The following is a 230,686-nucleotide window of genomic DNA, read 5'->3' on the forward strand; positions in this document are numbered from 1 at the left end:
CGCGCCCATTTTCCATTTGAACTTTAATGCCGCGCCGATACACTGTAAGCCGCGCCAGAAATGACCGATAAAACAACTATGACCGATTCCGCCGATAACAAGATCGACTATTCCAAAACACTCAACTTGCCGCAGACAGATTTTCCTATGCGTGCTGGCTTGCCTAAAAAAGAGCCTGAAATCATTGAGCGTTGGAATGAGATGAACCTCTATAAATCCTTGCGCGAAGATGCAAAAGGCCGTGAGAAGTTCGTGCTGCATGATGGTCCGCCTTATGCCAATGGCAATCTGCACATCGGCCATGCGCTCAACAAAACACTAAAAGATGTGATCACGCGCTCATTCCAAATGCGCGGCTATGATTCCAACTATGTGCCGGGCTGGGATTGCCACGGTCTTCCAATCGAATGGAAAATCGAAGAGCAATATCGCGGTAAGGGCAAAAACAAAGACGAAGTGCCGATCAACGAGTTCCGTCAAGAATGTCGTGATTTTGCTGCCCACTGGGTAGGTGTTCAATCCGAAGAGTTCTTGCGTCTTGGCATCACGGGTGATTTTGAAAATCCATATCTGACAATGAACTTCGATAGCGAAGCAATCATTGCTGGCGAATTGATGAAATTTGCCAAATCCGGCCAGCTTTACCGCGGTTCAAAGCCAATCATGTGGTCAGTGGTTGAACAAACGGCTTTGGCTGAAGCTGAAATCGAATATGAGATATATGAGTCTGATACGGTTTGGGTAAAGTTCCCAGTTCTCTCCGTCAAGCAGAGCATAACAGGTTTCTCGATAGATGAAGTGCAAACTCAAGCGCTCCGTGCTCATCAGCTAGTCGGGGCGTCCGTAGTAATTTGGACAACGACACCATGGACTATTCCTGCTAACCGTTGCGTTTGTTACTCCACAAAAGTGTCTTATGGCCTTTATGAAGTGACCGTTGCTGAAAATGAGTTTGGCCCGCAAGTCGGCGATCGTTTGATTTTTGCCGATAGTCTTGTCGGTGAATGTGCAGAAAAAGCCAAAGTGGAAATGAAACGTGTTGGTGATGTTTCTGTCGATGATCTCAAAGGTATGATCCTTGACCACCCGCTAAAAGGTATGGGCGTTGATGGCTACCAGTTCAAAGTACCAATGCTGCACGGTGATCATGTAACGGAAGATGCCGGTACAGGCTTTGTCCATACAGCACCTGGCCATGGCCGCGATGACTTTGAGAATTGGATCGCTAAACGCGCAGAAATCGAAGCGCTTGGTATAGATTCATCTATTCCGTTCTGTGTGGCCGATGATGGCACATACACAGACGATGCACCGGGTTTTCCTGATGTCAAAGTAATCGATGAAAAGGGCAAAAAGGGTAAAGCCAACCAAGCGGTGATCACTGCGCTTATTGGCCAAAACAATTTGTTTGCGCGTGGCCGTGTTAAGCACGAGTACCCACATTCATGGCGCTCTAAGAAGCCGATCATCTTCCGCAATACGCCGCAATGGTTTGTCTATATGGACAAGGATGGCGTGTGCGAAAAAGGAACGCTTCGTAACACAGCTTTGGCAGCGATCGAAGAGACGCGCTTTGTACCAGCTTTGGGTAAAAACCGTTTGCGCGGCATGATCGAAGGTCGCCCTGACTGGGTGCTTTCGCGTCAACGTGCTTGGGGTGTGCCGATTTCTGTTTTCCGCAATGAGGAAACAGGACAGGTTATTCCGGGCCCTGAATTCGATAAATCTGATGAACTCTCACAGCGCATCGTCGAGGCTTTCAAAAAAGAAGGCGCGGATGCGTGGTATGCTGAGGGTGCAAAAGAACGCTTCTTAGATGGCATTGTGGACAATCAGGAGCAATGGACGAAAGTTAACGACATTCTTGATGTTTGGTTTGATTCAGGTTCAACCCATGCTTTCTGTCTGGAGCAACGCGAAGATTTGAAGTGGCCTGCAGATGTATATCTTGAAGGCTCAGATCAGCATCGTGGTTGGTTCCATTCTTCACTGCTTGAAAGTGCAGGTACGCGTGGACGTGCGCCTTATAATGCCGTTATTACGCACGGTTTCACTATGGCCGAGGATGGACGTAAAATGTCCAAATCTCTTGGCAACCAAATGTTCCCGCAAGATATCATAAAGAAATCAGGTGCAGATATTCTGCGTCTATGGGTTGCCTCGACAGATTACCAAGAAGATCAGCGTATTGGAGAAGAAATTCTCAAGACGAATATCGACAGCTACCGTAAATTGCGTAACACATTGCGCTGGATGCTTGGGACGCTTTCGCATGATGAGGGCGAAGAGGTTTCTCTTGCTGATATGCCAGAACTAGAGCGCTTGATGCTTCATCGCATTTGGGAACTCGATAAGCTGGTCAACAACAGTTACGATAATTTCGATTTTAAGCGTATCACACGTGGTTTGCTTGATTTTATGGTGCTTGAACTGTCAGCGTTCTACTTCGATGTGCGCAAAGATGCACTTTATTGCGATGGTCCTTCATCGGTTCGCCGCAAAGCAGCACTTCAAGTTGTTGGTATTCTTTTTGATCGTCTCGTGACATGGATGGCACCGATTTTGCCATTTACGATGGAAGAAACATGGCTCAGCCGTTATCCGGATGCGAAATCTGTTCATTTTGAGCAGTTCCGTAGCTGTCCTGATGAATGGCGCGATGATGCATTGGCGGCAAGGTGGAAAAAAGTGCGTCAGGTACGCCGTGTTGTGACCGGCGCTCTGGAAATCGAACGCCGCGAGAAGCGCATTGGTTCTTCTTTGGAAGCCGCACCTGTGGTTTACATCAATAATGATGAGCTAAACACTGCGATCAATGGCCTTGATATGGAAGAGATCTGTATCACGTCCGACATCGAGATCAGTGTTGGCGCTGCGCCAGATGGTGCATTTACACTTGATGATGTTTCTGGCGTCGCCGTTGTGCCGCAATTAGCAAAAGGTGAAAAATGTGCGCGTTCTTGGCGTGTGACAACAGATGTTGGCGCCGATCCAGAATTTCCTGAAGTCTCAGCACGTGATGCAAAGGTTCTTCAGGAGTTGAAACTTCTGGGTAAATTATAAGCACATTGCTTGAATTGCCGTGCTTATGGTATGAACAACCACGAAAAAGTCAGATTTCGCGTCTAACGCGGAGTCTGAATTTAAATGCGTTTATGCGCAGGCCTTAAATCAAGGCGAAACAGGGTGTTGAGTTTGATGATTAAAAATGTCGTAAAAACAGGTGTGGTTGTTGCTGTTGCAGCTTCTGTAGCTGGCTGTATGGGCCCAACCTACGGTACAGGCAAAACATCTGGCGCACATTTGATGGATGATTTAGGCGGCGCGCTTTCATTAGCCCCAGCTGGTCATGATAAGGCTGGCATCCAGTATACGCCGCGACCTGATATCGTGAAGCCTGCTGACACATCCGCATTACCTGCCCCGCAGAAAAAGATTGCTGATACTTCAGCTGAGTGGCCAGAATCACCAGAGCAAAAGCGTCAACGTATCTTAGCAGATATCGAAAGCGGCAAGCGCAGCGCTAACTTTGTAACCAACCGTGCAGATGCTAACGCACTTGGCTCGTCTGCAGGTCCAGGGCGGGGCGCAACCGGCGGTACTCGTACTTATCTTACCGATCCACCGTCTGAATATAATCAACCTGCCGAAACAGCTGTAGCAGGCGAGTTGGGCGAAACCGAAGCGACTAAAGAACGTGCACGTAAAAAAGCACAGGGTAAGGGTAAAAAAGGTTTGGGACGTCTTATCCCTTGGCTCTAAAGCATGAATTAGCGCCGCGCTAAGAAAAAATCTTTCAAGATGCGCGCTGATGCATCTGCTGAAATGCCATCATACACTTCAGGTGCATGGTGGCATGTTTCATTTGAAAAGAAGCGTGTGCCAGAGATGATTGCCCCGCCTTTTTTGTCGAGTGCGCCAAAATACAAACGGCGAATACGTGCGTGAGATATGGCACCTGCGCACATCGCGCAGGGCTCCAGTGTCACGTATAGGTCGCAACCTTCCAGTCGTTCGCGGCCAAGTTTTTTAGCTGCCATCCTTATTGCCATTGTTTCGGCATGTGCAGTTGGGTCATGATCGGTTCGTGTACGGTTGCCGCAACGTGAAATAACTTCGCCGTCAAGGACAATGACTGCGCCGACGGGGACTTCGCCCATTGCTCCAGCCAACGCGGCTTCTGCCAATGCGATATCCATAAAGCTTTCTTTTGATGTTGCTGTAGTCATATTCAAAGTTTCTCTCGCAAATATTGCCCTCTTTTGTTAGGGAGCGGTAACAACCAAGGCAATACCAGATGAACAAGAATGATGATAAGCGCAGCTTTAAGAGCAAGCCGACCCAAAATGAGGCAACTTCGCGCCCTGTAGAACGTATCGCTAAGCGTTTGGCGAGAGCAGGAATAGCCTCGCGCCGTGATGCGGAAGCGTTGATTGTGGATGGCCGAATTAAAGTCAATGGCAAGACGCTGACCACACCTGCGCTCAATGTAAGCGACAGTGATATTATTTTAATTGACGGAAAACCTATTCCGACGATCGAAAGAACACGCCTATGGCTTTACCATAAGCCCGGCGGCTTGGTGACAAGCAACCGCGATACAGAAGGACGGGCAACAGTTTTTGAAAGCCTGCCGGATGAATTGCCACGTGTTGTGTCAGTTGGGCGGTTGGATATTAACACTGAAGGCCTGCTGCTTTTAACAAATGATGGCGGTTTGGCCCGTGTACTTGAATTGCCTCAAACGGGTTGGCTGCGCCGATACCGTGTGCGTGCACATGGCAAGGTTACACAGCAGCAGCTTGATAAGCTAAAAGACGGCATTGCTGTTGATGGCGTTTTCTACGCCTCGATTGAAGCACGTCTTGAGCGCGAGCAAGGCACGAATGTGTGGATTGAAGTCGGTCTTCGTGAAGGTAAAAACCGCGAAGTTAAAAACGTTATGGGCGCACTTGGCCTTGATGTTAATAGACTTATCCGTATTTCATTCGGTCCTTTCCAGCTTGGTGAATTGCGCGAAGGCGAAGTATTGGAAGTCAAAGGACGCACGTTGCGTGACCAGCTTGGCGACCGATTGATTGAAGAATCTGGCGCTAATTTTGATGCACCCGTGACCAATGCATTTCCCAATGCGCCGGTGCGCAGCAATAAACCTGTCGAAGATAAGCGTATTGAAGCATCACGCCGTGGTGACTGGGTGTCTGGCACCAAACTCTTAGGCGAAGCTGCCGAAGAAGAAGCACGCAAAGAAGCTAAAAAAGCAGGGCGTAGATACGAAAAGCCCGTTGATAAGCGTGAACGTGATCGCGATAGCTGGTCGACACAGGCACCATCTGAAGATCGCGGTAAAAAGCCGAGCTTTGATAAAGCCAAACGCGAAGCGCGTCCCAGCCGTTCAGTAAATGTTTGGATGGCTCCAGGCGCACGCCCACAAGGCAAGCGCAAAGATGATGAAGCTGAAGGACGAGGTGATGCACGCGGTCCACGTCGCTCGGACTCTAAGAGCGAAGGCGGTTTGCGTTCAAAAGGAATGTACGGCGCTAAAAAAGAAGACGGCAAAAAGCGTAGCGACAAAATGTTTGATGCCTCCGCTTCGCCAAACGGCGACAAAAGACCAAGAGGCGCAAAGCCTGCTGGTAAGCCAAATGATCGCCCCGGCGGATGGAAAGCCGGAGATCGTTCGAAATCTGGCAAACCGACGGCAGGCCGCCGGCCACCACAGCGCGGCAAAAAGGACTAGAAACGGTTTATGCGTATCGTTGGCGGTAAATTCAAAGGGCGTGCAATTGCAGGCCCTAAAGCCGGTTCAGATGACATAAGGCCGACGACAGATCGCGCGCGTGAAAGCCTGTTCAATGTTTTGCAACATGCTTATTCTGACAAGCTGAGCGGTGGACGTGTTGCTGATATTTTTGCAGGCACCGGTGCACTTGGTTTTGAGGCTATGTCGCGCGGTGCATCTTTTGCTTTGTTTATCGAAATGGGTGCGCAGGGGCGCGGCCTTATACGTGAAACGACACACACACTTGGCTTGCAAGGCTCCACTAAACTTTTCCGGCGTGACGCAACCAAGCTTGGCCCTGCCGGAACTGTAGAACCGTTTGATTTGGTTTTTATGGACCCGCCTTATAATAAACAATTAGGCGAGTTAGCGCTTGTGTCTCTGCGTGAAGGGAACTGGCTGCATGCAGATGCTCTCATTGTGCTGGAGGAAGCATCAAAGGCACCATTCATGATGCCTGATGGTTTTCAACTGATAGACGAGCGAAGCTCAAATACCAGTGTGGTAAGATTTATAAAGCAAATCGAGAAATAATAAGGCTATGGCTGACATGAAAAAGCCCTCTGATAAGGCCACCCCATCCACAACTGACCCCACGATTGCTGTCGCATTTGGCGGCGGCGGTGCGCGCGGCTATGCGCACATCCACATCATCGAGGTTCTTGATGAAATGGGCATAAAGCCAGTTGCTGTTTCAGGGGCTTCTATTGGTGCGATCATGGGCGCGGCAGTTGCATCGGGTATTTCAGGCAAAGAAATACGTGAATATAGTCTGGAACTCGCTAGCAATCGAACTGGTGCTTTAACACGCTATGTGAAGGCACGGCCGAGCGGTTTTAAAAACATGTTCAACAGTGAGTTCAGTATTGGGCAGCTCGACGCTCGAACCATGCTTAAAGCGTTCTTGCCTGAACAGATCAAAAAGACATTCGCTGAACTTGAGATGCCTTTGTCTGTCAGTGCAACAGACTATTATGGCTTCAAAGAAACGGTTTACACCGACGGTGACTTAATTGATGCCGTGGCGGCATCGGCCTCTATACCAGCCGTATTTAGGCCCGTGCAAATAAATGGCCGCTATATGGTTGATGGCGGTATTTATAACCCAGTGCCATTTGATCATCTCATAGGGCGCGCTGATGTTGTTATCGGTATTGATGTCGTTGGAACGCCTATTGGCGATGCAACCAAGGCGCCTAAAGCCATCGATAGCATTTATGGCGCTAGCCAATTGATGATGCAGTCTATTCTCAGCCATAAATTGGCAATGAGCCCGCCGGACATTTTCCTGCGCCCGAATATTTCAAAATATAGGGTTCAGGACTTTTTCAAAGCGCAAAATATTATCGACGACTCCATAGGCGTTCGCGATGAGCTAAAACGTTCTTTGGATGCGGCGATGAACAAGATCATCAAGTCGTAATAGCCGCGGCTCGGCCGCTAGCCAAGATTGGCACCCTTCGAGCTTGAAAATGGAGAGTTGGCCGCAGGCGGTAGGGTAGGTTGTGGCTCGATGCCAGCATCATCTCGCTTCTCAATTGTTTTCAAAACACGAAAACAAGTAATGATAGCCGCAAGTCCGAACATAACAGCGCCTAATGCCCAGCCTGCCAATACGCCCTGTGCGCCATAATATTGAGCACCAACCCAAACAAATGGAATGACGCCCAAGGTTGAGCGGCCCCAGTTGAAGACAGTGGAATAAAACGCATAGCCAAGATTGTTGAACGCGGCATTGGCAACGAATAGCGCCCCGTTGAACAGAAAGCTGATCGCCGCAAATTGGCAAAAGAATATGATTAGCGTGCGCGCTTCACCACTTGTGTCAAAAATGTCAGCAATTGTTCCTGCTAGGAAAAACAATATAAAGCAGACAAAAAGGACATAGCAAAGTGTGAAAACCAATGCGTCACGCATAGACTGCCTGACGCGGTCATATAATTTTGCACCATAGTTCTGTCCCAATATCGGGCCTATCGCGCCTGAAAGCGCAAAGATAACACCAAATACAACCGGTATTACGCGGCCAATGACAGCCCACCCAGCAACCGCTGAATCACCGAAACTTGAAATTTCTGCTGTCACATAAGCATTGCCAACAGGGGTAGCCAATTGTGTCAACACAGCCGGAATTGCAATGCCAGCAAATGGTTTTGACACACGAGAAAATGTCTTGATGGTCGGTAGCTTGACGAGATTATGGACAATTATTGCACCATAAAGTCCTGCGATCATAATGATGCTACGCGATATAACCGTTGCAATTGCTGCACCCGTAACGCCCATATCCAGCGTAAATATAAAGAACGGGTCAAGCACTGCCGATGCGGCTCCCCCTAAGAGCGTGACATACATTGCGCGCTTGGCATCACCAACGCCGCGCAATATCCCACTTGCCCCCATGCCGATAGACATAACAATTGTTGAGGGCAGAACGATCTGTAAAAAGCCGGTGGCGATAATGCGTGTTTCGCCTGATGCTCCTAAAAGCCCTAACAGGTAATCAATGTTTGGCCACGCGGCCGCAACAATGATTGTCATGACGATAGCAATTAAGAGCAATGCTGCGCCGCCGTTTTCCGCAGCAAGCGTTCTGTTGTTCTGACCAAGTGCTCTGGAAACAAGCGCGCTTACGCCAATTGTCATGCCAATGGCTACTGACAATGTGAAGAACATGAGTGTGCCTGCATAGCCAATTGCAGCGGCAAGCTCGGCTTGACCAAGGAGCGATATATAAAACAGGTTAAGCGCATCAACCATAAATATTGCGACGAGACCGAGTGAGCCCGTAGCCGTCATGGTGGTGACATGTCGCATCGTTCCGCCAGTTGTGAACTTGGCGTTACTGGCAACACCGGAAGGCTTTGTCGTCATGCGGCAAAAACCTGATCCATTGAAGTAAAGCCTTTAAACTCAAGTGCGTTGCCGGAAGGATCGCGGATAAAAAGCGTTGCTTGTTCTCCTGCTTCGCCTTCAAAGCGCAAGCTGGGTTTCATAATCCAGTCAGTACCGTCATAGGCTTCAAGTTTGGCCGCCAGTGCTTTCCAATCATCCATCATAAGAACGACTCCGAAATGGGGAATGGGCACGATGTCTTTGCCAACAGAGCCAGCGCTATGGGCCGGCTGCATGTCTTTACGAAGGTGGGCCGACATTTGATGCCCAAACAAACTGAAATCTGTCCAAGTTTCAGATGAACGCCCCGGCGTGCATCCAAGAACATCATGATAAAATGCGCGCGTTTCCTGCAAGTCACGAACGGGAAAAGCTAAATGAAAAGGTGTCACAGATGGATTAGTCACGCGTTGGCTCCCTTCTTAGAGTGGCGTTCTTCAACATTCACGATACGACCTTCTTGTTTAGGTTTCGTGAGTGGCTCAGGCTTCACAGGAGTTGTATGAATCATATTGCCGCCTGCCGCCAGTCCTTCACTTGCTTGAATACGCAAACGTTGTTCATCAAGGCGCCGAACATCATCAACGATGTCTCGCGATTGTTCTTCGCTTACTCCCAGAGCTTCCAGAGTGCTTGCGCCAAACAACAGGCCTGATTCAAAAGTTTCGCGAAGTTCGTACTCCACTTCTTTTGCACGAAGGCTTAAACTGTGGGTGCGATCATAAGAGCGTACATAAAGTTTTTGTTCGGGATATTCGGCCTTAATGAGATCAACAATGCGGTCGGTGACTTGCATATTATGTGTGCAAATAGCGACAAGACGGGCGCGTCTTATGCCTGCAGCTTCTAATACCTCTTTGCGTGTTCCATCTCCAAAATAGATGCGAAACCCGAATTTTCCGGCCGATTGAACACGGTCAGCGGAGTTATCAATAATCGTCACTTCCTTGCCGCCTGCAAGAAGCGCTTGCGATGCGATTTGCCCGAAACGTGAAAAGCCGATCATCAGCACATCGACACTTTCATCGGCACCTTCGAAATCTTCTTCCATATCAACAGACGGGTCCGCTTTTTCTAACCGCGATCCAAGTGCTACGGACAAAGGCGTAAGCGCCATTGATAATGTTGTGATGGCAATCAGCAGGGAAGATGTGTCTTGATCAAAAATACTCATGCCTGCGGCTGCGGAAAAAAGGACGAAGCCAAATTCCCCGCCCTGTGGCAACACCATCGCGGTGCGCAGAGACACATTGTAATCGCTTCCAAATATACGGCACAGCACGAACACCACCAATGATTTGACGATCATTAAAAGCGGCACAGCAATGATAATTGTAAGCCATTCGCTTATCAGAACGCCGAGGTTTAAACTCATGCCGATCGCAATGAAAAAGAGGCCGAGTAACAAACCTCTGAAAGGTTCAATGTCGGCTTCAAGTTCGTGTCGATAAGACGATTCAGCGAGCATTACCCCCGCTATGAATGCGCCCATAGCCATGGAAAGACCTGCCAACTGCATCAAGTAAGCTGAACCGAGCACCACCAGCAAGGCAGTCGCCAACATGGCTTCGCGTGCGCCCGTATTACCTATAATGCGCAGCAATGGTGTGAGCAGATAGCGCCCAGCCACAATGAGAAGGACGATTGCCCCGACAGCCTTGCCAAATTCAATCAAGCCATTTGAATCTGTTTCAGTGGCAAAAGGTGCAAGCAGTGGAATGACGGCTAGCAAGGGGACGATTGCAAGGTCTTGAAATAACAAAATCGCAAATGATTTTTGCCCGTGTTGCCGGTTCATTTCGCCGCGCTCTTCAAGCACTTGTAGTGCAAAGGCCGTCGATGATAGCGCTAGGCCAAAACCGATAACTGCTGATGCTGCTATGCCTTTATCCGTGAGGAACACAGCCAGCGATGTGAGGGCGACGCCAGTTAAGAAAACTTGCAGTAAACCTATGCCGAAAATATCGCGCCGTAGTGACCATAACCGTGAAGGCTTTAATTCGAGCCCGATAATAAATAACAAAAAGACAACGCCCAGTTCAGACACTTGGAGAACTTGTTCCGCGTCTGTAACAAGCCGCAACACAGGGCCAATCACAACACCTGCCGCCAAATATCCAAGCACGGTACCAAGGCCAAGTTTTTTGAAAAGGGGTGCAGCAACCACAGCTGCCCCCAAGATCAAAACGGCTTCACTAAACAATGCAGTCGCTTCGCCGCCAGCCATACTTTTGATCCTTTGAAATGTTATATATGTTATTGCTTGATATTTAGGACAGTAATTAGATTTCTCAAAAACTTGATGAAATCTCAAGCTATTTATACATAGTACTGCATAGATATTGCACGTGTCTTGTGCCAGAAGGCAAGTATAACAATTTGCGCTTAGCGCGCACCAGCAATCGGAGACAATATGCAGGACGACGCTCAGAGTTTGATCGATCACGCTGCCGCACTTGTAGAGGCTGCCAAACGCGCCGGAGCAGATGCGAGCGATGCTGTTGCTGTGCGCCAGAGATCCACGTCAATCCAAGTGCGCAATGGCAAAGTTGAAGGAACAGATGCATCTGAAGCCGACGATATGTCACTGCGGGTTTTTGTTGGTCAGAAGGTCGCTAGTATTTCTGCAGCGACATCAAGCAATCCAGACATGCTTGCCGCACGCGCGGTTGCGATGGCCAAAGTTTCCCCAGATGATGCTTTCAACAGTTTGGCTGATGCAGATCGGTTAGCGACAGAATTTGCCGATCTTGATCTTTATGACAAAAGCGACGTTACAGCAGAAATGTTGACACAAGATGCACTCGAAGCCGAAGCCGCAGCTTTAGAAGTTGAAGGTGTGTCAAAATCATCTGGTGCAGGCGCATCTGCCGGTGTTGGCGGAATGGTGCTTGTAACCTCAAATGGTTTTCAAGGCAGTTATCAGGGAACCCGCTTTGGCTGTTCAGTCTCAGTGATCGCCGGTGAAGGAACCGGTATGGAGCGTGACTACGATTATTCCAGCCGACGGTTTTATAATGATCTTGATCGTCGCAGCGAAATAGGAAAGTCGGCTGGCGAGCGTGCAGTAAAGCGATTAAGCCCACGCAAAATGCCTACGCAAACCGTGCCAATTATTTTTGATCCACGGGTTTCACGAGGTATTTTGGGACATTTAAACAGCGCGATCAATGGCGCATCAGTCGCGCGTAAATCTTCTTTCCTGCAAGAAAAAATGGGTAAGCAGATCGCCAATGATAAGATTACGATTATTGACGACCCGAATATTGTGCGCGGGCAGGCTTCTCGGCCGTTTGACGGCGAGGGCGTTCGCGGTGAAAAACTGACGATGGTCGAAAACGGTGTTTTACAACACTGGTATCTTTCCACGTCTATTGGCCGTGAACTTGGTTTGCCTACCAATGGTAGAGGCGCACGAGGTGGCACCTCCGTTGGTGCATCATCAACCAATGTATGGATGCAGCCGGGCGAACAATCACCCGATGAAGTCATCAAAGCCGTTGGAACAGGCTTTTATGTCACTGAAGTCTTTGGCCAAGGCGTAGACATGGTCACAGGTGAATATAGCCGTGGCGCGTCAGGTTTTTGGGTCGAAAATGGTGAGATTGCGTTCCCAGTGTCTGAAGTGACGATTGCATCGAATCTAAAAGACATGTTTATGACAATGGTACCTGCAAATGATTTGGACAGAAATTACGGCACTGCTGCGCCTACAATTTTGGTTCCAGAAATGACACTGGCTGGCAGTTAAGCATGGATAAGAACTTGTTGAATAATGAAGATGGATTCAGCTACCAAGAAGACTTGGATCTGATTGTTGAAGTTGCGCGTCATGCGGGTAACTTGGCAATGCCATATTTTCGCGGTGACAAACAACTTGATGTGCAGATGAAGGTTGGTGACTCTCCAGTGAGCGCTGCAGATTATGCCGTAAATGCTTATCTTGAAGAACATTTGATGGCAGCGCGTCCAGATTATGGCTGGCTTTCTGAAGAAACGCTGGATGCTGATAAATCTGTGCGGCTTGCTGCAAAACGCACATTTATTGTGGACCCTATTGATGGCACACGCGGGTTTATCAACGGTTCAAAGGTTTGGTGTGTGTCCGTCGGTATCGTTGAAGATGGTCGTCCTGTTGCCTGTGTCTTAGTTTGCCCAGCATGCGATGAAATCTACACTGCAGTTTTAGGCGGCGGCGCTAAACTAAACGGCGAAATTATTAAAATTGACGCTGAACTGCCCAGCCAAGACTCGCTCATCATTGGCGGTGCGCGTGTTTTCCTTGATGCAATGGATATAAGAACGACTGCCTTTTATAAACGCCATCCCCATGTGCCATCGCTTGCTTATCGCATTGCCATGGTCGCGGCGGGTAAAATGGCCGGCACTTACATCAAACCAAATGCGCATGATTGGGATATTGCCGCGGCGGATTTGATTTTGCATGAGGCAGGCGGCGTTTTGCTGGATGCTAAGGGCGAACGTTTTGTACTCAATCAACTGAGCCCGAAGAAGCCGGTTATGGTCGCTTGTCATCCAGAGCTATTAAAAACTATGATCGGTATTGTCGCGGAAACACCGTTCAGCTAGAGCACAACAAGATATGAACTAATGAGGTTTTTTAATGAGCGATGACAACACAGAAAAACAATTGCTTCATATGGTGATTGGCGGAGAGTTAACATCTTTGGAAGGTAAAACTTTCCGTGACTTGGATGCGCTCGATATCGTTGGCGTGTACCCAAATTATGAATCCGCTGTGGCTGCATGGAAGTCTAAAGCACAGCAAACCGTGGACAATGCGCATATGCGTTATTTCGTTGTGCATTTGCACCGCTTGCTTGATCCGCAAGACGAGAAATAAGCGCTTAAATCGAACATAAGATTGCCGCTATTCTGATTTATCAGGTAATCTTCATCACAGCTGTGGGCCCGACTGCTTGACGGGGCCTACAGGAGCAAATTAAACACGTTTATCGCGAAAATGAAATTTATAACGCGGTTTCTAACAATACGTGTGAAACGGGATATTATTAGTTTGGATATTGGTAATGAGTGAGCGGTGGGCAAGTGCTGCGCTGCAGACTTACCGCTGGGTAGGGCTCGCCGCATATCCATTTCTTGGTGCTTATGTGGCATTGCGTGCCTCGCGTGGCAAAGAGCAACATGCACGCCGCCATGAGCGTTATGGTAAAGCTTCTCTTCCTCGGCCTGAAGGTCCGCTCGTATGGGTGCATGCAGTAAGCGTTGGTGAAACCGGTGCTGTTCTTGGTTTGATAGAGCGCATGTTGTCAAAGGGCCTTAATATTGTCCTCACAACAGGAACAACAACGTCTGCCGCGCTTGTTCGCGAACGTTTGGGTGATAAAGTCATCCATCAATATGTGCCGCTTGATTTAAAGCCAGCGGTAAGTCGTTTTCTCAATTATTGGCGCCCTGATGCCGCAATTTTTGCAGAGTCAGAAGTTTGGCCAATGACCATATTGGAGCTTGGTGCTCGGCGTATTCCGCAAATCTTGATCAACGGACGTATGTCAGACCGTTCGTTTAACCGCTGGAAGAAACGATCCGCACTTGCTGACTCATTGTTTGAGAACTTTCATCATGTAGCGGCACAATCGGAACGCGATGCTGAACGTTTTCGCGAACTTGGTGCACGCCCAGTAACCGTTACAGGCAATTTGAAAGCAGATGTTCGAATTCCTTCTGTGGATAGTGAAACAAAGTCCCAGCTCGAAAATGCAATTGCAAACAGACCCGTATGGGCTGCTATTTCGACCCATGATGGCGAAGAAAAAGTTGCTGCGCGCGTTCACCGCGCGTTGAAAAAACATTGGCCGGAACTGCTCACAATTATTGTGCCGCGCCATCCTAAGCGCAGTGCAGATATTCAGAAAATGCTGGTTGAGTATGGCCTAAATGTATCCATGCGCTCGGTCGATAAAATGCCGGATGCAAATGCTGATATCTTTTTAGGCGATACGATTGGCGAAATGGGGCTTTATCTGCGCATGGCAGGTGTTGCTTTCGTCGGCAAATCACTGAAAGGCGAAGGCGGGCAAAATCCGCTAGAACCTGCCGTGCTCGATACGGCAATTCTATCAGGGCCAAACGTTTCAGCATTTGAAGAGGCGTATAAGAAGTTGGTTGCCGCACACGGCGCGCGCTTTGTCGACGATGAGATTTCACTTGCCAAAGCAGTGTATAAATTACTTGCAAATGACAAGCTGAGAACAGCGATGGCAATGTCTGCAGCACGTGTAGTTAGCGACATGGAAGGTGCACTGGATGATACTTGGGACATGCTTGGTCCCTATATTCAACCGCTCATTGTGAATGCACAGCTTGGAAACGCTTATCAAACATCTGATGACGATGACATAAACGGCACGCAGGGTGGAAAGAAACGCATTGGCTGGAAATGAAACGCCTCCATTTTGGTATGAAGCGCCCGGTTGGAAGTCTCGTTTAGCAGGTCCAGTCAGCGCAATTTATGGTGCTGTTGCGCGCAGACGTATGGATAAAGCTGATCCAAAGCGCGTCCTTGCACCTGTTCTTTGCATTGGTAATCTGACTGTCGGCGGAACGGGTAAAACACCCACCGCCATTGCCATTGCCATTGCTGCAAAAAAACTCAAATACCGTCCAGGCTTTGTCAGTCGGGGCTATGGCGGCATTCATGTTCGCTCACATTTGGTTGACCCGAAAAGCGATACCGTTACAGCGGTTGGCGATGAACCTTTGTTGCTGGCACGTTACGCACCCACAATCGTCGGGCATAACCGAGCAAATAGTGCACAGGCATTAATTGATCAAGGATGTGATTTCATCATCATGGATGATGGCTTTCAAAGCCGCACATTACATTATGATTATGCATTAATAACACTGGATGCACGGCGCGGTATTGGCAATGGGTCGGTTATTCCAGGCGGTCCATTGCGCGCGCCGCTGATTGATCAGATGCGCTGGGCAACGGCGATTTTGCGTATTGGTGATGGCGACAGGGGAGACAGAGTTATTCGTGCCGCAGCACGCGCGGCAAAACCGATCATGCATGGCCATCTTAAACCGGCGCGTGTGCGCGGCATTTCAAAAAAGAATGTCCTTGCTTTTGCAGGCATTGGTGACCCGACAAAATTTTACGAAACGCTCTCCAATTATGGTTGCAATCTTGTTGGGACGCACTCTTTTGCCGATCACCATGTTTATACGCACAGTGATGCCCGTCACTTGCTCGATAAAGCCAATGCTGAAGGTCTCGAACTTGTGACGACTGAAAAAGATGCGGTACGTCTAACGCATATTGAAGGCCCGTTGGCCGAGCTAAGAGAAAGAACGCATGTTCTTCCTGTTTCATTGGTTTTTGAAGCCGAAACAGATGTGGATAGTATCATTCTCGAAACGGCTGAAAAATACCATCAATCCCGTATTAAAAACGGTTCTATCTAACGCTTGCCGTCTTTTCAGCCTCAAGTGAGGCTTTAACATCGATATAAGCCTCTTGCCGCTCAACAGACCAATATTTCAACTCTTCGATAGAAATAGGTTTGCCAGTGATAGCGCATTTAACAAATGTACCCGGCTTAATGACACGAAAAACAGCATCCAGATATTTGAGCTTGGCTTCGCTCGCGCCCTGTAGACCATGAATGTTCATATCCGTATCCTAATCAGTGGTAATTTGCGTTGTATCTATTGCGCTTTTGACTCTATCTGTGTGCTCGGTCAAGACAACCCCTGTCTAACGGCGGCCGAAAAGCCTTTCCATATCAGCCAATTGCAACTCAATAAAAGTCGGGCGTCCATGATTGCATGTGCTTGAACCGGGCGTAGCTTCCATCTGGCGGAGCAAGGCATTCATCTCTTCATTGCGCATTCGGCGACCCGCGCGCACGGAGCCGTGGCAAGCCATGGTGGAGGCTACTTTTTCGATCATGTCTTTAAGACGCAGCGTTCCGTCAGATTGACCACCATCTAAGATATCACCAGCCAGATCACGGATGAGGCTATGTGTATCTGTGTTACCTAGAATGGCAGGCGTTCCGCGAACAGCGATTGCACCCGGTCCAAAACTTTCAATCAAAAGTCCGAACCGTTCCAGTTCATTGCTCACAACCAACAGTGCTTCGGCTTCATCTGCATTCAGATCAATAATATCGGGAACCAGCAACATTTGACTTGGCATTACGCGTTCTGAAAGTGCTTTTTTCAAAGACTCAAATACCAACCGTTCGTGGGCTGCATGCTGGTCAACAATAACAACCGAGTTTTCTGTTTGAGAAACAATATAAGTGTCGTGAATTTGCGCGCGTGCAGCCCCTAGTGGAAATTGTGTTTCTTTTCGCGATGCTTCTGCATTGTCACTGCGCGGCGATGCCTCTGCCAAATCTCGCACAACAGGCGGCATATCAGTCATTCGAGATTGTGGATCTTCATGAAAGCTATTGGCAGAGCTGTACGAGTGAGCCGTAAAATCCTGCTCAAGTGGCCTTTGCCAGCCTCGCTGGCTTTCGATGTTTTGGTGCTGCGAATTATTCACATGAAAGCCAGGCTTGAATGCCTCGCTCATAGCACTGGCGGCCGATGTGGAAGCGCGGACGCCTTCTTGCGCAAGCGCATGGCGAATACCGGAAACAATCAGACCGCGCACTAAACCTGGGTCACGAAAGCGCACGTCCGCTTTTGCAGGATGTACATTCACATCAACCAGCGCTGGATCAATGTCGATAAATAGAACAACAACCGGAAAACGATCACGCACCAACATGTCTGAATAAGCGCCGCGCAATGCGCCCAGAATTTGGCGATCCTTAATAGGCCTTCCATTCACATAGGCATATTGATGCGCCGCATTGCCGCGATGATAGGAAGGCAATGAAATAAGTCCCGTTATGGATACGCCGTCACGTTCGACATTGAGCTCAATGCAATTATCCGTGAACTCTTGGCCAAGAACTTGCGCGATACGTTTTTTGCGGCCAGCTGCATCTGCACTACATTTTGGAAAATCAAGGATTTGGCGCTCGGTGCCTGACAGTGAAAAGCCAACCGCAGGCGCAGCCATTGCAATGCGGCGTATGACATCATTGATCGCTGTGCTTTCTGCACGTTCGGATTTCATGAACTTCAAGCGGGCAGGTGTCGCGTAAAATAAATCGCGTACTTCCACCCTTGTACCAGGGTTGCTTGCCGATGGTTTCGGGCCAGACACTGTGCCGCCTTCTACATCAATGCGTGCGCCGTCTGTACCGTCGTGCTGCCGAGATGTTAGCGATAATTTGGCAACCGACCCAATGGAAGGCAAAGCCTCACCGCGAAACCCAAGGGATTGAATAGCGCTTAGGCCATGTTCCATTTTGGACGTACAATGGCGAGAGATCGCAAGCTGCAAATCATCGCCCGTCATACCGTAGCCATTGTCGGACACGCTCATATAGGTTTTGCCGCCTGCCGCTGTTGAAACCTCAACGCGGGTTGCACCTGCATCCAGAGCGTTTTCAACAAGCTCCTTGATAACGCTAGCGGGCCGCTCGACGACTTCGCCGGCAGCTATTTGGTTGACTGTGATTTCATCGAGGCGTCTAATTTGCATAGCGCTTATATAGGCCAAATTGATTAGCGCTTAAACAGCTGTATGATGATATCAACCACTTGCTAAAAACGTTGATTGCAAGCCAAGTGCATATTATTGTGCGTTCAAGAACAATGTTGGATTTAATTATGAATTTGCCTGATGATTACCGTAAAATTGATGATGAAGTTGCTGTTTCAGGGCAAATTACACCTGAACAAGTCGCTGACATTAAAGCTGCTGGATATAAATCTATCATCTGCAATAGACCGGATGGAGAATCAGCGGATCAACCGAATTTTGAACTCATTGAAGCCGCGGCTAATGAAGCAGGTTTAGCTATCCGTTATATTCCCGTGACAAAAATGGGTATGACACCGGAGAATATTGAAGACACACGCACCGCTCTCGATGATTTGGAGCGTCCTATCTATGCCTATTGCCGATCTGGCGCCCGTTCAACCAACCTCTATGGCATAGCCAAGGGCTAACAAATCATAGCTAGGGTGTGAACCCAACTCAGTCTCTTAATTTTTTTTGAAATTGCGATTCACGATTTCCTTCAAATGTCAGGAACGTAACATCCATTTGGATATGATGGTCGGGAACTTGTTTATTGTAACGCTTGGTGTGAATCTTGCGTATACGTGTCCCCTAGGAAGACGGTTCATCCCATTTCGTTTTAGAATTCTCGCAACGGTGGCGCTGGCAATATCAATGCCGTGATACCGTTGCATATACCAGACGATACGATACGAATTGCTCCGAGGTGATAGTTACTGCGCAGATGAAGAACCTTTTCCTCAATCTCGACCGGCGTCCGATTATAGTGCTGTTTTGGAATAGATGGGCGGTTGATTAGGCCAGCTTCGCCTTGCTTGGTATAGCCTTCACGCTAACGATAAAAACTTGAGCGACCTATACCAAAATATCGACATGTTTTAACGACGCTGCCGATATTTTCGGCGTGTTGAAGAATGCGTAATTTATGTTGAACTTCGCGTTGATCCTTGTTCATAAACATCTCCTACTTCCCAGACTTAGGAAATTAACGGAAATGTCCTGCGAGTAACGAGATATCTAAAACCAATTTAGAAGAATTTAAGTAGGCCACAACTTACAAAGCCCTATACCATGATGAATTTGAATTAGACCATTCAGAGGCATGTGATTATTATACTTTTAAATGCCTGCTGGATGACCTTGCAGGAAATTCTGCACTTCTGCGGTCGGAATAATAGGTCGGAATTGTCCAGTAGAATGAGGCAGGGGTTCCGATCGGTCGGTTCAACTACAGCGATTTGCCTCCATCTTCCCAAGCCTGAGAAACTTATTTGTCCCACCCCAATCAAAATGCAAAGCGCTTCAAGCCCAGACCTATTGTCTCAATGCCATGGCGCAATTGAATACAGCAACTGCTGATGCTTGAAATCTACATGAAACACCATCATTACGTACAATGTAAGTTAATGTGGCGACATCGGCTGGTGAGTTAGATGCTGGATATGTGTAAGCTGCATCAATCAAAAACGAGCACAAATGCAGATCCAAAGACCGCACGAAATTTATTTTGCAAGGGCCATTGCCGCCATTGCAGGTAGGCGCAAGAGGTCGTGAACCTGCGCCACACGCTCGAGGTTATAGTAGCCTTCTTCATGCAAAATATTCATTGTAGCGACCATTTTTCCACCCAGTATGATTGGTAAATTGACAACTGAGCCGCAGCCAAGTTTGCCGATCAATTCGGCATCAGGAAATACGGTGTCGATATCAGCGAGCGTGTTAGCAACGAAGCTTTCATGGCGCCCATGCACCTGTTCAAACCAACTGTTCATCTCAACTGGCTTTGTCCCTGACGTAGGATAGTTGACTGCATCATCCGTGTAGACGCGACGAGCCAGCATCGCGTCCATATCCGCTGTCATAACAGTGAATAATTTTGCACCTACAGTTATTTTTGTTAGCGCACAAAGGGCATCAAAGGCTTCTGTGCTGGTCTTGGCTTGTGAAAGAGCTTTTTCAAAAGCTTGAAGTGCTGGTTTTGTATCAGTCATTGAGTGTCCTTGTAATCAGGGTTTCCGCCTGATGCAGCATAAAGGGATTGGGAATAGGGTTCTGTGAAGCTGCCGTCATGCAATGCACTTGCAGGCGCGATTTCGACAATTTGGCCTTTGTTCATGACAGCCATGCGATCACACATGAAGCTTACCACTGGAAGGTTATGTGTGACCATCAAGTAAGTTAGATTTTGTTCGCGGCGTAATTTTTTAAGCAGGTTTAGAATCTCGGCCTGTACAGAAACATCAAGTGCAGATGTCGGCTCATCTAAAAGCATCACTTTGGGTTCCAAAATTAGAGCACGCGCAATCGCAACTCTTTGTCGTTGGCCGCCAGATAACTGGTGTGGGAAGCGGAATCTAAAGCGTTGATCAAGACCCACAGCTGCGAGCATATCTATGACACGTTTATTGCGGTTCCCTATGCCGTGAACAATCAAAGGCTCCATAAGCACTGTGTCTACTGATTTGCGCGGATGTAGTGACCCGTAAGGATCTTGAAACACCATTTGGCATTGCAGAGCAAAATCGCGTTCAATCTTATGGCTACGTTCTTGTCCAAGTAAGGACATTTCACCAGTCCAATCAGGTGCTAAGCCAGCAATGGCTTTCAGAACAGTTGATTTTCCTGATCCGCTTTCGCCGACTAAAGCAAAGCTCTCGCCTTCAGCAACATCAATATTGACACCCATAACGACTTTGGTGTGCCCGTAAGAGACATCGAGGTTTTTTAATGAAATTGCATTCATGTGCCACTCCAAGCGCTGCGGTCTAGCACCGGTAATTCGTCGCGATCTTCTTGCATTTTAGGAACAGCCGCTAACAGGCCGCGCGTATAAGGATGGCTAGCCTTATGTAAATCCTTTGCTGCGCAGGATTCGACAACTTCTCCAGCATGCATCACCAAGATACGGTCACAATATCGAGCGACTAAATTAAGATCGTGAGAAATAAGGATAAGTGACATGCCTTTGTCACGAACAAGTTCGTCTATAAGGTCAAGTACCTGCGCCTGAACCGATACATCAAGTGCTGAAGTAGGTTCATCTGCAATCAATAAATCTGGCTGCGGAATAAGCATCATGGCGATCATGATTCTCTGTCCCATACCGCCAGAAACTTCATGCGGATAAAGATTCATCACACGCTCAGGATCATTAATACGTACAGAGTGAAGCATTTCAATAACACGCGCCTTCATCTCTTTTCGATTAAGGCTCTCATGCGTTTTTAAAGCTTCAACAATTTGTGCGCCAACGGTCATGACGGGATTTAGTGAAAATTTCGGGTCCTGCATAACCATCGAAATGCGAGCGCCTCTCAGACGCCGCATAGCACGTTCAGATTGTGCTTGAAGGTCAATCCCATCAAAGATCATTTTATCCGCGATCTGTTTACCAGGTCGGCGAACAAGGCGCATAATTGCGCGTCCCGTCATTGATTTGCCTGAACCGCTTTCGTCAACGATACCAAGGCGTTCGCGGCCCAGTGTAAAGGAAAGCCCTTTTACGACATCTACACGCCCGCTCGGCGTTGGAAAACTAACCCTGAGATTTTCCATTTCCAATAAAGGTAAGGTCATCATGAACCCCTTTGTTTAGGATCTAGGACATCACGCAGTCCGTCGCCTAGAAAGCAGAAACCAAGTGAGACGAGAATGATGGCAAAGCCTGGCATTGTTGCGACCCACCACTGATCAAGGATGAAGGTGCGTCCACGTGAAATCATTGCGCCCCATTCAGGTAAAGGCGGCTGCGCACCTAAGCCCAGAAAGCCAAGGCCAGCAGCGGTAAGGATAATGCCAGCCATGTCTAAAGTGACACGCACAATGACTGATGAAGTACACAATGGTAAAATATGACGTGTTATGATTCTGGTGTGAGAAGCGCCCAACAGACGCATCGCAGATATGAATTCTGAATTGCGAAATGTCAGTGTCTCAGCGCGTGAAATACGGGCATAAGCAGGCCAGGATGTAATTGCGATCGCGATAATTGCATTTTCGATCCCTGGTCCAAGCGCTGCAACAAATGCCAACGCCAATATGAGTTTTGGCATAGAAAGAAACACATCGGTAATGCCCATTAAAACCTTATCGACCCAACCGCCAAAATATCCTGAAATCGCACCGATTAGCAGACCCAATGGGGCAGAAATAACAGCAACCAAAGCAACGATTGCAAGTGTGATGCGTGCACCATAAATAATACGGCTGAAGATATCGCGTCCAAGTTCGTCAGTGCCCATCCAGTTTTCGGCAGATGGCGGCAATAGTCTTGCGCCAAGATCTTGCCCCATAGGGCTGTGCGGCGCGATTAAAGGAGCAAATATCGCGGCCAATACCAGTGTCAGCAAAATCAACATGCCGATAACAGCCAGCGGATTCCGTACAAGTTGGCGCATCATGCGGTAGCTGCTACCCATGCTTGCCTGAAACTTGGAATTGGGAGATTGATCTAGAAGCCAGTTTTTTGCCGTTGTCATAACGACCTCCTATCGACTGCGCGGATCAAGGACGCGGTATAATACATCCGAGAGCCTGTTGATCAGAATAAATACGGCACCGATCACAAGTGTTGCGCCAAGCACAGCGTTCATATCGGCGTTTAGTAACGCGACCGTGAGGTAGTTACCGATGCCGGGCCAGCTAAACACGGTTTCAATCATCACTGATCCCTCAAGTAGAGCAGCATAAGATAATCCGATAACTGTGATCAGCGGCACGCGGATCGGGCGGAAACCATGTGTCCAAATTACACGCCATTCTGAAACGCCTTTAGCGCGCGCGGTTGTGATATATTCTTGACCAAGCTGATCGAGCATAAAGCTGCGGGTCATGCGCGCAATATATGCCACGGAGAAGAAGGCGAGAATGGAAGCTGGAAGGATCAGGTGGTCGAGCGCATTCCAGAAAACATCCCAATCTGCTGCCAAGGCCGCATCAACGAGAAGTAACCCAGTGCGCGGTTCAACAAGACCTTCATAGAAAATATCAACACGCCCTGGGCCGGACACCCAACCAAGATTTGCATAAAATACGACAAGCCCAACAAGGCCTAACCAGAATGCTGGTACTGAATATCCAAGCAAGGCGAAAACGCGAATAATTTGGTCAATCCATGTGCCGTGAAAAGCCGCAGCCCAAACTCCAAGTGGAACGCCCATGCCAACGCCTATGACAATGCCAAGTGTCGCCATTTCGAGTGTAGCGGGAAATACTTGTAGTAAATCAGAGGCAACTGGACGGTTCGTCGAGATTGAGTGACCTAAGTCGCCTTGAAAAACATCACCAATATAGGAAATGAATTGGATAATTAGCGGGCGATCTAATCCGAGTGCTAGTCGGGCAGCGTCATATTGTTCCTGTGTGGCGCGGTCGCCAACAATGGAAAGAACCGGATCAATTGGGATCACACGGCCGATAAAAAATGTAATCGTCATCAACCCTATGAAGGTTAGCAAGGTGACAACAATAAATCCGCCAAGCGACAAGATGGTTCGTTTTAGTCTATGACCTTTGGGGGCATCTGTACTCACGGGCGATGACCTTTTCCTGAGTGTTCACCGTACTGAAGCGATTAATAAGCACACATTCAATGAATAAGAATAATGCCATCAGACGGTTGTCGTTAGAATTTAGATAAAACATTTTTTTCTAATTGTAAAAAAATATTTTGCATATAAAATTTTTTTTTGTAAGGTTGGCTATGAGAGTAGCAGAACAATACCTGTGTTCAGTAACGACTTTAACTTTGATGGCTGCATCAATTGAGTTCAAAGTGTTGAGCAAGGTACAGCTACTGGGAGGCAAATTTATATGACCCGAAAAAAGAGGGTGGCAGAGCCGCAACTTGGACCGTCAATACGTAAGCGTCGCAAGCTTATGAAAATGACGCTGCAAGATCTGTGTGATAAGTCTGGTGTTTCCGTAGGCTATCTCAGCCAAGTTGAGCGGGATAATGCGACGCCTTCGCTTGGCTCTTTAGCGCAGATAGCTGATGCCCTTGATGTCGGGTTGGAATATTTCATTACGACACCAAAGCCAGCCGATGGACTGACACGTAAAGGACAGCGTGTTCAGTTTTCTTTGACGGATTCTTCGTTGATGTATGAAAGTCTTTCAGCTGGCTTTCCTGGCTCCGAACTATCAAGCTACATTCTACATGTCCCTGCTGGCTACGCCTCTGAAACGGTTAGTCATGAAGGCGAAGAGATCATCTATGTTTTAGAAGGTGAGATCGATCAAACGCTCGATGGACAAACAGTTCGGATGCGTGAAGGTGATAGCATGAATTATAGCGGCCATATCGCGCATTCATGGACAAATCCTACTGAAAAAAAAGCACGTATTTTGTGGACTGGAACGCTTACCGTTCTCAGCCGCAACGGTGCAATCGTATTACCGGAATTATCCCAACGACAAGAGGCGAATGAACGTCCGACTATTCAAACTATGCAACAAGGAGACTAACGTGAAACACTTCAAATCCTCACTTCTAGCCAGCGTTCTAATGCTGCCGCTCGTGGTGCCAACTGCTTTTGCAGAAACACCTGCAGATGCACTCGTCGTGGCACAGAATATTGATGACATCGTCGCGATTGATCCAGCACAAGCCTATGAATTCACTTCTGGTGAGTTGGTAACAAACCTATATGATCGTCTCGTTCAGTACGATGCTGATGACACAACGACTTTGGCTGCTGGCTTGGCAGAAAAGTGGGAAGCTGATGCAGAGGCAAAAACGATTACGTTCACATTGCGTGATGGTGCGACATTTGCATCTGGTAATCCACTCACAGCTGAAGACGTTCTTTTCTCTTTCTCGCGCGTTATCAAGCTCAACCTTACGCCTGCATTTATTCTAACGCAGCTTGGATGGAATGCAGACAATATTGCTGAAATGGTCACAGGCGAAGGCAATACAGTCACCGTTAAATATGAAGGTGATTTTTCTCCAGCGTTCGTACTGAACGTCTTGGCCTCTCGCCCCGCGTCGATTGTTGATAGCGTACTTGTGAAAGAAAACGCTGTTGATGGTGATATGGGCAACGCATGGCTCAATGAAAATGCTGCCGGTTCTGGCCCGTTCACACTTGATCGCTATGTGCCTGCGCAGATGATCCGTATGAAAGCCAATGAAACATACTTCAAAGGCGCACCGGAAATCGACAGCGTGATTATTCGCCATGTTGCAGAAGCTGCAACTCAGCAATTGTTGCTTGAGAAAGGTGATATTGATCTTGCCCGTAACTTGACGCCTGATCAGGTCGCTTCACTTAATAACGAAGACATCAAAGTTGAAACATTCCCGCAGGCGGCTGTACACTTTTTGTCATTCAACCAAAAAACACAAAGTTTGACGGACCCAGCTGTATGGGAAGCTGCGCGTTATCTGGTAAACTACAAAGGCATGGCCGACACGATCATCAAAGGCCAGATGGAGGTTCATCAGGCGTTTTGGCCAAAGGGGTTTCCAGGATCATATGATGAAACACCATTTACTTACGATCTAGAAAAAGCCAAAAAAATTCTGGCTGATGCTGGCATTGAAACGCCAATTAGTGTTTCTCTTGATGTAATCAATGCGCCGCCATTCACAGATATGGCCCAGTCATTACAAGCAAGTTTTGCTGAAGCTGGCATCAACTTGGAAATCCTGCCGGGCACAGGCGCGCAGGTTATTACCAAGTATCGTGAGCGCACACATGAAGCAATGTTGCTTTATTGGGGCCCGGACTTCATGGACCCACATTCTAACGCTAAAGCCTTTGCTTATAATTCTGACAATTCAGATGAGAATTATGCTGCAACAACAACATGGCGCAATGCCTGGGCTGTTCCAGATGATATGAATAAAGAAACCATGGCAGCGTTGTCTGAAACAGATGCTGAAGTGCGCCTAAATATGTATCGCGACCTACAGAAAAAAGTTCAGGAAAGCTCTCCAATCGTGATCATGTTCCAAGCTGCCTATCAGGTTGCAATGGATAATGATGTGTCGGGCTATGTGAACGGTGCGACATCAGACTTTGTTTACTACCGCCTTGTCGACAAAGACTAATATCTTGCTTTGGGCCGCTGCCACATACTCGGCGGCCCATTTTATTATTTCATTCCATATAAATTAAGAGATCAATTATGACCAAGTTTCCGCCTGCAGAAATCCGCCTTTCAAACTTACGAGAGCGTATGGCGCAGACAGAAACGGATCTCGTTGTGCTTGGCCCATCAAGCCATATGGATTGGCTTTCTGGTGTTCACCCTCATGGGGATGAAAGACCGGTTATGCTGGTGGTTAGTCAAAAATACGCAGGCTTTTTAATGCCCGCTCTAAACGCGGCCGCTGCACGTATCTCGACTGATCTACCTTTCCATTTCTGGCGTGATGATCAGGGGCCGGATGAAGCGTTGGCCGAACTCCTTGCCGCATGTGGTGCTAATGTGCCGAACCTAACGGTCGTGCTTGATGAGACGATGCGTGCGGACTTTGCGCTTCGCATTCTTGATGCTCTTGAAACACCAAAGCGCCGCTTTACTGGTGACACTGTAAGTTTGCTTCGTGCATCAAAAGATCAAAGCGAGTTTGAGGCAATTAAAGCCGCCCATCTTTTAAACGATGCTGCGATTAAGGCAGCATTTGAGGCGCTTAAAGAAGGGGTGACTGAAGGTGAAATTGTCGCTGTCATCAATGAGCATTATAAAAAACATGGCGCTGCGCTTGAGTTTTGTTCCGTATGTTTTGGTGAATCGGGTGCTTTCCCGCATCATTATTCGGGCTCTACAAAACTTGGTGCGAATACAGCCGTTTTGATTGATTCTGGTTGCCGCTTAAATGGCTATCCGTCTGATATGACACGCTGTGGATTTTTCGGAACACCTGACGAAACCTATAAGGAAGTTTTCGATGTTGTAGAGCAAGCCGTTCAAGCAGCGCTGGAAGCTTCAAAACCTGGTGCTCGTGCAAGTGACATCGATAAGGCTGCCCGCGATGTTATTAGTGCGGCAGGTTATGGTGATTATTTCCTACATCGCACTGGTCACGGACTTGGCATCGATATTCATGAAGAGCCATATATTGCGGCCAATTCTGATCGAGTGTTGGTTGAAGGCAATGTATTTTCGATTGAGCCAGGTATTTATCTGAACGGTAAATTCGGTGTTCGCTTAGAAGAAATAGTTATACTGCGTGAAACGGGCGCAGAGATTTTCTCGGATATGCCTCGCGACATGATTCTCCGCTGATTAGGTAGGGTGAACTTGTCCGGTTTTAATTCCGCATCCAGCTCTTGTTTAGGCCATTTTTTGTTCGAAGTCTGCGGGTGATATTCCTGCTATTGCTGAGTGGCGACGACGGGTGTTGTAAAAGCCGTTTATATATTTGAATCACGCTTCGGTCACTTGCTGACGTGTGCTCCATGAGTGCCTCCATATCAGTGCGGCCTTCAGCGTTTTGAAGAAGGTTTCAACAGCAGCGTTATCCACTGCCCGACAGGCAATTGCGCGGCAAATGCTGAGAGGGATAATAATTTCCCTTGCCGCTCATGGATACTTTGAATCCAAGTTGACGAAGCCGCTTTTGATAATCATGAGAGCAGTATTGGCTTGCGCGGTCAGAGTGATGCACACCACCTGCTGGTGGGTTTCGAAGCGCGACGGCATGGTTCAATACTTTTCAATCTTTGCTGCCGTTTACTTTGCAGAGACAATTTTGAAAGGTTTGTCTTTTGGCCGTGAAGTGAACCAGACCATGAGTCCGGCCATAATAGTAAGCGTACCACCTGCAATGGTGATCAGGTCGGTCACATGACCAAATACCAAAAAGGTCAGCGCAATTGCAATTAATAGCGCAAGAAAGTTCAACGGTTGGAGTGGGCAGTCATGCGAAAACTCATTGTCGTTGCAAATACATTGCTACGCGACGGCCGGAAATGGGTGGAAATACCCACTTGACCAATACGGATACTCGACGATGTAAATATCGTCTGCCGGGCAGCGAATGAAGTACGCCTTTATTAACAAGCATCGACCGCAATTCAACGTCCGTTCGATCTGCCGAATGCTGCGCGTCCATCCAAGTGGCTTTTATGCATGGTTGAAGAAACCGTTCAGCGAGCGTGCTGTGGAAGACAAGCGGCAGACGGAACTGCTCAAGGATGCCTGGGATGAAAGCGGCAAGGTTTATGGATATCGCAAGCTCCACGACGATCTGAGGGATCAGGGCGAGACTTGCTGTCCGAACCGGGTTGCAAGACTGACGAGAATAGCCGGCATCAGAGCGCAGATCGGCTACAAACGTCGACCCGGAAAGTATGGTGGCCGACCTTCAATAGCCGTGAATAACACGCTGGATCGTCAGTTTGATGTCGCTTCGCCCGACACGGCGTGGGTCACGGATATTACTTACATAAAAACATACGAGGGATTTATATATCTGGCGGTCGTCATCGATCTATTTTCCCGGCGTGTCGTAGGTTGGGCAATGCAAAGTCGTCAGCCGACAGATTTGGTTCTTCAAGCGTTGCTGGCGGCCGTCTGGCACAGAAAGCCGAAGAATAATGTGCTGGTTCATTCCAATCAATGCTCACAATTTACCAGCATGGATTGGGCATCGTTTTTAAAGCAGCACAATCTGGAGCACTCGATGAGCAGACGCGGAAACTGTCACCCCTCTCAGCATTTGCTTCGCAATTGCTTGCCGGGCAATGGACAACGCCGATGCAGAAAACTTTTTCAGCCTATTAAAGCGTGAACGTATCAGGCGCAAAATCTATCGAACAAGAGAAGACGCCAGATCAGATGTGTTCGACTACATCGAGATGTTCTATAATCCAAAGCGCAAGCAGGCTAGAAACGGGATGCTTTCACCCGCAGACTATGAAAAAAAGCAAAAATTAAAATCGCAGGGTGTCTAGGACAACGCGGGGCTATGCATTGAACGCTTCTTCTGCAAATGAAGGATATGGGGCAATTGGCAAAAAGGCTCGAGAAGAAAGCTCGTAACTTCCTCCCAATGATGCAACTCTTTGCAATCAGATGTTGGGCGAGTTGAGTCCATACCTTAGTTTTTTGCTCATGCGTTCATAACATCCTTTGACCCGGTATGGCGCTACTTAATAGATAAAAGGAATGAATTTGGCTGTCTTTCTTGCATATGCATCAAATTCCGCGCCGTAGCGTTCTGAAAGATATCCGTCCAATGCTGGAATGTGAAAGAACACAAAGCCTGCTGTTACAAAAATTGGAATACTCCAAGCATAGATCGACATGGCCAATATTGCCCAACCGGAAAACAGAACGCTGTCGCCAAAATAATTGATATGCATGGAGTAGCCAAACAAACCCTCAGTGTAACATTGGCCTTTTGTTGAAGGTTTTTTCTTCCACCGCCAACGTTGCAGTTCTGATCCAGTATTGACAAATGAGCCGATCAAAACAAGCGCAATACCAATCAAATCCCAGGTGCCAAACGAGGTTGGTGACGTTGCGAAAATGCCTGCGCCCAAGAGCAGAAAGCCGATTTCGAAAATGGGCATAAATAGGGATAGACCAAATACTTCGGCGTATTCCACTTGCCGTTTTAGCAGGACAAAAAGTGTCACGCAGTGGCGCAGCCAATAAAGCACGGCGCAGAAAGCTAATAGACGTGCACGTGACGGGTCGAGCCATTCAATAGTTCCAAACGCCAGCCATAAACAGATAGCGACGATACATGCATGGATAAAGGCGAATGTTAGTTTTTGAGAGCAGGATCGGTCATAAGTGCGGTTAACACCACCAGAACTGGCCATGGGGAACTCCTTAGAAGGGTTTGAAGATCATTAAAACAAGGGCGGCAATTGACATAACCAATGCACCAGAACCAATGGGGACTGCTTTAGTGAATGTGCTGTTGTAACTCTTGGGCAGGGTACTTTCATGCTGTGTGCTCGATTGTGTTGCAATGATATGCAATCGCTGTTCTAGCCTAAGTCCCAATAGATAGGCAGCAATTAGGGATATACTCAACACAAGCGAGATCAAGAGCCATTTATCGGCCAATCCGTAACCAGTAATGACCATCAAGGCATATCCAGAAATTGGTATCAGCACCAAAGATGGGGCCATTAATAAACGATTGATTGATAGGACGGCTTTTAACAAAGCGGAGGCTTCCAATGGCGTTGCCGCTTTGGCTTGGCCATGAATTAAACCGTTGATAATGGTTGCACCCACCATCACGATCACAGCGAGGAAATGAATGAGTTTTGCGGAAAGATATAGATCAGGCATTTTTATAGACCGATTGGACTGTTTTGTGATAACTAGACGATGCCGTCGCCTTTTGTCAATTGTTTTCGACCAGCTGGACTATTAATCTCATGCCCAAAATTGTTAATCGAGTAAAATATATTGAAGAGCTTGCCACGAAAGCCGCGGGTTATTTTTCTCAGCATGGCTATGCTGGTGTTGGAATGCGCGGCATTGCAGAACATCTTGGCGTCTCAAAAAGCGCGCTTTACCATTATTTTCCGACCAAAGAAGCTCTATTTTTGGCTTGCACGCAATCCGTTATGGGTCGCGTTGGCGAGACGATTTCTAGTACTGGCAAAAGTGAAAATGAGCAACTATCGGCTCTGTACACTTCTATGAAAGATGAATTTGGGTCTGAGATGATTTTGGTGCTTGAATATTTGCGTGGCAAAAACTCTCAAGAAATCGCCGAAGATGCTGCGATGCAAGTCGCCCTGTCGGCTTTTCTGGAGACAATCGAACGTATAGTAGGCGCTGATCGCGCCGTTCACACATTAGAGAATATTATCGGCAAACTGATGCTGGATTATTTGTCTGGCGGCGCAATTGCCCAAATAACAGGCGCACCAAACACGCAGACATAAAAAAACCGGCAAAACTGCCGGGGCTCGTAAACTTTCCACGCGTGTAAAGTGCCTTAAACGGCCTTACGCGCCTTCACACTACGCCGATCTTTTGAGCCGCTGTTAGGGCAACTCGTTTTGTACTGGGTTCTCTGGGTAGCCCCAAGTGTCAAAGCTGCGCCGTAATCTGCTATAAAATGTTGCCTTGGTAACTTCGTTCAGTTCGGCGAAGTCGTTCTTTTTGTATTCGTCCAACGTGGTCACATAGTTCTCTAACCGACGCAGAAAGTCTTCGGACATGTCCAAGTCTAGTGTCTTGTAGATATTCTTAATCCCTTGAACTGGATTTCGCTCCAATTTCTCAAACTGAATGTCGTAGAAGTTACCTTCTGGAATCAGGTCAAGGTCCTCAAAATATACGTCATAAATGCGTTCATATAGGCTGAAAATGCTGGGATCTAATGTTATTAAGTTCAGGTGCTGCAAATAGGATGAATCATCCCGCAGTATTGAAAAAAGTGCCGCTGAGAAAGGAATACGCGATATGGGGTTCGATGAATGTGCACTAATCGAGCGTTTGGGAGAATCTCCAGTATAGTTTTAATTCGGGCAGTATGGGGTGGCGATTTTAGCAGCAGAGCACGTTTGGCGTATAAGCTCAATTTTGCAAAAATAGTGTGCCGCCCCTTCCAGGCTTTGACGTCATCGCGCTTTGCCAGCAGCAATTCTATCAAGTGCTCCATGAATGGCCGCACTGCCCGTCGCACAGGCATTTTCATAACGGGTTGCAGGAACGTGGCGCAGTTCAGGCACGGCAGACGAAACTAAACTTCCGATAAAATCTTGGCGCACAAGGCCAGCATTAAAGGTGCCTAAACAAACCGCATCTATTTGATCTACCGACAGACCAGCCTTTTCAATCGCCTCATTGGCAACGTCGCCAATGAGCGCTTCGACGGTTTTATCTGTCAGCTTGCCAAAGGGTGTGTGTGCCCAGCCCGTGATTGAAGCCATGTAAATTCCTCCCGCAGCTATATTGAATGGGAACGATGCCCCAATCAATCAAAAAGCTAAACGCTTTAGGTGCCGCAGAATGTATTTTTGATAACTTCTTCCGGTTTAGGTGGCAGCAGATAGCGCTCAAATCCTGCTTGTTCTTCAAAAGGATTTGAAAGAACTTCCATCAGTTTTTCTGTAAAGGTCAGATCGCCTTCTTGTGCCGCCTCCAGCGCTTCATTGACCAAATGATTGCGCGGTATATAGGCAGGGTTCACGCTAAGCATTGCTTTTTGTCGTTCTTGATCATCCCTGTCTTCAAGATGAAGTCTTAAACGATACGCAACCATCCACATGTCAAACATGGACGGACCACCAAACAACTCATGAAAAACCATATCTTTCATGCTTGGTTCGATTGACGCTTTTGAAAGCGCACGGAAAAATTGGGTGAAATCAACTTCACCGGCTGTGAGGTGTTTCGTTAAATCTTGCCATAAAGCTACATCGCCTTCATTCGCCTTTTGAAAGCCAAGCTTTTTGCGAATGAGTGCCTCGTAAGTCGTTTCAAAAGTCGTCGAATAAGCATCAAGCGCCTTTTTCGCATGCTCGATAGCTTTTGCCTCATCATCGTCTAGAATTGGCAACATGGCCTGTGCCAGCGCAGATAGGTTCCACTGTCCAATAGAGGGCTGATTGCCATAAGCGTAACGGCCGCCTTGATCGATCGCGCTGAAAACAGTTTTAGGATCAAATCTGTCTATAAAAGCGCAGGGTCCATAATCGATGGTCTCGCCAGCAATGGACATATTATCGGTGTTCATGACACCGTGAATAAAACCGACCATCAACCAGTTTGCGATAAGCTCTGCTTGTTTTTCAACCACGCCTTGCAGCATCGCAAGATAAGGATTTTCATGATTGCGCGCTTCGGGATAATGCCGCTCAATGACATGATCAGCCAGTGCTTTAAGAGATGCAATGTCATCACGGGCATAGAAAAACTGGAACGTGCCAACACGGATATGGCTGGACGCAATGCGTGTTAAAATGGCGCCAGGTAAAATCTCTTCGCGAATAACATCATCGCCGGTAACCAGCGCTGCCAATGCGCGCGTGGTTGGAATGCCAAGCGCATGCATCGCTTCTGAAACAATATATTCGCGCAACACTGGCCCGATTGCAGCCTTACCATCACCGCCGCGCGAAAATGGCGTAAGGCCGCTGCCTTTAAGCTGAATATCGCGGCGTTTTCCATTCGTGTCGATCACTTCGCCGATCAATAAAGCGCGTCCATCACCGAGCTGCGGCACAAAATTACCAAACTGATGGCCAGCATAAGCTGTCGAAATAGAGGCTGCGCCATCCGGTAGTGCATTGCCAGAAAGCATGGCGATGCCAGCGTCAGATTTCAGCCATTGTGTGTCGATGCCAAGTTCTTTGGCAAGGCTTTCATTAAGGGCCAATACTTCCGGTGCACTTGCCTTGGCTGGCGTGACTTTAGCGTAAAAACCCTCTGGTAATTTAGCATAGGAATTGTCGAAATTGATCGGCGTTGCCGTCATATATATTCTCCTGTTGGGAGCTGTTGAATTGCTATGCGTTGTTTTGGCATGACGCGCAAATGCCATGCAGTTCCACTGTGGTTTTTTGCAAGCTAAACGCTGCGCGTTCTGCAACTTGGTGCAGCTGGGAAGTAATCGTGTCGTCGTAAATTTCCGCTACAATCCCGCAATTCTTGCATATGATGAAAGTTGCAGAGCTATGCGATGAACAGCCTGCATGCGAGCAAGCAACAAAAGCGTTTAAACTCTCCAGTCGGTGCACGTTACCAAGCGAAACCAGAGCATCTAATGCACGATAAACCTGTAAAGGTGCGCGCAACCCTTCACTGCGAAGCGAATCCAAAATTGTATAGGCGCTCAGCGGCTGCTCTGACTTATCGAGAATACCCAATACAAGCGATTGATTTTTTGTCAGTTTTTGCGGTGTGCCCATTACTCGTTCCTTTTTGCACGTAACATCCGAGGCGACAAACGGCTTAAAATGAAGAGGATAAGTGATGCCACAACAATTGTCGGCGCGGTAGGCGTGTCAAACTGCAAAGATCCTGCGACACCGCCGCTCACAGATAGGATGCCTATTAATATCGATATCACGACCATCTGCTCAGGAGCTACAGAAAATTTGCGCGCAGTCGCAGCCGGTACAATCAACATTGCTGTGATTAGTAATACGCCGACAATCTTCATTGCAAGAGCAATCACCGCAGCCATCAACAGCATGAATATAATTTCCGGTAGGTTCGGATTTTTCATTTCTGCTTCGCTTAGTTCTTGGCTAACCGTTGCTGCAAACAGAGGTCGCCAAATCAAAACAAGAATGATCAATAAAACAGTACCACCAATATAGATGATACCGACATCTTGTTTAGATACGCCCAATATGTCTCCAAATAAAAGGCTGTTTAAGCTAACATTGGATTGGCTAAGAAAGCTTATGGCCACAAGGCCAAGTGCTAATCCTGAATGGGATAGCAGACCCAATATCGCATCGGATGAAAGCGTGCCGCTGCGCCGCAATAAAATCATCAAGCAGGAAATGACAGCAGAAACAACAAACACGGTGAGGGTAATGTTGATGTCTAAAAAGATACCCGCAACAACACCCAGCAGTGCTGAGTGAGCAAGTGTATCGCCGAAATAAGCCATACGGCGCCATATGATAAAGCAGCCAAGTGGACCAGCAATAATGGCCAAGCCAATACCAGCTAAAAGAGCGCGAGCAATAAAATCATCAAGCATGGTCTTGCTCATTTAAATGGTTGTGAGACGGCTTATCATCATGGTGACCATCGTCGCTGTGACAATGATCGGTTACGGTTCCATCTGCATGTCTGACACGCCCATCAGGTAAATGGTCGTGGTCATGGCGATGTTGATACACGGCCAAAGTTGAATCATTGCGGGGACCGAACAGGTTCTTATAGGCCTCACTTTTCGCAACGCTTGTAGGCGTGCCTTGGCAACATACATGTCCATTAAGACAGATAACTTTGTCAGTCGCAGCCATAACAATATGCAGATCGTGCGAAATTAGTAAAATGCCGCATCCAAGATCATCTCGAATGGTCTTTACTAAATCGTAGATTGAGATTTCACCGGCAAAGTCCACGCCTTGCACAGGCTCGTCTAGCACAAGTAAATCAGGGCGGCGTGCCATAGCGCGAGCAAGCATGACCCGCTGAAACTCACCGCCCGATAGACTGCGGACTTCAGCCTTTTTTAAGTGTGGCGCACCTGTCGCTGTGAGCGCATCGTCAATCTGTCCTGCTGTCAATTTACTCGTCAGGTTCATGAAGCGGCGCACATCAAGCGGCATTGTCCAATCGATAGATAGCTTCTGTGGAACATAACTGACCTTTAAATTGTCAGATCGTTGAACAGTTCCTTCGTCAGGCTTTATAATAGACAGTGCCATTTTTGCCGTCGTTGATTTTCCCGATCCATTCGGTCCAATCATTGTAACGATCTCGCCGCGGGCGACCTCAAGGTCAACACCTCTGACAAGCCAGCGCTTATCGCGATAGACGCCTGCGCCTTTAAGTGTAACGAGTGGACCGCTCATGGAAAACCTCAAATTAGTTCTAAAAACACTTGCACTGAAAATATATTTTACGTAAGTGTTATATTATAACATACCAGCAATCGTCGACATGAAAGTGAAGAAATGTACAATATTTTGTCCGCCACGAAGGCACGTTCAAGCATTTTTCTCGCAATGAGTACACTCTTGCTTTGTACATCTGCAAACGCTGCGCCGAAAGTGGTGGCGTCGATAGCGCCGATTCATAGCTTGGTGTCGATGGTAATGGGGGATGTTGCTGAACCTGAGCTTTTGCTCAATGCAAATGTTTCCCCTCATGATTTCTCATTGAAGCCATCTGATGCGCGGGCAATCCAAAATGCTGATGTCGTTTTCTGGGTCGGGCCTGCGCTTGAAGCCTTTCTTGCCAAACCATTAGAAGCGCTTGATAGCAAAGACACTAATGTTGCGCTGATAGATGCAAAAGGGCTGACACTGCTTGATTTCCGTGATGGAGAAAAAATTGCAGCCGCAGGTGCTCATAAAGATGGTCATGAGCACGAAGATGATGACAAGCATGAAGGTGAACATGACGCTAAACATGAGCACGATGACGACGACAAAGAAAAGCATGAGGATAAACACGAAGAAGCGCATGGTCATGAAGGCCACAGCCATCATGGTCACACACATGTAGGTGATCACGATCCGCATATTTGGTTGGACCCGCACAACGCCGCTGTAATGTTGGAAGCAATCGCAATGCATCTTGAAGGAATTGATCCTGAAAATGCAGAGACGTACCGTAACAATGCCCAGAACGCCTTGATTGAAATTCAAAGCTTGGAAACTAAGATTTCGGCAGAACTATCAAATGTTGGGAAGAAATCTTTTGTCGCATTCCATGATGGTACTCAATATTTTGAAGCACGTTTTGGATTGAATGCGAAGGGATTGTTGCTTGATAATCCTGAAGTTTCAGCAAGTGCCGCACGTATGAAATCACTAAGGGAAGTACTTCAAACTGAAGACGTGGCCTGCATTTTTAGTGAAACACAATTTAACAGTGATGTTACCGCGACACTAACTGAAGGGCTGAACGTAAAAGTGGAAGTGCTTGACCCTCTTGGTGCCGGAATTGAAACAGGTGCTGGGTTGTACGGTGAATTATTGACCAAACTAACAGGGTCGTTTCAGCGCTGCCTGTCTTAAAATAAAATACCTTCCAAGACTTATGCGCCGTTGCTTCAAATTTGGAGCAGCGGCGTTTTGAATTTCAGGCTGTTTGCACTGTTGTTTGGGCTTCAGCTTTTATTGGTTTCTTGCGTTTTGGATAGAATTTTCGGCTACCAACCAGCAATATTGCCAAAACAAAATAGACGATAGGCTCAACTTGCCATGTCTTGGTAAGAAGCATGTAATGCAGGGCGCCCAAAACCACAGCAACATAAACAACTTTATGAAGTTTGTTCCATGCCGCTAGACCAAGCTTTCGTATGGAGTAATTGTTTGATGTAAGCGCGAGCGGTGTCAGCAATAAAAAAGCCGACATGCCGATTGTGATGTAAGGACGTTTCCAAATGTCATCAATAATAGCGCTCACGTCGAGCTGACGGTCGAGCACCGTATAAACAAGCAAATGCATGAAGACGTAAAAGAACGCGATTAAACCAATCGCACGTCGATATTTTACAAGATTGATTTTCGCAAACCGCATTAATGGCGAGATAGCCAGACCAATCAATAAAAACTGTAACGCGCGTTCGCCCAAATTGTTTTCCAACACTTTAATTGGGTCCGGCCCAAGTGTGTTAGTGACAACGCCATATATAAGATAAGCTGCTGGCAAAAAGCCGACGAGATAAACAATCCATGTCGGCGCTTTTGTCCATAGTTTTGACTGCGCCATTGTCAGAAATTCTTTACAAGGTCCATGCCTTCATAAAGCGAAGCAACCTGTTCCTTATATCCATTGAACTGTTCTGTTTGTCTGCGTGATCCAAAGATTCCGCTGCCAATAATTTTCTCCGTCTTCTGGCTCCAACGCGGGTGATCAACACCGGGATTTACGTTGGAATAAAAACCATATTCACTCGGCCCTTGCAGGTTCCACGTCGTTGCTGGCTGCTTTGCTGTAAACTTAATACCGACAATAGATTTGATAGATTTAAAGCCATATTTCCACGGCACGACCAAGCGAATTGGCGCGCCGTTTTGGTTCGGCATTTGTTTGCCATAAACACCAACGGCCAAAATGGTCAGCGGATGCATTGCCTCATCCAAACGCAACCCTTCCACATAAGGCCAGTCCAAACCGAATGCGCTTTTCTGTCCGATCATTTCTTCTGGGCGCACCAAGGTCTCAAAAGACACATATTTGGCATCGCCTTGCTGATCATATTTGCTGAGCACGCTCGCTAATGGAATGCCGACCCAAGGGATGACCATTGACCATGCTTCGACACAGCGCAGCCGGTAAATGCGTTCTTCCAGCTCAGGGCTGTTTAAAATGTCGTTGATGTCGATTGTGCCAGGATTGTTGACCAAGCCGCCAACTTTGATCGACCATGGATCTGTCGTTAGCGTTCCTGCATTGGCGGCCGGATCACCTTTGCCAGTGCCGAACTCATAAAAATTATTATGTGTCGTAATATCTTCAAACGGATTTGCTGGATCTTTTGTGGAATAGGGACTGTTTTTGACCGAAACATTCAACGCTTTATAATCATCAATAGTTTTCGCATGGCCGATAGTTGGAACAGTAGCACCAGCGGCAAGCCCCGCCGCGCCAACCATAAATTGGCGTCTGTTTAAAAACATCTTTTCATCTGTTATCTCGGAACCCTTCGGCATTGGATAGCGATATACAGGCATGTTTTTATCCGTTCTTTTGGCTTGCTGTTGCATTATCTATACCAGAAATGCACAGAGTTAGTTATCAACTCGGCGGATGTGATTATCACGCTTTGGTGAGTCTCGCCCTTGGGTAATATTATCAATCATGGCGCAAAGCGGCAATTTTAATGCTTATTAGCGGGTATTTCGGACTGTTCGTTGCAAGTTTTTTAGCAGCGACTTTATTGCCTGCTGCAAGCGAGCTTGGTTTGGCTGGGCTTTATGCATCGCAGCAATATGGAATAATCCCGCTCGTTCTCATTGCCAGTCTTGGCAATACGCTTGGGAGTATAAGCAATTGGGTGATCGGCCGTTTCATTGTACGGTTTAAAGACCGCAAATGGTTTCCCGCAAGCCCTGCACAGCTTGAAGCTGCTCAACATCGATATGAGAAATATGGATATTGGAGCCTGTTATTAAGCTGGATGCCAATCATTGGAGATCCGATTACGCTGATTGCAGGTGTTTTGCGCGAACCATTTTGGCGGTTTGTCTTAATCGTCGGTTTTGCCAAAACGATGCGTTATGTGATTTGGGCATTTTTCATAATGCAGATTGTCTAGTTTAGACACCAGAACGGTACGGTGAAGCAGTATGCGATCGCAGGATGAATATTAAAATGGCCAAAACAAAAATTGCGGAAACGGAGCTATATGAACCGATAAAGGCTTTTCTTTCCAAACAAGGCTATCAGGTGAAAAGCGAGATCGCTGGCGCAGATATTGTCGCGGTCCGTGAGGATGAACCGCCCGTAATCGTTGAGATGAAAACAGCCTTCAGCCTCACGCTTTATCATCAGGCAACGGACCGCCAATCGATGACGGATGATGTTTATATCGCTGTACCACGTGGGACTGGGCGTGCGTTTTTGAATAGTTTGAAGAATAATAAGCGCTTATGCAGACGGTTAGGCATTGGGCTATTAACTGTGCGCTTAAAAGACGGGTTTGTTGAGCCACATCTTGATCCTGCACCCTATAAGCCGCGCCAATCAAAGCGAAAGGCGGGACGTCTTTTGCGCGAGTTTGAATTGCGCGTGGGCGATCCAAATCAGGGTGGCATTAACAAGCAAACGATTGTAACTGCTTACCGACAGGATGCGATGCGTTGCTTGCAATATTTATCAGATAATGGACCGTCAAAAGCATCTGATGTTGCTAAGGCGATATCGGTGTCGCGGGCACGAGCAATTATGGCCGCTGATTATTATGGTTGGTTTGAAAAGGTGGAACGCGGTATCTACTCAATTACGCCAAAAGGTGAAGCCGCAAAAAAGGACAATGATAATGAGTAAGAGGCCTGGATTTTTCGACTTCGATACGCCGTTTTTCTATCCGGTTTGGCGGCGCTACGCTGTGGTGACTGTGCTTTTTTTATGGGCGCTGTTTGAGCTATATGCAGGTGCCGTAACTTGGGCGATCATCTTTTTTGGTCTGGGCATAATCGCAGCTGTAAAAATGTATCAAACCGATTGGTCAGCGGTCAAACAAGACGACCTTGATGATCAGGAAAAATAAGTAACTTGGTGCTGATTTTTCAGCGCTCTGTAACTATATAAAAAGGCGAGGGCATTCCTGCCGCTCGCCCATGATTGAAAGTAGGCTGAACTTTTACTCAGCTTTTTTCGTCTCACTTTCTTCCATGCCGTGGTGTGAATGATCCATGGCTTCGCCGCCCAGCGATTTTTTGATCTCTTCCAATGTTTCGACATTCAATGTCACATCAACAGAGCCGGACTTTTCGAAGATCAAAGTCGCATCATATTTCTCGCCCTCCGTGAGCTGCTTTTCCAGTTGCATAAACATCAAATGGTAGCTGCCAGGCATAAGTTTAACTTCGCCGCCAGCAGGAATTTCGAGACCTTCTTCCAGCTTGCGCATTTTCATGACTTCACCGGACATCGACATTTCATGGATTTCTGATTTGCCAGCAAAATCGACCTCTACAGCAAGCAGTCGGTCAGCTTCTGAGCCGTTGTTTTTGATTGTCATGTAGCCGCCAGAAACGGGGGCATTGGCAGGTGTTTCCCGCATGACGGGATGATTGATGACGAGCTCGCCGACTTTGTAATCGTGAGCAAATGAAGCCGCTGACATAAGAGCCAAAGATGCAAATGTTAAAAGTAGTTTTTTCATGGTTTTCTCCGTCGCCTGCGCGTTATTGCGCGGCATTAATTTGATTGATCGAATTTAGAATATTCAAACAATCGGCGGAGCTTGGCTTTGCGCAAAAGTGCGATAAAGCGGACGGAAAAGATTGTCCGTCGCTTCCGGTATTTTGATTTCAAGAGCGGTTGCAAACCGGCAGAAAACTGAATCTGCGAGAGAACCGACAGACAGCGCAGCGCCCGCAATAGAGCAAAACTCACAAGGAACAGGTGAACTATGATGCGGAGTGCCATCGCCTGATTGTTCGCATAAAACTGGTAAAGTGCCGTCCGGCAATACGAATTGCGCTGAAAATGCGCGCGCGTCGTAGCCCGATGGCGCCACTGTTTCGCGTGAAAAAGCAGTATGCGCAAATGACGCTAAAATAAGCGCTGCGACCAGCAGTAATTTCAATGGCAGAAACGTGTTTTTCAAACGATAACTCTGGTCAAAATCATAACGAGGCAATGCGTATATGACCTGTTTACACGCAGCGCGTAATGAATAATAGGCACATTTTTGACGCAGCCTTGGACGCATCATTGCTGCGTAAAGCGCTGGATGCTTTAGATAAACAGCGTTTTTGTAAGCTGATTCAGCTTCAGGCAAGGTAGCGCGCGATATAGTTAACAAAAGGTTAACGAGCATAACACGCACCTGTATGTGAAGACCGCGCAAGTCAGATGCTACCAATAATTTGGACTGCTCTGGGGGAATTCATGAAAACCATTGCTGATACACATAAGCTTATAGATATCTATACTAACTTGCATCTGGTCGCCGCTAAACCAAAGCAAGCGGTGCATAATGCTAAAAACTTGAGTATTGTGATTGTCGACGCTGATGGCGTTGATTTTGAAATGCTTACTAAGCATCTAAACCTCATTCAACGTTATAATGTCAGTGCCATTCGCGCGCATAGCCTTGCTGATGCAACTAAAATCGTAGCGAGTAATCGCGCCGAACTTGTATTGTTGGGCAATAGCCATGAAGTTTCTGCTGGCGATGATGCACTTGCTATTTATGCCGAATTAAAAAGCGAAGTGCCTGTTCTTTTTATAGCGGGTGAGACCACAGACGATGGCTTTGATCGCGATATGGTCAATTATATTGATCTCGATAATTTGACGCCTGCAGTGCTAGAGCTAACGATCCGAAATGCGCTACACATTTTCAAACTTGAGCAGAAGCTTGAACAAACGACCACGCGGTTGAATGAAGTTAAGTGCGCAAAAGATAATTTTTTCGCCCATGTTAGCCATGATCTGAAAACACCGCTTAATGCCATTTTAGGTTATTCGGAAGCGCTGATGCTTGGGGCGTTTGGGCCATTAGATAATAGCAATGTTGCTGATACGCTGACGATAATTAATCGTGCAGGAACTAATCTTCTCGGTGCAATCAATGAGCTTATTGTCCAGGTTTCAAGTGTTGATTACTTGAAGAATCCTGTGTGGGAAATGACCGACATCAACGACATAATCAGTACAGCAATTAATCAGGTTGATGTCTTTGCCGATTGCCGAAAGCAGAAAATAACAAAACAGTTTGATGCTTTATTGTGTCTGACAGAGTGTGACAGCAATGCCGTAATGCAGGCTGTAACCAGTGTTCTTACCAATGCGATCAAATCTTCGCCCGAGCTAACGGATATTAGCGTTTCCACAAAAAATTGCGGCCAACATGTCGAGATTGAAATTTGCGGTCAGAATATCTGTTTTACTGGCGCCCTAGATGTTCAATGTAAAGGGCTCGAGCAATCAGCTGATACCGCAAAGAAAGATGCGCGTATAGGATTGTCCATCATACGCTCTGTTGTTGATATGCATAAAGGGCATTTGGAAGTATCAGATACTGATGAGAGTGGAACTTTGGTAAAAATATCGCTTCCTAGAAAACGCCCTCAGAGCCAAAATTAATCTCAAAATATAACTGAAACACGCAAGCGTACTGCATGATTTTATCCACGATTATGCGGAATCAATTTCCTGTGAGAGGTTGCGTTCGCGCATGTCACAAGCATGATATAATGCTAATCATAGTCTCGTGCATTCGATGTGGGCATGCTGATAACAATACTAAAAAATGGAAACGAAATGACAGAGCAACCAACGGTAGGGTTAATCGGACTTGGCACTATGGGAAGCAATCTTGCGCTCAACATTGCAGAGAACGGTTTTGATATTGCTGTTTATAACCGGACAGTTGCACGCACGCATGAGTTCGTTGAAGAAGCCGGGCGCTTAAAAGATAAGCTGACTGGCACTGATACGTTGGAGCAATTCGTTGCTGCGCTCAAAAGCCCGCGCAAAATAATTTTGATGGTGCCTGCCGGATCGATTGTTGATGACCAAATTGCGGCGCTACGCCCACTCATTGAACCTGAAGATATTATCATCGATGCTGGTAATGCTAACTTTGGTGATAGTAATCGGCGCGCAGCAGAAGCGCTCGAACAAGGATTTCGTTTTTTAGGCATTGGCGTTTCTGGCGGTGAAGAAGGCGCACGTTTCGGCCCGTCGATTATGGGCGGTGGTCCGCGCAAAGCTTGGGATGAAGTCGCGCCAGTACTCGAAGCGATCTCAGCCAAATATGAAGGCCAAGCCTGTGCCACATGGATGGGTGAGGGCGGCGCAGGTCACTTCGTTAAAATGGTTCACAACGGCATTGAATATGCCGACATGCAGATGATTGCGGAAGTTTATGGCATTTTGCGTGATGGCATGAATATGTCTGCACCCGATATTGCTAACGTTTTTGCCAAATGGAATGAAGGGCCGCTTCAATCTTATCTGATCGAGATTTCAGCAGAAGTTGCCAAAGTCATTGATGATAAAGCTGGCGTTCCTATTCTCGATATCATTCTGGATCGGGCTGGCCAAAAAGGAACCGGACGCTGGACGGCCATTGAAGCACAACATCTCGGCACACCGGTAACAACGATTGAGGCAGCGGTTGCCGCACGCAACATTTCTGCACGTCTTGATCAGCGCAAGTCTGGCGAAGAAATATACTCTGCTGCGCCGTCACCTATCACAGGTGATGCGATCACAATTGATATGCTGGAGAACGCTCTTCTGGCTGGTAAAATCGCTTGCTATGCGCAGGGCTTCGATATGTTAAGTGCCGCTTCTAAAACTTATGAGTGGGGCCTTCCAATGCCGGATGTTGCAGAAGTTTGGCGAGAGGGCTGTATTATTCGTTCTGCAATGCTGAACGATATGGCCGAAGCATTGAAAAAAACGCCAGATGCGAATTTGATGTTTGCGCCATTCTTTGTTGAACGCTTGAAAAACAGTCACGGCGATCTGCGCCAAGTTGTTAGCCAAGGTGCGTTAACGGGCAATTCCACCCCTGCGCTTTCAGCTGGGCTTGCCTATTTTGACATGATGCGAACAGGCCGTTCAACAGCGAATATGATCCAAGCACAGCGCGACTTTTTTGGAGCGCATACATTTGAACGCATTGGTGAAGAAGGCGCACATAATGGGCCTTGGAATGGCACCGATAAGTAATATTGTATGGCGTTGGCTTATGCCAGCGCCGTGCGCAACAATGCAGAGTTTTTGTCGAGCAACCCGTCAATGACATTAAAATGATGCTTGTCGGGTTCTTCAACTGCCTCGGTTACAATACCAAGACCATGCCAAATATTTGCGATGAGCGCGTTTTGGCGCAGGAACTCGCTGCGCTCATTACTGCCTACCCATGCCGTTAAACGTATGTGAGGCAATGGTGATTTAAGTGCAGGGCTGGATGTTTCTGCACTTTCTCCTGTTAGCCGCATCGCATCGTTGAGTTTCGTATTAAGAAATGGCCGCAGGTCGAAAAGACCTGAAATAGGAATGATATGAGTAAGCCGCGCCGATACCTGTTTTTCAAGGTAGGTCTGTGTCGTTGCAAGCTCGGCCACGATGTGTCCGCCAGCAGAATGACCCGTTAATATAATTGGGCCTGCAATATTTTGAGCTGCATGATTGATGGCTTGGGCAACCATATGTGTGATTTGGTCTATGGTGACGTTCGGGCACAGCTCATAGCCAGGAACGAGAACGGCAAATCCAGCCTCTACAGCACCTTTGGCATAGTGTGACCACATGGATTTGTCTGTCGATTGCCAATAACCTCCATGTACAAAAACAAAGAGACCTTTTGGCGCTCCATCTGGTATGAAGAGATCGTATTTTGCGCGCTCTTGTGGACCGTAAGAAACGTCTAACGTGCCTTTGGCTTGTTTTCTATATTGCGCGGCATCAGTCGGCCATTGCGATATTATTTCTGCGCTACCGGCAATATTGCCGCCATTTTCATAGGCACTGTCCCAATTTGTTATTTGAAAAGCTACCATGCTTGTTTGCGCTCCGGCGTAAAGGCTATTAAATTGTCTGCAGATTTTTCAGCAAGCATACGTTGAACATCACGCGCAATAAATCGGCCAATATCTATAACCTGTTGCGGTTTGCCGAAATAGTAACCTTGCAGATAAGTACAGTTCAATTCCGAGACCATTGAAAGTTGCTCTGCAGTTTCGATACCCTCGACCGTCGTTTCCATTTTTAATTGCTCACCCAAGCGAGCAATTGTTTGGAGAACCTTTTTGGCGCTTTCGTCACGTTCAGCCTGCTGCAAAAATGACCGATCGATTTTCAACTTATCGAATGGGAACTTGATGAGGTACATAAGGCTAGAAAACCCTGTGCCAAAATCATCAAGAGAAAAGCTGACGCCAAGACGCTTAATCTTAGTGACCTTTTCCATAACCGCTTCAGGATTATCGGCAAAAACAGCTTCTGTGATTTCAAGCTCTAGGCGATTAGCTTCCATTTTTGTTTCATCAAGAATGTTTTCGAGGCGTTCAATGAAGCTTTCTTGCTGGAATTGAGGAACGGATACATTGACAGCAAGCTTCATATGAGGCGGCCAATATGATGCGATATAGCAGCCTTCACGAAGCGCCCAATCACCCAGCTTGTTGATGAGACCAGTTTGCTCGGCCAGAGGAATGAACACATCAGGCGGCACAAACCCAAAGTCTTTATGTTCCCAACGCGCGAGTGCCTCAAAGCCTGCGAGCGATTGATCGCTTGATCTGAAGAAAGGTTGGAAGGCGAGCTTAAGAGCGCCATTATCCAGATCTTTTTCCAAAGCTTCACGCATAGCGTTCATGCGGTGAACTTGCTCATTCATACTCGTGTCAAACACACGGTAGCAATCTTTGCCAGCATGCTTTGCCTGATAGAGAGCTGTATCGGCAGAGCTCACGACGCTTTGAGTATCTTTTCCGTCTTTCCCAATAAACGCGATGCCAATAGATGCACTTACACGAACCTCTTGAATGCGGCATTGAATTGGCTTGGCAACGGTCTTGATGATTGCATCAGCAATTTCTTCGGTTTTTGATGTTGCTTTATCCACCTCCACCATCGCTGCGAATTCATCGCCGCCTAAACGTGCAATGACAGCCGTTTTCCCAATGGTTGATTTCAATCTTTTGGAAACTTCGACAAGCACCTCATCACCGGTCGCATGACCTTTTGTATCATTGATACGCTTAAATCCATCAAGATCGATATATAATATTGCAAACTCGCTGCCGCTTTCAAGATAATTTGCAAATGCCTGATCTATCTTGGAGAAGAATGATGATCTGTTCAGCAGGCCAGTCATGGTATCATTATTGGCCAAAAACTGAATGTTCTTTTGGTCTTCTACTTCAAGAGTACGGTTTTTCGCAAAACCTCGGTAGCCCATAAAGCTACCTTCTGCATCGAACTGAGGTTTTCCGCTCACTTCAATCCAGACCATGTTTTGATGGTTGGGGCCGACACCAAAGGTTATCTCTTGGAGTGGAATTCTTTCTACAAAAGCTTCTTGGATGGCCTCTAAATTTTGTTGAACGAATAATTTGTTGTTTGAGAATGCTTTTTGAACATTATCAAATTTAAAGTGCCATGATGAAATATCAGTACCTATAGCACTTGAAAAATTCTCGACGCCAAACGTCATTTTTCCTGATGAATCAATTTCCCAAAGCCAGTCGCTAGCACCTTCTGCATATTCGTTAAGTAAAATGGAAATTGTGTCAGCATTTTTTTGTTGCTCAAGATCCTTACAAACGGACTTAGCAAGGTTTTTGGCAAACACCATTCCTGCTCGAACAAGAATAAAGCAATAGATCAGGAACAAAATACCAAGCAGGACCGTGTCCAGTGTCGGGTACATGAACATTGCAATCGTTGTTAAGATAGCAATGGGGGTAACAAAAGCTAATAGAGCGGACGGAACAAAGCTCATAGCAACGGCACCGCCACCAAGCATGCCCGCAATTACAGCGCTAACAATAAAATCTGGATTGGCGCTCGTTGAAGAAAACAGCACAGCCAGAGAGCTACCCCACAATAATGCAGAGATACTGCAATATGCGGTTACTTTTTCGATGGCTGTTGTGCCGACATAGTCTGGCATTTTTCGTAATTTAAATTGATGCACAGCATAGGCATTGTGAGTAATGAGAACTAAAATTGGTGCCATAAAAAATATGGTTATGTTCCTGAGATCTGTGTTCCAGAAATGCATGATTAAAGACACCGCATTTGCATAACAAACCAACACCATAAGTGGATTGACTGAAATGACACGGTCAATCTGCGCTTTTCGAAGTGTGCTTGTCGTGAGCCTAGAATTTGCATGCTTACCAAGCATTATTTTTTCAAAATGCAGAACCAAGCTTTTCAGAATTGACATTTTAGCTCCGAAATCGAGAATTTCACTTACTTTGCTTGACAGAAATGTGCCGGAAAATGAGTGAGCAAGATATTTGCTATAAATCGAAGCGCTTTTCTTATCCTAAGACGGACACAAGGACTCGCTGTAGCGCAACGCGTGTCCTTCATGACACTAGGATGATCAGCATGATCTTAGCCAACTAGATCAGTGCTTTGCTAATTTTGAGTAAATCTAAACCGGAAAACCATTTATTTTCCTCTATTTAGCGCTAGTTAGTAATGTTACGCAACGTTACATTGGCGAGGTCGGAGGCAATATAGTTTGCATTTTTGTTTTGGTTGCGCAGTCGCTCGCTTTAATGGTCGTCTTTTACCGCTTCCATAGAGACGTGGGTTGAAGTGCTGTTCACATAAGGCAGAGAAGAAATGACTTCACCGAGAATTTGCCGGTAAGAAACGATATCGGTGGTGCGCACTTTAAGCAGATAGTCAAAGCCACCGGCAATCAAATGGCACATTTCAATCTCTGGAATCTTTCGGATTGCATCATCAAAAGCTTTGAGGGCTTTGGGTGTGGTGTCATTCATTTTGACTTCAATGAAGGTCACATGACCAAGTCCCATCTTCATGGGATCAAGTACGGCGCGATACCCAACTATATAGCCGTAATCTTCCAGTTTTTTGACGCGCATTTGGCACGGCGTTTTCGAAAGGCCGACTTTTTCTGATAGCTGCGTTATGGATATGCGCCCGTCTGTCTGCATAATACGCAAAATTTTACGGTCGGTCTGGTCTAATTCACTAAATTTCATAATTTCAATATTCAAATTTCACATACAGATGGCTAACAATGGGAAAATGAACTGGAAATAGCAACAATAAAGTGAAATTCACTGTTTCAGCTTTGCTAGTGTGCGTCATTGTCACAATGGATTGATGCCATGTTAAAACTTGAAAATCTTCGTACTGTCATTCGGCGCAATCATATGCGTGATGAATTTGAAATTATAAATGAGCTCGTTGCCAATGCTGAGATGAGTGAAGATTTTCACCAGCGTGCTGAAAAGCGTGGCGCGCAGCTTGTTCAAGAAATTCGAAGTGATCGCAAGCCAAGCCTGATGGAAGTGTTCCTTGCTGAGTATGGCTTGTCCACGAACGAAGGTATTGCACTTATGTGCTTGGCAGAAGCTTTGCTTCGCGTGCCAGACAGCGAAACAATTGATGAGCTAATTGAGGACAAAATTGCACCATCAGAATGGGGCGCCCATTTGGGTAAATCCAGCTCTCCGCTCGTTAATGCTTCCACTTGGGCGCTTATGCTTACAGGTAAAGTGCTGCGGGAAGATGAGAATGAAAAAAACAGCATGGCTTCGCTGCTTCGTTCAGCCGTTCGCCGCGTTGGAGAGCCTGTTATTCGCACAGCCGTATCGCGCGCGATGAAGGAGCTTGGCGCTCAGTTCGTTCTGGGTGAAACAATTGAAGCTGCGGTGTCACGCGGCCGTAAAAAACAAGCGCAAGGCTATACTTTTTCCTATGATATGCTGGGTGAAGCAGCGCTGACTGCGTCTGATGCAACCGATTATTTTGATGCTTATGCAAACGCGATTTCCAAACTGGCATCAGAATGTACGTCAGACGACATTCGAAAAAATCCGGGCATATCTATTAAATTATCTGCGCTGCATGAACGCTATGAAGTCGCCCAGCGCGACCGAGTTATGACGGAGCTGGTTGAGCGTACATTGATATTGGCAAAACAAGCCCGTGATGCTGGTATGGGCTTAAACATCGACGCGGAAGAAGCTGACCGTTTGGACTTGTCCCTTGATGTTATTGAAGCAATTTTGAGTGATGAAGCATTAGCTGGTTGGGATGGTTTTGGCGTTGTTGTGCAAGCCTATGGAAAACGCTCTGCTTACGTCCTTGATTGGCTATACGCATTGGCAGAAAAGCTCGACCGCAAAATTATGGTGCGCTTGGTCAAGGGCGCTTACTGGGACACAGAAATTAAGCGCGTTCAAGTCGAAGGCTTGGAAGGCTTTCCAGTCTTTACGCAAAAATCGGCAACCGATGTTTGTTACATCTGCTGCGCGCAAAAACTTCTTGGCATGACGGACCGTATCTATCCGCAATTTGCTACGCATAACGCTCATTCCGTTGCTGCAATTATTGAGATGGATGCGGCACCTGATGTATTCGAATTTCAACGCCTACACGGCATGGGCGAGTCGTTACATGATCTCGTGATTAGTAAAAACAAATATCGCTGTAGAATTTATGCGCCTGTTGGCGCGCATGAAGACTTGCTTGCTTATCTGGTGCGGCGTCTTTTGGAAAATGGGGCAAATAGCTCGTTCGTCAATCAAATCGTTGATGAGAATGTTCCGGCTAGCGTCGTTGCTGCTGATCCATTTAAAAAAGTTGATCCAGACCTCGAAACCGTATGTCATCCTGATGACCTTTACGGTGATGAACGCCGCAATTCACGTGGGTTCAATGTGCGTAACACAGATGATCTTGAACTGATCGAAAATGCACGTGGGCCATATAAAAATCATCAATGGCATTTGAAGCCTGTGATAGTGGCTAAAAAAGCCTCTGGTGAGACTGTCACAGTTAAAAATCCGTCTTTGCCGGATGACACAGTCGGAACAATTCAATTTTGCACAGCCAAGGATGTGGACAAAGCAATTGCTGACGCATCCATTTGGACAGCATCACCGCAGGAGCGTGCTGCCGTTCTCAATAAAGCCGGCGATCTTTACGAAGAACACTTTGGTGAATTGTTTGCCTTGCTGGCCCGTGAAGCTGGAAAGACCGCGTTGGATGCAATTGCCGAGCTGCGTGAAGCGGTCGATTTTCTGCGTTATTATGCAGCGCGTGCACTCGAACTTAAAAACCCGCCGCGTGGAACAATTACTTGTATCTCGCCGTGGAACTTCCCATTGGCGATTTTTACAGGACAGTTGAGCGCCGCGTTGGCCGCAGGCAATAGTGTCTTGGCCAAGCCAGCAGAAACAACAAGTTTAGTCGCTGTAAGAGCAACTCAATTATTGCATGAGGCAGGTGTTCCCGCATCCGCTTTGCAATTATTGCCAGGTGAAGGCAGAACGATCGGCGCTGCTTTAACAGGACACAAAGACATCAACGGTGTGTGCTTTACAGGCTCGACCGCGACGGCCCAATCAATCAACCGGAACATGGCTGAAAACATGTCTCCATCTGCGCCACTCATTGCCGAAACGGGTGGTTTGAATGCGATGATCGTTGATAGTACCGCTTTGCCGGAGCAAGCCATTCGAGATATTGTCGCTTCGGCTTTCCAGTCCGCAGGGCAACGCTGCTCTGCATTGCGAGTGCTCTATTTACAAGACGATATAGCAGACAGTTTTTTGAAGATGCTATATGGCACGATGGACGCACAGGTCGTCACTGATCCTTGGGAATTTAAAGCTGACCTTGGACCGGTTATTGACGAGAAAGCCAAAGCAACTATCGAAGCGCATATTGAAACCGCCCGCAGCGAAGGCCGATTGTTAAAACAGATCACTTGTCCTCAGACCGGCATATTTGTCGCGCCAGCTGTTTTGTCCTTGTCCTCGATTTTGGATTTGAAGCAGGAAATTTTTGGGCCTGTGCTCCATGTAGTTAGATTTCATGCAAACGAACTTGATCAGGTTCTGCGTGATATCAACGCAACGGGCTTTGGTCTGACATGCGGTCTGCATAGCCGTATCGATGATCGCGTTGAATATGTGACGCAGCGTTTGAACATCGGCAATATGTATGTGAACCGCAACCAGATTGGTGCTGTCGTTGGAACGCAGCCTTTTGGCGGTGAGGGCTTGTCCGGTACAGGGCCAAAAGCGGGTGGGCCATATTATGTGCCGCGCTTTGCAATGGCTGATACTATGACGCTTTCTGCGCCGCAGGCACAATTTGTTGATGCACACGAAGTGCAAGCGCTGTTAGATCGCGCCAAAACAACTGGCCAGAGTCTTAAAGCGCTAAACTTGCCAGGGCCGACAGGGGAATCCAATATCCTGTCCATATATGGCCGCGGAAAGGTTTTGTGCCTTGGCCCAACACGCGAAGCTGCACTGGCTCAAAAGAAAGTCGCTGAAGAAAATGGCTGTGCCGCGATCTGTATCGCACCGGACCTAGAACGTGATGAAGGTTTGAACGGATCACTAGAAGCGTCAGCACTGGCAACACTTGAAGGGTTTGATGCCGTGGTCAGCTTTGCTGAAGATGATGTTCTGCAAGCTTACCGAAAAGTGCTTGCTGAACGCGATGGCGCAATACTTCCATTAATCAACGACCAGAATTTTGCTGATCGTATTCATCTGGAGCGCCATATCTGCATTGATACGACGGCTGCAGGCGGCAATGCGAGTTTGCTGGCGTCGGTATAAATTGCTTAAAAGGTCAGCCCATTAGGTTAGCAATGTCTAACCTAATGGGTGTGATTTTAAAATCGAACTTAGCTGGTCTTTCAGTTGCTCGGCCCAGATGTCACTTTGTTGCAGCTGTGCCGGAAATAGGTTGGCAAGTTCTAGAAACGCCGTGCAAATATCGTTTACGTTGCCATTTCCAGATTTGAATGCTGAACGAAGCTCATCTTCTCTTGGATCGCGCAAATCATATGTTTTGCCGGTATTTGTGATACCTGCGCAAAAGCGTATCCATACAGCCGTTGCCAAAGCGAATGGTTGGATATCTAGCCCGTGTTCAAGACTTTCAATTGCAGGTTCGAAAATGCGTTGCGGCATTTTCTGTGAACCGTCCATCGCAATCTGATACGTCTCATGGGCAATGTTGGGGTTTTCAAATCGCTCGATGAGTTGTTTGCCGTAATCTTCAAATACAATGCCGCTTAAAGGCGTAAGTGTTTTGCTGGCGGCAAGAATGTGCTGTTCAACCAAATTATGTATGTGCTGATCTGCCATTGCATCGCGCACATATTTATGGCCGGCTAGAAATCCGGCATAGGCGATCAATGAGTGGGCACCATTGAGCATTCTTAATTTCATGCGCTCATAAGGGGCAACATCATCAACAAACAAGACGCCCACATCTTCCCACAGCGGGCGTCCGTCGCAAAAATTATCTTCCACCACCCATTGCGAAAATGGTTCTGTTTCAATCGCAGCAGCATCCTTCGCACCAAGTATTTCTTCAATTTCGGCTAAGAGCTCTGGTGTTGCTGATGGTGTGATGCGGTCAACCATCGAACTTGGAAATGCGCCATGCGCTTCAATCCATGCCGCTAATTCCGGATCAATGCGGCGTGCAAAATCAAGAACACCGCTGCGAACAATTTCCCCGTTCTTGGGAAGGTTATCGCAGCAAAGCACAGTGTAGGGTTTCAAGCCTGCGTCTTTGCGCAATCTTAGCCCTTTGACGATCATCCCGATAATGCCAATCGGGTTTGCAGAATCTTCCAAATCATGCGCGATGCTCGTATTCGACAGATCAACACCGCCTGAACTTCGATCAACACCGTAAGCTTTTTCAGTGACAGTCATCGTAACGATGCGCGTTTGCGGATCAGCCAAAGTTTGGAAAATTTTGTCCGTGCTGCGTGTTGCAGCTTCTACCTCTGTGATGCTGCCGATAAGGCGCAGAGAGAGTTGCTGTTCTTTGCCTTCACGCACTGCAAGCGTATAAATGCCATCCTGTGCATTGAGCGCATCTGCACCTTTTGTGCTTTGAAGGCTAACGCCCAATATGCGCCAATCGCCCCCATGTTTTGCAAGAACATCATCGATATAGACCGCTTGGTGGGCGCGGTGAAATGCGCCAACGCCAAAATGGACAATTCCAACGCCGTGCGCATTGCGCTCGTAGCTTACATTTTGAACTGTTTTGGGCGGCGTAAAAGAAGCATCAATATTCATGACTGGCTCACCGTTAATTTGCCTGATATAACGGCTTCCAAAGCTGATATAACACCGCGAAGTTCAGCTAGTCCTTTAAGCCTGCCGATGGCCGGATAGCCCGGCTGCGCACTGCGGTTTAGATCGTCCAAAATATCTTGCCCGTGGTCTGGCCGGAAAGGAATGTTCCAATCTTTGCGCCCAGCTTTTTTACGGCGGTTTTCCTCGTTTAAAACAGCATCAATGAGAGCCACCATATCGGTGTTGCCGGACAGATGTTCACCTTCGTAAAATGAACCAGGTGTTTGCTGCACATCAAGGACAACATTGCGCAAATGTAGGAAGTGAACACGGTCGCCAAGACGTTCCATCATGCCAGGTAGATCATTATCCTTATTCGCGCCAAGCGAACCAGAGCACAATGTTATACCGTTTGCGGGACTGTCCACGGCTTCCATAAGCAGACGGTAGTCCTGTTCTGTTGACATGGTGCGCGGCAGGCCGAGCAAAGAGAAGGGAGGATCATCAGGATGACAGCAAAGCCGCATGCCTAAACGTTCAGCGGTTGGAATGACCTCTTCCAAAAACGCATAATGGTTTTTTCTAAAACGGTTCTCATCAATACCGTGATAGCCGTCGAGCAAAAGCTGCAGGTCACTCAAGGTCAGTTTTTGATTGGCACCGGGCAATCCGGCAACCAAATTATTGGTCAGCTGAATTTTTGAAGCATCGTCCATTGTTGCGAATTTTTGAGCAGCGCTTTCAATAATAGCATCATCATAATTTTCTGTAGCACCCGAGCGCGCAAGAATATGAATATCGAAAACCGCAAAGTTGGTATAATCGAAGCGCATACAGCGTGCACCATTGGGCAGTGGCCAGCTTAAATCTGTGCGCGTCCAATCCAGTATTGGCATGAAATTATAGCAGATCGTTTCAAGGCCAGCAGCAGCGAGATTTTCCAAGCTCAGCTTGTAATTGTCGATGTGTCTGCGCCAATCATTGTCTTGCTTTTTGATGTCTTCGGAAACGGGCAGGCTTTCCACAACGTCCCATTTTAAACTGGAAGGCCCGCCATTCTTGCGGGTAGCAATTAGTTGTTGCCGTTTTTCGATTTCACTGCTTGACCACACCTCACCATTATCGATGTGGTGAAGGGCGGTAACAATACCGCTTGCTCCAGCTTGTTCAATCTCATCAATGGCAACATTATCGTGTTCACCAAACCAACGCCATGTCTGCTTCATTATCGCTCTCTTATTGTTGCAACGATAGTTGTTATCAAAGGTTGTAAGCTTGTTTTGCGAGCCGGTAGGTAAGGTCAATCGCGACCTCAACGGCATCGTCTTCTTTGATCAAATGCTCGGTAACTTGCTTAGCCAAGAACGCGCAATCGACACGCCGCGCAACATCGTGCCGCGCTGGAATGGACGGAAATGCACGCGTATCATCGTTAAAGCCTGCGGTGTTATAGAAGCCAGCGGTTTCGGTTGTCATTTCTCTGTAGCGCATCATGCCGGCAGGACTGTCATGGAACCACCATGCGGGGCCAAGCTTGAGGCTCGGATAGGCACCTGCAAGCGGTGCAAGTTCGCGGGCATAGGTTGTCTCGTCCAGCGTGAAGAGGATGAGCGAAAGACGTTTGTCCATGCCATATTTGTTCAAAAGGGGCTGCAGAGCGTCGACGAAGCTAACGGACTTTGGAATATCGAAACCTTTGTCACGTCCAAATGTTTTAAAGACAGATTGATTGTGGTTTCTCACAGATCCAGGATGCAATTGCATAACAAGCCCGTCTTCCACGCTCATTCCCGCCATTTCTGTAAGCATTTGAGCGCGGAACAATTCCTTGTCCATTTCGCTGTTTTTGCCATTCAAAACTTTGGCGTAGAGCGCTTCACAATCCTCAAGTGACAGGTCAGCGGTCAACGCGGATGGGTGACCATGGTCGGTTGCCGTTGCCCCCATGGATTTGAAATAGGCACGACGAGCGCGATGGGCGTTCAAATAGCCCTGCCATGTCGAAACTTTTTCGTTCGTCTGAGCGCCCATTTTCTCGATATTGTTGAGTAGATCAGGATGATCTGGGTCAATTGCCGCATCCGGACGATAGGTAGGCACAACACGTCCATTCCAGTCGCTTTCTCGAATATCGCGGTGCGCTTTGAGATCGTCAGTACATGCGTCTGTTGTGGCTAAGACTTCAATATTAAAGCGATCAAACAATGCACGCGGTTTAAAAGATTGTTCCGCAAGGCAAGCGCTTATTTGATCATAAACTGCATCAGAATTTTGCGCAGATAGAGTGTCTGTTGCGCCGAAAAGAAACTCTAACGTGTAGTCGAACCAAAGCCGTGATGGCGTGCCGCGAAATAGGTGATAGTTTTCGGCAAACAGACGCCAAATTTCACGCCCATCAGTTTGCTTTGCAACACCTGTATGATCAGGCACGCCCAGCATATCAAGGCTAATGCCTTGGGAGACAAGCATTCTCAAAACATAGTGGTCGGGAACAATGAGAAGCTGCGCTGGATCGGCAAAGTTTTCATCTTTGGAAAACCATTGCGGTTCAGTGTGACCGTGTGGGCAAATGAGCGGAAGGTGTTCAACTTCTGCGAAAAGGCTACGTGCAACTTTTCGAGTTTCAGGGTCCGCTGGGAACAACCGATCTTCACTTAGCATTTTTAACAGCCTCGAAAGCAGAGTTGATGTGTTGGCTCACAAGAGCTTGTGCTAGCTCCGCGTCTTTACTTTTGAGAGCTTCAATGAGCTTAAGGTGTTCTTCAAAGGCAACGTTGATGCGTAGCGGCAAATCTGCCGTTAAACGGATACGCGCCCGGTCTGTGTGCGCTTTGACTGATTGAGCCAAACGCCACGCCGAAGGTATGCCTGCCATCTTTGCGAGTAATTGATGAAACTCTTCATCATATTTGAAAAAATCGATATGGTTCTTTTGTGAAACCGCTACGCTTTGCAGCGCAACCAATGGTTCTAATACACTTAGGTCGCAGTCATTTGTGCAGATTATTTTGACAACTTCGCGTTCCAATGCTCGCCGAATAATAATGCCTTCGGTGACGCGCGCATCATCGATGTCCGATACAATTGTACCAACTTTTGAGATCGTTTTAATGAGGCCGTCATGCATGAGCTTTTGATAAGCTTCGCGCATCGGGGTGCGACTAACGCCCAGACATCCACATACGTCTTGTTCGTTAATTGCCTGACCCGGTATCAAATTATCAAGAATAATGTTCAGCCGCACAAGATCGTAAATCTGCGGGCCAATTGAGCGCGTGCGATCAATCATGTTTGGTGACAGAACATTTGCTATTTCAAATGCTTGTTCATTTTTAGATAATTTTACCATGGCAAACATTCTGTTGGTTCAATGGGTTTATTGGTCGTTCTGGTGTATCTCATTATCTAGTATACATGAACACAAGGCGACATGAAAGACAGTGCTGCCTTTTTAAACATCTGAATAAATTCTGGTTTTTATGTCGTCATTTGTTCTACATATGCTGTCGCGATAAACCCGCGAGTGATTTGCCGCTCTCAATGCAAAAAGGCCTTCAAGTGACAATTCCAAATGACATCGAACTTAAAGGCCCAACGCTGGGGCAGGCAGCACGCATATGGTGGAAAATCGGAATTCTATCATTTGGCGGCCCTGCCGCTCAAATCGCGCTCATACATAAAGAGGTCGTCGATGAAAATCAGTGGCTGACTGAACATCAATTTTTGAATGCCTTGAGTTTTTGCATGTTGCTGCCGGGGCCAGAAGCCACGCAAATAGCCACATATGCTGGTTGGCGTCTTCATGGTGTATTAGGCGGGTTGATCGCAGGTCTTCTGTTTGTCGTACCCGGCGCCGCAATAATTATGGCGCTTGCATGGATATATAGCGTCTATGGCAATGTGCCGCTTGTGGCTGCGCTGTTTTACGGCATCAAAGCTGCTGTGCTTGTTATCGTGGTGCAAGCCTTGTTTAGGGTCGCGAAAAAAGCACTCACACAGAACATGCACTGGGTCGTGGCAGGCTTGGCCTTTATTGGCATTTTCTTTTTGTCTATTCCCTTTCCACTCATCGTGCTGGCTGCAGGTTTTACCGGCTGGCTGTTAAGTACACAGCAAGTGCCCGATGAAGCATTGTCGATGGCGCACATTTCGCTCAGACAAACCTTGCAGACCATTATCATCTGGTTGGTGATATGGCTTTTGCCTTTGCTTATTTTGGCTTGGCTGGGCGCACCTGAATTGCTGGTTGATATTGGACGTTTCTTTTCAATATTGGCCGTTGTGACATTTGGCGGTGCCTATGCGGTTTTGGCGTATATGGCGCAGGATGTTGTCGTGCAATTTGGCTGGCTGACAGCTGGCGAGATGATCGATGCGCTGGGCTTGGCAGAAACAACACCGGGTCCGCTCATTCTGGTAACGCAATTTGTTGCGTTTCTGGCTGGCTATAAGGAAGCCGGATTAATGATGGCGCTCGCCGCCGCATTACTGACTTTATGGGTTACTTTCGTACCCTGCTTTCTGTGGATATTTGCAGGCGCACCTTACATCGAATGGATTGCTGACCAACCTCGACTGCGCGGTGCGTTGCAGGCGATAACTGCCGCTGTCGTGGGCGTTATTTTGAACCTGTCTATCTGGTTCGCCTTGCATGTGCTGTTCTCAAAAGTCACAAAAGAGCAGTTCGGCTGGATAACGCTTTGGAGACCTGACTTTGCATCAATAGAATGGTTGGCCGTGGGGTTGTTTGTGTTGAGCGCATATCTCGCATTTCGCTGGCGTTTTGATATGTTTAAAATTCTTGCAATCACGGCGCTATTGGGAGCTGCTGGGAAAATCCTATTGTCTTAAATTGCGCTGAAACGAATTCACGAAGACATATAAGTAGAGCTCAATCTTCAATCGATGTCGTGCGTTAAACCAGATAGATCTAGTTTCTCACGAGGTTGCCAGCCAAGGCTGCGCAAACGTGTGCAATCCATTTGATTATACGCGCTAGCATCTGATTTATTCGGCAGAGGTAAATGGGCTTTGCCGATAAGATTCCCGTATGCTTTCAAGAGTTCATGCCGATCGAGAAGAATATCAGATACATTAAAGATAGCTGGCTTGTGAGCGTCATCCATATGCAGTTGATTTGTGTCTAAATGGAGCAAAAGATTTACTGCCGCAGCAAGATCATCGCCGTGAACCTCAGTGCCGATACGGGGTGCGATTTTTGTCCCGTTTGAATATTGCTTAAAAAGCTCAGACCACTTGTGTTCATAACGCTTTGAAGGTGAGCCATAAATGCCGGTCGCACGCAGCGAGATGGGCAAAAAATCACCGCTGGCAAGTGCGGCTAAAGCGTTTTCAGTTTCAAGTTTGACCTGTCCGTAAAGCGTATCTGGCTTGGGCGGAGTGTCTTCCATAAGCGTTAATCCAGGCTCCTGAGTTCCATAAATAGCGCGGCTGGAAAGAAAAATAACACGTTTCACGCCTGCATTTTTTGCAGTCTCAAAGAGTGCGTTCGTACCATCCACATTGCGCTTGATAAAACCATCAGGATCATTGCCTTCACCGCCGCGATATTTACCGGCATCGTGGTGAAAAGCTGCATGAACGAGAGCATCAGTGCCGTTAAATAGCGCGCTTGATAGCGCTTGATGATCGAGTGAAAATTGTCTGAATTCTACATTCTTGTCGAAAATATCACGTTCGGGCGCTTTGCGTCCCAAAGCCATCACATGATGCCCGCTAGACAGTAGATTGTTGACGATGAAACGCCCGACATATCCAGTCGCTCCGGTGACTGCGACACGCATCATTTCATATCTGACGGGTTTGCTAGCGTATCAATATCCGGCAAGTTTTTACCTTCATAATAAGCTTGCCACAAATCAATCAGAGGCTTGAGCTTATCTGCCTTGCCGTGATTTTTCTCCCACGGCTTTTCATATTGGTAATGAACAATATGAACCGATTTCCAATCCCATAGTTCGGGTAGGTTAAACCAGACATATTGCAGTATATTGTAGAATACTGGCAGTCCATGCCAATCGCTAAAATAGGTTTCCAAAAATGTCTGATCTGTGCGGCGCCAATAAGCATCAGGCGCATCAAGGACAGTCAGCATGCTATCGAAAGTTGCCTGCGATGGCTTTGCGACAAAAACACCGGAGTTAAGCCGGTGGAAATCTGCAACTGATTCATAGACATTGGGTGCGGCTGAAAACTCAGGATAGTCAAACAGCTTGTCGATATTGCGTATGACCAAGGCATCCGCATCAATGAAAACAATCGTTTCATAACGCTCAAGCTGCCATAGACGCAGTTTTACAAAATTGTCTAATGGCGTGTGAAAAAGCGGCTTGTCGCCTTTTAAAAACGGTGCATTTTCATGAATGTTTTTCTTGCGGTGGCGCTCATTGAAAGCGGGAGAACACGGTAAATGTTCCACCGCTTCAAGCTTGGCACCAAGATCATGAAGAGGCAGAAGCGATGTCTCACTCACTGCCTTTGTGTGCATGACAACAATGTCTGCATTCGTTTTGGTTAGCACAAGTGACCGCACGAGTGCACATGCGGCCATTGCATAATCATCATTGGTGACGAGCGTCACAAAGGCATTTTCAGTCATTTTAAGAGACAGCTTTTAATCGCTTCTTTTCAGGGTCTGTATCAACCGTTTCAGCAATTTTCTTGGTCCATGCAGAGGATGCAGGCACACGGCTGCGGTCTACGCGGTAAGCGTATTTTTTCGCAACTTCGATGACTTCTTCCAAAAGACCTTCGGCCAATGTGATTGGTTTAAGACCAAGTTTGATAAACTGTTCTTTATCAACCACCAGATCGTTTTCGGCTGCTTCTTTGCGTGGGTTCGGAAGGTTTGCAATCTCGCCGCCCGTAAGCTTTGTGATCAGCTGTGCAAGATCACGCACACGGTGCGTTTCAGTAACCTGATTGAAAATCTTCACTCGGTCACCAGCTGCAGGTGCATCTGCCAACGCAAGTTCAATACAGCGCACAGAATCCTGAATATGAATGAAAGCACGTGTTTGCCCGCCAGTGCCATGCACAGTCAATGGATAGCCAATGGCTGACTGAATGAGGAAGCGGTTTAAAACAGTGCCGTAATCGCCATCATAATCAAAGCGGTTGATAAGCTGTTCATGGCGACGTGTTTGCTCGGTATGCGTACCCCAAACAATACCTTGATGCAGATCGGTAATGCGCAGCTGATCGTTTTTCGCGTAAAACTGGAAAAGCAACTGATCAAGACATTTGGTCATATGGTAGATCGAGCCAGGATTGGCAGGATATAGAATTTCTTGGTTTACTGTATTCCCGTCCATTGTTTCGATGCCAACCGGCAAATAACCCTCTGGAATAGCAGCGCCAACTGTTGAGTAGCCATAAACACCCATCGTGCCCAAATGCACCAAATGCGCATCAAGACCAATTTCGACCATTGCGTTTAGAAGGTTATGCGTCGCGCTAACATTATTGTTGACCGTATAATTCTTGTGGCGATCAGATTTCATGGAGTACGGCGCTGCACGCTGTTCTGCAAAATGAACGATAGCGTCAGGGCGGTGCTCAGCAAGCCAGTTTTTGAGCACATCATAGTCTTTGGCCAAATCAATGAGGTGGAAGTGAATGCGCTTACCAGTCTCTTGATGCCAAATGCGTGTACGCTCTTGAATGGAGTCCATGGGTGTCAGGGACTGAACACCAAGTTCTGTGTCGATCCAGCGACGGGACAAGTTATCAATTATGTGGATCTCATGGCCCTGATCTGAAAGATGCAAAGATGTTGGCCAGCCAACAAAACCGTCTCCACCGAGGATAGCTATTTTCATTCCCATTCGCTCCTATTTTATAAATTTAGAGGCCTATAACGCGGATTTGTGACAATAAAAAGTATTGTATTACAAGGCCGCTTCGCTTCGGCCTCATATCTCGCATTGTTCACAGGAAATGAGTTTACCAAAACAATGTTTCATTGTCCGAGACGCGCTACTTCTCAAATGTCAAAGCATCGGGGGCTGCACCCAGTTCTTTTAAGTTGCCCATCACGCTATCCATCATTGGCGGCGGCCCACAGACATAGATATTACCTGAGATATCGATGAGATTTGCCGCTAAAATTTCTTTATCAATGAAACCATGTGCATAGCCTTCTGTGTTCTCATCGCTCAGAACATGCATGATCTTAAGTTCGGGCATCGTGCTCAATAGGTCCTGCGCGATAATATCGTCGCGGGTCTTATTGCCGAGAATTAAACTGTTGCCCCGCAATTCGCCGCGTTTCTCCAAATCTCTAAATATTGCCAAGAAAGGCGTAATGCCTGCGCCGCCAGCAACGAAAGTTCCTTTGCCTTTAAACTGTATCGTGCCCCAAGGGTCTTCGATGATGAGGCTATCGCCCGTTATCAACGATTGTAATTCATTAGTTACACCTTCGTGGTCGCGGTAACTTTTGATCGTAAATTCTAGCGTGTCTTCATCTGGCAACGATGTGAAAGTGAAGGGACGCTTTTTGTCTCGCCAATTATCCTTATCAATCGCAACTTCGGTCGCTTGCCCGGGCGTGAAATCATAACCTGCCGGTTTTGATGTTCGGTAGCGCATGACATCGCCTGTCAAAGGTTCAATGCTAAGTATGTTGATTGTGTGAGACATTTACTCTTCCTTTTGTTGCTGATGAATAAACGGAAGCCGGACCTTAAAGTTCCTTAATTTGAGCAATCGGGCAGAGGAGTTGGTTGTCGTCAACAGTTGTCTTTAGTTCTCAGCTTAATTGAGCGCATAAGTGCTCTTTTGTGCCGAAATGATTAAAATCGTAAGTTTTTCAGCATTTTAGTAACATAATTTTAATCATAATTTGCCGAATATCGCCGCAATTATCAATTGTGGATCTCACCATGAACTTACTATCTCGTTTTGGTCTCGTTCGGACTGTAACGGCAATCGCGGTCGGCACATTACTCCTGTCACTTGTAGCTGTTTCCATCGCTATTTCGCTTAATATTTCTGGTCGAATTCAAGAGCAGGCTGTCGCCAGCCAAAACGCAAGTTTGCGTACTTTGGCCACTATTGCCGAGCGCGATATTCCAGGCACGCAAGTCACTTGGGGCAAGTCTGGTAATGTTGAGCGCATTGTGATGGTGGCTATTCCCGAAGAGTTTTCCAACCACAGCATGATCGATACTGTTGGCCGGATGACCGGTGAGACAGCAACGATCTTTGCTTGGGATGAGGAAACAAAAGATTTCTGGCGCCGCACAACAAATATCATTAAGCCCGATGGAAACCGCGCTGTTGGAACACAACTTGGGCAAAACGGCGCTGTTTATCCTGTGCTCACAAAAGGTGATACTTTCCGTGGTGAAGCTGTTATTCTGGGCACACCATATTACACGATCTATCAGCCGATTTTCTCGCCCGACAATAAAACAATCGGTATTATTTATGCCGGTGTGCGTTCCGAGGTCATTAATGCTCAGGCCATTGATATGGTTTGGACAGTCGGCATAAGTGCAATTATCGTACTCGGTGTTGCCGCTGTCATTATGGCGCTGTTTTCTTCTGCGATACTTGGTCCAATTCCTCAGCTTGCAAATACAGCACGTAAGCTTGCCGAAGGCGATTTTGATGCGGAAATTCCATATCTTGAAAACCGCAACGAATTAGGTGGACTTGCTCAATCACTGGAAGTGTTCCGTCAAAGCGCGATTGAGAAACAAGCAATTGAGCAACAGTCGACAGAAGCGCGTATGGCGACAGACAATGAACGCCAGCAAAACGAAGCGGCTAAATTGAAACAAGAAGGCGAAATTAAAGTAGCCGTCGAAGAAATTGGGGCCGCTCTTAGCCGTCTTAGCCAAGGTGATTTATCCGTCAATATTACTGGACCATTTAATGAAGGTCTCGAGAAACTGCGTATAGATTTCAATCAAGCTGTACAGCGTATGTCAGCAACGATGACAGAGCTGCGCAATGAAGCTTTCGAAATTAAATCAAGCACTGAAGAAATGCGTACCTCTACGGATGATCTAGCACGCCGTACCGAACATCAAGCATCGTCTTTGGAGCAGACATCAGCGGCACTGGAAGAAATTACAGCAACAGTGCGCAATGCCTCAGAGCGTGCGGAAGAAGCTTCTAAAATGGCGACTGAGGCAGAGGGCAGCACGATCAATTCACGTAAAGTTGTCGCCAATGCTGTCGATGCAATGTCACGGATTAAAACGGCTTCCGGTGAGATTTCAAAAATCATCAATGTTATTGATGAGATCGCTTTCCAGACAAATCTTCTTGCGCTTAACGCCGGTGTTGAAGCTGCGCGTGCTGGAGAGGCGGGCAAAGGCTTTGCCGTTGTTGCGCAGGAAGTTCGAGAGCTTGCACAACGTTCGGCAACAGCTGCCAAAGATATTAAAGCACTGATCACAAAATCAGGTGAAGAAGTTGAAGGTGGCGTTCGTCTTGTGAATGAGACAGGCGAAGCGCTCAAAGGCATCTCCGATCATGTTCATAATATCAATGATCAGATGCATTCCATTGCATCATCATCACGCGAGCAAACCATTGGTTTGGGTGAGATCAACACCGCGATGATGCAAATGGATAGCGTGACCCAGCAGAATGCCGCAATGGTAGAAGAAGCAACCGCCGTGATGCACACCCTTGCATCGGGATCAGAAAAGCTTGCTGATCTGATCGCGCAGTTTAAGCTCGTTGAAAACGGCGCGCTCGGAACACATCAACGCGCCGCTTAAACAAGTTTTACTTTGAAATTAAACGCCCGTGTCGGTTATCCGGTGCGGGCGTTTTTATATTTCTCTCACTCTATCTAATTGCTTTCCTTTCATGGGATTTTGTGTTGATATTGCTTCAATGCCAATAGGTAATTTTTACCACTAGAACCCTGCGTTTATTTGCGCCGTGTTCTATTCGGCATTCATCATTTGATAGGATGAATCACGATGCTAAGAATTTTGTTCTGGTTTGTGTTTTATGTTTCTGCAGGGACAGCAACCGCGCAAGAAAGCCCCTCTTCTAAGTGTGACCCTGTGCAAAACTCAGTTGAAAAACTGGTTTGCGATAATCCTGAGCTAACCAAACTCGATCATTTGGTGGCGGCACGTTTTACTGATGCTCTTGACGTTACAAAGAGCTTAGATGCAGGCGCTAAAGATGCGGAACAGGAACTTGAAGCCCATCAGCAGAGCTGGATAAGTGGTCGTGATGATTGCTTGAAATCTGACGATCCGAAAAGCTGTATCTTATCGAGCTATGAACGCCGTGAAGCTGAGCTTGTCGCACTATATATGTTGGAAGAGCCAACGGCAGTCGCCACTTGGCAATGTGGAGATTCTCCGGCCAATGAGTTGGTGACTTCCTTTTTCGAGACGGAGTCGTCAGGGGTTCGTATAGAGCGCGGTGGCAACATATCTTTTGGCTGGCTTGCAATTACTGCTTCCGGTTCACGCTATGACGGTGATTTTGGGGAATCCATTTGGATGAAAGGTGATGAAGCGCAATACTGGACGCCTGAACCAGATAGCGTAGAACTGAATTGCATTGTCATCAGTCAGTAAATGCGCGGCCTCTTTAGTCATTGGCAATCATGAGTGATACGCGGTCAGCTGCAAAACGCGTTTTCGAGTATTGAATAGGATTGCCATCTGTATCTGAATTGATGGCTTGCGTTACAAGCACAATAGCACCCGGCGAAAGCTGCAAGTATTCAGTGTCTTTCATCGTGGCGTGATGGGCTTCAATTTCCGTCGACTGGCGCAAATAGTCATCAACACCGCAATGCGCCAGAGCTTTCGTTATCGAGCCGGTGGTTTGATATGCTGCGCCAATATCAGGAAAGCGCTGCGCACAAAACCACGAGGTTGAACGGGAAACGGGCATTCCGTCAGCTTCGCTTAATGCATCCAAACAGATCACATTTGAACCTGCTGTAATTTGGAGTGCAGATGCGATTTCCGGCGTTGCGATTTCAGTCGAAAGGTTCAGCAGCTTTCCGCGTGTTGTCTGTGCCTGCTTACCAATACCATCTGAAAACCGTGTTCTTTTGCCGATAGGATAACTGATACGCTTTTGGCGGCGCACAAAAGTGCCTTGCCCTTGGCGGCTTTCAACGATGCCTTCTTTTGCCAACGCATTTAAAGCAGCTCGTACCGTGTGGCGATTGACATCAAATCGCTTTGCCAGCGTTAATTCTGAGGGCAGACGGCTATCCTTGAGAGCTAGATTTGTCGCAATCTCATTGCGCAGCTCATCAGCAATCTGCCGCCATATCGCAATACCCGAGCGGCGTTCGAGTGCTTTTACATTCATAATCGTTGCCTCAACATCAGCGCAATTTCATCATGGTGTCATATGGTCGTCATGTAGTCCCGATAAATCACTTGTCACATGTTTAGTTGTCTATAACAATAGACAAATTTAAATGAGGCAGTTTATGAGTGATACAAAAGACAGTCGGCGCAATCGTATGGCGGTTTTGGCAATGTCTGACACGGCCACATTGGTGGAGTTTTGGATAACGCTGGGCGTTGATCCTGAGTTTACAATGCCGCGTGCTCCACAAACGGGCATTATCGGCTTGCGTGGTCGCATTGGCGGCGGCGGCGATGCCTTCAATTTTGGTGAAGCGACGGTTACGCGGGCAACAGTAAAATTGGCATCCGGTTTTGTTGGGCATGCTTATGCGCTTGGCCGCGATCACACCAAAGCAAAACTATCAGCAATAATCGATGCGCTTGCACTGGACGAAACTTGGTCCGCACGCATTGAAAATGAAATCATTACCCCGTTGCAAAATCGAATTAAGGCCCGCGATCAAAAACGCGCAGGTGAAACAGCGGCTACAAAAGTTGATTTCTTTACTATGGTTCGCGGAGAAGATTGATGCAGATAAATGAAAAAGCAATGGCGGCGAGCGCGTTGGAAGGTGGCTTTGCTGACCCGGTTTTCGACTCTCAAAATGTTTTTAATGCCGTGATGAATGCGATGGCCCGTCCAGGGACGGTAAGCTCGCTGCCAGCACTGGCCAGTGCGCCGGAGCCGGTTTTTGATACTGCAGCGGCAATTATTGCGGCGCTTTGCGATGCTGATACGCTTTTGTGGTTGGATGAGGTCTCATCACAAAACAGCGCTCTTCGAGACTGGGTTACATTTCAGACAGCTGCGCCGCTGACGACACAAAAATCCGATGCGCAATTCGCGCTTTTGACTGATAAAAAAATGCCGTTGGATATAGCGCAATTTGCACAAGGCTCACAAGAATATCCTGACCGCTCTTGCACGCTCATCATTCAGGTTGACGATATTTCAAACGCCGCAGGATTAAGCCTCTCCGGTCCCGGTATCAAAGATACCGCTGATCTTCATGTGCAAGGTTTGCCGGAGCTGTTTCTGGATCAGTGGCGACAAAACAAATCACGTTTTCCATGCGGTGTTGATGTCATTTTGGTCAGCGCTTCATCGCTTGTCTGTTTGCCGCGCACGACAAATATCTCACAGGGAGTTATCTGATGTATGTTGCTGTAAAAGGCGGCGAGACCGCTATTAATAACGCGCATAAACTGCTTGCAGATAGGCGTCGCGGCGACCGCGATATTGACGCATTGTCGCTGGCTCAAATCAAAGAGCAGCTTGCTCTTGCCGTGGACCGTGTCATGGCAGAAGGTTCATTATATGACCGCGATCTTGCTGCGCTTTCAATAAAGCAATCGCGCGGTGATATGATTGAAGCGATATTTTTGCTTCGCGCTTACCGCACCACCTTGCCGCGCTTTGGTTATTCGCAGCCAATAAATACCGGTGAAATGAAGATCGAACGCCGCATCTCTGCGACATATAAAGATCTGCCCGGCGGCCAAATGCTTGGGCCAACTTTTGATTATACGCATCGTCTGCTTGATCCTGATTTAGCACAAGATGAAGCCACAGATGAGCCTGTCACGCGCAAGCCAGATATCGGTCGCACGCAACGTGTGTCAGAAATTTTGGCGAATGAAGGGCTTATCGAAGCTGATGGGAAAAATGGCCATGGCGCAGAAGAGCCGGGCGATATTACCCGCACACCGACAGAATTTCCGATGAGCCGTGATGAGCGTTTACAATCATTGTCGCGCGGCGATGAGGGGTTCTTACTGTCTCTCGCCTATTCAACACAACGTGGTTATGCCCGCTCGCACCCCTTTGTCGGCGAAATTCGTATAGGCGAAGTCGACGTTGAAATTGAGGTGCCGGAATTAGGGTTCTCTGTTCCGATTGGCCGCGTGAAAGTCACCGAATGTCAAATGGTCAATCAATTCCAAGGCTCGGCAAAAGTGCCTCCTCAATTTACCCGCGGCTATGGTCTTGTGTTCGGGCAGTTGGAGCGAAAAGCAATGGCAATGTCGCTGTGCGATCGAGCGCTGCGCGCGCGTGAATTGGGAGAAGATATAGTTGCGCCAGCGCAAGACGAAGAGTTCGTGATCGCTCATTCAGATAATGTGCAAGCAACGGGCTTCGTGGAACATTTGAAACTGCCTCATTACGTGGATTTCCAAGCTGAACTTGGCATCGTGCGCCAGATGCGCCGCGAATATGCTGAGACGAGTGATGCTGTTTCCAGCATGATCAAGGAGGCAGCAGAATGAGTATTCAAGCTGATTATAACTTCGCTTATCTCGACGAACAAACCAAACGAATGATCCGCCGTGCGATACTAAAAGCAATTGCGATACCGGGTTATCAAGTTCCGTTCTCAAGCCGTGAAATGCCAATGCCTTATGGATGGGGCACAGGCGGTGTGCAGGTCACCGCATCAATCATTGGACCTGATGATGTCCTAAAAGTGATTGACCAAGGGGCGGACGATACAACGAATGCCGTATCCATCCGCGCTTTCTTTGCCAAAGTCGCGCGCGTGAAAACAACAACTCATACGGGCGAAGCCACGATCATTCAGACGCGCCATCGTATTCCCGAAGAGCAGTTGCGCGATGGTCAGATACTTGTCTACCAAGTGCCTATTCCTGAACCACTGCGCTTCCTAGAGCCGCGCGAAACTGAAACGCGCAAGATGCATGCACTGGAAGAATATGGCCTCATGCATGTGAAGCTTTATGAGGATATTGCAACGCACGGTCATATCGCCACGACCTATGCATATCCGGTGAAGGTTGAAGGGCGTTATGTCATGGACCCTTCACCAACACCAAAATTTGATAATCCAAAAATGCATATGTCTGAAGCGTTGCAGCTGTTCGGTGCAGGGCGCGAAAAACGCATTTATGCAATTCCGCCTTACACAAATGTAGTCAGTCTCGATTTTGATGATCACCCATTTGAAGTTCAAAAATTCGATAAACCCTGTGCGATCTGTGCAGCGGAAGGCGTTTATTTGGACGAAGTCATTCTCGATGATCAAGGCAGCAGAATGTTTGTTTGCTCGGACACTGACAATTGTGAAAGCAGGCAAGCGGCCGGTCACCGCGGCGAACTTTCTGGAATGGAGGCAGCACAATGAACAATCAGCCACTTTTATCGGTCAATGAAGTCTCCAAATTTTATGGCGCACGTATTGGGTGCCGCGATGTTTCATTTGATCTTTATCCAGGCGAAGTCTTGGCAGTGGTCGGCGAAAGTGGGTCTGGTAAGACAACACTTTTGAACTGTATTTCAACGCGCCTAGAGCCAACAAGCGGTTCAGTGATGTATCGTATGCGCGATGAAACAAAGCGCGACCTTTACCAAATGAGTGAAGCGGAACGGCGCTTCTTAATGCGTACCGATTGGGGTTTTGTGCACCAAAATCCAGCTGATGGTCTGCGCATGGCTGTTTCAGCAGGCGCTAATGTTGGCGAACGCTTAATGGCCGTTGGTGATCGCCATTATGGCAATATTCGCGAAAGTGCGATCGACTGGCTTGGCCGCGTAGAAATCAATGAAGACCGTGTTGATGATCAGCCTCGCGCTTTTTCAGGCGGCATGCGTCAGCGATTACAAATTGCGCGTAACCTCGTCACTGGCCCACGCTTGATGTTCATGGATGAGCCTACCGGCGGCCTTGATGTATCTGTACAGGCGCGTTTGCTCGATTTGATACGCGGTCTTGTGCGTGATCTTGGATTGGCGGCCATTGTTGTCACGCACGATCTGGCGGTTGCTCGTCTTTTATCGCACCGAATGATTGTGATGAAGGATGGCCATGTCATTGAGAGCGGCCTGACGGACCGTGTCCTTGATGATCCGCACGAGCCTTACACACAGCTTCTCGTATCTTCCATTTTACAAGTTTAAAACAGGCACGCGATTATGACTGCAGCAATTACAGTTTGCGAAATATCAAAAACCTTCACCATGCATCTGCGTGACGGGATAAAAATCCCTGTTGTTACGGGCGTAAATTTTGCCGTTAAGGCGGGGGAGTGTGCCGTACTCGGTGGTCCGTCAGGCGCAGGAAAAAGTTCGATCTTGAAAATGCTATATGGCAACTATTCGACTGATCAGGGACAGATATTGCTCACGCATAATGGTGAGCAGGTTGATTTGTCGAAAGCTGAACCACGTAAAATCATTGAACTGCGCCGCGACACGATTGGTTATGTCAGCCAGTTTTTGCGAACAGTACCGCGCGTTTCGGCACTTGATGTTGCTGCGGAACCGCTAACGCAGCGCGGCGAAGACCATGAGATTGCGCGAAAGAAAGCAGCGGATTTGTTCTCGCAATTAAATTTGCCAGAACGTTTATGGGACTTGCCGCCTGCTACATTTTCTGGCGGTGAACAGCAGCGCGTAAACATTGCGCGCGGTTTTATTACAGATCATCCGGTTTTGCTTTTGGATGAACCAACAGCGTCACTTGATGCTAAAAACCGCGCTGTCGTTGTTGATTTGATCACTCAAAAAAAAGCCGCTGGCGTTGCGCTGCTGGGTATATTTCATGATGAAGATGTTCGCACAAAAGTAGCTGATCGCATCATAGATGTGACGAGCTTTGCTGGCGCGAAAGCTGCATAATCATGGCAAAGAAACTATCTGAAGAAGCCTTTATTCACCCGACGGCACGCGTAACTGATACGGTGCTGGGACGTTATACTGAAATTGATGAAGGCTGCGTTGTCGCCGAATGTGAAATTGGCGATTACTCTTATCTCATCCGCCAGACTGAAGCATGGTGCGCAACAATTGGAAAATTTGCCAACATAGCAAGTCATGTCCGCATCAACGCGACCAACCATCCAACTTGGCGGGCAACCCAGCACCATTTCACCTATCGTGCGGCTGATTATTTTGATGCCGCCGAAAACGATACGGATTTTTTCAAATGGCGCCGCGATAACCGTATCACCATTGGACATGATGTTTGGATTGGGCACGGCGCGACAATTTTGCCAGGTGTCACTGTTGGCAATGGTGCAGTGATTGGGTCAGGAGCGGTCGTAACGAAGGATGTTACTCCCTATTCAATCGTCGGCGGCGTGCCTGCAAAGCTCATTCGGGAACGTTTTGAAACGGGCCTTGGGCAGAAAATGAATGCTCTTGCTTGGTGGGATTGGTCACACGACACATTGTATGAAGCGCTGCGTGATTTCCGTACATTATCAGCTGTAGATTTTATATCTAAGTATCAGAAATAATTTAATAAAATTTGATTGTGGAACGTCACAAAACTTACAAAAAACTGACATGCTGCGTTCACACAAGAGCCATATCCAGTCTCACAACACTGTAAGATTAACGGCAAGGAATGCCCTATGCTCGAACTCAAAAACGTAACGCGTCGGTTTGGCCCCAATATCGCTGTCGATAATGTGGATTTTGTAATCCCTGAAGGTCAAATGGTCGGTGTGATCGGTGCATCAGGTGCGGGTAAGTCGACACTGCTGCGAATGATTAACCGATTGATCGATACGTCTGAGGGTGAAATCAATTTCGCAGGTGTGAAAACCTCCGAGCTCAAAGGGCAAAAACTGCGCGATTGGCAACGTGATTGCGCTATGATTTTTCAACAATTTAATCTGGTGCCCCGCATAGATGTTTTAACAAATGTCATGCTCGGGCGTCTCAACCACCGTTCTACTGTTGCTAGTTTACTGAATATTTTTTCTGACGAAGAGCGCGCTATGGCCATTGCTGCGCTGGAGCGCTTAGGGATTGAAAAGGTTGCGCTGCAGCGTGCAGGCACTCTGTCAGGTGGGCAGCAACAGCGCGTGGCAATCGCCCGTGCTTTGATGCAGCAACCGAAAGTCATTCTGGCTGATGAGCCAATTGCATCGCTTGATCCGCGCAATGCGCAAATCGTGATGCAGTCTTTAAAAGACATCAATCAAACCGATGGCATCACAGTTATTACCAATCTTCATACGCTTGATACGGCACGTACTTTTTGCGAGCGCATCATCGGCATGCAGGCAGGGCGTGTTGTCTTTGATGGCGGTCCTGACGATTTGACCGAAGAAGCAGCGCGTAAAATATACGGCGCTGAAGGCTTGGAGGATGCTTTTTCAGAAGCTGTAACGTCAACGAGTTTAAGCGGGCCGCGTGAAAAATCGCCCGTTGGTCAAATGCCGCCAGTAATACGCCCGGCAGCAGAACAAAATCCTGCATACGCGTGACCTGATTTCCAGTTTGCCACATCACGTTTGCCCAGTGCTGTGGTTGTACAATTAAATTATTAAAAGGGCATACCTTTTATGGAGACTAAAATGCTCAAGAAAGCACTTTTGGCAACGGCTGCTGTTGCCACAATTTTCGCTACAACTTTTTCTGCACAGGCGCAGGATGTGTTCCGCATCGGCATCCTTGGCGGTGAAAACGAAGCTGACCGCCTACGTAACTTTCAGTGCATGGTAGACACACTGCCAGAAGCCATTGGCGTTAAAGAGGTTAAGCTATTTCCTGCTGCTGATTATGATGGCGTTATCCAAGGTTTGCTTGGTGGCACATTGGATTATGCAGAGCTTGGCGCTTCTGGTTATGCAAAGATCTATCTGACAGACGCAAAAGCTGTTGATCCGGTTTTAACAACTGTTCAGACAGATGGTGCCACTGGTTATTATTCCGTGATGCTTTCTCGCAAAGATTCCGGCATTGAAAACATTGAAGACATGAAGGGTAAAAAGCTTGGCTTTGCTGACCCTGATTCAACATCCGGTTATCTTGTTCCTGCAGTCGCTTTGCCAGCTCAGCTTGGTATGCCGCTCAATGAGTATTTTTCTGAAACTGGATTTGGCGGCGGCCACGAAAACGGTGTTCTAGAAATGCTTAAAGGCAATTTTGATGGACAGGTTACTTGGTCATCTGGTGTTGGTGAATATGAAGATGGTTACACATCAGGCAACATCCGCAAAATGGTCGACAAAGGCTTGCTTGATATGGCCGATGTAAATGAAATCTGGCGTTCGCCTCTTATCCCGAATGGTCCTGTTGTTGTTTCCAATAAGCTTGATGGCGACGTTCGCGCGAAGTTCATCGAATTCATGAAAGCGTTGCCTGAAAATGACGGCGAATGTTTCGCAGCGATTCAAGGCGGCGACTTCAAAAGCTTCACAGAAGTTGATCACTCTTTTTACGAAACGATCGTTGCAGCCCGTAAAGCAAAAATCGGTTCATAATTTTTAGAACTGATACGACACCACGCTCTTTTGAGATTTCACGAGCGTGGTGTCTTTTTCGTGAGAAACACATGTTGACTACTCAACCTAACAATCCGGCTTTGCATATTGATGCTGAGGGTAATTACGACCTCGACTCGCATTTCAAGCAATTGCGAAGCCAAAAGCGCCTTTACACATTCATCGGTTTGGCTGTGCTTGGCGCTGCGCTATTCTTTTCTCTTTGGTTCGCCAATGAGACCAATTCTGGAAAATTTCTAGATCGATTGCCGCATCTGTTCGATTTCGTAGGTGACATGGTCCCGCGCGATGGATGGGAAGTTTGGCGGGCGCTTTTTGATTTGCCAAGCCCTTATTTCGATGGGTCTTTGCAATATAATTACCCAGAGGGCCGTGTTTATATAACGCAAAATTTCTATGTGCCTGAGTACATTTATAAAATGGTTGAGACGCTCAATATTGCGATACTCTCAACATTGATTGGCTTCATTTTCGGCTTTCTTCTTTGTTTCTTAGCGGCCTCAAATTTAACAACCAAACGTTGGTTGCGCTTTACTGCCCGGCGCATTTTAGAAGTCTTACGTGCATTCCCAGAGATCGTGATAGCAGGTTTTTTCCTTGCGATTTTTTCATTGGGACCAATTCCGGCGATCATCGCCGTTTCAATTCACACGATTGGTGCTTTGGGGAAAATGTTCTTCGAAGTTGTCGAAAACGCTGACATGAAACCGGACGAAGGATTACGTGCAGCTGGCGGCAATTGGGTAGAGCGTGTTTGGTTTGGTATTGTGCCGCAAATTCTGCCAAACTTTTTAAGCTATGCGTTGTTACGATTAGAAATAAATGTGCGCGCTTCTACAATCTTGGGTGCCGTTGGTGCTGGCGGTATTGGCGAAGTCTTGCGCCTTTCAATTAGCCGTGGTCATGAAGCAAAAACACTCGCCATTATCCTCATTTTATTTTCAACCATCGTCTGCGTGGACCAGCTGTCAGCCTATTTGCGTAAACGTATCGTTGGCAATCAAGCCTTTGAATTTGGAGCATAGCCATGAACGCGTCCGCTATGAATTTGAGTGCCAAGATGCTTAGTCCAGCAGATGTATTAGCAATTAAAGAACGCCATCCAGCAGCATTTGAGCGCTCTTTAGTGAAGCGATTTAGTGTTGTTCTTTGCGTTGCTATTGTTACTCTTTATGCCGTCTATGTGAGTTGGTTTTTCGCGATTGGAAAAGTCGTCAGTGAAGGCAATTGGGACATTGCAGGCACTTATCTCGCCGATTGGATTTCCTATGAAGTAAGGCCAGACATTGATTTTCGTACTGGTGAAATTGTGGTTGAATTTCCCAAGTTTTCTCCGCTTGGTTCAAACCCTGATCCCGAATGGATTACCACTAAGAGTGGCACAGTTACTGTCAAAGAAAAATCAAACGATGATATGACGCAATCAAAGCCAGCATCATCTGGCTCGTTCATGGCCCCTGACGCATCGTCTGGTGGTGCCGAACTTAGTTTCATGGCACCTAGTTCAACCGCAACGAATATGGGTAGTAATGAAGCCCCTTCTAAGGCCCGTGATAGCAATCTCGTTAGTACGCAGAAAGAAGGGATTAATCAGGCGGAGATAGTTTTTTCGAAGACGGCTCAAATCATTGTAACACCAAGCGTGGTTACCTTGGTCAATGGTGCTGAAAGCGTTGTGCTTGACGTTGATCCATTGGATGAAACCGTAAAGCCGCGTGATGTTCTGCCTGAATGGGCGCTTCAAAAACGTGAAGGTGAAAAAATCTTTGCCAATTTCGGTTTTGCAGGACGCGCAGAAGTGCGTGCAAAAGAAGTGAAAATTATGCGCCGCTTCTTTGGTTGGGAAAATTTCTTTTTTGATACGAACTCACACTATTGGGGCAAGCCTTTCAGTGAAGTCGCATCACTTGCTATCAGCGGGGAACGCATTTCCGAAGGCCAGTCAAATGTCTCACTCATGTTGGATAATTTTCTCAATAACGCGGAATGGCAACATGGCGATGTCTATATCAAGCTGCTGCAAACCATAGTCATGGCTTTCGTTGGCACTTTATTCGCAGTCGTGATTGCTTTCCCATTATCCTTTGTCGCTGCACGCAACATTACACCTAACCGCTTTCTCAATCAGATACTCAAGCGCTTCTTCGATTTCTTGCGCTCTGTGGACATGTTAATTTGGGCATTGTTCTTTACACGCGCCTTTGGTCCAGGACCATTGGCAGGCATCAGTGCTATATTCTTCACAGATACAGGAACGTTCGGAAAACTTTATTCTGAAGCACTTGAGAATATCGATGATAAACAACGCGAAGGTGTGCGTTCAGTCGGCGCATCTCCTGCCGCAGTGCAGCGCTTTGGTGTTCTGCCTCAAGTTTTACCTGTCTTTGCCAGCCAAGCACTTTACTTCTGGGAGTCAAATATAAGGTCAGCAACAATCATCGGCGCGGTTGGGGCGGGTGGAATTGGTTTGAAACTTTGGGAAGCAATGCGTACCAATCAAGATTGGGAAAATGTATTTTACATGGTGATACTGATATTGATTGTCATCTTCGTGTTCGATTCAGCATCTAATGCCCTACGTAGTCGATTGATTGGAAAGCAGCAAAGCTAAACACTATGCGATATGGAATTTATTATACGCCGCCTCAAGAAAGTGCTTTGTCGCATCATGTTGCGCAATGGTTGGGCCGCAATGCCTTTACTGGCGAGACGCTTGAAACAACGCATGGGCTTGATGCCTTGCTTGCTTCGCCGCGTAAATATGGCTTTCACGGCACGCTGAAGGCTCCTTTCCATTTAGCCAATGGAGTGCGCGAAGATGAGCTTCTGGAGCTGTTTGAAACATTCGCCGCAGGCAGCGAAGCTTTCACTGTTCCCCAAATTCAACTGTCCAAACTTGGACCGTTTTTTGCTTTGACGCCTTCTGAACCAAATGAACAGCTTGAAGCGCTCGGCAGCGCTGCTGTGCGAACATTCGAGCCCATGCGTGCACCGCTTAGCCAAGCAGATATAGAGCGCCGCAATCCTGCCAAGCTTTCAGAGCAACAACGCATCTACCTTGAGCGTTGGGGCTATCCCTATGTAATGGATGAGTTCCGTTTTCATCTAACACTAACAGGCCCTGTCGATGAAGCTGATAGTGAGCGTGTCGAAGAGGCTCTTCGAAAGCATTTTAGCATGTTCCTCGATAAGCCTTTGCCAATAGAAACACTCGGCCTTTTCGTCGAGCCTGAACGCGGCGCACCGTTCTCGGTTTTGCGCGTTGCATCTCTTTTATAAATGAGAAGAAAATGACCACTGAAACAATATTCCGAAATGCAAAAATCGTGCTGGAAAACGAAGTCGTACATGGCTCCATCGTCATCAAGGACGGCAAGATTGCCGACATATCCGAAGGTGCAAGCACGATTGGTGAAGACATTGATGGCGATTATATATTGCCAGGTTTGATCGAGCTGCACACCGATCACCTTGAACAGCATTATTCACCGCGCCCGGGGGTTACTTGGAACCTGACGGCGGCGATACAAGCGCATGATGTTCAAGTCGCAGCTTCTGGCATCACCACGGTTTTTGATTGCCTTAGACTTGGGGCAGATGAAGATGGCGGCTTTGAAAAAGGCGAGATGAGTGCAATGTCATCGGCAATAGCCGCGGCGCAAAGCCAAGGTCGCTTACGTGCTGAACACCGCATTCATTTGCGCTGCGAAGTATCAGCGCCAAATGTTTTGGAACATTATGAAGAGTTTGTAGACGACCGTAATGTTGGCCTTGTTTCTCTTATGGACCATGCGCCGGGCCAACGTCAGTTCCAGACGATGGAACAGTACACTTTGTATTATAAAACGAAACGTGGGCTAACAGATGAGCAATTCAATGCGTTCGTCGCACGCCGTAAAATGCAATCATCAAAGTATTCAGACAAGCATCGACAGTTTCTCGCCAATGCATGTCATGAGCGAAACATCGCTATTGCGAGCCATGATGATGCAACGGTTGATCATGTTGAAGAATCGAAGAGCTTAGGTGTTTCTGTAGCGGAATTTCCGACCAGCTTAGAGGCGGCAACAGCATCGCATAATGCCAATATGGGTGTTCTAATGGGCGCACCGAATGTCGTGCGCGGCAAATCTCACAGTGGCAACATTGCTGCACGTGATCTGGCGCGGGAAAAGGTATTAGATATCCTTTCCTCTGATTATGTGCCGTTCAGCCTTATATATGCACCTTTCGTGCTTGCTGACGAAGTTGAAGAAATATCGATCTCAAATGCGGTCGCTATGGTGTCAGCCAATCCGGCAAAACAAGTAGGGCTCCAAGATCGCGGCCGGCTAGAAAAGGGTTTGCGTGCGGATTTTTCACGTGTGCGCCGTGAAGCAGGAAGTATTCCCGTTGTGAAATCTGTATGGCGTGAAGGGCAGCGCATTGTCTGATAGTCAGCCAATTTCAGGCCGGATTTTTGTCGTTGTGGGGCCGAGTGGCTCTGGCAAGGATACGTTGATCAATTGGCTGCGGGAGAAGCTAACGGACGAACAAAAATACATGTTCGTTCGCCGCAGCGTAACACGTTCTCCTGACGGCCAAACCGAAGATCACGACACGTTGACGAAGGAACAATTTGAGCTTGCTAAACAAAAAGGCAAGTTCGCCGTAACATGGGATGCACATGGCTTGAGCTATGGTATTCCCATTGGTGTATTGGCCCATGTGAATGCTGGCGGCATCGCGATTGCAAATGGTTCAAGACGCGCTCTGGCCGAAATGCACAAGCAGTTTCCGCATATGGTTGTTGTAAATCTTCGCGTTGATCGGGCTGTGTTGGCTGGCAGGCTTGCGGGCAGAGGCCGCGAAGATGCCGAACAGATCAAAAAGCGGCTTGATCGTATGGACATACCATTAGCGGGTGATTTGACTGTCTTTAATATCGAAAACTCCGGTCCGATTGAAAAAGCAGGAAGATCATTCATCGAGCTTCTGTCTGATCTAGAGCATGTGCCAGCTACATAATGACTGGGTAATCTGCACATAATGGGTCAAACTAAGCCCAATTTCATAAGCGCCATGATTGTTTGTCTTGGTGCTTTTTTAAGTGCCACTAAAACTTTTCATGTTATTTTAGATATTTCCTTTGCTATTGCCTCTCGGCAATCAATGGTGTTGATGTGTGCTAATTTTAAGCGCAGGTTTAAATCGGGGATAGTTTAACGGTGCAACGGATGTCTGAAAGTTCTTTAGAGTCAGCATCTGAGATGAGTGCACGCCCTAAACGTGAACGGAAGTTGAGCGGTAAAATACTCATCTTTATGCAAATTGCTGCACTTGTAGCGGCATTGTGGTTTCTTGTTTGGCCAAGGCTAGAGCGTCATTTTTTACTGCAAGCAGCAGAACAAAATGAAGTCACCTTGCGCTTGGTAGGAGACAGCATTCGCGCCGCGCTTGATCGCTATGCACCATTGCCGCATTTGATCGCAGAGCGCCCAGAGCTTGGCATGCTTTTACAAGAACCCTCGCGCTCAGATTTAATCGACATAACCAATAGCATTTTGCTCAATACCGCGCTCTCCGTTTCAGCGTCCGACGTTTACCTGATGAATACAGCGGGCACGACAATTGCCGCCAGTTCTTATCATAAAACGCGCTCATTCGTGGGCCGTAACTTCAATTTTAGACCATACTTCAAGCAGGCAATGGAGGGAGAGCTCGGTCGATATTTCGCGCTAGGTACTACATCGGGAGAACGGGGTTATTTCTTTGCCGCACCTGTACGTGAAGGAGCAAAAATCTTAGGCGTTGTTGCCGTTAAGTTTACCGTGGATGCTTTTGAAGATGCTTGGCGCAGCGCCGCTTCCAATATCATCGTGACCGACCATAATGATATTATTTTTATGGCAAGCAATCCTGAGTGGTTGATGCGCGCGACGAAAGAGCTTTCTCCTGCCGTGTTGAAATCAATTGAGGAAAACCAACAATATCCGCTAGAGCGCGTTACAAACCTTGAAGTGACACATACCTTTCTTAGTTCTGCGACTGATATTTTGACAATCGAAGGCACCAGTTTTGTTGGTTCTTCTGACGAAATGAGCAAGGCGCCTCATTGGACTGTCACGTCACTTGTACCGATCAAGCCTGCTCAATTTCAAGCTTTACTCGCGCTCATTGTCTTTTCACTTCTGGCTTTGATTTCTATTTTGGGGATTGCCTTTTTAAGACATAGAACCGCGCAGCAAATACGAACACAAAAGCTACTTGAGCGCCGCGTGAAAGAACGCACGGCTGCTTTGAGCCATGAGATTGAGGAACGGCGGAACACAGAAGAAGAACTGCGGCGCACACAGGCAACCTTAATTCAGGCCGGTAAATTATCGGCGCTGGGCCAAATGTCTGCAGCCCTTAGCCATGAGTTCAATCAGCCGCTTGCAGCTGTAAAGTCCTATGCTGAAAATGCGCGTGCATTTCTTGATCGGGGGCAGGTGGATGAGGCGCGCGACAATATCGGTAGAATATCGAAAATGGCCGACAGAATGGCGGCAATTTCAAAGCATTTGCGAAACTTTGCGCGCCGCCCTCAAGAAGCTGTCGGGCCTGTTTCGCTATTAACCGTTATTGATGACGCTCTAGCTGTCAGCGAACCGCGTCTAAAAACCAGCAAGGTTATGCTCAAATATGAGCGCCCTGAACAAGAGCCATTCGTCATCGGCGGTCATGTGCGATTGCAACAGGTCATTGTAAATCTTATCTCCAATGGGATCGATGCAATGAACGGTGAGGGCCTGCTAGAGCTTAAAGTCATATCAACACAAAATGGTTGGCAAATTAATATGCGCGATCATGGTGTTGGCATATCGCCTGATGCCATTGCACAAATGTTTGATCCATTTTTTACGACAAAAGAAATGGGCAAGGGTTTAGGTTTAGGGCTGTCGATTTCTTACAATATTGTGCGTGATTTTGGCGGTAATCTTTGGGGCAAAAATCACAGCGAAGGTGGTGCAGAGTTTGGTGTTGATCTTGTTGCTGCTGACCATCTTTCGATTAAGGCTGCCGAATGACTGAAACAATCTTATTTGTAGATGACGAAGAAGAATTGCTAATTGCAGCCAGCCAGACGCTCAAACTGGCCGATCTGCCCGTTACGACATTTTCAGAAGCTGAATTGGCCTTGAATAAGGTTGCGCGAGATTTTCCTGGTATCGTTGTTAGTGATATCAGAATGCCAAACATGGACGGAATGACGCTTCTACGCAGAGCTTTGGAGATTGATCCAGCTTTACCCGTTATCCTAATCACAGGAAATGGCGATGTGGAGCTTGCAGTTGAAGCCATGCGTGCGGGTGCCTATGATTTTTTGGAAAAGCCTTATAATCCTGCGCATCTGATCGAAGTTGTACGCCGTGCCCTCGATAAACGACGCCTAACACTTGAGAACCGCCTTTTGCGCAATCAGGTTGGCAGCCGGGATGCTATTGAAGCGCGCTTGATTGGGCGCTCCAGCGTTATGGTGCGTTTGCGCGAGCAGGTTCGCGCTGTTGCGGCAACAGATGCCGATATCCTTGTTCAAGGAGAAACGGGAACAGGTAAAGAGGTCATCGCCCGTGCAATCCATCGCGCCTCGGCGCGCCAGACCAAACCATTTGTTCATATCAACTGCGCAGCACTGCCCAAAGATCTGGTGGAAAGCGAACTGTTTGGCCATGTTTCAGGTGCATTTGCAGGCGCCGTAAAAAGCCGTTTTGGAAAGTTGGAGCACGGCCGGGGCGGGACAATCTTTCTTGATGCGATCGACTGTCTGGAAATGAACGTTCAAGCGAAGTTTCTACAAGCGATCCAAAGTCGCCAAATAACGCCTTTAGGCTCCAACGAGATCATAGATCTGGATGTTCGTTTTATCGCTGCCTCCAAAGAACCGCTCGATAAAGCTGTAGCCGAAGAGCGTTTTCGTGATGACCTTTTCTACCGTTTGAATGTTGTGACATTATATGCGCCGCCATTATCGGCGCGCCGCGATGACATTCCGCAGCTCTTTATGCATCTCATTGCTGAGGCTGCGACACGCTACCGATGCCCTATGCCTGAGGTGGACAGCCAAACATTGTCTAAAATGGCAACAGGGACATGGCTTGGCAATGTGCGTGAGTTGCGCAATGCCGCAGACCGTTATGTGTTAGGTTTAAGCGTTGATGAGGATGATCAAATCATCAGTGATCAGAGCTTGGCCGAACGTATGAACACCCATGAACGCGCCATAATTTCTGCAACATTGGCAGCACATGGTGGGGCGCTCAAACCAACCTATGAAACGCTGGGTGTTAGCCGCAAAGCACTTTATGAGAAGATGCAAAAGCACGGATTAGACCGCGAGAATTTTTCTTAATCCTTTTTGGTGCAAGGATTTGTAACGCATTCTACCCACGCAATTGGCCCTGATGTCCCTAAATCGACCCAAAGCTTAAATCTAAACTGGGAATTAGCTTTTCCAGCCAAGCTGTGGTCTTGTATAAGGGGCGCTGCTTTTGTTTTCTCGCCAAGTTCCAAAACCAAGAGGAACGAGACGGCGCTGCCGTATCGTCGGTGGAACGGGCATATGCCCAAAGAAACATATGGGAGAGATATTATGAAATTCCTTGCAATCCTTGCATCTTGCACAATTCTATCAGTCGGCACCGCTTTTGCTCAGTCAGAAGTCGACAAATCCGATTGGCCTGCCAGCTTCACAGTTGGTACAGCGTCACAAGGCGGCACATATTTCGTATATGGTTCCGGCTTTGCGAAAATCATCTCAGAAGATCTGGGTGTTCCAGGCGGCGGTGAAGTCACTGGCGGTCCAATGCAGAACATGGCGCTCGTTCACACAGGTGAAGCGGCATTCGGTATGACAACCATGGGCCCAGCAAATGAGTCACTTAAAGGCACAAACCCAATTGCGCCTGGACTTAACATGGATAAAGCTTGTGCGATGTTCCCGATGTACAAAACTCCATTTGGCATCACGACATTGTCTTCAACAGGCATCAGCTCAGTTGGCGATATTCCTGAAGGCGCAAAAATCGGTTTTGGTCCTGCTGGATCAACATCAGACACTTACTTCCCAGCGATGCTGGAAACGCTCGGCGTAAAGTTTGAACGTCGTAACGGTTCATGGGACGACCTTGGTTCGCAATTGCAGGACGGCCTTTTGGACGTTGTTGCGTTTGCAGTTGGTATTCCGACACCGGCAGTAAGCCAGCTCGAAGCGCAGTCCACAGTTAACTTTGTCGATTTTACGGACGAAGAGCAGGCGAAAATTATCGCTGAATTCCCAGTTGCGGATTTCACAATTTCATCAGGCACATATTCGACGTTGGACCGCGATTTGAAATCAGTTTCAATGTGGAACTTCGCAGTTGCTAACTGTGATCTGCCGGAAAGCTTTGTTTACGAAGCAACCAAGGCTGTCATGGCTGACCATGACCGCATGATGGGTGTTCATAAAGCAGCAAGCGAAACGCTTATTGAAAACTGGGACAAGAATAAAGTTCTTAAGTGGCATTCAGGTGCTGCAAAATGGATGAACGAAAATGGTGCATCTATTCCAGCTGACATGACTTACGGCGGCTAATACCAGCGCCCACTAAATCGAAGGGCTGTCTTGCGACAGCCCTTTTTTAACCATCGATTATTTTGCTTGTTTGCTAACTTGCTGGCTGCTTGTGCGACCAAGCTAATTGATCGGAAAACAAAAAATAAAATCCGAATGCTTTCTGGGGGAAGAAGATTATGAGCGACACCACTCTCGATGACGAAGTTGTAAAGCCAATCAGAGCAGAAGGCGTAGACGAGGAGCCGGTGGAGAGTAACCGCCGACTATTCCAAGGAAAACTTGGAATTTTCATGGCGGCCTATGCGGGCATTTATGCCTTGTTTCACATGCTTGCGCTTAACGGTGTTTCCATATCAAATCTGACGGGTGTGAATATCCCGTTTTTACCAAATTTTCCGATGGAGACTTGGAATTTTCGAATTATCCATGTCGCAGGCGCTTTGGGGCTTGGTTTTCTACTCTTCTCTGGTCGCAATTTTGCCGATGACGGACAAAAGCCTGCGCCCATGTTTAACATCGCCGCTATCGGCCTTGGCCTTTTAGCGCTTTTCAGTTTTGGTACGGCGCTTTCGTTCGCTGTGGAAATCAGCAATGGTGCCATGTGGAACGGCATTGACCCGACTATAAAATTTAACGAGATATGGCTTTATGGCGTGCCGCTTTTAGTGGCAACTATCGGAGCAATCGTTCTGTCATGGTTTGATAGTCGTCAACGCGGATCAATCTCCGGACTTGATGTCACTTTGCTTATTTGCGGCGTTTCGGTTGCAGCCTATCTCATCATCATTTTTAGCACGCAAATGCGCAACTCAACGGGCACACCATTTGCGCCAATTGGAATGTCCATTGCTGCGGTTGCAGGTACTGCTCTCATTTTGGAAATGACGCGGCGCGTGGCCGGACTTGCCTTGGTTATCATCTCTGCGGTGTTCTTGGCCTATGTTTTCACCGGACAGTATTTGCCAGGTGTTCTTAACTCGCCTGCGATATCGTGGCAGCGCTTTTTCAGTCAGGTTTATACAGATGCAGGCATTTTGGGACCGACCACGGCGGTTTCTTCAACCTATATTATTCTGTTCATTATTTTTGCTGGTTTTCTACAGGCGTCTAAAGTCGGTGATTATTTTGTGAACTTCGCTTTTGCTGCCGCTGGTCGTTCGCGCGGCGGGCCTGCAAAAGTTGCGATTTTTGCCTCGGGCTTGATGGGGATGATCAACGGCACATCTGCCGGTAATGTGGTTGCTACGGGATCGCTCACAATTCCGCTGATGAAGCGTGTTGGATATTCGTCAAAAGTGGCGGGTGCTGTAGAAGCTGCAGCTTCAACCGGCGGTCAAATTATGCCGCCAATTATGGGCGCTGGTGCGTTCATCATGGCTGAGGTGACGGGGATTGCGTATCAAGATATCGCGATTGCCGCTATTATTCCGGCTATCCTTTATTACGTATCTATTTATTTCATGGTCGATTTTGAGGCTGCTAAGCTCGGCATGAAAGGTATGAAGAAGGAAGAACTGCCTATTTTTGGTGAGTTGATCAAGCAGATATATCTTTTCATTCCGATTATCATTTTGATTGTCGCACTATTTATGGGCTATTCGGTAATACGCGCTGGAACGCTTGCGACTGCGGCCGCTGCGATGGTTAGCTGGCTGACACCGTACCGGATGGGCATAAAATCAATTGCCAAAGCGTTTGAACTATCAGGCTTAATGTCCATTCAGATTATCGCTGTGTGTGCGTGTGCAGGCATCATCGTTGGTGTGATTTCACTGACGGGCGTTGGCGCACGGTTCTCGAACCTTTTGCTCGGCTTAGCTGAAACCTCGCAGCTCTTGGCCATGTTCTTTGCTATGTGCATTGCAATCGTGCTTGGTATGGGCATGCCGACAACTGCGGCTTATGCGGTGGCCGCTTCGGTTGTTGCGCCTGGCTTGGTACAGCTTGGTATTCCGCTTTTGACGGCGCATTTCTTTGTGTTCTATTTTGCTGTTGTTTCTGCAATTACGCCGCCCGTTGCACTTGCATCTTATGCCGCAGCGGGAATTAGCGGTGCCAACCCCATGGAAACCAGTGTTGCCTCGTTCAAATTTGGCATTTCAGCGTTCATTGTACCGTTCATGTTCTTCTACAACGGCGCGATTTTGATGGATGGGACATGGCCCGAGATCATCCGCGCAGCTATAACGGCAATTTTCGGCGTATTCTTATTGTCTGCTGGTGTTCAGGGCTGGTTCGTTGGTGGCCGTGTCGCATGGTTCATGCGTCTAGGGCTTATTCTGGCAGCTCTGTGTATGATTGCAGGTGGCTTAATTAGCGATCTCGTCGGCATTGGAGCAGCGGTAGGGTTGTACTTTATACAGCGTACATTCAAACCTGATGCAGATGCGCAAATCTCTGTTTCAGGCAGTGATTGAATGAAACAAGAAGCTTAAGAGCACATAAAGCTCTTAAGCTTCAAATGATTTGCGAATTTTCTCAATCTGCGAGTGTTGAGAATTTTCGGAACGCTTTTTGATCCAAGACGTGAAGTTCTCAGGTGTCATGCTTCTTGAATAATAGAAGCCTTGAAGAACATCTGCACCTGATTTTTCAGCCAATAAAACCTGCTCTAGTGTTTCAACGCCTTCAACGGCAACATGAGAACCAAGAGAGTGGGCCATTTCAATAGCGGTTTCCATTATGACTTTCACACGGGGATCGTTGATGGCGCCTCTGATGAGCGAACCGTCAAGCTTGATCAAGTCAACGGGAATAGATGCCAGCCGTGTTAGGTTTGAAAAACCTCTACCAAAATCATCGATTGCAACAGTAAAGCCTTTTTCCTGAAGTGCGCTTACTGTCTGGCTGAATACACCGCGTGATGCATCCATAACATTTTCAGTAATTTCAATCTGCATACGACTTGGGCTAACATTTGCAGAAGAGGTTTGCTCAATCAGGTTCGGTATAAAACTATCAGCCGAGAAATGCTCTGTTCCGATATTTATAGCAATATTGAGATTGAAGCCTTGTCCGTCAAAATAGTTGATATCGCGCAATGCGCGGCCAATAACCCACTCGCCCAAATGTTTCATCACATGAGTTTGTTGGACCGCGGGCAAAAATAGATTTGGCTGTATGATGCCATGTATTGGGTGCTGCCAACGAACCAAAGCTTCAGCTGATGTAACTTGTTGTTTGGTGAGACAAAATTTTGGTTGATACTCAAGGTAAAGTTCGTCGTTCTCAATTGCATTCAATACAGCTGCGAGAATTTCGTTCTTTCCACCAAGGACACCTTGTGTGTTGTATAGTTGAAAACGATTTTTGCCATCTGCTTTCGCTTTATACAAAGCCACATCAGAGCGTCTAAGCAATTCTTCAATATTTGTACCATGATCTGGGTAAAGGGCACCGCCAGCTGATTGATCGCACGCGATCTCAACACCTGCGACATTGATAAGCTTAGGAAATGATTTTCGCAGATTTTCGCAGATCTCAGATATATCCGCCGTGACATCAGGCAGTGGAAGAAGAATTGCAAATTCATCACCGCCAATGCGCGCAATGACTGGATGGGCCGATGGCAAACCACGGAAATTGACATCCATGAATTTTTTCGTTGCTGGGTAAAGACTTTTAGCAAAGGATTTTAGTACTTCATCGCCGATGCCGTGTCCGCGAATGTCATTGATCTCTTTAAAGCCATCGAGATCGAAGAAAATAAGAATGCCTTTTCTACCTTGTGCAACCCGCGTTTTGATCTGTTTTTTGCTCTCAGACTCAAAATAAGCACGGTTGCCAATGCCAGTTAGCGCGTCTTCAAAAATCTGTTTGGCGAGCTGTGCTGAGTTTTGCTGCACTGTTACAGCCAGTTCATTATAAGCATCCACAATATGTGTCAGCTCATAGATACTTGTTTCGGCTTGGCTAGGTGAAACAGCCATTGGTTGACCCGTTGTGGATTGCTTTTTTAAAGTTATCGCAAGGTTTTCCAGTGGTTTAGCTAACCATCTTATGGACAAATACAACAGTAGAATAGCTGCGAGCACGGAGCCGATAAGGCCGATGAATAAAGGGGTTAAATTTTCAAATATTCTTGCCTGAACTTCACTAAGCTCTTGTGGAACCATGACGCCCCAACCAGTATCCTTGACTGAAGAAATACCTGCAACCATTTCAGATTTCGTTGCAGGGGAGTAAAAGGTTTCAATCCCAGTCTCGCCATTCATCATGCGCTTGACTGCTGAAACTTCGGAAATGTTTTTTATATCATTGGCCCAAGTTCGGATCGGGTGTGCCAATACATTGCCGACTTGATCAACAATTGCTGCGTGCCCGTTTCGTCCAAATGACACTTTTTTCGCAATATTGATGAAATATTCTGTACTAATACACGCAATGACAAAATTATCGCCACTATTGCGGATGACGTGAATAGTCGGAGACCCTGTTGTCGATTTTTGAACTGGTAAAAACTGAAGTTTGGAACTCTTAGGCGCGGCTTTGATCTTTTCGAACAAGTTTTGTTCAATAAATTCTAAGTTTTTAGTCCGCTTACTATTGGTAGAGAAAAGAATTTTGCCATAATCCGGAGAAATAATCGAAACTTCATCAATTTTCAAATTATCCATGACACTTTGAATGTATTTAGTATCAACATTCTGCTGTAATGATGCGGCCGTTGCGGTCACTATTGTTCGAACATCTTCTTCATAATGGTGTAAGCTTTCAGCAACACTTTTGGCTAAAAGTAAGTTGCGTGCTTTCACTTCTTTTAGCTCATGGGCGGCTGTGCGCTGATAAGTCATCCAAGTGAACGTGATGACAGGGAGCAGCCCAATTGCCAAAAAAGCAAGAAGAAAAGCTGATCGAATACGGATCGTCATTGGCATTTATGCTCCTTGGAACATTGAATATATATGGCCATCATGACGGGAATTTACATCAATGAGGTTGTAAAGTGCTTAACGAAAAGGGGCGTTTACACTGCAAATTCTACTGTTTTACAGTACATCTAGCCAAAAATATGCAAGTTTTGAGCCTTCTTTCTGCGCTATTAAAGCTCCCGTTATTTGTGATGATTGTTGCCGTATATTAGCTGTTGACCTTCCCGTTGCTGGAAGCCTTACAAGGGCTTATGTAAGGAGATCGCATCATGGACAAGAAAGAAAATACGTTGAGCAAAACAGGCAATCACAGTTGTTGTGGCGGAAACCACGCTGATCACCACGACCATGGCGCTAAAACAACTGCGTCATTAACGAGCACTGAAATTTTAGAAGCAGCGATAACACCGGTTGACGGTGTCGTTAAAGATCCTGTGTGCGGCATGAGTGTAAAGCTAGGTGCTGGCAAACCGACTTTTTCTCACAAAGGCAATGATTTCCATTTTTGCAGCCAAGGCTGCCATGACAAATTTGAAAATGATCCTTACTTTTACCTGTCAGGAAATAAGGCGAAGAAGAAAGACGCTGCGCCAAAAGATGCAAAATATACCTGCCCGATGGATCCGGAAATAGTTCAAGACGGACCGGGCACATGTCCTATTTGCGGTATGGCTCTGGAACCTATGGATGGTATCGCAGAAGGCCCAAACCATGAATTAATAGATTTTACCAGACGTCTTTGGCTAAGTGCTGGCGCAGCAATACCATTGTTGATTTTGACGATGGGACCAATGATTGGTTTGCCTGTTCGCGAGTGGCTTGGCGAGAAGGTGAGCCTCTATATTGAATTTGCGCTTGCAACACCTGTGGTCATTTGGGCCGCATTACCATTTTTCCAGCGCGGCTGGACGTCGGTTAAAACATGGAACTTGAACATGTGGACACTGATCATGATCGGTGTCGGTGTTGCATATCTATACTCAACCATTGCAACATTTTTGCCAAATTTATTTCCATCTGGTTTGCAAATGGCAGGTGGCCATATGCCTGTTTATTTCGAGGCAGCTGTCGTCATTGTTGCGTTGGTTTTTGTGGGCCAAGTATTGGAATTGCGCGCACGTGAACGCACGGGCGATGCTATTCGCGCATTGCTGGACTTGGCACCTAAAACAGCACGGCGCATTACGCCCGATGGCGATGAATATGATGCGCCGCTTGAAAACATCATCAAAGGTGATCGTATGCGGGTTCGCCCCGGCGAAGCAATTCCCGTGGATTCTATCGTTATAGAAGGTCGAACAACCATCGACGAAAGCATGCTAACTGGCGAACCGTTGCCGGTTGAAAAAACTGAAGGCGATAAAGTAACCGGCGGCACGCTCAACAAAAATGGTTCTTTGATTATCGAAGCTACCCATGTTGGCGATGAGACGATGCTCGCTGGTATCGTTGCTATGGTGTCTTCTGCACAAAGGTCTCGCGCGCCAATTCAAGGGCTTGCAGATAGAGTAGCATCATATTTCGTGCCGACGGTTGTTCTGGTAGCAGTCTTGGCATTTGTTATCTGGATGCTGATTGGACCTGATCCGGCATTCGTGTTTGCGATTATTTCGGCTGTGTCTGTTTTAATTATTGCCTGTCCTTGCGCACTTGGTTTGGCAACACCGATGTCGATCATGACAGCAACGGGCAGGGGCGCGCAGGCTGGTGTTTTGATTAAAGATGCTGAAGCATTAGAGCGCATGGCGCGTGTGGATGTTTTGGTGGTCGATAAAACGGGCACACTGACAGAAGGTAAGCCAACATTGACGGATGTTGTCTCGTTTGGCGATGTCGCCGAGCGTGACATGCTCGCAATGGTGCGCGGGCTAGAAGCAGGATCTGAACATCCCTTGGCAGAAGCGATTGTTGACGGGATAACAATGAAAGACATTGCAGCAACCAAAATAAGCGATTTCGATGCTGTCACGGGCAAAGGTGTTCGCGGTAAATCGGACAAGCACAGTGTTGCGCTTGGCAATGCTGCAATGATGAAACTGATTGATGTTGATCCTAGCGCAGCTGACGAGCAAGCAGACAAATTGCGCACCCAAGGTAAAACCGCAATGTATGTCGCAATCGATGGCAAGCTTTCAGGTTTGATTGCGGTTGCTGATCCGATCAAAGCGACAACGCGCGATGCAATTGTAGCACTACATGCGGCAGGACTTAAAATCATCATGGCAACTGGTGACAATGAAAAGACAGCGCGTGCTGTCGCTGACCAGCTCGGAATAGATGATGTGCGTGCCGGTGTTTTACCAGAAGATAAAAAGGCACTGGTGGATGAGCTACACAAAAAAGGTCACAAGGTTGCAATGGCTGGTGACGGTGTAAACGATGCGCCAGCGCTTGCTGCTGCTGAAGTGGGTATCGCAATGGGAACAGGTGCAGATGTTGCCGTTGAAAGTGCAGGCATAACGTTGCTTAAAGGCGATTTGGTCGGCATTGTTCGCGCTAGAACACTGTCAGTGGCAACGCTGCGAAACATTAAGCAGAACTTGTTTTTTGCATTTGCTTACAATAGCGCCGGCGTGCCAATTGCTGCGGGCTTGTTATACCCGCTAACTGGCACACTATTATCGCCAATGCTTGCCGCTGCAGCGATGAGCCTTTCATCTGTTTCCGTGATAAGCAATGCGCTACGATTGCGTGCTTTGAAATTGGATTGAGGAGTTAAAAATGAACATTGGTGACGCTTCTCAAAAGACAGGGCTTCCTGCAAAAACGATCCGCTATTACGAAGATATCAAGCTTGTTAAACCATCGCGAGCATCCAACGGGTATCGCGATTATGCTGACGAAGATATTCATCGATTGGCGTTTCTTCAGCGTTCTCGCAGCCTTGGATTCACGATTGAGGAATGCCGTGTTCTGCTGTCTCTTTATCAAGATAAAGATCGTGCCAGCGCTGATGTGAAGGCGTTGGCACTAGAGAAAGTCGATGAGATTGATCGCAAGATCAAAGAACTACAGTCGCTAAAATCAACGTTGAAATCATTAGCCGATCATTGCCATGGCGATGATCGGCCCGACTGCCCGATCATTGATGATCTTGCCGCAGAGTTGGCGGTTAAACGTTAAATATGTGCAGCATAGCCAATCTCTGGCAGAACGAAGAAATTCATTCCCTTTGGCACCTGTCCGACTGACATTGGGCAGCCATAAACAAATTCCAAATTTTCTGCGGTCAGAACCTTTTTAGGGGCACCATATGCATGAATACGGCCTTTATTTATGAGTATCACATGATCTGCATAATGCGCTGTAAGGTTGAGATCATGCAAAATGGCGACAACACCACCGCCGCTTTTGGCATAACCGCATGCAATATTCATAATCTGAATTTGGTGCTTTATGTCGAGGCTGGAAATAGGTTCATCTAAGAAAAGGCATCGCGGTTTCTTTTGAAACGTTGGCTCCCAAACCTGTGCCAAAACACGCGCGAGCTGAACCCGCTGTTGTTCACCGCCTGAGAGTTCCTGATAGTAGCGCTTGCCAAAACCTGCCAATCCGACCTTGGTCAGTGCCTCACTAATACGTAAAGGCACGTCTATATTGGCCTGGACGCCGAGTGTTAGTCCCAGCCGCACCACCTCATATACCGTGAATGGAAACGACAAATTTGCTGATTGCGGAAGAACACCGCGCATGCTCGCAAGTTTAAGAGATTTCGTGGTGGAGATGTTGAACCCGTTCAAATGAGCGTTTCCATCAAATGGAATTTCACCTGTGAGTGCGCGCATCAAGGTTGTTTTGCCCGATCCGTTTGGCCCAATGATTGCGGTCAATTGTCCTTGAGTAGCTGTCATGCTGATATCGCTCAAGATTTTTTTGCCGCCCAAGTCGACGCTAATATTATTTGCTTCAAGCATATTACATATCCAACAGGCCGCGCTTACGCAGCAATATCCAGAGAAAGAAAGGTGCACCGATTGTTGCGGTAACGATGCCAATGGGCAGTTCGGCAGGCGCTACAATTTGGCGTGCAATTGCATCGGCAAGCAAAAGCATGATTGCCCCCAGTAGAGCGCAGGCAGGCAATAGATATTTGTGATCAGGACCAATGAATAAGCGCAACAAATGCGGGACAACAATGCCCACAAATCCAATGCCGCCAGAGACAGCCACAGAAGCGCCAGTTGCTGCTGCAACTGCAACAATGGCAACGCGCTTAAACAGTTGGACATTGATGCCAAGATGCTGGGCCGTTGCTTCGCCTAGCGTCATTGCGTTCAATCCACGCGCCATAATTGGCGCTAGAATAATAATTGGCAAAATAATGGGAGCAACGGCAGCTACCTTAATCCAAGTAGCGCCTGCGACGGAACCAAGTCCCCAAAATGTTAGATCACGTAATTGCTGATCATCAGCCCAGAACACCAAAAGGCCTGTGAAGGCTCCGGCCATCGCACCAAGAGCGATGCCCGTTAGCAGCATCGTTGCGACAGATGTACGCCCGTTACTGGTCGATACGCGATAGAGTATAAATGTTGATGTAAGTCCGCCAAGAAAAGCAGCAAGCGGAATTTGATAAATACCAAACAAAGCGCCTAGCGATGCCAAGATCGTGCCGCCGAGAACAATCGCCGTAACCGCGCCCAAACCAGCGCCAGCTGATACACCAACAATGCCGGGATCAGCCAAGGGATTGCGAAACAAGCCCTGCATAATTGCGCCAGATACGGCAAGGGATGCGCCGATCATCATGCCAAGCAATGTGCGCGGCATGCGGATATCTAAAATTACAATACGTTCAACAATATCGATCGCGCTATCATCGCCGCTCAATAGCGCCCAAGCAACGGCAAACGCTGACGAGTTCGTTGCGCCCGATGCAAGGCTAAATATTGCCGTTGCCAGTAATGCCAAGGCCAGAACGATGAGCGAAAGGCGGGCGAACGCTGTGCGGTCGCCGCCTTCAATCGTTGCTATGGTGTGCGGTGTTGCGACATCAGAACTCATGACGATGAATCGCTGTCGAAAGTTTTGAAATTGCTTCACCTGTGCGCGGGCCAAAGCCAAGCATCAACAAACCATCCATACGAATGATTGCGCCGTTTTTAACCGCTGGTGTCGTTGATAAAGCCGCATGTTGCTCCAGCATCGAATTGCCAGAACTGTGGTCGCCGCGCCCGTTCATCATCATAATTACCTCAGGGGCAGCATCAATCACCGCTTCATCGCTTAATTGTTTGTAGCCTTCGTAAGCGCTGATAACGTTCTCGCCGCCAGCAAGTTCAATGATCCCATGCGCAGCAGTTTTGGTGCCAGACGCATTGATTTTTCCATCTTGCACCGAAAGAATAAACATAACTTTTGGTTTATCTTTGTTGCCGGATTTTTTGCGTGCTTCAGCGATTTCGGCGGCAACTTTAGCACGCAGAGCATCACCCTTATCGGAGACGCCGAGTTCTTCAGCGATGATGCGGATGTTATCGTCAATGCCTTCAATCGTGAAGTTATCAGGAACATCCACCCATTTCATGCCTGTGCTTTTGATCACGTCGACGGCTTCTTTTGGCCCATTGTTTTCGCGGGCCAAAATCAGATCAGGCCGAACAGACAAAACGCCCTCTGGTGATAATGCGCGAATATATCCAACATCAGGAAGCGCTGTGGCTTCTTGCGGATAAAGTGAAGTTGAATCGCGGCCGACAAGTCTGTCTTCTTGACCAAGCGCATAGATGATTTCAGTCACCGCACCGCCAATTGCCAAAACACGTTTGGCTTCAGTGTCTGTGGCGCGGGCCTGCCCGCTCATTATCGTAATTGCAAAAAGCACTAACGTAATTGAGGAGCAAGCAATGCTGAATTTTTTTGGCGTGCGCAGAAGCGCGAAAATACGAAAATAAGGCATCTTAATTCTCATTTTCTTCTGATTTTTTAGGTAAGGAATTTACAACTTGGTCCCACGTGGAAAGCAGGTGGGTATCATCGTCGTCCCTGCGGTATCCGTTAATCAGGATGATTTGGTTTCCTGCCGCATCAAATGCTTCGATGGAGAAAATATCTCCGCGTTTGGTTGGTTTGCGCACAAGCCATGTGCTGGCGATGTGATCTGTTCTGAGGTGAAGATTAAAGCCTTCATCAAGCACATTGAGCCATGGGCCCATGCGTTTAATGTTCATAATAGGGCCGCTATGAATTTGAAGAATGCCCAAATTGCGAACGAAAACCATAACTGGCAATGAATCCGCCGGTAACCGATTGAACAAAAGCTCGACAGTATCATCTGAAAGTTGTGTGCTGAATTTTTCGCCTACGAGACGGATGGCATCAAGGCGTGGCAATTTATGTCTTCGCAGCATTGCTTGAAACGAATGTGTGTCTTGCAGCGCTGCCCAGTCTGCTTGCAAGCTTCCAATTGCTTCATTGGTCGGTGAGGCGGGCTGGCTTGCTTTTTTCTCCACAGATTTAAACGGTTGCTTTGAAGGAGGATTTGTCGCCAATGTTTTGCGAATATTATCCCACTGCTCAAGCTTGGTGTTTGGCCGTGCAAATACTTTATGAACCGCAGTGCCGGTCGCATCAAAAAACTGAAAGCTTCTTTGCGTAACGCCTTCATCCATTTGCTTTGTTACATGGTAGGCATGCGCCCAATGTTTTCCAAATATACGCAGATCAATTTGTGGCCCAAGGACGATGGAAGCATGTTTATTGCTGCTAAAGCCTTCATATACGCCAATTTTTTCATGAACAGCGCTTTCATTACGCGATAGCGCCATCACTTCGCCGGCATCTTTCAACATGGAAAAGAAAGTGCTGAGGTCGACATTCAGACGCTCTACACCATGGTCTATCCATGCTTCTAAATACTCGGCTTCAGAGATACCGAGTTGGGCGGCGAGATCACGCTCGCGCAGTTTTGCATTTTCTTTTTTTGCGTCGCGTATTGCGGCCGCGCTGATTTGCGTTCGAGCGCCCATCATTAACTCCAGCTTACTTGTTGAGGATTAACTTGCCTTGTTTCGTAATCTTAAGGCGGTAGATCGAACCTTCATGCTCAATCCCCACTTCGCGGCCGTTTTCGAAAAGGCTCTCAGATTTGATAACCGGCAGTGTTTGATCGACGCCGCTGTGTAAGCGAACCTCATCTGCACGACGGCCCTCAGTATTATTTCGTTCCATGGACAACATCCGTTGTTGGCCTGGCTTGCAGTATGCTGGCTGGGCTGGCGTTACTGGATTTTTTAACTTGACTCATAATATCCAGTTTCTGTAGGAGGTCCATCACATAAGCTGATCTTTTTTGTCAAGTTTAAAGAGTTTCTTTATCAATGACAATTTGTAAAGCGCGCCAGCCAGCATTTGCCAGCCAGCAAAAAATCCAAACAAACATAATTGGAATGAGGGCAATGGCTAATTCTATGGGGATATCAATCCGGGCTGGTCTTGTTATGGCGCTTTGTGCGACCACATCAATGACGTCAATCACACGAGCAAATGCACAGGACGCATCAGAACGCGGAGCTACCTTGCTGCAGCGTCTTATTTTAGGCGCCGGTAAAGAAAAGGTCGCGATCGATACACCGCAGGCTGTGACAGCGCTAGAGCAAGAAGAACTAGACGATAAACAAGCAACAACTGCGAGTGACATTGTTAAAGCTGTGCCGAATGTAAGCATCGCTGGCGGTGCAAACCGTGCCCTTGGGCAGTCATTTAATATCCGAGGTATCGGCAAGGGTGAAGCTGCTGCTGACGAGGGCCGTATCATTGTTAATGTCGATGATGTGCCGCAGTTTTATGAACAATATCGCATGGGCGGTTTTTTCAACGATCCTGAACTGTTCAAGCGCGTTGAAATATTACGCGGCCCTGCATCATCCACACTCTATGGATCAGGTGCACTTGGCGGTGTTGTAAACTTTACGACCAAGGATGCTTCTGATTTTCTTGGGGATGGCGAGAGCGGTTCTTTAAAACTCAAATCGAGTTACGATTCGAACCCAAATGGATATTTGCTTAGCGGTATTCTTGCTTTGCGGATGAGCGAAAATGCAGAACTCTTATTCGCTGGTAATTACCGTGCAGCTCAAGAATTTAAAGACGGCAACGGCGATAAGATCGAGGGCTCTGAATTTGTGACGCCAAATGGCATTGCAAAGGGAACTTTCTACTTTGACGATGAACAAGAACAAATTGTTCGTTTAAGCTATAGCCAGTTTACCAGCGATCAAAAGGATCAAGCTTACTCGCAGTTGCAGCCGACAGGATTTTTTGGAAATGTGGACCGCGTTGCAAACAATCGGCAAGCGCAAATTTCCTATGAAAATGCTGCGAGCGACAACCCTTGGCTCGATCTGAAAGTATCACTCTCTTACAACAATATTACAAATGAGCAGACAAATTCTGACTTGGGCGCGTTTAGTTCAATCGGTCAAGACTCACTCTATGGTTATGAAAGCTACCAGTTCTTGGCGGAAAATACATTTGAATGGGAAGGTGAGAATTTTGAAAATTATCTGACAATTGGCGGCCAGATCATTCGCCAAAATAGAACAACAGGTACGAAAGATCCGCTTGGTCACCACCCAGAAGGTACAGACACACAGGTCGGATTTTTTGCCCAAAATGAATTCATATGGAATGAACGCTTAACCCTGATCCCAGGTATCCGTTTCGACTATCAGATGTTGACGGCGGCTGACACGCTTGGCGGTTTAACAGGCGGTGTACTACCTGAAGACAATTCAGATATAGCGATTTCACCTAAAATTGCAGCACTCTATGAGTTTAACGATAATTTCTCGATCTTTGGTTCTTATGCTCATACGCAGCGCTTTCCATCATTGGATGAAATTTATTCCAATGATTTTAGCGCACCCGCACCGCCAAATTATAGCTTAGGTTTGTCTAAAGAGAAGTCTAACAACTTCGAGTTGGGTTTCGTTGTATCGACAACTGATCTTGCTGTTGAAGGCGATAGTTTCGATTTAAAAACAACAGCCTTTTACAACAAAATTGACGATCTTATCGTGCGGCAGCGCAACCAATATCCGCAATATGTGAATATTGGTGAGGCAGAGATTTACGGTCTCGAAGTTGAAGCTGCATATAACACTGAACGCTTCTTTGCCAGTGCAGGCTTTGGTTTGACTGTCGGTGAGGACCTTACAGCGGGCACAGCGCTGACGACTGTAGCACCACCTGAAGTAACTGTGGGTGCAGGGTTTAGAATGCCTGATCGCGGCCTAACATTTGGCTGGGATGGTCGCTTTGTGTTTGATCAAACAAGGGTAGAGCTGGCGGCAGCAGATCAGCTTCGAAGCGATGGTTTCAACACTCAAGATTTATATGTGTCTTGGCGTCCTGATGATGAAAGTCAGTTCAAAGGATGGGAAGGGGCGTTTCGTGTTGAGAACATTTTCAACACACAATATCGCGACTTCTTAGCCAACGATAATGGCAAAGGCCGTACCTTTAAACTCACCCTAGCAAAGGAGTTCGGCTGGTAAGTCGAAGATCATTCAATGGCAATTAATTACCCCAATAATCTCCTATATATACTCATTGCGGGCTTTTTAATTGTGTCTGCGGCACGGGCACAAGAGCCTGTGCCGCCAGCGCTTTCGATCGAACTCAATGCGGTTGAACAAGCCGATAACAAATGCCGCCTAGTGTTTGTCGCCGAAAATAAAATGGGCAACGAACTGGATAGTTTAGCACTGGAAACAGTGCTGTTTGATGCAGCAGGCAAAGTCAGCCGCTTTGCGCTCTTCGATTTCAAAACTTTGCCTGCTGATAAAATGCGTGTCCGCCAATTCGAATTGCCCGATACGCAGTGCAGCTCTGTATCCAAAATTTTGATCAATGGCGTTGCAGCTTGCAAAGGCGCAGCTTTCACAGGGGCGGAATGTAGCGATGCAATGCAACTCAAAAGCTCAACCAGCACGGAGATTTCAGGATGAACCTGCTTGAAAACCCAATTCTGCGGATCAAAGAATTCATTAGCGTTGGAGGGCCCGTTGTTGCGCTCCTCCTATGTGTTTCAGTCATCGCTTTGGCTGTAATTCTTTTCAAAGCATGGCAATTCTCCGTGCTACGCGTGGGCAAGGGGCAGCGCACACTTGCTGTTCTTAATAGCAAATCAGAAATTGCGCTTGGTCATTCTCTCCAACAGCTAAATTCTATGTCGGGATACTCGGCGCAAATAGCATCCTATGCCATTGGCTTGAAACAAGCTGAGGCATCTCAATCATATCAGCGCAGAAATACCGAAGAAGCACTCGCGTTAGCCGCAGCCATACAAATCAAGTCTCTGCAATCTGGCTTCAGAGCGCTTGACTCAATTGCACAAATTGCACCGCTTATTGGTTTGTTTGGCACGGTTCTTGGCATGATAACGGCGTTCCAAGCTTTGCAACAATCTGGCAACAGCGTTGATCCTTCCATATTGGCGGGCGGTATTTGGGTGGCACTGCTAACAACGGCAGTTGGACTGGCTGTGGCTATGCCAACCAGCATAGCGCTTACTTATTTTGAAAGCCGTGTAGAAGATCATCGCTTAGCCTTGGAGCAAATCATTGCAGCGGTGCTCAGCCCCGTTTCCGATGGCTCTAAACGTACGCCAAACGCCATTCAGATGGCGCAGCATCAGGCGGCTGTACATGCGCATTGAAACAACCCCATTTAAGCGCCGCAAGATTTCGATGACATCATTGATTGATGTTATCTTTTTGCTGTTGTTGTTTTTTATGCTTAGCTCCACTTTTTCACGGTTCTCTGATGTTGAGCTTAATTCAGGCGCAGGGCGTGGCTCTTCGCAAGACATCGCGCCGGCTTTTCTTAAGCTGACAGATAACGGCCTGACGTTGAATGGGCGTTCGATAAAATTGGAAATGTTGGGCAAAGAAGTCGCAACACTTCAAGTGAGCGCGAACATTAATGGGCTTATTTTATCCGTAGATAAAACAGCAAGCGCACAACAATTTGTCGATGTGCTGACAGCGTCGCGGCGACTTTCCGGCATCAGCCTTCAAGTTGTGAAGTAAGGCACGGCAATGCGATTGGATCATTTTAATGTTAAGCGCGAGAAGGCAGAGCCAATAATTGCTTTGATCAATATCGTATTTTTGATGTTGATTTTCTTTCTTGTTGCAGCACAGATTGCGCCGCCGCTCGATGGGGATATTAAACTTGTATCGACGCAAGATCTTGAAAGCCGCGATCCACCAGATGCGCTCATTGTGTTGCCCGATGGTTTAATGACCTATCGCGGTGCGTCTATTACACCATCGCAATATTTCACGATTCAGCAGGAAAGCCATGATGGCAATTTAGAAACAATTAGACTGGTTCCAGATAGGGCGTTGTCTGCTGTTAAGCTGATTGACATTGGCAATGAGCTTAAAGCCTTGGGCGCTAAAAAAATCCTTGTCGTAACTGAGCGAGGGATTTCTGAATAATGCCCGTAAAGTCAGCTTTCAAAATCGTCGCATGCGCCGCCATTCTTGCCTCGTTGACATTGCATGTCGTTGCGATGGCGATAGCACCGCAGTTTGATGAAGACGTGCAAATTATAGGCGGGGAAGAAACTGTCGCAGCAGCGCTTGGTAATAATTTTGAAGACCTCGTAAAAGCTGGCGATGAATTATCGCCTATAGATGCTGAAACGCTTGAACCTGTTGAACCAGAAGCGGTGGATGCGCCTCTTGAACCAGAAGTAATATCAGCACCAACGCCGCCTACAATGGCTGCTGCAACTGTGCCTATTACGCCTGCGCCAATTACGGATACGGCAATGCTGGCGCCAACCGAACCAGCTCAAACCATAAAAGCACAGCCGGATGAACCTATCATACCTGTTCCAAACACGCGGCCCTTTCGCCAGATTGATAAGGAGCGTTTGGAAAAAGCTAGCCTTGAGAAGAACAAGCCTAAGCCAAAGGTGAAGCGGAAAAAAAGTACGAAAGTACAGCCCGTAAAAAAGAAAAAGACCGCATCAGGAAACGCCAAATCCAAAGCAAAATCGAACGCGAAGGCTGGCGCAGCAACGGGCAGTAAAGGGAAAAAGAATACGCAGGCGGGGAAAAAGAAATCGAAGAATTCTTCGAAAGCTGGCAACGCTGCGGCTTCAAATTATCCTGGCAAAGTACGGTCAAAAATATCGCGCACGCGGCAAAAAAACGCCGGTGGAAAAGGTATCGCAAGAGTTCGTTTCAATGTGAATTCTTCGGGGGGTGCGACCGGCATTGCGATTGCAAACAGTTCCGGCAACTCAAAGGTTGATCGCGCTGCTATCGCGCACATAAAGCGCGCGTCTCCATTTCCAAAACCACCCGCCGGTGCGCAGCGCCAGTTCGTTATTCCGCTTGAATTTAGGAGATAACGACATGAGCGATAAATGCACATTTTGCATGATTGAATTACACAGTTTGGCGGCACAGCATGGTGCCAATAACGGCCCGTTACCCGCTTTGATGGATGCTTTTCAATACGGTGCTGAGATGCCCAATAATTTGGAAACAAAAACGGCGTTCCTCGCTGAGCAATACCGATCAACAACAAAACCCAACCCGAAACTAAGTGAAAAATAAACACGGAGACACAGATGTATATCGCAATGAACCGCTTCATCATTAATGAAGGTCATGAGGACGATTTTGAAAACATATGGCGCAATCGCGATTCTACCCTCAAGGAAATGCCGGGATTTCAGACCTTTCATTTGCTAAAAGGCGCTCGTAACGAAGAAACAAAACAGACGCTTTATGCTTCCCATACAGTTTGGGAAGATCACGAGCATTTTGTAAGCTGGATCAATTCTGAGCAATTTAAAAATGCACACAAAAAGGCAGGCTCTAACAAAGGCATGTATGGCGGGCATCCAAACTTTGAAGGGTTTGACGCTGTACTGAGCGAATAAACGCCTGCAAAAAAAACATTAAGAGCGAGATGCCTGTCTAGCTTGCTAGCAGTGCCTTTCGCCAGTAATTCAAATTACTTTTACATTCCAAGCGAGCTGGCGAAAATTTCAGCTGTATAACGTTGACAAATTATCGTTAAAACACCACAAAAAAACATGTCTAAAGAACAAGTTTAAAGGTTTTAATGTGGCTGAACAAACACCCAAAAAACGGAAAATTGTATCCTCGCGGCATTTGGCTGGAACCGAAGGTTGGCAACTTTCTGAATTCGAATACGGCCTCATCATTGCTTACAACGGTTTTAGCCGATGGGTGAATAAGTGCATGGCGGCGGCAGGTCAGCCGGATTTAAGCTCGCTTGAGATATTGGTTTTGCATAATATCAATCATCGTGAAAAACACAAAAAGCTCTCTGACATCACCTTCTTGTTGAATATGGAAGATTCTCATGTCGTCAATTATGCGATAAAGAAGTTGCAAAAAGCAGGGCTGATTGCTGGTGAAAAACGCGGCAAAGAAATGTTCTACAGCACGACGAAGGTTGGCTTTGACTATTGCGAACGCTACCGAGAAGTTCGTGAACAGTGCTTGCTTGATAGTTTAAAACATATGGACCGAAGCAATGATGAGCTGAGTGACATTGCTTCGGCATTAAGAACCTTATCGGGGCTTTATGATCAGGCGTCGCGCGCTGCGAGCTCGCTTTAATTATTCATCAAATCCGGCAGCGCTGTCACTATTTCAGGGAACATTGTTATCAGCCCAACTGCGAGCAATAGCAGTAAGAAAAACGGCAGTGCGGCTTTTGCAATGCGTAAAATATTGATGCCTGTAAGGCCTTGTATCACGAATAAATTGAAGCCAACCGGCGGTGTTATCTGGGACATTTCAACAACGATCACCAAATAAATACCAAACCATAACGGATCGATACCAACGCTTTCTACCATTGGCATAATAATAGAGGTGGTGAGAACCACGACAGAGATGCCATCTAGAAAGCATCCAAGGATGATGAAGAAGACCGTTAGCGCTGCAAGCAGCGCGTAGGGTGACAGTTCAAACGAACCGATCCAAGCTGCCAGATTGCGCGGTATGCCGGTAAAGCCCATCGCGACGGATAAAAAAGCAGCGCCAGCCAAAATGAAGGCAATCATGCACGAAGTGATTGTCGCCCCCATCAAGCTTTCTTTGAGCATGTTCAACGATAGCGACTTGTTCCACCATGCCAATACAACGGATAAAACAACGCCGACTGCAGCAGCATCTGTGGGCGATGCGATGCCTGCATAAATTGATCCGATCACACCAGCTATTAATGCCAACACGGGTAATAGGCTCATTGATGCGCTGATCTTCTCACGAAAGCTGAATTTCTCTGATGCCGCAGGGAAAATATCCGGCTTGGTTAGCGCAATGAACATGACATAGCCCGCAAACATTGTCACAAGCATCAATCCAGGCAAAACCCCTGCAATGAAAAGGCGCGCAATCGACTGTTCTGTTGCAACTCCATAAACAATGAGAATGATTGATGGCGGAATGAGAAGGCCGAGCGTTGCTGACCCTGCAAGCGTTCCCAAAATTAAACTCTCTGGGTAACCGCGCTTGGTGAGTTCTGGAATGGACATTTTACCAATGGTCGCCGCTGTCGCTGCAGATGAACCAGATACAGCAGCAAAGATAGCACATCCAAAAACATTGACGTGTAAAAGGCGGCCGGGCAATCGGCCAAGCCAAGGCGCTAGACCTGTAAACATATCATCTGAAAGGCGTGAGCGAAGCAGGATTTCACCCATTAAAATGAACATGGGTAAAGCTGCGAGCGCCCAAGAATGGCTATGGCCCCAGATTGTCGTGGCAATGATAGGCCCGATGGGAGCTGATGAAAGCAGCGCCATCGAAATAACACCGGTAATGGTCAGGGCGAACGCAACCCAAACACCGCTTGCAAGCATTGCTATTAAAGCAAGGAGAAGAAAAAAGACGACGACGATCTCTGACATGTTGTTGACTTACATTTCTTCATTGTTTTCGAGGATGGGAGCACCATTGATCAGCGTGCGGATCAGCAGGTCGATGAGGGCGATGGATAGGATAATCATTCCCACCATGACGCTTGTTTGGGGAATCCAAATTGGCACAGCAATCATGCCTGAGGACTTGTCGCCAAAGGCATAAGATTCTCTTACAAGATGGATAACGTAGTAGGTCATAAATAGGGAGCAGGCCGCACAAAGGCCAAGAGAAAAGACTTCTGCAATAAAGCGAGATTTTCCGTTCGCCATATAATTAAGTGCAAGCGTAACACGGATATGGCCGCCCCGTGTTAACGTGTAAGCCAGCGCAAGAAACGATGAGGCTGCAAGAAAATAACCAGCAAAAGAGGCGTAGGAGGGAATGGTCATTGCAACGCTCGAACCACCAATTTTTGTGATGATGTTCATGACAACTTGAGCGGTAACAAGTAGGCAAATTGCTGCAATTAAAGCTGCAGCGACTGCACCGCTTATTATGTAAAGCTTATCCAAAAATTGTCGCATATGACCTCCATTTAAAAAAGAAACGGCGCCGCATAATTCATGAGGCGCCGGTAGATCATTATTTGCTATATGCTTCGGCAATAGCTTTTGCTTCATCTGAAGCATTCGCTTCCCAATCGGCTTGCATTTTTGCGCCGATTTCTTTCAGGCCTTCAAGCAATTCAGCACTAGGTTCTACAACCACCATACCGTTCTCTTTAAGCTCTGCAGTCTTGGCATCAGTTTCCGCCTTGCTCATTTCCAAGCCACGGGCTTCGGCAGCGGATGCAGCGTCAAGAACAGCCTTTTGTACATCTTCGCTCAGACTATCAAAAGCAGCCTTGTTCACAACAACAATGTTTTTTGGAACCCATGCATTAATAGGCGTATAGTGGGAAACATAATCCCAAGCTTTTGTGTTGGCGCCTGTTGAAGGTGATGTGATCATCGCTTCCACTTGGCCTGTCGAAAACGCTTGTGGAATGTCGGGTGCTTCAACCTGTGTTGGGGCAGCACCTGCGAGTTGAGCGAATTTCTCTAACGCAGCGTTATAAGCGCGGAATTTCAAACCGCTAAGGTCAGCTGTCGTTTTGATTTCGCCCTTTGTATAAAGTCCCTGTGGCGGCCAAGGCACGGAGAAAAGAGGGAGCAAGTTTTGCTTTGCTAATAGCTCTGTAATGACAGGTTTTTGTGCATTCCATAGTTTAGCAGCATCGTCATAGCTTGTTGCCAAAAATGGTTCGGAGTCCATGCCATAGGCAGCATTCTCGTTAGAAAGACGTGACAAGAAAAACTCGCCAATTGGCACTTGCTGTGAACGCACAGCATTTTTAATTTCTTCATGCTTGATCAGTGAACCAGCAGAATGGACTGTGATATTTAATTCACCTGCGGTCGCTTCTTTTACATCAGAAGCAAATTCAACGATGTTGACCGTGTGAAAAGTCTTGTCTGAATATGGAACAGGCATGTCCCAATCAGCAGCGATAGCCTCTCCCAAGCCAGCTGATGCGATAATCGCGGTGGCGAACACAGTACTGCGAAAATGTTTCATTATTAATTCTCCCTGTAGTTATTGATTGCGTGAAATACGCGCTCAAACCGTTACGAATTCACTAAATACGACTGCTTAGAAAAATGCAACGTTGACAAATTGTCAGCGTTTTGCTCATAAATCAACATAAAATTTGTAGCGAGCATTCGAGAGAGGATAGAGCATTGCAAAAATGGGATTTCTGGATTGATCGTGGAGGTACTTTTACAGATATCGTTGCGCGTGCGCCTGATGGTGAATTGAAAGCGCACAAGCTCCTTTCTGAAAATCCGGAAGCATATCCTGATGCCGCAATCCAAGGTATCCGTGATCTGATGGGTATCTCACAAGCTGAACGCATACCATCAGACAAAATAGCAACCGTCAAAATGGGAACAACCGTTGCAACCAACGCTTTATTGGAGCGCAAAGGTGATCGTGTGCTGCTATTGACGAATAAAGGTTTCGCTGATGCCTTAGAGATTGGATATCAGGCAAGACCGCGCTTATTCGACCGAGAAATTAAGAAGCCAGAACTTTTATACGAACAGGTTGCGGAAGTTTCAGGTCGCTATCTCAATGATGGGAGCGAGGAAGAGGCTTTTGATGAGAGTGAAACTCATGCAGCCTTAAAACAGGCCTTTGATGCAGGAATTCGTTCGGTTGCCATCGTTTTTATGCATGGCTATCGTTTTCCAGAGCATGAAGAGCGCGCAGCAGAAATAGCAAGGAACATTGGTTTCACACAGGTGTCTCCAAGCCATGAAGTTTCTCCTTTGATCAAATTTGTCGGGCGCGGCGATACCGCGGTTGTCGATGCTTATCTTTCACCAATTCTACGCCGTTATGTTGAGCAGGTTGCTTCAGAACTCGACACGGAAAATTCTGACCTGCAATTGATGTTTATGATGTCATCAGGCGGATTAACAGCCGCGCATCTGTTCCAAGGGCGTGATGCAATTCTATCCGGTCCTGCTGGCGGCATTGTTGGTGCTATCCAGACGAGCAAACTCGCAGGATTTGAGAAGATAATCGGTTTCGATATGGGCGGCACGTCCACGGATGTTGCGCATTTTGCAGGCGAATTGGAAAAGGACTTTGAAACGGAAGTCGCAGGCGTGCGCATGCGTGCCCCTATGATGAAGATTCACACCGTGGCTGCGGGCGGTGGTTCGTTGCTCACATATGATGGTGCGCGTTTCCGTGTTGGCCCTGAATCGGCCGGTGCAAACCCTGGTCCGGCAAGTTATCGGCGCGGCGGACCTCTCGCCGTCACTGATGCCAATGTTATGCTTGGTAAACTTCAGCCCAAATATTTCCCATCGGTCTTTGGTCCAGATCAAAAGCAGCCTTTAGATCGTGATGCTGTAAGACTGAAATTTGAGAAAGTTGCAAAAGAGGCAAATGTCACTTCCTCAGAAGAGGTCGCAGAAGGATTTCTTAAAATTGCCGTTGAGAATATGGCCAACGCTGTAAAGAAAATATCGGTGCAGCGCGGTTATGATATTACCCGTTATGCCCTGACTTGCTTTGGCGGGGCAGGTGGTCAACACGCCTGCGCAGTGGCAAGTGTTTTGGGTATGAAGACTGTGGTGATACACCCGTTTTCTGGTATTTTATCCGCCTATGGCATGGGGCTGGCGAATATTAAAGCCAGCAGGCAGCATAGCGTTGAGCAAACACTCGGCACAGCTATGCTGAGTGATCTGGAGCTGACGATTGAAGCGCTAGAGAAAAGCACGAAGCAAGAGCTTTTCGAGCAAGGGATTAAAGAAGCTGATGCAGATGTCACTGTTAGTGTACATTTGAAATATCAGGGCACGGATTCCACAATCGAAGTCAAGTTTGATGCTGTTGAAACGATGCGGCAGCAGTTTGAAAACATCCATAAAGAACAGTTTGGCTTCACTATGCCAGATACGGATTTGGTTGTTGAACTTGTTGAAGTTGAATCAAATGGCGGTGGTGCAAACAATCTCGAAAAGCCGCAAAAAGCGAGCGAAGGCACGCCTGAGTGTATCGAAACGACAGAATTTTATTCTGGTGGAAAGTGGCAGACGGCAAATGTTTACAAACGTGCTTTGTTAAAGCCGGGGCACAGAATTGTCGGGCCAGCAATTATCATTGAAGATATTGGTACGATTATTGTTGAGCCGGGTTGGCGCGCAAGTTTAAACAGCTTTAGCCACATCATTATGGAGCAGGACGAGCACGTGCATCAGGAGGAAAGCCTGAGCACCAAAGCTGATCCTATTATGCTTGAGGTTTTCAATAACCTCTTTATGTCTATTGCCGAGCAAATGGGCGTTCGTTTGCAAAAAACGGCACGGTCGACAAACATCAAAGAGCGACTGGACTTCTCCTGTGCGGTTTTTGACCATGATGGTTCTTTAATAGCAAACGCACCGCATACGCCTGTTCATTTAGGTTCAATGGATCGGTCGGTTGCCAGTGTCATTGCGGCCCATCCTAAAATGAATAAGGGCGATGTGTTTGTAACAAATGCGCCTTACAATGGCGGAACGCATTTGCCGGATATAACGGTTGTCACGCCCGTCTTTGGCGACAACAATGAAGCTCCATTGTTCTTTGTTGCATCACGCGGCCACCATGCAGATGTTGGCGGCATTGCCCCTGGATCTATGACACCGCTTGCCACGACTATTGAAGAAGAAGGCGTTGTTCTTGACAATCTCATGCTCGTTAAGGGGGGCGTGTTTTTAGATCAATCTATCCGTGCAAAACTAGACGGCGGAAAATATCCATGCCGCAATACCGATCAGAACGTTGCCGATTTGAAAGCGCAAATTGCTGCGAATGAAAAGGGTGTCGCAGAACTAAAAACAATGGTCGAAAATTTCGGCCTTAGTGTTGTGAAAGCCTATATGGGACATGTTCGCGATTATGCAGAGGAATGCGTGCGCCGTGTTATCTCGACTTTATCTGACGGTGAAGCGGAGGTCTTTTTTGATCAAGGATGTAAAATCGCAGTCAAGTTGACTGTCGACAAAGAACAAAGATCAGCAACGCTGGATTTCACCGGTACAACTGATCAGCAGCCCGATAATTATAATGCTCCAGAGCCGGTCACGCGCGCTGCGGTACTATATGCGTTCCGCTGTATGGTTGATGACGACATACCCATGAATGCTGGCTGCATGCGCCCGTTGAACATTATCCTGCCTAAGCGGTCTATGCTAACACCGGAATATCCAGCTGCAGTCGTTGCCGGAAATGTTGAGGTGTCCCAAGCGGTAACGGATTGTTTGTTTGCAGCTCTTGGCGCAATTGCCGGTGCACAAGGTACGATGAACAACTTTAATTTCGGGGATGACGAGTATCAATATTATGAAACCATTTGTGGTGGTTCTGGAGCTGGGCCGGGCTTTAATGGGGCCCATGCAGTACACACACATATGACGAACACGCGTTTGACCGATCCTGAAGTTTTGGAGTTGCGTTATCCTGTGGTGCTTGAAAAATTTCAGATAAGGCGTGGTTCTGGCGGTGCAGGTAAATGGACTGGCGGCGATGGGTTGAACCGTACTGTGCGTTTCTTAAAGCCAATGGATGTTTCGTTTTTGTGTGGTCGGCGCGAAGTTGCTCCAAGCGGCTTAGCAGGAGGCGGAAACGGAAAAACGGGGCGCAATGCGAAGCGTTTAATCGACAATACGATCGAGGAATTGCCAGGCCGTACTCAAATCAGATGTGACGCTGGCGAAGCGGTCATTATCCAAACGCCATCAGGCGGTGGGTATGGTAAAATTTAGTTGAATAATCTGTCCTGCGCTCAAGGCTTGTCTCTAGCGCGGGGCGGATACTAAATAATGATCGTATATTGCCTTGGCAAATAGGGTATATTCCCGTCAACTTACCGATGCCTTGGAGGATTGCATGAAATCATTAATACGACGAATTTGGACCGTTCTGGGTACGGCATTTAGCATAGCTGTAAGTTTCGTCCCTAATATTGGTAAAACTCAAGAGAAGTCGATTTTCGATCCCGCAATATACCCACGCGCACATTTTCAGTGGTGTATGAAGCACTATAATACCTATCGAGCACTCGACAACACTTTCATCACATCCGATGGCCAGCGAGCCGAATGTATCTCGCCGTTTTTGAAGAAAAATCCAGATGAGAAACAAAAAAAATCAGGTCGCTAAACCTGATTTTTGTTTGTGAGTTGATCGCTAGTTTTAAAATGCGAGTTTTAAACCGGCAGAGAGTGTGATGGATCGAAAGTCCATGCCTGCTCCATCTTTAAAAGGACCGGCCACCTGTCTGCCCGATGGTATGTCATATATTAAAGTGTCACCTTTCTTGCGAAAGAACTGCTCGAAATTAGCGCCAAGGGTGAACTGAGTATTGTCAGTAACCTGATAACCAGCTTCAGCACCCAAACTCATGAAGGGAATCGGTCCATATTTTTCTTCGAAACGAAGGTCTCTTACCCAGTGGTGGTCCGTATCCGTCGCGCCGATCGTTACGCCAGCACGCGCAAGACCTCTTAAAGTCCATTGGGCATGATTAATTTTGGCTTCTGTTCCGATAAAGATGCCAGGATAACGTTGCTCAAAAGAGATGCCCTTCTGGTCAGCCGCAAAATTTCCTATGTCTTTACGAAAACCAGTCTGACTATAAACGAAGGAACCGCCGTATGCCGTGCTTTTAACATTGGTGTATTTGAGGCCACCATGCAGGTTCACGATTACTGCATCGTTCAGTGTAAAATTTCTGCCCAGCGCAACATCCAGATTGATATATTTGTCGAGTCGGGTGTCTGGGTGAATGGATCTGTCGGTCCAATTATCAAAAGCATAGTCACCGGCCAACCAGTCATAATCCACCATGTGGCTATCGCCATTAAATCCAAACACGGCGTTACCTGAGATTGTCCAGTCGTTATAAATCTCTCCCTTGGCATTCAAAGTCACGACCGGTGCTTTTGTTTCCCAGATCAGATGGCTGATACGATTGCCTGAGTCGTAAACGAGTTCATTACCCTTCAACCATGTGTAGCCAAATCCACCGGAAATAACGAAATCCGGTGAGGCAAGGCCAACTGGCGTATCTTCCGCTTTTGCATAGGTGCTTATTAATACCGGTGGCACCGTAGCTGACACATCTTGCGCTTTTGCAAGGGTGTTTATCGATACCAACGCCACAGTAGCTATTGCAAATGACTTGTTAAATAAATGTCCCATTACCACTCACTATTTTGAGATATGTCTGAAATTGGCGTTGCCATCGTATTTCTATCTTATTTGTCGAGAATAAAATTTTGAATTATATGTTAAGGAGATATAAAGCATAAAAATTAAGGAATACTTATTGCTCGATGGACTTATCTTGTTTTTAGGGGGGGGGCGTTAGAGGCTTTGGCGCAAAGAGCAATACAGGTGGATCGTTAAAGTGTAGACGAACAAATTTAGTTGTCTCTTATGTTGCTGATATGAAGTGAATATATCTGACTGCAAAGCTGCTTGTGAACCAAGCTTGCTGGTATCGGCGCCTTATTCTGCTGCCTTGATTGCGCTCAATGCTAAAAGCCTATGGAATTTTTCGCCTTGAACAGCAACGTGCTGCAAGAGAGCCGAGGCAGCTTTATCCGTTTGGCCTTTTGACAACGCTTCCACGATGCCTTCATGTTCATCTAATGATTGTTGAAGTCGGCCACGCAAATGCAATTGCTGCCGTCTAAATGGCTTGAGCCGGCGATAAAGCTGCAGCGTTTCAAGTTCTAAAAAATTATTTCCGCAATGTGCATAGATCGTGTGGTGAAACCGCTCATTGGCTGCAAAATACATGTCGGCATCTTGCGTTGCCACTGCCTCGCGGCAAATTGCATTTTGCTTTTGAAGTTCTTCAATCCCAGCATCGGAAATGCGTGAAGCCGCTAAACGTCCGCACATGGATTCCAAGCCAGCCATAACCTCAAACATTTCAAGTAGCTGAATAGGGCCGGGCTGGCGCACAAAGACACCGCGGCGCGGGTGGTGCTCAACCAATCCAGAGGCTTGAAGCAATTGCAAAGCTTCCCGAATTGGCGTGCGTGACACATCAAATCGTTCGGCTAAACGATGCTCGTCAAGCCTGTCACCATCGGCGAGTTTACGCGTCAGGATTTCCTGCTCAATGGCATCTGCAATAATATTTGCGCGGCGTGTCGTCATAATTACAAGCATCCTATAATTTTTATAAATACGCAATAATCTAATTCTTGTATACGATAATCTTGACTCCGTATGCGATTGCGTTATCGTTGCCATCTGTGCGGAGTGGGAGACTTCGCCATTTGGGAGGAATATATTATGAAGAATTCACTGTTTTCTGCTGTCGCGGCGGTTGCTGTTTTAGCTGCCTCAACAGTCACAGCTGCTGAGCTGCGTTTGTCTCACCAATGGTCAGATAATGATATCAGGCATAAAGTAGCGCAGATTGTCGCTGACGAGGTTGCTGCTGCCGATGTCGATTTAGATATTAAAATTTTCGGATCACAATCGCTTTTCAAGGCCCGTGAACAATATCGTCCACTAAGCCGTGGTCAGCTGGATATGACTGTCTTGCCGCTCAGCTATGCCGGTGGTCAGCAGCCATCATATAATCTAACGCTCATGCCCGGCCTTGTGAAAAATCACGACCATGCTGCACGCCTCAGCGCATCACCGTTCATGCAAGAGCTTGAAGCCACAATGGCAGAAGATGATGTGATCGTTCTTGTTCACGGCTATCTTGCGGGCGGCTTTGTTGGAAAAGATAAGTGTATCACGAAACCTGAAGATGTTGCTGGAACGCAAATTCGTGCGGCGGGTAAATCTTTTGAGCAAATGTTAGCCGGTGCTGGTGCTTCTATCGCTTCGATGGCCTCATCAGAACTTTATAACGCGCTTCAAACTGGTGTTTTAACTGCGGCCAATACATCGTCATCATCATTCGTTTCTTACCGAATTTATGAGCAGGTAAAGTGCTATACACCTGCTGCCGATTATGCGCTTTGGTTTATGTACCAGCCATTGCTGATGAACAAGACTACTTTTGACGGCCTGACACCTGAGCAACAAGCTGCACTGAAAGCTGGTTCTGAAAAAGCACAGGCTTATTACCTTGAAGAAGCTAAGAAAGAAGATGCCGCATCAACGCAGGCTTTCGAAGCTGCCGGTGTTGAAATCGCATCCATGACAGCAGAAGATTTTGCTGCATGGCAGGCGCTTGCCAAAGAAACATCCTATAAGGCTTTTGTTGAAGAATTGCCTGATGGTCAGCGGCTGCTCGATATGGCGCTTTCAGTAGAATAACGCATCTAGGCGGCAGCGCTTTATCCGCTGTCGCCTGTTTTTGCCATGAATAAATTTAAGGAAATATCATATGGTGAGCCATAGCTCAGCTGCCACCGCTAGTACGGGAGGCAACCCGTTTTTGCGTGCGGTTTCAGCAATATCCACATTCGCAGGCTGGTGTTCGGCGGCAATGATTATGTCGGCGGTTGTCATCACCTGCCAGATGATTTTTATCCGCTTTGTCTTGAACGGATCAACCGTATGGCAAACGGAAGCTGTTATTTACCTTGCTATCGGTTCGACGCTTATTGGGCTGCCCTATGTGCAGCGCCTGCGCGGTCATGTGAATGTTGATCTGGTGCCATTAGCGCTTTCCAATAAAGCACGTCTAATTATGTCGATTTTCACGCTTAGTCTTTCGGCATTAATGGTCGCGGTTATTCTTTGGTACAGCTTTGAACATTGGCATTTGACGTATGAGCGCAATTGGAAGTCAGATACAATTTGGGGTGTTCGCCTTTGGATACCTTATTTGGCTTTGCCTGTTGGTTTTGGGTTGTTTTTACTACAACTGATCGCCGATCTGGTTGCCGTCATTTTAAAAATAGATAAGCCTTTCGGTTTGGAGGACAAATAATGGACCCGCTTCTCCTTGGGCTGATCGTTGCCATTACAACCATCATCATTTTATTCTCAGGTGTGTCGGTCGCACTTGGCTTGTTAATGGTTTCCGCAGCATTCTTGATGGTATTTGATGGAATGCGTTCGTTGGAATTAATTCCAGAAATTCTATTCGGTAAACTCGATAATTTTGCGCTTTTGTCTATTCCGATGTTTATCATTATGGGCGCATCCATTGCTTCCACACGCGCGGGTGCTGACCTTTATGAAGCGCTTGAACGCTGGCTAACCCGCATTCCAGGTGGCTTGGTGATTTCAAATCTGGGGGCCTGCGCGCTTTTTGCAGCCATGTCAGGCTCTAGCCCTGCCACATGCGCGGCAATTGGCAAAATGGGCATTCCAGAAATGCGCAAGCGCGGCTATCCAGATGGCGTGGCGGCTGGCTCAATTGCAGCAGGTGGAACGCTCGGTATTTTAATCCCGCCATCCGTGACAATGATCGTTTATGGCATTGCGACTGAAACATCGATTGGGCGTTTGTTCTTAGCGGGTGTTCTTCCTGGATTGTTGCTTGTCGCATTGTTTATGGTGTGGTCGATTTATTCGACATGGCGTTCTGGCAATATTGCAGTGCTCACAGCTGGTTCATATAGCTGGAAGGAACGCTTCGAAATTCTGCCGCGCGTTATACCATTTTTGGTAATCATCGTTGGCGTGCTTTATGCCCTTTATGGCGGCGTGGCGACACCATCTGAGACAGCCGCTGTTGGCGCTCTTTTATGTGTGATTATCGCAATGGTGATCTACAAATTGTGGAACCCGCGTGACCTCTGGGTTATCCTGCGTGATAGCACCAAAGAGAGCGTCATGATCTTGTTCATTGTCGCTGCCGCAGGCGTGTTCTCCTACATGCTTTCAAGCTTGTTTATCACACAATCCATCGCCGAATGGATTGGCACATTGGAGGTCAACCGCTGGGTATTGATGGGTGCAGTCAATGTATTCCTATTGATCGCCGGTTTCTTTCTGCCACCTGTCGCGGTGATTTTAATGGCTGCGCCAATTTTGTTGCCGATCATAACAACGGCAGGTTTTGACCCTATTTGGTTCGCTGTCATCTTAACGATCAATATGGAAATCGGCCTTATTTCACCGCCGGTTGGCCTTAATCTATATGTGATCAACGGCATTGCGCCGGACATATCTTTGAAAACCATATTGCTCGGTTCATTGCCTTATGTAGCATGCATGATTTTCGCGATCATCCTTTTGTGCATCTTCCCAGGCATTGCAACTTGGTTGCCTGATGTTGTGATGGGGGTAGCCACATGACGCTACTTTCTGATCTTCTAGCAGGCATATTCGAGCGGCGCCCTTTGCCCGGTGCCATTCGAAGATTTGCAAGCGAGCAGGACATTGAAGATCTGTGCCGTGACCTGCTTGGCAGCCATGGTGAGATTTCAGGATCTTCAATGGCGTGCAGAATTCTCGATCTTTATGACGATATGGACGATGCGGGTAAGCGTGAATTCTTCGAGTTCCTTGCCGATGATATGGATATCGATACTGATGGCTTGAGTACGGCTTTGGAGGCTTATCGCGCAACGAACGACAAGGCTTCTTACAACAGCTTGATGGAGAAAGCCGAACCTTTAAGGCAAGAGCTTGCGCGGCGTTTAAACCAAGTTCCAAGCGGTACAGCACGGCTCGTGGATATGCGTGCGGACTTGCTGCGATTTGTAAAAGAGGGCGCTTCTTTTGGGCGCGTGGATAGCGATTTTCGCCATTTGTTTCAGTCATGGTTTAACCGTGGCTTCCTCGTCATGCGGCCAATTTCATGGCGAAGCCCAGCGCATATTCTTGAAAAAATTATCGCGTATGAGGCGGTTCATGCAATTGAAAGTTGGGATGATCTTCGCAGCAGGCTACAACCTGAAGACCGTCGTTGTTTTGGGTTTTTCCATCCTGCAATGCCAGATGAACCTCTTATCTTCGTCGAGGTCGCTTTAACCAAAGGCATCGCACAATCAATACCGACATTGCTTGATGCTAATCATGAACCCATTGAGGCGGCATCTGCAGATACAGCAGTATTTTACTCTATTTCAAATTGCCAAAAAGGGCTTGCAGGCATTTCTTTTGGTAACTCATTAATCAAACAAGTTGTCGAAGAATTGTCACGCACGCTTCCGCAATTGAAGACCTTTGTTACGCTTTCGCCAATTCCGAATTTGCGGCGTTACGCCAAAGAAAATGATTGTGAAGCGCAGCTTGATGACGATGAAAAGCGCGCCCAACTGGCAGCCCATTATTTGCTAACGGCAAAGGCTAACAACGGCCACGCTATGGACCCTGTTGCGCGCTTCCATTTAAACAATGGTGCTCTTGTTCATGATATCCACGCCAATGGTGATCCGTCTTTAAAGGGGCAAGAACAGTCCGGCGGCGCAATGGTCAATTATCTCTACGACTTGAAGAAAATTGCAGAAAATCACGAAGCTTATGCCACGCAACAGTCTGTCGTCGCGACACCGCGCGCGCAGCAATTAGCACGGCAATTTACAAGCACTGCATCAATAGAAAAAGAAAACAGTTGAAGGCGCTATCCATGACCAACCCTCTTTTTGATAAGCTCTTTGGAAAACATGCTGGCAAGAGCACGCCTTTCTTATATCTTGGCGATGATACGGCGCTTTCGCACGATGCTTTTCTGAAAATGACAGCACGTTTTGCCAACGCAATCCACAAGCTTGGTGTTGAGACCGGAGACCGGCTTGCCGTGCAGATCGACAAATCATCAGAAGCACTGGCCGTTTATGCTGCATGCGTTCAATCTGGCATTGTCTTTTTGCCACTCAACACCGGTTATACAGCCGATGAGGTTGACTATTTTGTCGGTAATTCCGGCGCGAAATTGGTGCTTTGTTCATCGAAGAATAGGCAGGGTCTGGTTGCTGTTGCCGATACCTATAACGCACGACTTGAAACGCTGGATGGTGATGGGACCGGAAGTTTCATCGATATAGCACAAGACCAGTCTGATGATTTTAAAACTGTTGAACGCAGCGGTGATGATTTAGCAGCGTTTCTTTATACGTCAGGCACAACGGGCCGTTCTAAAGGCGCGATGCTGACGCAGGACAACCTTTTATCAAATGCGCTCACATTGGTTGATTATTGGCAGTTCACATCAAAAGATGTTCTGCTGCATGCTTTGCCGATCTTTCACACACACGGACTGTTTGTCGCCTGCAATATTACGCTTGCAGCAGGCGGGTCGATGATCTTTTTGCCCAAGTTTGACATTGATCAAGTCATTGAAAATCTTCCGCGTTCAACCTCAATGATGGGTGTGCCGACTTTCTATTCGCGCCTGTTAGATGATGAACGTTTTACGAAAGACTGCGTTTCGCATATGCGCCTTTTCGTATCGGGATCAGCGCCGCTTTTGGCCGACACGCATATTCAATTCGAAACCCGCACTGGGCACCGTATTTTAGAACGCTACGGGATGACCGAAACCAATATGAATACGTCAAACCCCTATGAGGGTGAGCGCCGAGCTGGCACAGTTGGATTTCCATTACCCGGTGTTGAGCTCAAAGTTTGCGATCCTGAAACGGGAATTGAAGTACCAACAGGCGATATTGGTGTGATTGAGGTGCGCGGCCCAAATATATTTAAAGGCTATTGGCAAATGCCTGAGAAAACCAAAGAGGAGCTTCGCAGCGATGGTTTCTTCATTACGGGTGATCTGGGTAAAATCGATGAGTTCGGCTATGTAACCATTGTCGGGCGCAACAAAGATCTCATCATTTCCGGCGGCTACAATATTTACCCTAAAGAAATTGAATTGATCCTAGACGATCAACCTGATGTTTTGGAAAGCGCAGTCGTGGGTGTTCCACATGCTGATTTTGGTGAGAGCGTTCTAGCAATTCTGGTGCCGCAAAAGGGCATGCAAATTAATATCGCTGCGATTGAAGAAAACGTGCGCAAGTCATTGGCCCGCTTCAAACAACCAAAACGCTATGAAATTGTCGAAGAACTCCCACGCAATACGATGGGTAAGGTTCAAAAAAATATCTTAAGAGACCAGTACAAAGACAAATAGATTTAGGCTTTGTGGGCGCGATTTTCTTCGCGCTCTCATGTTCGTGCAATATTTCGCAACATTCGTGAAATTCTTTGGAAATACTTATTTACTAATCGATATGCACGTTTGGGAGGACGTGCGGGCATATATCGATAACAGATCACCTAGATAGTCTGTCGAAACAAGCGGTATCCTTGCCCTCGCACATTCCCCAATCAATGATTTTTATGGTTGGAGACTCGTATGACGAAGCAAATCGGACATTTTATTGACGGGCAACATGTTGCTGGAACATCGGGCCGCACGGCAGATGTCTACAACCCTGCGACAGGTGAGGTTCAAGCTGAAGTTGCCTTGGCCAGCCAGTCTGAACTTGATAATGCAATTGCAAATGCCAAAGCAGCCCAGCCTAAATGGGCTGCGACAAACCCTCAAAAACGCGCACGCGTATTCATGAATTTCGTTCAGTTACTGCACCGAGATATGGATAAGCTCGCTGAAGCTCTTTCGCGCGAGCATGGGAAAACTTTGCCTGACGCTAAGGGCGATGTAATCCGTGGCTTAGAGGTCGCTGAATTTTGCATCGGCACACCGCATATGATGAAAGGCGAATTCTCCGAAGGCGCTGGTCCTGGCATTGATATGCATTCTATGCCGCAAGCGCTCGGCGTTGTTGCCGGAATTACGCCGTTTAACTTTCCTGCAATGATACCGATGTGGAAGTTTTGCCCTGCCATAGCGGCCGGTAATGCTTTTATTCTAAAACCGTCTGAGCGTGATCCATCCGTACCAATGATGCTGGCCGAACTCATGGTTGAAGCTGGTTTGCCAAACGGCATTCTGAACGTTGTGAACGGTGATAAAGAAGCTGTCGATGGCATTTTAGATCATCAAGATATTGAGGCAATTGGCTTTGTAGGGTCCACACCAATTGCAGAATATATTTACACGCGCGGCTGTGCGAACGGCAAACGTGTTCAATGTTTTGGCGGTGCCAAAAACCACATGATTATCATGCCGGATGCCGATCTCGATCAAGTTGCCGATGCTTTGATTGGTGCAGGCTATGGTGCAGCAGGTGAGCGCTGTATGGCGATTTCGGTTGCCGTTCCAGTTGGAAAAGAAACAGCAGACCGCTTGATGGAAAAATTGACGCCGCGCGTTGAAGCGCTGAAAATCGCTCCATATTCAGCTGGCTCAGATGCGGATTTCGGCCCGCTTGTCACCAAGGAAGCCTTGGCGCGGGTTAAAGGCTACGTCGATGCTGGTGTGGAGGCTGGTGCAGACCTTGTTGTGGATGGACGCAAGTTTTCAATGCAAGGCTATGAAGACGGGTTCTTTATGGGCGCATGTCTCTTCGATAATGTAACCAAAGACATGTCGATCTATAAAGAGGAGATCTTCGGCCCTGTGCTATCCGTTGTGCGCGCCAAAACCTATGAAGAAGGCTTGGATTTAGCCATGAGCCATGAATATGGCAATGGCGTATCAATCTATACCCGTGATGGTGATGCTGCGCGTGATTTTGCATCCCGTATCAATATCGGCATGGTAGGGATCAATGTTCCTATCCCAGTTCCGCTGGCTTATTATACATTTGGTGGCTGGAAGCGTTCGGGCTTTGGTGATCTAAATCAACATGGCGCTGACGCATTCAAATTTTATACGCGCACAAAAACAGTAACATCCCGCTGGCCTTCTGGTATCAAGGATGGGGCGGAATTCTCAATACCAACGATGAATTGAACAGACTAACAAATGCTGGAGCTGTGGCATGGACTTTGAGTTCACGGAAGAACAACAAGCAATTTTTGACATGGCGAAAGCCTTTGGCGAAGAACATATTGCGCCTTATGCATCTCAATGGGAGCATGAGGGCACAATTCCTCGATCACTGTTAAAACAGGTTGGCGAGTTGGGTTTGGCTGGCATTTATGTGTCTGAAGAACATGGCGGTTCCGGCTTAACGCGGCTGGATGCCGTGTTGGTTTTTGAAGCACTCTCGATGGCATGCCCAGCCGTTGCTGCATTCATTTCCATCCACAATATGTGTGCATGGATGATCGACCAATATGGTTCGGATGAAATGAAGGAAAATTGGTTGCCGCAATTGTGTAGCTTTGACAAGGTTGCATCCTATTGTCTCACTGAACCGGGATCAGGCTCGGATGCTGCAGCACTTCGAACAAAAGCTGAGCTAAAAGGTGAGCAGTATGTTTTGAACGGCACAAAGGCGTTCATTTCAGGCGGCAACTATTCAGACCTTTATGTTGTTATGTGCCGCACAGGTGAAGATGGCCCCAAAGGCATTTCTACGGTGCTTGTTGAAGCTGGGACCGAAGGTTTAAGCTTTGGAGCGTTTGAGAAAAAAATGGGCTGGAAAGCGCAGCCCACAACGCAGGTGCAATTTGACGATTGTGCCATTCCAGCCGCTAATTTACTTGGCAGTGAAGGCAAAGGTTTCAGCTATGCGATGTCTGGTCTTGATGGCGGGCGTTTGAATATTGCAGCTGCCGCACTTGGCGGTGCACAAACAGCGCTTGATAAATCTGTAGCTTATGCAGCTGAACGCAAAGCATTTGGCAAAACAATTGATCAATTTCAATCTTTGCAATTCCGCTTGGCTGATATGGAAATGCGCATGCAGGCTGCGCGTGCATTATTGTTCAAAGCAGCATCAAAACTGGACAATAAAACGCATGATGCAACCAAATTTTGCGCTATGGCAAAACGCTTTGTCACTGACAACGCTTTTGATGTGGCCAATGACGCGCTGCAAATCCATGGCGGTTACGGTTATTTGGAAGATTACGGCATTGAGAAAATCGTGCGTGATCTTCGTGTCCATAAAATCCTTGAGGGAACCAATGAGATCATGTCCATGATCACTGCACGCGCATTAATGGCTGAGAATAGATAAGTGTCCGATATTTCCATACGCAAAAAAGGGCCTGTTGGTCATATTACACTAACACGTCCAAAATCTCTCAACGCGCTATCGCATGATATGGTGTTGAAAATCGAAACTGCTTTGAAAAGCTGGCTCGAAGACGACACAGTAAAATGCGTTATGATTGACGCTGAAAGCGAAACGGCTTTCTGCGCAGGCGGCGATATTGTTGACCTCTACAATCAGGGTATGAAGCAGGACTATTTCAGCGGCCAGAAATACTGGCGTGATGAATACCGTCTCAATGCCTTTATGAGCCGTTACCCAAAGCCGATTATCGCATTTATGAACGGTATCGTAATGGGCGGCGGTGTTGGCATATCCGCGCATTGTTCGCACCGTGTCGTGACAGAAAAAACAAAAATTGCACTGCCAGAATGTGCAATCGGCTTGGTGCCGGATGTGGGCACAACATCGCTGTTGACCCATGCGCCGGGTTACCTTGGTGAATATCTTGGTCTAACTGGTTATCGCATGAATAGCGCAGATGCCATTTACTGTGGTTTTGCAGATAAATTTGCACCAAGCGATACATTGGCCGAAATTAAAAGAACGCTCTGCGAGAGCGGTAATCTTGATGATATTGAAGGCCTGTTCAAAAAGCCCTCAAAATCTGAATTATCTTCCACCCAAGCTGAAATCAGCAAAGTGTTTTCACGCGGCCGCATTGAAGATGTGATGAGCGATCTAAAGCTATCTCAGTCTGAGTGGGCATTAGATGCCGTTGAAAAGATTGAACGCGGTTCACCTTTATCTTGCCAAGTAACATTTGAGCTTGTGCGCCAAGCGCGTGACACGCCAGGGATTGAAGAAGCGCTTAAACGTGAGTTCTGCTTTGTCTCACGCGCCATGCAGTACGGTGATTTCCTCGAAGGAGTTAGGGCCGCTGTCATTGACAAGGATCGTAATCCACAATGGCGGCATGCTTCAATCAATGACGTCACGATAGCACAAGTTCACACGATGCTTCGAGCGCCCGAAGGCGGCGTTTTGAAGCTTTAACGGAGGAAATGATTATGCGCATTGGTTTTATTGGCCTTGGAAATATGGGCGCGCCCATGGCGACCAATCTCGCCAAGGCAGGACATGAAGTTTTTGGTCTGGATGCAGCAGGTGCAACGGCACAAGGTGTAAAGCAGGTTCAATCCATCAATGAGGCCGTTACCGATATGGATTGCGTTATAACGATGCTGCCAAATGGGCAGATCGTTAGAGATGTTTGCAACGAAGCGCTTGAGCTCATGTCAGCAGCGAGCGTGCTGATTGATTGTTCAACAATTGATATTGAAAGTGCGCGCGCTGTGCATGCCGCTTGTTCTTCTAAAAACGTATTGAGCGTCGATGCACCCGTGTCGGGCGGTGTCGGTGGTGCGCAAGCTGGCAGTTTAACTTTTATGGCTGGTGGCAGTCAGAACGCATTTGATATGGCAAAACCACTGCTTGATATAATGGGCGGAAAAATTGTCCATTGCGGTGAGGGCGGTGCAGGGCAAGCGGCAAAAATTTGCAACAATATGATCCTTGGTATCTCGATGATAGGTGTTTGTGAAGCGTTTGCTCTTGGCGAAAAACTGTCGCTTGACCCTCAAAAATTATTTGATGTTGTATCGACATCTTCAGGCTCATGCTGGTCAGTCAATACTTACTGTCCAGAGCCAGGTGTCGGGCCTCAAAGCCCTGCCGATAATGATTACAAACCGGGCTTTGCTGCCGAGCTGATGCTTAAAGATTTGTTGCTGTCGCAATCAGCCGCTGAGCTTGTGGATGCGGACACGCCAATGGGCGCACGGGCCGCAGGTTTTTATCAAAAATTTGTTGATGCAGACGGCCGCGGGCGAGATTTCTCTGCAGCGCTTGAACATTTCAAATCAGCTGCACGAGGAGATTTCGATGCCTGAACTCATCAAAATTGAACAAACAGGACGTGTTGTTCTCGTCACGCTTAATCGGCCAGAAGCACTCAATGCTTTGAACAGCCAAGTGATGAATGAGCTTGCAACCGAGCTAAGACCGTATGACCGCGATCCAAATGTCGGATGCTTTGTTATAACGGGATCACCAAAAGCATTTGCCGCTGGTGCCGATATTAAAGAAATGTCTGACAAGGATTACATGGATGTATTCCATGAGGATTTCTTTGCCGGATGGGATGCTTTTGCAAAGCTGCGCACGCCTAAAATTGCAGCTGTTTCCGGCTTTGCACTTGGTGGTGGCTGCGAATTAGCGATGATGTGCGATATTATTTATTGCGGTGAAAGCGCAAAATTTGGTCAGCCGGAAATTAAGCTCGGTGTTATTCCAGGTATGGGTGGATCGCAACGTTTGACCAAGTTGGTTGGCAAGGTCAAATCCATGGATATGATTTTGACTGGCAAGATGATGAACGCTGCCGAAGCCTTGGAAGCCAATCTTGTGGCACGTATTTTCCCCGATGAAACGCTTGTATCTGAGACGCTCAAAATAGCCGAAACAATCGCAGGTTTTGGTAAGGCATCCACATTGCTAGCGCGTGAGAGTGTGGAGCGTGCACTCGAAACCTCCCTGCAAGAAGGCATTCTTTTTGAACGTCGTGTATTCCATTCATTGTTTGCAACTGAAGATCAATCCGAAGGCATGGCAGCTTTTACTGAAAAGCGTAAAGCTGCGTTCAAGGGACGATAGGAAATCGCAATGGTCGATGTTGTTATCGCGGGCGCAAAGCGCACACCAATGGGCGGGTTTCAAGGTGTACTTGGAACCATGAGCGCGCCTGAACTGGGCGGCATTGCTATTGCTGCTGCAATTGCAGAAAGCAAACTTTCAGCCAGCCATATTGATGAGGTTTTGATGGGCATTGTTTTGCCTGCTGGCGTTGGTCAGGCACCGGCACGCCAAGCAAGCATCGCTGCAAATATTCCGCTTGATGTACCATGTACAGCGATTAGCAAAGTATGTGGTTCAGGCATGAAGGCTGTTGCCTTGGGCTGCGATCAAATCGCTGCAGGCACAGCGAAAACTATCGTGGCTGGCGGTATGGAAAGCATGACCAGAGCGCCGTATCTATCCTTGAATAGTCGCAATGGTGCGCGGCTCGGTCATACCCAGCTTATCGATCATATGTTTTTTGATGGGTTGGAGGATGCCTATGAAAAAGGGGCGCTGATGGGCAAGTTTGCCGAGATGTGCGCCTCCAAATATCAACTGACGCGTGAAGCACAGGATGATTATGCACTGGCATCTTTAAGCCGTGCGCAAGAGGCACAGACTTCAGGTAAATTTACGCGAGAGATCGCGAAGGTTGTTGTTAAATCTCGCAGTGGCGAAATAGAATATATTGACGACGAGCAACCACAAAAAGCACGGCCAGAAAAAATTCGTCAGTTAAAACCTGCTTTTGATAAAGACGGTACGGTTACGGCAGCAAATGCATCGTCAATTTCTGATGGGGCAGCTGCGATTGTTTTAACAAGCGCAGAAGAAGCAAAGGCGCAAGGCCTTACCGAGCGCGCACGAATTATCGGCCATGCTTCCCATGCACGCGAACCGCAATGGTTTACCACGGCACCTATTGGCGCAACGGAAAACTTGCTGAAAAAAATCGGATGGTCTGTTGAGGATGTTGATCTGTGGGAGGTTAACGAAGCCTTTGCTGTTGTGCCTATGGTGTTTATGCAGCACTTTTCTATCGCGCATGAAAAGATGAATGTGAACGGTGGTGCCTGTGCACTTGGACATCCAATTGGGGCATCGGGCGCACGCATTATCGTTACACTTTTGAACGCATTGGAAGACCGAGGTCTAAAGCGCGGTGTTGCATCCATTTGTATTGGCGGCGGTGAAGGAATGTCCATCGCCATCGAACGATAAATCAATGGATGTTAAAGCAGAAGCTGTAAGAGACATTGTAACGCCTATTGATGCGGCAACAATTGTGTTGCTGCGTGATGGTGCCGATGGGGCGGAAGTCTATATGACTGTCCGCGCAGCGACGATGGACTTTCAGCCCAACGCTTTGGTCTTTCCAGGCGGTAAGGTTTCTACTGGTGATATAGCATTGCTGCCCAACGATCCGCTGGGTAGATTCAAAACAGCCGCAATACGCGAAACATTTGAAGAGGTTGGTGTTCTGCTTGCCAAGCGCGATGGCCAGCAATTAACCGCGCAGGACGTTGCTGCGCTTTCCGTATGGCGCAAACAGCTTGTTGGTCATTCCGCTAATATTGATGAGTTCGGAATTGAAACTGGGCTTACATTCGATTTTGATGCTCTGCATCTTATCTCTCGGTGGGTAACACCAAGGGCAATGCCAAAGCGTTTTGATACCTATTTCTTTCTGGCTAGAATGCCAGAAGGTCAAGTTCCCGCTCCCGATAATTATGAAGCCGTTGCGGCAAGCTGGCTTACCCCAAAGCAAGCACTATTGATGAGTGAACGCAGCGAATGCCTGTTATTGCCACCAACATATTGGACGCTAAAAGATTTGGCTGAGTACGGTTCAGTTGATGAAGCCATAAGAGGGCTGGTGCGGGAAACAGTTGAGCCTGTCGAGCCGGTTATTACCAAAAAAGATGGAAAAACCACTATCGAAGTGCCGGGCCGAAACGCTCATTAAAATCACGTCACCCATTCAACATTGGCGACAAACATATAGCCGCCGCCATAAACGGTTTTAATAAATTTGGGTGCTTGCGTGCTTTCGCATAGTTTTGATCGCAAACGCGAAATACGCACATCAATAGAGCGGTCAAAATTCTGGTCTGGATCAAGTTTTAGATTATCTAAAATCTGGGCACGCGAGAAAAGACGGTTCGCTCCCTCAAGAAACATTTTCATAATGTCCATTTCGGCCATGCTCAATTGTGTACTGGTCCCATCCTGATGAGCCAATGTGTAATTGACCATATCGAGGGTCCAATTATCGAATTTGGCTTTGGATGGTTGGCGGGCTTGATCATTCGTATGACGGGTTTTGCTTACGCGTCTCATAACCGTTCTTACGCGAGCGACCAATTCAGCTGTCTCAAATGGCTTGGAAATATAATCATCGGCGCCCATTTCCAGGCCTACGATTTTATCCGTTAAAGCACGTCTTCCGGATATAATGATGCTCGCAACATTGCCGCTCTCATTCAGTTTCTTGATAACATCAAGGCCGTTCTGATCTGGCAGGCCAAGATCGACCAAGCATAAATCCGGTTTCATATCATTGATATCGGCATAAAATTGCGCCGCATTAGAAAAGATTTTGCAGTCGAAACCATAGTCCATCAAAGCGATTTGTATGTTCGCCGCAATGTCCGGATCGTCCTCTATGATTGCAATCTTGCCTTCGGCTGGATTTGTCATTCTTGAACCATCAACTAACTCGTGAGAACTTTTATAAGGGTTTGTTTGAATACATCTTTATCAAATGGCTTGCGCAGTATTGTGTGGTTTTCGCGTGCAGATTGCAGCAATTTATGTTGGCGCGGCAAACCACTTATTAGTAAGACTGCCAGCTCTGGTTGATACTGCCTCCATTGAGCGGCTAAGTCGACACCTGTTAACGTGCCCGGCATAATAATATCGCTAATAACGCCGGTAATTTCCGCAACCTGTTTGACAAGCGTCAGTGCTTCTTCTGCCCCATCGGCCTCCAGACATGGTAATCCCAAATCACCAAGATAATTACGGATGAGTGTGCGCATTTCTGGATCGTCGTCAACAATCAGAATGAGGTGACCTTCGGTTTCAAAGTGGGGCTGGTCAAGCGCAGTATTGGATTGCTCCGCGCGCTCTATGGGAATGTATAAGTCAACTTGCCCACCGCCATTTGTGCCATTTTTTAGCTGAAGCCATCCGCCTGATTGTTCAAGAAATCCATGAACCATTGAAAGCCCTAAACCCGTGCCTTTGCCCTGAGGTTTGGTTGTAAAAAACGGCTCGGTTCCTTTTAAAATAGCATCTTGAGAAAAGCCCTGTCCTGTATCGCTGACAGAGATCAAAATACCAGCTTGCTGATTTGCAGAACTCTCTAATCTAGCTGTGACAGTGATAACGCCTTCGCCGTCGTGCGTTTCAATTGCATCGCGCGCATTAAACAGCAAATTGAGGAGGGCATCTTGGAAGGCGCCCTCATCTAACTGCAAGACTATATCTTCGGTCTCAATATCGAGCTGTATGGAAATCGAACTAGACAAGGAAGAGGCAAATAGACGGATAAGGTCACGAAGCAGTTTCGAGATGTTTGTCGATTTTGAATCCAGTTTTTGACTGAACACATAGGACATCAAATTATCTATGATACGCGTTCCGCGCCGTGCCGCCTGTTCGGTCGAACGCAAAAGTTCACTGTGCGGTTCATCGACATGTTTGCCAAGGCGTTCAAGATTACCCAAAATTACTGTGAGAATATTCGAAAAATCATGGGCCAAACCGCTTGTCAGCTGATTGGTTGTTTCCAGTCGTTTGGCGCGTAATTGAATTTCAGTAGCTGCCATTTCAGCGGAAACATTAAGCGATTGAACGAAAGCACCTTGTGCCACGCCAGACTTTCCAAAATCCGGTGAAAACGTCGTGCGTACAGATTGTATCTCGCCTTTTACGTTCTCAACCTCATAACTAAAAGTCACAGTTTTGCCAGCAAAGGCGGCTTTCAACTGCGGTATGATTAAATTGGCAATGCGCTTTGGAAATACCCCAGATATTGTTTTGCCAACAAGGTCATGACGATCAATGCCCATGACGCTAGAGAAGCGATTGTTGGAAAATTGATAGGTGAAAGTCGTATCAATATAAGCAATATGCGCTGGTACAGCGCGCGTTATGGCCCGTATACGATTCTCTGAAATTTCAAGCTCAGATTTTGCCTTCAACAACGCACGGTTTGTTGCTTCTAATGTACGGTTTGTTTCGGATAATTGTCCTGTACGGCGAAGCAATTTATCGGAAAGTTCGTCGCTTCGCGCCCGCAGCACCTGTTCATTGCGCCAAGCCTCCGTAATGTCGGAATAGATTGTAACCCAGCCTCCATCTTCAAGCGGGTGTCCTTCAACAGAAATTCTGCGATTATTGGGACGCGAACGTTCGAAGTAGTGCGCTTCAAATCGGCTTGCGCGCTCCACACGATCATGCGCTAATTCGGTAGGATCGCCGGGGCCGAATTCACCTCTACGTGCTAAAAATAAAGTCAAATCCAAGAACGAAAGTCCAGGAAAAATCAACTCTTCTGGAAGGTCAAACATTTCCAGAAACCGTTGATTATAAACCAACAATTTCATGTCACTGTCAAAAATAGAGAGCGCTTGCTGAATGAGTTGAATGCCTTGTTGAACGACAAGGTTTTCAGCCGCCAGATCCCGTGCTTCTTTTGAATTCTCAGCGCGCACGTTTTCGAAACTCCTTTGATATGCCATTCATAAGATGCCACACTTACATGGAAAATACTCCGTTTGTAGAGCAGTTTTTTAAACTGCAACATTTCGCAATATTCCTGAAATTCTTGTGCAATGTTACTTGAGTATTACAGATGAAAGTTTGGGAGGACTTGGTCATATGCTCTTGCAGGTTGACGATATCAGTTTGTCATTTGGCGGTATTAAAGCACTTCAAAATGTTTGTTTTTCCGTCAAAGAAGCTGAACTATTTTCCATAATTGGCCCCAATGGGGCAGGTAAAACGTCTATGCTAAATTGCATATCAGGACGTTATTCGCCCGATAAAGGGTCCATCAAATTTGCTGGTGAAGAACTGCTTGGTCGCAAGACAAGTGAGCGACCAGAAATAGGCATTGGACGCACGTTTCAAAACCTCGCACTTTTCGATCATATGAGCGTGCTCGACAATATTATGGTCGGCCGCCACCATCTTTTAAAGAATAATTTTCTTACCGGTATGGCCTATTGGTTAGGCGCTCAAAAAGAAGAGCTAGAGCATCGCCGCCATGTAGAAGACATTATCGACTTCCTTGAAATTCAGCACATTCGCAATGCACAGGCTGGCACTTTGTCATACGGCTTGCGTAAGCGTGTTGAGCTGGCGCGAGCAATCGCTCTGGGCCCAAAACTTGTTCTTCTTGATGAGCCAATGGCTGGTATGAACATGGAAGAAAAAGAGGACATGGCCCGTTTCGTTGTCGATCTCAATCAGGAGCTCGGCATGACAGTTATCATGATTGAGCATGACATGGGTGTTGTTATGGATATCTCTGACCGTGTGATGGTTTTAGATTTTGGTGCGAAAGTTTGTGACGGTCTGCCTGAAGAAGTGATGGCAAATGATCATGTTCAAAAGGCCTATCTCGGTGCTGACTTTGACGATGAGCCTGAAACCGCTTCGCAAAAAGAGGTGGCATAATGAGCAAAATTTCCACCAAAGGGGATGGCCTCAACACGTTGCCGAAATTGCTTGCCAATAATGCAAAGAATTTTCCGAGCGAGACGGCTTTAAGAGAAAAGACTTTCGGTATTTGGGTCTCTCAAACATGGGCGGATTACAACAATAATGTGCGCCGCATTGCGCTGGGGCTTACTAAGCTTGGCATTAAAAAAGGCGATGTTGTTGGTATTATTGGCGATAACCGCCCTGACTGGGTTGCGGGCGAAGTCGCCGCGCAGGCATGCGGTGCTTGCACGCTTGGCCTTTACCGAGATCTGATGGAGCAGGAGCTTGCTTATCTGATTAATTATGCAGGCACACGCTTTGTGTTCGCTGAAGACGAAGAGCAAGTCGACAAGTTTCTGAACCTTGCGGATGAATGCCCGACGATTGAAAAAATCATCTTTGAAGACCCGCGCGGTATGCGCAAATATGAAGACCCGCGTTTGCTGCAATTGGAAGACTTGCGCCAGATGGGCGATGCGCTTCATGCCAAAGATCAATTACTCTATGATACGCTCGTCGCAAACTCGAACGGTGATGATGTCGCCATTCTTTGCGCCACATCGGGCACGACATCCAACCCGAAGCTTGCGATGTTATCGGCGCGCAGTGTTATTGATCACTGTCATGATTATCTAACCGTCGACCCTAAAACCCACATGGACGAATATGTGTCCACGCTGCCTATGCCTTGGATAATGGAGCAGATTTATGCGGTGGGCATGTCGCTTATTTCGCGCATGACGGTCAACTTTGTTGAGTCGCCAGAAACATCAATGTCGGACATGCGAGAGATCGGCCCAACCTTTGTGCTTTTTGCACCAAGGGTCTGGGAAGATATCGTTGCCACCGTGCGCGCACGGATGATGGATTCGTCATGGATCAACCGTGTGCTGTATGATTATTTTTCCAAACGCGGCATCAATGCGTTTGAGGCAGGCAGAACGTCTGCCAGTGCAAGACTATGTTTATTCAATGCGCTAAAAGACCGTCTTGGCCTCAGCCGTGTGACATCGGCTGCAACAGGCGGTGCAGCGCTTGGACCAGATACATTCAAGTTCTTCCTCGCAATGGGCGTTCCTCTGCGCCAGCTTTATGGCCAAACGGAACTTTTGGGCGCTTATACAATTCATAAGCAAGGCGATGTTGATTTTGACACGGTAGGCGTGCCGTTTACCGACGAAGTCAAAGTTGAAATCAAAGACCCAGATGCTGAAGGCATCGGTGAGATAATTACCCGTCACAACAATATGTTTCTTGGATATTACAATAATGAAGAAGCATCCAAGAAGGACATTGTCGACGGCTGGATGCTCACGGGTGATGCGGGTTACTTCAATGAAAACGGTCACCTCGTCGTGATTGATCGCATCGTGGATCTTGCCGAAATGAAAAGCGGTTTGAGGTTCTCGCCGCAATTCATCGAGAACAAATTGAAATTTTGTCCTTATATCGGCGAAGCCGTAATCTTGGGGGCAGGGCGCGATCATTTGGCGGCAATCGTCTGCATTCGCTATTCGATCTTGGCAAAATGGGCCGAGAAACGACGCATTTCCTTTACCACATACACCGACTTGTCGTCGCGGCCAGAAGTGTATGAATTGATTGAAAAGGAAATCACTGAAATCAATAAAACGCTTCCCGAAGCGCAGCAAATCAAGAAATTTGTTCTGCTTTATAAAGAACTTGATGCCGATGACGGTGAGCTTACGCGAACCCGCAAAGTGCGACGCTCTGTCGTTGCTGAAAAATACGCTGACATTATCGATACGATTTATTCGGACAAAGGATATGTCGATATCGACACGATGATCACCTTCCAAGATGGCTCCCAGCAGCGCATCCAGACCGTTATAGCCGTTCGCGACTTGCCTGGTCAGGATGTGCCTGTTCTGCCTGTAGCCGCGGAATAGGAGAATAACATGAACTGGTTTCTTCTCACGCAATTACTGGCAAATGGATTGATCGTTGGCATGCTCTATGGCGTTGTCGCCATGTGTTTTGTGCTGATCTACAAATCCACACAGGTTGTAAACTTTGCACAGGGCGAATTTTTGGTTCTGGGTGCATGGGTTTGTCTGGCGATGGTCGTTAAAGCTGGCCTGCCATTCTATGTCGCTTTTCCGTTTACGTTGGTTTTTATGACCATCTTCGGCATTCTTATACAGACGGTAATTTTGCGGCCATTGATCGGCGAGCCGATCATTTCGATCATCATGGTGACAATCGCTCTGTCGATTATCATGCAGTCGGTTTTGAATTGGACTTTCGGAAATTCAAGCGCCAGCTTCCCGCAGATATTCCCCGTTGAAAACGTATCTCTGTTCGGGCTGCAAGTCGAAACAGCTTACATCATGAGCTTGGTTCTCTCCTTCTTTGTGATGGCGCTATTCTACGCTTTTTTCCAATACTCAAAATACGGCCTTGCGATGCGCGCGACCGCCTATGACCAACAAGCGGCCCAAAGTCTTGGTGTTTCAGTTGGACAAGTGTTTGCCATGAGTTGGGCTATCTCAGCGGTTGTCTCTGGTATTGCTGGCATCATTATTGGCATCGTCAGTGGTGTGTCTTCATCGCTTGCCGTGATCGGTATCAAAGTGTTCCCAGCCGTTATTGTCGGCGGGCTTGATTCCATCGTTGGCGCTATCGTTGGCGGCGTCATTATCGGCTTGTTGGAAAACTTTGCCGAGTTTGTAGATGGCCAATATCTACAGTGGGGCAATCTCTACACTATCGCGCCGTTCTACGTCCTAATCATCATTTTGGTCATCAAGCCTTACGGCCTGTTTGGCACCCGCGACATTGAGAGGATCTGATCATGGGATCGACAGCACTTCGCCCATGCGGTGACTTCCGAACAACATATAAAACGGACCAATATTTATTTCAGACTAAGGTGATCGGCTGGACTGCCGCTGCCGCGCTTGCTGTGATGATTTTGGCACCTGTTTTGATGAGCAGCTACGTTGTTAACTTGCTTATTCTTGTCGGTATATCTGGCATTTCTGCGCTGGGCCTTAATGTCCTTGTTGGCATGACCGGACAGATTAGTTTGGGCCATGCGGCATTCTATGGCTTTGGCGCATTCTCATCGGCGTATCTGGCCAATAATTATGGTGTTCCTGTCCTGATTGCTATCCCGCTTGCAGGCGTGATGACGGCAATTGTGGGTATGGTTTTTGGCCTACCAGCAGCACGTATTAAAGGGCTGTATCTCGCCATCGCAACGCTGGCATCACAGTTTATTCTGGTCGATTTCTTCTCTCGCGCCACTTGGTTCACCAATGGCTATGGTGTCGATGCATCAAAGCCGGATTTCTTCGGTATTCCGCTCGATACGGATGAGAAATATTTCTATGTTGTGCTGGCTTGGGCGGTCATTTCGATGATTACGGTTGCCAACCTAAAACGCTCGCGTGATGGCCGCGCGCTTGTTGCGGTACGCGATCATTATCTTTCAGCTGAAATCATGGGCATCAACCTTACTAAATATCGTATTTTGGCCTTTGGTATCTCGTCGTTCTTTGCAGGTGTGGCTGGCGCACTTTATGCGCATTACATCGAATTCGTGTCGGTTGAGACTTTCTCAATTGCTCTTTCTATCAACTTCTTGGCGATGATTATCATCGGTGGGCTTGGCTCGGTGCCAGGCGCATTCCTTGGTGCGATGTTTATCGAACTCTTGCCGCAGCTTGTTCAAATTATAAGCGGTTTTTTGATCTCGGTTGGACCATCAGTCTTTGGGATAATTGAAAACGGCAAATCATATGTCGAGCAGATCACGGTCGGTACCGTCATTATTTTATTCTTGATTTTCGAACCGGAGGGGATCGCGCATCGCGTTGGTCAAATCCGCAAATCGATAAAGCTATATCCGTTCTCTTATTAAAACGGATTTCACCGGCGGCTGCTTGGGAGAGTCGTTGCCACCTAAATGCATAATGGGAGGATATCTTGAAAAAGTTTTCATTTTTAATGGCTGGTCTTGCATCAGTTACAATGTTGGGCGGTGTTGTTGCCTATGCGCAAAGCGAGCCAGACAGTATCTTTGTCGGCAACTTGGTTGACTATACTGGACCAACGGCTTTCGTTAGCAAATTTTACGGCCCTGGCATCAAAGATGCGGTTGAGTACATCAATCGAAATGGCGGTATTGATGGTACAACGATTGAGCTAGAGCAAATCGACTATGCTTATAAAGTGCCGCAGGCGATTGCGACATACAAACGCTGGACATCCAATGGCAAGATGGTCGGATTACAAGGTTGGGGTACAGGCGATACCGAAGCCCTTATCTCTTTTGTTGCGAAAGATAAAATCCCGACTTGGTCAGCTTCTTATTCGGGGCACCTGACCGATCCGACGGGCATTAATCCAAAAACTACAAAGCCTGCGCCGTATAACTTTTTCTACGGCCCAAGCTATTCAGATGCATGCCGTGCAATGGTTCAGTGGGCAAAGACTGATGCTGAGGAAAAGGGCCTTGATAATCCTAAATTTGTGCATCTAGGTGATAACCACCCTTATCCAAATGCACCCAAAGAAGCATGTGCAGAATATGCTACGGAGCTTGGACTTGAAGTGCTTAACCCAATCGTGGTGCCTATGGCCCCCGGTGACTTTAAAGCGCAGTGCCTAACCATCAAAGATTCTGGTGCAAACTATGCTTTCGTGGCGAATCTCGGCGGCTCTGTTGTCTCGCTTTTGAAGTCTTGTAAGACCGTTGGTGCGGATGTCACTTACATGGCCAATATTTGGGGCGGTGACTATTTGACCATCGAGGCATCTGGTGCTGTGGATTATATTTTCCCAACAGCATCTCCATTCTGGGAAGCGGATGCACCGGGCATGGATTTGGTTAGAAAGATGTATGAGGAAGGTACTTCCGATAAATCTCAAAAACCAACACACCATTACATTCGCGGCGTTTGTAGTGCCTTTTATATGAAAGAGGCAATGGAGTGGGCGAAAGCCAATGGTGGTTTGACAGGCGAAAATATTCGCAACGGCATGTACGCAAAAACCGACTGGGTTCCGGCCGGTTTGGAAGGTGTATGTGAGCCATCAACATGGACTGAAAAAGACCATCGCGGCACAACAACTGTATCTGTGAACAAAGGTTCTTTGATCGACGGCAAGGTGCAAATCGAGAAAATTTCTACGGTTGAGCTTCCACGTCGTGATGACTGGATTGGTTACTAAAATATCGATCTGCGGCCGGATCATCCGGCCGCAGTACCTTCTTACAACCCGGAGCAAGCGAAATGCTACAGGTCGCCACTGAGCCCAAGAAAGCAGCAGCCATGGAAAATGACATCTTATTGGCAGTCGACAACATTGAGGTTGTCTATAATGAATATGTGCTCGTGCTTCGTGGTTTGAGCTTAGAAGTTCAGCGCGGTTCAATTACTGCCTTGCTCGGCGCTAACGGCGCTGGAAAGTCCACCACACTAAAAGCAATCAGCGGCTTGCTGAAGTCTGAAGATGGTAAAATTACGCGCGGCGATATCAAGTTTGATGGCCAGATAATCAGCAACCAAGAGCCAGATACAACAGTGCGCGCTGGTGTTTCGCAGGTTATGGAAGGCCGCCGTATCATTCAGGATATGACCGCGCTAGAAAATCTTAAATTAGGCGCTTTCACACGCAAAGATCGCGCCAATATTGCTGACGATATTGATCTTGTTTATTCTTATTTCCCGCGTTTGAAAGAGCGCACTGGATTGGCCGGATATCTATCTGGCGGCGAGCAGCAAATGCTAGCCATTGGCCGTGCTATGATGGCTCGCCCGAAACTTATTTTAATGGACGAGCCTTCGATGGGCTTGTCGCCGCTTCTGGTCAAAGAAGTCTTTGGCATCATTAAGAAACTTAATCGTGATTTCGGCGTAACAATTTTGCTCGTTGAACAAAATGCAGCAATGGCACTCAGCTGCGCATCCCATGGATACATCATGGAGAACGGCAAGGTTGTGCTTGATGGTACGGCGGCCGAATTGCGCGAGAACGAAGATATCAAAGAATTTTATCTCGGCGGTAGCGGCGAACGCAAAAGCTTCAAAAACATAAAATCATTCAAGCGTCGCAAGCGGTGGCTTTAAGGAAAAATCATGGAACCGTTCAGAAAAGTGCTGCCCATGGATGTGGATGATCCGCGCGAGTATCAAACGCAAGAAGAAAGACGCGCTTCTCAATTCAGTGCACTTACGTCAAAATTATCGACATTGGCTGACAACAAATATTACGCCCGTGCTTATAGCGGTAAGAAGCCAGTTGCAGCGTGGGACGACTTGCAAAATCTTCCTATTTTAAGAAAAGAAGATTTAATTGCGATCCAGCGCAATGAGGCGCCATTTGGCGGTATCGTTGCCGATGGCACAATTGCTGATTATTTGTTTGTTTCACCTGGTCCCATTCATGAGCCGGGCTTTATGAAGCCAGAATTTTGGCGTGCGTCACGTGCAATGATAGCTGCTGGCTTTGAGGCTGGTGATATTGTTCACAACACTTTTTCTTATCATTTGACGCCCGGTGCTTGGATTTTTGATTCAGGTGCTCGCTCAATTGGTTGTTCAGTCATTCCAGCTGGCAATGCACAGTTAGAGCAACAAATTACTGCGATTTTCCAATATGGCGCTGTCGCTTACGCAGGTACGCCAGACTTTCTGAAAACATTACTGGAAGCCTGCCAAGCTGCAGATCGTGGCCCGGTTCCGATTAAAAAAGCGATTGTGAGCGGCGGTGCTTTAACGCCGGGTTTGCGCGAGTTTTTTGAAAAGTCGAATGTAAATGTGCGCCAGTGCTATGCAACGGCTGAACTTGGCTTGATTGGTTATGAAGTCGATACAAGCGGCCAACTGATTGTCGATGAAGATGTGATTGTTGAAATCGTTGATCCTGAAACAGGCGCCGCAATGCCATTTGGCGCTGTTGGCGAGGTTGTTGTCACGACACTGCGCGAAGATTATCCGCTCATCCGGTTTGGTACGGGCGATCTTTCTTCGTTTATTCAGCCTGAAGACCGAAGCGCTGCCATTGGCGAGCGAACAGGGCCGGTTCTTGCTGGATGGCTTGGACGCGCGGACCAGACATCGAAAGTCAGAGGCATGTTTGTTCGCCCGACACAATTGAATCATTTGTGCCAATCAATTGAGGGGCTTCAACGTGTGAGGCTGGTGATTGATCGCGACAATGAGAAAGACGACATCATGTTGTTTTGTGAAATGGAAAACCAACTTACAGCGACAGGTGAGGCGGCCGCTATTGAAAAGATTTCAAACCTGTTTCGTGAGATCTGCCATGTCAAAACAAAAGTGACTTTGGTTGATCGCGGTACAATGATTGATGACGGCAAAGTCATCGTGGATATGCGCTAGCTCAATAAATATATGATGTCAGGTCCACTGTGTGATTGCTTGACAATCATATAGCGTTAGATTAATTTAACGAACGTTCATTTAATTGTGGATTTTACAATGGCGCGTAAAGTCGGTTCAGTTGGAAGCATCACTGCAGAAGCTATACTCACACAAGCGTGCAAATTGTTCGCACGTTTTGGGTATGCGGCAGTTTCAATGCGCCAGATAGCTGCGGCTGTTGGTGTACAAGCAAGTGCGATTTATCAGCATTATCCCAACAAGCAGGAAATTCTGGTCGCCCTATTAAATAATCATATGGATGCGTTGCTGGAAGCTTGGAATAATGAAGTGCGCGACGAAGATGCTGCGGCAGCGCTTGAACGTTTTGTTCGCTTCCACATCCGCTATCATATCAGCAGGCCCGACGAAGTTTTCCTATCTTATATGGAACTGCGCTCTCTGGAAGATCAGGGATTTCGAATTATTGAACGTAAGCGACACACTTACGAGAATATAGCCAAGGCAATTTTAAGGCATGGAGCCGATGAGGGCACGTTCAGTGCTTCTGATCCCCATGTGGCCGCGATGGCAATTCTAGCGATGCTGACAGGTGTCAATACTTGGTATCGCTCGGGCGGGCGTCTGTCTCAGCAGAAAATTGAAGATTTATACGTTGGCATGGTCATGGGGTCGGTTGGATTAACCGCCGTTACAAAAGCATAATGGGAGAGAATAATGTTTAACCAAACAATGGATTTTGGCCTTGGTGAAGAAATTGGTGCATTGCGCGATATGGTACGGCGTTTTGCACAAGATGAGATCGCACCGCGTGCAGCAGAAATAGATGCCTCGAATAATTTCCCAGCAGACTTGTGGGAAAAAATGGGAGCTCTCGGCTTGCACGGCATTACTGTGTCAGAAGAACTTGGCGGCTCGGATATGGGCTATCTTGCCCACGCGGTTGCTATCGAAGAGATAAGCCGTGCATCGGCGTCTGTTGGCCTTAGCTATGGCGCACACTCAAACCTTTGCATCAATCAGATCAACCGTTGGGGCACGCCAGAACAAAAGGCTAAATATCTTCCTAAACTGATTTCAGGCGAACATGTTGGCTCGTTAGCGATGTCTGAGCCAGGTGCTGGTTCTGATGTTGTGTCCATGAAATTGCGCGCTGAAAAGCGCAATGACAAGTTCGTGCTCAATGGCAACAAAATGTGGATCACCAATGGCCCCGATGCTTCGACATTGGTCGTTTATGCCAAAACCGATCCTGCTGCTGGTCCTAAAGGCATAACGGCTTTCTTGGTTGAAAGAGACATGGCTGGATTTTCTACGGCACAAAAACTCGACAAGCTTGGTATGCGCGGCTCAAACACATGCGAGCTTGTTTTCAAAGATTGTGAAGTGCCATTTGAAAACATTCTTGGCGAAGAAGGAAAAGGCGTCAATGTTTTGATGTCCGGCCTTGATTATGAGCGTGTTGTTCTAGCCGCTGGCCCAATCGGCATTATGGCCGCTGCAATGGATATTGTTGTGCCCTATGTTCATGAGCGTGAGCAGTTCGGCAAACCAATTGGCACATTCCAGCTAATGCAAGGCAAGCTTGCGGATATGTACACCACGATGAATGCTTGCCGTGCTTATGTTTATGCTGTTGCACAAGGCTGCGACCGCGGCGAGACAAGCCGAAAAGATTCAGCCGGATGTATTCTCTATGCCGCTGAAAAAGCAACGCAGGTAGCTCTTGAGGCAATCCAATGTTTGGGCGGCAATGGCTATACGAGCGAATATGCGACAGGCCGTTTGCTGCGTGATGCAAAGCTCTATGAAATCGGCGCTGGCACCAGTGAGATCCGCCGTATGTTGATTGGCCGCGAACTCTTTGCAGAAACGGCATAATCATGACGGTCCTTTCATCCAGCACGATCCCCAATGACGACAACGCTGCAGCTATGCAGGCACAGTATGATATTGTGGCTCAAGAGGCTGCCCGTATCATTGAGGGCGGTCCTGAGCGTGCAAAAGAGCGGCATGTCAAGCGTGGCAAGTTGCTGCCCCGTGACCGAATTCAAGGATTGCTTGATCCAGGTTCTCCGTTTTTGGAAATCGGTCTCTTTGCGGCCAAAGATGTTTATGTCGATGACATTCCTTCTGCGGGTGCGATTGCTGGTATCGGCAAGGTGGAAGGCCGCGACTGCATGATCGTGTGCAATGATGCGACTGTTAAGGGCGGCACCTATTACCCTTTGACGGTGAAAAAGCATCTGCGCGCACAAGAGATCGCAGAGGAAAATCTTCTGCCGTGCCTCTATCTTGTTGATAGCGGCGGCGCGAACCTGCCCAATCAGGATGAGGTGTTTCCCGACCGCGATCACTTTGGACGGATTTTTTATAATCAAGCTCGCATGAGCGCAAAGGGTATTGCGCAGATCGCCGTTGTTATGGGTAATTGCACAGCGGGCGGGGCCTATGTGCCTGCGATGTGTGATGAGACAATTATGGTCAAAGAACAGGCCATGATTTTTCTGGCCGGACCACCGCTTGTCAAAGAAGCGACGGGTGAGGAAGTGGACGCTGAAACGCTTGGCGGCGCAGACACGCATACGCGCCTATCAGGTGTAGCAGATTATCTGGCCGAAGATGATGCCCATGCGCTTGCACTGGCCCGCCAGATTGTGCGCACGCTTGGCAAAGCGCCAACAACAAATGTAAATCTTAAAGCCGCAAAAGCACCTGCATATCCCGCGCAGGATCTTATGGGGCTTATTCCGGCAGATACCAAACAACCTTATGATGTGCGCGATATCATTGCGCGTATCGTTGATGGTTCGGAGTTTGATGAGTTCAAGGCGCGTTATGGCACGACGCTCGTGACGGGCTTTGCACATATTGAAGGCATTCCGGTTGGCATCATAGCGAATAATGGCGCGCTATTTTCTGAAAGCTCGCTGAAAGGAACGCACTTCATTGAGCTGTGTTGTCAGCGCAAAATTCCGCTTCTTTTTCTGCAGAATATTACAGGCTTTATGGTGGGCTCAAAAGTTGAGGCAGGCGGTATTGCCAAAGATGGTGCTAAACTTGTGAACGCCGTCTCGACAGCCAATGTGCCCAAGATCACGGTCATTATTGGTGGCTCTTATGGTGCGGGAAATTACGGCATGTGCGGACGTGCTTTTAGTCCGCGGTTTGTTTGGATGTGGCCAAACGCACGTATCTCAGTGATGGGCGGTGCACAGGCCGCAGGCGTTTTGGCGACTGTGACACGCGCAGGAAAAGAAGCGCGCGGCGAGGAGTGGGGCGCTCAAGAAGAGGCGGCATTCAAGCAGCCTATTCTTGATCAATTCGAAAAGCAGTCACACCCATTTTATGCTTCGGCACGTCTTTGGGATGATGGTATTATTGACCCGCGCAAAACCCGCGATGTGGTGGCACTTAGCCTAAAAGCTTGCCTTAACGCACCGGTAGAGGAGACAAGCTTCGGCTTGTTTAGAATGTAACATGTTCTCAAAAATCCTTATTGCCAATCGCGGCGAAATCGCTTGCCGTGTTATGCAAACAGCAACGCAGATGGGCATTAAAACGGTCGCTGTTTATTCAGATGCCGATGCATCGTCCCGCCATGTTGCCATGGCAGATGAGGCGGTGCGCATTGGTCCTGCCCCCGTTGGTGAAAGCTATCTGAAGGGCGACATCATCATTGCTGCTGCCTTGCAAACAGGTGCGCAGGCTATCCATCCAGGTTATGGCTTCTTGTCCGAGAACCCTGATTTTGTGGAGGCGGTGGAAGCTGCTGGACTAACATTCATCGGCCCAAGTGCCAAAGCCATTCGCGCAATGGGGCTAAAAGATGCGGCCAAAGCGCTGATGGTCAAGGCAGGTGTTCCGGTTGTGCCGGGCTATCACGGTGAAAATCAGGATGCAGAATTTCTTATAACTCAAGCCGATGAGATAGGTTATCCGGTTTTAATCAAAGCGCGTGCTGGTGGCGGCGGCAAGGGTATGCGGCTGGTTGAAAAACCGGAAGATTTTGCATCTGCTCTGGAAAGTGCTGCCCGTGAAGGGCAAAGCGCCTTTGGCGATGCTGCGGTTCTGATTGAACGTTATATTACATCGCCGCGTCATATCGAAGTACAGGTATTTGGCGACAGCCATGGCAATGTGGTTCATTTATATGAGCGTGATTGTTCATTGCAGCGCAGGCACCAAAAAGTCATTGAAGAAGCACCAGCGCCAGGCATGACCGATGATGTGCGTGCCGCGATGACAGATGCTGCGGTTAAAGCGGCACAAGCAATCGACTATGTGGGCGCAGGTACGATTGAATTTATCGTGGATGGATCTGGCGCGCTGCGCACAGACGGGTTCTGGTTCATGGAAATGAACACGCGTCTGCAAGTTGAACATCCGGTAACCGAAGCCATCACAGGCAAAGACCTTGTTGCGGCTCAATTGCGGGTTGCTGCAGGCGAACCATTGCCATTTAGTCAAGCTGATCTGTCGATCAACGGTCATGCTTTTGAAGCGCGGCTTTATGCTGAAGATGTGCCGGCAGGGTTTTTACCTGCAACCGGTCATATAGCGCATTTGGCATTTTCGGATATTGCCCGAAACGATAGCGGCGTGCGCGCTGGCGATGATATTACGCCTTATTATGATCCGATGGTCGCGAAAGTTATTACGCATGGGCCTAATCGCGCCGAAGCATTGTTGCGACTAAGTGCTGCGCTTGGTGACACGCATGTGGCCGGAACGGTAACCAACCTTTCCTTTTTGCAGGCATTGGCCGCACATGAGGGCTTCAAAAAGGGCGAGGTCAATACAGGCCTAATCGCTGATGAGATCGATCATCTGACTTTGCCAGCGGCATTAAGCGATGAAGTTACTGCCATTGCAGCGCTTGCTGCTTTAAACATCAACCCGCAAACCGATGGTTGGCGTTTATGGGGTGAGGCATCCCATACGGTTTGTTTGCGTTTTGCTGATGAACTGCTTGAGCGTAAAATCATATTATCTGGAGCCGGTGCCGCTCGTTTAACAATGCCTGATGGTACTTTATGTGCAGCGTTAGACAATGTTGTGCGCACGCAAGATGGTTGTTCTTTTATGATGGATAGCCAGCGGCGTTCTGCCCGTGTTGCCACATTTATGCGGGGCAATGAAACAGTCGTATCTGTTCATTTTAATGGGCACACATTTGAGTTTACGCGTCCTGATCCTTTGTCAGGACGCAGTGATGATAAGCTCAGCGCTTCGGCAGTCATTGCACCGATGACGGGTGTGGTTCGTCTTGTGAATGTTGCTGAAAAATCCAAAGTGGAGGCAGGGCAGCGCGTCATTGTCATTGAGGCAATGAAAATGGAAATGGCGCTTGAAGCACCACGCGACGGCATAGTTGCAGCTATCTCATGCAAGGTCGGTCAGGCAGTTGAAAGCGGCTCTATTCTTCTTCAACTTGAAGAGGATGAATGATGGAGAATGTTCGCATCTATGAAGTCGGTCCGCGCGATGGTTTGCAGAACGAAAAAGCAATCGTTCCTACGCAAACCAAGATCGCTCTTATTGATCTTCTGTCCCAAGCTGGTTTTTCCCATATCGAAGCAACATCATTTGTGCCCGCTAAATGGGTGCCGCAAATGGCGGATGCAACCGAAGTTTTGAACGGTATCAATCGAGCGCATGGCGTAACTTATGCTGCATTAACACCGAATATTATTGGTTATGAAAAAGCACTTGCTGCCAAGGCGGATGAGGTTGCGATTTTTGGTGCGGCATCCGAGACTTTTAGTCAGAAGAATATCAATTGCACGATCGCTGAAAGTATTGAGCGTTTTATCCCTATCGTAGAACGCGCTCGCGCAGACGGTGTTCCCGTCAGAGGCTATGTGTCATGCGTTGTCGGCTGTCCCTATGAAGGCGACATCGCGCCGGAAGCGGTGGCACAAATTGCCGCAAAGCTGCTTGAGCTTGGCTGTTATGAAATCTCGCTTGGCGATACCATTGGCGCAGGCACACCGGAAAAAATTACTGCTATGCTGAACGCGGTAAAACAACATGTGCCTGTTGATAAGCTGGCAGGTCATTATCATGATACAAATGGCAATGCGCTCGATAATGTAAAGGCAAGTCTAAATGAAGGTTTGCGCAATTTCGACAGTGCCATTGGCGGCCTTGGCGGATGCCCTTATGCGCCAGGCGCAAAGGGCAACGTATCGACCGTGAAGCTTGCCCATATGCTTGAGCACGAACACTACCACACAGGCTTGAATTTTGATGTTTTGGCGAAAGCTGAAGCGCTTATATCTACGCTTGGAGAAAACCATGACTGATAGCACTCTAGCGACTTATGAAACCTTGGCGTTGACATTAGATCCACGTGGTATCGCGCATCTGGTCCTCAATAGACCCGAAAAGCATAATGCGATGAATGCGCAGATGATTGACGAGCTGCATGACGCTGCCAAACTTCTGAGCGATGATGAGCGCGTGCGGGCTGTTGTCTTATCTGCCAATGGAAAAACATTTTGTGCAGGCGGCGATTTGGGCTGGATGCAAGATCAAGCGAAAAAAGATCGTGCGGGAAAAATTGCTGGTGCACGCAAACTGGCCGACATGTTGTTTGCTCTAAACATATTGCCAAAACCATTGATTGCTAAAGTACACAGCAACGCTTTTGGCGGCGGCGTTGGCTTGATGGCCGTGTGCGATATTACCATCGTCGCTGAAGGGGCAAAATTTGGTCTAACGGAAACCAAGTTGGGATTGATACCTGCCACCATTGGGCCGTTTGTTGTTGATCGAATGGGCTCTGCATTTGCACGGCAAGTGTTTTTTACAGCCAAAAGTTTTGATACGGATTTTGCTTTGCGTTCGGGCCTAGCGTCGAAAATTTCAAACAATTTGGATGATGATATAGAAACCGAATTATCGGCAATCTTGCAAACCAAATCTGGTGCTGTTGCCAGTGCAAAAGCTCTTTGCCAAAAACTATCCGGCAGCATCACGCAAGAGACTATAGAAGAAACAATTGAGGCTCTAGCGGACCGCTGGGAAAGCGAAGAAGCACGCGATGGCATCGCCGCTTTTTTTGAAAGAAGAGCCAATTAACATAGTTTTAGAAAGCCTTTTTGCTTGGTTTGTAGCGAGAGAAATCAATTAAAATTCATAATTATACTTATATTTTCCTGTAATTACTTAGAGTAGAGAATCTATACTTAAGTTTAATTGTTTTGTTTGTTTAAGGTTTACCTTTGTTGACGGTAAGGCCGGATGAGTATTTGTTTTACTTAAAAAATGTTGATCTAAGTGTCATTTGCTGTGAATACGCGTTTGAAACATTTTTGAATAACCGTACAACTGCGCATTATGACGTGTACGATACTTGGAGCCTCCCATGACAATTACCCATCTTGTAACCCATTCTGGCGGTTTCCATGCAGATGAGTTGTTGTCCTCTGTTGTGCTCACACGGCTTTATCCGAAGGCTGAATTGTTGCGCAGTCGTGATCGTGAGCTGTTAACGCCTGCACCGAATAAAATTATTTATGATGTAGGCGGCCACTATGATGCTGAAGCGCAAATATTTGATCACCATCAACGGCCAAGCCCTTTACGTGAAGACGGGCAGCCGTTCAGTTCTTTTGGGTTGATCTGGCACCATTATGGGCGCGAATATCTTGCTGCCCTGAATGTGCCAGCAGACGATATCGAAACAATCCACGCAGCTATTGATACAAAATTGGTGCTGCCGATAGATCTTTTGGACAATGGCGCAATAGAACCATCTGTGGCAGGACCGCTCTCAGGTTTAACATTGCCAGCATTGTTAGAGAGCATGAAGCCGGTGTTTGACGATATGTCGCCAACGGCAAATGATGATGCATTTTTTGAAAGTCTAGCCATTGCGCGTAGCTTCGTGGAAGCGGCTGTCCGCAATAGAGCGGCTAAAGAGCGTTCGCAAAGTCTTGCTCTTGACGCTATCGCCAAAGCAGGTGCGTCCCCAATTCTCGAATTGCCTATGGGCATGCCTTATCGTTCTGCATTAGATAAAATGGAGGCTGACCACATATTGTTTGTGGTCAATCCGCGCGGAGGTGATTGGACGCTTAATGGCATCAAGCTATCCAATGACACATTTGAACAGCGTGCTGATTTGCCTGCCGCTTGGGCAGGGCTGACAGATAAAGCCTTGGAAGAGGCGAGCGGCGTCAAAGGCGCTAAGTTTTGTCATAATGCGCGTTTTATAGCGGTTGCAGACTCACGCGAAGCCATTATGCAAATGGCTGAACTTGCAGTGAAAGCAGTTTAACCACTAAGTTGAATTGGTTCGAGCCAAGGGTAACAGATGGAATATTTATCACTTCCAGCCCAAGCAGCACTTTGGGGCTTTGTCGCTGGCGGCGCGCTGCTTCTTGGTGCGGCTATGGGCTACTTTCTAAACCTATCCAAAATGGTTAGCTCATCAATCATGGCGTTCGGGATTGGCGTCCTGATTTCTGCTCTTGCTTTTAATTTAATGGACGAGGCCTTTAAAACCGCAGGAAGCATAGCAGCGACTGTTGGGTTTGTTTTTGGTGCGACACTTTATGGTTTGGCCAATGCTTTTTTGTCTCGGTCTGGCGCAGCTGGGCGCAAACAATCCAGTGCTGTTACTGCTGGCGCGGCTGCATCCATTGCTATCGCGATTGGTTCGCTTCTGGATGGTATTCCGGAATCGGCAGCTATCGGCATTTCGCTTCTTGATGGTGAAGGCGTAGCTTTTGTAACGCTACTAGCTATTTTTATCTCCAATGTGCCCGAAGGTCTTTCAAGTTCAGTCGGCATGAAGGCCGCAGGAAAATCCGCTTCATATGTGTTTTCCATTTGGGGAAGCATTGCCGTGACATGCTCAGTTTCAGCTTTGCTTGGCTATCTGATTATTGGACAACTCGGCCCATTTTACATTGGGGCAGCAATTGCCTGCGCGGCCGGAGCAATATTCGTGATGCTGATTGACACGATGATACCAGAGGCCTTTGACGACATTCATGCACTGTCAGGACCTATTGCTGCGGCTGGATTCTTATTTGCCTTTGTCGCGAGCCATGCCTTTTAATTGAAAGCTTGATAATCAAAACAGCCGATAAAAGAATACGGCGCTCATCGTAAAGCCAACGATAGCAATAATCATACGGACGATTTTCTTTGGCAATGCGCGTGCAATTGGCGCGCCAGCATAGCCGCCTAATGTTGAGGCCAGCATCATCGCCAGTGCATAGTGCCAATCAATCAAACCGCCTATTGCAAAAACGACAACAGATATTGCGGACAAGACGAATGACAGCCCGCTTTTCAAGCCGTTCATTTCATGAATATTCGTCATCCCCCAGAGGGCGAAAAGCGCAAGCAGAACAATGCCAAGTCCGCCATTAAAATAGCCACCATAGATACTGGCGAGTAACAGCCCAGCTGCGCCGAACGGCGTGACTGCCTTGTCTTTTTTTGCTGCCCAATTGCGGATTTTTTCGCCATACAAAAAAGCCAGCGTTGCCCCGAACAACAAGAACGGCACGATGAGCGAGAAAGCTTTATTGGATGAGATCAGTAATAATAGTGAGCCAATTAAACCGCCGACCAGCGTTATAATAATCAGCCTGATTATTTGTTTGCGATCAAGCTTACCCAGTTCATCACGAAACCCTAACGCGCCGCCTAAATAGCCTGGAAAAACGGCGACAGCGCTGGTTGCATTCGCCATCACAGGCGGAACGCCAATGAAGACCAATGCGGGAAAGGTCAAGAATGTACCGCCGCCAGCAATCGTGTTTAAAATTCCTGCAAGAAAAGAAGCAATAAGAATAATTGTTATTTCCATCATCTGCTTTCAACATGCGGGTTGATTTGGTTTTAGTGCAAGCACAATGCATATTGTTATAAGCCTAACATTGCGGGAGCAAGTTACGTGTGCAGATTACGGTAATTATTCGTCAAGACCACTGAGCCAGCATCTGATCTAAATCAGAGTTGGCCGCGAAGTTTTGAACGTTTCGAAGAACTTGAAAATCGCGTTCATTCATTGCGTTTTTCAATTTGATGCTCATCCTCAATCAGGCCGATTTTCCAATAGCCAGATATATAGGCGTTTTCCTTCGGCACCTGTTTTTCGTTGACGAGGTAAACGCGAAGCGCGCGGATCACGGAGCTCTCACCAGCAATGCACGTTTGAATAGTGCCTAATGGTAAATCCAAGCCACGAATGAAATTCTCTTGCAGTGGAGAAGCTTGGTGTGGATCAGGCGAGATGAGCCAATGAATTTCAATGCCTTTTGGTGCTTGTATCGTTTGTTTATCGGCTTCAGATAGGATTTCGAAAACCGCCACACCTTTCGCATCGTCAGGCATTGCTTCAAGTGCGGCGCAGGCAACAGGCAGCGCCGTCATATCAGCTGCAATCAAATAGTAATCGGCATAAAATTCGGTGAGTTTTGGCATGCTTGGGCCAGCAAAGCCGCAAAAGTCGCCAGGCTTTGCGCGGGTTGCCCAGCGTGCTGCGGGTCCCGTGTCACCATGGGCGACAAAGTCGATATCCATTTCCAGAGGGTCTTCGCGAAATGAGCGTACCGTATAGGTGCGCGTTACCGGCTTGGGACCATTTTCCAATTGCTCAGCAAAATCTAGGCGTGATTGACCTTCTGCGGGGAGTAAAATTTTGCAATTTCCGCCCGCGCGATCAGTCGGTATGCCGGCAAGTTCATCGCCAGCAAAAGTGATGCGCACCATATTGGGGGTGATGTATTGCGCGCGCTCGACGGTGAGCAAGCGTCTTGATGGTCGTTTTTCCATGCGTCTAATCCTATAAATGCAGGCTAATCGGTATGCCAACAATTGGTAGCTTGACCGATAATAGTCTGGTTTTTAGGCGTAAGTCGCATACATGACAAAAATACTCAAGTTTAAATTACGCTTGAGTATTGTCGTGCCAATATGAGGAAAATCGACGGCAGTATTAGAGGCTATGATAAAAACGATTGCAAAGATTGCATCTCATCGCTTGTCAGCGTTACACCCTCGCGCATTGTTTTATCGCGCATTGCAAAGCGACGTTGTGATGGCAAACGTGCGCCTTGACCCAAAATAGCATCGAAAAGCGTTTCCGCGCGATCAAACGGATTGCCGGGCCGTCCGGCGGAGAATTTTTCTGGGCTAAATGCAATGATGAGTTCGCCGTGATGCGGCGAAAGTGTTGTGTTGCCAAGGTTTTCTAATGCTTCAGGGCTGGTCATGTCGCCAATCATCACGCCAGATAAAAGCTCGATCATCGTTGATATGGCCGACCCTTTATGTGCGCCGAATGGCAACATGGCACCTGCTAGGGCTTCTTCTGGATCAATGGTTGGCTCGCCATTAACATCCATTGCCCAACCTTCTGGAATTTGTGTTCCAGCGCGGCGGTGCAATTCAATCTCGCCGCGAGCCGCAATTGATGTTGCAAAATCAAAAACATAAGGGTGTTTGGCAGGGCGCGGCCAGCCAAATGCCAGCGGGTTAGTGCCCAATAAAGGTTCTTTGCCACCATACGGCGCAACGCTTGCGTAGCTCGGGCAGATGGCAAGTGCAGCCAATCCCATATCGGTTAGTGTTTCAATTTCAGGCCAAAGCGCCGAAAAATGCGTGCATGAATTAATAACGAGTGTCGCAACACCCAATTCGCGTGCGCGTTCAGCAAGAACAGGAGCGCCGAGTGCAAAGGCTGCAGGTGAAAAAGCGCCTTTGGCGTCTACACGTAAAACGGCAGATCCGTCATCTGTAAGTTCTGGCTCTGCACGTGGTTCAACTTTGCCAGCTGCAATGGTGCGAAGGCAGCCCTCGATGCGGTAAATACCATGTGACTTACAGCCGTCGCGCTCTCCAGAAACAATGACTTTAGCCGTGGCCTGAGCCTGTTGGTCTGACATGCCTGCCTGTGTGAAAATCTTAACGACCAGCGCGCTTAATTCGTCGATGGCTAGCGTGTTTGTTTCTTGCGTCATTTTTGGTCCCTTCTTGCCGCATGTCTGGTTGCGATATCTGTATACATAATGTATGCAAAAAGAGAAGTTCTTTTTCTTATCCCAAAAGTTCAAATATTTATTAGGAATTATAATGACTTTTACACCCCATGGAAAACATTTAATCGCCGGCGAATGGGTCAGTGGAACAGATACGTTTATGTCTGAACCTGCGCATGGGTCTGCTCATAGTTTTAGTGTGGGCACTGTTGATTTGGTTGATCGTGCGGCACAAGGCGCAGAAGAAGCTTTTTGGCAATATGGCTATTCTAGCCGCGAAACACGGGCCGCATTTTTGGATGCTATCGCTGATGAGATTGAGGCGCGCGCCGATGCCATTACGCAGATCGGCAGCCAAGAGACAGGCCTGCCAGAAGCACGCCTTCAAGGTGAGCGCGGCCGTACAACCGGTCAGCTTCGCCTTTTTGCAGATCATATCCGCAAGGGTGATTATTTAGATAAGCGCATTGATGAAGCACAGCCAGAGCGCAAGCCTGCTGCTCGGCCAGAAATCCGTATGATTGAACGGCCAATTGGCCCTGTCGCTGTGTTCGGCGCATCTAACTTCCCACTCGCGTTTTCAACAGCGGGCGGTGATACGGCAGCAGCGCTAGCGGCTGGTTGTCCTGTGGTTGTTAAAGGCCATTCGGCTCACCCGGGAACAGGCGAAATCATTGCTGAAGCCGTTTTAGCTGCAATCGAAAAGACTGGCATGCCGCGCGGTGTGTTTAGCCTTATTCAAGGCGGCAAACGTGATGTCGGGCAAGGACTAGTGCAACACCCACTCATTAAGGCTGTCGGGTTTACCGGCAGTTTAGCTGGCGGAAGAGCGCTGTTTGATCTTTGTGCTGCTAGACCTGAACCTATCCCATTCTTTGGCGAGCTTGGCAGCGTAAACCCAATGTTCGTTCTTGCTGAAAGCGTTAAAGAACGGGCTGAAGAAATGGGACGTGGATGGGCTGGATCGCTTCTCATGGGCGCAGGCCAATTCTGTACCAATCCGGGTATCGCAGTTGTGCTTGATGGCACAGATGCCGACCGGTTCGTTGCAGCTGCAAAAGCATCATTGGAAGAGGCTGCGCCTCAAACAATGCTGACAGATGGTATTGCGAAAGCCTATCGCGATGGTTGCGAGCGCTTTATGAAGAGCGATGCAGCTAAGCCAGTTTATACAACAGAATCCAGCGGCCGATCTGCCTCTCCAAACATATTTGAAGTCAGTGCAGAAGAGTTTCTCAAAGCGCATGATTTGGGAGAAGAAGTGTTTGGTCCGCTCGGTCTTGTGGTTCGGGCAACTTCAATGGATGAAATGTTGAAATTGGCAAAGGGTCTTGAAGGACAGCTTACCATTACATTGCATATGGATAATGGCGATCTATCTGACGCACAAATGCTGGCACCTGTTCTGGAGCGCAAAGCAGGACGTTTGTTGGTCAATGGTTTTCCAACAGGCGTAGAAGTTGTAAACTCAATGGTTCATGGTGGGCCGTACCCTGCTTCAACCAATTTTGGTGCGACATCGGTGGGAACATTGTCTATCCGACGTTTCGTGCGCCCTGTCAGCTATCAGAACTTCCCGATTGAATTGCTGCCTGAAGATCTGCGTTAAATTACTCGTATTTACTCCCGTCCCAGCATGCTGTGAACGCATATAAGGGGTGGGAGTACAACTTCTGTATACTTTTTGTATTTTTAATTTGATTTTCTCTTTTTCTAGTGGAATAAATATCAAGTGAGATCGGTTCAGAAGGCCGTGACACTTAAGGGAGAATTAAAATGAAAACCAAATTTTCTGTTTTGGCTTTAGCTGCCACTGCACTTATGACGTTGCCTGCCTCTGCTGATAAACTTGATGATATTATTTCATCAGGTACATTACGTTGTGCGGTTGTGCTTGACTTCCCGCCAATGGGATCGCGCGATGCGGATAACAATCCAGTCGGTTTTGACGTTGATTATTGTAATGACTTGGCAAAGGCACTTGGTGTTGACGCTGAAATCGTTGAAACACCGTTTCCTGAGCGTATTCCTGCCCTAATGTCTGGCCGTGTTGATGTTGGTGTTGCGTCAACGTCTGATACGCTAGAGCGTGCAAAAACTGTTGGCATGTCCATCCCTTACTTTGCTTTTGAGATGGCGGTTACTGCAAATGATGAAGCCGGTATTAAGTCATATGAAGACTTGAACGGTAAAGTCGTGGGCGCTGTTGCTGGTACTTTCGAAGGTATCGCGCTTGAAAACCAAGTTAAAGAGTGGGGACAAGGCGAATACCGTCCTTACCAAACTCAAGCCGATGTTTTCCTTGCGCTTAGCCAAGGCCAGATTGACGCCACAGTATCGACGTCGACTGTTGCGCAAGCCAATGTTAAATCAGGCAAATTCCCAGGCATTTCTGTTGCCGGAAAAGCGCCATTTGATATCGATTATGTTGCTTTGTTCACCAATCGTGAAGAATATGGCTTCCTCAATTACTTGAACTTGTTCGTCAATCAGCAGGTTCGCACTGGACGTTATGCTGAATTGTACGAAAAATATGTTGGTGGTGATCTGCCAGATTTGACAGTTTCAAACGTCTATCGTTGATCAACTAATAAAAACATAGAATTGCCGGTGCGGTTATCGCACCGGCAGACTATAATCAGGGTGGCGGGTTAATGTTTAACTACACGTTCCATTGGAACCAAGCGCTAAGATCTTTACCGCAATTGCTCGAAGGAGCCCTTGTCACACTGGAAATTGCAGTGCTTTCAATGGTTATCGGAATGGTAATTGCAGTGTTCTTCACATTGTTCCGTTTGTCGGGGAACCGATACTTGAACGCATTTGCTGTTGCATGGATCGAAATAGCGCGAAACACCCCCGCACTCTTTCAAATTTATATGGCGCATTTTGGCTTAGGTAGCTTCGGTATTCACCTTAGCCCATATGCCGCTTTGCTTGCCGGTATTGCCTTTAACAATGCCGGTTATTTGTCTGAAAATTTCCGCGGAGCGCTCAAAGCGATACCGGACACGCAGTCGCGAGCAGGGCGTTCGCTCGGTATGACATGGTTGCAGTCTTTTAGGCTGATCGTCATGCCTCAAATGTTCCGTGTCGCTTTCTTGCCGATGACCAACCAAATGGTTTGGGCCATTCTCATGACGTCGCTTGGTGTGACGGTCGGTATGAGCACGGACTTGGCCGGTATAACGCAAGCGCTCAATGCGCGCTCGTTCCGTACTTTTGAATTTTTCGCCATCGCTGCAGTGATCTATTACATCATTGCAAAAATCGTAACACTTGGCGCACGGCTACTCGCTGCTCGCATGTTCCGTTACTAGAGGAGGTTGCTATGTTTGATACTGCATTGACAACGAGTGACCTTATGTTCCTTGCCAAAGGCGCAGGGATGACGCTCGCAATTACTGGCGTTTCTGTCGCGATAGGCACGCTTTTAGGCATTATATTCGGTGTCATCCGCGTGCAGATCGGACCAATTTGGTCTGCGCCGTTGACATTTATACTCGATATTTTCCGCTCAGTTCCGCTATTGATTCAGTTGGTTCTCGGCAATGCTTTCCAAGCGATCGTGCAATTTGGCTGGGAGCCATTCACCACATCCTGTGTGATCCTCTCGCTTTACACTGCTGCTTACTGCACTGAGATTGTTCGCGGCGCCATTGATGCTGTGCCGCCAACCACGCGCCGTGCCGCCCGATCACTTGGGCTAAACTGGACGCAGGATATGGGCTATATCGTAGCGCCATTGGCAGCCCGTATAGCCTTGCCGTCATGGATTGGATTGACGCTTGGCGTGCTGAAAGATTCCTCTCTGGTATTATGGTTGGGTATGATCGAACTATTGCGCGCGTCGCAAATCTTGATCACCCGCCTACAAGAACCGCTATTTATTTTGATGATCTGCGGTTTGATTTACTTCGTACTAAGCTTCCCAATTGCCCGACTTGGCGGGTATCTGGAAAAACGGTGGTCACCTAATGATTGAAATTGAAAATGTTCGCAAATCCTTTGGTCCTTTGGAGGTACTTAAAGGTATCGACCTTACGGTAGAAAAAGGCGAAGTGCTCACTGTCATCGGTGGTTCTGGTTCCGGTAAGTCGACCCTTCTGACATGTATCAACGGGCTGGAGCCTATTGATACTGGTCGTATCTTGGTCGATGGAACTCATGTTCATGCCAAAAGCACAGATATCAATAAACTACGTTGTAAAATCGGCATCGTGTTTCAGCAGTTCAATGCGTTTCCACATCTGACTGTTTTGGAAAACGTTACCCTTGCACCGCGTAAGGTGAAAAAGATGGGACGTGCCGAAGCCGAAGAAATTGCAATAAAGCAATTGAACCATGTCGGACTAGGCGAAAAACGCGACGTTTACCCAAGCCGATTATCCGGTGGTCAGCAGCAGCGTATGGCTATTGCGCGCGCGCTTGCAATGTCGCCGGATTATATGTTGTTCGATGAGGTTACTTCAGCGCTTGATCCGCAATTGGTTGGCGAAGTTCTTGATACGCTAAAAATGCTTGCTGATGATGGCATGACAATGATCTTGGTAACGCATGAAATGAGCTTTGCTAGAGATGTGTCGGACCGTGTCGCGTTTTTCCATAAGGGTGTGATGGCTGAAATTGGCCCGCCAGAACAGATCTTTGGGGATCCGCAAAATGAAGAAACACGTCAATTCCTTTCAAATGTCCGCTAGATATTATTGCTCAAGCAATAATCTGGACATGCTGTGCGCATTTGCGTTCAAGAATGTATAAAGATCAAACCTTATGAGCAATACTCAAGTCATCGTTGTTGGGGCTGGCGTTGTCGGCCTTTCAAGCGCGCTGGAATTGCAAGCCAAAGGCATGTCGGTTCGCGTGATCGATAAGGTTGGACCAGCAGGTGGTGCTTCTGCGGGAAATGCTGGTGCATTTGCCTTTAGCGAAATTTTGCCCTTGGCATCGCCCAAGACGATTATGCAATCGCCTAAATGGCTTTTTGATCCACTGGGACCGCTCAGCATTCCGCCCAGCTATGCGCCGAAAATCGCGCCTTGGATGTTACGCTTCTTGGGCGCAAGCCGTCCTTCTCAGGTAAAAAAGTCCACGCATGCACAAGCAGAGATGATGCGTCATGCAAAGAAGACGCTTGAACCATTTCTTCTACGTGCTGGCCTGACACATATGCTGCGCAATGAAGGCCAATTACAGGTCTATGAGGGCGAAAAGCAGTTTCAAGCTACCTTGCCAGGCTATGCAAGTTTAGAAGCTGAGAATGTTCCATTCACGCATCTTAAAGGTGATAGCATTGCTGACTATCAACCGGGCCTTTCTCCGCGTTTTACGCATGCTACCTTTACACCAGCATATGCGACAATTGACGACCCTAAACTATATACAATCACCTTAGCTGAAAAATTTGTTGCCAATGGCGGAGAGCTTTTGATTGGCGAAGTAAAGTTGCTAACTTCGGATGGCGTTCATACGAGCCTAGGTGATTTTAAGGGCAGGGTTGTGCTGGCGGCTGGCGCATATTCGCACCACCTTGCGCGGACAGCGGGCGTTAAAATTCCGCTTGAGACTGAGCGCGGATATAACACCACATTGCCCAACAATACGTTTAATCTAAAACAGCATTTGACCTTCGGTGGCCACGGCTTTGTAATTTCCAAATTACGCTCAGGTCTGCGAGTCGGCGGTTCTGTAGAGCTCGGCGGGCTCAATCTTCCGCCAAACTTTGCCCGCGCGCAAGCAATGCTGAACAAAGCAAAAGAATTTCTACCGGGTTTAAAAACCGAAGGCGGAATTCAGTGGATGGGCTTCCGTCCATCACTACCAGATTCATTACCTGCTATAGGCGTATTGCCTAGCAACGATAATGTTATTTGCGCTTTTGGTCATGGCCATTTGGGGCTGACACAATCGACAGCAACAGCAGCGCTTGTGGCCGATATTGTTACCGCCACGAAACCAGCTATCGACATTAAACCATTTTCCCCAAGCCGTTTTGCGAGTTGGCTATAATGCAACATACTTTTTCATGTATTGATGGACATACCTGCGGTAATCCAGTGCGTCTTGTCTCTGGCGGCGGGCCGCGCCTTGAAGGTGCGACCATGCTGGAAAAACGTGCCCATTTCCTTCGCGAATATGACTGGATACGCACCGGATTAATGTTTGAACCGCGCGGTCATGATATGATGTCTGGTTCTATTCTATACCCGCCAACGCGCTCTGATTGTGATGTTGGCGTATTGTTCATTGAAACATCGGGGTGCCTGCCGATGTGTGGTCACGGCACAATTGGAACCGTGACAATGGCGATTGAAAACGGTTTGATTCAGCCACGTGAGCCGGGTCGCTTATCTATCGATACACCAGCTGGCAAGGTTGATATTTCATACAGGCAAGAAGGCCGATTTGTTGAAGAGGTGCGCCTGACCAATGTTCCTGGTTTCTTGTATAAAGAAGGCTTGAGCGCCCATGTTGATGGCCTTGGCGAAATCGTCGTGGATGTGGCCTATGGCGGCAATTTCTATGCTATTGTCGAGGCGCAGAAAAACTTCCGCGATATGGCCGATTTTACGGCCGGTGAATTGATTGGCTGGTCGCCGAAACTTCGTGCGGCGCTGAATGAAAAATATGAATTCGTTCATCCTGACCATCCAGACATCAACGGGCTTTCTCATATCTTGTGGACTGGCGCACCAACCGTTGAAGGTGCGCATGCACGCAATGCGGTTTTTTATGGCGATAAAGCCATCGACCGTTCGCCGTGCGGCACGGGTACTTCGGCGCGCATGGCTCAATTGGCAGCCAAGGGTACATTAAAGTGCGGTGATGAATTTTGGCACGAGTCTATCATTGGCTCGATTTTCAAAGGCCGCGTCGAAGCTGAAACGACAGTCGCAGGAAAACCAGCTATTATTCCCTCCGTTGCAGGATGGGCCAGAATGACCGGTTACAACACCATTTTCATTGATGATCGTGATCCTTTCGCACATGGGTTTGTTGTTAAATGACCGGCGCAAGTGCACTTAGAATTGTGTCTGGTGTTGCTGAAGGCAACGTTTTGGCCAGCGCCATGGGTTTGAGCTTTTGGGGTGGTGTTGATCCGGTATCAGCCTGCGTTATTGATGCGCATCATCCCTTGCAGGGCAAGAGTGTTGCCGGTGCAGTGTTGATGATGCCGACAAGCCGAGGTTCCTGTTCTGGTTCTGGCGTCATGCTTGATTTAGCGCTCAATGGCAAAGCGCCCGCAGCAATGATTTTTTCCGAAGCCGAAGATATTTTAACGCTCGGTGCGCTGATCGCCGGAGAGCTATTTGAATGCGGGTTTCCTGTTTTGCAGGTTTCAAACAATTTGTTTGAAGCACTGGCGAAGCAATCACATTTAAAAATTGAAGAAGATGTGATTATCGGCGATGAACTGCGTGTGCAGATCACAAGCGCAGCTTCAACGCCCCTAGCTTTGAGCGATGAAGATCAGGCAATTCTTAGCGGGCGCGATGGACCTGCTGCGGCATTATCAATGGAAATCATTTGTACCGTTGCCCGCCAGCAAGGCGCAAAGCAGCTTACAGATATAAAGCGCGGCCATATTGATGGCTGTATCTATGCGCATCCGGCTAATCTGATCTTTGCTGAAAAGATGGACGAGATGGGCGCGAAGGTTCGCGTACCAACGACGATCAACGCGATTTCTGTAGATCGCATGAATTGGCAAACACAGGGCGTTCCAACTGATTTTGGTTCTTCTGCATCACGTCTTGCTGATGCTTATGTGCGAATGGGGGGCGAGCCGACTTTTACCTGCGCACCATATTTGCTGAATGATCGCCCACAGCTTGATGAGGCTATCGCTTGGGCAGAATCCAACGCTGTTATCTATGCAAATAGTGTACTGGGTGCGCGAACGCCCAAACATCCCGATTATCTGGATTTGTGCATTGCTGTCACGGGAAGAGCGCCGCTATCGGGTGTATACTTAGACGAGGAACGCCGAGCAAAATGTGTGCTGGATATAGAAGCCCCGCAAGGCGCGAGTGATGCGATATGGCCGCTTATTGGCTATATTGCTGGTTTAAAATCACCTGATCGGATACCGCTTTTGCGCGGGCTGGCGGCGCTTGAACCACATGAAGATGATTTAAAGGCGCTATGCGCTGCCTTTGGCACAACATCAGCAGCACCGATGCTGCATGTTGAAGATGTAACGCCTGAAGCTGCTGGAGCAGCGTTAGACGGTGCCGAGATTATTAACGTTACGCATGATGATTTCGTGCAGGCTTGGCGCCAACTCAACGATGGTCCTGAAGCCGTTGATTTGATTGCGATCGGCAGCCCTCATGCGTCTTTGAGGGAGTGTCAGATGCTTGCCAAAGCGCTTAATGGCCAAAAGATTAGCATTACGACGATTGTGACCGCCGGACGCGGCGTTATCGCGCTGGCGAAAGCTGATGTTACTTGGAAAATACTAACGGATGCAGGGGTGCAGATTATTCCTGATCTATGTTGGTGTTCAATCACTGAGCCAATCTTTCCGCCCAAAACTCGAGCCGTCATGACGAACTCAGGTAAGTATGCGCATTATGGTCCCGGTCTTTCAGGGCGCGCGATGCGCTTTGGTAGCACAAATGATTGCGCCGCAGCCGCGATAAGCGGGTCTCTTCCTACAGATTTGCCCGACTGGTTAAAATAACCGCTCATCACGAGTATTTCACCAACTTGCTGATACTAAAGGATTATTCCTGCAAAAAATTTTAGTTGAAAAAGTTGTCGACAAATAAAATACATTATGTACTCTTGAATTTGTAATTTGAAACAAGGAGTTCAATATGAAGCAATTTTTTCTCAAAGCGGGATTGTTGGCAGGGCTGTCCGCGCTTTCCTTTGCAGCTAATGCGCAGGAAGTGACATGGCGTGTGCCTACTTCCGTTCCGGAAGGTTCACCGTTTTATGTGAACTTTCTCGAACGGTTTGCGGATAATGTTGAAACATTGACCGATGGCGCAGTTGAGATTCAACCATTCGGTGCTGGTATTTTGGTTCCTGCGTTGCAGGTTTATGATGGTGTAAGTGATGGCATCGTTGAAGCTGGCCATTCAACACCTTGCTTCAGTGTCAACAAAGATCCGATGAACGCAGTTTTCTGCGGCTTTCCGGGCGGAATGGGTCCAGAAGCACATGCAACTTGGATGTATGAAGGCGGCGGCAAAGAAAAGCTTGAAGAGATGCGGGCAGCAGAAGGCTTCAAGTCGCTTGTTGTTGGCATTGGTTCATCAGAAGTTATGGCGCATGCCAACAAACCGATCCGCAGTGCTGAGGACTTGAAGGGTCTTAAGTATCGTACAGCAGGCCCATGGGCTGAAGTGACGCGCGATTACTTTGGTGCCGTTCCAACAGTTGTGCCACCAGGTGAGATTTACACTTTGCTTGAGCGTAAAGGCGTTGATGCAATCGAGTGGGCACCACCTTCAGCCAATCTTCCAGAAGGGTTTCATGAAGTTGCTCCTTACATCATTACACCTGGTGTGCATCAGCCAACATTCGTGTGGGAAGTTGTTGTTAAGCAGGAAAGATGGGACGCGCTTGATGACAAGCTAAAGGCTAAAATGGAAGCCGCAGCTGAACTGACAACATTTCAATCACTATACAACTTTTATGACAATGACATGAAAGCAATGGAAGTGTTTGCAGGCAGCAAGGCAGAAGTCATCACGCTCGATCAGTCGTTCATCGACGAGCTTAATGCAGCTGGCGTTGATTGGATCAAGAAGAAAGCTGAAGCCGAAAAAGAAGCTGGCAAAGGCCAGATGGCAGAAACTCTTGCTGAGTACTTAGCTTATCAGGCTCGTTGGACTGCACAAAGCGGCTATTTGATCCGTAACGGCAACTAACAAACAAGGAGGCAATCATGAAAAGAACTCTATTCGCAGCCGTGGACACTATTTCCGCCATTTTGGGATATGCATCACAGGCAATGGTTCTGATCTTGATTGGCTCCATGTTGTATGAAGTTGTGGCGCGCTATGCATTTGGCGCGCCAACACTTTGGGCCTTTGATATTGCTTACATGAGCACCGGCGCTCTGTTTATTCTAGGGGCTGCTCAAGCACTTCGAGAAGACGCGCATGTACGCATAGATTTTCTCTCGTCTAAGCTTCCAGCCCGCATACGCGGTGCAATAGACGGAATTGTATTCCTGTTGGTGCTAACGCCGATTTTTGGATTACTGACCTATGTCGCAAGTTATAGAACTTGGCGGGCATGGATGACCGGAGAGGTGGAGCATGTAAGCCCTTGGGCGCCGCTCATGTGGCCGTTTTACAGCGCACTAGCAATCGGATTGGCAGCCTTAACGCTACAATTAGCCATCGAGGGAATGCGTGCATTCTCTGCGAATAAAAAACAAAATTCATATAAGATTGAGACGTGATATGCTAACTGCAGCACTGATGTTCCCTGCGCTGTTTGCGCTTATTCTTCTTGGTATTCCAGTTGCGTTTTCTCTCACCATAGTCGCCGTTGGCGCAGGCTTAATGGCCTTTGGTGATGTAGCATTTAACCAGATTTATGGTTCGTTTTATTCAGCCTCAACAAACTTTATTTTATCTGCTGTTCCCATGTTTATCCTTATGGGCGCTTTGCTAGAGCGGTCAGGAATTGCAGAGCGACTATTTATTGTATTGAATATGTGGCTGAAAAGATTGCCGAGCGGCCTTGCGCTTGCGACCATTATCATGGGCGCAATTTTTGCCGCAGCTGCAGGTGTCGTTGGTGCTGTTGAAGTTATGATCGGCATGATGGCAATTCCTGCCATGCAACGCGCGCGATATGATAACAGCCTAATCGCTGGAACCATTTGTGCCGGCGGATCGCTTGGCACCATGATACCGCCGTCGGTGATCGCGGTGATGTATGCCTCTTTGGCGCAAATGTCAGTGGGCAAATTGCTAGCTGGTATGCTGTTGCCGGGTCTTCTTATGGTGGTTTTGTTTCTGGCCTATATTGCCATTCATGGTTTGATTTACCCTGTCGAACCGCATGTCGATGACGAAGCTGAACCTGACGTTTCGCTTGGCGAAAAATTACGCGCGACCGTTGTGACATTGGTGCCTGTGTTCTTGCTCATTTTTGCAGTGCTGGGCTCCATTCTTGGCGGCATTGCTTCTCCAACAGAAGCTGCAGCCGTTGGCGCAGCAGGTGCGTTGCTATTATGCGTGGCCAACCGCCGCTTTAGCTGGAACGTATTGTCTGAATCACTGAGTATTACAGTGCGTATTTCCGCAATGATATTGTTGATCGTTGCAGCGGGCACAATGTTCATGGGCGTCTTTGCGGCCAATGGTGGTGCTAGTCTGATAAGAGACTTTATTGACAGTGCAGGGCTCGGCACGACCGGCATGATTGTGTTCTTCCTACTGGTTGTGTTTGTTCTTGGCTTTGTTCTTGATTGGACTGCGAATGTTTTGATCTGTGTACCGTTGTTCACACCGTTTATCCGCAGCGCGGGCGTTGACCCAATCTGGTTTGCAACATTGGTGCTCATCGTTATTCAGACGGGTTATTTAACGCCGCCGATGGCCTCTTCGATTTTCTACTTGAAGTCTATTGCACCGGCTAACATGACTTATGGGCAAATGTGCAAAGGCGTTTTACCGTTTATCGCTTTACAATTATTGACATTGGCTTTGATTGTTATTTTCCCAGCGCTTGCAACTTGGTTGCCGGACCGTCTTGTCGGGTTTTAAAAATAAGTGAGAATTCATAATGCGCAGCTGTAAAACCGTTCATGTTATTTCTGCCCATGCAGAAGGTGAAGTTGGTGATGTCATTGTCGGCGGTGTTTTGCCGCCGCCCGGCGATACGATTTGGGAACAAAGCCGCTGGATCGCGCGCGATGAAACTTTGCGCAATTTTGTATTGAACGAACCGCGCGGCGGCGTGTTTCGGCATGTTAATTTGCTGGTTCCTCCGCGCCACCCAGAAGCAGATGCTGCTTTTATCATTATGGAGCCAGAAGACACGCCGCCGATGTCGGGATCAAACTCGATTTGTGTGGCAACCGTGTTGCTTGATGGTGGATTGATCCCAATGCAGGAGCCTGAAACCCATCTGGTGCTGGAAGCGCCCGGCGGGCTGGTTCGTGTTCGCGCAGAATGTCGCGGCGGTAAAGCAGAACGTATTTTCGTTCAAAATTTGCCAAGCTTTGCAGGGCCGCTTGATCAAAAACTGGAAGTTGAAGGGCTGCCGACCTTAACAGTCGATACCGCTTTTGGTGGTGACAGCTTTGTAATTGTTGATGCTGCAGCGATGGGGCTTAATCTTAAACAAGACGAAGCCCATGACATTGCGCGTTTGGGCGTTAAAATCACCAATGCTGCTAATGAGGCATTGGAATTTAAACATCCGACGATGCCTGATTGGCGGCATTTTTCATTCTGTCTTTTTGCTGGGCCATTAGAGCGGGGACCGGATGGTCTTCGTGCAGGGGCAGCTGTTGCGATACAGCCGGGCAAAGTTGATCGTTCTCCAACTGGTACGGCATTGTCAGCGCGAATGGCAGTTTTGCATGCACGTGGACAAATGGCTGTTGGCGAAAACCTAACCGCCATATCTGTTCTTGGCTCAACATTTAATGGACGCATATTAGAGACAACAAAGGTTGGCGATACACCTGCAATTATTCCTGAAATTTCAGGCCGCGGTTGGATAAGCGGTATTCATCAACATATGTTAGACCCAAGTGACCCTTGGCCTGAAGGCTACCGACTGTCTGATAGTTGGGGCGCAAGATGATTGCGGCCATGCTCTTCCATTTTTTCTAAACTGCTGCCATAGACGTTTATGCAGAATGAAGGTGTGATAATGGATAACAAGCTAATGCGTCCAGTGCCAGAAAGAAAACGCGGACAAGGTGTCAAATTCGTCTATGAGATTTTGCGTGATGATATTTTAGATTTGGTATTGCCGCCAGGCAGCCCGATTGACGAAATCCAATTGGCTGAACGCCTATCCATGTCTCGCACGCCCATTCGTGAAGCGCTTGTTAAGCTGGCCAGTGAAGGTTTGGTGACAACACTTCCGAACCGTTCAACCATGGTTTCAAATATCGATTTTTTGAATCTGCATACATTCTTCGACGCTTTGAGTTTGATGTACCGCGTGACAACTAGGTTGGCGGCAGAAAACAGAACCGAAGAAGATCTTAAAATTATTCGTAATCATCAGGTCAAGTTCACAAAGGCAGTTCAGGCGCAGGATGCTCTGACTATGATTGCCACGAACCGTGATTTCCATGCGGCAATCGCTGAAGCAGGAAAAAACCCTTATTATACCGGCCTCTTTTTCCGTTTACTGGATGAAGGTCGGCGTATTTTGCGCATCTATTACTCCTCTTTCGATGACCAATTGCCAAAGCGATATGTGATTGAACATGATGATATGATTGCTGCTATTGAAGCGCATGATGTTGCAACCTCTGATAAGCTGGCAGCTCAGCATGCGGATCAGATCGTCATACAGATTCAGCAATTTATGGCCCGTGATCGCAGACGGCCAATCGACCTCTAGGGTTTTCTTAACGTCTAAATGAACGTGCATTGCATCTGAAAATTGATGCAGAAATCCTTTTGACCTTCAAAATTCTTGTCGACAAATAAAATACAAGTGGTATTATGGCGCTTAAATATGTTGATTATATTGCACTAAGCAGGGGAAGCCTTGCACTTTTAAGCATAAGGAAAACCAAATGAACGCGAAGATTTTTTCCGGCTGCATGCCAGCACTGATGACACCTTGCAAAGACGACCGCACACCAGATTTTGATGCGTTGGTTCGTAAAGGTAAGGAGTTGATTGCTGCAGGCATGTCTGCGGTTGTTTATTGTGGCTCAATGGGCGACTGGCCATTGATCTCGGATGAGGAGCGGATGGAAGGCGTTGAGCGCTTGGTTAAAGCTGGCGTTCCTGTCGTTGTTGGAACTGGAGCGATGAATACTGCTGCAGCGGTCGCGCATGCTGCGCACGCGCAAAAAGTTGGCGCAAATGGTCTCATGGTTATACCGCGTGTTATGTCGCGTGGTTCTTCGACTGCGGCTCAGAAAAATCATTTCAAGGCAATTCTTGGCGCTGCGCCAGACTTGCCAGCTGTTATTTACAATAGCCCTTATTATGGGTTCGCTACACGTGCCGATCTGTTCTTCGCATTGCGCGCAGAACATTCAAACCTTGTTGGTTTCAAGGAATTTGGCGGCGCTGATGACATGACCTATGCGGCGGAAAACATTACAAGCCGTGATGATGAAGTCGTGCTCATGATTGGCGTGGATACATGTGTGTTCCATGGTTTTGTTAATTGTGGTGCCGTGGGCGCAATCACAGGCATTGGCTGTGTTTTGCCAAAACAAGTGCTGCATCTTGCATCGCTTAGCCAGCTTGCTGCGAAGGGTGACGTTTATGCCCGCCGCCTCGCGCTGGAACTGGAAACTTCACTCGCTGTTCTGTCTACTTTCGACGAAGGCCCGGATCTTGTTTTGTACTTCAAGCATATGATGGTGTTGAAGGGTGACAAAGAATATACTTTGCATTTCAATGAAACAGATGAGTTGAGCGAAAGCCAGCGCGGCTATGTCGAAGCACAGTTGAAACTGTTTGAGACATGGTATGCGGGTTGGTCAAAAAGCTTGGAAGCCGAATACCGACAAGCTGCTTAAGCTTCAACGTCTCTGAATGAAATATTATGACCGGTTATGCCGGTCATAATTGTTTTGAGGGGTAAATATGTGAGCGGTTTTAGCGCGGCTCTAAATTTTTATCCGGCATTTTGCGCACCCTTATTTTCGTAAGCCCTATCATTGGGGTCTTTAAGTTTGCGATTATCAATTGAGGTTTTCTATCAACCTCTTATAAATTGATTGTAATAGCGAACTTTGGGGGGCGTTTATGCTTGATAAGCTGGAAATGTTTATTGCTCTTGCGAAAGCGGAGCATTTTGGCAAAGCGGCTGAGAGCTTGGGAATTACTCAGCCGACATTATCGACAGGTATTAAGAACCTTGAAGAGCAACTTGGTATTAAGCTGGTTTTCCGTGGTTCGCGTTTTGGTGGTCTAACGCCAGAGGGGCAGAGCGCGCTTGTTTGGGCGCGCCGCATCGTTAGCGATGCTCGGCAACTAAAAGATGAAATGCGTTATAAGAAGCACGGCCTTGCGGGGCAGCTGCGCGTTGCTGTTATCCCGACAGCTTTGACTTGGGCCGCAAAATTAAGCGCAAGTTTTAGCCAAAAGCACCCGAAAGTACGGTTCACAGTACTGTCGCGAACCTCAATTGACATCTTGTCAATGATGGACAATCTCGATGTTGATGCAGGCATAACTTACCTTGATAATGAACCTACGGGGCGCGTGAGCACAGAGCCGCTTTACCGCGAAAGCTATATGCTCATTTGCAGTAAAAATTCCCAGTTTGCGAACCGATCATCTGTTGGTTGGAAAGAACTTGAAGGTGAAAAACTGTGCCTTTTAACGCCGGATAATCAGAATCGGCGGATCATTAATCGGCACTTTCGCGATGCTGGTGCGACGGCCGATGCATGGCTTGAGTCTAACTCAACCGTCGTTTTGGTGGCCAATGTTGAAGATAATAACTGGCTGACAGTACTTCCTATTGAGCTTGCAAAATTTTTGACCCGTGGAAAACCCCTTAATCTCATCCCCATGTCGGGCACTACAATCAGTCCCAGCGTAGGGTTGGTTGCGCCTTATCATGAGCCGCATACCCCTATTTTGCAGGCATTGTTGAGTGAAGCGCGGCAAATTTCAATTCTCAACGATTGAAAAATTCAATCGGCTAACGGGAAACCAATATTGATTTAAGATAATGTGACGCCATACAAACGAAGTGAGGAAACTTCTTAGGTGCCACTATGAAAAACTTGCAATCCGCTCCCGCGGATAACGAAATAGGTGTGTTGATTGAGCAGCACCTTGAATCGGAAGGGCCGATGTTGCCGATCCTTCATTCGGTTCAATCTGCTTTTGGGTATGTCCCAGAAAATGCTGTTCCGCTTATTGCCGATGCATTGAATATCACAAAAGCCGAGGTGCACGGTGTCATATCATTTTACCATGATTTTCGTGAGGCACCTGCAGGTCGCCATGTTGTCAAAATTTGCCGTGCGGAAGCTTGCCAAGCAATGGGTGCTAATGCCCTTGCCGATGAGACCTTGGCTAAGCTGGGTTTGGAATGGCACGGCACAACTATCAACGGCGCTGTGACGATTGAGCCCGTTTATTGTTTGGGACTTTGTGCCTGCGCACCAGCTGCAATGGTTGATGACAAAGTCGTTGGCCGTGTTGATACGGCGAAAATGGCAACACTTCTCAAAGAGGCTGGCGCATGAAAATTTATGTCCCATTAGACAGTGCTGCAAAAGCACTTGGCGCCGATGACGTTGCCGAAACAATTCGCCAAGAAGCAGCGCAACGCGGCCTTACGATTGAACTTATTCGCAATGGTTCGCGTGGTATGATTTGGCTTGAGCCATTGGTGGAAATTGATGCTGGTGAAGGACGCAAAGCTTTTGGTAATGTAACACCAGAAAATGTGTCTGCACTGCTGGATGGAACGCTTGAAGGGCTGGGCGCTGTTGAGGACATTCCATTCTTTGCGCGCCAGACACGGCTGACTTTTGCACGCTGCGGTATCATCGACCCGCTTGATCTTGATGATTATGAAGCGCATGGCGGCCTTGCGGGATTGCGCAAAGCGCTTGGCATGACTGGTGAAGAAATCATCAGTCAAGTAACCGATAGCGGTCTGCGGGGTCGCGGCGGTGCGGGGTTCCCAACGGGCATCAAGTGGAACACTGTTCTTGGCGCTGCCGCCGATCAAAAATATATCGTGTGCAATGCCGATGAAGGTGACAGTGGCACCTTTGCTGACCGTATGATCATGGAAGGTGATCCCTTCACTTTGATCGAAGGTATGATCATCGCTGGCGTTGGTGTGGGTGCGACCAAGGGCTATGTCTATTTGCGCTCAGAATATCCAGACGCCATCAATATTATGAACAAGGCCGTCAATATTGCGCAGCAAAAAGGATTGCTCGGTGCTGATGTTTTAGGCTCTGGCAAAGCCTTTGATATGGAAATCCGTGTTGGTGCGGGGGCTTATGTATGCGGCGAAGAAACCTCGCTGCTCAATTCTTTGGAAGGTAAACGCGGCGTCGTGCGTGCCAAGCCACCATTGCCAGCATTGGAAGGTTTTTTAGGCAAGCCAACCGTTGTCAACAACGTCATAAGCTTGGCGACCGTGCCTGTGATTTTTGAAAAGGGCGCGCAGCATTACGCCAATTTTGGTCTTGGACGCTCGAAAGGCACAATGCCGATTCAGATTGCAGGCAATGTGAAACATGGCGGTCTATTCGAGACAGCTTTTGGCATGCCGCTGGGCGAATTGGTTAACGAAATTGCTGGCGGTACTGCGTCTGGCCGGCCCATAAAAGCAGTTCAAGTTGGCGGGCCACTTGGCGCTTATATGCCGCTCTCCAAATTTGATACGCCATTTGGCTATGAAGAGTTCGACGGTCAGGGTGGGTTAATCGGCCACGCTGGGATCGTGGTCTTTGATGACACGACAGATATGTTGAAAATGGCACGTTTTGCGATGGAATTTTGTGCTGTGGAAAGCTGCGGAAAGTGCACGCCGTGCCGTATCGGCTCTGTGCGCGGTGTGGAAACTATCGACCGCATTGAGCGCGGTGATAGTTCTGCAATTCCAATCCTGACCGATCTTTGTGAAACAATGAAAGACGGCTCGCTATGCGCGCTGGGTGGCTTCACGCCTTTTCCCGTTATGTCGGCATTGACACATTTCCCCAATGATTTCGCGACCATCAAAGAGGCAGCAGAATGACACAATCTTTCATCCACGATGACCGCGATATGGGCACACCTGCAAAAGAGGGTGCACCGGTTACATTGACGATTGATGGCTTTGACGTGACGGTGCCGGAAGGCACATCTGTGATGCGTGCTGCATCTGAAGCTGGACTACAAATTCCGAAATTATGCGCCACAGACAGCGTCGAAGCTTTTGGATCATGCCGTCTTTGTGTTGTCGAAATTGACGGGCGGCGCGGCACACCTGCCTCTTGTACCACTCCTGTTGCTGAAGGCATGCAGGTGCGCACCCAATCGAGCCGATTGAAAGATATTCGGCGCGGTGTGATGGAGCTTTATATCTCGGATCACCCATTGGATTGCTTAACGTGCGGTGCCAATAATGATTGCGAATTACAAGATATGGCTGGCATGGTTGGCCTGCGCGATGTGCGTTATAAATCGGGCAAAAACCACTATGATATTTCAGGCAACGGAACGCTGGCACAGGGTGATGCCCGCGCACGTGCGCCGATGGGTGATTTGGGAAACCCACAATATATTCCTAAAGATGAATCCAACCCTTATTTCACGTATGATCCAGCCAAATGTATCGTCTGCTCACGCTGTGTGCGTGCTTGTGAAGAAGTGCAGGGCACTTTCGCGCTCACAATTGAAGGACGAGGTTTTGACAGCCGCGTATCCTTTGGCGCAAAAACGGACAACGCGATGGCATCTGATTGTGTGAGTTGCGGTGCGTGTGTGCAAGCCTGCCCAACAGCAACTTTGCAGGAAAAATCCGTCATTGAACTTGGAACACCGGAACGCTCGGTCATAACCACGTGTGCCTATTGCGGCGTTGGTTGTTCGTTCAAAGCTGAGCTCAATGGCGACGAATTGGTTCGCATGACGCCTTATAAACACGGCAAGGCTAATCGTGGCCATTCCTGCGTCAAAGGGCGTTTCGCCTATGGTTATGCAACGCATAACGACCGTATTTTAAATCCAATGATCCGCGACAGCATTGATGAGCCATGGCAGGCGGTTAGCTGGGACGAAGCGCTCAGTTTCGCCGCTAACCGGATGCGTGGTTTACAGGAAAAACATGGACGCCGATCTATCGGCGTTATCACCTCTTCGCGTTGTACGAATGAGGAAACCTTTCTGGTCCAAAAACTCGCGCGCGGTGTGTTTATGAACAATAACACCGACACCTGCGCGCGGGTTTGCCATTCACCTACCGGTTATGGCTTGGGCCAAACATTTGGCACGTCGGCAGGCACGCAAGATTTTGACAGTGTCGAACATACAGATGTCGTTATCGTCATTGGCGCTAACCCAACCGATGGGCATCCTGTTTTTGCCAGCCGTTTGAAAAAGCGTCTTCGCGCCGGAGCTAAGTTGATTGTTATCGACCCGCGCCGGATTGATCTGGTTAAATCCGCACATATTGATGCTGCACATCATTTGCCGCTTCGCCCTGGAACTAATGTCGCTGTCGTATCTGCGCTAGCGCATGTGATTGTGACCGAAGGGCTGATGGATGAAGCCTATATTCGAGAGCGCTGTGACTGGGACGAGTTCCAAGAATATGCTGATTTTATTTCCAACGAACGCCATAGCCCAGAGGCGAATGAACTGCTGACTGGCGTTGATCCTGCTGAACTGCGCGCAGCGGCGCGTCTGTTTGCAACAGGCGGCAATGGCGCGATCTATTACGGCCTTGGTGTGACTGAACACAGCCAAGGGTCGACCACTGTGATAGGCATTGCCAACCTTGCAATGCTCACCGGAAATGTAGGGCGCAAGGGTGTTGGCGTTAACCCGCTACGTGGGCAAAACAATGTTCAAGGTTCGTGCGATATGGGTTCTTTCCCGCATGAATTGCCAGGCTACCGCCATGTTAAAAATGAAGATGTTCGTAATATCTTCGAGGATGCATGGGGCGTTAAAATCGACCCTGAACCGGGTTTGCGTATTCCTAATATGCTGGATGCCGCAGTCGAAGGCACCTTCAAAGGACTTTACTGTCAAGGTGAAGATATTCTGCAATCAGACCCTGACACGAAGCATGTTGCTGCTGGTTTAGCCGCAATGGAATGTGTGATCGTGCATGATCTGTTTTTAAATGAAACGGCGAATTACGCACATGTGTTTTTGCCAGGCTCTACCTTCCTTGAAAAAGAAGGCACGTTCACCAATGCCGAGCGCCGCATCAACCGCGTGCGAAAAGTAATGGCACCGCGTAATGGTTACGCAGATTGGGAAGTAACGCAGCTTTTGGCCAATGCCATGGGAGCAAATTGGCAGTACACGCATCCGTCGCAGATTATGGAAGAAATTGCTGCGACAACGCCAAGCTTTGCAAATGTCACCTATGAACTCTTAGATGAAAAAGGGTCAATCCAATGGCCGTGTAATGAGAGCAATCCAGAGGGCACGCCTTTGATGCATGTCGATGGGTTCGTGCGCGGCAAAGGACGCTTTATTGTAACTGAATATGTTGCAACCGAAGAAAAAACTGGACCACGTTTCCCACTGCTTCTTACAACTGGACGTATCTTGTCGCAGTATAATGTGGGCGCGCAAACACGCCGCACAGCCAATGTCGCGTGGCACGATCAGGACGTTTTGGAAATTCACCCACATGATGCCGAATTGCGCGGCATTAATGATGGCGATTTTATCAAACTAGCTTCGCGGTCAGGCGAGACTGCATTACGCGCCAAAATAACGGATCGTGTGTCGCCGGGGGTTGTTTATACAACATTCCACCATCCTGACACACAGGCCAATGTCATCACCACCGACTTTTCAGATTGGGCAACAAACTGCCCTGAATACAAGGTGACTGCTGTGCAGGTTTCACAGTCAAATGGTCCAACGGATTGGCAGGAAGAATATAACGCGCAAGCTGAGCAATCACGGCGTATTCTACCGGCGGCAGAATAGCCATGGCTGTGAGTGCCACACAAAGCATGGTGGGCCTTTCTATTCAGCATGAGGGTGCGCATGATGTCGCGCGAAATCTGCCTGAAGAAACGCCCGTGGCCATTGTGTTCAACGGTACAACTGCAGCGGTAATGATGGCGACACCCGCTGATTTGAAAGACTTTGCCTTTGGTTTTGCATTAACCGAAGGCTTCATTGAACGGCTCGACCAAGTCGAGAGCTTTGAGATCGTACCGCATGAATCTGGTCTTGAGGCACGGTTTCAGTTGGCGGACGACCGTGTCAAAGCGATGCAGGCACGGCGGCGTAATATGCTTGGCCCTGTCGGGTGCGGGCTGTGCGGTATTGATAGTCTTGAACAAGCGATCAGACCTCTGCCAGTGCTTAAATGCACTGGACCGAGATTGTCTAAAAGTGAAGTCGCTTGCGCAACCTCTGCCTTGCGCGATCATCAACCGCTACACGATCAAACGCATGCGGTGCATGCCGCAGGATTTATGCTGCCAAGTCAAGGTATGATGCTTGTGCGCGAAGATGTTGGCAGGCACAATGCATTGGACAAGTTGATCGGCGCATTGGCGCAAAACAATATTGATGCTTCGCTAGGGGCCATTGTTCTAACATCGCGTGTATCGGTGGAAATGGTTCAAAAAACAGTCATTGCAGGTTGCCCTGTTCTTATCGCTGTTTCTGCACCCACTGCTCACGCATTGCGCCTTGCAAGAGGTGCTCAACTCACCCTCGCAGCCTTTGCGCGCGGCGGCGGGTTTGATGTCTATTCCCATCCTGAACGAATTTTAATCGGAGCCTCTGATGCAGCCTGAAAAAATGGTCTCAATGGCCAATCAAATCGCCACTTTCTTTGAAACACAGCCCGGTACGGGGCAGGCTAAAAAAGTTGCCGATCACATTAATGATTTCTGGGAACCTCGCATGCGCATACAATTGTTTGAGCATGTGGACGCGGGCGGAAAAGGTCTTTCACCGCTTGCCTTGGATGCATGCGCATATGTTAGGATGCCTGTAGACTGACGTCGAAGTGGCGTCACAGGAAAATTTGTGACAATCTATGCCCGACTGGAAGCATATGGGAAATTCCCAAAGTCTAAAACCGATAGTGGTTGGACTTTTACAGGAGGCAAAATGGTTTTGTTCGTCGCCAAAGCATCGATAAGACTGTTCTGTAATGGGAGAAGTCATTGTTGTAAAACATCTGAACACATTGCTTGTTTAGCTGCAGGGCTCAGACTTTAGTGAAAATGAGCGAAGATATTCAGACGGTTGGCCTGACCGAAAAGCTAAAACAGGCAAGTATTCTGGTCGTCGATGACGAACCTGGCATGCGTAATTTCATGGTCAAGACACTAAGCCCTTATTGTAAATTTGTGGCCGAAGCCAAAGACGTGGCCAGTGCCAGCGCTTTGCTCACGCAGAACCATTTTGACGTGATGATCCTCGATAATATGATGCCGGATAAAAAGGGCATTGACTGGCTTGCCGAGCAGCGTGCGCAAGGCGGGTTTACCGATACAATTATGGTCACGGCCTATGCTGATCTTGAAACCGCAATTCAAGCTATTCGCGCAGGTGCGGCTGACTTTGTGCTGAAGCCGTTTCGCTCAAATCAAATACTTAATGCGGTGCGGCGCTGCATCCAGATGGCACAGCTTAGACGCGAGAATATGTTGCTGCTACGTGAGCTTGATACCGCCGATATTGGACGCAAAAGACGCAGCAAACTCATAGGCAAATCTAAGACGATTGCGGCTGTGCGTGATACGCTTGACCGCGTTAAAAACGTGGCGACACCCATATTGATAACTGGTGCGTCTGGCTCTGGCAAAGAAGTGGCCGCGCGTCATATGCATGTATCTTCGTCGCGTGCTGACATGCCATTTGTGGCAATCAACTGCGCGACAATACCTGCAGATATGATCGAGATTGAATTGTTCGGCCATGTCGCGGCAGCCTTTCCGGGCGCTGTATCTGCCCGTGAAGGATTATTGCCGTCAGCACGCGGCGGGACAGTCTTTCTCGATGAAGTGTCGGCGCTAAGCTTATCGGCACAATCAGCTTTGCTGCGTGTGTTGGAAGATGGAATGGTGCGTCCAGTCGGAACGGAACGCGATATACAATTGGACTTACGGTTTGTGCTGGCAACCAGTGCCTCATTGTCTGAAGAAGTGGCCAAAGGACGTTTTCGCGAAGATTTGCTGTTTCGTATCAACATACTTGAAATTGTTATGCCGCCGCTTAATCAACGCGAAACAGATGTTATCGTTCTGGCGGAACTATTTCTTGATGATATTTCCTCCCGCTTAAGCTTGCCTCCATTGGAAATTGATCCAGCAACCCGTGCAGCTATGTTGCGGCACACGTGGCCCGGCAATATCCGTGAGCTGCGAAATTTTATCGAACGCTCGTTGATCTACGGCCACTTTCCTCACGAAACTTTGTCGCCTCCAGCAAAAGGCCAAGAGCAAATCGAAACGTTGGAACACGTGGAACGCGAGAAAATTTTACAGGCTTTAGAATTAGTCGGTGGCAACCGTTCTGAAGCAGCGCGCCGTCTTGGCGTGTCACGTAAAACGATTGATCGCAAATGCGCGACTTGGGGACTTTAAGCGATGACGGCCCTGATGCGCATCTTGCGCTCTGTTCGGGTTCGGTTGCTTGTTATCGCACTTCTGCCAATGCTTGTTCTAATGCCGATTATGCTTGGCAGTACAATGGCTCGCTGGGCCGGGAAAATCGACGATCTTTTGATTACAAAGGTCAATGGCGATCTGACAATTGCGGACCAGTATTTAGCGCGTCTACTTGAAAATTCAGGCGAGCGGCTAGACGCAATTGCCCAATCTGTATCCCTGCAAGATGCTTTTTTAAATCCAGAAGATACGGCTAAATTTCTTGAACAAGTCCAGCAGGAATTAGGGCTAGATTTCCTTTATTTGACAGAGGGCGATGTTGGGCCAGATGGGGTCGATGTATCCAAATGGCCTGTCGTTCAAAATGCTATTAATGGAACTTGGCAAAGTGATGTCGATATTTTTACGCCAGAAGAATTAGATATTCTCAATTCCAGTCTTACTGAACGTGCCACAATTGCGTTAGTGACGACACAAGCAGCAGTTCCAACGGCGCGGACGGTTGAAGATCGAGGGATGGTTATCCATACAGCTGCACCTGTGACACTTAATGGTGGCAGAAAAGCTGCGCTGGTAGGCGGACTTCTACTCAACCGCAATCTTGATTTTATTGATACGATCAATGCGTTGGTTTATCAAAAGAACAGCCTTCCCGAGGGCAGTGAAGGTACCGCGACACTGTTTCTGGAAGACGTTCGAATTTCAACCAATGTGCGCTTGTTTGAAAATGTGCGTGCGCTTGGTACGCGCGTTTCGGCGCAAGTGCGCAACCGTGTTCTTGATGAAGGACAAACTTGGTTGGACCGCGCCTTTGTGGTCAATGATTGGTACATCTCGGCTTATGAGCCAATTACTGACAGCCGCGGAAAAGCTGTGGGCATGCTTTATGTCGGTTTTCTCGAAGCGCCGTTTCGGCAGGCTAAAGTTAATTCAGCACTGCTTGTGGTTTTTCTGTTTTTGCTGATTACGGCCGTATCAGTTCCGATTTTCCTGCGTTGGGCAGGGCGTATCTTTCTGCCCTTGGAACGCATGACCCAAACCATGATACGCGTAGAGGCAGGTGATCTGGAAGCGCGTAACATGCCGCAAGATGATGGCAACGAGATTGCACAAGTTGCTGGCCATCTCGATGATCTATTAGATCAGGTGCAGGAACGCGACCGGCAATTGCGCCAATGGGGTGAACAGCTCAATTTGAAGGTTGAGGAACGCACGCGCGATTTGCTCGAAAGCAACCGCAGGCTTGAGCAGACAACAGAGCGACTTATCATATCTGAAAAGCTTGCCGCCGTTGGTGAAATCACGGCAGGCGTTGCGCATGAAATCAATAATCCCATTGCGGTCATTCAAGGGAATTTGGATGTGGCACGCACATTGCTGGGTCCGCATGTTGATGTTGCAAAAACAGAGTTTAAGCTGATTGACGATCAAGTTTATAGGATCGGATCTATTGTATCCAAGCTTTTGCAATTTGCGCGGCCAGAAGAATATTCAGGCGACGCTAATATCATTTTTCCAGCTGAAGTTGTCAGCGATTGCTTGGTGCTGACGGCTCATCAAATCGAAGCTCAAGAAATCGAGGTTTACGAAGAATTAGATCAAGAGCTTTGCGTTTTAATGTCGCGAACAGAACTGCAACAAGTCATTGTTAATCTCATACTCAATGCTGTTCAGGCCATGCCAGAGGGCGGCACCTTGTCTTTGTGTGTGGCCTCCAACGATCAAGAAGTAGAGATTTCTGTCGAGGATACGGGGGCAGGCATTCCGCCTGATAAAGTGAAACGTATTTTCGATGCGTTTTTCACAACCAAGTACGGGCAGGGCACAGGACTTGGCCTTTCAATTAGCCAAACCCTTGTGAGTCGGGCCAATGGTCAGATCTTAGTACGGTCAAAAATCGGCGCCGGCAGCCGTTTCACAATAAATCTTCCTGCTGCTAAATTTGGCGATTAAGGACAAAATGTCCCAATTATGGCTCTTTGCGACGAGTTGCGCGGACAAGATGACTAATAATGCTGGATCGCAGAGTTTTTTTAAGACAAAATTTCCATCTAACATACTGATATATAATAATAAATTTGTTGACAATCAAGGCGTTCCTCCTAAGTTTCCGAAACGCTAAAAACTGCGTTAAATGTCGAATGCTGTGGTGGGAGATTGCAGCTTGTCGACGGGGTTTAAATGGAGGAGAGTTCCATGAGTAATGCTAATTCCGGCGGCGCTTTGAGTTTCTTGATGAAAGAAAACATTGTCGCGAAGCCCGGTTTCAACCGCTGGCTAGTGCCGCCTGCATCCATCGCCATTCATCTGTGTATCGGTTCGGTATACGCTTGGTCTGTTTTTAACCCGCCTCTAACCAGAGAGCTGGGTGTTGTCGCTTCTGCGGCGAATGACTGGAGCCTCAGCTCCGTTGTTTGGATTTTCTCCGTTGCCATCGTTTTCTTAGGACTGGCAGCTGCATTTGCGGGTAAATGGCTAGAAAAAGTAGGACCGCGCATGGTCGGTCTTGTCGCTGCATTCTTGTGGGGCGGCGGCTTTATCATCGGGTCATTTGGCATTGCAAGCCATCAACTTTGGCTCATTTATCTTGGCTATGGGGTTCTTGGCGGCTGCGGTCTTGGTCTGGGCTATGTCTCACCTGTCTCAACCCTAATTCGCTGGTTTCCTGACCGCCGCGGCATGGCAACTGGCATGGCGATTATGGGCTTTGGCGGCGGCGCGATGATCGCAGCGCCGGTAAAAGGCTGGCTGTTGTCAGTTTTCTCCAAAGCGCCGGAATATCTTGGTGCAAGCGATACTGTGGCGACAGTGACAGAAGCTGGACGGCTTTTTGTAGAATCTGCCGCTGGCAAGGTAGAAGTTGTCATCGCATCTGCAGCACAGGCAGCTAGCTTGCCAGGTGGCGGAGAAGCGGGCGTCTATGTTGTGGGCACAGGCAACACTGGCGCTGCATCAACATTCATGACGCTTGGTATCGTATATTTCATTGTTATGGTGATTGCAGCGTTCAGCTTCCGCGTTCCTGCTGCAGATTGGAAACCTGAAGGCTGGGAACCAAAACCTGCCGCATCAGGTATGATCACAAAGAACAATGTGCATATCGATCAAGCGCTAAAAACACCTCAATTTTGGCAAATGTGGGTTATGCTTTGCTTTAACGTGACCGCCGGTATCGGTGTGATCGGTGTTGCAAAAACAATGATGTCTGAAATTTATGGCACCACGATGCCGCTCATTGTGACAGCTTCTTTTGCATCAACTTATGTATTGATGATTTCAGTCTTTAACATGGGTGGACGGTTCTTCTGGGCATCAACGTCAGATTACATCGGACGCAAGAATACGTATCATTGCTTCTTTGTGCTGGGCACGTTGCTTTACTTGTCTATTCCGTATTTTGCGACTGCCGGCGCTGCTGGCGGATCAACAATCTACCTCATTGGTTTTTATGTTGCGACGATGATTATCTTCTCAATGTATGGCGGTGGGTTTGCGACAATTCCTGCTTACTTGGCAGATATGTTCGGAACGATGCATGTTGGCGGTATTCACGGACGTTTGCTGACCGCATGGTCAACTGCAGGTGTGCTTGGGCCTTTGGCAATCACATCGCTACGTGAAATGTCTGTTAATCGGGCGATTAGCGATCTGGCGTCAAAAGTTGATGCGTCTGCGTTTGCTGAAAAATTCGGCGCACCACTCGCTCAACTTGACCAATTGGCCGCAGCAAAAACCGTGACGATTGCAAGGCTTATGGAAATTGCTCCACAAGGCACAATTGATCCAACACCAAGCCTATACAATACGACCATGTATTGCATGGCTGCATTGTTGGTCATTGGGTTCTTTGCGAATTTGTTTATCCGGCCAGTTAAGGCGCATCACAATTATGTGGAGCCTAAAGCGGTCGCTGAACCAGCAGAATAACTCATTTTAAATAATGATATTCGGGGCGCCTTTGGCGCCCCTTTTGTTTTAGCCTTTGTGTCCCCATTCGCTGAAAATACTTCTTCTACGCCAGTAATAAAACAGCGAAAACTAACCTCGCAGGGTGTCTAGGAAACGTGGGGGATGCAGTTTAGCCTATTCATCATCCTGCAAAATTCTTTCCGCAGCACCTTCTGGATCGTCGAACTGGCCGTGCTTGATGCACCACATAAAGGCCGCAAGGCCTATGCCGCCTAGCAAAAGTGCAACTGGAATAAGAAACAGAAGCTGGTTCATGCTGCTAATTCTTCGATTGGAGAGCGGGTCGTTGTCGCTATCACTTGCTTGTCGATAACCATGTTCTCACCCCTTAATAGACGCAGTGAATTGCTTATCACGATGATCGAAGAAAGTGACATTGCAATGGCTGCAATCAGCGGTGTCACAAACCCTAAAATTGCGAGCGGTACAGCAATGCAATTGTAAACTAGCGCGAGTGCAAAATTTTGTCGCACAACACGGTTTGTTCTTACCGCGATGTTCCGCGCAAATGTAATCGCCGTAAGGTCGTCGCGTGTTAAGATAAAGTCCGCAGCTTGGCGGCCGATATCCGTTGCACTGGATGGGGCAAAGGAAACATGCGCAGCGGCCAGAGCAGGGGCATCATTGATACCATCGCCTACCATAACCGTCTTAAGCCCAGATTGTGCGTGCAGGCCTTCAAGGAATTTCAGTTTTGCTTGCGGTGTGTGTTCACTTAGCACTTGTTCAAAAGGCATATCACGGGCAATGCGTTCAACAGTGGCCTGTGTGTCTCCTGAAAGAAGCGTGCTTCCAATTCCTAAAGAGCGCAGGTTCTTGATCGTTTGGTAAGCGGATGGGCGCACATTTTCGCGGTAGTCAAAAGTCACCAGATTGCCGCCTTGTATTGCGAACGCGGTAGACTTTTCTGCCTCGTTTAAGTTTTGCCGATTTGCAATCTCAAGCACCCATTCCATTTGGCCAAGACGTATTTCTTTGCCGTTCCATATGGCTTTAATGCCCTTACCAGGCTGCTCCTCAATATCGGATAGCAGAACGCTTCCGCTGCCTTTTAAATAATCGCTGATGCCTTTGGCAGAAGGATGGGTCGAGCAATCGGCCAAAGATGCAATAATTGGCTTTTCTTCTGCGCCCATACCATCACTGCCGATGACCATTTTTATGCCATCAGTAAGCGTTCCGGTTTTGTCGAATACGGCAAAGTCCGCTTCTGCTAGACGCTCAAGTGCAGAGCCATCACGCATCAAAATACCGTTGCGCACCAGCCTTGATGCGGCCACGACATGCGCCACAGGGACCGCTAATCCTAAGGCGCAAGGACATGTTACAATCAAAACAGCAATCGCGACGAGAAGTGAGTGTTCCCAGTCCCCGTGCGTCGTGATCATCCAGCCCGCAAAGGCGAGAAATGCAAACGCATGAACAGCCGGCGTGTATATACGCGCCATGCGGTCTGCAATACGCACATAATTGCCTTTGCCGTGTTCTGCAGCATCCAACATACGGGTTATTTCAGCGAGAAAAGACTTGTCGGCAACCTCAATCGCCTTGACGTCCAGCACGCCGGTCAAGTTTAATGCACCAGCTTCGATTTGCATGTTAGGTGATAGCGCGACCGCTTCGCTTTCACCGGTTACCATGGAGCGGTCAACATCAGAGGAGCCTGATATGATTTTACAGTCGACGGGAAACCGTGCGCCAGCAAATATGCGCAGACGCATATTTTTCGTAATGTCGCTAACAGCCACTAAGCGTGTTTCACCGGATGGCAGAACTTCCACTGCCTCACGCGTAGCATATTTACCAAGCGAGATGACTGAGCTTTTGGCACGTGAGCGCATTCGCTGATCAAGATAGCGGCCGATCAAAAGAAAGAAGAGCAGCATCGCTGCCGCATCGAAATAAGCCTCTGGTTTGCTGGTAAGAGTTTGAAAAATACTCATGCCGAGTGCCAGCAATACAGCCAGCGAAATCGGCACATCCATATTCACATGTCCTGCGCGTAGAGCGCCCAGAGCCGAGCGGAAAAATGGTTGCCCTGCATAAGCAACGACAGGAACCGCAATGACTGCGGAGATTAAATGGAAAAGGTCGCGGGTTGCATCTGTCGCACCTGACCAAGCCGAAACGGACAGCAGCATAATATTGGCAGCACCAAATCCAGCCACGGCAAGCGCTCGGAGCAAACGTTTCGATCGCGTATCTTCTTCACTTTCGGTGCGGTCATTTTCTTCAATCCGAAATGCTGTGAAAGAGTTTTCCTGAAGCAGATCAATAAGCTTCTGGCAGTCTACGGTTTCGTCCGTTTCGACAATCAAACGTTTCAACGTAAGGTTTGCGCGAGCGTTATAGACGCCTTTTAAATTGCGCATTGAGTTTTCTATTTTAGAAATGCAAGCGCCGCACGACATGTCCGGCACAGAAAGCACATAGTGTTGAGCATTTTGGCGCTCGACGCTTTCATCAACGACATATTCGGCAAGACCGCCACACATACCGCACATGTCTATTTCCCCACGCCGTTGGTGATAGTAAAGCGCTTGGTCTCAACAAAAGTTAGCCCCTTACTGTCAATGATCTGTAACTGTATTTGCCATAGACCATCTGACAAGCTGACTTCGGAAACATATGCGTCGTTTGCTTCGCCAAATATGATTGTTTGGTCATCATGTTCGTGAACAGGCTTACCAAGATAGCCAGAAACAACGGCGCTTTTAATGAATGTGTCGTTGTTGTCGCGCGCCGATACTTTCAACTGGCCAGAATTATAGGAAATAGCGATCTTCCAGCCCAAAGGTTTGTGCGCATTTAGGTCAGCTACCCTGCTATTGAAGTTCTGGCTCTCAATGTAAGTGTTTTTCACGACCAGTCCGGTCCATGTGCCTGCTGCATTAAACGCCAGCACAATGTTGACCGATATGATTGTCCCAAAGAACAATGCAATGACACCAAACATATGCCAACCGGAAAACACTCGAGGTGCAAATATACTTCTTAGCGTATTCATCTGTTTACTCCGGTGCATCGAAAACGGTGCTGTAGGTATCAACCTCATTGGACTGCTGATCTGTGGCAATAAATGAGAACGGCGTTTGCCCTGACTTTATGTTTTCAGGTGATTGACGGACAAAGACACGCAGAGAGCGTACTTGGTCAGGATCGACAGGAACTGTTGCAAAACTTGCTGGCGCTCCTTCAATGTCGCTGACTGTCATGACGGCGCCCTCAAGTCCTTCAACCGATAGGTGGATCAGACGTTTTTCCGGTATCATGTTCAAAATTTTCACATTGTAACCATTGCGGATGGAACCATCCTTTAAGGTTACAAATACCGGATTACGGTCGTGTTGAATGCTGATGGTCATGCGGTCACGCTGACTAAGTGCAAACAGCAAAGCGAGGCCCAAACTCACCCAGATAAAAAAGTATAAAAGCGTACGCGGCCTCAAGAATATGCGCCAATCGAAATGCTTAACCGCAGCAATAAACTTGCCATCCTTATCACGCATAAGATCAGGGTTTAATGTGGCGCTTTCTGGATCTGTTGCCAGTGCCATATTGGCATTGTAGTCGTTTAGGGTCGAATATGAGATTAGCCCCGTTGGGCGGCCGATCTTACCCATAATGTCATCACATGCGTCGATACAAAGAGCGCATGTTATACATTCCATCTGCTGGCCGTCGCGAATATCAATTCCCGCAGGACAAACCACAACACAGGCGTTGCAATCAATGCAGTCACCATGCGCTTCGCCTCTGGCTTCTGCTTTTTTGGTGCCGTGAGTGCGCGGTTCACCTCGCCAATCATTGTATGTGACAACGAGAGAATCTTCATCCAACATAGCGGCTTGAATGCGCGGCCATGGGCACATGTAATTGCAAACTTGCTCACGCATATGCCCGCCAAAAACATAGGTCGTCGTCGTCAATACGGCGACAGTGGCATAGGCAACATAATGGGCCTGACCTGTAACCAGATCACGAAGAAGAGTAGGGGCGTCGGCAAAATAAAATATCCATGCGCCGCCGGTTGCAACTGCTATTATGAGCCAAGTTGTATGTTTGAGAACACGTTTCCTTAGCTTATCAAAACTCCAAGGGTCCTTATCAAGTTTGATACGCGCATTGCGGTCTCCCTCAAAGTAACGCTCGACCACGAGGAATAAATCAGTCCAAACTGTTTGCGGGCAAGTATATCCACACCACGCACGGCCAACCACGGAGGTGACGAGGAACAGGCCTATGCCTGCCATGACGAGCATGCCTGCAACGAAGTAAAATTCTTGCGGCCAAATCTCGATAAAAAAAGCGTAAAATCGGCGGTTAGCAATATCGATCAATACAGCTTGATCGGGTGCGTATTCACCGCGGTCCCATCTGAGCCACGGTGTTATATAATAAATCGCAAGTGTGATCGCCATGACGATCCATTTGAAACGTCGAAACGAGCCCGTCGCCCGCTTAGGGTGAATTTTCTTGCGGGCTTCGTAGAGCTGTATCGGTTCTTTGGCTATTCCATCAGACATGAGACTACTTTCAACGTTGATGGTGCATTTTTGGCATTAATATGCGCAATGAGCTTTGACCCAGATCAAAGTGATCTTGGGTCTAGGTATTATTTTTCACCGCCGCCTAGTCTGTGAACATAGAGTGCAAGTTGACGAATTGTGGCTTCAGACAATCGATCACCCCAAGCAGGCATAACGCCCTGCTTAGGTTTGGAAATTTGCGCAACGATTTCCTCATGCGATCCACCGTAAAGCCAGATAGCGTCATTGAGTGCAGGCGCACCTAAATCGTGCATGCCTTCGCCGCTATCGCCGTGGCAGGCTGCACAATTATCTTGGTAAACTATCGCACCACGTTCAGCTGCTTCTAGGTCCGCTTCCTGCCCGGAAATGCTACGAACATACCAAGCAGCGTCCTTGATCGCATCGCGTTCGAGAATACCGTCAGCACCAAAGTTTGGCATTTGTGAATAACGGGTGTCTTCGTCCGTTTCATAGCGGATGCCATGTTTGAGCGTAAGATAAATATCATCAACGGTGCCGCCCCAAATCCAGTCATCGTCTACCAGATTAGGGTAAATGCCGCCGCCGGCCGCACCAGCACCATGACACTGTGAACAATAGACTTTGAAGGCAGAGTTACCGCCCGCAAGTGCAAATTGCATAAGGTCAGGATTGCCTGAGATTTTGTTGAGATCTGTCGCAACAAGATCTTGGCCAAGTGACTCGCGTCCCTGTTCTAAAGCCGCAATGTCATTTGCAACATTTTGGCGACTTGACCAGCCGAGCAAACCAGCCGTTGAAGAGTTGATAAGCGGCAAAGCTGGATAGGCAATGACATAGCCGATAGAAAAGACTATCGTTCCATAAAGGCCCCAGAGCCATGAGCGCGGAAGAGGGTTGTTGAGTTCTTTGATGCCGTCCCATTCGTGACCCGTGGTCTCAACGCCTGTGATATCGTCAGTTTCATTGTTCTCGGACATCAATTGTCCTCCTTAAAAGGTATTTGGGCAGCATCATCATTCATCGGTTTAGAGCTTGGTCTGAATGTCCAAAAAACGACGAAGCAAAATATAATAAACATGTAGAGAAGGCCCCAGCTGTCAGCGAAGGTTCTCATGGTTTGGTAAGAAAGTTCCATGCTTAGGCTCCTAGCGGGCTGATAGGTCAGGTTCGTAAGTGGAGAAGTCCACAAGCGTACCCACCATTTGCAAATAGGCGACAAGAGCATCCATTTCGGTCAAACGTTTTGGATCACCGTCAAAGTCACCGACAACAGCTTTCGGATAACGTGACAGCAGATCATCCCAATCGCCATCAATCTCCGCTTGAACCTTCATATCGGCGCTTGCGTTCTCAATCATGTCATCGGTGTAGGGAACGCTCACACGCCGGTTGGCAATGAGATGCGCTGCAGGGTCGCGAACATCCAATGCTTGCTCAGCAAGAAATCCATATTTGGGCATGATTGATTCAGGCACAACAGATTGCGGGTCAGTCAAATGTTGGACATGCCACTCATTTGAGTAACGCCCACCCACACGTGCTAGATCCGGACCTGTACGTTTTGATCCCCATTGAAATGGACGGTCATACATGCTTTCGGCAGCAAGCGAGTAATTGCCATAGCGCTCTACTTCATCACGGAAAGGACGGATCATCTGGCTATGACAGACATAGCATCCCTCACGCACATAAATGTTCCGACCAGCCAATTCGAGAGGAGAGTAGGGCCGCATGCCTTTAACTTTCTCAATTGTATTTTCGAGATAGAAAAGCGGTGCGATTTCTACAATTCCGCCAACAAGCACGGCGAGAAGCGAGAATACGAAAAGCAAGCTCACATTGCGCTCTAGCTTTTTGTGTTTCTCTAGAAAACGATGGGTTAGGTTAGCCATCAGTAGTTCTCCTATTGCGCGGGCTGAGCCACGACGGGCTTATCGTTGATTGGGGCTGGTGAATTGCGAAGTGGCGCTTCGATTCTCTGCTTTCCACGAATGGTCATGAAAAGGTTGAATGCCATGATGAGTGCGCCAGACAGGTAGAGTAGGCCTGCAAATACGCGCATCACATAGTAAGGGTGCAGAGCAGCAACGCTTTCAGCAAATGAATAGACGAGGTAGCCCTGCGCATCGTATTCGCGCCACATTAGACCCTGCGTGATACCAGAAACCCACATCACAGCTGCGTAAATAACGATGCCCAGTGTCGCCAACCAGAAGTGCCAGTTGACCATGCGCAATGAGTACAGGCGTTCACGGTTCCAAAGACGCGGTGTCAAAAAGTAAAGTGCCGCGAATGTGATCATTCCATTCCAGCCAAGAGCGCCAGAATGCACATGACCGATTGTCCAGTCTGTATAGTGAGACAGTGAATTGACTGTCTTAATAGACATTACAGGGCCTTCGAAAGTCGACATGCCATAGAAAGCCAAGCTGATAACCATCATCCGCAATATCGGATCGGTGCGCACTTTGTCCCATGCACCTTGCAAGGTTAGCAGGCCATTGATCATGCCGCCCCATGAAGGCATCCAGAGCATAATTGAGAAAACCATGCCAAGTGTTTGCGCCCAGTCAGGCAGCGCTGTGAAGTGGAGGTGGTGCGGTCCAGCCCAGATATAGAGGAAAATAAGACCCCAGAAGTGGATGATTGAAAGGCGGTAAGAATAAATTGGACGGTCGGCTTGCTTTGGAACGAAGTAATACATCATTCCTAGAAATCCGGCTGTCAGGAAGAAGCCAACGGCATTGTGGCCATACCACCACTGTGTCAACGCGTCTTGTACGCCGCCAAATGCTGAATAGCTTTTTGATCCAAGCAATGACACAGGCATTGAAAGCCCATTGACGATATGCAGCATTGCGATAGTCACAATGAACGATAAAAAGAACCAGTTCGCGACGTAAATATGTGGCTCATTCCGCTTAACGATTGTGCCTACATAAACCATCAGAAACGCCACCCATACGATGGTCAGCCAAAGATCAACATACCATTCAGGCTCTGCGTATTCTTTGGATTGTGTAATGCCGAGCAAATATCCCGTTGCAGCCATTACAATGAAAAGCTGGTAACCCCAGAATACGAACCAGGCTAAATTACCGCCCCAAAGCCGTGCGCGGCAGGTGCGCTGCACGACATAAAATGCTGTTGTAATGAGCGCAGATCCGCAAAAGGCAAAGACAACCGCCGATGTGTGTAATGGTCTTAGGCGTCCAAAATTCAAATAAGGTTGGATGTTGAGCTCAGGCCAAGCAAGTTGCGCAGCGGCAATCACACCAACCAAAAATCCAACGACGCCCCAGAAGGCGGTTGCAATAACGCCCCACCGTATAACGTCATCCATATAGACGCTTCGGGCAGCTTCTTCTCTGCGTTGAATTTGTGCAGGCGAAGAAAACTGAAATCTCTTAAGCAAAATGACCGTTGCGATTGTCAATATGATCGCAAGAATTGCCATATGTTGCGCAAAGAAAACATCTTTGGCAAAGGCTGAGGCCAGCAGCCCGATAAAGGCTCCTGCACCGGTCAATATTATGGGGGTGGCGGTTAGCATATTTCCTTGCTCCATCAGTATCAGCATTTACTCGCTTACTTATTGGAGCGTTGTTGCCATGAAATTCCGGATGCCACTTTGATCTAGATCAATGTCAACGAACTGAATCGGCCAATATATGGATAAGCTATGCAGCACGGAGAATGCAGATGGCAGAGCCGTTTCAAAATCACAGTCGCGAGATGATCCATCTTTTCGAAAAGCTTAATCTACATTTGAACGCGCAAACGCTATTGTGTAATCAATTGGAGACCATTGCCGACGAGCTACCCAGGCGCGTCGACAATCAGCAGTGCCTTTTGGCTGCGCAAAAAGTATATCCGGTTGTGATGGCTGCACATTCATTTGAAGAAAATGAATTGTTTCCTGCGCTCATGAAAGCCGACCCATCCAACGCACATTTAGCAACGACGATTGAGCGCCTTCATGGCGAGCATTGGGAAGATGAGAGTTTCGCGCATGAGATTTCAGATACGTTGAAGAGCTTTGTCGCGGGACGCGAAAAGAACATTGATAAGCTGAGCTATATGTTGCGTGGCTTTTTCGAAGGCTTGCGGCGTCATATCGCCTTTGAAAAAGAAATGCTTTCTTCTCTTCTCGGGGAAGCAACATGATAGAGCCGCAAAACATTGATCCCGCAAAAGTTTTTGATTTTTATCCGAATGCCCTTCCACGTTATACAAGCTATCCCACAGCGCCTCAGTTTAAATCTGGTGTTGGCTCTTCAGTATTAGAAACGACGCTGGAAAATCTAACAGAAGAAGAACCCGTCTCTATCTATTTGCACATTCCGTTCTGTGACCGTCTTTGCTGGTTTTGTGGTTGCCACACAAAACATACAAATAAATATGAACCGATAAAGAACTATATTGATAGTCTATGCGACGAAATCAACTTGTTAGGACGCAAGTTAAACAAAAAAGTGACAGTCAGTCACTTGCATTTCGGTGGCGGCTCGCCAAGCTTAATTCAGTCGAAGGAAATGCGCCTCATTAAGCAAAGCCTTGAGCGCTATTTTGCTTTTGATGAGGAAACAGAGATCAGTGTGGAAATCGACCCCTCTGATGCAACCGATGATTTTTATAAAGCAATCGAAGCGCTGGGTGTTACGCGTGCCAGCATTGGTGTGCAAGATTTTGACCCTGAAGTGCAGCGATTAATCAATCGAACGCAGAGTTTTGAACTGACTGAGATAGTTGTCAAAGAACTAAGGGCAATTGGTATCAAATCAATCAATATTGACGCTCTTTATGGGCTTCCAAAACAAACAAATGAACGCGTTGAAAGCACCGTCCAGCAGTGTATTTCTTTAAAGCCGGACCGCATGGCAATGTTTGGCTATGCGCATGTTCCTTGGTTCAAACCGCATCAGATTATGATTAAGGAAGAAGATCTTCCGGGACAAAATGAACGTTTTGAACAAATGGAAAATGCGTCTCGATTGCTCGTGCAATCTGGATATAACAGTATCGGTATAGATCATTTTGCACTTCCAAATGACAGCCTTTCTGTAGCGCAGAAAAAGGGTACCCTACGGCGCAATTTCCAAGGCTATACGACCGACAGTGCGGAGGTCATGCTCGGACTTGGCGCATCATCTATCGGGCGATCACCAAGCGGCTTCATGCAAAACACTGTTGCAACAAACCTTTATCAAAAGCGTGTTGCGGCTGGAGTGTTGGCATCTGATAAAGGCTACAAACTGCAACCAGTCGATTTATATCGCGGCGCTCTGATTGAGCGTTTGATGTGTTATTTTCATGTTGATTTTGCGAGCCTGCCTTTCGCTTCGGATGAGCGCGTGAGCGAAAGTGTCCAACTGGCAAACAAATTTTCTGCCGCAGACCCGTTTCAGTTGGTGAAGGTGAGCGGAACGTCATTGTACATACCACCGCAAGCAAAACCCTTTGCGCGCATTGTGGCATCGCAATTCGATCAATATTTGAAACGCAGCACGGTTCGGTTTTCAAAGGTGGTTTGACGTTTAAAAATTGCCAGCTATAGCGCTTAAGCGCGATATATCTGGCACGTTAATGGTGCGGTTGTTTTCAATGTCGATAACGCCTGCTTTTCTAAGCTTGGTCATCTGGCGGCTGACAGTTTCGATCGTAAGGCCAAGAAAATCTGCAATGTCTGCACGTTTGAGCGGTAAATCAAACCGAATGCTGTTGCTATCATCGTCTTGTTCAGGGTCGAGATGCTTTACAAGTAGCATCAAAAAAGTTGCGACTTTTTCAACCGCTGTCATGCGCCCTAGCATCAGCATCATATCGCGTGCTTCGTCGAGTTCACGCAGTGCCTGTTCATGCAGTCTATGCTCAAGCTCTGGCGATTCTTTGACAAGCTTCTCAAGAATGTTTTTCGGAAACGAGCACAATGACACTGGGCCTGCAGCCTCAGCCGATACGCCGGTTTCACGCCTAAAGGGACGCCCAAGAAAATCTGGTGAAAACTGGAGTCCAACAATTTGTTGCCTGCCATCTGGCATCAATTTGGTCAGTTTAACCGTACCGAAAATGATGTTGGAATAATTCTCAATTTTACTGTCAGCAGCAATCAATTCAGTGTCCGGTTGAACAGCGCCCTTATGGGTATGCTTGCTCAAATAGATCAGTTGATCACTATTTAAAGCGCCACAAACACCGCGGTGGCGCGCTTCACAGGATTTGCATAAAACAGGAATGCTTGAATTATGAATGTCTTGCCGCTCGGTCATTATTAATCCGTTTCAGCTTTCATAATCGGAAATTAAGCTGGGAGTTTCAATGCAGTTTTGCATCTGATTGATGACATTTATTAGTATCTGATAAAATTCAATATTTAAAGCGTATTAAGCTTGTATATTTAACGGAGCTGCATCTCCTCTAAAATAACTAATTTGTAATTTTTCAAATCTTTTCAATGTGGTAGTTTTAGTTGCCGAAATTCATGTTTTGATGCGTTCGGTGTGAATTTATGGATGAGAGGCTAGGCGCTTTCTGTTCTGTCAAAATTCATTATTTGAAATAAACGCCCTAGAAATAGAAGGTTATTCTCGTTGTCCCGCCTCTTGTCATTTGTTCTAGGGCTTGCAGTCCTATCTATCTCCTATTTTTACACGTTCGGCATTCCATCATGGATTCCCCTAGGAACGGGGTCAGAAGTTGAGGAAAGCGCAGCTGGTTCTAAAGGCGGCGGACCGCGAGGAACAGGAGGTCGCTCCCGCGGCGGCGCAACAGTCGTTACCGTTGGCGAAATCGAATATGCGTCTTTTAATGACACCTTGCGCGCAATAGGCACCAGTGAAGCAATCAATCATGTTGATGTGGTTTCAGATGTTGCAGGCCAAGTTGAGGAAATATCTTTGACATCAAACACGCCTGTAAAAGCTGGCGATGTTTTATTGAAGTTGGACAATCGCACCCAGTCAATCAATCTGGAGATCGCTAAAGCGAGCCTAAAACAAGCGCAAGAACAAGTAAGTCGGTATGAAAAACTAGGAACGGGCAATGCGTCTGTTGTTTCTGCGGTAACCGTTGCCGATGCAAAAACGGCCCTTTCACAAGCGCAGTTGCAAGTCAGCTTGGCAGAAAACGCCTTGGAAGAAAGAACAATTCGCGCGCCTATTGACGGTATTCTTGGATTGAGCCGGATTAAAACAGGCGCAAATCTTGCCAATGACACAACCATAGTAACCATAGATGATATTGAACAATTGCTCGTCGAGTTTGAATTGCCCGAACGCGCCCTAGGCCTATTGGCTTTGCAAAAGGAAGTTCTTCTATCAACACCCGTTTTTGCCGGTAAAGTTTTCAAAGGCGAAGTGTACGCATATGACAACCGCATAGATAGCACGACGCGCACGATCACTGTTCAGGCAAAGGTCGATAATGAGGATCATTCACTGCTGCCAGGTATGAGTTTTAGCGTGCGGCTAATCAATGAAAGTGAGCCGAGTGCGTTCGTACCCACCAATGCAATCAGCTGGACGCGCAATGGTTCGCAGATTTGGATTGTTGAAGACGGTGCAGCGAAGGCTGTGCCTGCATCAATCGTGATGCGCCAGCAGGACAATGTTTGGATTGATACCAAACTGCCTGCAGGAACACAGATTGTGACTGACGGCACGCAGAAGCTACGCGATGGCACAAAAATAACTGCTTCAAACGCCGCCCCAACGGGTGAGAGATCAAAGGAGAGGAAACCTAAGACGGAAGGTGAGCCTAACGCGCGCCGTCAACCATCATCTGGTGAAGCAGGTGCTGCACAATGAGCGATGTTTCCTCTGAACCAAAGAAAAAAAGCATATCGGGCCTAACCGGAACATTTGTCGCACGACCAATATTGGCGCTGGTCCTGAATTTACTTATCATTATTGCTGGCCTTGCCGCGCTTAATTCGGTTGATGTTCGCGAGATGCCAGATGTGGACCGGCCGGTGCTGTCTGTTCGTACCACTTATACTGGTGCCTCGGCTAAAACTGTTGACCAAGAGGTGACAAAAGTTCTTGAGGATGCGCTGGGTGGCCTTGATGGATTAAGCTACATTTCCTCAACCTCACAAAACGGCAGCAGCCGCATAACAATTGATCTGAGCGATGGCACAGATGTTAATGTTGCCGCTAACGAGGCACGCGAAATCGTATCGCAAACAACACGGCAATTGCCCGATGATATTGATGATCCGGTTGTGCGCAAAAGCGATACGAATTCCGATCCGATTGTTCGGCTCGCTGTCGTGGGTAATGCCTCAATTCCGGAGCTGACCGAAATTGCGGAAGGCACAATTTACGATCGTTTGTCCCTCATTGATGGCATTGCAGAAGTTACCGTAACCGGTAGTCAGGCGCTTGAGTTTCGTGTGACGCTCAATATGCCGTCTTTACTCAGCCGTGGTCTTTCAATTTTTGATGTATCGACCGCTTTGAAAAGCTTGCGTGACGACACGCCGCTTGGCTCAATTGAAACGGCTTCTCAAGAACTCACCCTGCGCTCAAGCACGCCTGAAGTGACAGAGCAGATGGTAAACGACGTTCTGATTAATGCCTCAACGCGCCTTTCAGACATTGCGTTTGTTCAGCTTGTTGCAGAAGACAACGCCGCATCGTCTCGCCTTAATGGAAATACGGCTATCGGCATTGATATCGTGCGCCAATCCGTTGGCAACACGCTTACGATTTCGAAAAATGTCCGTGCAGCAGTGGCTGAACTGCAAAGCGAATTGCCCGATGGTATAGAACTCACTGTGACATCCGATGATGGTATCTTCATCGAAGGATCAATCAACGAAGTGACAACATCAATCATGATTACAACTGGCATCGTGATTGCGGTTATCTTTCTTTTTCTCAGATCATGGCGTGCAACAATAATTCCTGCGGTTACAATTCCTGTGGCGCTTATCGGAACGATTGCGGCAATCTGGATTGCAGGGTTCTCCGTCAACACGATCAGCCTTTTAGCACTTGTTCTCGCAACCGGCATGGTTGTTGATGATGCCATCGTTGTGGTTGAAAACATCGTGCGCAAACGCAGCGAGGGTATGGGCGCTTTTGCAGCTGCGGTAGCGGGAACCAATGAGGTTTTCTTCGCGGTTATTTCCACCACAGCAACACTTGCCGCAGTGTTTATCCCAATATCATTTTTGCCCGGGCAAGCTGGAGGCATCTTCAGTGAGTTTGGTTTCGTTCTAGCATTCAGCGTGACTTTGTCATCGATAGCAGCCTTAACTTTAGCGCCGATGATGGCTTCCGTCCTTGATCCAGGCAAAAGCAATGCCGCTAATGCAAACGAGGAAAGCCGCAAGCCTTCATTTATGCTGCGTACATTTGATACGGTCATGGATAAGGCGATCAAAGCGCCATTTCTGGTGATCGCTATTGCCGCTGCTTTTGTGATTTTTTCGGTCGGAGCAATGAGCAATTTAAGCTCAGAAGTAACGCCGTCAGAAGACCGCGCATTCTTTCTTATTCCTGCTCGCGGCGCGACAGGGACAACATTAGAATATGTTGAAAATCAAGTTGAGCAAATTGAAGCAATTTTGCAGCCTTATGTTGATAAGGGCGAAGTCAAGATCGTTCAAACCTTACTTGGGCGCGGCGGCGGTTCATCTGCTTTTATCATTGTAAGGCTCGCCGACTGGGCAGAACGTGAGCGTAGTCAGCAGGAGATTTTGGTTCAGCTTAACCGCGAACTTGCGCAGGTGCCAGGCCTCACTGTTTCAGCCCGTTCGGGCAACAGTCTGGGTATTCGCGGCGCGGGTAGGGGCGTTCAATTTGCCGTAACGGGCAATAATTTGGAACTGCTTTCCGATGCGGCAAGTGAAATGGTTGCAGCCATGCGGCAAGATGAAACCTTTGCTAACCCGCAACTTTCAGCTGATAATGTGGAGCCATTACTGGAACTAACCGTGGATGGTGATTTAGTAAAAGATCTGGGCCTATCGCCGCAACTTGTCTCTTCCACCATCAATGCAATGCTGCAGGGTGAAGTTGCGACTTCTGTTTTCGTTGATGATACAGAAGTTGATATTCGCCTCGTACCGGGTGGGCCGCCTTTGGATAATCCGAGCGATGTGGAATCCATTTTTGTTCAAACAGCTGATAAAGTCTATGTACCCGTTTCCGCGATGGCAAAGCTGGAGCAAGTCGTAAGCGCATCTCAAATTGTGCGAGAAGGCGGCTCGCTTTCTGTTTCACTTCAAGCAAATTTGGGTGACGGCATCGACTTAGGCACTGCAGCTGCTCGTGTCAGTGAGATAGCACAAGAAATATTGCCGGATGGTGCCAGTATTGTCTTTCTTGGCGAGGCAGCTGAACTAGAAAGCAGCCAGTCGGGGCTCTACCTCATCTTCGGCGTTGCTTTTACTGTGGTGTTTCTTGTTCTTGCGGCACAGTTTGAAAGCTTTGCCAGTGCCTTTGTAATTATGCTGACCGTGCCTTTTGGTTTAGCAGCAGCATTGTTCGCTATTTCACTTTCGGGCGGAACGTTGAACTATTACAGTCAGATCGGTTTGGTCATGCTGATAGGCGTCATGGCTAAGAATGGTATTTTGATCGTGGAATTTGCCAATCAGTTGCGTGAACAAGGGCAAGACATTGATAGCGCTATTCGCAATGCACTCCACTTGCGTATACGCCCTGTCATGATGACCATGGTGTCTACGGTTTTTGGCGGACTGCCACTGATCTTAACATCAGGTGCGGGCGCAGAAGCACGTATCGCTGTTGGCTCCGTCATTGTTGGCGGTCTTGGCTTTGCCACGATATTCACCCTGTTCCTAACGCCTGTATTCTACAGATTAATTGCTGGATGGGGAGCAGCGCCCGGTGCTTCACAGAGGCGCTTAGAGCACGAGATAAAGTTGGTGGAAGCTGAAGTTTAAATATCAGGCAATGGCGAAGAACGCTGCTGCGATCTTCGCCATTCCATAGAAAAATATTCCCTGTTTGCGTAAGGCAAAAGGGGAAATAAAGATGGGTGATTTTAAGCTCTGGAAGCCAGATCAGTTTGCGTTTTCAGCCACAACAAGATTGCTTCCAAGTTCCACACGCTCGTGGTTTTGCTCGTCGTTTTTAATTCTATATTGAGAAGCACCAGCAGTATCGGGGAGCCTGTTTTCTACCCTGAAAAGTTTTGGCGTCGCTGGCGAAAGATGATCTCTATGCAGCAGTGAAACCAGTTGCCCAGATTTAAAAACTTGAATTTTCATCAGTGTTCACTCGCATGTGTAGCAGATTTGGCTATGGTTTCTTGGGCCTGTAAACACGCATCATCTTCTATAATAGCGGTTAACTCATCATGATCGATCTTGAGCATCTGGCTGGACATTTTCGTTCTTCCAATTGCTGGCACTTCGATAAATGTCGCGACACGTCTATAGGCGAGCCACGATATGCCTTCGATCAATTCTTCATCTTCAGAAATTGCATATTCTCCGGGCGGTAATATCCCGTCGAAGCTAGAAATTGAAAATTCTCTAGCTAAACGGATTGTCGATTTTTGGGTCCGGCCAAGCATTTGCTTTCCTTATCGCGCGAGGAACGACTGCTTATCTATGGCGCGCCATAAATATTCAGGGCAAATTAAAGCGAGAACGGCATTTTAATGCATCTGCCGGTATGATGCTTGTAACTGGAAACGCTGAGCCAAGGAGCGTCTTCATATCCAGTAACTTTCGAACATCGTAAAGATGGACGCCAATTACGGTTTAACCAAGACCAAATACCTTCCATCTCGTTGACTGTATTTGGTCCTTAGTGATGATAATAAGAGCTTATATCAGGCTTTCTTGTCTGCTGACGCATTGGTTTTTCCAGAAGCGAGGCCTTGACTATACTTTTCTTTAGCTGCGGCTTTTGCTTTTGCCGCAGCATTGTTTTCTTCTTTTTGCTTTGGCGTTTCGAATTTTTTTCCAAACTTTATCATGTGCTCAATGTCCTTATGAGTTGATCTATATGCGGGTTTCTACGGTGGTCATATCTCAGGATGATGTCATTATTACGCAGCAGCCGGTAAGAAATGCAGGTCGGGATTTGGCCTTAAAAGGACACTGCTTCCGGTGAAGTTTTTAGACACATAGGGCGATGTCATCGCGCTCAAAAGCGCACTGTAATTGAGTTGAAATGAGACCTCTTCGCCAACACGCAATTTGCTCTTACCGGTGTCTAAAATTGTATGATCACTGCTGGCAGCAAGGACTGTAACGCCCTTGGGCGCTTGCAATCCTTCAGGGTCCGTATCTTGCCTGCCGATTGCCAAAATCGCTTGATTGATATTACCCGTTGCAACTGAATTTCGTGCGCCTTTAAATGCCGATTGAGCGATAGTGCCCCATGCTTTGGTCGGTTTAATTTTGCTCTCGATTACTTCTGCAACAAGTTTTGTCGCGTCGGTAAATAGACCCGGTATGGCTTTTCGTTGTAACGGTTCCCTGCCAAGCAAGATTGATTCACCAAGCCGCAAATTATTGATCTTGCCTATTTTCCCGCCGTCAAAAATCCAATTAAGATTACTGGAGTTTCCGCCCGAAACGATTGTAGCATTCACTGAGTTCGCCGCATAAAGCTGCCTAACAGCCGCAGACAATTTGGCCATATTCTCATTGTCCGGTGATATACCATTGCGGCACGCTAAATTGGTACCAAGCCCCATCAACTTGATATTGGGCAAAAGGCTTACTTGCTGAACAAAATCACTGATATCGCTGGGCATAATGCCTTCACGAAGATCGCCAAGCTCAACCATGAGTAAAACGTCATGAACCTTGCCAATCCTTAGCGCTGCGACAGAAAGAGCGCAAAGGACATCTAGCTCTGTGTTAACGCTCATATCGGCGGAGGCTACAACATGATCGACCTGACTTATCATGGGGGAGCGAATGAGCACCATGCGCGCTAAAATGCCTGCATGACGCATGCGCTCGATATTGCTAATGCGGGAATCGCCTAGCGATGTAACACCCGCTTTCAGCATTATGCGCGCAATCTGCGGCGCACCAAGAAACGCCTTAGTAACACCGGTGACCGAGATGCCATCCTCTTTTAAGCGTTTCACCAACACAGATGCGTTGTGTAAAATCTTATCGAGATTGATATCTAGTCGGGGCGTGTTCATTGAACGCTACGGCCGGATTTCTCAGCCAGCTTTGGGAAATTCATGAGCACCATATCAACAAGCATTTCAGATGGCCGAGACAATGCGTCGGTTACCGGAATGTTGAGTTGATTGCTGAATGTTGTAATGCTTTCGCTAACCTCTTCATCACTCATATTTTCGTGGTTTATTGTTAGTCCAATAACTTACGTGTCCGCAAAAGCTTCAATGAGTTTGATTTCCGATTGCGCAGAAGGCATTTCCATTTGGTCAAAGTCACAGCGATATTCGCGCTTTGGCGCATGCTGCAAGATAACTGCCTGTGGCGCGCTGCCACGCAGAATAAATGCCGAGGTGCAAAAGGCAGGGTGGCTCAGTGCACCTTGACCTTCAATAATGATGACGTCGGGAGCATCGCCCTTATAAGCCTCTACGATCGTTGCTTCCAATTCACCGCAGCAAAACTGGGATGGCACAGCATCAAGAGCAACGCCGTAACGCGACCCTTGGATCATTCCTGTTTGTCCTGTGGTGACCAAGACGGCATTGATGCCCCGTTCGGCAAGTGCCTTGGTTAGAATGTTTGCAGTTGTTCTTTTGCCAATGGCGCAATCTGTGCCAAGAACCGCAATGCGCGGGCAGGCGACTTTATGAATATCGCCCGTAAATAAGCGCAACTCGTTTTTCGGCCGCGGCTTTCTAATATCTGTAATTTTAACATTGTGTTCGAGACATGCTGCAATGAATTCGGGATCATCATTTAAAAACTCATGCAAACCATTGATCACATTCATGCCAAGCCGCATTGCTTCAAGCATAATTGTACGCTCTTGCAGCGATAGCATGCCAGTGGCAGGTGCCATCCCATATATAAAATAGTCTGGCTTGTTTGGTGCGCTGGCAAATGCTTCAGCTAGATTTGCAAAAATTGGCACTGCATTTGATTTCTGGTCCAACACATTGCCAGCGTCTGCGCCCGCATGAAGGCTATCGATCACGGAGAGTATTTTATATTTCTCAGAATGGCGCACCAATCCATTTGCGGTTTTGCCATCAATTTTCCCAAAGTTTCCTTCGCAATATACAAGCGCTGTCGCTGTCTTGGGCGTGAAGGCTTGCACCGCCTCAATGTCAGTTGAAATTGGTTTGCGGGAAATTATTGATGTAAGATTAGCTCTCTTTGTGCGGGTAATTTCTTTAAATGGAATTATGGACATGTGCGCTCCTGCAAGCCAAAAACCAGTCCGCATAAGACGTGCTAGCTTGGCGCCTCGACGCCTGTATAGGGCCACGCAAAGGATAGTATTAAAGGTTCAGATCGTTAGCTAATGATCAAACTCGTCGCACCGGGCTTAAGCACCGCGCAAAGTTCGCATTACGATAATTGTTTAGATTACGGAGTTCTAACGCCGCTGATGGTAGCTCATACGCAATATCGTATGACTAGTTCGTCATTCATACGCTTGTTGCTGATCATTGTAAAACGCCAAATTTATTACGGTTCATCATCGGTGTTTATGAGCGCCGATAAGAAGCTTTAAGATAAGCGGCCTGTTTCTACTCTATGTCTGGAAAGATAACTACCGCCGCTCAACGCGTTGCGTGTACTCGAATCTTTCGGTCGTTACATGAACTTCCATGCCTCTTCAGAAGAGCTTAGCGTCATGTAAAGTGTAGTTGCGCAACAAATCAGGCATTTAAAAGATTATTTGGGCACTGCGTTTTTCCATCGATTTCCGCGCCTTTGTTCAACCTGATCTCGATGGAGGGCGGCTAATCAAAATATGTCCAGCAGGTTTTGAGGCGGGTTCTGATTTCTACCTCGTGCGAAAACGCTCACCCCATCCGCGCGAAACCGTCGATGCCGTTTGGTCATGGTGCATGGCCAATTGGGAGTTTCGATAACAAAGCCTATTCGCGTTGTAGGAGCAGACGTAGCCCGCGATTATGTGACAATGATTGATTGTTCATGTTAGAGCGAACGCCCGTGTAAAGGAAACATTTTGAGTTCAAATAATATTCAGCCACGCAAAGCAGTGTTGGAAGATAGTGAAGCTTTAGTTTCGTGTATCGATGCAGCCTATGCAAAATATTCGAACCGCATATCCGAAATGCCGTCCGTTTCTGATGGAATTTCAGAAGATATAACCCACAATCAGGTGTGGGTTGCGGTGGAAGCTGATGAGATTATTGCTTGTCTTATCCTCATAGAGGAGGATGGCTTCATGAAGCTTGCAAATTTGGCAGTTCACCCAAGCCACAGCGGTAAAGGCATTGGGCGTAAATTGATGGCGCTTTCAGAATGCGAAGCAAAACGGCAAGGCTATAACGAGATGCGGTTAAACACGCATGTAGATATGCCCGAAAATGTTCAGCTTTATAAGCATCTAGGATGGGAAGAGGTCTCTCGCATAAAGAGTACTGTTTCGATGAGAAAACGGCTTGGGCTGTGACTCCCATCGTGTTTTCGATGTGGTGGCTATATTTTAGCCAAGAAGAACACCTTCAAACCAGCGACCTCAACCGTGCGTTGGTGTGGGGCTATGGGCATTTTATTATTTTTGCATCCGGCGCGGCAGTCGGAGCCGGCTTTGCCGTTCTTGTTGATGTGATTTCAGGTCATGCCAAAGCGTCTCTCTTGGTGGGAGACTATGCCGTGGGAATTCCAGTGGCAATTTATATGCTCGGCTTATGGTTTGTGCGTGATCGTTTTTGTCTAACAGGGAACGCGAAATTCGTGCTTCCAATATTTGCTATTCTTGTGCTTCTTGCACCGCTCACGCCTCTTGCTCTCGAAGGCATCGCGGCCATGACTGCATTAAGCGTTCTGGTGCGAAACTATATGGCGCAAAATAATCTTAAGTAAGGTGCTGCAGCACATCGAAGATGTTCGGTGTGCTGCTTGCCAAACAAAGTGAAATTATACAGTGGGTCAAATCAATCTCATTTGACCATTCACGATGACGTAAATAGTCACTTCAGCTTGCATCGTACTCGGTACGCTTGCCGAATCTAAAATCATACATGCGCCCAAACATTCAATGAATGCTTCACAAATGTTGCCGTTTATTTGCTCTCTTTAATGAGCATACAAAGCCTCAAGGTGCATGGCATCTAAGGCTGCATAATTTTCACAGCCGTAATTCCTAAAAAATATTCTTTGAAATCAGAGGGATGTACTATTTTAAGCCTTCTGGGCGGCGAGTGCGCTTGACAATTTTTTAGCTTTAGAGTTGTTTAAAGTTACATTTGTGTTTTTATATCACAAATGCTGGTTTGCAGGCGCAGCCAGCTTTTTTAAACTTTGGGAGGAGAAATTATGTTTACCCGTCGTTCTGCTATGAAACATTTTGCTGCTGGTGTATCAGCGCTCGCACTTGGATTTGCGGTGACTTCACCGGCACTTGCTGAAGGTTTGAAAATTGGTTTCAGCCAAGTCACACTTCAGTCTCCATTTTACGTACAGCTTAAAGATGGCGCAGAAGCTGCAGCTAAAGCTGGTGGAGATACTCTTATCTTCCTTGATGCCAATGGTGATGTGTCTAAACAAAACAATGATATTCAGGATCTGATTACGCAGGGCGTAAGCGCTATCATTATTAATCCGGTAAATCCGGATGCCGTTATCCCTTCTGTTGAAGCAGCAGCTGCTGCTGGTATCCCAGTGATCACAGTCGACCGCTCTGTAAATGACGGTGAAGTCGTGGCGCATATTGGCCGTGATAACAAAGCTATGGGCAAATTGGTTGGCGAGGCTGTTCTTGCACGTCTAAAAGCTGATGGTGTTGAAGGTGCTAAAATCATCGAAATTCAAGGTGATGCCGGCGGCGCTGTGATGATGGATCGCCGTGATGGTTTCCATTCTGCAATTGAAGGCTCAAGCCATACGATTGTTGAAGGCCCTTATGCTGAATATATCCGCGCAAATGCGGTAACTGCGATGCAGGATCTTCTTCAGGCGCATCCAGATGTTAAAGTAATCTACGCACATAATGACGACATGGCTTTGGGTGCCGCGCAGGTGCTTGCAGAAAGCGGTCGTGATGATGTTCTGATTTCCGGTGTCGATGGACTTTCAGAAGCACTTGAAATGATGGCTGCTGGCGGCAACTATGTTGCTACAGCACTTAACGATCCGAAATATTTGGGCGATGTAACCATTCAGGTCGCACGCGAAGCTGCCGCTGGTAACGAAGTCTCCAAGTTCGTTGATGCGGGTTCAAAAGCTGTGACAGTTGATAATGCTGCAGACTTCCCACGTGAAGGTTTGTTTGCAGAATATCGTCCGGAAGTTTTGTCTAAATAACCTCCCTGCGGGCCGGATGGACTTTAACTCCGGCCCACTTTTTTAGTTCCCAATATATTTTTAACTCATTGTAACGACAAGGTTCACCTATGCGCGCAGCTGTTATGTATAAGCCCGGCGATATCCGTCTTGAGGACGTTGCCAAACCGGTTCCAGGTGCTGGTGAAGTTTTGCTTCGCGTTGATGCGGTCGGTGTTTGTGGATCAGATCTTCCTCGTATGTTGATTAAAGGCGCACATAAGATGCCGATCATCTGCGGCCATGAGTTTTGTGGCCGTATCGAAGAGCTCGGAGACGGTGTTGAAGGCTTTGCGATAGGCGAATTATGTACCGTTCCGCCAATGCTTCCTTGCGGTAAATGCGATCAATGTGCGACAGGCAATTTCTCTCGATGCCGCGATTATGATTATTTCGGTTCGCGCCGAGATGGTGCTTACGCAGAATGGGTTGCCGTACCAATTTCAAACTTGATGAAGGTTCCTGAAGGTACAGATCCGCGGGCTGCGGCCATGGTTGACCCTGCTTCAATTGCTTTGCACTCTATCTGGAAAGCAGGCGGCGTGCAGGCTGGTTCAAGAGGCGCGGTTATTGGCTGTGGACCAATCGGTTTGTTCGCGATCCAATGGATGCTCTCAATGGGCGCACGTGAAGTTGTGGCTGTTGATGTTTCTGAAAAGAAACTTGAACAAGCACGTGAAGCTGGAGCCGCGCATTGTTTTCTAGCCGGACAGGAAATTCCAAAAGAACTATTATCTGATATCACGGTTGAGGCGGCTGGCCATCCAACCTCTATTAATAGCGCTGTAAGTCTTGCTGCGCCGGGCGGCCATGTTGTCTTTATCGGCATTCCTGTCGGTGATGTATCGCTTGATAACAAGACATTCCAGCATTTCTTGCGCCAAGAAGTTTCTCTCCACGGTTCGTGGAATTCGTTTGGTGCGCCTTATCCTGGCCCTCAATGGACAGTGACGCTTGATGCACTTGCGACAGGTAAATTGCGCTGGGACTTTATGATCACGCATGAGCTAACGCTTGAAGAACTGCCAGAAATGTTTGCGACTTTGCAAAACGATAGAAGTTTGTTTTTCTCCAAAATCATGTTTCGTCCTTAATGTGACAATTAAGGTCTAGGGAGGAGCGTCTTAGTGCATTTACTGAGTTTTGATTTTGGAACCGGCGGCGTTCGTGCGGGCGTATTTGATCTTGAAACAAGATCAATGATCGCAATGGAAGAAGCCAAATATGATACGGTTTATCCACGCGCGGGCTGGGCTGAGCAGGATCCACTTCAATGGAGTTCTGCACTACGCCAGGCTGGAAGAGCTGCCATTAAAGCAGCAGGCGTTAAGCGCGTTGATGGGGTTTGTGCCGCCACGACAGCGTCCACGGTTGCGGTATGTAAACGTGATGGCACACCTATCCGTCCCGCTCTTTTGTGGATGGATTGTCGTGCTGAAAGCGAAAGCCGTGAGACAGCAAATGTCAAAAATCCTGTCATGCGTTTCTGCGGTGGATCTGATGCCGTAGAATGGCTCGTTCCCAAAGCGATGTGGCTCAAGAGAAATCAGCCAGAAATTTGGCAAGATGCAGACGTCATTTGCGAAGCGCTCGATTATGTGAATTTTGACCTGACTGGCAAGTGGGTTGCATCGCGTATGAACGCTGCATGTAAGTGGAATTACGACAGTGATGTTCATAATTTTGTGCCGGAAATATATGCAGAATTAGGCATATCGGACCTCACTGAACGATTGCCACAAGAGGTTATCGCTGTGGGCGGTGCCATTGGTGAAATGTCTGCGGAAATGGCGGCCGACCTAGGTTTAGAAAATCGTCCATTGGTCGCACAAGGCGGCATTGATGCGCATATTGGCATGCTGGGCGCTGATGTTGTTTCTCCAGGTGGCATGTTGTTCATCGGCGGAACGTCCGTCGTTCAGCTCACTCAACTTGCGCAAGAAAGCGATGTATCTGGTTTTTGGGGCCCATATCCCAATGCCCTTAGTGATGGCGATTGGCTTGTTGAGTGCGGGCAGGTGTCTGCTGGATCAATACTAAACTGGCTGGCCCATACGATTTTTGGGCTTGATGAAAAGGGACACGCTGAGCTCATACAGGAAGTCGTTGAGACACCATCTCGCGCTGAAGGTCTGCTCGCGCTCGATTATTGGATGGGAAACAGAACACCTCTTCGCGATGGTGCTCTGCGTGGTACAATGACAGGACTAACGCTTGGCCATGGGCGCAGCGATCTTTATGCTGCCTGTGTTGACTCAATTGCACTTGGTTCTGCCAATATATTACGCGTGCTTGCAGAGCGCGGCGTCGAAATTGATCGCGTCGTTATGGCGGGCGGTATTGTAAAGAACGCAGCTTGGATGCAGGCCACTGTCGATGCTATAGGCCGCCCCGTCGATGTTGCTGATCAAGATAATCTATCGCTTGTTGGCGCTTGTGTATGTGCAGCTACTGCGCTGGGTGTTTTTGATAATTTGAAAGAAGCTGCAAAACATTGTGCGTCACCGACACGGCAAATTTTGCCGAATGCTGAGCGCACAAATTGGTACAATAAGACCCTTCCTCTCTATTGCGAAGCGACAGAAGCTCTGACACCAGTGATGCATCATTTGGCAAAAGTGCAGTCAGGAAATGCAGTATGAGTCCTCGTAATCCATATAATTCGCGCCTTCCGATGGATCAAAATCGCGAACACTTAATGGTTCAAGTTGCTAAATTATATTATGATTTGGAAAAGACCCAAGCCGAGATTGCCAAAGAACTGGGCTTAACGCGCTGGCAGATTAGTAAGCTACTTTCCGAGGCGAAAGCTGAAGGTGTGGTGAAAATTGAAATCATCCCGCGCTCTAACAGAAAGACCAGCTTGGAAGTTACACTTCAAAAGCGTTTCGGGCTTTCTGACGCTATTGTTGTGCCAATGGGAAACATTACAGATTTGTCTTTGATGACAGATGCTGTTGCTTCAGCTGCGGCCAACTACATTGTAAATCTTAGCCCCAAATCTCCCTTAATTGGCGTGAGCTGGGGGCGCACAATGTCTGCTGTTGCGCGCGCGCTCCCTTCTGGTTGGAATCCGGGCACGAATATCGTTCTTGTAAATGGTGCGACCGCATTGCAGCAAACTTCTGCGCGCACGTCAGCTGTAGCCGAAGAGTTTGCTCAATCCGCTGGCGGCACAGCAACGCTGCTTCCTGTTCCAGCCATTGTTGGCCGCCGCTCAACACGTGTTGCGCTTGAGAAAGATCCCATCGTCGAGCGTGTGCTCGAACTTGCCAAAAAAGCATCTGTCATTTGCTTTGGTATGGGCGGTCTGTCTGAGGATTCAGTGCTGCTGAGCTCGGGATATCTTGAACCCGATGATACGAAAAGGCTCAAAGAAGCTGGCGCTGTTGGCGATATATTGGGCCGCTTCGTCGATGAAAATGGTGAGATTGTTGATACCGAACTTGATGATCGCACGGTTGGCTTAAGGCTGGACCAATTACGCAAAAAAGAGCGCGCAATAGGCGTTGTTTCGGGCGCTGAAAAACACGGCATTGCTCTGGCTGCGTTAAGAGCTGGCTATGTCTCTGTTTTGGTGACCGATGAAGCAACCGCTGAAATTTTAATGGAGGCTCCATGACCTTAGCGCCGCAAGTGAAAGACCGTCTTGAGCAAGAGCCCAACATTCTTTCAATCTCAAATATTTCAAAGCACTTTCCTCCTAATATTATAGCGCTTGCTGATGCTGGACTTAATGTGCGCAGGGGCGAGGTACATTGCCTATTGGGTGCCAATGGCGCTGGTAAATCGACGTTCTTGAAACTTGTCGCTGGCGCAATGCTGCCGACTTCTGGTGAAATACGTGTTGATGGTAAAGCGGTTAAGTTCCGCAGTCCTGCAGAAGCAACTGCGGTTGGTATTTCAATGATTTATCAGGAACTAGATTTGGTTCCTCAACTGACAGTCGCTCAAAATCTATTTCTAGGGCATCCCCCGAACAATCGCGGTATTTTGGACACAAAAACGCGCCGGATCGAAGCTGAAAAAGCGTTGAAACGCGTTGGTGCCAGATTTGGACCGGATGCTAAAGTGGAGAGCTTGTCGATTGCTAATCAGCAGCTCACAGCGATTGCTCGTTCACTCACGCGCGAAGCTAAGGTCATCATAATGGATGAGCCTTCTGCGGCTTTAAATGAGAACGAGCTGGAAGCCGTTTTTCAGGTTATCCGCGAGCTCACCGCTCAAGGCGTGGCGATTGTTTATGTCAGTCATCGATTAGGTGAACTGCGAGAAATTGGTGATCGTGTAACAGTCTTGCGCGGCGGCCGGACGATTGAAACTTTTGATGTTGAAGGCACACCAGATAGCGCTTTGATTGAAGCGATCATGGGCAAGGACCGCCAACTGATTGAGCGCAAAGAACGCCAGCCAGTTACAGGCGACGTCGTACTGGATGTCAAACGTTTACAAGGTGCACAGGGCCTCGATATTCGCGACTTCCAATTGCGCCGTGGTGAAATAATAGGCCTAACCGGATTAAACGGATCAGGCAGAACGTCTTTTCTAATGTCGCTGTTTGGTGCGCGCAGCCATGAAGCTGATATGACGCTAGATGGCGTGCCATATGCACCCAAAAATCCGCGTGCAGCAATTCGCAACGGTTTTGGCTTGGTGCCAGAGGATCGCAAGACCGAAGGGCTCATCCTCCAGTCACCGATTTACAAAAATGCCACCTTGCCGTCGATGCAGGGACAGTTTTGGGCACGCCATAGCTACCAGAAAAACCGGACCATTCCGGTGCTGGATCAATTGGCTACGAAATATGGTCGACCAGAGCAAAATGTTGTTCAACTATCCGGCGGAAACCAACAAAAAGTGGTTCTCGCAAAATGGATCATAAAAGGGTCGCAACTACTCCTGCTGGATGAGCCGTCACGCGGCCTCGACATCAGCGCAAAAGCCGATCTTTACAAGCTGGTTGATGGACTGGCACGCGATGGTGCAGCCGTAATCGTTGCATCCTCTGAACTAGAAGAACTTTATGCCGCCTGCGATTCAATATGGGTGTTTCATGAGGGGCGAAATATCGCCCGTTACAACCCGTCTGAAACAGATCAGGACACAATTCTAAAATGCCAGATTCTTGGCGAGCATTCAGGAGTGAATACTGATGGCTGACATCATGAACCAATTAGATCAAAAACCATCTGCGATGCGCCGCCTTGTTAATCTTGCAATCGAATATAATTTCATTGTTATATTTCTGTTCGTGGTGACTATCGCTTCGCTTCTGTCAGAGAACTTTTTGACACCAACAAATATCTCCAATCTTTTCCAACAGGCAGCTGTTGTCGGCGTTGTTGCCATAGGCATGACCTTTGTCATTCTTACCGGCAATATTGACTTGTCTGTGGGCAGTGTCGTGGCGCTTTGTGGAATGATCGCCGCCATAATGTTGGCCAGCGGCATGCCAATCGTTCTTGCCATCGGGATAACAATTTGTGCCGGTGCTGCTTGCGGTGCATTTATGGGTGCGATTAGCGCTTATGCACAGGTGCCCAGTTTCATCGTGACATTGGCTGGATTGGTATCGTTTCGCGGACTTACATATTTATCGACCGAAGGCGTCCCCGTTTCAGGATTGCCGAGCGCGTTCGCTGCTTTCTCATCAACAATGGTGCCTATTTTTCCAGGTTTTCAATTGAGCTCAATGGGGCTTATATTCACTGTATTATGTGTATTGGCTGGCTTATTGTTAAGCAAAACTGTTTTTGGTGAAAACATATATGCAACGGGCGGTAACCCAGAAGCAGCACGGTTGTCGGGCATTCCAACACGGCGCATTATTGTTTCTGTTTTTGCGGTCTCTGGCATTATGAGCGCACTGGGCGGTCTTTTGTTGACCTCTCGTTTGCGGATAGGACAGCCAACAGCAGCGCAAGGGCTCGAGTTAGATGCTATTGCCGCCGTTGTGTTGGGAGGAACCTCTCTTTTTGGCGGACGTGGCAGCATTCTCGGCACAGCTTTTGCTGTCATGTTGCTTCAAGTACTACGCAACATTTTCAATTTGCTGGGCCTTGGTTCATTCTATCAAATGACCGTTACGGGCATTATTATTATCGCGGCGATTCTTCTTAATCGCTTCATCGACATTCGCCGCGGACGCGGGTGACAGGTAAAGGATACTATTTTCGATGACACATGACTTTCCCCGAATGACGGGTACAGCATTTACGCCTGAATGGATTGACGGAAAAATTGTCAATTTCAGCGCAGCTGAACGCCGTGCCTCATCACTGTCTGGCCGCAGGTCGGTTAAGAAAGAATGGCAAGCTGCATGGCTTCTCAAAGCGATCACATGCATGGATTTAACGACACTGGCTGGTGATGATACGCCGGGCCGCGTGCGCCGACTTTGTGCAAAAGCACGGCGTCCAGTTCGCGGCGATATTCTCGAAGCCTTGGGCGTTGAGGGTATCACCACCGGTGCTGTGTGTGTGTATCCCACTATGGTAAGCCATGCGGTAAAGGCGTTGGAGGGCAGCAATATTCCTGTTGCTTCGGTTGCGACAGGCTTCCCCGCTGGTCTGACACCATTGCCCACCCGACTTGCTGAAATTCGCTATGCCGTAGAGCAGGGCGCGCGCGAGATTGATATCGTTATCACCCGCGAACATGTTTTGACGGGTAATTGGCAGGCGCTTTATGATGAGATTTGCGCCATGCGTGAAGCATGCGGCGAAGCGCATTTAAAAGCTATTCTTGCCACTGGTGATCTTCAAACATTGACCAATGTTTACAAGGCATCGATGATTGCAATGCAGGCTGGTTCTGATTTTATCAAAACCTCGACAGGCAAGGAAAGCGTTAATGCGACATTGCCCGTATCGCTTACAATGCTGCGAGCACTGCGCGATTTTAAAGATCTTTCTGGCCAGATAGTCGGGTTTAAACCAGCAGGCGGCATTTCAACAGCCAAGAACGCAATTGCTTGGCAAGTTCTGATTAAAGAGGAGCTTGGCTCGCGCTGGCTTCATAACGATCTGTTCCGCATTGGTGCCAGCTCATTGCTTGGCGATATTGAACGCCAGTTAGAACATCACATTACCGGCCGTTACTCGGCCTCCAACCGCCACGCTATGGCTTGAGGACGAAACATGCCTTCTATCAAGGAAATTATGGAAACAATGGAATATGGTCCTGCTCCCGAAAGCAACACTGATGTGAAACGCTGGTTGGATAGTCATTCAGGCGGCATAAGCCATTTTATCAACGGTAAATTCGTGGCGCCAACGGGGCCAATGACCGACGTGATCAACCCTGCTGATGACAGCGTGATCGCGACATTGGCAAAAGGAACGCAAGACGATGTTGATGCTGCGGTCAAAGCAGCACGCGCAGCATTTTCAAAATGGTCTGCATTGCCAGGGTATGAGCGTGCCAAATATCTTTATGCTATTGCCCGCCATGTTCAAAAGCGGGAGCGGTTTTTATCTGTTCTTGAAACGATGGATAATGGTAAGACAATTCGTGAAACCCGCGACATTGATATTCCGCTTGTCGCACGTCACTTCTATCACCATGCAGGTTGGGCCGAGCTGCTTGAAAGCGAATATCCAGGCTATCAGCCGGTTGGTGTTTGTGGGCAGGTTATTCCTTGGAATTTCCCACTCTTAATGCTTGCGTGGAAAATTGCTCCAGCTCTTGCCGCAGGTAATACGGTTGTTCTTAAACCAGCTGACCTTACACCTTTGACCGCGCAGGCTTTTGCAGAAATTTGCGTCGATGTTGGTTTGCCTGCAGGTGTTGTCAATCTGGTGCATGGCGATGGGGAAACCGGATCGCTCATCACGGGCCATGACGATGTTGATAAGGTTGCCTTTACTGGCTCAACGGCCGTGGGCCGTATGATCCGCAAACAGATTGCTGGTTCTGGCAAAAAGCTTTCGCTTGAGCTTGGCGGCAAATCACCCTTTATCGTTTTTGAAGATGCTGATCTGGATGCTGCCATTGAAGGTGTTGTTGATGCCGTATGGTTCAATCAAGGAGAAGTGTGCTGCGCCGGAACGCGGCTTATCGTTCAGGAAGGTGTTGCAGAACAATTCTTTGGAAAGCTTGATGCGCGTTTGCAAAAACTCCGCATTGGCGATCCGCTCGATAAGACAATGGATGTTGGTGCGGTTGTATCCCACACCCAGTTAAAGCGAATTAATGCGCTGGTCAAAAAGGGTGAAGAAGAAGGTGCTGTCCTCCACCAATGGGCAGCAGAGCTTCCGAAAAAAGGTAGCTTTTGCGCACCAGCATTTTTCACCGGAACAGAGCCTGCACATACGGTCAATGAAACCGAAATATTCGGCCCTATTGCCAGCACGATGACGTTTCGCACACCATCAGAAGCGTTAGAAATCGCCAACCATAGTCGCTATGGATTGTCAGCTTCAATCTGGAGCCAGAATATTGATCGCGCGATTGAAGCCGGCGCAAAGGTCAAAGCTGGTATCGTATGGATTAATGCAACAAATCTGTTTGATGCTGGTGCTGCTTTTGGCGGATACCGCGAAAGCGGCTTTGGGCGTGAAGGCGCACGCGAAGGGCTGCATGAATATCTGGTTGCCACTTCTGGCAAAAAAGGGAAACCGCGCTCAGCCACACCGTTGGAAGCCTCTGTTTCGCCGAACTTAGGCAAAGGCGAGCTACCAGAAATTGATATAACCGCAAAAATGTATATCGGCGGCAAGCAAGCACGCGCTGATGGTGGCCAAAGCTACAATGTTATGGGCAAAACCGGTATCATCGGACAGGCGGCTTTGGGCAATCGCAAGGATGTGCGTAATGCTGTGGAAGCTGCGGCAAAGGCTGGTGGCTGGTCGGGTGTGACAGCGCATAATCGCGCGCAGATTTTATATTATCTGGCCGAAAACATGTCCCAGCGCCGCGATGAATTTGCAGCACTTTTGTCAGCCAGCAATGGATCATCAACAAAGGCTGCAACAGCTGAAGTTGAACAGACAATCCGTCGCTGTTTTTGGTATGCGGCACAAGCTGATAAATTCGATGGGGCCGTGCATGCAACGAAATCCAAACATGTAACGCTCGCAATGCCAGAAGCATGGGGTGTCATGGGTATCGTATGCCCGGATGAGATGCCGTTGTTATCCATGATGTCATTGATTTTGCCATCAATCGCAATGGGTAACAGAGCTGTTGTTATTGCTTCACAAGCTCATCCGCTTTTGGCATCGCGCCTGTATCAAGTCTTGGAGACATCAGACGTACCAGCTGGTGTGATCAATTTGATTACGGGTGAAAGAGACGTGCTTGCTAAAACGCTTGCCGAGCATGATGAAGTCGCTGCCCTTTGGTATTGTGGCAGCAACGAGAACGTCAAAATGGTGGAAGAGGCTTCGATCGGCAATTTGAAAGCTGTGTGGACCGATGGCGGGTTTGAACGCGATTGGCGTGATGATAACCAAGGGCAGGGCCGTGAGTTTCTGCGCCGTGCAACACAAATCAAAACGATCTGGCTTCCTTATGGTGAATGACAAAACGGGTGCTGCTGAACAGGCAGCACCGAGCCTTGTAATCTTCGATTTTGATGGTGTGCTTGCCGATAGCGAGCGTATTGCACTTGAAGAACTCGTTGCGGAAATGGCTGTGCGTGGTGCGGTTGCTGATTATGACACTGCACGTGCGTTGTTTTTGGGCGCGTCAACCCGTGATCACATGGCTTTTGTGAGCGAGCAAACGGGAAAACCTTGCGGCGAGGATTTCCCAGATGCTTGGCATGAGCGGCTTTTCGTGCGTTTTGCCAAAGAGCTAAAGTCGGTTGCAGGCGCTAAAAGCACGCTTGATCAACTGAACGATGCCAATATTCCTTATTGTATTGCTTCGGGCGGTGCGCCTCATCGTATTGCTTTTGCACTTGAATGCCTCGGCTTTGCAAACCTCTTTAGTGATAATGTTTTCAGTGCTGAAATGGTCGCACGCGGTAAGCCTGCGCCAGATTTATTCCTGTACGCCGCGCAGCAAATGAATGTACGCCCGCAAAATTGTATTGTGATCGAAGATGCGGTGGCTGGTGTGAAGGCGGCGAACGCTGCGCAAATGCGATGCATCGGCTTTTTGGGCGGCGAGCACCTTACCCATAACGCAACTGAATATGGTGAAAAGCTAAAGCAGTTTGGTGCAAATCAACTTGTTTCCAGTCATCAGGAATTACAGGCGTTGCTTAAAGCAATGGCATAATCAGATTTGGTTATATAAAGCGCAGCGGCAAGATCTGAACAATCAGGTCGATAATTCACACCTGCACTGCGGTGGCGATAACGCGCAATCGCGTTTCCGAATAATGGTAACTTTTGTGAGCGATCTCGTTCATCCATACCGTCTTTTCAAGCAATTACGCGGTCCGTGCCTAAGCGATTGGCATATTAGTGAGCAGGATAATCATTGCTCCTATAGCTTATCAGCTGTGGGTAATTGAGTTTGTAACAAGCGTTTCGCTTGCATATCGCTCCAATCATAATACCACCCTTTTTTACAATTCGCAGATTCTGATGTCAAAAGACTTTCTTAACGCGGCAATACCTGCGAGATTGTCTATCAAGGTGCGGTAACGCACTGCCCGGCAAATGCCGGTTCACCTAATGACGATGTATATTAAGGGAGTAATGATCATTATGATGAAGTTTACCAGACGTACGGCAACCGCGCTCATTGGAGCTACGGTAGCACTTGGTCTTGCTAGCGCAGCGATCGCGCAATCACCTGCATTTTTCCGTATTGCCACAGGCGGCACTTCCGGAACTTATTTTCCAATTGGCGGTCTACTTGCCAATGCTATTTCCTCAGCGCCAGGTTCACGCTCATGTGAAGAAGGCGGATCTTGCGGCGTTCCCGGTCTAATTGCGACTGCAATGTCTGCAAACGGTTCTGTTGCTAACGTGAATGGCATTAACGGCGGCACTATCGAAAGCGGCTTTTCACAATCTGACGTTGCTTACTGGGCTTACACAGGCACAGGCGTATTCGAAGGCAAGGAAAAGGTCGAGAAATTACGTGCTATCGCCAATCTCTACCCAGAATCTCTTCACCTGATCGCTTCTGTAGATAGCGGCATCAATTCTGTTGCAGATTTGAAAGGCAAGCGCGTTTCTATGGATGAGCCTGGCTCTGGAACGCTTGTTGATGCTCGGATCATCCTAGAAGGCTACGGCATGACAGAAGCTGACGTTTCTGCGGAATACTTGAAGCCAGATCAGGCTGCTGACCGTATGCGCGACGGCGCTATGGATGCATTCTTCTTCGTTGGTGGTTTCCCTGCGGGCGCTATCGCCGAGCTAGCATCTCAGCAATCGATCAAGGTTATTCCAATCGATGGTGACAATGCGAGCGGTATTACAGAGAAGTATCAATTCTTTGCTGTGAACACAATTCCTGCAGGCACCTATGAAGGGCAAACTGACGATGTTTCAACACTTGCTGTTGGTGCACAGTGGATTACGAGTGCAGATCAGCCAGAAGAGCTGATTTACAACATCACTAAAGCTCTGTGGAATGATAAGACACGTAGCTTGCTTGATTCAGGTCATTCAAAAGGCAAGTCTATCACTAAGGAAACGGCGCTGGACGGCGTTGGTATTCCTCTGCACGCTGGTGCGGAACGTTTCTACAAAGAAGCAGGTTTGCTTGACTAACGAATGATAAATAGCCGGAGCGGAAACGCTCCGGCTGCTTTGCTATGGGGAGCATGTGAATATGGCTGGGACAACAAAGACCGGTGTTACGAAAGATGACATTGAAACACAGAAGGCTGAATCTGAAACGGCCACTGTAGAGCTTACGGAAGCCGAACAAAGAGCGCTTGAAGAGAAGTTCGACAGTGAAGTTCGTTTTCGTCCGCTTGCTCGGCCTGTGTTATACGCCTCTTCGCTGGCGTTGTTCGTTCTTGCCTGCTTCCATTACTACACAGCCGGTTTCGGTATTTTGCAGCAAACAACGCATCGCGGCATTCACCTCGCTTTCACGCTAGGATTGATTTTCGCGGTATTTTCTTTTTCCGGACGCCCCCAAACTGAGCCGCACCGTTCTTCTGTGTTAAATCCGCTGGGTTTGCCTCTGATAGATTGGGCCTTTTTGATTGCTGGGGTCGTATCCTCGCTTTACGTGCCGTGGATTTTCAACGAGCTCGCCTTCCGCGTTGGTAACCCTAGCTTCCTTGATGTAACAATGGGCACAGTGCTCATCATATCACTGCTTGAAGCCACGCGGCGCGCGATGGGTTGGCCACTACCATTCATCGCTATTTTATTTATGGCCTATGCCCTATTTGGCCAATCGATGCCGGGCATTCTTGTGCATCCCGGCGCATCATGGACCTCGCTCGTCAATCACCTCTATCTGACCAGCCAAGGTATCTACGGTACAGCGCTTGGCGTTATTGCCACTTACGTTTTTCACTTCGTTCTGTTTGGTGTCTTGGCAACGCGTATTGGCTTGGGCCAATTGTTCATTGATTTGGCTTCTGCGTTGGCTGGACGCTATGCAGGGGGACCTGCGAAAGTATCTGTTTTGTCATCGGCCATGCTCGGCTCGATTTCGGGATCATCAATCGCTAACACCGTGACAACTGGCTCACTTACAATTCCTGCGATGATCCGCATCGGCTACCAGAGGCATTTTGCTGCCGCTGTTGAGGCTGCATCGTCAACAGGTGGACAAATCACGCCGCCCGTCATGGGAGCCGTTGCATTCTTGATGATCGAATATCTTGAGGTGCCGCTGACCACAATTTTAACCGCTGCTATCGTTCCCGCATTTATGCACTTTTTCGGTGTATTGATGCAGGTCCACATGGAAGCCAAACGGCTCGGTTTGCGCGGATTAACAAAAGAAGAATTGCCCGATGCATGGGCTGTCTTCAAGAAGGACTGGATTACTGTTTTCCCACTTATCGTGCTTGTCGCGGTTCTGCTGTCAGGCCGCACGCCTTATTCAGCGGCATTCTGGGGTATCACATCTTGTATCGCAGTAATGGTGGTTCAAAACGTAACACGTCTGCCGTTCTCACAGGCTTTGCGCGGTGTCGCACAAGATGTTTTCGACGGTTTTGTTTTAGGTGCTAAATATTCGCTTTCTGTTACAGCAGCAGCTGCTCTTGTCGGCGTCGTAATTGGCGTCGTGACTTTGACGGGCGTTGGCTTCAAGATCGTTTATCTCGTGACAGCAACAGCAGGTGGCTGGGCCGAAAGTGTCATAGCATTTGTTCCTTTCGATCTATTCACTGTGCAATCCCTAACGCTATTATTCACACTCATCATGACAGCCATTGTCTGCATTCTGATGGGTTGCGGCATACCGACAACAGCGAACTATCTCATCATGATCGCCATTGCAGCGCCAATTTTGAATGCACTGGGTGTCGAGCCAATCGTAGCTCACTTCTTTGTCTTCTATTATGGTGTCTTGGCCGATGTTACACCGCCTGTGGCTCTGGCCGCTTATGCGGCGGCAGGAATAGCCGGAGCAAACGCATTTAAAGCCGGCAACACAGCGTTCCGCCTGTCTATGGGTAAGGCGCTTGTGCCATTCGTCTTTGTCTTCTCTCCGTCACTGCTGATTGTAACGCAAGGGTTTACATGGCCACTATTCATTGTGGCGGTCTCAGGGGCAATGCTCGGAATTACCGCGCTATCAGCGGCTTTTTCTGGATATTTGACCCAGCCATTATTGGCTTGGGAACGCGCATTGTTGGCCGTTTCTGCGTTGCTCTTTGTCGCTCCTGATCTAATAACAACGCTGATCGCAGCTGGGATATGCGCCCCTGTTATGATCAGAGCTGTAATTGGAATGAGAAAGATGAAGACGGTATAATCCGGCAGGTAAAAATTATACCGTAGGTGCCTTCACCTATCGCTCGTTGTTATTGAAGCCTCATCGTTTTGAGGCTTCAAAATCATTGTTTCTCAGACTTGGGAATTTAAGCGAAATGTCCTGCGCGTAACGAGATAGTTGCGCGAGGCTAAAGACAAATGTTGACCAGCACATATTATGCGTTTGTTTTGAATTCCAAATCGGCAGCTTTGCTCTTTTCAAGAACATAGATCGCATTTGGAATATCATTGCCCATTGCTTTGTCTAAGGCAGCATTCTCATCAAAACCGTGCTCTCGCCAGCGCTCGATTAATCGTTCCTTTAGGGTCTCTAGGTTTGGTCGCACGAAAATTGTGAGATCTAAAAGCGCAATGAGGTTTGACCAAGGTTGCTCATTCAAAAGGAGATAATTGCCTTCAATGACCACGATCTGTGTTTCCAAAGATAGCGCTTCTGCATCGGGAATGACTGCGTCAACAGTGCGATCAAAAGTTGGGTAATATACCTCAGATTGTTTTTCCGAAATTTGGCTAACCAGCTTTACAAAGCCTTCTGCGTCAAATGTTTCGGGCGCACCTTTCCGGTGGCGCAACCCCATTTTGTCAAGTTGCGCATTGTCCAAGTGAAAACCATCCATTGGCACAAGGGCCGCTCTGCTGCGCTCCGTTGAATTGAGGTCATCCACGAGAAGTTCAGCCAAAGTGGATTTGCCAGCAGCAGGCGGACCCGCGACAGCGATTATTGTGCGCCTATCGCTTTTGTAGATTTTTGCAATACGCGAAAGAATAGTTTTCCGTTCTTTGATAAACATAATCTTGTTACGCTGCGATCGCTTCTGATGGTGGTTCTTTTGCACCTGTCATAAATGCGACAGCATCAGACATTGTGTAATCTTTGGGATCAATGACGCATAATCGCTTGCCAAGCCGATGAATGTGAATGCGGTCAGCAACTTCAAAAACATGCGGCATGTTATGGGAAATCAAGATAATTGGAATTCCTCGCGCTTTAACGTCCTGAATAAGCTCCAGCACTTTGCGCGATTCCTTGACACCTAGGGCCGCCGTTGGTTCATCGAGAATGATCACCTTTGAACCAAACGCCGCGGCACGTGCTACAGCAACGCCTTGGCGTTGACCGCCGGAAAGCGTTTCGACGGCTTGATTGATATTTTGAATTGTCATCAATCCAAGCTCAGTCAATTTTTCACGGGCAAGGGTTTCCATTTTCTTGCGATCAAGCTGCCTGAAAATAGTGCCCATAAAACCTTCTTTTCTGATTTCGCGGCCCATGAACATATTATCTGCAATCGACAATGCTGGTGACATTGCAAGCGTTTGATAAACGGTTTCAATGCCGTGGGCGCGTGCTTGAATGGGAGAGGTGAACTTTACCTCTTTGCCTTCAATATATATCGAGCCTGCGTCGGGAATAACCGCACCGGATATTGTTTTGATAAGCGTTGATTTACCAGCGCCATTGTCTCCAATGACAGCGAGAATTTCGCCCGGCATCAAATCAAAGTCACAACTATCCAACGCTGTTACTTTGCCGTAGCGCTTGACCAGATTACGGCCTTTCAAAATCGGTTCCATTAGTTTGATACCCTTCTGATCCATTGGTCGACAGCGACAGCTGCGATGATGAGCAATCCAATGAGTAAATAAGTCCATTGTGCATCAGCGCCCAGAAGCCGCAAGCCAAGCGTGAAGACGCCAACGATGAGCGCGCCGAACAGCATGCCAAGAACAGACCCGCGACCACCAAACAATGAGATGCCGCCAATAACCACAGCCGTGATTGATTCAATATTCGCTAGCTGGCCTGAGGTAGGGGATACGGATCCGATGCGTCCGATAAGCGCCCAGCCTGCAAAGGCGCAAATCAATCCTGACAACATATAGACAGAAATAAGTGTGCGCTTGACGCGTACGCCTGACAGCTCTGCCGCCTCAGGATCATCGCCCACAGCGTAAACATGTCTTCCCCAAGCCGTTTCGCGCAGTACATAGGTAAGGGCAAGAACTAAGGCGACTAAGAAAATAACGCCGTAGGTAAAGTTTGCCCCGCCTCGACCTGCTTCATCCGCACCAATGGTAAGAGTTGTGCCGAAAAATTGTAATAGCGGGGCTTCGGTTGCTATATCTTGACTGCGAATGGTTTCATTCGCTGAATAGAGGAAATTGGTTGCCAATATGATCTGCCACATGCCGAGCGTGACAATGAAAGGCGGGAGCTTCATGACCGCAACCAACCATCCATTGATGAAGCCGCATAACGAGCCGCACAAGAGGCCGCAGGCGACGGCAACTTCAACCGGTAGGCCGTAACGGAACGTGAATTGGCCCATCACCACGGATGAAAGAACCATGATCGCACCAACGGACAAATCAATGCCGGCAGTCAAAATAACAAGCGATTGTGCAGCGCCTACAATGCCAACAATCGCAACTTGTTGAAGAATGAGCGTGAGCGCAAATGGTGAGAAAAATTTACTGCCAAGTAAAATGCCAAAAACAATGATTGCGAGAACAAGAACAATCAGTGGCACAAGAGACGGGGTTAAGTGCAGTCGGTGCTGTAAGCGGCCAACAAAACCGCGTTCATCCTCGGCAAACTGAGCAATTGTTTGTGCATTGCTCGTCTCTAATTTTTCATAATCTTGAGCGTCAGCCATAATTTCTCCCAGCATAAAATATTGGCAATGAGGCGACTGTCTGTCAGCCGCCTCATGTTAGAGTTTATCTAAATCTACGGGAGATCAACCCCAACACTTATCCATGCCTTCTTTGACACTGATTGATTCAATTCCTTCTGCAGGCTTGTCGGTGACGAGTGCAACGCCTGTATCGAAGAAATTTTTGCCTTCGCTGAAGGTTGGTTTCGTGCCGTCTTTTGCCCATGCTGCAATGGCTTCAATACCTTTGGAGGCCATCAATAGTGGGTATTGCTGCGATGTCGCGCCGATAACGCCATCAGCAACATTTTGAACACCTGGACAACCGCCATCAACAGAAACGATAAGAACATCGTTTTCGCGGCCGATTGATTTCAGGGCTTCATAAGCGCCTGCAGCAGAGGGTTCATTAATGGTGTAAACCATGTTGATTTCTGAATCTTTAGCCAGCAGATTTTCCATCGCTTTGCGGCCACCTTCTTCGGTACCTGCGGTTACATCATTACCCACGATACGTGGGTCAGTTTCGTCGCCCCATTTGTTGGGATTGCCAAGTTCAATGCCGAAACCTTGCAGAAAACCTTGGTTACGCAAAACACCAACAGTCGGCTGCGATACGCCAAGATTAAGCAGGCCAATTTTCGCATTCGCAGCGTCAGCACCCAGAGATGCCGCTGCCCATTTGCCGATCAATTCACCAGCCAAAAAATTATCTGTTGCGAATGTCGCATCGGCAGCATCAATTGGAGTGAGCGGTGTATCAAGCGCAATCACCAACAGGCCAGCATCGCGGGCTTGTTGAACCGATGAAACGATTGATGAGCTATCAGAGGCTGTTAGCAAAATACCTTTTGCTCCGTCTGCAATACATGTTTCAATCGCTGCGACTTGTGTTTCGTGGTCACCGTCAATTTTACCAGCGAAAGTTTTTAGCTCAACGCCAAGCTCTTCAGCTTTTGCTGCTGCGCCTTCTCTCATCTTCACAAAAAACGGGTTCGTGTCCGTTTTTGTAATAAGGCAAGCGCTAACCGAATGGCTTGCGGCTGAGGCTGGAGTGATAACTGCTGCTGATGCAACAAGGGCGCCGAAAGCGGCTGCCAGAATGGACTTCTTCATGATGTTCCTCCCAAGCGGCACCATGCCGCGAAACAAATAGCGTCATCTTTCATTTGATGACCGGCCCTATTCAGACTTAAAAATTGGTTTCTGTCAATTAATAAATAAAGTTTATTTATTAATTGAATATGCGCACTATATATGTTGCAATAAATGGATTAGAGGAGGCGGTATGAACGTGCCAGAAATTAGATCTCTTAGCGGCGGCGCTAATCAAAGCGGTTTGCGCGATTATAATGAGCGTTTGCTTTTGTCCATGCTGCTACGCAATGGTCCTATGCCGGGAAGTGATTTGGCACGGCACGCGGGTCTATCAGCACAGACAGTCTCAATCATTTTACGCAAGCTGGAGAATGACGGCTTTTTAGAGCGCGGTGAACCGCAGCGTGGGCGTGTTGGAAAACCATCAATACCAATGGGATTAGCCGCTGGCGGTGCGTATGCATATGGTTTGAAAATTGGAAGGCGCAATGCTGATCTTATTCTTATCGATTTTAAGGGCGGAATCCGCGCACAAAAGAATTTTTCTTACGATTACCCAATGCCGGATCAGATTTTTGACTTTCTAGAATCTGGCATGAGCGACATTGCTTCTAATTTATCATTGCTTGAGCGTGAGCGGATATGCGGTCTTGGTTTGGCTGCGCCATTCGAGTTGTGGAATTGGTATGAGTTTGCAGGCGCGCCTGCAGAAGAATTTTTGCGGTGGCGCGATATTGATCTTCGCGAGCAGGTTTCGCGGTTTAGCGCATTGCCCGTTTATATAATGAATGATGCAACAGCGGCTTGCCGTGCAGAACATGTTTATGGTCGTGGAAAGGAATTTCGCGATTATGCATATTTCTTTATTGCGGCTTTTGTTGGTGGCGGCATCGTACTCAATCATTCTGTTTTTGAAGGCCATCAAGGCAATGCCGGTGCTTTGGGATCACTAAGAAGCACGGGGCCAAACGGCGAGAGCCGACAATTAATTGACATCGCTTCAATCCATTTGCTTGAATCACGATTAGAGCAGGCTGGGATAGACCGAAACATTCTGTGGCAACATCCGCAGAATTGGAGCGGTATCACACGTTACGTTGATGCGTGGATGGGCGAAACTGCGCAGGAACTTGCCAAAGCGGCTTTATCAACTTGCTCCGTGATTGATTTCGAGGCGGTGCTCATTGACGGCGCTTTTCCTGAAAATATCCGCTTTGAATTGGCAGAAAGAACGTCGCGCTATATTGCAAATCAAGATATGCGCGGATTGATCCCACCCAAGATTGAAGCTGGTAGTATTGGCGGTAATGCCCGTGCATTGGGCGCGGCCAGCGGCCCGATTTTCGCACAATATTTACTAAACACAAATGTGGGTTTAGCTAAGGTTCAGTAGGGAGAGGGTGCTTCATGCACGGCATAATGATCGCTTATGAACTCGGTCGAAATTCCTCTGACAATATCTTCTTAATAAGTCGGATGGTATTTATAGGTTGAAATATCTTATGATACCAACCTAGGAACATTAATGGAGAGCACGAAACCGCAGGTCTCGTCTGAATTTTCCAAGCAGTATTCAGCGCGAATGGTCACGGCTTTTCGGTATGGATCTCTGGCAATTGCTAGTATTGGTCTCATCCAGGCCGTCATTTTTGCCTTGATTGGTTCTTGGTTGGTGGTGGCAATGGAGGTCGCTGTTTTCATTGCGGGGATCGCAATCTACATTTTGATCCGGCGTGGCCATCTTGCTTTCGGGGTTTTGGCCGGCCAAGCCGCATTGATGGTGATTGCAATAGCAATGGGATTACTTCTCGATGTCCCTACCTCTGAAACACCCCGTATCAGCCATCTTTATTTGTTGGTTTTAGCAGCTTTAGGTTATCTCAATTATCAGCGAGAAAATTCACGTGCCCAACTGGCATTGATTGGCTTGTGCCTACTGTCGTTCATTGTGCTTTCCAGTGCGCATCTAACATCGCCCTATGTTGAACTGCCCGAAATGGTGCACACCATAGGCACTTGGGCCAATGCATTTATGGCCACTATAATGCTTGCCGCTTGCATCCATGCAATGCAGGCCGAGTTCACACGCAAAGACAAATTCAGCCGTGATCTCATGGACGCTTTATGGAGAGGCGAGTTCCATCTCGTCTATCAGCCACAGGTCGATGTTTCGAAAAATACAATTGGCGCTGAAGCGCTTCTGCGCTGGAATAGCCCGCAGCGCGGCTTGGTATCTCCAGTCGAGTTTATCCCGCAGGCGGAAAAACTTGGCCTTATGGTCGCCATCGGCAGCTGGGTGCTCGAAAGGGGCTGTTTGACCTTGGCCGAGTGGGGTGAAACGCCTCATCTAAGGCATTTAACATTGTCCATTAATGTTAGCTCCAGCCAGCTAATGCACGAAGACTTTGAGACATTTGTGCGAGACACGTTGGCTAAAACCCATGCGGACCCGCAGCGACTTGTCCTTGAATTGACTGAAAGCGTATTGGTCACTGACATCGAGTTGGTGATTGCCAAACTCAATGCGCTGCGTGAATTGGGGATCACCATAGCACTCGATGATTTTGGCACGGGTTATTCTTCTCTGTCTTACCTGCGCCGTTTGCCTATCCAGCAGATAAAGATCGATCGCAGCTTCGTGCAAGATGCGGTGAATAGCTCAGGTAGCGCATCGCTCGTCAAGAATATTGTCACTATGACCCGAGATTTGGAGCGCACCGTTCTGGCCGAAGGCGTGGAAACGGTAGAGCAGCACGATTTGCTGGCTGAGTTCGGCTGCATAGAATTTCAAGGTTATCTCTATGGTAAGCCCATGGCATTGGCCGAATTTGAAGACCGCAAGATGGGCTCGTGAGAAGAGCTTGCGGTTCGTACAGGGAGGAGCAAACGTAAAAGTTCTTTCCGGGCGCCTTCATTTCGCAAAGACCCATGAAGCCATGGGGCAGGTGGTCACGAAAGCGAAGTAAAGCTTCGCTATATTTTGCAAAAACAATTTTCCTCTAGCGTTGGTTCTTACCAAAACTGCTCGGTATCAGTTCGATTTTCGTTGATCGCATCACGTTTGAGTGATCACTCAATTTCATTGTTGAGTGATCACTCAAATTGTTCTAAGTATCAATCACCGAAACCGAGAAGAGTTACTAAAAAGGGAAATCCATGACAAACTTTACTATTCACACGATTGAATCTGCACCTGAAGCAGGTAAACCGCTTTTGGAAACATCACTCAAAAACAATGGTCGCATTCCAGGTTTGCACGGCACTATGGCAGATGCACCGCCATTGCTCGCAGCTTATAATTTTGCGCATCAGCAGTTCATGGCAACCTCAATGACTGATGAGGAGAAAACCGTGGTTTGGCAAACAATCAATGTTGAAAACAATTGTCATTACTGTGTGCCTGCGCATACTGGAATTGCAAAAATGATGAAGATCGATGATGCAATCACGTATGCCTTGCGCGATGAAACGCCGCTTCCGACAGCCAAGCTTGAAGCCTTGCGGACTTTCACATTGGCTATGGCTCGTGACCGTGGTTTCGTTGCTGACGCCGATACTCAAGCCTTTTTAGATGCGGGTTTCACAGAAACGAACATCCTTGAAATCATTCTGGGTGCTGCGCAAAAGCTGATGTCAAACTACACCAACCACTTTGCAAAAACGCCTGTTGATCAAGTGTTCCAAAAGTTCGCTTGGGAAAAGAAAACAGCAGTCGCGGCTGAATAATTGAAGCGCCGGAGTGTGTGATCGCTCCGGCACTTACCCCGACCAAGTGGCGCCTATCTGTGTGGCGGGTGTTATGGTTTGGAGGCCTTCGTTACTTGCGCTGATTTTCACCCGCTCTATGGTAATTGGTGCTTATGACACCTACCTCACTGTCCTGTTTGCAGCGAATGTGTTCACACTGCTGTTTGAAATCAATGATTTGCATTTATGGCTTGGCGCGATCGCCGTGTTATTAGACGCATCTGGAGTGTATAAATATGACCGAACCCCTACGTATCGATATCGTGTCTGATGTGATGTGCCCATGGTGCATTATTGGATATCGTCAATTGTCTGCAGCGCTTGAGGCCTCAGGAACCGCGCACGAAGTTCATTGGCATCCCTTTGAACTAAACCCTCAAATGCCTGCCGAAGGGCAAAATACGCGCGAACACATCATGGAAAAATACGGCAGCACGCCAGAACAATCTGAGCAATCGCGCCAGCAGATGAAAGCTTTGGGCGATAGCCTTGGGTTTGACTTTGCTTGGACGGATGATTCCCGCATGCACAACACATTCAACACGCATCAATTGCTGCACTGGGCAGATACGCAAGGCCGTCGCCACGATCTTAAAATGGCGCTGTTCACTGCTCATTTCACAGATCAGCGCAACCTATCCGATGATAATGTGCTGGCTGATATAGCCGCTGAAATCGGTTTGAACCGCGAAGAGGCTTTGGCTGTTCTTGAAGATCAGCGCTATGCAAATGATGTGCGCGCCGACGAAACTTTTTGGCAACAACAAGGTATTTCAGGTGTGCCGGCCGTCGTGTTTGATCGCAAACACCTTGTCACAGGTGCACAAGGCGTGGAAAACTACACGAATATTCTGTCCCATATCGCAAAATTGAAAAGTTGAACCATGGCCCGCGCTGCAAATTATGATCGTGACGCCGCACTTGATGCGGCCATGGCTGTGTTTTGGCGCAAAGGCTACCACGCAACGTCGCTAAAAGATTTGGAAGCGACACTTAGCATGAAGCCGGGCAGTATATATGCTGCATTCGAGAGCAAAGAAAACCTCTACCTCTTGGCGATAGAACGTTATTTCGAAACGTCGCGCCAAGGGTTTAGAGCAAAGATGATGCAGTTTGAGTCACCACTGGAAGGGTTGGCCGCACAGTTTCAAAACTACGTTAGCCTTGCAGAAGAAGATCCGACACGGCGATCTTGTATGTTGATGAAAACGCTTGTGGATACCAAATCCACAGATCCCAAAATAGCTGAAGCTTCACAAAGATATTTAGATCGTATGTGCGCGGAATTCGCAAAGACATTCGAGACTGCGCGCGATATTGGCGAGTTGCCTTCAAACGCAGATCCCAAGCGGCTCGCGCGTCGATATCAAGCTAATTTAACCGCCTTGCGCGTAGAGTTGGAGCGAGAAAGATCAAAGGACGACATGATCGCACTTGCCGAAGATATGGCACAAGAAACAATGCAAATAGGCCTGTCGCAAACGTCTCATTAATGGCGAATATATAAAAAAGATCGCAGCACGAACAGCAATGCGCGCCCATGTTGAAAATGCGCGTAAACGTGTTTTCGAAGGTGGTGTTTGAGCCCTTGGGCTTAAAGATCGCTAATATTATTTCTTTTGCAAAAGTAACGAAGCCAAGCCCAAGATTGCTGATCCCACAATTAACAGAAGTGAAACTGCATTTAGCACTGGTGTTGAACCAAGCTTTAGGCGGTCAAACATTGTAATTGTCAGTGGTGCATCAGAGCCAACGAGCATGAGTGTTGTGTTGAAATTCTCAAAGCTCATCAAGATAGCAACAACAGCTGCCGCTGCCATGGCGGGAAACAAAAACGGCAATGTGACAGCGCGTATCGCGCCCCATTGTGTTGCGCCAAGATTAAGCGCTGCCTCTTCAAGACTGCTATCAAACTTTTGCAATCGCGCAGAGATTACCAGCGTTGCAAATGTGGTAATGAACGAGAACTGGCCAAGAACAACTAGAATAATACCTGGCCGTAGCCCATCAAACCAAAGCCCTGTTGCGTCTTCGAGCGTGTTGGCAACATTTGATGTGAATACCAATATTGAAATGCCCAAAATTATGCCGGGAATGATCAAGGGCAAAAGCATCAAAATATATAAGAACGCTTTGCCGCGAAACTCGTAACGTACAAATAGAAACGCATTGCACGTACCGACAAAGACCGAGAGGGTTGCAACCCAAAACGCGACAACGCCTGAAGTGACGACCGAGCGCAGGATAGGGCGCTCATGAAACACCCCTATATAAGGCGCTTGATCACCAAAGAACCAAGCCCAAGTAAAACCTTCCCAAGGCAGAGACGGAAAGACGCTATCGTTGAATGCAAAGACGCAAACGGTCGCTAATGGTAGCGCCAAGTAAATAAAGAACAGCGTGACATAAAGTCGGTACGACCATTTGAATGCTGAATTTTGCGGGATCGTTGTAATCATATCAGCGGGCCATCGTCTTGCTTAGAGATTGTCCTGAAAGCTTTAGCCCAAGGAACACGATCAGTGATGAAAGTCCCAGCAGCAGGAAGCCAAATGCGGAGCCAAGTTCCCAATTAAAGCGGGTGATAAACTGGCTGTAAATCAGACCAGTGAACCAAAGGCTGTCTTTACCGCCCAGCAAAATAGGCGTGAGATAATTACCAAGCGAAAGCATGAAAACAACGATGCACCCTGATACAATGCCGGGCATGGCATGAGGAATGACAATCTCGCGCAATATAGAAAAGCTCGTTCCGCCAAGATCGTAGCCCGCCTCGATCAAGCTATCATCAAGACTGTCGAGTGTTGTGACCAATGGCACGACCATAAAGAGCATGGACGTATAGACCAGTCCGGTCATGATCGCGGCATCATTGTAGAGCATTTCAATTGGCCCATCGACCAGCCCTGCATATTGCAGCAATTGCGAGACGACACCTGTTTCGCGAAGCAGGATCATCCAGCCAAATGTGCGTACAAGTTCGCTTACCCAAAATGGAATAAGACACATTAAAAACAGCGTTGTTTTTGTGCGGCCGCGTGTCAGCTTGGCAATGTAATAGGCAATGGGGAAGCCAATGAACAAGGTCAGCAGTGTTGCAGCAATCGACATATAAGCAGTGCGTGCAAAAGTGTTCCAATAAAGCGGTTCATTAAAGAAAACAGCGTAATTGGCAAAGCTGGTTTCATATTCGCGTATGCCAACTTTCTCGCGAAGTGAAACCAAAAACATCCCGACATGCGGCAGAACAATCAGTGTCGCCAGCCAGATGACCAAGGGGGATAACAGCAACCAGAATGTGAGCTTGGATTTATCAGACTTCATATCAATTGCCTTGATGCGCGAAACAACGGGTTTGCTCCGGCGCCCATCCAAAGTGCACTGTATCGCCAACGGCAAGGTCGCGGAATTCTCCAGTTTGCGGCAGCGCCACATTCATAGATGCGGCATTGGTAGCATCACGCAAAATAAGCTGGCTGTTGGCACCGTTAAACAATACGTTTTCGACGATACCTGTTCCTGTGTTTCCCATTTTCGCCACGTCTTTTGCGATGCGCGACAAACGCACAGCTTCAGGTCGCACAAAAACATCCACTTTGTTGCCATAGGTAAGGCCTTGGCCCAGATCAAGGCTGCTGAGGCTTTTGCCTTCAGGTGTTTTTAAGTTGAGAACACCGTCTTTTACTATGTCCACAGTCGCGTGGAAGCGGTTTGCTTCGCCGACAAATCCAGCAACGAAAGCTGTTTGCGGCTCATAGTAAAGCTCTTTCGCAGTGCCGACTTGCTCAAACACACCATGATTCATTACCGCGATTTGATCGCTCATGACCAATGCTTCGGACTGGTCATGGGTAATGTAAACAAAGGTGGTGTTGAATTCAGATTGCAGTTGCTTCAATTCGATTTTCATATGCTCGCGTAATTTCAGATCAAGCGCGCCAAGCGGCTCATCCAATAAGAGCACATCAGGCTCCAGCACCATGCAGCGTGCAATTGCAACACGTTGCTTTTGGCCGCCCGAAAGAGAGCTGACAGCGCGATCACTTGTGCCGCCGAGACCAACACGTTCTAAAACCTGTTCCACTTGCTTTTTGATGTCTGACTTATTCACGCCGCGTTGGCGCAGGCCGAAGCCAACATTAGCGCCAATGCTCATCATCGGAAACAAAGCGAGATGCTGGAAGACCATTGAGACAGGACGCTTGTTTGGTGCGACGTTGAGCATTGATTTGCCCTTGATCAACAGGTCACCGCTAGAAGCTTCCTGAAAGCCGGCAATCATGCGTAGGAGCGTGGTTTTACCACAGCCCGATGGACCAAGAATGGAGAAAAAAGTGCCTTGTGGCACACTAAAACTTATGTCTCGAACAGCTTTAAAGTCTTTGAAACTTTTTGAGATCGCACGACATTCGAGGTCCGGTGTGGAAGGCATGTGTATTTAAGCTTTCAAAAAAGAGAAGCGCGGCAACCGCGCTTCTTTATATTATGCAAGATAAAAGCAGGACGCAATTATTGAGCAGCGTTAATGCGGTCCAGTGCAGCACCTTCCAGTGCTTCCAGTCCAGCAGGAACAACAGGATACCATTTCACATTGTCAATCGCCTCTTGCGGGAAGCTTGCTTGATAACGCTGTTTCAAGGCATCATTAACATTGGCATCGCCGCCCTGTGAGGCCGTGAAGTTGCCTGCAGATTCTGTGATCATTGCCGCAATTTCCGGCTTCATCACAAAGTTGATCCAAGCATATGCAGCTTCATCGGCACGGCCGCGTGCAGGAATTGCAAATGTGTCAATCCAACCCAAAGCACCTGAAGTTGGGGCAACATAGTTGATGTCCGCATTGTCTTCGTTCAGCTGCCAGCCGCCTGTATCCCACGCCATAGCCGCAACAACTTCACCGGAACGAAGCAGGTTTTTAATCTCATCACCGCCATCCCAGTAAGCTTTCACATTGCTCTTACATTCGATGAGCTTTGCTTCGACCTTATCAAGAATGTCTTTGTAAGCCGCTTCATCGCCATAGGCTGCAAATGGGTCCATGCCCATTGCAAAGGCAAAACCGGTCAGCGTTGCGCGCTTGAGACGATAAGAAACTTTGCCAGATACTGAATCATTACACAGATCTGTGTAATCCTTGATGTCAGCGGCTGTTGATGAATTAACGATCAAGCCGCTGGTGCCCCAAATATGTGGAACGCCATAGACGTCGCCTTCATAAGTGGTGTTACCTTTAGTTGCTTCCAACATAGACGGAATGAAAAGGGCTGTTTCAATTTTTGAAAGGTCCAAAGGCTTGTAAATACCGAATTCTGCCTGTGGGCCCGCAATACGGTCTTGGCTTGGCTGTGCAAGATCAAAGCCGCCGCCATTGGTCGCACGAAGTTTAGCGATCATTTCTTCATTGTTGGATTTTGTGACTTCAACCTTGTGGCCAGTTTCCGCTTCAAATTTGGCAACAACATCGTCCGGTGCGTAGCCGCCCCATGTCAATAACCGCAATGTTTCTGCTTGAGCGGTTGTTGAAAGCGCTACAATAGCAACTGTCGATAACATTATTTTTAGGTTCATTACTCTCTCCATTTTTTGTCAATTCTAACAGGGTAAACAATTGTAAATCAGTGTTTATTTCTTCGTTTACGCGTGTTCCGACTATTCCTGCTGTATGACGGTCGCATGACACCGGTCATCCTGAGAAAGGATACTACACAGTTCTTTCAATGGCACAATATTGCACAAGCAGGCCACTATTTTAGGAGGTGGGATTATTCGCTATTCAAAACGCAAGACGTAATTGTTGAAGTGTTATTATCAGAATAAGTTGTCAGATTGGCCTGTATATCCGTTTATAGTCTTCTGACTAAGCTATCTGATAGCTGTTAATTACTGTCGAATTCGTCTGTGGACAATCGCGTTTGGTTTGAGTTTAAACCGAAACGGCATCCAGCATTTCAGCTTTGCTTACGGTCCTCTTATCACCGCTCATTGTCACTTCGCCTCGGCGGAGAACATAGAATTGGTCTGCAAGATTGTAAGCAAAGTCAAAATATTGCTCGACAAGGATAATCGCCATATCGCCTTGGTCGCGCAGATATTCGATCACACGGCCAATCTGTTGGATGATGTTGGGCTGAATACCTTCTGTGGGCTCATCCAACAGTAGTAGCTTCGGCTTTGTAATAAGCGCACGACCAATTGATAATTGCTGTTGTTGTCCGCCCGATAAATCGCCGCCGCGTCTGTTTTCCATCTCTTTGAGCACAGGAAAGAGTTCAAATATCTCGTCAGGGATTTTATGCGCGCCGCTCGGAAGGCACGAAAATCCTGTCTCCAAATTTTCGCGCACGGTCAATAACGGGAAGATATCGCGTCCCTGCGGCACATAGCCGATGCCTTTCATAGCGAGTTTGTAAGACGGGACTTTAGCAATTTCTTCGCCGTCCAAAAACACCTGACCGCTTGAGCGATGATGCACGCCAGAAATGGCTTTAAGCAGACTTGTCTTACCAACGCCATTGGTGCCCATGACGCAGGTTACCTGTCCAACAGAAGCAGACATTGATACCGCATTTAAGATTTTTGATTGACCATAATGAAGGTCTAAATTTTCAATGCTCAGCATTTTTATCGCCCCAAATATACATCAATAACCGCTTGATCCTGCGTCACGTGATCAATGCTGCATTCGGCGAGTACCGCGCCTTCATGCAGCACGGTGACGCGGCAATCTAAACGGCGCACAAATTCCATGTCGTGTTCAACAACGACAACCGCCCGCGTTTCAGCAGCTTTGCGCAATATGTCGGTCGTCTTTTCGCGCTCCTCGGGTGTCATGCCCGCAGCAGGTTCATCAACAAGCAAAAGCTGCGGGTCTTGCGCCAGCAACATACCGATCTCTAACCACTGTTTTTGCCCATGCGATAATTCACCAGATAAACGCTGCAATTGATCTGCAAGACCGATTTCACCCGCTAGCTTTTCCACCTTCGAAACATCGCTGTCATCACGGCGGTAGAAAACAACATCCAATGGTGAACGGCTTTTCTTGAGCGCCATAATTAAATTATCGAATACAGTTTGGCTTTCGAAAACACTGGGCCTTTGAAATTTACGCCCAATACCGACGCGCGCAATTGCACTTTCATTCATTTTTAAAAGGTTCTTGCCCGGTCGCCCATAAGTTACTTTTCCAGTATCAGGCCGTGTCTTGCCAGTAATGATATCCATCATCGTGGTTTTGCCAGCACCATTTGGCCCGATGACGGCACGCAGTTCTGCGCTCCCAATTTGAAAGCTCAAATTGTTGATTGCGCGAAACCCATCAAAAGTGACAGAGACGCCGGAGACTTCCAGTAATGTTGGGTTTTTGCTCATGCGTCTTGCCTCCGCACCAATCGATCAAACAAGCCGCCAAGACCTTTGGGTGCAAACAAAGTGACCAACACAAAACCAAAGCCAAGCAGCACCAACCACCAGTCGACCCATTTGACTGTGTAAAATCCAAGCGGCACATCCGGCACTTGGCCAGATGTGAACCAGCTTGAAATAAGCGAGACGAAAGCTGCGCCTATGATGGCACCATAGAGACGGCCTCGGCCACCAATCGCCACCCAAACAGCCAAGTAAATTGAAGCAATCGGTGCGATTTCAGCAGGGTTGATAATGCCTGCTTGTGGGTAATAAAGCGCACCTGCAATGGCCGCAATAACGGCCGTGATAACAAATACCACAAGCTTATAAGCTTCTACGGAATAGCCAAGATAACGCACCCGCGTTTCGTCATCGCGAATGGCACGAATAACGCTGCCAAATTTTCCCGATACCAACCAAGCGGCAAAAAGATATCCAAGCCCAAGTGCGAGCGCAGAGGCCCAAAGAAACCAGATAGAGATAGTATCTTGCGAAACGTTAGAAGCCCCAGGAATATTTTGAAGGCCGGAAAGACCATTGTTCCCGCGCAAGCCACTGTCATTTTGGAACAGATAAAGCGCTAATGCGAGCGTCATAGCTTGTGTCAAAATTGAAAGATAAACACCCGTCACGCGGCTGCGAAATGCTAACCAGCCGAAGACAAGAGCCAGCAATCCAGGGACAAGTACGACCAGTGTTAATTGTATCGGGAACGAATGGGCAAATGTCCATATGGTGGGGATTTCACTTCCCCCCACAACGCCGAAAATCTGGGAGCCGATAGCATCCCTAATCTCGCCAGATGTTGGCGGCAGCGGGGCATTGGCAAGCGAATTGATGACAATCTGCTCGGTGCGCGCATACATCAGCCACATGCCGATCATATAGCCGCCAAGTCCGAAGAATGCGAAATGTCCAAGCGATAAAATACCGCAATATCCCCATACCAAATCCATCGCCAAAGCTATGAGACAAAGACAAAGCGTCTTGCCAAGCGTCTTGATAAAGCTTGTTGATATCAGCCCGAGGCCAAAGCCTTCCGACAGGATGGTGGCACCGATGGTGAAGAGCGCCAACAGGCCAATGAATATCAGCACCGACGGTTGGCGAATGAGAAAGCTACGCTCCATAGTTCTTAGTCTCCCGCCGCGCGACCTTTAAGGGCGATAATCCCTTTAGGCCTGAACTGAATGAAAATGATGATGAAAATGATCATGAATGTCTGTGCCGCCAATGTGTTGGACGGGTTAAAGAACTCGATGATTTTTTGCAGGCCGCCGATCATGCTCGCGCCAGCCAACGTGCCCCAAATATTGCCAACGCCGCCAACCACGACTGTCATAAAACTTTGCACGATGTAGTTAGAACCAAGCTCTGACGTGACCTGACCGAATAGGCCGATAGCAACGCCTGCAATGCCTGCAATGCCCGAGCCAAGGCCAAAGGTGAGCATGTTTATCTTATCAGGATTGATGCCCATTGATGAAGCCATGCGCGGGTTTTGTGTAACGGCTCGCACTTCAAGGCCAAGCCGTGTGCGGTTCAAAATGAAGAGCAAAAGAGCGAAGAACAATAAGGCCAACACAAAAATCGCGATGCGAATGTAACTGATTGACACGATGTCGTTATATACCCATGCCCCATCAAGCCATGCGGGAGATGTCAGCGGACGGGCTTGTGTGCCGAAAATGTTTTTTGCCAATTGTTGAAGCGCGATGGAAATACCAAAGGTCGCCAAAAGCGTTTCCAATGGGCGGTGCATAAGATGACGGATAACCAACCGTTCCAGCGCAACGCCAGCCCCAAACGCGACCACAAAGGCGAGAGGCAGCGCGACAATAAGCGATAGCGTGTAATCGGGTATCAATTGCTGCGCGACATACCCCGTATAAGCACCGATCATGATGAATTCGCCGTGTGCCATATTGATGACACCCATCACGCCGAAGGTTATCGCAAGGCCGATGGCTGCTAGAAAATATATCGATGCAAGCGAAAGCGCATCAAGTCCCAAATCAGCGCCCTGATACGCGCCAACGCGTGTATTGATTGAACGTACCGTATTGCGTGCTGCATCGGTCACGGCACTGTCTTGCTCTATATATGCGTCGTAAAAGACATGGCCATCAAGGGCAGCCTGAACCGCCTTTTCTGTAATGAACGGCGGAACGATCTCTTTACTTGCGAGTACCTGGTAGACTTCAATCCGGCGCGCTTCCGTGTTCAAACTCGCCACATCAAAACCACCAATTTTACCGTCCGTAATATTGGCGATTAGCGCAGCGTCACGCGCCTTTGTTGTAATGCGCTGTGGCGCAAGATCATTATCGACCAAAAGCTGATAAGCTGCGTCGTGTGCTATGCCATTGCCTACAGAAAGCCGCTGCGCGACATTTTCAGTTTCAGGTATTTCTTTTGCTGTTTTGATCTGCGTCGCCAAAATAGGATTGAGCATGGCTCTAACGTCAATATTGGTGTCGCCAGCAAAGTGAGTGATCGCATCAATGCGCGCAGTACTATCCTTATCAAAGCGGATAGTCAGTAATCGCTCTAAGCGTTCCATGCGCGTTTTAATGGCAGCGACAGGCTCGTCAGTTATTGTTGTGCGTAGAACGTCTAAATGGCTTTCATCGGGGTCGCGTTCAATCGCAGTCAAAGCGTTCGTGCGTTGAATTTGGTCTTCATCAATGAGTTGAAAACGAACAAGCGTGGAAGCCATGACGGCGCGCACACCGCTATTGGGGCGCAGCTCTTTGAGTTCTGATTTATCTGCAGTGCCTGCAACATCATTGGATTCGATATCAATCAGTTCAATGGGGGCAGCATCGCTATTTTCCACAAAGAAAAACAGACCATCGCTTTTCCGCATCCAAAGTTTTTTGCTCTGCCAGTTTTCCAGCAATGTGGAGACGTTCGTGCTTTCATTTTCCAAGAGTGCGTCAAGAATTGGCGAAATGGTCGTGCGCGATGAACGCTCCACCGCTTTGCTATTCTCTTGCAGAATTGTTTGCAGATCAGCCGATTGCGCGGAGACTGAAAATACTGTGATGAAAAGCATCACGGCTGCTATCAAAATGCGAAACATAGATTTTATCCGGTGATCAGGGAAAGCAGAGCCGCACGAATGCGGCCCTACCTGTTCAGTCTGAGAGGACTGTTAGTAGTTCGATTTGATCTGAACACATGTGCTGGTTTCGGTGTTGTACATACCGCAACCAAGGGTCGCCCAATCCGATTTCAAAACAGCGGACTCAGGCAAAAAGTCGGTCCATGCATCGCCCGGTACAGGTTCTGTCTGGCTGATGATGTCAAACTGCCCGTCGGCTTGAATCTCACCCATAAGAACTGGCTTTGACAAATGGTGATTTGGAAGCATCTCTGCTGTTCCGCCGGTTAAATTCGGGAACTTCTGGCCATACATTGCAGTGCGAACCGCATCGACATCCGTTGTGCCAGCTGCCGTTACTGCGTTCACCCACATATTAAAGCCGATATAATGAGCTTCCATCGGATCGTTGGTCACACGCTTTTCGCCCATGCGCGCTTTCCACGTTTTGATGAATTCTGCATTGGCTGGGGCATCGGCAGATTGGAAATAATTCCAAGCAGCCAAATGTCCAACAAGGTTGGATGTATCAAGGCCAGACAATTCTTCTTCGCCGACGGAGAATGCGACAACAGGAATGTCATCGGCAGAAACACCAGCGGCAGCTAACTCTTTATAGAAGCCAACATTGGCATCACCATTGATCGTGGATATCACGCCAACTTTTTTACCGTCAGCACCAAGTGCGATCACATCGGCCACAATTTTCGACCAATCGGAATGGCCAAAGGGCGTGTAGTTGACAAAGATGTCTTCTGCCGCAATGCCTTTACCTTTGAGGTATGATTCAAGAATGTTGTTCGTTGTGCGGGGGTAAACATAGTCGGTGCCGAGTAACGCAAATTTTTCAACGCCAAGCTCCTCTAAAAAATAATCGGTCGCTGGAATAGCTTGCTGGTTGGGAGCAGCACCTGTGTAAAATACGTTTTTAGAAGATTCTTCACCCTCATATTGAACAGGGTAGAACATCAAACCATTGAGCTCTTCAAGAACCGGAAGTGCCGACTTGCGGCTCACCGATGTCCATGATCCAAAAATCACATCAACGTTTGAAACCGTTAAAAGCTCGCGCGCTTTTTCAGCAAATAGCGGCCAGTCAGACGCCGGATCAACGACAACGGCTTCAAGTTGCTTGCCCAGCAAACCGCCTTTTTCATTTTGCTGATCAACCAGCATTTCAATCGTGTCTTTAAGCGTCGTTTCTGAAATCGCCATTGTTCCAGATAGTGAATGCAGAACACCTATCTTGATTGTCTCTTCCTGTGCTGATGCTGAAAACAACATTGAAACAGATATAAGTGTAGTTGCACCGGCCAGTGCGAAGCGGCGTGTCACCTTGTTCAATTGCATAACTCCAAAGCTCGTTAATATCGCTTCGTGTATTGCAACATGCGTGCCAGTTTCGCGGCTCGCGATTTAATCATTTATTATCAAATACTTAACGATTTAAGTTGGCGCGCATTTAAAAACGTGACCAGTATATTTAAATGAACATGCACTCTTTTTAGGCGGCGATAGTCTTCTGAGTAAAAAATAGGCGACAGGTTTAAGCGGGCTTCGATAGGCCGCCATGGTTTTCGAGAAATGATACAATCTCTTCGACGCCGCTTCCGCGCGATAGATCGCTCAATTGAACAGGTCTCTGGCCTCGGGCGCGTTTTGCATCCGCATCCATTTGTTCAAGATTTGCACCCACATAAGGCGCAAGATCGGTTTTATTGATGATGAGCAAGTCAGATCGCGTGATCGCTGCGCCGCCTTTGCGCGGTATATCGCCGCCCTGACAAACCGAAATCACATAGAGCGTCAAATCCGCCAAATCTGGTGAAAATGTAGCCGCCAGATTATCACCGCCAGACTCAATGAAAATAATATCAAGATCAGGATGACGCGTATTAAGTTCATCAATCGCTTGCAAATTGATCGACGCATCTTCGCGGATAGCCGTATGCGGACAGCCGCCGGTTTCAACACCGATGATGCGATCTGATGATAATGCTTGCGAGCGCACCAATGCGTCAGCATCTTCGCGCGTGTAAATATCATTTGTGACAACGGCCACGGAATATTTGCCCGACATTGCTTTGCATAGTTTTTCTGTCAGCGTTGTTTTGCCGGTGCCAACTGGCCCGCCAATACCAACACGCAATGGTCCATTATTTGATTGGTTCACGACCGGAACATCCTTCCATTCAAATGCTCATGGCGCATCGACATGATTTCTGCATTCATTGCAGCACTGCCAACATCATCCATATCGCTCTGCGCCGCAAATTCTGCCAATGCTATAATATCTGGCTCAAGCGTGGCCATAATGTTTGAAGCGCCATTTTGACCTGTGACCGACAGGCGAATTGCCGCCTGCGCTTGGTTCGTAATCGCGCTATGCAGATAGGCGGACAAAGCAATCGTTAGGTCAATCTTACAGGCACCAGCCGCTGCACCAACCGCAACACAAAGCGGGCAAGGCGAGGGGAAGCGAACATCATCCATATCTGGCCAGCTTATGACAGCTTTTATAAATGCATCGCCTTGTGCGGTCATTTCTAAGTAACGCCCTGCGCTTCCGGCAAGCGCAAGTGCCATTTCTGCGATTTTAGTTAGTTCTTTAGGGGCGTTGCTCTTTCGCCAAGCGGCGGCAAATAGAACGGCATCGTTGTGCAATGCGCCGTTGCTGAGTGCTGTTTTAAGCCAATCTTGCAAGTCATCGGCGTTAACGACAAGGCCGCTTTGCACTGCAGTTTCAAGACCAGATGAATAGGCAAATCCACCTGTGGGAAATA

210 protein-coding genes and 5 pseudogenes (1 of these 215 cut by a window edge) are annotated in these 230,686 nt (G+C 47.8%); 129 read left to right on the plus strand and 86 right to left on the minus strand.

Annotated elements, in window-relative coordinates:
- Positions 1-78: 78 nt before the first annotated feature.
- Positions 79-3,063 carry an isoleucine--tRNA ligase gene (gene ileS, locus N530_RS0102620; protein WP_026479426.1) on the plus strand — a complete coding sequence of 995 codons (2,985 nt, stop codon included), beginning with the start codon at positions 79-81 and terminating at the stop codon, positions 3,061-3,063.
- Positions 3,064-3,198: 135 nt separating this feature from the next.
- Positions 3,199-3,762 (plus strand): hypothetical protein, encoded by a 564-nt coding sequence (locus N530_RS17310; protein ID WP_051540711.1) that lies wholly within the window; start codon positions 3,199-3,201, stop codon positions 3,760-3,762.
- A gap of 8 nt (positions 3,763-3,770) precedes the next feature.
- On the opposite strand, the gene N530_RS0102630 is transcribed toward N530_RS17310, so the two are convergent.
- A complete protein-coding gene (locus N530_RS0102630) occupies positions 3,771-4,229 on the minus strand; it encodes a nucleoside deaminase (protein ID WP_026479427.1) in 459 nt (152 codons plus the stop codon).
- 68 nt (positions 4,230-4,297) lie between these two features.
- Here N530_RS0102630 and N530_RS0102635 point away from each other — a divergent pair, with 68 nt between their 5' ends.
- From N530_RS0102635 to N530_RS0102645, 3 genes are read left to right on the plus strand one after another with little or no spacing between them, the layout of a single operon-like run.
- Positions 4,298-5,740 carry a pseudouridine synthase gene (locus tag N530_RS0102635; protein ID WP_018688609.1) on the plus strand — a complete coding sequence of 481 codons (1,443 nt, stop codon included), beginning with the start codon at positions 4,298-4,300 and terminating at the stop codon, positions 5,738-5,740.
- Positions 5,741-5,749: 9 nt separating this feature from the next.
- Positions 5,750-6,316, plus strand: a complete 567-nt coding sequence (rsmD, locus tag N530_RS0102640) for a 16S rRNA (guanine(966)-N(2))-methyltransferase RsmD (RefSeq protein ID WP_026479428.1) — start codon at positions 5,750-5,752, stop codon at positions 6,314-6,316.
- Positions 6,317-6,323: 7 nt separating this feature from the next.
- Complete coding sequence (locus tag N530_RS0102645; RefSeq protein WP_026479429.1) at positions 6,324-7,205, plus strand: patatin-like phospholipase family protein; 882 nt, start codon at positions 6,324-6,326, stop codon at positions 7,203-7,205.
- 17 nt (positions 7,206-7,222) lie between these two features.
- Here N530_RS0102645 and N530_RS0102650 read toward each other — a convergent pair whose 3' ends face one another.
- Genes N530_RS0102650 through N530_RS0102660 form a run of 3 tightly spaced genes read right to left on the minus strand, consistent with a single transcriptional unit; the run spans position 7,223 to position 10,904 of the window.
- Positions 7,223-8,656: an MATE family efflux transporter gene (locus N530_RS0102650; RefSeq protein WP_026479430.1), complete on the minus strand. Its 1,434-nt coding sequence runs from the start codon at positions 8,654-8,656 to the stop codon at positions 7,223-7,225.
- Complete coding sequence (locus N530_RS0102655) at positions 8,653-9,069, minus strand: VOC family protein (protein ID WP_026479431.1); 417 nt, start codon at positions 9,067-9,069, stop codon at positions 8,653-8,655. The genes N530_RS0102650 and N530_RS0102655 overlap by 4 nt, the downstream gene beginning before the upstream one ends.
- 11 nt (positions 9,070-9,080) lie before the next feature.
- Positions 9,081-10,904 (minus strand): monovalent cation:proton antiporter-2 (CPA2) family protein, encoded by a 1,824-nt coding sequence (locus N530_RS0102660; RefSeq protein WP_026479432.1) that lies wholly within the window; start codon positions 10,902-10,904, stop codon positions 9,081-9,083.
- Between the two features lie 186 nt (positions 10,905-11,090).
- Here N530_RS0102660 and N530_RS0102665 point away from each other — a divergent pair, with 186 nt between their 5' ends.
- The 5 genes from N530_RS0102665 to lpxK all read left to right on the plus strand — a co-directional run bounded on the left by N530_RS0102665 (position 11,091) and on the right by lpxK (position 16,129).
- Positions 11,091-12,428, plus strand: a complete 1,338-nt coding sequence (locus N530_RS0102665; RefSeq protein ID WP_026479433.1) for a TldD/PmbA family protein — start codon at positions 11,091-11,093, stop codon at positions 12,426-12,428.
- 2 nt (positions 12,429-12,430) lie between these two features.
- Complete coding sequence (locus tag N530_RS0102670) at positions 12,431-13,267, plus strand: 3'(2'),5'-bisphosphate nucleotidase CysQ (protein WP_051540712.1); 837 nt, start codon at positions 12,431-12,433, stop codon at positions 13,265-13,267.
- A 34-nt stretch (positions 13,268-13,301) separates the two neighbouring features.
- A complete protein-coding gene (locus tag N530_RS0102675; RefSeq protein WP_018688601.1) occupies positions 13,302-13,541 on the plus strand; it encodes a DUF4170 domain-containing protein in 240 nt (79 codons plus the stop codon).
- A gap of 187 nt (positions 13,542-13,728) precedes the next feature.
- Positions 13,729-15,102, plus strand: coding sequence for a lipid IV(A) 3-deoxy-D-manno-octulosonic acid transferase (gene waaA, locus N530_RS0102680; protein ID WP_026479435.1), 1,374 nt, complete (start codon positions 13,729-13,731; stop codon positions 15,100-15,102).
- Positions 15,089-16,129 (plus strand): tetraacyldisaccharide 4'-kinase, encoded by a 1,041-nt coding sequence (lpxK, locus tag N530_RS0102685; RefSeq protein ID WP_026479436.1) that lies wholly within the window; start codon positions 15,089-15,091, stop codon positions 16,127-16,129. The genes waaA and lpxK overlap by 14 nt, the downstream gene beginning before the upstream one ends.
- Here lpxK and N530_RS0102690 read toward each other — a convergent pair.
- A complete protein-coding gene (locus N530_RS0102690; protein ID WP_026479437.1) occupies positions 16,122-16,337 on the minus strand; it encodes a DUF2093 domain-containing protein in 216 nt (71 codons plus the stop codon). The two genes, lpxK and N530_RS0102690, sit on opposite strands and share 8 nt — an antisense overlap.
- Positions 16,338-16,421: 84 nt before the next feature.
- Positions 16,422-18,272 carry a DNA mismatch repair endonuclease MutL gene (gene mutL / locus N530_RS0102695; RefSeq protein ID WP_026479438.1) on the minus strand — a complete coding sequence of 617 codons (1,851 nt, stop codon included), beginning with the start codon at positions 18,270-18,272 and terminating at the stop codon, positions 16,422-16,424.
- Positions 18,273-18,400: 128 nt separating this feature from the next.
- Here mutL and N530_RS0102700 point away from each other — a divergent pair, with 128 nt between their 5' ends.
- Positions 18,401-18,742 (plus strand): TIGR01244 family sulfur transferase, encoded by a 342-nt coding sequence (locus N530_RS0102700; protein ID WP_026317289.1) that lies wholly within the window; start codon positions 18,401-18,403, stop codon positions 18,740-18,742.
- Between the two features lie 46 nt (positions 18,743-18,788).
- Here the strand turns inward: N530_RS0102700 and N530_RS19295 are convergent.
- The 6 genes and pseudogenes from N530_RS19295 to N530_RS0102725 all read right to left on the minus strand — a co-directional run.
- Positions 18,789-19,269 (minus strand): annotated as a pseudogene (locus N530_RS19295) (helix-turn-helix domain-containing protein); the annotation flags it as partial.
- Positions 19,270-19,816: 547 nt separating this feature from the next.
- Positions 19,817-20,305 carry a hypothetical protein gene (locus tag N530_RS0102705; protein WP_026479439.1) on the minus strand — a complete coding sequence of 163 codons (489 nt, stop codon included), beginning with the start codon at positions 20,303-20,305 and terminating at the stop codon, positions 19,817-19,819.
- Positions 20,302-21,057, minus strand: coding sequence for an ABC transporter ATP-binding protein (locus N530_RS0102710; RefSeq protein ID WP_026479440.1), 756 nt, complete (start codon positions 21,055-21,057; stop codon positions 20,302-20,304). Before N530_RS0102710 ends, N530_RS0102705 begins: the two co-directional genes overlap by 4 nt.
- The gene (locus N530_RS0102715) at positions 21,054-21,890 is read right to left on the minus strand and encodes an ABC transporter ATP-binding protein (RefSeq protein WP_035266260.1); all 837 of its coding nucleotides are present in this window, start codon (positions 21,888-21,890) and stop codon (positions 21,054-21,056) included. The genes N530_RS0102710 and N530_RS0102715 overlap by 4 nt, the downstream gene beginning before the upstream one ends.
- Positions 21,890-22,792, minus strand: a complete 903-nt coding sequence (locus N530_RS0102720; protein WP_026479442.1) for an ABC transporter permease — start codon at positions 22,790-22,792, stop codon at positions 21,890-21,892. Before N530_RS0102720 ends, N530_RS0102715 begins: the two co-directional genes overlap by 1 nt.
- Before the next feature lie 9 nt (positions 22,793-22,801).
- Positions 22,802-23,845, minus strand: a complete 1,044-nt coding sequence (locus N530_RS0102725) for an ABC transporter permease (protein WP_026479443.1) — start codon at positions 23,843-23,845, stop codon at positions 22,802-22,804.
- 280 nt (positions 23,846-24,125) lie between these two features.
- Between N530_RS0102725 and N530_RS0102730 the strand changes: the two genes are divergently transcribed.
- The 3 genes from N530_RS0102730 (at position 24,126) to N530_RS0102740 (ending at position 27,551) form a co-directional block, all read left to right on the plus strand.
- Positions 24,126-24,779: a helix-turn-helix domain-containing protein gene (locus tag N530_RS0102730; protein ID WP_026479444.1), complete on the plus strand. Its 654-nt coding sequence runs from the start codon at positions 24,126-24,128 to the stop codon at positions 24,777-24,779.
- Between the two features lies 1 nt (position 24,780).
- Entirely contained in the window at positions 24,781-26,370 is a 1,590-nt protein-coding gene (locus N530_RS0102735) for an ABC transporter substrate-binding protein (protein WP_026479445.1), read from the plus strand.
- A 77-nt stretch (positions 26,371-26,447) separates the two neighbouring features.
- Positions 26,448-27,551: a Xaa-Pro peptidase family protein gene (locus tag N530_RS0102740; protein WP_026479446.1), complete on the plus strand. Its 1,104-nt coding sequence runs from the start codon at positions 26,448-26,450 to the stop codon at positions 27,549-27,551.
- 48 nt (positions 27,552-27,599) lie between these two features.
- Here the strand turns inward: N530_RS0102740 and N530_RS19300 are convergent.
- A pseudogene (locus N530_RS19300) lies at positions 27,600-27,981 on the minus strand (IS3 family transposase); the annotation flags it as partial.
- A gap of 315 nt (positions 27,982-28,296) precedes the next feature.
- Here N530_RS19300 and N530_RS17315 point away from each other — a divergent pair.
- A pseudogene (locus N530_RS17315) lies at positions 28,297-29,221 on the plus strand (IS3 family transposase); the annotation flags it as partial.
- Positions 29,222-29,419: 198 nt separating this feature from the next.
- Here N530_RS17315 and N530_RS0102755 read toward each other — a convergent pair.
- A complete protein-coding gene (locus N530_RS0102755; RefSeq protein WP_026479447.1) occupies positions 29,420-30,097 on the minus strand; it encodes an isoprenylcysteine carboxylmethyltransferase family protein in 678 nt (225 codons plus the stop codon).
- 10 nt (positions 30,098-30,107) lie between these two features.
- Positions 30,108-30,578, minus strand: coding sequence for a DUF2269 family protein (locus N530_RS0102760; RefSeq protein WP_026479448.1), 471 nt, complete (start codon positions 30,576-30,578; stop codon positions 30,108-30,110).
- A gap of 89 nt (positions 30,579-30,667) precedes the next feature.
- Here N530_RS0102760 and N530_RS0102765 point away from each other — a divergent pair, with 89 nt between their 5' ends.
- Positions 30,668-31,183, plus strand: coding sequence for a TetR/AcrR family transcriptional regulator (locus tag N530_RS0102765; protein WP_026479449.1), 516 nt, complete (start codon positions 30,668-30,670; stop codon positions 31,181-31,183).
- 102 nt (positions 31,184-31,285) lie between these two features.
- On the opposite strand, the gene N530_RS19445 is transcribed toward N530_RS0102765, so the two are convergent.
- The 7 genes from N530_RS19445 to N530_RS0102795 all read right to left on the minus strand — a co-directional run bounded on the left by N530_RS19445 (position 31,286) and on the right by N530_RS0102795 (position 35,785).
- Positions 31,286-31,732, minus strand: coding sequence for a sulfotransferase (locus tag N530_RS19445; protein WP_155851909.1), 447 nt, complete (start codon positions 31,730-31,732; stop codon positions 31,286-31,288).
- Positions 31,636-31,941: a sulfotransferase gene (locus tag N530_RS19450; RefSeq protein ID WP_081773869.1), complete on the minus strand. Its 306-nt coding sequence runs from the start codon at positions 31,939-31,941 to the stop codon at positions 31,636-31,638. Before N530_RS19450 ends, N530_RS19445 begins: the two co-directional genes overlap by 97 nt.
- Complete coding sequence (locus N530_RS0102775; protein ID WP_026479451.1) at positions 31,865-32,176, minus strand: hypothetical protein; 312 nt, start codon at positions 32,174-32,176, stop codon at positions 31,865-31,867. The genes N530_RS19450 and N530_RS0102775 overlap by 77 nt, the downstream gene beginning before the upstream one ends.
- Positions 32,177-32,241: 65 nt before the next feature.
- Positions 32,242-33,723: a YdiU family protein gene (locus tag N530_RS0102780; RefSeq protein WP_026479452.1), complete on the minus strand. Its 1,482-nt coding sequence runs from the start codon at positions 33,721-33,723 to the stop codon at positions 32,242-32,244.
- Positions 33,724-33,754: 31 nt separating this feature from the next.
- Positions 33,755-34,156, minus strand: a complete 402-nt coding sequence (locus tag N530_RS0102785) for a Fur family transcriptional regulator (protein WP_026479453.1) — start codon at positions 34,154-34,156, stop codon at positions 33,755-33,757.
- Positions 34,156-34,962: a metal ABC transporter permease gene (locus tag N530_RS0102790; RefSeq protein ID WP_026479454.1), complete on the minus strand. Its 807-nt coding sequence runs from the start codon at positions 34,960-34,962 to the stop codon at positions 34,156-34,158. Before N530_RS0102790 ends, N530_RS0102785 begins: the two co-directional genes overlap by 1 nt.
- Positions 34,955-35,785 (minus strand): metal ABC transporter ATP-binding protein, encoded by an 831-nt coding sequence (locus N530_RS0102795; RefSeq protein WP_026479455.1) that lies wholly within the window; start codon positions 35,783-35,785, stop codon positions 34,955-34,957. The genes N530_RS0102790 and N530_RS0102795 overlap by 8 nt, the downstream gene beginning before the upstream one ends.
- Before the next feature lie 153 nt (positions 35,786-35,938).
- Here N530_RS0102795 and N530_RS0102800 point away from each other — a divergent pair, with 153 nt between their 5' ends.
- Positions 35,939-36,955, plus strand: a complete 1,017-nt coding sequence (locus tag N530_RS0102800; RefSeq protein WP_162150926.1) for a zinc ABC transporter substrate-binding protein — start codon at positions 35,939-35,941, stop codon at positions 36,953-36,955.
- A 64-nt stretch (positions 36,956-37,019) separates the two neighbouring features.
- On the opposite strand, the gene msrQ is transcribed toward N530_RS0102800, so the two are convergent.
- Positions 37,020-37,652: a protein-methionine-sulfoxide reductase heme-binding subunit MsrQ gene (msrQ, locus tag N530_RS0102805; protein WP_026479457.1), complete on the minus strand. Its 633-nt coding sequence runs from the start codon at positions 37,650-37,652 to the stop codon at positions 37,020-37,022.
- A gap of 2 nt (positions 37,653-37,654) precedes the next feature.
- Positions 37,655-38,617 (minus strand): protein-methionine-sulfoxide reductase catalytic subunit MsrP, encoded by a 963-nt coding sequence (msrP, locus tag N530_RS0102810; protein WP_026479458.1) that lies wholly within the window; start codon positions 38,615-38,617, stop codon positions 37,655-37,657.
- Between the two features lie 149 nt (positions 38,618-38,766).
- Between msrP and N530_RS0102815 the strand changes: the two genes are divergently transcribed.
- From N530_RS0102815 to N530_RS0102825, 3 genes are read left to right on the plus strand one after another with little or no spacing between them, the layout of a single operon-like run.
- The gene (locus N530_RS0102815; protein ID WP_018688585.1) at positions 38,767-39,201 is read left to right on the plus strand and encodes a YqaA family protein; all 435 of its coding nucleotides are present in this window, start codon (positions 38,767-38,769) and stop codon (positions 39,199-39,201) included.
- A gap of 56 nt (positions 39,202-39,257) precedes the next feature.
- On the plus strand, positions 39,258-39,932 hold the full coding sequence (locus tag N530_RS0102820) for a DUF2161 domain-containing phosphodiesterase (protein ID WP_035266263.1): 675 nt from the start codon (positions 39,258-39,260) through the stop codon (positions 39,930-39,932).
- The gene (locus tag N530_RS0102825; RefSeq protein WP_035266099.1) at positions 39,925-40,155 is read left to right on the plus strand and encodes a hypothetical protein; all 231 of its coding nucleotides are present in this window, start codon (positions 39,925-39,927) and stop codon (positions 40,153-40,155) included. The genes N530_RS0102820 and N530_RS0102825 overlap by 8 nt, the downstream gene beginning before the upstream one ends.
- A 93-nt stretch (positions 40,156-40,248) precedes the next feature.
- Here the strand turns inward: N530_RS0102825 and N530_RS0102830 are convergent, their stop codons facing one another.
- Complete coding sequence (locus tag N530_RS0102830) at positions 40,249-40,773, minus strand: copper chaperone PCu(A)C (RefSeq protein ID WP_026479461.1); 525 nt, start codon at positions 40,771-40,773, stop codon at positions 40,249-40,251.
- Positions 40,774-40,836: 63 nt separating this feature from the next.
- Positions 40,837-41,433 carry a hypothetical protein gene (locus tag N530_RS18540; RefSeq protein WP_051540713.1) on the minus strand — a complete coding sequence of 199 codons (597 nt, stop codon included), beginning with the start codon at positions 41,431-41,433 and terminating at the stop codon, positions 40,837-40,839.
- Positions 41,434-41,504: 71 nt separating this feature from the next.
- On the opposite strand from N530_RS18540, the gene N530_RS0102840 reads away from it, so the two are divergent.
- The gene (locus N530_RS0102840) at positions 41,505-42,704 is read left to right on the plus strand and encodes a HAMP domain-containing sensor histidine kinase (RefSeq protein ID WP_026479462.1); all 1,200 of its coding nucleotides are present in this window, start codon (positions 41,505-41,507) and stop codon (positions 42,702-42,704) included.
- A 177-nt stretch (positions 42,705-42,881) separates the two neighbouring features.
- Entirely contained in the window at positions 42,882-44,300 is a 1,419-nt protein-coding gene (gndA, locus tag N530_RS0102845) for an NADP-dependent phosphogluconate dehydrogenase (protein WP_026479463.1), read from the plus strand.
- Between the two features lie 17 nt (positions 44,301-44,317).
- On the opposite strand, the gene N530_RS0102850 is transcribed toward gndA, so the two are convergent.
- From N530_RS0102850 to N530_RS0102860, 3 genes are all read right to left on the minus strand, one after another.
- Complete coding sequence (locus N530_RS0102850) at positions 44,318-45,133, minus strand: alpha/beta hydrolase (RefSeq protein WP_026479464.1); 816 nt, start codon at positions 45,131-45,133, stop codon at positions 44,318-44,320.
- Positions 45,127-47,529, minus strand: a complete 2,403-nt coding sequence (locus tag N530_RS0102855; protein ID WP_026479465.1) for a bifunctional diguanylate cyclase/phosphodiesterase — start codon at positions 47,527-47,529, stop codon at positions 45,127-45,129. Before N530_RS0102855 ends, N530_RS0102850 begins: the two co-directional genes overlap by 7 nt.
- A 337-nt stretch (positions 47,530-47,866) precedes the next feature.
- Positions 47,867-48,322: an Lrp/AsnC family transcriptional regulator gene (locus tag N530_RS0102860; RefSeq protein ID WP_081773872.1), complete on the minus strand. Its 456-nt coding sequence runs from the start codon at positions 48,320-48,322 to the stop codon at positions 47,867-47,869.
- Between the two features lie 129 nt (positions 48,323-48,451).
- Here N530_RS0102860 and putA point away from each other — a divergent pair, with 129 nt between their 5' ends.
- The gene (putA, locus tag N530_RS0102865) at positions 48,452-51,925 is read left to right on the plus strand and encodes a bifunctional proline dehydrogenase/L-glutamate gamma-semialdehyde dehydrogenase PutA (RefSeq protein WP_026479467.1); all 3,474 of its coding nucleotides are present in this window, start codon (positions 48,452-48,454) and stop codon (positions 51,923-51,925) included.
- A 36-nt stretch (positions 51,926-51,961) separates the two neighbouring features.
- Here the strand turns inward: putA and N530_RS0102870 are convergent, their stop codons facing one another.
- Genes N530_RS0102870 through N530_RS0102885 form a run of 4 tightly spaced genes read right to left on the minus strand, consistent with a single transcriptional unit; the run spans position 51,962 to position 56,759 of the window.
- Positions 51,962-53,410, minus strand: coding sequence for a mannitol dehydrogenase family protein (locus tag N530_RS0102870; RefSeq protein WP_026479468.1), 1,449 nt, complete (start codon positions 53,408-53,410; stop codon positions 51,962-51,964).
- Positions 53,407-54,636: a mannonate dehydratase gene (gene uxuA / locus N530_RS0102875; RefSeq protein WP_026479469.1), complete on the minus strand. Its 1,230-nt coding sequence runs from the start codon at positions 54,634-54,636 to the stop codon at positions 53,407-53,409. Before uxuA ends, N530_RS0102870 begins: the two co-directional genes overlap by 4 nt.
- A 34-nt stretch (positions 54,637-54,670) precedes the next feature.
- Positions 54,671-56,071 (minus strand): glucuronate isomerase, encoded by a 1,401-nt coding sequence (gene uxaC / locus N530_RS0102880; protein ID WP_026479470.1) that lies wholly within the window; start codon positions 56,069-56,071, stop codon positions 54,671-54,673.
- Positions 56,061-56,759 carry a GntR family transcriptional regulator gene (locus N530_RS0102885; protein WP_162150927.1) on the minus strand — a complete coding sequence of 233 codons (699 nt, stop codon included), beginning with the start codon at positions 56,757-56,759 and terminating at the stop codon, positions 56,061-56,063. Before N530_RS0102885 ends, uxaC begins: the two co-directional genes overlap by 11 nt.
- Before the next feature lie 191 nt (positions 56,760-56,950).
- On the opposite strand from N530_RS0102885, the gene chrA reads away from it, so the two are divergent.
- On the plus strand, positions 56,951-58,261 hold the full coding sequence (gene chrA / locus N530_RS0102890) for a chromate efflux transporter (protein WP_051540714.1): 1,311 nt from the start codon (positions 56,951-56,953) through the stop codon (positions 58,259-58,261).
- Between the two features lie 47 nt (positions 58,262-58,308).
- Here the strand turns inward: chrA and N530_RS0102895 are convergent, their stop codons facing one another.
- The 4 genes from N530_RS0102895 to N530_RS0102910 form a co-directional block, all read right to left on the minus strand.
- Complete coding sequence (locus N530_RS0102895; protein ID WP_026479473.1) at positions 58,309-59,217, minus strand: NAD(P)-dependent oxidoreductase; 909 nt, start codon at positions 59,215-59,217, stop codon at positions 58,309-58,311.
- Entirely contained in the window at positions 59,214-60,029 is an 816-nt protein-coding gene (locus N530_RS0102900; protein ID WP_026479474.1) for a glycosyltransferase, read from the minus strand. The genes N530_RS0102895 and N530_RS0102900 overlap by 4 nt, the downstream gene beginning before the upstream one ends.
- A 1-nt stretch (position 60,030) precedes the next feature.
- Positions 60,031-61,251, minus strand: a complete 1,221-nt coding sequence (locus N530_RS0102905) for an NAD-dependent epimerase/dehydratase family protein (RefSeq protein WP_026479475.1) — start codon at positions 61,249-61,251, stop codon at positions 60,031-60,033.
- Between the two features lie 157 nt (positions 61,252-61,408).
- Positions 61,409-62,074, minus strand: coding sequence for a flavodoxin reductase (locus N530_RS0102910; RefSeq protein WP_026479476.1), 666 nt, complete (start codon positions 62,072-62,074; stop codon positions 61,409-61,411).
- Between the two features lie 242 nt (positions 62,075-62,316).
- On the opposite strand from N530_RS0102910, the gene N530_RS0102915 reads away from it, so the two are divergent.
- Both N530_RS0102915 and N530_RS17325 read left to right on the plus strand, forming a co-directional pair.
- Positions 62,317-64,170, plus strand: coding sequence for a methyl-accepting chemotaxis protein (locus N530_RS0102915; RefSeq protein WP_026479477.1), 1,854 nt, complete (start codon positions 62,317-62,319; stop codon positions 64,168-64,170).
- A 207-nt stretch (positions 64,171-64,377) separates the two neighbouring features.
- Complete coding sequence (locus N530_RS17325; protein ID WP_051540715.1) at positions 64,378-64,992, plus strand: MliC family protein; 615 nt, start codon at positions 64,378-64,380, stop codon at positions 64,990-64,992.
- Between the two features lie 13 nt (positions 64,993-65,005).
- Here N530_RS17325 and phnF read toward each other — a convergent pair whose 3' ends face one another.
- Complete coding sequence (gene phnF / locus N530_RS0102925; protein ID WP_026479478.1) at positions 65,006-65,743, minus strand: phosphonate metabolism transcriptional regulator PhnF; 738 nt, start codon at positions 65,741-65,743, stop codon at positions 65,006-65,008.
- Positions 65,744-65,867: 124 nt separating this feature from the next.
- Here phnF and phnG point away from each other — a divergent pair, with 124 nt between their 5' ends.
- The 18 genes from phnG to N530_RS0103015 all read left to right on the plus strand — a co-directional run bounded on the left by phnG (position 65,868) and on the right by N530_RS0103015 (position 85,032).
- Positions 65,868-66,317, plus strand: coding sequence for a phosphonate C-P lyase system protein PhnG (gene phnG / locus N530_RS0102930; protein ID WP_155851904.1), 450 nt, complete (start codon positions 65,868-65,870; stop codon positions 66,315-66,317).
- Entirely contained in the window at positions 66,317-66,943 is a 627-nt protein-coding gene (gene phnH, locus N530_RS0102935; RefSeq protein WP_051540716.1) for a phosphonate C-P lyase system protein PhnH, read from the plus strand. Before phnG ends, phnH begins: the two co-directional genes overlap by 1 nt.
- Positions 66,943-68,055, plus strand: coding sequence for a carbon-phosphorus lyase complex subunit PhnI (locus tag N530_RS0102940; RefSeq protein ID WP_026479481.1), 1,113 nt, complete (start codon positions 66,943-66,945; stop codon positions 68,053-68,055). Before phnH ends, N530_RS0102940 begins: the two co-directional genes overlap by 1 nt.
- Complete coding sequence (locus N530_RS0102945) at positions 68,052-68,927, plus strand: alpha-D-ribose 1-methylphosphonate 5-phosphate C-P-lyase PhnJ (protein ID WP_026479482.1); 876 nt, start codon at positions 68,052-68,054, stop codon at positions 68,925-68,927. The genes N530_RS0102940 and N530_RS0102945 overlap by 4 nt, the downstream gene beginning before the upstream one ends.
- Positions 68,924-69,700, plus strand: coding sequence for a phosphonate C-P lyase system protein PhnK (gene phnK / locus N530_RS0102950; RefSeq protein WP_026479483.1), 777 nt, complete (start codon positions 68,924-68,926; stop codon positions 69,698-69,700). The genes N530_RS0102945 and phnK overlap by 4 nt, the downstream gene beginning before the upstream one ends.
- A 15-nt stretch (positions 69,701-69,715) precedes the next feature.
- Positions 69,716-70,420: a phosphonate C-P lyase system protein PhnL gene (gene phnL, locus N530_RS0102955; RefSeq protein ID WP_026479484.1), complete on the plus strand. Its 705-nt coding sequence runs from the start codon at positions 69,716-69,718 to the stop codon at positions 70,418-70,420.
- Between the two features lie 2 nt (positions 70,421-70,422).
- Positions 70,423-71,040, plus strand: coding sequence for a DapH/DapD/GlmU-related protein (locus N530_RS0102960; RefSeq protein ID WP_026479485.1), 618 nt, complete (start codon positions 70,423-70,425; stop codon positions 71,038-71,040).
- Between the two features lie 117 nt (positions 71,041-71,157).
- On the plus strand, positions 71,158-72,018 hold the full coding sequence (gene phnC / locus N530_RS0102965; RefSeq protein WP_026479486.1) for a phosphonate ABC transporter ATP-binding protein: 861 nt from the start codon (positions 71,158-71,160) through the stop codon (positions 72,016-72,018).
- 90 nt (positions 72,019-72,108) lie between these two features.
- A complete protein-coding gene (phnD, locus tag N530_RS0102970; RefSeq protein WP_026479487.1) occupies positions 72,109-73,017 on the plus strand; it encodes a phosphonate ABC transporter substrate-binding protein in 909 nt (302 codons plus the stop codon).
- 71 nt (positions 73,018-73,088) lie between these two features.
- Positions 73,089-74,063, plus strand: a complete 975-nt coding sequence (phnE, locus tag N530_RS0102975; RefSeq protein ID WP_026479488.1) for a phosphonate ABC transporter, permease protein PhnE — start codon at positions 73,089-73,091, stop codon at positions 74,061-74,063.
- A gap of 2 nt (positions 74,064-74,065) precedes the next feature.
- Positions 74,066-75,649 carry a phosphonate ABC transporter, permease protein PhnE gene (gene phnE / locus N530_RS0102980; protein ID WP_026479489.1) on the plus strand — a complete coding sequence of 528 codons (1,584 nt, stop codon included), beginning with the start codon at positions 74,066-74,068 and terminating at the stop codon, positions 75,647-75,649.
- A 5-nt stretch (positions 75,650-75,654) separates the two neighbouring features.
- The gene (locus N530_RS0102985; protein WP_026479490.1) at positions 75,655-76,317 is read left to right on the plus strand and encodes a DUF1045 domain-containing protein; all 663 of its coding nucleotides are present in this window, start codon (positions 75,655-75,657) and stop codon (positions 76,315-76,317) included.
- An 11-nt stretch (positions 76,318-76,328) separates the two neighbouring features.
- Positions 76,329-77,471, plus strand: coding sequence for an alpha-D-ribose 1-methylphosphonate 5-triphosphate diphosphatase (locus N530_RS0102990; RefSeq protein ID WP_026479491.1), 1,143 nt, complete (start codon positions 76,329-76,331; stop codon positions 77,469-77,471).
- Complete coding sequence (gene phnN / locus N530_RS0102995) at positions 77,464-78,045, plus strand: phosphonate metabolism protein/1,5-bisphosphokinase (PRPP-forming) PhnN (protein ID WP_026479492.1); 582 nt, start codon at positions 77,464-77,466, stop codon at positions 78,043-78,045. Before N530_RS0102990 ends, phnN begins: the two co-directional genes overlap by 8 nt.
- Before the next feature lie 209 nt (positions 78,046-78,254).
- Positions 78,255-80,087 (plus strand): ATP-binding protein, encoded by a 1,833-nt coding sequence (locus tag N530_RS0103000; protein WP_247869155.1) that lies wholly within the window; start codon positions 78,255-78,257, stop codon positions 80,085-80,087.
- Positions 80,084-81,409 (plus strand): sigma-54 dependent transcriptional regulator, encoded by a 1,326-nt coding sequence (locus tag N530_RS0103005; RefSeq protein ID WP_026479494.1) that lies wholly within the window; start codon positions 80,084-80,086, stop codon positions 81,407-81,409. The genes N530_RS0103000 and N530_RS0103005 overlap by 4 nt, the downstream gene beginning before the upstream one ends.
- A gap of 240 nt (positions 81,410-81,649) precedes the next feature.
- Positions 81,650-82,633, plus strand: coding sequence for a TAXI family TRAP transporter solute-binding subunit (locus tag N530_RS0103010; protein WP_026479495.1), 984 nt, complete (start codon positions 81,650-81,652; stop codon positions 82,631-82,633).
- A 158-nt stretch (positions 82,634-82,791) separates the two neighbouring features.
- Complete coding sequence (locus tag N530_RS0103015; RefSeq protein ID WP_035266102.1) at positions 82,792-85,032, plus strand: TRAP transporter fused permease subunit; 2,241 nt, start codon at positions 82,792-82,794, stop codon at positions 85,030-85,032.
- 33 nt (positions 85,033-85,065) lie between these two features.
- Here the strand turns inward: N530_RS0103015 and N530_RS0103020 are convergent, their stop codons facing one another.
- On the minus strand, positions 85,066-87,492 hold the full coding sequence (locus tag N530_RS0103020) for an EAL domain-containing protein (RefSeq protein ID WP_026479497.1): 2,427 nt from the start codon (positions 87,490-87,492) through the stop codon (positions 85,066-85,068).
- Positions 87,493-87,755: 263 nt separating this feature from the next.
- Here N530_RS0103020 and N530_RS0103025 point away from each other — a divergent pair, with 263 nt between their 5' ends.
- Positions 87,756-90,197 (plus strand): heavy metal translocating P-type ATPase, encoded by a 2,442-nt coding sequence (locus N530_RS0103025; RefSeq protein ID WP_202899004.1) that lies wholly within the window; start codon positions 87,756-87,758, stop codon positions 90,195-90,197.
- A gap of 10 nt (positions 90,198-90,207) precedes the next feature.
- Positions 90,208-90,609 (plus strand): Cu(I)-responsive transcriptional regulator, encoded by a 402-nt coding sequence (gene cueR / locus N530_RS0103030; RefSeq protein ID WP_026479499.1) that lies wholly within the window; start codon positions 90,208-90,210, stop codon positions 90,607-90,609.
- Here the strand turns inward: cueR and N530_RS0103035 are convergent.
- The 5 genes from N530_RS0103035 to hemP all read right to left on the minus strand — a co-directional run bounded on the left by N530_RS0103035 (position 90,606) and on the right by hemP (position 94,656).
- The gene (locus N530_RS0103035; protein WP_026479500.1) at positions 90,606-91,400 is read right to left on the minus strand and encodes a heme ABC transporter ATP-binding protein; all 795 of its coding nucleotides are present in this window, start codon (positions 91,398-91,400) and stop codon (positions 90,606-90,608) included. The genes cueR and N530_RS0103035 overlap by 4 nt on opposite strands.
- A 1-nt stretch (position 91,401) precedes the next feature.
- Entirely contained in the window at positions 91,402-92,490 is a 1,089-nt protein-coding gene (locus N530_RS0103040; protein ID WP_026479501.1) for an iron ABC transporter permease, read from the minus strand.
- A complete protein-coding gene (locus tag N530_RS0103045) occupies positions 92,480-93,289 on the minus strand; it encodes a hemin ABC transporter substrate-binding protein (protein ID WP_247869156.1) in 810 nt (269 codons plus the stop codon). Before N530_RS0103045 ends, N530_RS0103040 begins: the two co-directional genes overlap by 11 nt.
- 97 nt (positions 93,290-93,386) lie before the next feature.
- Positions 93,387-94,457, minus strand: a complete 1,071-nt coding sequence (locus N530_RS0103050) for a hemin-degrading factor (RefSeq protein WP_081773875.1) — start codon at positions 94,455-94,457, stop codon at positions 93,387-93,389.
- A gap of 10 nt (positions 94,458-94,467) precedes the next feature.
- On the minus strand, positions 94,468-94,656 hold the full coding sequence (hemP, locus tag N530_RS0103055; protein WP_026479504.1) for a hemin uptake protein HemP: 189 nt from the start codon (positions 94,654-94,656) through the stop codon (positions 94,468-94,470).
- 227 nt (positions 94,657-94,883) lie between these two features.
- Between hemP and N530_RS0103065 the strand changes: the two genes are divergently transcribed.
- From N530_RS0103065 to N530_RS0103105, 9 genes are all read left to right on the plus strand, one after another.
- A complete protein-coding gene (locus tag N530_RS0103065) occupies positions 94,884-96,983 on the plus strand; it encodes a TonB-dependent receptor domain-containing protein (protein ID WP_051540719.1) in 2,100 nt (699 codons plus the stop codon).
- 15 nt (positions 96,984-96,998) lie between these two features.
- A complete protein-coding gene (locus tag N530_RS0103070) occupies positions 96,999-97,436 on the plus strand; it encodes a hypothetical protein (RefSeq protein ID WP_051540720.1) in 438 nt (145 codons plus the stop codon).
- Positions 97,433-98,146 (plus strand): MotA/TolQ/ExbB proton channel family protein, encoded by a 714-nt coding sequence (locus tag N530_RS17330; RefSeq protein ID WP_035266105.1) that lies wholly within the window; start codon positions 97,433-97,435, stop codon positions 98,144-98,146. The genes N530_RS0103070 and N530_RS17330 overlap by 4 nt, the downstream gene beginning before the upstream one ends.
- Positions 98,136-98,519: a biopolymer transporter ExbD gene (locus tag N530_RS0103080; RefSeq protein ID WP_026479507.1), complete on the plus strand. Its 384-nt coding sequence runs from the start codon at positions 98,136-98,138 to the stop codon at positions 98,517-98,519. Before N530_RS17330 ends, N530_RS0103080 begins: the two co-directional genes overlap by 11 nt.
- 9 nt (positions 98,520-98,528) lie before the next feature.
- A complete protein-coding gene (locus N530_RS0103085) occupies positions 98,529-98,933 on the plus strand; it encodes a biopolymer transporter ExbD (RefSeq protein WP_026479508.1) in 405 nt (134 codons plus the stop codon).
- On the plus strand, positions 98,933-99,856 hold the full coding sequence (locus N530_RS0103090) for a TonB family protein (RefSeq protein WP_026479509.1): 924 nt from the start codon (positions 98,933-98,935) through the stop codon (positions 99,854-99,856). Before N530_RS0103085 ends, N530_RS0103090 begins: the two co-directional genes overlap by 1 nt.
- Before the next feature lie 4 nt (positions 99,857-99,860).
- Positions 99,861-100,064: a hypothetical protein gene (locus N530_RS0103095; RefSeq protein WP_026479510.1), complete on the plus strand. Its 204-nt coding sequence runs from the start codon at positions 99,861-99,863 to the stop codon at positions 100,062-100,064.
- Between the two features lie 14 nt (positions 100,065-100,078).
- Positions 100,079-100,393: an antibiotic biosynthesis monooxygenase gene (locus N530_RS0103100; RefSeq protein WP_018688528.1), complete on the plus strand. Its 315-nt coding sequence runs from the start codon at positions 100,079-100,081 to the stop codon at positions 100,391-100,393.
- A 187-nt stretch (positions 100,394-100,580) separates the two neighbouring features.
- Positions 100,581-101,102 carry a winged helix DNA-binding protein gene (locus N530_RS0103105; protein ID WP_026479511.1) on the plus strand — a complete coding sequence of 174 codons (522 nt, stop codon included), beginning with the start codon at positions 100,581-100,583 and terminating at the stop codon, positions 101,100-101,102.
- Here the strand turns inward: N530_RS0103105 and N530_RS0103110 are convergent.
- From N530_RS0103110 to N530_RS0103120, 3 genes are read right to left on the minus strand one after another with little or no spacing between them, the layout of a single operon-like run.
- Positions 101,099-102,400 carry a TRAP transporter large permease gene (locus N530_RS0103110; protein WP_026479512.1) on the minus strand — a complete coding sequence of 434 codons (1,302 nt, stop codon included), beginning with the start codon at positions 102,398-102,400 and terminating at the stop codon, positions 101,099-101,101. The genes N530_RS0103105 and N530_RS0103110 overlap by 4 nt on opposite strands.
- 9 nt (positions 102,401-102,409) lie before the next feature.
- Positions 102,410-103,033 (minus strand): TRAP transporter small permease, encoded by a 624-nt coding sequence (locus N530_RS0103115; RefSeq protein WP_162150928.1) that lies wholly within the window; start codon positions 103,031-103,033, stop codon positions 102,410-102,412.
- Complete coding sequence (locus N530_RS0103120) at positions 102,996-103,970, minus strand: TRAP transporter substrate-binding protein (protein WP_026479514.1); 975 nt, start codon at positions 103,968-103,970, stop codon at positions 102,996-102,998. The genes N530_RS0103115 and N530_RS0103120 overlap by 38 nt, the downstream gene beginning before the upstream one ends.
- A 164-nt stretch (positions 103,971-104,134) precedes the next feature.
- On the opposite strand from N530_RS0103120, the gene N530_RS0103125 reads away from it, so the two are divergent.
- Positions 104,135-107,719 (plus strand): hydantoinase B/oxoprolinase family protein, encoded by a 3,585-nt coding sequence (locus N530_RS0103125; RefSeq protein WP_026479515.1) that lies wholly within the window; start codon positions 104,135-104,137, stop codon positions 107,717-107,719.
- A 124-nt stretch (positions 107,720-107,843) separates the two neighbouring features.
- Complete coding sequence (locus tag N530_RS0103130) at positions 107,844-108,116, plus strand: BA14K family protein (RefSeq protein ID WP_026479516.1); 273 nt, start codon at positions 107,844-107,846, stop codon at positions 108,114-108,116.
- A gap of 33 nt (positions 108,117-108,149) precedes the next feature.
- Here the strand turns inward: N530_RS0103130 and N530_RS0103135 are convergent, their stop codons facing one another.
- Both N530_RS0103135 and N530_RS0103140 read right to left on the minus strand, forming a co-directional pair.
- The gene (locus tag N530_RS0103135) at positions 108,150-109,157 is read right to left on the minus strand and encodes an omptin family outer membrane protease (RefSeq protein ID WP_026479517.1); all 1,008 of its coding nucleotides are present in this window, start codon (positions 109,155-109,157) and stop codon (positions 108,150-108,152) included.
- 309 nt (positions 109,158-109,466) lie between these two features.
- Positions 109,467-110,126, minus strand: a complete 660-nt coding sequence (locus N530_RS0103140) for a GntR family transcriptional regulator (RefSeq protein WP_026479518.1) — start codon at positions 110,124-110,126, stop codon at positions 109,467-109,469.
- A 138-nt stretch (positions 110,127-110,264) separates the two neighbouring features.
- Between N530_RS0103140 and dctP (N530_RS0103145) the strand changes: the two genes are divergently transcribed.
- The 12 genes from dctP (N530_RS0103145) (at position 110,265) to N530_RS17335 (ending at position 123,488) form a co-directional block, all read left to right on the plus strand.
- On the plus strand, positions 110,265-111,248 hold the full coding sequence (gene dctP, locus N530_RS0103145) for a TRAP transporter substrate-binding protein DctP (RefSeq protein ID WP_026479519.1): 984 nt from the start codon (positions 110,265-110,267) through the stop codon (positions 111,246-111,248).
- Between the two features lie 70 nt (positions 111,249-111,318).
- Positions 111,319-111,867 (plus strand): TRAP transporter small permease, encoded by a 549-nt coding sequence (locus tag N530_RS0103150; RefSeq protein WP_026479520.1) that lies wholly within the window; start codon positions 111,319-111,321, stop codon positions 111,865-111,867.
- Positions 111,867-113,183 (plus strand): TRAP transporter large permease, encoded by a 1,317-nt coding sequence (locus tag N530_RS0103155; protein WP_018688523.1) that lies wholly within the window; start codon positions 111,867-111,869, stop codon positions 113,181-113,183. Before N530_RS0103150 ends, N530_RS0103155 begins: the two co-directional genes overlap by 1 nt.
- The gene (locus N530_RS0103160; protein WP_026479521.1) at positions 113,180-114,448 is read left to right on the plus strand and encodes a malonyl-CoA decarboxylase; all 1,269 of its coding nucleotides are present in this window, start codon (positions 113,180-113,182) and stop codon (positions 114,446-114,448) included. The genes N530_RS0103155 and N530_RS0103160 overlap by 4 nt, the downstream gene beginning before the upstream one ends.
- Positions 114,449-114,459: 11 nt before the next feature.
- Complete coding sequence (locus N530_RS0103165) at positions 114,460-115,965, plus strand: malonyl-CoA synthase (RefSeq protein WP_026479522.1); 1,506 nt, start codon at positions 114,460-114,462, stop codon at positions 115,963-115,965.
- A gap of 225 nt (positions 115,966-116,190) precedes the next feature.
- The gene (locus tag N530_RS0103170) at positions 116,191-117,693 is read left to right on the plus strand and encodes a CoA-acylating methylmalonate-semialdehyde dehydrogenase (protein WP_026479523.1); all 1,503 of its coding nucleotides are present in this window, start codon (positions 116,191-116,193) and stop codon (positions 117,691-117,693) included.
- Positions 117,694-117,721: 28 nt separating this feature from the next.
- Positions 117,722-118,867, plus strand: a complete 1,146-nt coding sequence (locus tag N530_RS0103175) for an acyl-CoA dehydrogenase family protein (RefSeq protein WP_026479524.1) — start codon at positions 117,722-117,724, stop codon at positions 118,865-118,867.
- Complete coding sequence (locus tag N530_RS0103180) at positions 118,868-119,899, plus strand: enoyl-CoA hydratase/isomerase family protein (protein WP_026479525.1); 1,032 nt, start codon at positions 118,868-118,870, stop codon at positions 119,897-119,899.
- Between the two features lie 8 nt (positions 119,900-119,907).
- The gene (mmsB, locus tag N530_RS0103185) at positions 119,908-120,795 is read left to right on the plus strand and encodes a 3-hydroxyisobutyrate dehydrogenase (RefSeq protein ID WP_371179687.1); all 888 of its coding nucleotides are present in this window, start codon (positions 119,908-119,910) and stop codon (positions 120,793-120,795) included.
- Complete coding sequence (locus N530_RS0103190; RefSeq protein WP_026479527.1) at positions 120,788-121,558, plus strand: enoyl-CoA hydratase; 771 nt, start codon at positions 120,788-120,790, stop codon at positions 121,556-121,558. The genes mmsB and N530_RS0103190 overlap by 8 nt, the downstream gene beginning before the upstream one ends.
- Before the next feature lie 9 nt (positions 121,559-121,567).
- Positions 121,568-122,743, plus strand: a complete 1,176-nt coding sequence (locus N530_RS0103195; RefSeq protein ID WP_026479528.1) for an acetyl-CoA C-acyltransferase — start codon at positions 121,568-121,570, stop codon at positions 122,741-122,743.
- 4 nt (positions 122,744-122,747) lie between these two features.
- Complete coding sequence (locus N530_RS17335) at positions 122,748-123,488, plus strand: NUDIX domain-containing protein (protein WP_051540721.1); 741 nt, start codon at positions 122,748-122,750, stop codon at positions 123,486-123,488.
- Positions 123,489-123,490: 2 nt separating this feature from the next.
- On the opposite strand, the gene N530_RS19455 is transcribed toward N530_RS17335, so the two are convergent.
- The 4 genes and pseudogenes from N530_RS19455 to N530_RS17340 form a co-directional block, all read right to left on the minus strand.
- On the minus strand, positions 123,491-123,862 hold the full coding sequence (locus tag N530_RS19455) for a helix-turn-helix domain-containing protein (RefSeq protein WP_371179689.1): 372 nt from the start codon (positions 123,860-123,862) through the stop codon (positions 123,491-123,493).
- Positions 123,853-123,955: pseudogene (locus tag N530_RS19460) on the minus strand (DNA-binding response regulator); the annotation flags it as partial. The pseudogene N530_RS19460 and the gene N530_RS19455, both read right to left, overlap by 10 nt.
- Positions 123,929-124,222, minus strand: a pseudogene (locus N530_RS19465) (response regulator transcription factor); the annotation flags it as partial. The pseudogenes N530_RS19465 and N530_RS19460, both read right to left, overlap by 27 nt.
- Positions 124,223-124,236: 14 nt before the next feature.
- The gene (locus N530_RS17340) at positions 124,237-126,243 is read right to left on the minus strand and encodes a PAS-domain containing protein (RefSeq protein WP_162150929.1); all 2,007 of its coding nucleotides are present in this window, start codon (positions 126,241-126,243) and stop codon (positions 124,237-124,239) included.
- Positions 126,244-126,409: 166 nt separating this feature from the next.
- Between N530_RS17340 and N530_RS0103215 the strand changes: the two genes are divergently transcribed.
- The 15 genes from N530_RS0103215 to N530_RS0103285 all read left to right on the plus strand — a co-directional run bounded on the left by N530_RS0103215 (position 126,410) and on the right by N530_RS0103285 (position 143,683).
- Entirely contained in the window at positions 126,410-127,210 is an 801-nt protein-coding gene (locus tag N530_RS0103215) for an ABC transporter ATP-binding protein (RefSeq protein ID WP_026479530.1), read from the plus strand.
- Complete coding sequence (locus N530_RS0103220; protein ID WP_026479531.1) at positions 127,210-129,147, plus strand: AMP-binding protein; 1,938 nt, start codon at positions 127,210-127,212, stop codon at positions 129,145-129,147. Before N530_RS0103215 ends, N530_RS0103220 begins: the two co-directional genes overlap by 1 nt.
- A gap of 9 nt (positions 129,148-129,156) precedes the next feature.
- Positions 129,157-130,050: a branched-chain amino acid ABC transporter permease gene (locus N530_RS0103225; protein ID WP_018688509.1), complete on the plus strand. Its 894-nt coding sequence runs from the start codon at positions 129,157-129,159 to the stop codon at positions 130,048-130,050.
- A 2-nt stretch (positions 130,051-130,052) separates the two neighbouring features.
- On the plus strand, positions 130,053-131,123 hold the full coding sequence (locus N530_RS0103230; protein ID WP_026479532.1) for a branched-chain amino acid ABC transporter permease: 1,071 nt from the start codon (positions 130,053-130,055) through the stop codon (positions 131,121-131,123).
- 86 nt (positions 131,124-131,209) lie between these two features.
- A complete protein-coding gene (locus tag N530_RS0103235; protein WP_026479533.1) occupies positions 131,210-132,436 on the plus strand; it encodes an ABC transporter substrate-binding protein in 1,227 nt (408 codons plus the stop codon).
- Positions 132,437-132,498: 62 nt separating this feature from the next.
- A complete protein-coding gene (locus tag N530_RS0103240; protein ID WP_026479534.1) occupies positions 132,499-133,335 on the plus strand; it encodes an ABC transporter ATP-binding protein in 837 nt (278 codons plus the stop codon).
- A gap of 9 nt (positions 133,336-133,344) precedes the next feature.
- Complete coding sequence (locus tag N530_RS0103245) at positions 133,345-134,610, plus strand: phenylacetate--CoA ligase family protein (protein ID WP_081773878.1); 1,266 nt, start codon at positions 133,345-133,347, stop codon at positions 134,608-134,610.
- Between the two features lie 99 nt (positions 134,611-134,709).
- Complete coding sequence (locus N530_RS0103250; protein WP_026479536.1) at positions 134,710-135,315, plus strand: TetR/AcrR family transcriptional regulator; 606 nt, start codon at positions 134,710-134,712, stop codon at positions 135,313-135,315.
- Positions 135,316-135,327: 12 nt separating this feature from the next.
- Entirely contained in the window at positions 135,328-136,491 is a 1,164-nt protein-coding gene (locus tag N530_RS0103255) for an isovaleryl-CoA dehydrogenase (protein ID WP_026479537.1), read from the plus strand.
- Between the two features lie 2 nt (positions 136,492-136,493).
- Positions 136,494-138,089, plus strand: coding sequence for a carboxyl transferase domain-containing protein (locus N530_RS0103260; protein WP_026479538.1), 1,596 nt, complete (start codon positions 136,494-136,496; stop codon positions 138,087-138,089).
- Position 138,090: 1 nt separating this feature from the next.
- Positions 138,091-140,061 carry an acetyl/propionyl/methylcrotonyl-CoA carboxylase subunit alpha gene (locus N530_RS0103265; RefSeq protein ID WP_026479539.1) on the plus strand — a complete coding sequence of 657 codons (1,971 nt, stop codon included), beginning with the start codon at positions 138,091-138,093 and terminating at the stop codon, positions 140,059-140,061.
- Positions 140,058-140,918, plus strand: coding sequence for a hydroxymethylglutaryl-CoA lyase (locus N530_RS0103270; protein ID WP_026479540.1), 861 nt, complete (start codon positions 140,058-140,060; stop codon positions 140,916-140,918). Before N530_RS0103265 ends, N530_RS0103270 begins: the two co-directional genes overlap by 4 nt.
- On the plus strand, positions 140,911-141,696 hold the full coding sequence (locus N530_RS0103275; protein ID WP_026479541.1) for a crotonase/enoyl-CoA hydratase family protein: 786 nt from the start codon (positions 140,911-140,913) through the stop codon (positions 141,694-141,696). The genes N530_RS0103270 and N530_RS0103275 overlap by 8 nt, the downstream gene beginning before the upstream one ends.
- A gap of 286 nt (positions 141,697-141,982) precedes the next feature.
- Entirely contained in the window at positions 141,983-142,897 is a 915-nt protein-coding gene (locus N530_RS0103280; RefSeq protein WP_026479542.1) for an MYG1 family protein, read from the plus strand.
- A gap of 36 nt (positions 142,898-142,933) precedes the next feature.
- Positions 142,934-143,683 carry a ZIP family metal transporter gene (locus N530_RS0103285; protein WP_026479543.1) on the plus strand — a complete coding sequence of 250 codons (750 nt, stop codon included), beginning with the start codon at positions 142,934-142,936 and terminating at the stop codon, positions 143,681-143,683.
- Positions 143,684-143,698: 15 nt separating this feature from the next.
- On the opposite strand, the gene N530_RS0103290 is transcribed toward N530_RS0103285, so the two are convergent.
- The 3 genes from N530_RS0103290 to N530_RS0103305 form a co-directional block, all read right to left on the minus strand.
- Positions 143,699-144,445, minus strand: coding sequence for a sulfite exporter TauE/SafE family protein (locus N530_RS0103290; protein ID WP_026479544.1), 747 nt, complete (start codon positions 144,443-144,445; stop codon positions 143,699-143,701).
- Between the two features lie 191 nt (positions 144,446-144,636).
- Entirely contained in the window at positions 144,637-145,410 is a 774-nt protein-coding gene (locus N530_RS0103300) for a siderophore-interacting protein (protein ID WP_026479545.1), read from the minus strand.
- Positions 145,411-145,580: 170 nt separating this feature from the next.
- Positions 145,581-146,597 (minus strand): Ldh family oxidoreductase, encoded by a 1,017-nt coding sequence (locus N530_RS0103305; protein ID WP_035266111.1) that lies wholly within the window; start codon positions 146,595-146,597, stop codon positions 145,581-145,583.
- Between the two features lie 112 nt (positions 146,598-146,709).
- On the opposite strand from N530_RS0103305, the gene N530_RS0103310 reads away from it, so the two are divergent.
- From N530_RS0103310 to N530_RS0103420, 23 genes are all read left to right on the plus strand, one after another.
- A complete protein-coding gene (locus tag N530_RS0103310) occupies positions 146,710-148,224 on the plus strand; it encodes an aldehyde dehydrogenase (NADP(+)) (protein WP_026479547.1) in 1,515 nt (504 codons plus the stop codon).
- Positions 148,225-148,391: 167 nt separating this feature from the next.
- On the plus strand, positions 148,392-149,198 hold the full coding sequence (locus N530_RS0103315) for a transporter substrate-binding domain-containing protein (protein ID WP_018688492.1): 807 nt from the start codon (positions 148,392-148,394) through the stop codon (positions 149,196-149,198).
- Between the two features lie 71 nt (positions 149,199-149,269).
- Complete coding sequence (locus tag N530_RS0103320) at positions 149,270-149,935, plus strand: amino acid ABC transporter permease (RefSeq protein WP_026479548.1); 666 nt, start codon at positions 149,270-149,272, stop codon at positions 149,933-149,935.
- 11 nt (positions 149,936-149,946) lie between these two features.
- Positions 149,947-150,600, plus strand: a complete 654-nt coding sequence (locus tag N530_RS0103325) for an amino acid ABC transporter permease (protein WP_026479549.1) — start codon at positions 149,947-149,949, stop codon at positions 150,598-150,600.
- The gene (locus N530_RS0103330; protein ID WP_018688489.1) at positions 150,593-151,315 is read left to right on the plus strand and encodes an amino acid ABC transporter ATP-binding protein; all 723 of its coding nucleotides are present in this window, start codon (positions 150,593-150,595) and stop codon (positions 151,313-151,315) included. The genes N530_RS0103325 and N530_RS0103330 overlap by 8 nt, the downstream gene beginning before the upstream one ends.
- Before the next feature lie 73 nt (positions 151,316-151,388).
- The gene (locus tag N530_RS0103335; RefSeq protein WP_026479550.1) at positions 151,389-152,624 is read left to right on the plus strand and encodes an FAD-binding oxidoreductase; all 1,236 of its coding nucleotides are present in this window, start codon (positions 151,389-151,391) and stop codon (positions 152,622-152,624) included.
- Positions 152,621-153,622 carry a 4-hydroxyproline epimerase gene (locus N530_RS0103340; RefSeq protein WP_026479551.1) on the plus strand — a complete coding sequence of 334 codons (1,002 nt, stop codon included), beginning with the start codon at positions 152,621-152,623 and terminating at the stop codon, positions 153,620-153,622. Before N530_RS0103335 ends, N530_RS0103340 begins: the two co-directional genes overlap by 4 nt.
- Positions 153,619-155,301, plus strand: a complete 1,683-nt coding sequence (locus N530_RS0103345) for an aconitase X (protein ID WP_026479552.1) — start codon at positions 153,619-153,621, stop codon at positions 155,299-155,301. Before N530_RS0103340 ends, N530_RS0103345 begins: the two co-directional genes overlap by 4 nt.
- A 136-nt stretch (positions 155,302-155,437) precedes the next feature.
- Positions 155,438-156,499 carry a TRAP transporter substrate-binding protein DctP gene (dctP, locus tag N530_RS0103350; protein WP_018688485.1) on the plus strand — a complete coding sequence of 354 codons (1,062 nt, stop codon included), beginning with the start codon at positions 155,438-155,440 and terminating at the stop codon, positions 156,497-156,499.
- 17 nt (positions 156,500-156,516) lie between these two features.
- The gene (locus N530_RS0103355) at positions 156,517-157,038 is read left to right on the plus strand and encodes a TRAP transporter small permease subunit (protein WP_026479553.1); all 522 of its coding nucleotides are present in this window, start codon (positions 156,517-156,519) and stop codon (positions 157,036-157,038) included.
- Between the two features lies 1 nt (position 157,039).
- On the plus strand, positions 157,040-158,353 hold the full coding sequence (locus tag N530_RS0103360) for a TRAP transporter large permease subunit (protein ID WP_026479554.1): 1,314 nt from the start codon (positions 157,040-157,042) through the stop codon (positions 158,351-158,353).
- Positions 158,354-158,372: 19 nt separating this feature from the next.
- Entirely contained in the window at positions 158,373-159,401 is a 1,029-nt protein-coding gene (locus N530_RS0103365; protein WP_026479555.1) for a proline racemase family protein, read from the plus strand.
- 69 nt (positions 159,402-159,470) lie between these two features.
- Positions 159,471-160,175 (plus strand): GntR family transcriptional regulator, encoded by a 705-nt coding sequence (locus tag N530_RS0103370; protein ID WP_026479556.1) that lies wholly within the window; start codon positions 159,471-159,473, stop codon positions 160,173-160,175.
- A 178-nt stretch (positions 160,176-160,353) separates the two neighbouring features.
- Entirely contained in the window at positions 160,354-161,316 is a 963-nt protein-coding gene (locus tag N530_RS0103375; protein WP_026479557.1) for a dihydrodipicolinate synthase family protein, read from the plus strand.
- A 229-nt stretch (positions 161,317-161,545) separates the two neighbouring features.
- Entirely contained in the window at positions 161,546-162,436 is an 891-nt protein-coding gene (locus N530_RS0103380; RefSeq protein ID WP_026479558.1) for a LysR family transcriptional regulator, read from the plus strand.
- 89 nt (positions 162,437-162,525) lie between these two features.
- Entirely contained in the window at positions 162,526-163,002 is a 477-nt protein-coding gene (locus N530_RS0103385; RefSeq protein ID WP_026479559.1) for a formate dehydrogenase subunit gamma, read from the plus strand.
- Entirely contained in the window at positions 162,999-164,516 is a 1,518-nt protein-coding gene (locus N530_RS0103390) for an NADH-quinone oxidoreductase subunit NuoF (RefSeq protein WP_026479560.1), read from the plus strand. The genes N530_RS0103385 and N530_RS0103390 overlap by 4 nt, the downstream gene beginning before the upstream one ends.
- 29 nt (positions 164,517-164,545) lie before the next feature.
- Positions 164,546-167,434, plus strand: a complete 2,889-nt coding sequence (gene fdhF, locus N530_RS0103395) for a formate dehydrogenase subunit alpha (protein ID WP_211097840.1) — start codon at positions 164,546-164,548, stop codon at positions 167,432-167,434.
- A gap of 2 nt (positions 167,435-167,436) precedes the next feature.
- Positions 167,437-168,258: a formate dehydrogenase accessory sulfurtransferase FdhD gene (gene fdhD / locus N530_RS0103400; protein WP_035266118.1), complete on the plus strand. Its 822-nt coding sequence runs from the start codon at positions 167,437-167,439 to the stop codon at positions 168,256-168,258.
- Positions 168,248-168,466 (plus strand): formate dehydrogenase subunit delta, encoded by a 219-nt coding sequence (locus tag N530_RS0103405; protein ID WP_026479563.1) that lies wholly within the window; start codon positions 168,248-168,250, stop codon positions 168,464-168,466. Before fdhD ends, N530_RS0103405 begins: the two co-directional genes overlap by 11 nt.
- Positions 168,467-168,693: 227 nt before the next feature.
- Positions 168,694-170,058, plus strand: a complete 1,365-nt coding sequence (locus tag N530_RS0103410; RefSeq protein ID WP_026479564.1) for a sigma-54 dependent transcriptional regulator — start codon at positions 168,694-168,696, stop codon at positions 170,056-170,058.
- Positions 170,059-170,061: 3 nt separating this feature from the next.
- Positions 170,062-172,035, plus strand: coding sequence for a cache domain-containing protein (locus tag N530_RS0103415; protein ID WP_026479565.1), 1,974 nt, complete (start codon positions 170,062-170,064; stop codon positions 172,033-172,035).
- A 243-nt stretch (positions 172,036-172,278) separates the two neighbouring features.
- Complete coding sequence (locus N530_RS0103420; protein ID WP_026479566.1) at positions 172,279-174,009, plus strand: OFA family MFS transporter; 1,731 nt, start codon at positions 172,279-172,281, stop codon at positions 174,007-174,009.
- A gap of 156 nt (positions 174,010-174,165) precedes the next feature.
- Here N530_RS0103420 and ccoS read toward each other — a convergent pair whose 3' ends face one another.
- From ccoS to ccoN, 8 genes are all read right to left on the minus strand, one after another.
- Complete coding sequence (ccoS, locus tag N530_RS0103425; protein WP_026479567.1) at positions 174,166-174,306, minus strand: cbb3-type cytochrome oxidase assembly protein CcoS; 141 nt, start codon at positions 174,304-174,306, stop codon at positions 174,166-174,168.
- Positions 174,303-176,555 (minus strand): heavy metal translocating P-type ATPase, encoded by a 2,253-nt coding sequence (locus tag N530_RS0103430; RefSeq protein WP_026479568.1) that lies wholly within the window; start codon positions 176,553-176,555, stop codon positions 174,303-174,305. Before N530_RS0103430 ends, ccoS begins: the two co-directional genes overlap by 4 nt.
- Before the next feature lie 2 nt (positions 176,556-176,557).
- A complete protein-coding gene (locus tag N530_RS17345) occupies positions 176,558-177,058 on the minus strand; it encodes a FixH family protein (RefSeq protein WP_162150930.1) in 501 nt (166 codons plus the stop codon).
- 4 nt (positions 177,059-177,062) lie between these two features.
- Positions 177,063-178,577: a cytochrome c oxidase accessory protein CcoG gene (gene ccoG, locus N530_RS0103440; protein WP_026479569.1), complete on the minus strand. Its 1,515-nt coding sequence runs from the start codon at positions 178,575-178,577 to the stop codon at positions 177,063-177,065.
- An 89-nt stretch (positions 178,578-178,666) separates the two neighbouring features.
- Positions 178,667-179,542 carry a cytochrome-c oxidase, cbb3-type subunit III gene (gene ccoP, locus N530_RS0103445; RefSeq protein ID WP_026479570.1) on the minus strand — a complete coding sequence of 292 codons (876 nt, stop codon included), beginning with the start codon at positions 179,540-179,542 and terminating at the stop codon, positions 178,667-178,669.
- Positions 179,542-179,700: a cbb3-type cytochrome c oxidase subunit 3 gene (locus N530_RS0103450; protein ID WP_018688465.1), complete on the minus strand. Its 159-nt coding sequence runs from the start codon at positions 179,698-179,700 to the stop codon at positions 179,542-179,544. Before N530_RS0103450 ends, ccoP begins: the two co-directional genes overlap by 1 nt.
- 10 nt (positions 179,701-179,710) lie before the next feature.
- Positions 179,711-180,457, minus strand: a complete 747-nt coding sequence (gene ccoO, locus N530_RS0103455) for a cytochrome-c oxidase, cbb3-type subunit II (protein WP_026479571.1) — start codon at positions 180,455-180,457, stop codon at positions 179,711-179,713.
- 11 nt (positions 180,458-180,468) lie between these two features.
- Positions 180,469-182,118, minus strand: a complete 1,650-nt coding sequence (gene ccoN, locus N530_RS0103460) for a cytochrome-c oxidase, cbb3-type subunit I (RefSeq protein WP_026479572.1) — start codon at positions 182,116-182,118, stop codon at positions 180,469-180,471.
- A gap of 149 nt (positions 182,119-182,267) precedes the next feature.
- Between ccoN and N530_RS0103465 the strand changes: the two genes are divergently transcribed.
- Complete coding sequence (locus N530_RS0103465) at positions 182,268-182,732, plus strand: hemerythrin domain-containing protein (protein ID WP_051540725.1); 465 nt, start codon at positions 182,268-182,270, stop codon at positions 182,730-182,732.
- A complete protein-coding gene (gene hemN / locus N530_RS17350) occupies positions 182,729-184,099 on the plus strand; it encodes an oxygen-independent coproporphyrinogen III oxidase (RefSeq protein ID WP_051540726.1) in 1,371 nt (456 codons plus the stop codon). Before N530_RS0103465 ends, hemN begins: the two co-directional genes overlap by 4 nt.
- Positions 184,100-184,102: 3 nt before the next feature.
- Here hemN and N530_RS0103475 read toward each other — a convergent pair whose 3' ends face one another.
- A complete protein-coding gene (locus N530_RS0103475) occupies positions 184,103-184,834 on the minus strand; it encodes a Crp/Fnr family transcriptional regulator (protein WP_026479574.1) in 732 nt (243 codons plus the stop codon).
- A 321-nt stretch (positions 184,835-185,155) separates the two neighbouring features.
- Here N530_RS0103475 and N530_RS17355 point away from each other — a divergent pair, with 321 nt between their 5' ends.
- Together N530_RS17355 and N530_RS0103485 are read left to right on the plus strand one after the other, a co-directional pair.
- On the plus strand, positions 185,156-186,370 hold the full coding sequence (locus N530_RS17355) for an efflux RND transporter periplasmic adaptor subunit (RefSeq protein ID WP_035266120.1): 1,215 nt from the start codon (positions 185,156-185,158) through the stop codon (positions 186,368-186,370).
- The gene (locus N530_RS0103485) at positions 186,367-189,480 is read left to right on the plus strand and encodes an efflux RND transporter permease subunit (protein ID WP_026479575.1); all 3,114 of its coding nucleotides are present in this window, start codon (positions 186,367-186,369) and stop codon (positions 189,478-189,480) included. The genes N530_RS17355 and N530_RS0103485 overlap by 4 nt, the downstream gene beginning before the upstream one ends.
- Positions 189,481-189,600: 120 nt before the next feature.
- Here the strand turns inward: N530_RS0103485 and N530_RS0103490 are convergent, their stop codons facing one another.
- The 6 genes from N530_RS0103490 to N530_RS17360 all read right to left on the minus strand — a co-directional run bounded on the left by N530_RS0103490 (position 189,601) and on the right by N530_RS17360 (position 192,907).
- Positions 189,601-189,807, minus strand: coding sequence for a hypothetical protein (locus N530_RS0103490; protein ID WP_026479576.1), 207 nt, complete (start codon positions 189,805-189,807; stop codon positions 189,601-189,603).
- Positions 189,807-190,115 (minus strand): hypothetical protein, encoded by a 309-nt coding sequence (locus N530_RS0103495; RefSeq protein ID WP_026479577.1) that lies wholly within the window; start codon positions 190,113-190,115, stop codon positions 189,807-189,809. The genes N530_RS0103490 and N530_RS0103495 overlap by 1 nt, the downstream gene beginning before the upstream one ends.
- 261 nt (positions 190,116-190,376) lie before the next feature.
- Positions 190,377-190,523, minus strand: coding sequence for a hypothetical protein (locus N530_RS19000; RefSeq protein WP_155851905.1), 147 nt, complete (start codon positions 190,521-190,523; stop codon positions 190,377-190,379).
- 72 nt (positions 190,524-190,595) lie between these two features.
- Complete coding sequence (locus tag N530_RS0103505) at positions 190,596-191,711, minus strand: alanine/ornithine racemase family PLP-dependent enzyme (RefSeq protein WP_026479578.1); 1,116 nt, start codon at positions 191,709-191,711, stop codon at positions 190,596-190,598.
- Positions 191,708-191,866 (minus strand): hypothetical protein, encoded by a 159-nt coding sequence (locus N530_RS19470; protein ID WP_211097815.1) that lies wholly within the window; start codon positions 191,864-191,866, stop codon positions 191,708-191,710. The genes N530_RS0103505 and N530_RS19470 overlap by 4 nt, the downstream gene beginning before the upstream one ends.
- A gap of 30 nt (positions 191,867-191,896) precedes the next feature.
- On the minus strand, positions 191,897-192,907 hold the full coding sequence (locus tag N530_RS17360) for a DUF1611 domain-containing protein (protein WP_211097816.1): 1,011 nt from the start codon (positions 192,905-192,907) through the stop codon (positions 191,897-191,899).
- Positions 192,908-193,693: 786 nt separating this feature from the next.
- Between N530_RS17360 and N530_RS0103515 the strand changes: the two genes are divergently transcribed.
- The 13 genes from N530_RS0103515 (at position 193,694) to N530_RS0103575 (ending at position 209,868) form a co-directional block, all read left to right on the plus strand.
- On the plus strand, positions 193,694-194,143 hold the full coding sequence (locus N530_RS0103515; RefSeq protein ID WP_026479579.1) for a GNAT family N-acetyltransferase: 450 nt from the start codon (positions 193,694-193,696) through the stop codon (positions 194,141-194,143).
- 17 nt (positions 194,144-194,160) lie between these two features.
- On the plus strand, positions 194,161-194,556 hold the full coding sequence (locus N530_RS0103520) for a low temperature requirement protein A (protein ID WP_026479580.1): 396 nt from the start codon (positions 194,161-194,163) through the stop codon (positions 194,554-194,556).
- Between the two features lie 453 nt (positions 194,557-195,009).
- Positions 195,010-195,996 carry a substrate-binding domain-containing protein gene (locus N530_RS0103525; RefSeq protein WP_051540727.1) on the plus strand — a complete coding sequence of 329 codons (987 nt, stop codon included), beginning with the start codon at positions 195,010-195,012 and terminating at the stop codon, positions 195,994-195,996.
- Positions 195,997-196,085: 89 nt separating this feature from the next.
- The gene (locus N530_RS0103530) at positions 196,086-197,108 is read left to right on the plus strand and encodes a galactitol-1-phosphate 5-dehydrogenase (protein ID WP_026479582.1); all 1,023 of its coding nucleotides are present in this window, start codon (positions 196,086-196,088) and stop codon (positions 197,106-197,108) included.
- Between the two features lie 33 nt (positions 197,109-197,141).
- A complete protein-coding gene (locus N530_RS0103535; protein WP_026479583.1) occupies positions 197,142-198,656 on the plus strand; it encodes a ribulokinase in 1,515 nt (504 codons plus the stop codon).
- On the plus strand, positions 198,653-199,636 hold the full coding sequence (locus N530_RS0103540) for a sugar-binding transcriptional regulator (RefSeq protein ID WP_026479584.1): 984 nt from the start codon (positions 198,653-198,655) through the stop codon (positions 199,634-199,636). The genes N530_RS0103535 and N530_RS0103540 overlap by 4 nt, the downstream gene beginning before the upstream one ends.
- Positions 199,633-201,174, plus strand: coding sequence for a sugar ABC transporter ATP-binding protein (locus tag N530_RS0103545; protein WP_035266124.1), 1,542 nt, complete (start codon positions 199,633-199,635; stop codon positions 201,172-201,174). Before N530_RS0103540 ends, N530_RS0103545 begins: the two co-directional genes overlap by 4 nt.
- Positions 201,167-202,168: an ABC transporter permease gene (locus N530_RS0103550; protein WP_026479586.1), complete on the plus strand. Its 1,002-nt coding sequence runs from the start codon at positions 201,167-201,169 to the stop codon at positions 202,166-202,168. The genes N530_RS0103545 and N530_RS0103550 overlap by 8 nt, the downstream gene beginning before the upstream one ends.
- A gap of 22 nt (positions 202,169-202,190) precedes the next feature.
- A complete protein-coding gene (gene deoC / locus N530_RS0103555) occupies positions 202,191-203,144 on the plus strand; it encodes a deoxyribose-phosphate aldolase (protein WP_026317429.1) in 954 nt (317 codons plus the stop codon).
- A gap of 9 nt (positions 203,145-203,153) precedes the next feature.
- Positions 203,154-205,538 carry an aldehyde dehydrogenase family protein gene (locus N530_RS0103560; RefSeq protein WP_026479587.1) on the plus strand — a complete coding sequence of 795 codons (2,385 nt, stop codon included), beginning with the start codon at positions 203,154-203,156 and terminating at the stop codon, positions 205,536-205,538.
- A complete protein-coding gene (locus N530_RS0103565) occupies positions 205,528-206,241 on the plus strand; it encodes an HAD family phosphatase (RefSeq protein ID WP_026479588.1) in 714 nt (237 codons plus the stop codon). The genes N530_RS0103560 and N530_RS0103565 overlap by 11 nt, the downstream gene beginning before the upstream one ends.
- 437 nt (positions 206,242-206,678) lie before the next feature.
- A complete protein-coding gene (locus tag N530_RS0103570; RefSeq protein ID WP_026479589.1) occupies positions 206,679-207,692 on the plus strand; it encodes a TAXI family TRAP transporter solute-binding subunit in 1,014 nt (337 codons plus the stop codon).
- A gap of 61 nt (positions 207,693-207,753) precedes the next feature.
- Positions 207,754-209,868 (plus strand): TRAP transporter permease, encoded by a 2,115-nt coding sequence (locus N530_RS0103575; protein ID WP_026479590.1) that lies wholly within the window; start codon positions 207,754-207,756, stop codon positions 209,866-209,868.
- A 175-nt stretch (positions 209,869-210,043) separates the two neighbouring features.
- On the opposite strand, the gene N530_RS0103580 is transcribed toward N530_RS0103575, so the two are convergent.
- From N530_RS0103580 to N530_RS0103595, 4 genes are all read right to left on the minus strand, one after another.
- The gene (locus tag N530_RS0103580) at positions 210,044-210,679 is read right to left on the minus strand and encodes a nucleoside triphosphate hydrolase (protein WP_026479591.1); all 636 of its coding nucleotides are present in this window, start codon (positions 210,677-210,679) and stop codon (positions 210,044-210,046) included.
- A gap of 7 nt (positions 210,680-210,686) precedes the next feature.
- Positions 210,687-211,463: an ATP-binding cassette domain-containing protein gene (locus tag N530_RS0103585; protein WP_026479592.1), complete on the minus strand. Its 777-nt coding sequence runs from the start codon at positions 211,461-211,463 to the stop codon at positions 210,687-210,689.
- The gene (locus tag N530_RS0103590; RefSeq protein WP_026479593.1) at positions 211,463-212,545 is read right to left on the minus strand and encodes an ABC transporter permease; all 1,083 of its coding nucleotides are present in this window, start codon (positions 212,543-212,545) and stop codon (positions 211,463-211,465) included. Before N530_RS0103590 ends, N530_RS0103585 begins: the two co-directional genes overlap by 1 nt.
- Positions 212,546-212,629: 84 nt before the next feature.
- On the minus strand, positions 212,630-213,661 hold the full coding sequence (locus tag N530_RS0103595; RefSeq protein ID WP_026479594.1) for a sugar ABC transporter substrate-binding protein: 1,032 nt from the start codon (positions 213,659-213,661) through the stop codon (positions 212,630-212,632).
- Positions 213,662-213,833: 172 nt separating this feature from the next.
- On the opposite strand from N530_RS0103595, the gene N530_RS0103600 reads away from it, so the two are divergent.
- The 5 genes from N530_RS0103600 (at position 213,834) to N530_RS0103620 (ending at position 218,883) form a co-directional block, all read left to right on the plus strand.
- Positions 213,834-215,036 carry an ROK family transcriptional regulator gene (locus N530_RS0103600; RefSeq protein WP_026479595.1) on the plus strand — a complete coding sequence of 401 codons (1,203 nt, stop codon included), beginning with the start codon at positions 213,834-213,836 and terminating at the stop codon, positions 215,034-215,036.
- A 132-nt stretch (positions 215,037-215,168) separates the two neighbouring features.
- The gene (locus tag N530_RS0103605; protein WP_051540728.1) at positions 215,169-216,497 is read left to right on the plus strand and encodes a bifunctional diguanylate cyclase/phosphodiesterase; all 1,329 of its coding nucleotides are present in this window, start codon (positions 215,169-215,171) and stop codon (positions 216,495-216,497) included.
- A gap of 302 nt (positions 216,498-216,799) precedes the next feature.
- Entirely contained in the window at positions 216,800-217,369 is a 570-nt protein-coding gene (locus N530_RS0103610) for a carboxymuconolactone decarboxylase family protein (RefSeq protein WP_026479597.1), read from the plus strand.
- A 257-nt stretch (positions 217,370-217,626) separates the two neighbouring features.
- On the plus strand, positions 217,627-218,271 hold the full coding sequence (locus N530_RS0103615; protein ID WP_035266129.1) for a DsbA family protein: 645 nt from the start codon (positions 217,627-217,629) through the stop codon (positions 218,269-218,271).
- Positions 218,272-218,274: 3 nt separating this feature from the next.
- Positions 218,275-218,883: a TetR/AcrR family transcriptional regulator gene (locus tag N530_RS0103620; RefSeq protein WP_026479599.1), complete on the plus strand. Its 609-nt coding sequence runs from the start codon at positions 218,275-218,277 to the stop codon at positions 218,881-218,883.
- Positions 218,884-219,000: 117 nt separating this feature from the next.
- On the opposite strand, the gene N530_RS0103625 is transcribed toward N530_RS0103620, so the two are convergent.
- From N530_RS0103625 to N530_RS0103675, 11 genes are all read right to left on the minus strand, one after another.
- Positions 219,001-219,849: an ABC transporter permease gene (locus tag N530_RS0103625; protein ID WP_026479600.1), complete on the minus strand. Its 849-nt coding sequence runs from the start codon at positions 219,847-219,849 to the stop codon at positions 219,001-219,003.
- Position 219,850: 1 nt separating this feature from the next.
- A complete protein-coding gene (locus N530_RS0103630) occupies positions 219,851-220,714 on the minus strand; it encodes an ABC transporter permease (protein WP_018689546.1) in 864 nt (287 codons plus the stop codon).
- Between the two features lies 1 nt (position 220,715).
- Positions 220,716-221,822, minus strand: a complete 1,107-nt coding sequence (locus N530_RS0103635) for an ABC transporter ATP-binding protein (RefSeq protein ID WP_026479601.1) — start codon at positions 221,820-221,822, stop codon at positions 220,716-220,718.
- A 77-nt stretch (positions 221,823-221,899) separates the two neighbouring features.
- A complete protein-coding gene (locus N530_RS0103640; protein ID WP_026479602.1) occupies positions 221,900-222,958 on the minus strand; it encodes an extracellular solute-binding protein in 1,059 nt (352 codons plus the stop codon).
- Between the two features lie 355 nt (positions 222,959-223,313).
- Entirely contained in the window at positions 223,314-224,009 is a 696-nt protein-coding gene (gene urtE / locus N530_RS0103645) for an urea ABC transporter ATP-binding subunit UrtE (RefSeq protein WP_026479603.1), read from the minus strand.
- Positions 224,010-224,011: 2 nt separating this feature from the next.
- Positions 224,012-224,761 (minus strand): urea ABC transporter ATP-binding protein UrtD, encoded by a 750-nt coding sequence (gene urtD / locus N530_RS0103650; protein WP_026479604.1) that lies wholly within the window; start codon positions 224,759-224,761, stop codon positions 224,012-224,014.
- Positions 224,758-225,927: an urea ABC transporter permease subunit UrtC gene (gene urtC, locus N530_RS0103655; RefSeq protein WP_026479605.1), complete on the minus strand. Its 1,170-nt coding sequence runs from the start codon at positions 225,925-225,927 to the stop codon at positions 224,758-224,760. Before urtC ends, urtD begins: the two co-directional genes overlap by 4 nt.
- A gap of 5 nt (positions 225,928-225,932) precedes the next feature.
- Positions 225,933-227,882, minus strand: a complete 1,950-nt coding sequence (urtB, locus tag N530_RS0103660) for an urea ABC transporter permease subunit UrtB (protein ID WP_026479606.1) — start codon at positions 227,880-227,882, stop codon at positions 225,933-225,935.
- A 72-nt stretch (positions 227,883-227,954) separates the two neighbouring features.
- Positions 227,955-229,253, minus strand: a complete 1,299-nt coding sequence (gene urtA / locus N530_RS0103665) for an urea ABC transporter substrate-binding protein (protein WP_026479607.1) — start codon at positions 229,251-229,253, stop codon at positions 227,955-227,957.
- A gap of 196 nt (positions 229,254-229,449) precedes the next feature.
- Positions 229,450-230,076 (minus strand): urease accessory protein UreG, encoded by a 627-nt coding sequence (gene ureG / locus N530_RS0103670; protein ID WP_026479608.1) that lies wholly within the window; start codon positions 230,074-230,076, stop codon positions 229,450-229,452.
- Positions 230,073-230,686, minus strand: the 3' portion of a protein-coding gene (locus tag N530_RS0103675) for an urease accessory protein UreF (RefSeq protein WP_035266133.1). 49 nt of this gene lie beyond the right edge of the window; only the last 614 of its 663 coding nucleotides appear in the window; its start codon lies beyond the right edge, outside the window; it ends in the stop codon at positions 230,073-230,075. Before N530_RS0103675 ends, ureG begins: the two co-directional genes overlap by 4 nt.

This window comes from Ahrensia sp. 13_GOM-1096m (genome assembly GCF_000620605.1).
GTDB classification, from domain to species: Bacteria; Pseudomonadota; Alphaproteobacteria; order Rhizobiales; family Rhizobiaceae; genus Ahrensia; species Ahrensia kielensis.

Excerpts from the sequence above, each read along its gene's own strand:
- rsmD (WP_026479428.1), top strand. The coding sequence starts at position 5,750 with ATGCGTATCGTTGGCGGTAAATTCAAAGGGCGTGCAATTGCAGGCCCT.
- N530_RS0103080 (WP_026479507.1), top strand. The coding sequence starts at position 98,136 with ATGCGCATTGAAACAACCCCATTTAAGCGCCGCAAGATTTCGATGACA.
- N530_RS0102775 (WP_026479451.1), bottom strand. The coding sequence starts at position 32,176 with ATGGCTTCAATCACGGGCTGGGCACACACACCCTTTGGCAAGCTGACA.
- N530_RS0103585 (WP_026479592.1), bottom strand. The coding sequence starts at position 211,463 with ATGGAACCGATTTTGAAAGGCCGTAATCTGGTCAAGCGCTACGGCAAA.
- N530_RS0103530 (WP_026479582.1), top strand. The coding sequence starts at position 196,086 with ATGCGCGCAGCTGTTATGTATAAGCCCGGCGATATCCGTCTTGAGGAC.
- N530_RS0103490 (WP_026479576.1), bottom strand. The coding sequence starts at position 189,807 with ATGAAAATTCAAGTTTTTAAATCTGGGCAACTGGTTTCACTGCTGCAT.
- N530_RS0102815 (WP_018688585.1), top strand. The coding sequence starts at position 38,767 with ATGCTTATTAGCGGGTATTTCGGACTGTTCGTTGCAAGTTTTTTAGCA.
- N530_RS0102820 (WP_035266263.1), top strand. The coding sequence starts at position 39,258 with ATGGCCAAAACAAAAATTGCGGAAACGGAGCTATATGAACCGATAAAG.
- N530_RS0102825 (WP_035266099.1), top strand. The coding sequence starts at position 39,925 with ATGAGTAAGAGGCCTGGATTTTTCGACTTCGATACGCCGTTTTTCTAT.
- dctP (WP_026479519.1), top strand. The coding sequence starts at position 110,265 with ATGAAGAATTCACTGTTTTCTGCTGTCGCGGCGGTTGCTGTTTTAGCT.
- ccoG (WP_026479569.1), bottom strand. The coding sequence starts at position 178,577 with ATGTCTGATGGAATAGCCAAAGAACCGATACAGCTCTACGAAGCCCGC.
- N530_RS0103465 (WP_051540725.1), top strand. The coding sequence starts at position 182,268 with ATGGCAGAGCCGTTTCAAAATCACAGTCGCGAGATGATCCATCTTTTC.
- hemP (WP_026479504.1), bottom strand. The coding sequence starts at position 94,656 with ATGGAACGAAATAATACTGAGGGCCGTCGTGCAGATGAGGTTCGCTTA.
- N530_RS0103405 (WP_026479563.1), top strand. The coding sequence starts at position 168,248 with ATGCAGCCTGAAAAAATGGTCTCAATGGCCAATCAAATCGCCACTTTC.
- hemN (WP_051540726.1), top strand. The coding sequence starts at position 182,729 with ATGATAGAGCCGCAAAACATTGATCCCGCAAAAGTTTTTGATTTTTAT.
- ccoO (WP_026479571.1), bottom strand. The coding sequence starts at position 180,457 with ATGGCTAACCTAACCCATCGTTTTCTAGAGAAACACAAAAAGCTAGAG.
- phnD (WP_026479487.1), top strand. The coding sequence starts at position 72,109 with ATGCTCAAGAAAGCACTTTTGGCAACGGCTGCTGTTGCCACAATTTTC.
- N530_RS0103325 (WP_026479549.1), top strand. The coding sequence starts at position 149,947 with ATGTTTGATACTGCATTGACAACGAGTGACCTTATGTTCCTTGCCAAA.
- mutL (WP_026479438.1), bottom strand. The coding sequence starts at position 18,272 with ATGCAAATTAGACGCCTCGATGAAATCACAGTCAACCAAATAGCTGCC.
- phnE (WP_026479489.1), top strand. The coding sequence starts at position 74,066 with ATGAACGCGTCCGCTATGAATTTGAGTGCCAAGATGCTTAGTCCAGCA.
- N530_RS0102785 (WP_026479453.1), bottom strand. The coding sequence starts at position 34,156 with ATGGGCACACCGCAAAAACTGACAAAAAATCAATCGCTTGTATTGGGT.
- urtD (WP_026479604.1), bottom strand. The coding sequence starts at position 224,761 with ATGAGCAAAAACCCAACATTACTGGAAGTCTCCGGCGTCTCTGTCACT.
- N530_RS0103135 (WP_026479517.1), bottom strand. The coding sequence starts at position 109,157 with ATGGGACATTTATTTAACAAGTCATTTGCAATAGCTACTGTGGCGTTG.
- N530_RS0102905 (WP_026479475.1), bottom strand. The coding sequence starts at position 61,251 with ATGAAAATAGCTATCCTCGGTGGAGACGGTTTTGTTGGCTGGCCAACA.
- N530_RS17335 (WP_051540721.1), top strand. The coding sequence starts at position 122,748 with ATGGATGTTAAAGCAGAAGCTGTAAGAGACATTGTAACGCCTATTGAT.
- N530_RS17330 (WP_035266105.1), top strand. The coding sequence starts at position 97,433 with ATGAACCTGCTTGAAAACCCAATTCTGCGGATCAAAGAATTCATTAGC.
- N530_RS0103600 (WP_026479595.1), top strand. The coding sequence starts at position 213,834 with ATGAACGTGCCAGAAATTAGATCTCTTAGCGGCGGCGCTAATCAAAGC.
- N530_RS0102650 (WP_026479430.1), bottom strand. The coding sequence starts at position 8,656 with ATGACGACAAAGCCTTCCGGTGTTGCCAGTAACGCCAAGTTCACAACT.
- urtA (WP_026479607.1), bottom strand. The coding sequence starts at position 229,253 with ATGCAATTGAACAAGGTGACACGCCGCTTCGCACTGGCCGGTGCAACT.
- N530_RS0102940 (WP_026479481.1), top strand. The coding sequence starts at position 66,943 with ATGTATGTTGCTGTAAAAGGCGGCGAGACCGCTATTAATAACGCGCAT.
- fdhD (WP_035266118.1), top strand. The coding sequence starts at position 167,437 with ATGGCTGTGAGTGCCACACAAAGCATGGTGGGCCTTTCTATTCAGCAT.
- N530_RS0103640 (WP_026479602.1), bottom strand. The coding sequence starts at position 222,958 with ATGAACCTAAAAATAATGTTATCGACAGTTGCTATTGTAGCGCTTTCA.
- N530_RS19000 (WP_155851905.1), bottom strand. The coding sequence starts at position 190,523 with ATGATAAAGTTTGGAAAAAAATTCGAAACGCCAAAGCAAAAAGAAGAA.
- ccoS (WP_026479567.1), bottom strand. The coding sequence starts at position 174,306 with ATGAACCAGCTTCTGTTTCTTATTCCAGTTGCACTTTTGCTAGGCGGC.
- N530_RS17325 (WP_051540715.1), top strand. The coding sequence starts at position 64,378 with ATGCTAAGAATTTTGTTCTGGTTTGTGTTTTATGTTTCTGCAGGGACA.
- N530_RS18540 (WP_051540713.1), bottom strand. The coding sequence starts at position 41,433 with ATGCTCGTTAACCTTTTGTTAACTATATCGCGCGCTACCTTGCCTGAA.
- N530_RS0103605 (WP_051540728.1), top strand. The coding sequence starts at position 215,169 with ATGGAGAGCACGAAACCGCAGGTCTCGTCTGAATTTTCCAAGCAGTAT.
- urtC (WP_026479605.1), bottom strand. The coding sequence starts at position 225,927 with ATGGAGCGTAGCTTTCTCATTCGCCAACCGTCGGTGCTGATATTCATT.
- phnC (WP_026479486.1), top strand. The coding sequence starts at position 71,158 with ATGCTCGAACTCAAAAACGTAACGCGTCGGTTTGGCCCCAATATCGCT.
- N530_RS0103575 (WP_026479590.1), top strand. The coding sequence starts at position 207,754 with ATGGCTGGGACAACAAAGACCGGTGTTACGAAAGATGACATTGAAACA.
- N530_RS0103245 (WP_081773878.1), top strand. The coding sequence starts at position 133,345 with ATGGAACCGTTCAGAAAAGTGCTGCCCATGGATGTGGATGATCCGCGC.
- phnK (WP_026479483.1), top strand. The coding sequence starts at position 68,924 with ATGAACAATCAGCCACTTTTATCGGTCAATGAAGTCTCCAAATTTTAT.
- N530_RS0103275 (WP_026479541.1), top strand. The coding sequence starts at position 140,911 with ATGACTGATAGCACTCTAGCGACTTATGAAACCTTGGCGTTGACATTA.
- N530_RS0103025 (WP_202899004.1), top strand. The coding sequence starts at position 87,756 with ATGGACAAGAAAGAAAATACGTTGAGCAAAACAGGCAATCACAGTTGT.
- N530_RS0103235 (WP_026479533.1), top strand. The coding sequence starts at position 131,210 with ATGGCTGGTCTTGCATCAGTTACAATGTTGGGCGGTGTTGTTGCCTAT.
- N530_RS0103420 (WP_026479566.1), top strand. The coding sequence starts at position 172,279 with ATGAGTAATGCTAATTCCGGCGGCGCTTTGAGTTTCTTGATGAAAGAA.
- N530_RS0102740 (WP_026479446.1), top strand. The coding sequence starts at position 26,448 with ATGACCAAGTTTCCGCCTGCAGAAATCCGCCTTTCAAACTTACGAGAG.
- N530_RS0103410 (WP_026479564.1), top strand. The coding sequence starts at position 168,694 with ATGAGCGAAGATATTCAGACGGTTGGCCTGACCGAAAAGCTAAAACAG.
- N530_RS0103300 (WP_026479545.1), bottom strand. The coding sequence starts at position 145,410 with ATGGAAAAACGACCATCAAGACGCTTGCTCACCGTCGAGCGCGCGCAA.
- N530_RS0103525 (WP_051540727.1), top strand. The coding sequence starts at position 195,010 with ATGTTTACCCGTCGTTCTGCTATGAAACATTTTGCTGCTGGTGTATCA.
- N530_RS0103095 (WP_026479510.1), top strand. The coding sequence starts at position 99,861 with ATGAGCGATAAATGCACATTTTGCATGATTGAATTACACAGTTTGGCG.
- N530_RS0103260 (WP_026479538.1), top strand. The coding sequence starts at position 136,494 with ATGACGGTCCTTTCATCCAGCACGATCCCCAATGACGACAACGCTGCA.
- N530_RS0103255 (WP_026479537.1), top strand. The coding sequence starts at position 135,328 with ATGTTTAACCAAACAATGGATTTTGGCCTTGGTGAAGAAATTGGTGCA.
- N530_RS0103385 (WP_026479559.1), top strand. The coding sequence starts at position 162,526 with ATGAAAAACTTGCAATCCGCTCCCGCGGATAACGAAATAGGTGTGTTG.
- phnH (WP_051540716.1), top strand. The coding sequence starts at position 66,317 with ATGCAGATAAATGAAAAAGCAATGGCGGCGAGCGCGTTGGAAGGTGGC.
- N530_RS0103110 (WP_026479512.1), bottom strand. The coding sequence starts at position 102,400 with ATGTCAGAGATCGTCGTCGTCTTTTTTCTTCTCCTTGCTTTAATAGCA.
- N530_RS0103335 (WP_026479550.1), top strand. The coding sequence starts at position 151,389 with ATGAGCAATACTCAAGTCATCGTTGTTGGGGCTGGCGTTGTCGGCCTT.
- N530_RS0103545 (WP_035266124.1), top strand. The coding sequence starts at position 199,633 with ATGACCTTAGCGCCGCAAGTGAAAGACCGTCTTGAGCAAGAGCCCAAC.
- N530_RS0103100 (WP_018688528.1), top strand. The coding sequence starts at position 100,079 with ATGTATATCGCAATGAACCGCTTCATCATTAATGAAGGTCATGAGGAC.
- N530_RS0103635 (WP_026479601.1), bottom strand. The coding sequence starts at position 221,822 with ATGCCTTCCACACCGGACCTCGAATGTCGTGCGATCTCAAAAAGTTTC.
- N530_RS0102860 (WP_081773872.1), bottom strand. The coding sequence starts at position 48,322 with ATGAAATTTAGTGAATTAGACCAGACCGACCGTAAAATTTTGCGTATT.
- N530_RS0103610 (WP_026479597.1), top strand. The coding sequence starts at position 216,800 with ATGACAAACTTTACTATTCACACGATTGAATCTGCACCTGAAGCAGGT.
- uxaC (WP_026479470.1), bottom strand. The coding sequence starts at position 56,071 with ATGCTAAGTGAAGATCGGTTGTTCCCAGCGGACCCTGAAACTCGAAAA.
- N530_RS0103345 (WP_026479552.1), top strand. The coding sequence starts at position 153,619 with ATGACCGGCGCAAGTGCACTTAGAATTGTGTCTGGTGTTGCTGAAGGC.
- N530_RS0103285 (WP_026479543.1), top strand. The coding sequence starts at position 142,934 with ATGGAATATTTATCACTTCCAGCCCAAGCAGCACTTTGGGGCTTTGTC.
- N530_RS0102645 (WP_026479429.1), top strand. The coding sequence starts at position 6,324 with ATGGCTGACATGAAAAAGCCCTCTGATAAGGCCACCCCATCCACAACT.
- phnL (WP_026479484.1), top strand. The coding sequence starts at position 69,716 with ATGACTGCAGCAATTACAGTTTGCGAAATATCAAAAACCTTCACCATG.
- N530_RS0102885 (WP_162150927.1), bottom strand. The coding sequence starts at position 56,759 with ATGGTAAAATTATCTAAAAATGAACAAGCATTTGAAATAGCAAATGTT.
- dctP (WP_018688485.1), top strand. The coding sequence starts at position 155,438 with ATGAAGCAATTTTTTCTCAAAGCGGGATTGTTGGCAGGGCTGTCCGCG.
- N530_RS0102675 (WP_018688601.1), top strand. The coding sequence starts at position 13,302 with ATGAGCGATGACAACACAGAAAAACAATTGCTTCATATGGTGATTGGC.
- N530_RS0102915 (WP_026479477.1), top strand. The coding sequence starts at position 62,317 with ATGAACTTACTATCTCGTTTTGGTCTCGTTCGGACTGTAACGGCAATC.
- N530_RS0102990 (WP_026479491.1), top strand. The coding sequence starts at position 76,329 with ATGACCACTGAAACAATATTCCGAAATGCAAAAATCGTGCTGGAAAAC.
- N530_RS0103240 (WP_026479534.1), top strand. The coding sequence starts at position 132,499 with ATGCTACAGGTCGCCACTGAGCCCAAGAAAGCAGCAGCCATGGAAAAT.
- ccoN (WP_026479572.1), bottom strand. The coding sequence starts at position 182,118 with ATGCTAACCGCCACCCCCATAATATTGACCGGTGCAGGAGCCTTTATC.
- N530_RS0103190 (WP_026479527.1), top strand. The coding sequence starts at position 120,788 with ATGCCTGAACTCATCAAAATTGAACAAACAGGACGTGTTGTTCTCGTC.
- N530_RS0102985 (WP_026479490.1), top strand. The coding sequence starts at position 75,655 with ATGCGATATGGAATTTATTATACGCCGCCTCAAGAAAGTGCTTTGTCG.
- N530_RS0102895 (WP_026479473.1), bottom strand. The coding sequence starts at position 59,217 with ATGATGCGTGTCGCAGTCACCGGAGCGACTGGATATGTCGGGCGTTTC.
- ccoP (WP_026479570.1), bottom strand. The coding sequence starts at position 179,542 with ATGTCCGAGAACAATGAAACTGACGATATCACAGGCGTTGAGACCACG.
- N530_RS0103475 (WP_026479574.1), bottom strand. The coding sequence starts at position 184,834 with ATGACCGAGCGGCAAGACATTCATAATTCAAGCATTCCTGTTTTATGC.
- N530_RS0103565 (WP_026479588.1), top strand. The coding sequence starts at position 205,528 with ATGGTGAATGACAAAACGGGTGCTGCTGAACAGGCAGCACCGAGCCTT.
- N530_RS0103020 (WP_026479497.1), bottom strand. The coding sequence starts at position 87,492 with ATGCCAATGACGATCCGTATTCGATCAGCTTTTCTTCTTGCTTTTTTG.
- N530_RS0103330 (WP_018688489.1), top strand. The coding sequence starts at position 150,593 with ATGATTGAAATTGAAAATGTTCGCAAATCCTTTGGTCCTTTGGAGGTA.
- N530_RS0103315 (WP_018688492.1), top strand. The coding sequence starts at position 148,392 with ATGAAAACCAAATTTTCTGTTTTGGCTTTAGCTGCCACTGCACTTATG.
- N530_RS0102900 (WP_026479474.1), bottom strand. The coding sequence starts at position 60,029 with ATGACTGAAAATGCCTTTGTGACGCTCGTCACCAATGATGATTATGCA.
- msrP (WP_026479458.1), bottom strand. The coding sequence starts at position 38,617 with ATGCCTGTATATCGCTATCCAATGCCGAAGGGTTCCGAGATAACAGAT.
- cueR (WP_026479499.1), top strand. The coding sequence starts at position 90,208 with ATGAACATTGGTGACGCTTCTCAAAAGACAGGGCTTCCTGCAAAAACG.
- N530_RS0103620 (WP_026479599.1), top strand. The coding sequence starts at position 218,275 with ATGGCCCGCGCTGCAAATTATGATCGTGACGCCGCACTTGATGCGGCC.
- N530_RS0103375 (WP_026479557.1), top strand. The coding sequence starts at position 160,354 with ATGAACGCGAAGATTTTTTCCGGCTGCATGCCAGCACTGATGACACCT.
- N530_RS19470 (WP_211097815.1), bottom strand. The coding sequence starts at position 191,866 with ATGAGTGATGAAGAGGTTAGCGAAAGCATTACAACATTCAGCAATCAA.
- N530_RS0102730 (WP_026479444.1), top strand. The coding sequence starts at position 24,126 with ATGACCCGAAAAAAGAGGGTGGCAGAGCCGCAACTTGGACCGTCAATA.
- N530_RS0103560 (WP_026479587.1), top strand. The coding sequence starts at position 203,154 with ATGCCTTCTATCAAGGAAATTATGGAAACAATGGAATATGGTCCTGCT.
- N530_RS0103215 (WP_026479530.1), top strand. The coding sequence starts at position 126,410 with ATGCTCTTGCAGGTTGACGATATCAGTTTGTCATTTGGCGGTATTAAA.
- N530_RS0103595 (WP_026479594.1), bottom strand. The coding sequence starts at position 213,661 with ATGAAGAAGTCCATTCTGGCAGCCGCTTTCGGCGCCCTTGTTGCATCA.
- N530_RS0103580 (WP_026479591.1), bottom strand. The coding sequence starts at position 210,679 with ATGTTTATCAAAGAACGGAAAACTATTCTTTCGCGTATTGCAAAAATC.
- N530_RS0103280 (WP_026479542.1), top strand. The coding sequence starts at position 141,983 with ATGACAATTACCCATCTTGTAACCCATTCTGGCGGTTTCCATGCAGAT.
- N530_RS17360 (WP_211097816.1), bottom strand. The coding sequence starts at position 192,907 with ATGTCCATAATTCCATTTAAAGAAATTACCCGCACAAAGAGAGCTAAT.
- N530_RS0103625 (WP_026479600.1), bottom strand. The coding sequence starts at position 219,849 with ATGATTACAACGATCCCGCAAAATTCAGCATTCAAATGGTCGTACCGA.
- N530_RS0103050 (WP_081773875.1), bottom strand. The coding sequence starts at position 94,457 with ATGATGGGCGCTCGAACGCAAATCAGCGCGGCCGCAATACGCGACGCA.
- N530_RS0103195 (WP_026479528.1), top strand. The coding sequence starts at position 121,568 with ATGGTCGATGTTGTTATCGCGGGCGCAAAGCGCACACCAATGGGCGGG.
- N530_RS0102720 (WP_026479442.1), bottom strand. The coding sequence starts at position 22,792 with ATGACAACGGCAAAAAACTGGCTTCTAGATCAATCTCCCAATTCCAAG.
- N530_RS0102800 (WP_162150926.1), top strand. The coding sequence starts at position 35,939 with ATGAGTACACTCTTGCTTTGTACATCTGCAAACGCTGCGCCGAAAGTG.
- N530_RS0103170 (WP_026479523.1), top strand. The coding sequence starts at position 116,191 with ATGACGAAGCAAATCGGACATTTTATTGACGGGCAACATGTTGCTGGA.
- N530_RS0102670 (WP_051540712.1), top strand. The coding sequence starts at position 12,431 with ATGGATAAGAACTTGTTGAATAATGAAGATGGATTCAGCTACCAAGAA.
- N530_RS0102630 (WP_026479427.1), bottom strand. The coding sequence starts at position 4,229 with ATGACTACAGCAACATCAAAAGAAAGCTTTATGGATATCGCATTGGCA.
- deoC (WP_026317429.1), top strand. The coding sequence starts at position 202,191 with ATGACACATGACTTTCCCCGAATGACGGGTACAGCATTTACGCCTGAA.
- phnE (WP_026479488.1), top strand. The coding sequence starts at position 73,089 with ATGTTGACTACTCAACCTAACAATCCGGCTTTGCATATTGATGCTGAG.
- N530_RS0102850 (WP_026479464.1), bottom strand. The coding sequence starts at position 45,133 with ATGGTAGCTTTTCAAATAACAAATTGGGACAGTGCCTATGAAAATGGC.
- mmsB (WP_371179687.1), top strand. The coding sequence starts at position 119,908 with ATGATTATGCGCATTGGTTTTATTGGCCTTGGAAATATGGGCGCGCCC.
- N530_RS19450 (WP_081773869.1), bottom strand. The coding sequence starts at position 31,941 with ATGAAAATGCCTGTGCGACGGGCAGTGCGGCCATTCATGGAGCACTTG.
- N530_RS0103485 (WP_026479575.1), top strand. The coding sequence starts at position 186,367 with ATGAGCGATGTTTCCTCTGAACCAAAGAAAAAAAGCATATCGGGCCTA.
- N530_RS0103505 (WP_026479578.1), bottom strand. The coding sequence starts at position 191,711 with ATGAACACGCCCCGACTAGATATCAATCTCGATAAGATTTTACACAAC.
- N530_RS0103035 (WP_026479500.1), bottom strand. The coding sequence starts at position 91,400 with ATGCTTGAAGCAAATAATATTAGCGTCGACTTGGGCGGCAAAAAAATC.
- N530_RS17345 (WP_162150930.1), bottom strand. The coding sequence starts at position 177,058 with ATGAATACGCTAAGAAGTATATTTGCACCTCGAGTGTTTTCCGGTTGG.
- N530_RS17310 (WP_051540711.1), top strand. The coding sequence starts at position 3,199 with ATGATTAAAAATGTCGTAAAAACAGGTGTGGTTGTTGCTGTTGCAGCT.
- waaA (WP_026479435.1), top strand. The coding sequence starts at position 13,729 with ATGAGTGAGCGGTGGGCAAGTGCTGCGCTGCAGACTTACCGCTGGGTA.
- N530_RS0103305 (WP_035266111.1), bottom strand. The coding sequence starts at position 146,597 with ATGACGCAAGAAACAAACACGCTAGCCATCGACGAATTAAGCGCGCTG.
- putA (WP_026479467.1), top strand. The coding sequence starts at position 48,452 with ATGTTAAAACTTGAAAATCTTCGTACTGTCATTCGGCGCAATCATATG.
- N530_RS0102635 (WP_018688609.1), top strand. The coding sequence starts at position 4,298 with ATGAACAAGAATGATGATAAGCGCAGCTTTAAGAGCAAGCCGACCCAA.
- N530_RS0103370 (WP_026479556.1), top strand. The coding sequence starts at position 159,471 with ATGGATAACAAGCTAATGCGTCCAGTGCCAGAAAGAAAACGCGGACAA.
- N530_RS0103090 (WP_026479509.1), top strand. The coding sequence starts at position 98,933 with ATGCCCGTAAAGTCAGCTTTCAAAATCGTCGCATGCGCCGCCATTCTT.
- ileS (WP_026479426.1), top strand. The coding sequence starts at position 79 with ATGACCGATTCCGCCGATAACAAGATCGACTATTCCAAAACACTCAAC.
- N530_RS0103570 (WP_026479589.1), top strand. The coding sequence starts at position 206,679 with ATGAAGTTTACCAGACGTACGGCAACCGCGCTCATTGGAGCTACGGTA.
- gndA (WP_026479463.1), top strand. The coding sequence starts at position 42,882 with ATGACAGAGCAACCAACGGTAGGGTTAATCGGACTTGGCACTATGGGA.
- N530_RS0103520 (WP_026479580.1), top strand. The coding sequence starts at position 194,161 with ATGTGGTGGCTATATTTTAGCCAAGAAGAACACCTTCAAACCAGCGAC.
- N530_RS0102795 (WP_026479455.1), bottom strand. The coding sequence starts at position 35,785 with ATGAGCGGTCCACTCGTTACACTTAAAGGCGCAGGCGTCTATCGCGAT.
- urtB (WP_026479606.1), bottom strand. The coding sequence starts at position 227,882 with ATGTTTCGCATTTTGATAGCAGCCGTGATGCTTTTCATCACAGTATTT.
- N530_RS0103540 (WP_026479584.1), top strand. The coding sequence starts at position 198,653 with ATGAGTCCTCGTAATCCATATAATTCGCGCCTTCCGATGGATCAAAAT.
- N530_RS0103140 (WP_026479518.1), bottom strand. The coding sequence starts at position 110,126 with ATGACGACACGCCGCGCAAATATTATTGCAGATGCCATTGAGCAGGAA.
- N530_RS0102665 (WP_026479433.1), top strand. The coding sequence starts at position 11,091 with ATGCAGGACGACGCTCAGAGTTTGATCGATCACGCTGCCGCACTTGTA.
- N530_RS0102660 (WP_026479432.1), bottom strand. The coding sequence starts at position 10,904 with ATGGCTGGCGGCGAAGCGACTGCATTGTTTAGTGAAGCCGTTTTGATC.
- N530_RS0103365 (WP_026479555.1), top strand. The coding sequence starts at position 158,373 with ATGCGCAGCTGTAAAACCGTTCATGTTATTTCTGCCCATGCAGAAGGT.
- N530_RS0103065 (WP_051540719.1), top strand. The coding sequence starts at position 94,884 with ATGGCTAATTCTATGGGGATATCAATCCGGGCTGGTCTTGTTATGGCG.
- msrQ (WP_026479457.1), bottom strand. The coding sequence starts at position 37,652 with ATGGCGCAGTCAAAACTATGGACAAAAGCGCCGACATGGATTGTTTAT.
- uxuA (WP_026479469.1), bottom strand. The coding sequence starts at position 54,636 with ATGAAGCAGACATGGCGTTGGTTTGGTGAACACGATAATGTTGCCATT.
- N530_RS0103015 (WP_035266102.1), top strand. The coding sequence starts at position 82,792 with ATGAGCGACACCACTCTCGATGACGAAGTTGTAAAGCCAATCAGAGCA.
- N530_RS0103010 (WP_026479495.1), top strand. The coding sequence starts at position 81,650 with ATGAAATTCCTTGCAATCCTTGCATCTTGCACAATTCTATCAGTCGGC.
- N530_RS0103070 (WP_051540720.1), top strand. The coding sequence starts at position 96,999 with ATGGCAATTAATTACCCCAATAATCTCCTATATATACTCATTGCGGGC.
- N530_RS0103415 (WP_026479565.1), top strand. The coding sequence starts at position 170,062 with ATGACGGCCCTGATGCGCATCTTGCGCTCTGTTCGGGTTCGGTTGCTT.
- N530_RS0103590 (WP_026479593.1), bottom strand. The coding sequence starts at position 212,545 with ATGGCTGACGCTCAAGATTATGAAAAATTAGAGACGAGCAATGCACAA.
- N530_RS0103310 (WP_026479547.1), top strand. The coding sequence starts at position 146,710 with ATGACTTTTACACCCCATGGAAAACATTTAATCGCCGGCGAATGGGTC.
- N530_RS0103130 (WP_026479516.1), top strand. The coding sequence starts at position 107,844 with ATGAAATCATTAATACGACGAATTTGGACCGTTCTGGGTACGGCATTT.
- N530_RS0102755 (WP_026479447.1), bottom strand. The coding sequence starts at position 30,097 with ATGGCCAGTTCTGGTGGTGTTAACCGCACTTATGACCGATCCTGCTCT.
- N530_RS0102790 (WP_026479454.1), bottom strand. The coding sequence starts at position 34,962 with ATGCTTGATGATTTTATTGCTCGCGCTCTTTTAGCTGGTATTGGCTTG.
- N530_RS0102830 (WP_026479461.1), bottom strand. The coding sequence starts at position 40,773 with ATGAAAAAACTACTTTTAACATTTGCATCTTTGGCTCTTATGTCAGCG.
- N530_RS0102710 (WP_026479440.1), bottom strand. The coding sequence starts at position 21,057 with ATGAATGCAATTTCATTAAAAAACCTCGATGTCTCTTACGGGCACACC.
- N530_RS0103495 (WP_026479577.1), bottom strand. The coding sequence starts at position 190,115 with ATGCTTGGCCGGACCCAAAAATCGACAATCCGTTTAGCTAGAGAATTT.
- N530_RS0103320 (WP_026479548.1), top strand. The coding sequence starts at position 149,270 with ATGTTTAACTACACGTTCCATTGGAACCAAGCGCTAAGATCTTTACCG.
- N530_RS0102690 (WP_026479437.1), bottom strand. The coding sequence starts at position 16,337 with ATGAACATTCATGGTCTACAGGGCGCGAGCGAAGCCAAGCTCAAATAT.
- N530_RS0103550 (WP_026479586.1), top strand. The coding sequence starts at position 201,167 with ATGGCTGACATCATGAACCAATTAGATCAAAAACCATCTGCGATGCGC.
- N530_RS0102840 (WP_026479462.1), top strand. The coding sequence starts at position 41,505 with ATGAAAACCATTGCTGATACACATAAGCTTATAGATATCTATACTAAC.
- N530_RS0103355 (WP_026479553.1), top strand. The coding sequence starts at position 156,517 with ATGAAAAGAACTCTATTCGCAGCCGTGGACACTATTTCCGCCATTTTG.
- N530_RS0103450 (WP_018688465.1), bottom strand. The coding sequence starts at position 179,700 with ATGGAACTTTCTTACCAAACCATGAGAACCTTCGCTGACAGCTGGGGC.
- N530_RS0102700 (WP_026317289.1), top strand. The coding sequence starts at position 18,401 with ATGAATTTGCCTGATGATTACCGTAAAATTGATGATGAAGTTGCTGTT.
- N530_RS0103115 (WP_162150928.1), bottom strand. The coding sequence starts at position 103,033 with ATGAAGCAAAAGCTATTGCCGAAGCATATAGCAAATAATGATCTACCG.
- N530_RS0103380 (WP_026479558.1), top strand. The coding sequence starts at position 161,546 with ATGCTTGATAAGCTGGAAATGTTTATTGCTCTTGCGAAAGCGGAGCAT.
- N530_RS0103270 (WP_026479540.1), top strand. The coding sequence starts at position 140,058 with ATGATGGAGAATGTTCGCATCTATGAAGTCGGTCCGCGCGATGGTTTG.
- N530_RS0103005 (WP_026479494.1), top strand. The coding sequence starts at position 80,084 with ATGACTGAAACAATCTTATTTGTAGATGACGAAGAAGAATTGCTAATT.
- N530_RS0103265 (WP_026479539.1), top strand. The coding sequence starts at position 138,091 with ATGTTCTCAAAAATCCTTATTGCCAATCGCGGCGAAATCGCTTGCCGT.
- N530_RS0102705 (WP_026479439.1), bottom strand. The coding sequence starts at position 20,305 with ATGACTGATACAAAACCAGCACTTCAAGCTTTTGAAAAAGCTCTTTCA.
- fdhF (WP_211097840.1), top strand. The coding sequence starts at position 164,546 with ATGGGCACACCTGCAAAAGAGGGTGCACCGGTTACATTGACGATTGAT.
- phnF (WP_026479478.1), bottom strand. The coding sequence starts at position 65,743 with ATGAATGTAAAAGCACTCGAACGCCGCTCGGGTATTGCGATATGGCGG.
- N530_RS0102780 (WP_026479452.1), bottom strand. The coding sequence starts at position 33,723 with ATGACGGCAACGCCGATCAATTTCGACAATTCCTATGCTAAATTACCA.
- N530_RS0103290 (WP_026479544.1), bottom strand. The coding sequence starts at position 144,445 with ATGATGGAAATAACAATTATTCTTATTGCTTCTTTTCTTGCAGGAATT.
- N530_RS0103225 (WP_018688509.1), top strand. The coding sequence starts at position 129,157 with ATGAACTGGTTTCTTCTCACGCAATTACTGGCAAATGGATTGATCGTT.
- N530_RS0102960 (WP_026479485.1), top strand. The coding sequence starts at position 70,423 with ATGGCAAAGAAACTATCTGAAGAAGCCTTTATTCACCCGACGGCACGC.
- N530_RS0103000 (WP_247869155.1), top strand. The coding sequence starts at position 78,255 with ATGTCTGAAAGTTCTTTAGAGTCAGCATCTGAGATGAGTGCACGCCCT.
- N530_RS0103390 (WP_026479560.1), top strand. The coding sequence starts at position 162,999 with ATGAAAATTTATGTCCCATTAGACAGTGCTGCAAAAGCACTTGGCGCC.
- N530_RS0103230 (WP_026479532.1), top strand. The coding sequence starts at position 130,053 with ATGGGATCGACAGCACTTCGCCCATGCGGTGACTTCCGAACAACATAT.
- N530_RS19455 (WP_371179689.1), bottom strand. The coding sequence starts at position 123,862 with ATGAGACGCGTAAGCAAAACCCGTCATACGAATGATCAAGCCCGCCAA.
- N530_RS0103150 (WP_026479520.1), top strand. The coding sequence starts at position 111,319 with ATGGTGAGCCATAGCTCAGCTGCCACCGCTAGTACGGGAGGCAACCCG.
- urtE (WP_026479603.1), bottom strand. The coding sequence starts at position 224,009 with ATGCTGAGCATTGAAAATTTAGACCTTCATTATGGTCAATCAAAAATC.
- N530_RS0102945 (WP_026479482.1), top strand. The coding sequence starts at position 68,052 with ATGAGTATTCAAGCTGATTATAACTTCGCTTATCTCGACGAACAAACC.
- N530_RS0102760 (WP_026479448.1), bottom strand. The coding sequence starts at position 30,578 with ATGCCTGATCTATATCTTTCCGCAAAACTCATTCATTTCCTCGCTGTG.
- N530_RS0103250 (WP_026479536.1), top strand. The coding sequence starts at position 134,710 with ATGGCGCGTAAAGTCGGTTCAGTTGGAAGCATCACTGCAGAAGCTATA.
- N530_RS0103360 (WP_026479554.1), top strand. The coding sequence starts at position 157,040 with ATGCTAACTGCAGCACTGATGTTCCCTGCGCTGTTTGCGCTTATTCTT.
- N530_RS0103615 (WP_035266129.1), top strand. The coding sequence starts at position 217,627 with ATGACCGAACCCCTACGTATCGATATCGTGTCTGATGTGATGTGCCCA.
- N530_RS0103120 (WP_026479514.1), bottom strand. The coding sequence starts at position 103,970 with ATGAAACATTTTCGCAGTACTGTGTTCGCCACCGCGATTATCGCATCA.
- N530_RS0103630 (WP_018689546.1), bottom strand. The coding sequence starts at position 220,714 with ATGAAGTCTGATAAATCCAAGCTCACATTCTGGTTGCTGTTATCCCCC.
- N530_RS0103160 (WP_026479521.1), top strand. The coding sequence starts at position 113,180 with ATGACGCTACTTTCTGATCTTCTAGCAGGCATATTCGAGCGGCGCCCT.
- N530_RS0102870 (WP_026479468.1), bottom strand. The coding sequence starts at position 53,410 with ATGAATATTGATGCTTCTTTTACGCCGCCCAAAACAGTTCAAAATGTA.
- N530_RS0103085 (WP_026479508.1), top strand. The coding sequence starts at position 98,529 with ATGCGATTGGATCATTTTAATGTTAAGCGCGAGAAGGCAGAGCCAATA.
- N530_RS0103220 (WP_026479531.1), top strand. The coding sequence starts at position 127,210 with ATGAGCAAAATTTCCACCAAAGGGGATGGCCTCAACACGTTGCCGAAA.
- N530_RS0102765 (WP_026479449.1), top strand. The coding sequence starts at position 30,668 with ATGCCCAAAATTGTTAATCGAGTAAAATATATTGAAGAGCTTGCCACG.
- chrA (WP_051540714.1), top strand. The coding sequence starts at position 56,951 with ATGCAAAAAGGCCTTCAAGTGACAATTCCAAATGACATCGAACTTAAA.
- N530_RS0103155 (WP_018688523.1), top strand. The coding sequence starts at position 111,867 with ATGGACCCGCTTCTCCTTGGGCTGATCGTTGCCATTACAACCATCATC.
- N530_RS0102715 (WP_035266260.1), bottom strand. The coding sequence starts at position 21,890 with ATGACCTTACCTTTATTGGAAATGGAAAATCTCAGGGTTAGTTTTCCA.
- phnG (WP_155851904.1), top strand. The coding sequence starts at position 65,868 with ATGAGTGATACAAAAGACAGTCGGCGCAATCGTATGGCGGTTTTGGCA.
- N530_RS0103175 (WP_026479524.1), top strand. The coding sequence starts at position 117,722 with ATGGACTTTGAGTTCACGGAAGAACAACAAGCAATTTTTGACATGGCG.
- N530_RS0102855 (WP_026479465.1), bottom strand. The coding sequence starts at position 47,529 with ATGTCAATTCTGAAAAGCTTGGTTCTGCATTTTGAAAAAATAATGCTT.
- N530_RS0103045 (WP_247869156.1), bottom strand. The coding sequence starts at position 93,289 with ATGAGCGGGCAGGCCCGCGCCACAGACACTGAAGCCAAACGTGTTTTG.
- N530_RS0102910 (WP_026479476.1), bottom strand. The coding sequence starts at position 62,074 with ATGTCTCACACAATCAACATACTTAGCATTGAACCTTTGACAGGCGAT.
- N530_RS0103430 (WP_026479568.1), bottom strand. The coding sequence starts at position 176,555 with ATGTGCGGTATGTGTGGCGGTCTTGCCGAATATGTCGTTGATGAAAGC.
- N530_RS0103165 (WP_026479522.1), top strand. The coding sequence starts at position 114,460 with ATGACCAACCCTCTTTTTGATAAGCTCTTTGGAAAACATGCTGGCAAG.
- N530_RS0103040 (WP_026479501.1), bottom strand. The coding sequence starts at position 92,490 with ATGAGTTCTGATGTCGCAACACCGCACACCATAGCAACGATTGAAGGC.